Origin of the sequence: Candidatus Palauibacter sp. (assembly GCF_965213655.1) — a bacterium.
Taxonomy (GTDB): domain Bacteria; phylum Gemmatimonadota; class Gemmatimonadetes; order Palauibacterales; family Palauibacteraceae; genus Palauibacter.
On record NZ_CBDBZT010000003.1, the window covers coordinates 2,797,112 to 3,027,797 of the forward strand.

Genomic DNA, 230,686 nt, shown 5'->3' on the forward strand with positions numbered 1-230,686 from the left:
GCCGCGAACCCTCGGTGGCCGGCAGGTCGCCGAGGAAGCGCGGGTGATACGGGTCGCTGACGTCGACGAAGGACGTGCCGTCGGTCCGGCCCACGATCGCGATTTCGCGGCCCGTCTCCGGGTCGGTCCAGCCCCAGATGTCGTTGACGCGTGTGGCGCGGCTGCCGCCGAGATCCTTGATCGGCAGGAAGGCCGTGATGTTCACGTCCCGGCACTCGAACACGGTCGCGTGCCCGTCGGTGCACTCGATTTCCTCGCCCGCGATGGCCGGGAACCCCCGGTGTTCGTTGATGAGCGTCCCGCCCTCCTCCCACGTGCCGGCGGCCGAGCGCTCGTAGACGACGGCGGCGCCCGCCCCCGAATCCATGCCCGTCGCGCCGACGACGAGGTGGTCGCCGGAGAGGATGCCCGCGCCGGCGAATCCGGAGCGCTCGCCCAGGGGAGATCGCAGGAGTATGGACGCATCGCTCCACTGTCCCCCCGTATCGCGCCGGTAGGCGTAGAGCGTGCCGCCTCCCATCGAACTGCCCGGCGCCCCGATGAGCATGTCGTCGCCGTCGAAGCCGATGGAGGATCCGAACTGGGCGTTGGGCTCGGGCAGGAGCGGTCCGAGCCGCGCCTCCAGCGCCCAGCCGTCGTCACCGTGCGAGAAGGCGAACACGGCCCCGCCGCTCTCCCGGAGGCGGGGCGCTCCCACGAGGGCGAAGCCGCCCCGAACCGCGAGCGCGGCGCCGTAGCCACTGCGTTCCTGAAGCGCTGGGGCTTCCAGCGTGCCCGCAGCCATCCACGAGCCGCCGTCGTTCCGCTCGAACGCGTACACGGCGGGCGGCGCGTCGCCTGCATCCTGCGTACCGACAAGCAGCGTGCCGGCATCGAGGGCCAGAGCGGACCCGAAACCCTCGGCCGTCATGCCCTCCGCCGGCCGCAGCGGCTCGCCCGCGGTTGCGGTCCCGTCCGCGGCCAGGGCGTACGGGAACACCGCTGCCCGCCCGTTGTCCCCTCCGGGAGCGGATACGATCGCGACGCCTTCGCCAAGGGCGATGGCGCTTCCGAACGCCCTCGCACCCTCCGGCGCGTCGAGCCGGGCCACCTGTTCCCAGCCGCCCGCTCCGTCCGCGAGGAACAGATAGACCGCTCCGGCCCCGTCCGCTTCGAGCGGCGCCCCGGCCCACAGCCAGTTCCCCTGTACGGCGATCGCCCGCCCGAACCCGTCCGGGACGCGCACCTCGTCGGAGACCGTGACCCGCCCCGTCTCGGCCCAGCCCGAGGCCGTGCGGCCGTAAACCCACACGATTCCGGACATCGTCCCGTTGCCAGCTTCGCCAACCAGCACCTGGTCGCCGCTGACGGCCAGCGGGCCGCCGAACTGCTGCGCAGCAAGAGCCGCGGGACTCGCCAGCGCCAGACCTGCCGCGAAGAAAAGGATGCGCCGATTCATGAGATACCTCTCCCGAAGTTCCGTCCTGTCCCGGATGACAACGCCTCCAAGCTGCATCCCCACCAGCCTGCCACGCCAGCGCCGCGCCGGGACCGATGCTTTCCCTCCCCACATTCTCGCATGTACGTTGAAGATCTGCGCATATCCCGCTTTCGGCCGGAGGTCATCATGTATCGTGCCGCCCGCTTCGTTTCCGCGAGCCTGTTTCTTCTCCTCTTCGTCGGTCTGGCGCCCGTCTCGGCCCAGAACGGCGACGGGATGAAGACCCTCTCCCTCGACATGTACATGGACTGGGAACGGGTCTCGAACCCCCAGATCTCCCCGGACGGTCGCCACGTCGTCTACACGCGCGGCTGGATCGACCAGCTCAACGACCGCTGGGAGTCCACGCTGTACATCATGAACGCCGACGGCACCCGCAAGCGCGAGCTGATCGACGGGTCCGGGGCCATCTGGTCTCCGGACGGCACCCGCATCGCCTACACCGCATCCGGTGACCCGGAGGGCTCGCAGATCTTCGTGCGCTGGATGGACGCGGAGGGGGCGAGGACCCAGGTCACGCGGCTGGAGCACTCCCCCGGCAGCCTGCGCTGGTCGCCGGACGGCACCCACATCGCGTTCACGATGCTGGTGGAGGACGAGGAGAGCTGGCCGATCGACCTGCCGAGCCGTCCGGACGGCGCGAAGTGGACGGAAGGCCCGAAGATCGTCACCCGCATGGACTATCGTCAGGACCGCCGCGGGTACGTCGACCAGGGCCATTCCCACATCTTCGTCGTGCCCGCCGACGGCGGCACGCCGCGGCAGCTCACCGACGGCATGTGGAACCACGGCAATCCCCAGTGGAGTCCGGACGGGAGCGAGATCTACTTCTCCTCTCTGCGGGAGGAGGACTCCGAGTACAACTGGCGCGAGTCCGAGATCTACGCGGTGGACGTCGGCTCGGGCGCGATCCGGCAGATCACGACGCGCCACGGGCCGGACGGCGGCGCCTATCCCTCACCCGACGGCAGCCTCGTCGCCTACTCGGGGCAAGACTGGAACGACGACACGTACCGCAACTCCCACCTCTACGTGATGAACCCCGACGGTTCGGGCGTGCGGCAGATCTCCGGCGACTTCGACCGTGGTCTGCGCGGGAGCCCGCAGCTCATGTGGGCCCCGGACGGGAGCGGGGTCTACTTCAACGTGAACCGTGAAGGCACGCGGCACCTGCACTTCGCATCCGTGGACGGGGGCGTGACGCAGGTCACGACCGGCAACCACCTCCTGAGCCTGAGTTCGTTCACCGAAGACGGGGATGCGGTCGGCACGTTGACCACGCCCCACGGCCCCGGCGACGTGGTGTCGTTCGATCTCGACGACGGCGGCAACCTCATGCCGCTTACGGATGTGAACGCGGATGTGCTGGCGGGGGTCACGCTCGGCGAGGTCGAGGAGATCTGGTACAAGTCTGTGAACGATTGGGACATTCAGGGCTGGATCGTGAAGCCGCCCGACTTCGACCCGTCGAAGAAGTACCCACTCATCCTGTCGATTCACGGCGGGCCGCACGGCATGTACAACACCGGATTCAACTTCGGCTGGCAGGAGCACGCCGCGAACGGCTACGTGGTCGTCTACACCAACCCGCGCGGCAGCTCCGGCTACGGCACCGACTTCGGGAACGCGATCAAGAACGCCTATCCGTCGCAGGACTTCGACGACCTGATGGCGGGTGTCGACGAGGTTATCGGCCGCGGCTACGTGGACGAGGACAACATGTTCGTTTACGGCTGCTCCGGCGGCGGCGTGCTCACCTCATGGGTCGTGGGCCACACCGACCGCTTCCGCGCGGCCTCGGCCAACTGCCCGGTCACGAACTGGCTCTCCTTCGTGGGGACGACGGACGGGCCCGGCTGGTACCGGAACTTCGAGCATTTCCCGTGGGACGACCCCTCGGAGCACCTGCGCCGCTCGCCGCTCATGTATGTGGGCAACGTGACGACGCCGACGATGCTGATGACGGGGGAGATGGACCTGCGGACGCCGATGCCCCAGACGGAGGAGTACTACCAGGCGCTCAAGATGGAGCGTGTGCCGACGGCGATGATCCGCTTCCGCAACGAGTGGCACGGGACGAGCAGCACGCCGTCGAACTTCCTGCGCACGCAGCTCTTCCTGCGCACCTGGTTCGAGCGCTTCGGGACGCACGACGACGGCGACACGCGCGCCGTATCGGACGACGGAGGCTCCTGACCGACGGAGCATCTGGAGCACCCGGCCCCTGCGCCGGGTGCCGGGTTCCGGTGCAGCCTGCGCACGCCCCGCTCGAGCTTCGGTTCGGACGGGGCGTTTCGCGTATTGCAACAGTTCGGACTATCGGCCCGGTCCGAGGAGGACGGCGTTCATGAATAGAAGCTGCGTCGCCTCGCTGTACGCGCGGTAGTTCGGGTCCTCGGCGAAGGCCACGACCTGGCCGCGCCCCACAGGCTGGTGGATGAGGAAGGCCTTGTTCGCCAGTTGCGGACGCGACTCCTCCCACACGATGCCGCTCAGCACGAGGCTATCGAGGTCGGCGTAGCGGCCCACGTTCGTGCCCTCGTCGAGCGTGATGGGACGGAAGACGCGGGAACCCTCGACGAGGACGCCGATCTCCCCATCGGTGCCGGCGGTGAGCCAGTGCTCCGTGTCGAGCAGCGTGCGCAGGATCGCGCCGGGCACCCCCTCCGGAGACTCGTCTTCCGGAGAGATCGCATCGAGGTATTCGATCGGCTGCTCGGGCGTGCCGGGCTCCGGCGGGTCGTCGCCCTCGGCGCGGCCGCCCCGGCGCTCCGGCTCGGTCGCGAGGAGGCCGGCCCGCGAAGCCCAGCGCGAGGACTCGGCCATCGTGACCAGCGTGCCGCCATCGCGCATCCACGCCTGAAGGCGGTCCAGCATCCCGTCGCCCACGACGCCCCCGTAGTTGCCGCTGGGGAAGACGACCACATCGTAGTCCGCCAGCCGCGCGCGGCCGAGGCTGGAGGCGCGCACGGCCGTCGTGCGCTGCCCGTAGCGCCGCTCGAGGACGTAACGGGCCCAGCCCACGGAATAGCCCCGGCCGGGGGCGTCGTACACAAGGAGCACGCGCGGCTCGCGCAGGGCCCGGACGCGTCGGCTGCCGAGCGACATCCCCTCGCGCACGTACGCGTCGTCAATGGGGACGACCTCGGCGCGGTGCCGGGCCGCGATACCGGCCAGGCGACTACGCACGTCCCCGTCGTTCTCGGCCACCCGCACAATCGCCGTGCCGACGCCGTAGCGGCGGCCGTCCAGCGTGAACTCCGCACCCGCGGCACGTACGCGAACGCCCTCCCGCAGCGCTTCGGCCACCGTGGCGGCCCCGTTCGTGCCCCACGGGATCAGGTAGCCGACGAGCGCCTCGGGGAGGGGCGCCGCCGAGGCGTCGCCGGCACCGCCCCGACCGCCGCCGCCAGCACCGCCACCGCTTACCTCGGGGCGCGCCGCGGCCTCCTCGGCGGTCACCGCGGCTCCTCGGGCCCCCGTCGGGGACGTCTCGATCGCCTCCACGTCCCACAGCAGCGGCTGGCTCCACGCCGTCAGGTCGTAGATCTCGTCCGGCTGCCGGTTCGCCCGGCGTTCGATCTGTCGCCGCACGAAGTCCTCCTCCATCGGCACGTGCGCGTCGAGGAGGTTGCGGATGAATCGGTGCGCGGGCTGATCGAGCGGCACGATGAAGCTCGAACCGGCGGGCAGCGTCCGGTCTCCGACCGTCACCGGCCCGGAGGCGCGAAACACCTCCATCCCGTTCTCGACGAGCATGAGGGCGAGCCGCTCCGCCATCCCCGGATCGTGCGCGGAATGGAGCACGATCTCGGCCGGGCCCCGCTCTCCGAGCGCGGTCCCCTCGCGCAGGAAGGCGAGGTAGTCCCGCAGGATCTTGTCCCGGTTCCGGGCAGCCGTGAGAGCGGTCTCGATCGCCGCCGTGAAGTGGTGCAGCACGCCATCGCCGTACGTGAGCAGGTCGTCATTCGACTGCCGAAGCCTGAGTCCCCCGGCGCCCGCCTGTTCGTACGTCATGCCCAGCGCGCCGTGGCCCATGGGCCACATGTCCACGTAGCCGGGATAGAAGAGGTCGTACACGTCCCGGTTGAAGTACGCGAACCCGCGTGCGTCGAAGCGCGCCGCGATCGCCTCCCCGAACAGGTCCATGAGCGCGACCTGCCGCTCGCCGAACCAGGGGTTGGAGGGTGGTGCGGTGGGGGGGAAGAAATAGGTCGCGTCCCCTCCCATCTCGTGCAGGTCCGCCACGATGTGGGGCCGGAATTCGAGGAAGATGTCCACCTTCCCGCGCGTTTCGACCTGGCTCTGGATGAAGAGATCCCGGTTGAGGTCGAACAGGTAGTGGTTCCCGCGGCCGCCCGGCCACGGCGGGTCGTGCTCGGCGGAGACCCGGGCCTCGTCCGGCCAGCGCGCCCCCGCGACCGAGTTCTGGTACACGAAGCGGTTCCGTCCGTCTGGGTTCTCCATGGGATCGATGAGGACGAGCGACTCCGAGAGGATGAGATCGACGTCGGGATCCCCCATCGCCGCGAGCAGATGGTAGGCTTCGGCCATCGCGGCGCCGCTGGAACTGATCTCGTCGCCGTGGATCCCGTGCATGAGCGCGGTGACGACCGGGAGTTCGGCCAGCAACGCCTCGGCCTCCGCAGCCGAAAGGCCTCGCGGGTCGGCGAGGCGCTCGATCCCCGCCTTCACCTCGTCAAGCCGCGCCATGCGCTCCGGCGAGCCGATGACGAGCACGACGAGCGGCCGCCCCTCCCAGCTCTCGGCGTACCGTATGAGATGGGTCCGCTCCGGGGCCGCGTCGGCGAGCGCCTCCATGTAGCGGATCACGTCGTCCGGAGGGGTAACGGCCTCCGTGAAGCCGTGTCCCGCCACCTCTTCGAGCGTCGGGATATCCGGGTCGTAACGAGTACCTGGTGACAGTTCCTGCGCCACGGCGGGCGCCTGAATTAGCGCGGCGAGCGCGAGCGTGGATAGCACGGACACTTCTCCGGGGTTCGAGAAACAAAGCGGACGGCGACTCACTATTGCACCATCCGCGCGGCGTTGCACCATGCAGCGGGGGAGGGCCATCCTCAGACGCGGCCAACCCTGCCCACATGGCCCGCAACCCACGGACCCCCCCGGAGAGGATCCATGAGCGAACCCGCCGCGCGTTCCCGCTCCAGCTTCTGGAGGAGCTTCGGTCCCGGGCTCATCTGGGCCGCGACGTCCATCGGCGTCTCCCATCTCGTGCAATCCACGCGCGCGGGGGCGGAGGCGGGGTTTGCCTTCGTCGGCGTGATCATCTTCGCGCTCATCCTCAAGTATCCCTTCTTCGAGTACGGGGCGCGCTACGCGGCCGCTACGAGGCGGAGCCTGGTCGAGGGCTACCGCGACATCGGCACCTGGGCGCTGTGGCTCTTTCTCGCCATCACCCTCGTGACCGCGATCATCTCGCTCGCGGCGCTCGCGATGTTCATGGCCTTTCTCACGCGCTACGCCTTCGGCGCGGAGTGGCCGCTCGCGGCAACGGCGGCCGTGCTCATGGCCGCCTGCGTCGTGGTGCTCGTCGTGGGACGCTTCCGCGGTCTCGACATCACGATCAAGATCCTGCTCGCGATGCTGGTCCTCTCGACCATCGCGACCGCGGTGGTGGCGGCGCCCCGGGCCGACTTCTCGACGCTGGCCCTGTGGCCGGGCGATGTCGTCGGCACCGTCGTCCCCTTCGCCTTCCTCCTCGCCCTCATCGGGTGGATGCCGTCGCCCGTCGATGTTGCGGTTTGGAGCAGCCTGTGGACGCTGGCCAAGGACAAGACGACGGGCGCGCGGACATCGGTCGCTGATGCGAGACGCGACTTCCTGGTGGGCTTCGTCGGCACCGGGATCCTCGCCCTCATCTTCGTGTCCGTGGGAGCCACCGTCCTCTATCAGGCGGATGTCACGCTCAGCGACGCGGGGGCCGTGTTCTCCACGCAACTCGTCGACATGTACAGCACCACGCTGGGCTCGTGGTCCCGTCCCATCGTGCTCGTGGCGGCGATGGCGACGATCTTCTCGAGCCTGCTGGCGGTCACGGACGGCTTCCCGCGCGCGATCGAGCGCACGCTGGCGAACCTGTCGGGCTATGTCGCGGCCGAGGCGGTGACCCGCGTGGGGCCCGTCTACTGGTGGAGCATGATCACGCTCCCCTTCATCGCCTTCTTCATCATCCTCGGCTTTTCCGGCAGCCTGACCGCGATGGTGGACTTCGCGACGACGGTGGCGTTCCTCACCGCGCCCATCCTCGGCTACTTCAACCTCCGGGCGGTGACGTCGGAGGCGGTGCCGCTGGAGCACCAGCCCGGCCGCGGCATGGTGACGCTGACCTGGGTGGGACTCGTCCTGCTCGGCGGGACCGGCCTCGCCTATCTCTCGTCGCTCGTGCGGTGAGCGCCCACCCGGCCATGGACGGCGCGCAGGGGCCCCGCGGCGAGGTGGTGGGGCGTGTGGCGAGTCTCCACCGATATCCCGTGAAGTCGATGGGGGGAGAACGCCTCGATACGGCTCGGATCACGGCGCGCGGGATGGAGGGAGATCGTGCCGGCGCGCTGGTGGATCGCGAGACCGGACGCGTGGTGAGCGCAAAACGGCCGCGCCTGTGGGGAGCCGTGTACGGCCTCTCCGCGAGCTTCGAACGGGAGAATGGAGGCGGGTCGATCCACGTCCGATTCGAGGACGGGACGACGCTGTCCAGCGCCGGCCGCGAGGGGTTGGAGGCCCGGCTGAGCGCGCTCCTGGGCCGGGAGGTTGCGTTCGCGACGGAGGCGGCCGGGAGCGCGACGTGCGAGTACCACTGGCCGGACATGGACGGACTGGTCCAGGACGGGCGGACCTACCGCGACGAGATCACGGAGTGGGAACTGCCGCCCGGGACCTTCTTCGACAGTTCCGGCCTCCACGCGCTGACGACCGCGAGCCTCGACCATCTGCGGGGGCTCGTTCCGGGGAGCGATTTTCATGTGAGCCGCTTCCGGCCCAACCTCGTGATCGAACCCGTCGACGGGGCGCGCGGCTTTGTCGAGAACGAGTGGGTGGGCGGCAACCTGCGGATCGGCGGGGCGCGCCTGCGGGTGACGAAACCGTGCATGCGCTGCGTCATGGTCACGCTTCCGCTGGGAGATCTGCCGAAGGACCCGCGGGTGCTGCGCGCCGCCTTCGACCACAACGAGGGGAACGTCGGCGTGAAGTGTGAGGTGGACGGGCCGGGCATCGTTCGCGTCGGCGACGAGGTCCGCCTCTAACGCTGGCACGGTCCGCTGAACCGCCGCCGGGGGCGGGAATCTCGGAAGGGAGTCGCCGCTGGAGCATTTCGGCATCGTGAGCCTGATACCGACGGCGGTCGTGCTGGGGGTCGCCGTCTCGACGCGCCGGCCCGTGGAGTCCCTGATCGCCGGGGCGCTGGTCGGGTTCGTGATCCTCGCGCCCCGGGACCCGCTCACCGCGTTCACGGACGGCATGGTCGCGGTCATGCAGAACGAGACGGTGGGCTGGATCATCCTCGTCTGCGCGCTCTTCGGCAGCCTCATCACCCTGCTTGTGCGGGTGGGCGCGGCAGGCCGCTTCGGGGAGGCGGCGTCGGCGCGCATCCGGACGCGCAGCGGCTCGCTGGCCGTGACATGGCTCCTCGGGCTCGCCGTCTTCATCGACGACTACCTCAACGTGCTCGCGGTCAGCTCGTCCGTGAAGCGCTTCACGGACCGGTTTCGCGTGTCGAGGGAGATGCTCGCCTACGTCGTGGACTCGACCGCCGCGCCGGTCTGTATCCTCGTCCCGATTTCGACGTGGGCCGCCTACTTCTCCGGCCTGCTCGAGGACACCGGGTGGGCGGCACCGGGCCGCGGCCTCTCGCTCTACATCGATGCGATTCCGTTCATGCTCTACGCGTGGATCGCGGTGATCCTCGCGCTCCTCGTCGGGACCGGCCTCATCCCGGCGCTCGGGCCGATGCGGAGAGCGGAGCGGCGCGCCCGGGAGACGGGGCAGGTCGTCCCCCCGGGCACGGAAGAGGCAAAGCTCGAGGGCGAGACGGATGCGGCCGCGGCCGAACGCGCGCGCCCGTGGCACTTCGTCGTCCCGATCGCGACGCTCGTGGCCGCCACCTGGGTGCTCGATCTCGACATCCTCAAGGGGGTCGTCGTGGCGCTCGGCGTCACCCTCGCCATCGTCGTGGGCACGAAGCTGCTGCGGGTGCGCGCCGCGCTGGATACCGCCATGGCCGGAGTGCTCACCATGATCGTCCCCCTGGCGACCGTGTTCGGCGGCTTCCTCCTCAAGGAAGTGAACGACGGTCTCGGGCTCACCACCTACCTCATCGAAACCGTGGAACCGCTGATGACCGCCCGGCTGCTCCCGGCGGTGACCTTCCTCACCATGTCGCTGGTCGCGTTCGCCACCGCGTCGTTCTGGGGAATCTTCGCGGTGGCCGTCCCCATCGTGCTGCCGCTTGCGGACTCGGTGGGGGCGGAGATGCCGCTGGTGATCGGCGCCCTCATCTCCGCGAGCGCGTTCGGGAGCCACACCTGCTTCTACGGCGACTCCACCGTGCTGGCGGCGCGGGGCAGTGGCTGCGGCCTCGTCGAGCATGCCGTCACTCAACTCCCCTACGCGCTCCTGGCGGCCGGACTGGCCTCTGTGGGCTTCCTCATTCTCCCTTGATGCCGGGTGGCCGGTAGCCCAGTGTTGAGGAGGCCCATTCGGAGGTTCCGCGAATCCTGAATCAAACGTCGGCGGCACGATTACTTGCCTGGAGTTTCGTTGCGGTGTTCGGACTTGCCGCCGGCGCCGGGGCTCTTTCGGCGCAGCAGCCGGACTGCGGCGAGCGCGCGACCCTGCGGATCGCCGTCCTGAACGACTACGGCGGGGCACCGGTCCGGAACGGGGCGGTCGTCGTGCGGTGGACCGAAGCCGAGCGGGCGAGAAGGCCGCTGCGCGAGGAGGTCCGAGCCGGCGGACGTCTCGTGCTCTGCGCACCGCAGGACGCGGAGCAGGCCACGCTGTGGGCCGAGTGGGGAGACGTCTCGAGCGAGGAGGCCGTCGTCCTCATAGTCGCCGGGATGTCGCACGACATCACGCTCACGCTGCGCCCGGCGGAGATCAGGACCGGACGGCTGGTCGGCGAGGTACTCGATGCCGTGACGGATGATCCGGTGGTGGCCGCCGTGGTGTCCGTTCCCGACCGTTTGCGCGTGGCCGAGACCAACCGCCGGGGGCGTTTCGTCCTGAGCGGCGTTCCCGTCGGCATGCAGGAACTCAACGTGCGGCACCTCGGGTACGCTCCGCTCACCTATGTGGTCGAGGTCTCCTCCGGCCTCACCACGGAGGTGGAGATCGGCATGGTCCCCGATCCGGTGGAGATGGAACCGATCGTGGCGACGGTGATCAGATCGCGCCGGCTCGAGGTCAAGGGCTTCTACGAGCGCAGGCACTGGGGCGAACTCGTCGGTACCGGCACCTACTACACGGCGGAGGACATCGATCGGCGCCGGCCGGTGGAGATCTCGCACATGGTCGCCGACGAGTCGGGCATCCGGCTCCAGTGCAACATCCGGCGTACCGACTGCAGGCTGGTGAACACGAGGCTGTCGTCGGGGGTCACGGGCGCCTGTTCGCTGAACTTCTACGTCGACGGTTTGCCGACGCGGGGGATCCCACTCGACGACGTTGTGAGACCGAGCGAGATCGCGGGTCTGGAGATATACAAGGGACTGGCCTCGGGTCCGGCGGAGTTCCCGCCTTCCCGATGCGGTCTCATCGTGGTGTGGACGAAATGACGTCCAGGAGAAGGCACATTGGAGGTGACGAGATGAAGCGAAGCAGCGCGTGGTACCTCGCCGTTTTTCTGGTCCTGGGGTGTGGTGGAGGATCGGAGACCGGGGAGGCGGAGATGGCGGAGACCGCCGAACCCATGGCCGAAATGGCGGACCCGGGGCTGGCCTGCGTCGTCATGGGCGACGTCGAGGGTCGGCAGAGCCCGCTCCAGGAACTGAGCTTCTCGTACGATGGGGGTGAAGGACTCCTCTGCTACGGCGCCCCCTCGGCCCGCGAGCGCGTCGTCATGGGGGAGCTGGTTCCGTACGGTGAGGTCTGGCGTCTCGGAGCGAACGAGGCGACGGCGCTGCACCTCTCCGCCCCCGCCACCGTGGGGGGCGTCGCGCTCGGCGCCGGCAGCTACTCGCTGTACGCGACGCCCGGCGAGACCGAATGGGAGTTCCACGTCAATTCGGAATACGACCGCTGGGGCATCCCGATCGACGCCGTGGTCCAGAGCACCGAGGTGGGCAGCTTCGCGGCCACGCCCTCGGCGACCGCGGAGATGGTCGAGACGATGACCTTCGAGCAGGTGGACGGCGCCCTCCGCTTCTCATGGGAGAACACACAGGTCGACATCCCCCTCGGCATGTAGTGTCCTGGGCACCCCTGCCTCTGGCGTGCCGGTTCAGCGGTGGCGCCAGAGGCGGGTCTCCAGGTGCCGTTTGATCGCGGGCCATTCGTGGAGGAGGACGGAGTACATCACGTCGTCGCGCACGCTTCCGTCGCGGCGTAGCGAGTGGTTGCGCAGGACGCCGTCCTTTTTGGCGCCGAGCGCCTCGATGGCCCGCTGGGAGCGCAGGTTCATGCCGTCCGTGCGCAGTCCCACGACTCCACATCCCACCGTCTCGAACGCGTGCGTCATGAGCAGGAGCTTGCAGGCCGTGTTGACGTGCGTGCGCTGGTGGCTCGACCCGTACCACGTGTAGCCGATCTCGACACGGTCGACGTGCGGCAGGATGTCGTGGTAGCGCGTGGACCCGATGACGGCGCCCGTGTCGAGGAGCCGGACGACCCACGCCAGCATGTGGCCGGCGGCCTGTCCCTCGAGAGCCGTCTCGATGTAGTCGGTCACCTCGTCCGGCGCGGGGACGAAGGTGAAAAAGAGGTTCCACAATTCCCCGTCCGACGCGGCCTCCGCGAGCGCGTCGGCGTGCTCGACACCGAGCGGCTCGAGGCGAACGCCGTGCCCCTCGAGCGTTACGGGGTGAAGCTCGATCATCGAGGCGCGAGCATCCTGGTGCTGATCCCCTCGCGGTCCACCATCGTCCCCCACAAGTAGACAGCGTCGATCTGACGCGTGTTCGTGATGTCGTCGAGCGGGTTCGCGTCGAGGATGATGAAGTCGGCGCTCTTGCCCGCCGCGATCTCGCCGAGGTCGTCCCAGTTCATCAGCTCGGCGGAGGTCTTCGTCGCCGCCACGATGACGTCGCCCGGCGTCATGCCGGAGCGGACCATGTCCTCCATCTCCTGGTGCGGTGCCCAGGCCGCGTTCCCATCCGTGCCGAAGGAGATCTTGATGCCCGCCTCGGCGAAGCGGGCCAGGTTGCGCGCCTGGATGCCGAACGACTCCTGCGCGGCGGCGTTGTCGACGGACGCTGACTGCATCTCTTCGAGTTGCGCGGCGGGCACGGTGCCGGCCAGCTCAGGTCGAGCGCCACGCCCGGGCCCGGGAGGTTGGGCACGAGGACGACTTCCGGGCGCTCGGCCCAGAGTTTCATGAGTTCGTCATCCGCGTCGAGGTCGCGCACGCCGTGGGCGAAGACGTCTACGCCGGCCCGGAGCAGCCCCTTGGCGTCTTCCAGGTAGAAGACGTGGGCCGTGACCATGAGCCCGTGCTGGTGGGCCTCGTCGATGATCGGGCCATACAGTGCCGGGGAGAGCCTCTCGTACTGCCCGCCGCGGTCGTCGACCCAGATCTTGACGATGTCGACCTGTTGCTCGGCCAGTTCGCGCACCGCCGCCCGCGCCTCCTCCTCCGTCTCGATCCAGAAGGGGACGTCGGAGCGGCCGGGCTCCGGGGTCGTGATCCCGCGGCCCGCCGTCTTCGAGCGGGCGGCGTCAGCCACGGCTTCGCCGCGCATGTCGAGACCGACGGTGCCGCTCTCGGTGCCGAGGCTGACGACGGCCCCCGCCCCGTAGTAGGCCATGTGCTGAAGCTGGGAGATCCTCTCATCGCGCTCGGAGGCGAGGTGGATGTGCGCGTTCACGATCGCGGGCATGACCGTCTTGCCCGAAAGATCCACGCGCTCCGCGCCGTCCGGCACTTCCATCTCGCCGCTCGCTCCGACGCCGGCGAACTGCCCGTTCTCGACGACGAACACGCCGGACTCGATGACCGAACCGTCACCCGTGATCACGCGTGCCCCCTCGTAGGCGACCGCGTCGGTCGCGTCTCCGCCGCCATCCGTCGCGCAGCCGGCCAGAAGAGCGGCGGCGATCGCGAGGGTGGAGAAGCGTGCGGCCGGGATCGATGTGAGCGATTGGGCTCGAAGCATGTCTACCTCCTGTCAGGCTCCCGTGGGACGCATAAGTATAGAGGCGGCATGACTCCCCTGACACGGACGGACGATCCCCACATGAGCCATCACCGCGACGCGCGCTTTCTCGTCGTATCGCTTCTGACCCTCGCCGCGTGTGCCCCCGGCGGCCGTGACACCGCGGGCGACGATGACGGCGTCGTGAGAACCGCGCTGCACGATTTCCGGGTCGAAGAGGTCGCGGACGGCCTCGTGCGCCCGTTCGCCATGGCCTTCACGCCCGAGGGGGACCTCCTCGTGACCGAGCGGCCCGGCCGTCTCCGCATCATCCGCGATGGCGTCCTCCTGCCGGATTCCGTGGAGGGTCTGCCTCCGATCCGGGCGCTGGGCCGCGGCGCCCGCTCCATGGCCGGCTTCGAGCAGGCCGGGCTGCGCGACGCGATCCTGCACCCCGACTTCGAGACGAACCGGCTCCTCTATCTGAGCTACGTGAAGCCGGGGCCCGACTCGCTGGGCACGATCGCGATCGCCCGCGGCCGGTACGACAACGATCGGCTGACGGATGTCGAGGAACTGTTCCACGCGGACGCACCCGGGAACGGGACGGAGCGAAGCTCGATGTGGGGCGGGCGCCTCGTCTTCGACCACGACGGCTACCTGTTCATGACGCTGGGCGACCGGCAGTGGCCCTCGGCCGGTGACCTGGAGGCGCATCCTGCGCAGGACCTGACGAACCACAACGGGAGCACGATCCGGATCCACGATGATGGGCGGGTCCCCGAGGACAATCCGTTCGTGGACGAGGCAGGGATCCACCCCGAGATCTGGACGTGGGGCCACCGCAACGCCCAGGGGATGGCGGTCCATCCCGAGACCGGAGACCTGTGGCAGAACGAACACGGCCCGCAGGGCGGTGACGAACTCAACCTGATCGCGGGCGGCCGCAACTACGGCTGGCCCGTCGTCGGGTACGGCGTGAACTACCGAACGGGCTCGCGCATTCACTCGGGGACCCTCATGGAGGAAATGGAGCCGCCGGAGCACATCTGGGTCCCCTCCATCGGCGTCTCCGGGATGCTCTTCTACACGGGCGACGCCTTCCCTGGGTGGCGCGGCGACATGCTCGTCGGCGGTCTCAGCGGCCGGCAGCTCGCTCGGCTGCGCATGGAAGGCCGCGAGGTGACGCACGAGGAGACGCTCCTGCAGGGGATCGGCCGCATCCGCGACGTCCGCCAGGGCCCGGACGGCTTCATCTACCTCGCCATCGACGGGGAGACCCGGGACGTGGACGGCCCGCCGACCGCCATCGTGAGGCTCGTGCCCGCCGGCCGCCGGTAGCCGATGCGCGTCGGCACGTTTCACACGGCCGCTGTCCTCATGCTGCCACTACTGGCTTGCCGGGATGCTGGCCCAACCGAGCTTCCGCTCCCGATACCGATCGAGACCAGCCCATCGACGGACCGGGAGATCCTCGCTCTTCTCTACGAGAAGACGAACGGTCCGGGTTGGAAGAACAGCCGGCATTGGCTCAGCCACGTGCCACTCCACGCCTGGTATGGGGTCGATGTCGGCGCCGACGGTCGCGTCTCGAGACTCTGGCTCTACAACAACGGTCTGACGGGCCGGATCCCGCCTGAGATCGGTCGCCTTTCCGGGCTCACGGAGTTGCACCTCAGCCAAAATGCGCTGACGGGCCGGATTCCAGCGGAGATCGGAGGGCTCTCGGAACTTCGGAGCCTGCGTCTGGGGTGGAACGAGCTGGCTGGCTCGATCCCCACCGAACTCGGAGACCTTGCGGCCCTTGAACACCTCTGGCTGGAGGGCAACGATCTGACGGGCCGGATTCCAGCGGAGATCGGAGACCTTGCGGCCCTTGAACACCTCTGGCTGGAGGGCAACGACCTGACGGGCCGGATTCCAGCGGAGATCGGAGACCTTGCGGCCCTTGAACACCTCTGGCTGGAGGACAACGACCTGACCGGGCCGATCCCGCCCGAGATCGGCCGCCTCGCCGGGCTCAGAACCTTGCGCTTCGGCGGCAACGATCTGACCGGGCCGATCCCGCCGGAGATCGCCAGCCTCGCGGGCCTCCGGGGCCTGGAGTTGTGGTCCAACGATCTGACGGGCCCCATCCCGCCGAGTCTGGGCAACTTGACCAGCCTCAGGAGCCTCTCTCTTGCACAGAACGACCTCTCGGGCCCGGTCCCGGCGGGATCGGCCCCACCATTCGGTTGTCGTTGACGGAGAAATGCTCCAGGGCCTTCAGTTTGCCCAGTTCGGGCGGCAGTGAACCCGATACCTGATTGCGAGAGAGCGAGAAGAACACGAGCGAGGCCATGTCCCCGAGCTCCCTGGGCAGGGGACCGTCGATTCGGTTGTCCGGAAGGGCCAACTCTTCCAGTCTCTTGAGGTTGCCCAGCGACGCGGGCAGAGGACCCGTCAGCTGGTTCTCGAACAGGGCGAGCACCACCAGCGAATCGAGGTCGCCGATTTCTGGAGGAATCGGTCCGGAAAGGTTGTTCATCGACAAGTACAGGGTATCCACGCTCGCCAGGCCACCGATCTCCGCTGGAATCGGTCCCTCGAACTGGTTGTCGGCAAGGGACAGGTACCCGACCTGGGCAAGCCTGCCGATTTCCGGCGGGATGGGGCCTGTGAGGGCGTTTCCGTGCAGCCATAGGGTCTCGACGCGGGGCAGGTCTCCGATCTCCGGCGGCAGTGGGCCGCTCAGGTTGTTGTCTGAGAGGTATAACTCGGTAACGTGTCCTTCTTTGTCGGCCGTGACGCCGTACCATGTATTGATAGGCGCGTCGGTCAGCCAGTTCTCGTTCCCGTTCCAAACCGGACCGCCCGTAGCATTGTAAAGGGCGACGAGCGCTTTCCGATCAGGGGTCGCCGGAATGCACGGGAGCGGATCGACAGTCCTGTCCCCGATCGATTCGTACCAGGTCTCAAGCCTCGGCGGCAGACACACGTAAGTGGCGCCGACGTAGAAGTTGGTGAGGATGAGCTGGGCGAAGGTCTCCGGAACGGGGCCGGCGAGGTTGTTGCCTGAAATGGTCAGGTATCGAAGGCCTGCCATGTTGCCCATTTCCGGTGGCAGCGGACCCGAGAGTTCGTTGGCGTTGAGATTCAGATCGCGAAGCACCTGGAGTTCACCGATCTCCGGCGGGATTCGGCCGCTGAGTGAATTGCTGCCCAGATCGAGAATGAAGAGTTTGTCGAGCAGGCCCAGCGACCGAGGGATTCTTCCCGTCAGACCGTTGTCGCGCAGCGCCAGGTGAGCCACGCGTCCGTTGTGGTCGGTCTCGACTCCGCCCCACTCCGAGAGCGGCGCGTTGGTGAGCCAGTTCGTGTTGTCTCGCCAGCCGTCCCCGCCTGTGGTGCGATACAGGTGCTCCAGGACATCCCTGTCGCTGGAGATGATCAACACCTCCACTCCGGCCGCTGCGGTGAGCGAGCCCACCGTGGCCGTTATCGTGGTGGAACCCGGTCGAATCGCGGTCACCAGCCCTGTCGGGTCAACGGTAGCTACTGACGCGTTGCGGCTCGCCCACTCCGCCGTCGCTCCCGCCACCTCGTGGCCGTTGGCGTCCGCGACCGCCGCCATGACGGTCGCCGTGTCTCCCACGCCCGCCAGCGTCAGTGACTCCGGGAGCAACGTGAGCGTCACCGGCACCTGCTGGACTGTTACGGCCGCACTCGCGCTCACCGAATCTGCCACCGCCGTAATCGACGTCGTGCCATTCCCCGCCGCAGTGACCAAGCCGCCGGAATCCACCTGCGCCACCGTCGTATCACCGCTCACCCATAGAATCGAGGCGTCGCCCGCCTTCCCGGCTCGATCCACCGCCGTCGCCGTCAACGTCAACGTGTCGCCCAGCGCGGTGAACGACAGTTCCGATGGCTCCAGCAGGATCGAGACCGCCCGGAACTCGACGACGACTGCCGCACTTGCGTCCAGTCCGCCCGCTGTCGCGGTCACCTCGGTCGTGCCAGTAGACACCGCTGTCACGAGACCGGTCGAGTCGACCGTGGCCATCGTGGTGTCCCCGCTTACCCACGACACCTGCACGCTCTCGACGGCGTGCCCATTGGCGTCCGCTATCCGTGGCGCGATGGTCGCGGTGTCTCCCACGCCCTCCAACGTCAGTGAATCCGGTGCCAGTGAGATGGTTGCGGGGGCCTGCTGGACCGTCACAACCGCGCTTCCCGCGGCCACGCCGGCCCGGGCAGTAATCGTGGCGCTGCCGGCGGCGACCGCTGTCACCAGACCATTCGAGTCCGCGGTCACGGCGGCGGGCGCGCTCGAGGACCAGGTCACCGTCGCTGCGGCCATGGGATTGCCGTTCCGGTCCCGTACCTGAGCGGTGAACTGCGCGCTCTCGCCCAGCGCAACCAGGGTGACGGTCGCGGGCGAAACCGTGACAAAACCGGGAACCGGAGTAACGGGGTCCGGAGGAACGGGGTCCGGCGGAGCGGTGGGCTGGTCTCCGGAGCAGCTTCCGACGACCCACAACCCGAGAAAAGCCAGAAAACACCGGCCCCACTCAGGTCCCCGCCGGCCAACATCGCATGGTCGTGCGGACAGGGTGTTGGCAATGATGAGAGGTAGCTCCGCGGCACATTGAGAGAGTTGCTCGGCAATTCGTTAATTAAGAGAACTATCTCTTTGTGTCCACTGCACACATTTATTATTATCTGTCTATTATTGACATTTTTCATTGATTTACCATTAATACGCCTCAGGGCAGCGAGCTGAGGGGGATGCGAGAGCTCGAGGAACTGGGGTGAGACCTTCAGGCCCGCAGGATCGGCTCTCGATGTCGAGCGCCGGCGGCGCCTTAAGATCCCGTCAGCCTGCGGAACCTGAACAAGGCGAGCCACTGGTCGAAGGTGAGGTCGCGGGGTGGCCCGGAAGGATTGAACCTGAGATCTCGACCCAGCCGGTGGATCTGCGTTGACGTGAATTCGGGTCGCAGACACCGCTTGATCGAGCGGCCGTCGCGACCGAAGCAACTCCGGATGAAGCGCCGGTAGTCCGCGGCCTGGAATCGCTCCACGAGCGGCCTGGTTCGACGGGCGAGCCAGAGCGCGACCGCGTCCACTCTCGGAGGGGGATCGAAGTCGGACCGGCGAAAGCGCCGCGTGATCTCGATCTGCCACCACGGCTTGAGCAGCAGCGAGGGCAGAGTCTCCCGGGAACAGGGAGCGCCGGCAAACCGCTCGGCCGCTTCACGCTGGACCACGAGCCAGGCGTCCCGCGGCGGAGAATCGGCCTCGACAAGCCGCCGGACGATGGCGGCCGTCTGGTTGAACGGGATGTTCCCCAGGACCTTGTAGGGGACGTCGGGCAGCCGAAAGCGCAGGAAGTCGGACCTGACGATCGTGACGCGGTCGTCACTTCGGAAGCGCGTGCGAAGCGCCTCGGACAGCGCCCCGTCGAACTCCACCGCGACGACCTCACGGCATCGACGCGCCAGTGCTCGAGTGAGAATGCCGCGGCCCGGCCCGATCTCGACGACCAGATCGCTTCGTTTGATGGGAGCCTGAGCGATCAGGCTAGCCGCAAGCGACCTGCTCCGGAGGAAGTGCTGCGAGAGGTCCGCACGCCTGGGTGTCCGATGCCTGGACACGGCGAACCATCACGAACGTGGACATGAATTCTCCTGCGACGCACGATCCAGACTGAGAAAACCTCGCATGCGACGTTAGACAACAGGCGTCTCACCCGCAAACCGACGCCGGCGCGACGGATCCGTGCCGGAGCCCAAGGGTGCGCCTAATGTTGGCTTGACCGGTCAGGCACTTGGGCAAGCCGTTGTGAAACCCCTCCCAGAAGGCACCTTCGTTGATCCATGACGAGTTGCGCAGTAGGCAGCCCCTGGAGTGCTGTTCGAACCGTCGGGCATATTGTCACCCGAGAGGTGATACGTTACACTTCCCATACAATGATTCGTAGCTTTCGCCACCGAGGCCTCGAGCGTTTGTTCGAGAAGGGAGACCGGAGCCGGATTCCCCCGGACCTGATTGCCAAGGTCGAGCGGATCCTTGCTCGCCTGGACGTGGCGGCCAAGCCCGAGGACATGAACCTGCCAGGCCTTCGGCTCCACCCGCTGAAGGGCGACCGCGCAGGATATTGGGCGGTGAAGGTGTCCGCCAACTGGCGCGTGGTGTTTCGCTTCGACGGGCGCGATGTCAGGGATGTGGGTTTGACCGACTACCATTAGGAGACTCGCGACATGCCGATGAAGAACCCGCCGCATCCGGGCCTGTCCGTGCGCCATGATTGTCTGGAGCCCTTGGGGCTCACTGTGACGGAGGCGGCGCGGAGGCTTGGTGTCAGCCGAAAGCAGCTTTCCGAACTCGTCAACGGCCGTTCGGGCATCTCTCCCGAAATGGCGATCCGCCTGGACAAGGCGTTTGGAGGTGGGGCTGAGACCTGGTATCGCCTTCAGTCGGCCTACGACCTTGCGCAGGCCATGAAGAATGCCGGCCGGATCAACGTGGAGCGGATACCGACTCCCGTTTGAAGGTTGGCGCGCTGGAAGCGCCGGTTCGTGCCATCACGCGGGGGTCCACCAATGGGACGGCTTCAGGCGCTCGCCGCGTCCACTGGTGCGGTCCAGCCAGAGCGCGAGTCGCCTGAGCCGCGTGCCCGCCAGCCATCGCCACACGCGACTCCATCGGTCGCGATAGTCACGGTTGTAGGGACAGACGCGCACGCAGATCGAGCAGTCGGTGTTCTGGTTGGCCCAGAAGCGGAAGCATTTCTCGGCATCCGTGGTCCATTTCCGGATGCCCTGAATGTTCGACCGGTTGTGGACCAGGGTGGACGGTTCGCCGTCGGCGATGGCCCCCGCGGGGCAGCCGGCCGTGCACGCGCGGCAGATGTCGCACGTCTCCTTCACGCCGAATCCGACGGGCCTGTCGTGGGCGAGCGGCATGTCGGTGAAGACCTTGCCTAGCCGGACGCGGGGACCGTACTCGCGGGTGATGAGGAGACCGTGGCGCCCGTACTCGCCCAGCCCGGCCTTGATCGCGAGCGGGATGGCCAGCGCCGAGTCGTTCATGCTGGCCACGGCCTGGTAGCCGAGATTGGTGATGTACTGCGCGATCGCCAGCAGCACGATCGTATCCCGGGAGTAGGTGGCTCCCGTCGCGGTGCCGCTCAGCGCGGAGGGCGCCGTGCTCAACAGTTCCCGGTCCATCGACTGCGCGATCACGATCACGGTTCCGAGATCGGTGGAGATCTCCTGCGGTTTCTCGTGCTCGGTCTCGCGGCTGTAGGCATGCGCGTAGAGCCAGCGCTCGTCGTTGCCGGTGATCCCCACCAGATCGGCGCCCAGCGTCTTCGCGGCCTGCTTGATCTCGCGCGCCATCTCCTCGGGCGACTCCACCGGCAGCGTGCTGCCCGGGCCCTCGCGAACGGTGGTGTACGGATCCAGAAAGCCCTCGCGACGGTCGTCGCCGTCACGCAGTTCGGCGAAGATGTCCGTCACGTGCCATGACGCGTTGCGCAGCGCGTAGTCACGCTGGGTGAAGCCGTCGACGGAACGCCAGGTCAGCTTCGGCGTGCGGTACGTCTCGTAGAACATGTCCGAGCGGTGCGTGCGCACCTCCGGGTCCCAGAACGAGCGGCAGAAGATGTCGTCCTTCTGCGAGAAGCGCCGGAAGTCCTCCCGGATATCGAAGCCGGCTTCCCTGTCCATTCAGAGATCCCGGCAGCCGTATTCGATACCCGTCTTCACGGCCTCGACCAGCTCGTCGATGTCCGCCCGGGTCACGATGAGCGGCGGAGCGATGGTCACGGTGTTGTTCAGGCCGGGGATGCTCCGCGTGGTCCTGCCCACCAGCACGCCCTCCTCGGCGGCCCTCCCCACGACGGCCATCATGACGTCCTCGCTCACGGGCGCCTTCGTCGTCTTGTCCTCCACCAGCTCCACGCCGGCGAACAGACCCTTGCCCCGGACGTCGCCGACGTTGTCGTGGTCGAGCAGCTCCCGCAGGCGATCCTGCAGGTAGGCCCCCATCACGCGACTGTTCTCGATCAGATCCTCTTCCTCGATGATGCGCAGGTTCTCCAGAGCCGCCACAAACCCGACGGTGCAGCCGCCGTAGGTGCTGATGTCCCTGAAGTAGTGGAACTTTTCGTCCGGATCTCCCAGGAACCGGTCGAACACCTCGCTACGCACCGCGGCCGCCGAGATCGGAGCGTAGGAGCTGGCCATGCCCTTGGCCATCGTGACGATGTCCGGCACGAAGTCGTAGTGCTCGAACCCGAACATCGTCCCCGTGCGCCCGAATCCGCACACGACTTCGTCGATGATCAGCAGGACGTCATATCTGTCGCAGATCTCGCGGACGATTGGAAAATATTCCTCGACCGGAGGAATGACCCCCCCGCCCGCTGTGATCGGCTCGAGGATCACGCCCCCCACCGTTTCCGGCCCCTCCTCCTCGATGGCGTCCTCGAGGGCGCGCGCGCATTCGATGTCGCACTCCGGGTAGGTCTTGTCGAAGGGACAGCGATAGCACATCGCGTGCGGGAACCCCGAAAACCCGTCCGGGAACGGCCCGTAGGCCTCCTTGCGCTCCGCCTGGCCGCTGGCAGCCAGGCAGGCGATGGTGGTGCCGTGGTAGTCGCGGTCGCGGTACAGCACCTTCGACTTCCGGTTCCCGTTCAGGTGGGCGATCTGGCGCACCATCTTGAAGGCCTTCTCGTTGGCCTCGGAGCCGCTATTGGCGAAGTAGACGCGGTCCAGGCCGGGCATCCGCTCGGCCAGCGCGCTCGCATACCGGGCGGCCGGGACGGTGCCGACCACCCCCGCGTAATACGGCAGCCGCGTCAGTTGCTCGTAGACCACCCGCGCGATGCTCTCCCGCCCGTGGCCGACGTTTACGCACCAGACGCCGCCCGATGTCCCGTCCAGATACTCCTTGCCGTGGATGTCGCGGACGCGCGCGCCCCGACCCTCCACGAAGACCTGCGGATCCCGGGTCTCGAGAATCCTGTGCTGAAACAGGTGGTGCCAGAGATGCTTCCTGTCCTTCTCAAGGATGTCTTGGACATCGTAGTCCGGCGGCAACGCCTGGGTGTCGGACATCCGGGCTCTCTCTAGCTCAGGCTGAGGTGTGCGTATTTTTCCAGATGACGCGTGGGCATGGCCAGCGCGTCGCGGCGGAAGGGCTCCGCGAGCACGTTGGCGCCTCCCTCGACGACCGCGTTGATGACGCACGGCTGGCCACTCGCCACGGCGTCGCGCACCACGTCCTGGACATCGCGGTAGTCGTCGACCGTGTAGCCCCGTGCGCCCATCGACTCGGCCACCTTCGCGAAATCCGGATTGCTGCGCAGGTTGGTGCCCTACGAAGCGATTGTCGTAGAAGTCGATCTGGTTCTTCTTCTCGGCGCCCCATTCGTGGTTGTTGATGACGATGGCGATGACAGGGATGTCCTCGCGCACCGCCGTCATCACCTCGCTCATGCCGCTGATGCCCCACGCGCCATCCCCTTGAATGGCGAACACGGGAGCTTCCGGATTGCCGATCCTGGCGCCCAGCGCGGCGCCGTACGCGAAGCCGCAGTTCCCCCATGTGAGTGCGGCGAGGTGCTGCCGGGGGCCGTTGAAGCGGAGGTACCCGTTGCTGATCGAACAGGGGTTGCCGATGTCCGTGCTCACTACGGCATCCTCGGGTAGCGCGCGGGTCAGTTCCCGGAGGAAGCGCCGGGGGTGCATGAGGGCGCTGGTGGACGAAGACCAGTTCTCAAGTTCCTCGTCCCAGGCCTGCTTCTCCCGTGCGACGTCGGCGATGCGTACCTCGTTTCGTCCCGGATCCGGCAGCGCGTTTCTCAACTCGTCGAGCAGCTCGACGGCATACTCCTTCACGTCCGCAACCGAAAAGAGCGACGGGATCTTGCTCATGCCCCAATGCCTGGCGTCCCGGTCCACCTGAATGAGCGTGGCGTCTTCGGGCCAGTAGGTCATGTCGTACTGGGGCAGCAGTCCGAAGACCCCGAGCCGGGTCCCGAGAGCCAGCACCACGTCGGCCTTGGCGATGGTGCGCATGGCGGCCTTCGACCCGCAGTAACCGATCGGCCCGCACCCCAGTTCGTGGCTATAGGGGAAGGTGTCGTTGTGCAGGTAGGTATTGACCACCGGCGCGCTCAGATGCTCGGCCAGCGCCACGACGTCCTCCAGGGCTTCCCCCTGGCCGACCCCTCCTCCGGAGACGATGACCGGATAGCGGGCGCCGCTCAGGATCCGGACCGCCTCTTCGATGTCTCCCTTCGGAGGCCGGCCCGGGCCGAGGGCGGGCGTCGCGAAGATCTCCTCCTCGATGTCGCCGTAGAAGTAGTCCCTCGGGATGTTGAGGTGCGTGGGGCCGAGTTCGAGCTTGGCGCGGTAGAAGCAGCGCCGTGCCAGTTCGCCCATGCGCTCCGGACGGTTGACGCGCACCTGGAACACGGTCTGGGCCTCGAACATCGGCATCTGGTCGAGTTCCTGGAAACCTCCGGTGCCGATACCGAGCGACCCCGTTTCCGGGGTGATGGCGACCACGGGGGAGTGCGCCCAGAAGGCGGCCGCGATCGCGGAGACGAAGTTCGCGGCGCCGGGGCCGTTCTGGGCGATGCAGGCTTGGGGCCTTCCCGTAACCCTCGCCAGCCCGTCGGCGGCGTGCGCGGCCGCCTGTTCGTGCGCCACGGAAATGAAGCGAATGCCCGCATCCGGGAACAGGTCCAGGGCGTCCATGAACGCCGATCCCACCAGCCCGAACACTTCCGTCACGCCCTCCGCCACCAGCGTCTCGACCAGCGCTTCGGAGGGAGTCATCGTTCTCTTCGGCATGTCCAGCCTCCAACGGTGCGAGCGGCACGGTTCCGGAAGAAAACCGGGGTCGCCAGTGGCCCCGGCCCGGGCGCATGCAACCCGGAGAAGGTAGTATAGTCCCCATGGCAGGCGTGGTAGGGAGTCGTGAGAAGGTTGAGAAAAGCCGCGGCAGCTTTCGCGTTCACCCTTGGCTTCGCCATCACGGCCTGCGCCCCGGAGCCCAACCCCGGGGCCGACCCTGTCGACACCATCTTCTTCGGCGACAACATCGTCACCATGGATCCGCTGCAGCCCACCGTGGAGGCGGTCGCGGTTCGCGGCGAAACCATTGTGGCGGCGGGCGCGCGGGACGAAGTGATGGCGCTGGAAGGGCCCTCGACCCGGATGGTGGAGCTGGGAGAAAACGCCCTCCTGCCCGGCTTCATCGACGCCCACGGCCACTTCCTGGGTGCGGGCCGCGACCAGACCTCTCTCTTGCTGCACCCGCCGCCGGTGGGCGATGTCGAGAACATCGACGACATCGTGCGCAAGGTGCGGGCGTGGATCGACGAGCACGACATTCCGCCCGGCGAGCCGGTGACGGGGCGCGGCTACGACGACTCCCTGCTCGAGGAGGGCCGGCACCCGACGCGCGAGGATCTCGACCGCGCCTCGACCGAGCACCCCATCGTCCTCACCCATGTGTCCGGGCACCTGACCACGACCAATTCCGCCGCGCTCGCGGCCAGCGACATCACCGCGGACACGCCGGACCCGCCGGGCGGCCATGTGCGCCGCATCGAGGGCTCGATGGAGCCCAACGGCGTGCTGGAGGAAACCGCCAGCGGATTGCTGGCCATCGAGCGTTCACCCGCCCCGTCCCGGGACGAACTCGACGACCTGATCCGCCGCTCCATCGACGTGTACCTGAGCCACGGCACGACCACCATCCAGGACGGCGGGACCGGCCCGGCCCAAGCCGAACGCTTCCGGGCGGCCGCCGACCGGGAGCCCTTCAAGGCGGACATCGCAGCCTTCGTGCGCAACCGCGCCGCGCCCAACGCGGTTCCGGACGTGTCCTACGCGCGCGAGTACCGGAACGGCTTCCGGGTGGCCGGAGTGAAGCTCATGCTGGACGGCTCCCCCCAGGGGCGCACGGCCTGGGTCACGATCCCGTACGAAGAGCGTCCGCCGAACACCCCGCCGGACTACGTGGCGTACGGCGTCATGGACCCCGGCGAGTACAAGGCCCAGGCGGACCAGCTGATCAAGGCGGGCATCCCGATCATCGTCCACGCCAACGGCGACGCGGCCATGGACCTCATGATGGACGGGGTGGACGAGGCCGTCGCGGACATGGATCCCATGCCCGACCACCGCTCCGTCATCATCCACGCACAGCTCATGCGCGCCGACCAGTTGGACCGCGCCGCCGAGCTGAACGTCGTGCCCTCGTTTTTCGCGGCGCACGCCTTTTTCTGGGGCGACTGGCACCGGCGCAGCTTCGGGGAGGAGCGGGGCAACAACATCAGCCCGGTGGGCTGGGCGCTCGAACGGGGGGTGGACTTCACCGTCCACAACGACGCCCCCGTGGTCCCGCCGCACATCATGCGACTGGTCTCGATCACCGTGAACCGCAAGACCCGCAGCGGGCACATCCTCGGCCCGGATCAACGGCCGACGGTGATGCAGGCGCTGCACGCCGTAACGCTCGGCGGCGCCTACCAGTACTTCGAGGAAGACACCAAGGGCTCGATCACGATCGGCAAGCAGGCCGACCTCGTCATCCTGGGCGAGAACCCGCTCACCGCGAATCCGGAGAATCTGGAGTTCATCCCGATCCTGGAGACGTTCTCGCGGGGCAGGTCGGTATTCTCCAGGTAGGCGGGGTCGCGAGTCCCGCATTTGCACGCCGGGGCCCGTCCGCCTGACTTCCCACTCGCGCTGAAGGACGCCATCCATGGGTGTAGACGAGCTCGTCAACAGGATCATGCGGCCCGTCGCCGACGCAGTATCGGAGTTCATCTTCTTCTCCGTGTCGGTCGGTGGGGCCGAGATTCCGCTGATCGTGGCGTGGCTCATCGCCGGGGGCGTGTTCTTCACCCTGTACCTGGGCTTCATCAACGTACGGGGCTTCAAGCACGCGCTCGATCTGGTCAGAGGCCGCTACACGGATCCCTCGCAGCCGGGCGAGGTGACGCCCTTTCAGGCGCTCGCGACCGCCGTCTCGGGTACGGTCGGAATCGGGAACATCGCGGGGGTCGCCGTGGCGATCTCGCTGGGCGGGCCCGGAGCCACGCTCTGGCTGATCATCGCCGGACTTCTCGGCATGAGCACCAAGTTCGCCGAATGCACGCTGGCGGTGAAATATCGCCACACCAACCCGGACGGCTCCGTCAGCGGCGGCCCGATGTACTATCTGCAGCGCGGTCTGGAGCTGCGGAACCTGCCCCGGATCGGTCACGGCCTGGGGATGTTCTACGCCGCCGCCATGGTGCTGGGCTGTCTCGGCATCGGCAACATGTTTCAGTCCAACCAGGCGGCCGCCATCCTGATCGAGGTCACGGGCGCCGAAGGCAGCTTCTTCAGCGACAAGGCCTGGCTGCTGGGTGTCCTCATGGCCGTCGCCGTGGCATTGGTCATCGTCGGCGGCATCAAGAGTATCGCCCGGGTCACCTCCAGACTGGTGCCCTTCATGGCCGTGCTCTACGTGCTGTCGGCGCTGGCCGTCATCGGGATGAACGCCGACCGGCTTCCCGGCGCCATCGTCCAGATCTGGGAAGGCGCGTTCTCGCCGGACAGTATCGGGGGCGGCATGATCGGGGTGATGATCCTCGGGTTCCGGCGGGCCGTGTTCTCCAACGAGGCCGGCCTGGGTTCCGCCGCCATCGCGCACTCGGCGGTGCAGACCGACGAACCCTCCACCGAGGGCTTCGTCAGCTTGCTGGAGCCGTTCATCGACACGGTGGTCATCTGCACGATGACGGCGCTGGTGATCATTATGACGGTCTACGATCCGTCGCTGGCCGACGCCGGCATCACCGGCATCGAGATGACCAAGACCGCCTTCGAGAGCACGCTTTCGTGGTCGCCCGTGCCCCTCTCGGTGGCGGCGGTGCTCTTCGCCTTCTCCACGATGATTTCATGGAGCTATTACGGCCTGAAATCTCTCACGTATCTGACGGGCGAGAATCGAACCGTGGAAGCCGGCTTCAAGCTGTTCTTCTGCGCTTTCGTGGTACTGGGTGCCAGCGTCCAGCTGGGCGCGCTGATCGATCTCTCGGACGCCGTCATCTATGTGGTCGCGATCCCCAACCTTCTCGGCCTGTACCTGCTGGCGCCGGTCCTGAAGCGGGAGATGCACTCCTACCGGGAGCGCCTCGGACGCTACTGATCACTCGGGAGCGCTGGAGCACCAGCCGGGCGACCCTTCGGCCGCCCGGTTGGCGCCGCAGTCGGGGCTCAAGGCGTCAGTCCCGCACCACCCGTACCACGCGTCCCTGCCGGTCGTAGAAGACGGCCGGGCTGATCACCACCTCTTCGTTGATATGGATGGCGGGCCCATCCTCCGTCGCACCTGCCGCGGCGCTGGCGGCCGGCAGGATGTAGGCGTCGGCTTGCCACACGTCGACCGTGTAGCCGATGTCCGCCAAAGATTGAACCGTGATCGCGCTGATCGGGTGCGGGGAGTTCCGGGCCACCCGCGGACTCATCAACTCGGTACCGAACACCGCTTTCCGCCAATGGTAGTCCACAGTGCCATTCGACCAGTAGTTCTCGACCGGGACCCTGCCATCCGGGTAGTTGGCACCCCCCGCGGCAATGAAGGCCGCAGTCGCCCTGGAACCTGTGAAGTGCGTGTCGGCACCTTCGTTGTCCCAGGATGAGTTCCGCAGCAGACCCAGGTCCTCCCAGGAGAAGCCGAACCCCAGAATGTGCCCCAGGCCATGGAGGATCAATCCGTCCCGCTGCGAATCGGGCAACCCTTCTATGTCAAGAAAAATGGCCCCGATCGTGGGCAACTTCGAGGATTCGCGAAATCCGCAGATCCACACCCCGGCACCTTTGGTGGGTCCGGTGAAGTAGTCTTGTACGGAGACCATGACGAGCACGTCGTCCAGCACAGTATCCTGATAGTCGTGCTGAGCGCTCCCACAACTGATTGTGCCCGGTTCCCACTCGATGTCCTCCAAATCGGTGCGATGCACAATTCTGGCCCAGCGGTCCGCCTGGGCGAGGATCGTTTCCGTCAAGTCGCGCGCGCCCTGGTTCACCGTCACGACATCGATCTGGAAACGGTTGGCAGCACCGCCTCCGACCGTCATCGCCGGATACGGACCTGCGTCGGCGTCGGCCCCCGGGACGGCGGCGGTCGAGGACATTTCGGGTGTGACGGGCAGAGTGTCGCAGGACGTGCTGGCGACTGCGAGCAGCACGATGAAGGCGGGTAGAGAGAAGAAGGTAAAGGTGACTTTCCGATAGGTATCCATGATCGCTACCTCTTGTCAACAGAGTCAGATAGAGGTGTTATACACGGATCGGCGAGGGGTGTTTCTCCGGTCGTCAGGATCGCGACTGGACGAGCCCGAATCGGGACTGGATCCCGGTACTATCTGCTGTCGGGGGCTTGGGGAGCGGCGGGACTGGCCGGCTGTCACTTCGTTCCGGGAGCGCCTCGGACGCTACTGACCACCCGGCGAGCTATGCGGCGAACGGATAGGTGAACAGGATCAGGTGCGACAGGTTGACCAGGAAGTGCACCAGAATGCCGGCTTCCACGCGTCCCGTGACGTAGTAGGCGGCGCCGTAGCCGATGCCGGCGAGCGTGGACAGCAGGACGTACGTCGTCCCGCCCGCGATGTGCGCGACGCCGAACGCGACGGCGCACACGAGGAGCGCCGCGAGCCCCGGCGCCGGCACCCTCCCGCGCAGGAAGCTCTCCGCATTCCGCTGCAGAATTCCGCGGAAAATCGTCTCCTCGGAGACGCACGTCAGAAGCAGGTTGGCCGGTACCCACACACCGAGTATCGCCGGCCATTTCGGATCCCAGGCCGTGTACCCCGCCGCCGTCGCCGTCCCCACCGCCACGACCGTCGTGAGAATGGCTAACGTCGCGGTGGCGAGGATCGCGCGCCGCCAGGACGGGTTGCCCTGCGGCTGGACGCACACCGCGTACAGCAGGATGCCCGCGAACCCCTTGTCGTAGTTCCAGTACAGCGTGAAGTCGGCCGAGGAGGCCGACACCAACACGCCGTCCAGGACGAGAACGTTGTGGATCCCCGGTACCTGGTTGATGGCCAAAGCCGCAGTGAGGATCACTACGATGCCCCACGCCAGGGTTCGGATAACACTCGGGGACTCGGACCGCACGGCTGCCAGACAGAGCACGGCGAAGAGCACGAGCACGGCGAGCCCCGCCCACTCGACGATGCCGGCGCCCATTGCGGCCGCGAGGGAGAGGGCCGTGAAGGCCAACGCAAGGAAACGGCGACCTGTCAGCAGCGCGACTCCGAACGCCACCCACAGGAGCAGGTATGGGAGGGCGTACGTGAAGTCGATCGCCATGATCACGGTCAGCCCGACGGCGGCGTGTATCTCCCGTCGATGGCGGTCCAGCCGCCGTCGGCGAACAGAACCGTCCCGGTCACGTAGCTGGCGGCGTCGGAGGCGAGAAAGACCGTCGGGCCGGCCATCTCGGCGGCGCTGCCCCAGCGGTTGAGGATATTGCGCGCGGCGTAGGCGCCGTACCAGTCCGGGTCGTCCTTGATCGGCGCCGTGAGCGGCGTGTCGATGACGCCCGGCGCGACCGCGTTGACGCGCACCCCGCGGGGCCCGAGTTCGGCCGCGGCGGCACGCACCATCTGCACGATCCCGGCCTTGGTGGCAGCGTACATGCTCTGCCCCGGCTCGACCACGACCGACCGGATCGAACTGAAGAGGATGATGGACCCCGATCCCTGCGCGCTCATGATCCGTCCCGCGGACTGGATGACGTGCGCGCCGCCCTTGAGGTTGAGGCCCAGAACGCGGTCGATCTCCTCGTCGGTGTAGTCGAGGAGAGGCTTGCGCACGTTCACTCCCGGGGTGCAGGCCACGACGTCGAGCGACCCGCGCACCGCTGTGATGTCCTTGAACGCGCCGGTGACCGCCGCGCCGTCCAGGATGTCGAGGCGGCCGGAGTCGGCTTCGCCCCCCGCCGCGCGGATCGTTGTCGCGGTGCGGGCCGCGGCGTCCGCATCGATATCGAGGCAGGACACGTACGCTCCCGCCTCCGCACACCCGATCGCGACGGCTTCGCCGATGCCGGAGCCGCTTCCGACGACCGCGGCCGTGCGTCCTTCCAGACTGAACATCTCGGTCATCGTGATTCTCGGGCAGGGTTTCGTGTGGTGTAGGGCGCGACACAATGTAGGGACCGCACCCGCCGGGCAACTCGGCCCGCCTAATGCCCCAGTCCGGAGATCCGCATGCACCGCACTTACCCGCCGACCGGCACGCGCCGGGAGGACCGCATCCTCGCCGAAGTGGAGGCCGCACGCGACGAGATCGTGGCCTTCACGGCGGAGATGATCCGGATCCCGACGGTCAATCCTCCCGGGGAATGCTACCGCGACTGCGCCGAATTGATCGGGCGGCGGCTGGGGACGGCGGGACTCGCGGTCGAGTACGTAGCGGCCGAAGGGCGCCCCGAGCACACCGCCGCATACCCGCGGGTGAACGTGGTGGGGCGGGGGGCGGCCGGTGCGGGACGCCCGCGGCTCCACTTGAACGGCCACTTCGACGTGGTGCCCCCGGGTGACGGGTGGACGGTCGACCCGTTCGCGGGCGTGGTGCGCGAAGGGCGCATCTACGGGAGGGGGGCGTCGGACATGAAGTCCGGGATCGCCGCCGCGGTCTTCGCGCTCGAGGCGTTGCGGCGGGCCGGAGTCGACTTCGAGGGAGCCGTGGACATCAGCGCCACCGTCGACGAGGAGAGCGGCGGCTTCGCGGGGGTAGCGCACCTGTGCGAGGCCGGGATCATCTCCAGCGACGACACCCGGTACGCCATCATCCCCGAGCCGTTCGGTCCCGGCCGCGTGTGCCTGGGGCACCGGGGCGTCTACTGGTTCGACGTCATCGCGCACGGCCACACGGCCCACGGCAGCATGCGCCACCTCGGCCGCAGCGCCATAGATGACATGGGCGCCCTCCTGGAAACCTTCCGAACCCGGCTCGCCCCCGAACTCGCGACCCGTCGCTCCGCCCTGCCGGTCGTGCCGGAACCCTCCCGACGCCCTTCGCTGAACGTCAACGCGATCACCGGCGGCCAGCCCGGCGAAGCGACCCAGTCGCCCTGCGTAGCCGACCGCTGTGTGGCGACGTTCGACCGCCGCTTCATCCCGGAGGAGCCCTTCGACGAGGTCCGCGCCGAAATCGCGCGTCTGGTCGCGTCGGTGCAGGACGCCGACCCGGAACGCCGTTTCACGATCGAGGAACGCATGGTCGTGCACCCGACATCGGCGCCGCCCGGCTCGCCGCTCGTGGCCGCGCTGTCCCGTTCCGTGGAGAGGGTCATCGGCCGCCCCCCGGAACTCGTGGCGAGCCCCGGCACCTACGACCAAAAGCACTTCGCCCGCATAGCCGGCATCGAGCACTGCGTGGCCTACGGCCCCGGCCCCCTCGAGGAGGCTCACCAGCCGGACGAGTCCTGCGCGGTCGACGATCTCGTGGCGAGCACGCAGGTGCTGGCGCTGGTGGCGCTCGAACTGGTGTCGTGCTAGCCGGTCACGAACACCGAGATTACAAACGCGGGAATCAGCAGCAGCGAGTAGAGCACGTACACGCCGACCGACTTCGCTACCGTCAGTACCCAGCCGTTCTCGTAGTAGCGTCGGAGCGCGATCACGAAATAGGGGTACGGAATCAGCAGGCAACCCACGCGGAACCAACTCGCGGGCCCCGAGTCGGGGAGCAGGAGCGCGACCGCGTAGATGAGAAACGTGAAAGTCTGGACATGGATGGCAAAGACCAGGTGCTCCACGTAGAAGCGCTTCTTTCGAAAATGGAAGACGGCGAGGATCACACCAAGGAACGGAAGCAGGCAGAACATCGCGATCGGCATGTTCGCGATCAGACGCCTGGGGACGACCGTGGGATCGTGAGCGATGTCCGATCAGCCCCGACACTCCGACTCGCGCAACCCAGCTTAGCTCCTCGAAGTCCCCTGCCGAGGCTGCGAAGAAGAGGAGCTGCCTCCCGATACCGTCCTCCGGGCGACCGAGAATGTCGTCGGCCTTCCTCTGTTGCTCCGGCGGCAGTGCCACCCTGAAGGCCGCGATGCGCTCCTCCGTCGGGGGCTGGACTACCGTTTCCCGGTCCTCCTCGGTCACGCCCGGCACGACCCCCTCCCCGAACTCCCCCACGAGCGACAGCAGGAGGAAGAACACGAAGCTGGCGAAGATGTAGAGCCTGACCGGCGACACGAAGCTCACCCGGCGATTTCGCGAGAACTCCCTCGTGAGGCTTCCGGGTCTGAAGAAGAGAAGCTTCAGCGTTCGTAAGAGCCTGGAGTCCAACTCAAACATCTCGCGTAGAAACTCGACAACCACGGAGCCCAGCGAACGGGCGTACTCCCTGTCGCTCTGCCCGCACCCGGGACAGAAACTCTCCGGCCGCTCGCGCCCGCAGTTCGGGCATTCGCGCCCCCCGGCGGGCGCTATTCCCTCGTGGCTGGCCTCCGACATCGTTTTCCCTCCTACGCGTTCCGGGCGATCCAATCCGTGGGAGTGAAAGCCCCGGCCCGATCGATCAACTCGCCATCCCACGACACGACCTCGGCCCCCAGCCAATCGGCGAGAGCGGCGTAGAGAGCGTCCCCGGAGCGCAGAAAGCTCCGGGTGCCGACCTCGAGGGCCTGTTGGAGCATCGCCCGGTTCAATGAGTACACGGTGACCAGCGGGGAACCCAGCATCTGGTCAGCCAGGCTCCGGCCGCGCTCGGCATCGCGCAGCCTCCGGGCAAGCGCGCAGGCAATCTCCAACTTCGCCGGCTCCGGGAGAGAAATCGGAAGCTCTCGTTCCACTACCAGGGAGAGGAAGGCCCGGCTCGACTCGGACAATCCATCGGTTGCGTCTGCCGCCGAGACCCACACGCTGGCGTCAATGACCAGCGTCGTCACTCGGCTCCCAACCGGTCCCGGTCGGCGGCCAGCTCTTCCCTCGCCGAACGGCCCCCGGGCGCACGCTTGAGCGCATCGTCGGCCGCATCCAGCCAGGAGCGCAGCCATGCTTTGGGGGCCTCACGGGTCTCCGCGCCTTCGTCCTCGCTCAGCCAGCGCCGATAGAGTCCCGTGGTGACTTCGCGAATGGTCAGGCCCCGCAGGGCGGCCTCCGACTTGACCTGCCGGTACAGGTCATCCGGAATATCGATCGTCGCCTTCATGGTACCATGATACCTGTATTACCGTATGCCCGCCACTCGCTTCTTCTCCTCCTCCAGCACGTCCAGCGCCACGCCTTCCGTAATCCACGCCGGCGCCGGCTCGCCCTTCAGGTAGTGCCCGAACCACTCGAGGATGCGGCGGTGGTAGTCTTTCTGGTTCGCCTCCTCGCGGAAACCGTGGTCCTCCCCTTCGTAGACCAGCAGCACCATCTGCTTCCCGGCGCGGCGGGCGAAGTTGAAGAACTCGGTCCCCTGGTCCCAGTCCACCACGCCGTCCTCGTCGCCGAAGGCCATCAGCAGCGGCGTTTCCATGTTATGCACCTCGTGGATCGGCGAATTCCGGCGGTGCGCCTCCGGGTCCTCCCAGAACGGCACCTCCATGCGCGCCTGCCCGGTCTCCCAGTGGCTCAGCTCGGCGATCCCCGGGTTCCAGTGCAGCTGGCCCATGAAGCTCACGAAGTCGGTGAGCGGCGCGCCCGCCACGGAAGCCGCGAAGGTGTCGGTCCGCGTGGGCAGGAAGGTCGCCTGGTAGCCGCCCCACGAGTGCCCGATCAGGCCCACCGCGTCCGGGTCCGTCACCCCCATCTCGACGGCCTTCGCCACGGCCGCGCGCACGGACTCCAGCGCGCTCACTCCCGGATCCCGCGCCCGGTACACGATGTCGGGCAGTAGAACCGCATACCCGTGCTGGGTCCAGGCCGTGTAGTTGTAGTAGTCCCGCTCGCTGGGGACCTCGAAGAGGTGCATCTGCGGGGAGAGGATCTCGTAGGTGTACACGATCGTGGGGACCGCGCGGCCCTCCTCGTAGTCCGCGGGGAGGAGGAGGACGAACTGAAGGTCGCGGCCCGATTCGCTCACGAAGTCGACCAATTCCGCGCGGCCCCACGCCACCTCGTCGATGAAGGGGTTGATCCCGGTCACCCGGGCGGGGTCGGCGAGGTCGGACCCGGCCACGAAGTAGTCCGGCGGGTCGTCGAAGCGTTCGGCGCGGTACAAGAGCACGTCGGCGCTGTCGGCGCGTTCAAGGGCACCGACGTAGGCGTCCTCCAGGACCAGGGTCTCGGCCGAGTCCCCGTCGCGCGCGCCGGCCCAGCCGCTCGTGAAGCGCGCGTAGCCGCGCTGCTCCGTCTTCTCGTTGTAGAGGGACAGGTAGGGATGCGAGTCGGGGTCGAAACCGGGCTCATCCTCGGCGCCGGCGCCGGCCCCCTCATCAGCGACGCGGGTCATTCGGTGGGTGATGCCGGTCTCTGCCCCGCGCGTCAGCCGCTCGCCGCCCGAGCCATCGGGTGAGACGCGCCAGACATCGTGCTCGTCGTAGAGCAGAACCGCGTTGTCTCCCTCCAGCCACCCGCCGGGACCGAACCCGTGCGGGGGGGTCACGTCGGTGGGTGTGTCGTAGTCCGTGTCGGCGAATTCGGCGGCCAACTCCGACGTCAGATCATGCATCGCGCCCGTGGCGACGTGGAGGCCGTGGTAGGCGGAGCCGTCCCAGGAGAGCAGCCAGTTGCCGCCCGCGCTCGGCCATTCGTAACGCACACGGGTGAGGAGCCTGCGGCGCTCCCCGGTGTCCGTGGCGATGGCCCACACATCGTGGTACGGACGGCCGAACATCGCGCCCCACGGGTAGGGATCGTCGATGTCTTCCAGGGCGTACTCCCAGCCGTGCAGAAGTTGGGCGTTCCCCATGAGATCGGATCCGAGGACGACCACTCGGTCCTCGTCCAGATGCCAGACGGCCAGGAGGGATCGTCTGCCGTCGCGGCCCTCCGAGACCTGCTGCTCCGGGAAAAGGCGCACGTCCCCGGTGTGCCAGATCTGCAGGTCGGGGAGGTCGGGTTCGGAGTCGGCGGCCGGGGCGACCTCACTCTCCGGATCCTCACTCTCCGAGTCGTCGGACGGAGCCGCCCCCGGCTCGTCTTCCGCGCCATCGCCGAGATCTTCGTCCTCTTCCACTTCGATCGGCCGCAGCCCCAGAGAGATCGTGCGGCCATCGTCTGACCAGGCGGGGGCGCGGTGCTGGACCGCCTCGAGCGTGTCCGGGATGCCGTCCGTGCTCGCACCGAGGACCATCGTCTCGACGCGGCGGTCCAGATCGCGCCAGGCCACCACGTCGTAGGCGGTGCCATCGGCAGAAGCGGCATCGCGCGAGCGGAGAGCGGCCAGATCCGCGGCATCATCACGCCAGCTCAGGCTCCGGTAGGCGGAACCGGAAGCGTCGGCGGAACGCAGGGTGCCACCGGCGGCGTCGTACACCTGTACGCCGTTGCCCACATCGGTGCCGGTCGCGATGGCGAGCGCGAGCAGGGATCCGGCCGGACTCCAGGCCATCTCGCTCACGTTGCCGAAGCTGGTCTCCGTTCCCGTGGCGAGCGTGATTATGCGAACGTCGGCGCCCTTGCCCCGGGGTTCGTCCGGCGGGTAGCCACGAAGCGCCAGAAACCTGCCGGAGGCGTCGAAGCTCTGTTCGGAGACCGCGTCGAACTCGCGCGTCTCCCCGGTTTGCAGGTCCATGACAGAGGCCTTCTCACGGACCGGTTCGTCGCTCTCCTCGAGCTGCTCCCGTTCTTCCGGCGGCAGGCCGATGGTCCAGCTCAGCCAGCGGCCGTCAGGGGAGAACCGCGGCACCGATCCCCACGGGAAGACCCGGGCGGAGTCCTCTTCGACCTTGCGTACGCGGAGTTCCGACTCCTCGTCCACCCGGGTGACCCCATACGCGATCCAGTCACCGAAGGGCGAGAACTCCACGTTGCCGAGTCGCTCCCAGCGGCCATAGTCGTTCGGGGTGACGAGGGGGCGGTCCTGGGCGGAAGCCGAGGAGGGGAGAACGAGCGTGAGACCGCCAAGCGCGGCCAGTGCTGCGAGCGTCGGGAAGCGGGATGGGAGGATCCAACTCATCGGGGACTCCTTGAATCGCTGGAATTGACCGCGTGTCCCGCGTTCAGTTCACGAGACGTGTCTGCCTGAGGCTGCTGATCGACTCTATGGGCAAATCGTTCGCCGGGGCCAGTGTCGGCACATCAACGGCCTGGGGGGCCTATGGCTGTAGACGCAGAACGAAGAGACCCTCGTCCCAGCTCGTGGCGACGAGGATGCCGCTCTCGAACCAGGGAAAGATCGACCACGAGCCGTCCCAAGTGTTGTTGTCATGGCCGGCCACGGTATCGAAGAAGCCCCGCTCCACGGGCGTCGCCGGGTTCGAGATGTCGAGGATCCGAACTCCGAATGCGTAGTTGGAGTGATAGATGAAGTTGCCGCGTACGTAGAGGTTGTGGTCGATCGCTCCGGTGGGGCCCAGATGCTCCGTTACGAGGACGGGATCATCGAGATCGGCCAGATCCCACACGAGCAGGCGCGTCCGCGAGACCCGGCCGTTCAGCTCGTCCAGTTCATCGTTCTGGTAGAAGTACCGATGGTCCTCGCTGAGCCACCCTTGATGGACGTAGCCGTAGTCTGCGTAGCCGCCGGTGGAGAGCACCCTCGGGTTCGCCTTGTCAGACACGTCCGACACCACGATCGCGGTCTCGTTGGTGCCCACGCAGATCTCGCGGCCGGCGTACGCCCCGTCCGGCCCGCGATACACGACGCACTGGACATCGTGCGTGTATCCCCTCCCTTGGCGCCCGGTCCCCGGGACGGCGTGGCACCCCGCGAAGCTCGGGCTCGTCGGGTTCGAGAGATTGATCATGTGCAGCCCGCCCCCGCACGTGTCGCCGCCACGGCTGCTTCCGAGGGCGTAGGCGAAACCGGTCTCTTCGTTGATCGCGAGGTTGTGGACCGCGCTTACGCGGGTATACCGGGCGTCAGCAGAGAGTTCGGTGAAGGCCGCCAGCCCGCGCAGCCGCGTCAGGTCGAGAATCTGCATCCCGTGGCCGGCGATGTTATCGGCGACGACGTAGACATGGTCCGCGTACACCTTCATGTCGCGCCATATGCTCGAACCGGTATGGGATGGGAGGAATGCAATCGGCCGCGGCGCGTGAGGCGTGGAGAGGTCGACGATCGAGAGCCCGTCGTCGCGGCCGACCAGGGCGTACTCGACGCCCGTCTGCGGGTCGGTCCATCCCCAGACATCGTTCACGTGGGTCGCCGCCCTCCCCGGCCGCAGGGCGCTGGCGGTCATCCTCGCGACGAGGTCCACACCGTTGCACGGGAACCCGCCCGCCGACCCGCCCTGACAGGCGGTCGTGCGCACCAGGACGGGTGCGGTGGACAGGGTTGGAGGAACCGTGTCCCGTTCGACGGGGCCCGCAAGGCTCTCGCCGCACGCGGTGAGGATCAGAGTCGAAACGAAAGCGGCCGTCGTACGCCTGACGCGCGCGGTTCCGGGATCGGCAAGCATTCATCCACCTCATCTATTCCTTCTACGAGGGAGGAATCGCCTGCCGAACCACCCCTCGGGTCGTCCGGCGCTGTGCTGTTCTCGCTCCCTCGGAATTGTTGATGACTCGTTAGTGGCAGTACCCCGAACACCGCGGGGAGGGTCCTGAAGGAGAGGGCCGGGAGCCGGGCCGCGGGTGTCGGCCGCTATTGCTGCAGGCGCAGGACGAACAGGCCTTCGCTGAAACTGGTGGCGACGAAGATGCCGCTCTCGAACCAGGGGTAGGTCGACCAGGAGCCGAAGCCCTGAGGCTCGGGCACGGTATCCAGGAATCCGCGTTCCACGGGGTTAGTGCGATCCGTGATGTCGATGACCCGGACCCCGAAGTCGTAGTTGGAGTGGTAGATCAGGTCGCCGAGGACATACAGGTTGTGGTCGGTCTCGGTGCCGGGGCCCAGGTGTTGTTTCGCCAGGATCGGGTCATCGAGGTCGGTGAAGTCCCACACGAGCATGCGCGTGCGCGGTGTCAGCCCTGCAGGCTCGTCCCCCTCATCGTTTTGATAGAAGTAGCCCTGGTCCGAGCTGAGCCAGCCCTGATGCACGTAGCCGAAGTCCGCATAGCTGGCGGTCGACAGGGTGATCGGATTCGCCTTGTCGGTCACATCCGAGACGACGATCGCGGTTTCGTTCGAGCCGATGCAGATCTCCTTGCTGGCGTGTTCCGAATCGGGACCCCGGTACACGACGCACTGAACATCGTGGGTGTAGCCCGTGCCCCGGCGTCCGGTACCGTCTACGGCGTGGCAACCCGCGAAACTCGGGTTCTTCGGGTCCGAGAGCTCGATCATGTGCAGGCCGCCCGCACAGGTGTCGCCACCGGAGTTGCTGCCTGTGGCGTACGCGAAGCCGGTCTCCTCGTTGATCGCGAGGTTGTGGACCGCACTCACTCGCGTGTACCGCCCGTCCGCCTCGATCTCCGTGAACTCCGTCAGCCCGCGGAGTCGGGTGAGGTCGAGGATCTGCATGCCGTGGTCCGCAATCGCGTCGGCAACGACGTACACGTGATTTGCATACACCTTCATGTCCCGCCAGAGACTCGACCCGTGAGATGACGCGAGAAACGCGATCGGCCGCGGTTCGACCGGATCGGAGAGATCGACGATCGAGAGTCCGTCCCGGCCTCAGGGCGGCCACCGGCACGCGTGCCACGAGGTCCACTCCCGCGCACGGGAAGGTGCCCGCAAACCCACCGACGCAGGGTGTCGCCTCGGTAGCCAGAGGAGGAGGCGGCGGAGGCGGCGGCGGAGGCGGCGGCGAAGGCGGAGGAGGCGGAGGCTGGACGGGACCGGGCCCCACGGGATTCGGGTCCACCGTAGTCGGGGCGTCACCTCCACACGCGCCGAGGGTCATGGTCATCACGAGGGCGGACACTGCGGGCCCGAGGCGCGTGGAGGTTCGAAGGAAGGTCATCATGCGGCGGCCTGCGCGTCCAGCAGTGAAACAACCACGCCCACCCGGCGCTTCTTCGGGGTTGGCGGAGAATCCATAATCCTCTGTGATATAACTTCTTAGAAGATAGAGATGCCGGGCTCAGCGCACTACCCCGAGCCGCGTGAGGCGGGCTCGCGCTACTGCTGGAAGCGCAGGACGAAGAGGCCCTCGTCCCAGCTCGTCGCGACGAAGATGCCGCTCTCGAACCAGGGGTAGGTCGACCAGGAGCCGTCGAACGACTTGTCGTCACGATCCGGCACGGTGTCGAAGTAGCCCTGCTCCACGGGATTCGCCGGGTCCGAGATGTCGAGGATCCGCACCCCGAACGTGTAGTTGGAGTGGTAGATCAACCCCTCGTGGACATAGAGGTTGTGGTCGATCGCCTCGGTGGGGCCCAGGTGTTCCGCAGCCAGGACGGGGTCGTCGAGATCGGTGAGGTTCCACACCAGCATGCGCGTCCGCGGCACCCGGTTGTTGAGCTCGTCCACTTCATCGTTCTGGTAAAAGTACCGGTGGTCCTCACTGAACCACCCCTGATGGACGTATCCGTAATCGGCGTAGCTTGCCGTGGACAGCGTGGTCGGCTTCGTCTTGTCGGTCATGTCTGACACGGCGATCGCCGTCTCGTTTGAACCGACGCAGATCTCTCGGCCCGCGTGCTCCGCATCGGGTCCCCGATACACGACGCACTGGGTGTCGTGCGTGTAGCCGGTGCCCCGGAATCCGGTCCCCTCCACAGCGTAGCAACCGGCGAATGTCGGGTTCTTCGGATTCGAGAGGTCGATCATGTGCAGACCGCCCCCGCAGCTCTCACCGCCGGAGTTGCTCCCGACCGCGTAAGCGAAGCCGGTCTCTTCGTTGATCGCGATGTTGTGGACCGCGCTCACCTCCTGGTACCGCGCGTCCGCGTCCAGCTCCGTGAACTCCGTCAACCCGCGAAGGCGCGTGAGGTCGAGCACCTGCACCCCGTGCCCGGTGCTCTCCGACACGACGTATACGTGATCCGCGTACACCTTCATGTCGCGCCAATCGCTGTGCGAGGTCGGGGAGCCCATGAAGGCGATGGGGCGCGGTTCGGTGGGGGTCGAGAGATCGACGATCGCGAGTCCGTCGTGACGCCCCACGAGCGCGTATTCCGCTCCGGTCTGTGGGTCCGTCCAACCCCAGATGTCGTTCACGCCCCAGCGTTCGCTGGTCCCGTCGGGGGTTCGCCCCGGGGTCAGACCACGCAGAGTCACCCGCCCCACGAGATCGATGCGATCGCACGGGAAGCCATTGGCCTGACCTCCCTCGCAGGGGACGATCTGCGCCGCGACAGGAGGCGGAGGCTCGGGCTCGACAGGGTCCGGCTCGGTCGGGCCCGGAAAGCCTTCGCCGCATGCGACTGCGAGGACGGCGAGGAAGGGGAAGGCGCGGCGCGCGGACACCTGCATGCGGTGGCGGCTCATCGTTGCTACACCTTTCTGGACTTCAGTGTGTCAGCAGCAGTCGAGGACCCAGCAGCCGGCTCGGGTCCGCATCCGGCTTCGGAGTGAACTTGTTGATCCAACCGCCGCTGTAGGACGCAATATACAGGTTGCCGTCCTCGTCCATATCCAACTGGTGAGGCAGGGAGAGGCCGCCCGGCCATGTCCCCCGCCCGATGGCGCCCGCCGCGCCGTAGGCACCCCAGTAATCCTGGAGGACGCCACCCCGATCGTACTTCAATACACGATTCAGCGTCGCGTCCAGGACCCACACCGCGCCGTGCTCGTCCAGCCAGATGTTCACCGGGTCGAAGATGTTCGGCCACTCCTCTATGAACTCGCCGTCATGCGTGAACAGCTGGAGGCGCTCGTTCTGGCGGTCGGCCACGTAGACCCGGCCCTCATCCACGGCCAGGCCGTGCAGGAGATCGAACTCCCCCGGGCCGGTGCCGAGCCCTCCCCACTGCATGATGAACTCCCCGTCCTCGGAATACTTGATGATGCGCGAGTTCCAGTACCCGTCAGCGAGAAGGAAGCTCCCGTCCGGCAAGAACGCCAGTTTCGATGGCCAGCCGTAAGTGTAGGGGCCCCAGTCGGATCGCGCGCGGGCGGCTTCGCGGGTCTTCGGGTGATCGCGTTCGCCCCGGCGCATGACGATCTCGCTGCCGTCGTTCGTGAACTTGACGACCTGCATGTGCCCTTCCCCACCGCCGCTGTCGATCACCCACACGTGCCGGTCGGGGTCGTAGGGGCTGATATAGACCTGGTGCGGGAGGGTGAAGATCGAGTCCCACTGCGCCCACTGTTCGACGATCTCGCCGTTCCCGTTTGCGACGACGACGTAGTTCGTGCGCCGCAGCCGGCCCTCGCGGGGGGCCGAGCGGTCGGCGGGCCAGTCGCCGCGCGTGACGACGATGATGCGGTCCGTGTGGTCCACCGCCACGCCGGCCACCTGTCCCCAGCCCCACTCGTCGTCGTGGTCGGGCGCGGGCTTCCACCAGCCCGGCACGGGATTGTACGGCCCGGTGCGGTCGTCTCCCCCCTTCACGACAGCGCCGGTCGCTGGGTGCGCGGAGCGGCCCTCGCCGCCGCACGCCCAAGAGACTGCGACGACGGCCGCCACGGCCCCGATGGCGAGCAAGTGCCTTGGCAGGCACGTCCTCTTCTCTCCTCTGGAAGTCATTTCTGCCCGCCTCGCGTTCCGCCGACCCTCTGCATCAGCCGCTCGCCCACCGCCCTCACTCGCCCACCGAACGTCCTGGATCGTCCGCCCGTTCGTTCGGGTTCACCCGTCTCTCGAACCTCGCCCCCTATGGGCCCGCTAAGCCGGGCACGGGAATCCTCCGCACACTCCCAGCAGAGGAACGGACTGGACCTTGGAAAGCGCGCGACGTCCCCGCACCTGCGGCACAATCCTTCAGGACGCATCGATCCCTCAGCCACGTCTTGCCTCCGCCGCTGTCTAGTTACGCCGTCCGGGCCGCTCGTAACGCCCGGCAGCGGCATTACCAGTGCCGTTGCCGTTCCCCTCTCCGGCGTCCGTCGCGGCTGGCGCCCACGGGTCGTTGATGCCGGCGCCGGGGCAGGAGTCGCCGGTATCCAGGAAATGTGTGTGCAGACACTCGAGTGTCGCCCCGAGACTCGTCAGCAGTTCGACCGTCTCCGGGTAGGGAACCCGAGTGAAGAAGCCGGCCCGGCCGCCACGCGCCATGTCGGCGGTGGACTGCCCCAGGCGGGTGATCGCGGCGATGTCCCCGCCCTGCGACACGAGGTATTCGATGAGTTCGTTGTCGCCCCGCGAGGCGGCGTAGTGCATGGGCGTATAGAGCCACGAGTCCCGGTGGTTCACGTCCGCGCCCAGTTCCTCGATGAGGTACTTCATCGCGGGGATGAACTGGTTGGGCCGGTTGCGGACGCTGAACGCGCCCAGGCCCAGGTAACCTCCGCCCGCCGCGGCGTGGATGGGCCAGGCGTTCGGAGCGCCCTCCGGGATCCAGGGCAGCGCGGAGTCCTCCTGTTGCCGACCGTCCTGCTGCCGGCGTTCACGCATCCCGACTTCGGGCCAGCGCGTGGGGATGTGGGGATCCGCGCCGTGCGCGACGAGGAGCTTCATCGCCTCGAGGTCCTGGGCGAAGGCCGCCCTCCAGAAGGGCGTCGCCCCGGTAAGATCGATCCCCATCTTCGTGAGACCGTACTCCCAGTACCACAGGTGCGTGTTGAGGCGCGGGTTGGGATCGGCCCCGGCCTCGAGCAGCGCGCGGAGCACCTCCATGTGCCCGGCGTCCTGCAGGTCCTGGGCGCGCGGCTGCGGATAATTCGACTTCGGGGCCCATTGGGTCTGGAGGACCGCAAAGAGCGGCGTCGCCCCGTCCGTCGAGGCGGCGAGGTCGGGCTCGGCCCCTCGTTCGATGAGGGCGAGCGCAAGGTCGAACTGGCCGTTGAGCGCCGCCATGAGCAGCGGGCTCGTGGCGTCCGCGCTCACCTGATCGATGTACGCGCCGCCGTCGAGGAGGGCCGTGGCCGCTTCGATGTTGCCCTCGCGGGCCGCGTGCAGCAGCGGGGTCATCCCGCCGGTCCGGCCGACGAGCACCTCGCGGTACGGGGGCCGGATGAGATCGGGGCCGCCCGGGTAGTCGGGCCCCACGCGGCCGAGCGAGTGCGCGTCGACAGGGCCGACATCGAAGCCGGAGCGGAGGAACTCGCGCTGGGCGCGGATCGACGCCTGTACGTGGGCCGGGGTCGGCTCGCCCGGCCATTCGGCGTCGGGATCCACCTCGGGTCCGTACGGTCCGAGCGTTTCGGCCGGCGCGCCGATCATGTCCCGCATGCGGCGGTTGGCCTCCCGGTCCAGCGCCAGACTGGGCAGGACGTCGACCACGGTGGTCGTGATGCCGGGGTCGGCGCCGGCCTCGAGCAGCGCGGCCACGGCAGCCGGCCGGTTCGCGGCGGCGGCGAACATCAGCGGTGTCTGCCCCGCCGACCCCTCCCGGGCGTTCGGATCCGCGCCGTGGTCGAGCAGCGCGGCCACGGCCGACCGGCCGTCCACGGCGGCAGCGGCGAGGTGCAGCGCGGTCACGCCGCTGTTCGTCGTCGCGGCGTCCGGGTCGGCCCCGGCTCCGAGCAGGAGCGCGACGACGGGACCGTGCCCACCCCGAGCGGCCACGTGGAGCGGCGTATAGCGGCCGATCCGCGTCCCGGCGTCGACCGCCGCGCCCGCATCGATCAGCACCCCGGCCACACCGGGATGCCCGCGTTCGGCGGCAAAGTGCAGGGCAGTCATCCCATCGCCCCGCGCCGCATTCACCTCCGCGCCCTCCCCCACGAGCGCGCGCACGACTTCCACGTCCCCGCCGCGCGCCGCCTCGAGCAGCCGGGCGTGGGAGGAGGACGCCCCCTCCTGCGCGGCCAAACCCGCCGGGAGGAGGACCGCAACCGGGAGCGCGAGCGCAAGAACCCCCAGGGCGCACCTCACGCGCCGCCTCATCTCGCGCCGCTCCCGCCCGAGGCCGCCTCGCCCGTGAAGTCGAGCGGGAACAGCCCGTCGCTGTCGCCGAAGGTGGCCATCTCGGGGTGTCCGATCTTCCGCATCAGGCTCACGAACGCGTTCGCCATCGGCGTCCCGTCGGGGGCCCGCAGGTGGACCCCGCCATCGAGCGCCCCGTTCGCCCCGCCCATGATCAGCAGCGGCGCGCGCCGGTGGTTGTGGAGGTTTCCGTCCGCCATCGGCGAGCCCCACACGATCGCCGTCTTGTCGAGCAGCGAGGCGTCGCCCTCCACCGTGTCGCGCAGCTTCTCCAGGAAGTGCGCGACCTGGCCCAGCCGGTACGTATTGATCTTGTTGAAGTCCATGATGTCCTCGGGGACGTTCCCGTGGTGCGAGGCCCCGTGGACGGACTTCGTCGTCCCGCTCCCCGGGAAGGTCCGGTTGGACTGATCGAAGCCGGTCTTGAAGGTGATGACGCGCGTGAGGTCGGTCTGGAGCGCGAGCAGCTGCAGGTCGAACATGAGCTGCATGTGCTCCTCGAAGGAGTCGGGGACCCCGGAGGGCGCCTCCGGCATCTCTCGTTCCTCGCCGCTCATGTTGCGCGCCTCGACGAGCTGGATCCGCCGCTCGATCTCCCGGATGTGCTCCACGTACTGGTCCAGCGCGACGCGGTCCGCCGCGCCCAGCGTCCTCCTGAGCCGAACGACCTCGGTGGCAATCCAGTCGATCATGCTGCGGTCCGTGCGGCGTCGCGCCGCCCGGTCTTCGGCCGTGTCCCCGGCGCCGAACAGGCGCTCGAACACGACGCGCGGCTCCCGGATGGCCGGCAGCGGCTGGTTGGGCGAGGCCCACGCGAGTGACGTCGTGTACGCGCAGTGGTAGTTGTACGCGCAGCCCCCGCCGCGATCGATCCCCTCGATGCAGAGTTCGAGCGACGGGAGCACCGTCTCCCGCCCGAAGCGCTGCGCGTGCAGCTGGTCGAGCGAGGTGCCGAGGAAGATGTCGGACCCCTGCGTCTGCTTCGGGTGCGCCTGGGTGAGGAACACCGCCGTCGACCGGTCGTGGTCGCCGCCGATCTCCTCCGCCCGGAAGGCCTCCGCCGAGCGGCAGTCCGTGTTGCTCACGATCGTCATGTACTCGCGGAATGCCTCCAGCGGCTTGAGCTGACTGTCGGCCACCAGCTCGAAATCGCGCCCGGTCGTCGCCGGCGCGAACAGGTGACGGGCGTCGCCCCAGTCGCTCGAACCCGCCGCTCCCATCGACTCCTCGATGCACACGAGCCGCGTGAATTCCGCCGCCTTCATCGGGTCGGCCCACAGCCGCCCGGCGGGGACCATCGCGTCGAGCAGGGGCAGCGCCACGCTGGCGCCGGCCCCACGCAGGAAGGTGCGGCGCGAGAGGTGTGTGCCGGTGATGAAGTTCATGAGCCCACTCCACTTCTGGTTCGGTCTCTTTGCCCGGGTCCGTCTGCGCTCTCATCCTCATCCAACGGCTGGCGCCGGACGTGCCATCCGGAAGGGGTCGCTGTTCACGACGCCGAGGATGAACGAGGACATTCGGTAATCGTTGGCTTCCGCCTCGCGCGCGATGGCCCGGACACCGGGCTGGTCGAAGTACTCCGCGCGGCGTCCGATCGCGTATGCGAGCAGGTGCGCCGTGAAGTTCCGGACGAGCGGGATCGGCCGCTTCATGAGCAGGTCGACGAGTTCCGCGGGCGTGCTCACGTCGGTCCCGTCGTAGAAGGTCCCCCGCGTGTCGAGCGCGACGCCGTTCTCGCGGACCCGTACGCGACCCGTCACATCGTAATTGTCGAGCGCGAGCCCGATCGGGTCCATGAACCGGTGGCACGAACGGCACGTCGGGTTGGCCGCGTGCATCTCCAGCCGTTCGCGCGTCGTGAGCAGCCGCCCGCCCCGCGCGGATTCCGTGTCGTCGAAGGCCGGGATGTTGGGCGGCGGGGGCGGAGGCGGCGTGCCCATCAGCACCTCCATCACCCACTTCCCGCGCAGGACCGGCGACGTGCGCGCGGACATCGACGTGAGCAGCAGCACGCTCCCGTGGCCCAGCACCCCGCGCCGGCTGTCGTCCGGGTAGCTCACCCGCCGGAACTCCGGTCCCGACACCCCCGGAATCCCGTAGTGGCCGGCAAGGCGCTCGTTCAGGAAGGTGTAGTCCGCCGTGAACAGTTCGAGCAGGCTCCGGTCCTCGCGCACGAGATGATCGAAGAAGAGCTGCGTCTCCCGGACCAGATCCTCGCGGAGCTGGCCGGTGAAGTCCGGATAGAGGTAGGGCTCCGGCTGGTTGTCCTCCGCGTCCTGGAGTCTGAGCCACTGCGAGGCGAAGCGCGTCGAGAGCGCCTCCGCGCGCGGGTCCGCCAGCATCCGGTGCACCTGCGCCTCGAGGACCGCCGGATCCGAGAGCCCTCCCTCCGCGGCCAGCGTCAGCAGTTCGTCATCAGGGCTCGCGGCCCAAAGGAAAAACGAGAGGCGCGAGGCGAGGTCCACATCCGCGATCGGGTAGCTTTCGCCGGGCGCGACTGCGGGCGGCGCCTGCTCGAGACGGAAGATGAAGGACGGGTTCGCGAGGATCGCCTGCAGCGCGGTCCGGACTCCGATCTCGAATCCGTCCTCCGCCGCGGCGCCATCGTAGAAGGCCATCGGCCCCGCGAGATCGTCCTCCGTCACCGGCCGCCGGTACGCCTCGCGCGCGAGCCGGGTCACGATCGACTCCGCGCAGGCCCGCGCTTCGGGCGCCGACGCCCCGGACGCCCCCGTCCCGGACGCCTCGCTCCGCCCCGGATGGCAGTGGAAGACCTTCTGCCGGCTCGCTGTCTCGGAGACGCCCGTGCTGCGCCGCGGGCCCGTGATCATCAGGTCACTCAAGTGCGGCAGGGCCGTGATCCCGTAGTTCGCCCACGCCTGGGAGTCCTCGCCACCGACGAAGGACCAGCCGGGCGTCTTCAGGCGGTCCTCATAGGGCCCCTCGATCGTGCGCACGAAGGCCGCCGCGACCTGTCGCTGGCCGGCGCGCACGAAGATGGGTTCGGTACGGATCGGCACCGTCGAGCGGCCGCCGTGCTCGAGGCCGAGGAGTGCGACCCCTTCCCCGTCGATCGAGATGTCGACGTCCTGGAAGCCGGTCCCCTGCCCGAAGAGGGTCTCGACCGAGACCACGTACTCTCCGTCCACCGGGAAGTCGTGGGTCACGACCATGCCGCCGCGCGTCCCGTACGGGGTGCCTTCGATGTGATCCCATGCGTGCTGCGAGACGTCGATCGGGTTCGTGTACTTGGCGGTTTTCGACAGGGCGGCCGGGTTGCCGACGGCGATCCGGCTCACCTCCGTGGCGGCCCTCAGGTACGCCTCGAGGAGGGTAGTGGAGAGGCCCTGCGCGTCGGACATGTTGTCGAAGGCGCCGAGGTAGGTGTCCGCCGGGAGCCAGCGGCTGGCGTCGATCTCGAGATCCAGGAGATCCCGGATCACGCGCTCGTACTCGGCCCGGTTCAGCCGCTGGAAGCGCCGCGAGCCGGGGTTCCGATCCAACGCGGCGTCGCGGTCGACCACCATCTCAAGCGTCTCGACGAGGGCCAGCAGCGTGTCCGGCGACGGCCGGCGCTGGCCGGGCGGCGGCATCATCCCGGCCCGCAGCTTCCGTATCATCTTCTCCGCGGTCGGCGCCCTTTCGTGCGCCGCATCGACGTCGAACTCCTCCAGGATGAGGTTCCCGCGCAGCAGCCGGTCATTGTGGCAGCGGGCGCAGTAGCGCTGCACCACAGCGGTCAGATCCGCCGTGTCGGCGAGAGCAGCCACGTCGTACTCCGGGAGGGGTGCCGTGGGTGCCGGACCGGGCGCACGGTCCCCCGCGGGCTGCCCCATGAGGGCGAACCACAACCATAGAACCGCACTCGCACCGAATGTCTTCACACTCCCGCCCTTCACCACCGACGGATCACAGGGCCCCGCAACCGTTCAACTTAGGAAACGCGATCACCACGGGCCACGGCAGTATCGACACCGTAGCGGGTGGTGGAGCTCGCTAAGGGTGGCCTACCGCCTCCACTGTTCCGCCGCCGGGAGACCTCGGGAGATCAAAACCTCGAGGTTGGCCACGTCGGGGAGAAAGGACGCGATGGAGATCGGATCCGCTGCGGCTCCGGCGAGCGTTGCGAGGCCACTACCGGGACTCGTGAGGTCACGCAGGATCCCGCGCACCCGGCCCGTCCGCGGATCTCGAAGGAGAGCCGCCGGGGGACCACTCGCATGCCTCAGCGTCGCCGTTCCTCCGGGCCCGACCAGCACCACCGTCGCCAGCCTGTCCGCCCACGTCGGCGATGCGGGCAGGGCGAAGGCGAATCCCGACTCCCCGTCACCGTCCGCGATCTCCTGCATATCGAACCGGAGCAGGAACAACTCCTCTCCCTCGGCAGTTCTGCCCGTGAGCGTGTAGGGGCCCGCAGGTCCGAGAAGAGTCGGGGGAGCGTCGACGACGAAGGCCGGCTCCAGGAACGGCACACCCTCCCCGTCGATGCCACCCCATAGCAGGATGCTCGGCGCGTAGCCGGCCGTCGTCGCCGTTGCGGATCCCAGTCCCTCCCCGCGGAGGCGGTGGTCGAACGCCTTGGTGAAGCTGTATTCGCTGATCCACTTTGGGCCGCAATAGGACATCAGGTCGGACGTCTCCGGAGAAACGAGTGAGTTGTCAGTTGGGTTGTAGCCCCACGCGCCGATCGTTCCATCCCTGGTCGGGAAACCGGGGTCCGGCCTGCTCGCGCTACCGCAGGGAGCATGCTCGAGGCTCATGTTGTGGCCGAGTTCATGCGCGATCGTAATGGAGCGGACACGAGAGAAGCTGGCCCAACCGGCGATCCGCGCCGCACCCGCAGAGCCCAGATCTTCCACGAGATACTGGGGCAGCCCGCCCATGTAGTAGCCCGTTCCGCCCTCCAATACGCGAATGGCCTCGATCTCCGAGATCAACTCGACGCCGGTTCGCGCCGAGGTGTACACGATGTCGTGCAGAGCAACGTCGAAGCCGGCGACGGGCAACCACTGTCGTACGCGCCGGAACAGGGTGTCGGCTTCCGTCAGGTCCCGGACGCGGTTCAGGAACTCTGCGGACCTCCGTCCGGAGCGGACGACGGGCAGGTACGTCAGGTGCAGCGCGGGCACCGCTCTCACGTCGATGGCGTGCCGGCCCGCTGCCGGGATCCGCTTCGTGATGCCGGGCTCCGGGCCAAGTGTATCTTCCGGGTCGATTTCGACGACGAGTTCCAGACCGGGCTGAACGACTTCGGCCGGGATCGCGACGTTCGCCGATGCTTCAAGTCGACCTTCATCCAGCCGGGACGGAATCGTGCCCGGGGAGCGCGGGATGTCGACGGTGTGGACTTCGGCCCCCTCCAGGTAGAACCGCGCACGCACGGGCGGAAAACCGATGGCTTCCCCATCCGGAGCGATGAGGAACACGCGAAGCAGGGCCGGCACATTCGCCACCAGGGGAACCGGGAACTCGAAGGACTGCACCGCCTGGGTGAGATAAACGGACAGAGTATCGTTCCCGCAGCGACGCACGCGCGGGTTCTGCAGCCTGCCGAGCCACGCGAGAAAATCCGGGTCCGCGGGGGCGCACAGCGCGGTCCCGCCGGCGTTGAGCGTCGTGAGTCTCCAGAGGTCCTTGAAGCCTGCCGGGAGCAGGCCCGACAGCTGCGGGTTGCCGTTCACGGCCAGTTCCCTCAGTAAGATGAGGCGGGCCAGTTCCGCCGGAACTTGGCGACATGACTTCGCTCAAGGATCTCCTTCTGCCGAGGAACGACTTCTCCGGCACCATTCCACCCGAGCTCGGCAGCCTTGCCAACCTGGAGGTCCTCTGGCTCTTCCTGAACGACCTCACCGGCGAAATCCCCGCCCAACTCGGCAACCTGACGAGGTTGGAAGTCCTCTCTATCGGCGACAACCCGCTGTCCGGGCGCATACCGCCTGAGCTTGGTGGGCTTCCTGCCTTGCGGGACCTTGATCTCGGAAGGACCAACCTCAGCGGCCCCATCCCGCCCGAGCTCGGCCAACTCCCCTCGTTGACCTTTCTGGGCCTGTGTGCGAACAACCTGTCGGGACCGGTACCGGCCGAACTTGGCGACATCCGGACTCTGGAACGCCTGAGTCTATGCCACAATCCGGAGCTCAGCGGACTATTGCCCCGCAGCCTCATGAACCTCGAATTCCTCTCGGAGTTCCTGTTCTATGGGACGAAGACCTGCGCACAGATCGACGGCCAGTTCCAGGAATGGCTCGTCGAGGTTGGGGCGGAAGGCGACGAGTGTGATCCCGCCGAAGTCGAACGACGCGCGCTCGGAGAGTTTTTCACCAACACCGGTGGCGATGCGTGGGCCACGAGCACGGAGTGGAACAGCGACGCACCGCTCAACGACTGGCACGGCGTAACCACCACGGATGGGCGTGTGCACGAACTCGCACTTCCGGCCAATGGCCTGCGGGGGCCGCTGGCGCCGGAGATCGGGAACCTGACCGAGCTCAGGGTGTTGAACCTCGCTGACAACAGCCTGTCCGGCGGTTTCCCGATCGTGATCAGCTCCATGGCCGAGCTGGACACCCTAAGCGTGAGCGGCAACCGGGAGATGGAGGGACGGCTTCCCTTCCAGTTGACCGAGCTAGAGGGTCTTGAGGCCCTCACGTTCGCGAATACCGGCATGTGCGCGTCTCCGGCCGAGACCTTCCAGCGCTGGCTCGGCGGGCTGAGCGTGGTGGACGGGGCGACCTGTGGGAATCCGGAGAGTGTCACGCTGACGATGCCGGTCGTGTATCTCACGCAGGCCATCCAGCGCCCGGAGGGCGATGTACCGCTCATCGCGGGCCGCGACGCGCTGTTGCGTGTGTTCCTGACGGCCGACGAGTCGCAGGCCTTCTTCGAGCCCGAGGTGGTTGCAACGTTCTCTCGCGGCGGGCGGGAAGTTCACCGCGTGGTGATGCGGCGCGACGGCGACCTGCTGGCGACGTTCGCCGACGAAGGGCATCTACGCAATTCGTACAACGCCGTGATTCCGGGTACGCACATCGTGCCGGGCACCGAGTTGGTCGTACAAGCGGATCCCGCAGGAACAGTGCCGCTCGCCCCAGGCAGCCAGCCACGGTTCCCGGCCTCCGGTGCGCGGCCGCTGAATGTGATCTACGCGCCTCCGATGGAGCTGACGGTGGTTCCCGTCGTGGAAGCGGAGGAGCCGGACTTATCCATCTACGAGTGGACCGACAACATCGGCGACGACAGCCCGGAGGTCGGTCTGCTACGCTACGCGTTCCCCTTCTTCGAGTTCCGCGCGAGGACCCGGGAGACCTACGTCACATCGCTCGACCTCACCACCGAAAGCGGCCAGTGGCGCCTTCGCCTCGAGCTGGTGGCCGTACGCGCGGCGGAGAACGGGCGGGGCTACTGGTACGGCGCGGCGTCAAGCGTGAACGGGACGGTACGGGGCCTGGCGAGCTTCGGCGATTGGGTGAGCATCGGCAAGGCATGGGACACGGAACTGGCGCACGAAGTGGGCCACAGCCTGGACCTGCGCCACGCGCCGTGCGGCGGAGCCCTGTACAGCGATCCGGAGTTCCCCTACGCCAACGGGAGCATCGGCGTGTGGGGGTACGACTTCCGTGACGGCAACCTGGTGCCGCCGGATCGCCGCCGGGACATCATGGGCTACTGTTACGAGCAGGGCTGGCTCAGCGACTACTACTACGAGAAGGTGATCGATTACCGCGCACAGGCGGATGCTCAGACGGCACGTGCCGTGGCCGGGGCGGGACAGAGGTCCGAAATGGTCGTCCTGTGGGGCGGAGTCGTGGACGGCGAACTCAGGATCGAACCGCCTTTCCGCATGACCACCACGGCGCGCCTTCCCGAGGGCGCCGGGCCGTATCGCCTCGAGGGGACCCGAGACGACGGGCAGGTGGAGTTGTCCCTGGCGTTTACGCCGGGGGAGGACAAGTTCGGCAACAAGTACTTCTTCTTCACCGTCCCGATCGAGGCGGATTGGGCCGAATCCCTGGACAGGCTGACGCTCACGGGGCCGGAAGGGACGGTTACCGTGAATGCGGCGGACGAACGTTCACTTTCCATCGTCAGCGACCCGGCAACCGGGCGGATCAGGAGCATCCTCCGTGATTGGGAGGACGTTCTGCCCGCGACGTTGGGGCGGACGCACTCCTTCACCGTGACGACGGTTCAGGGGCTCGACCAGGCGGTCAGGCTCAAACCGTGAGGTGCCCCCGACTCAGCCATCCCCCGGCCTGGCCATTCGGTAGCCGACCCGTGGCTCGGTGAAGATATAGGTCGGGTTCCTCGCGTCGTCGCCCAGCTTGTCGCGCAGTTTCTTCACGAAAACGCGCACGATCCGAGGTTCCCCCGCGCGCCGGGAGCGCCAGACGCGGCGCAGCAGATAGTCGTACGACGATACCCGGCCCGCGTTGGCCGACAGGGCGCTCAGCAGATCGTACTCGGTGGCGGTCAGTTCGACCGGCTGGCCGGCCAGGGTGACCCGGCGCTCGTCGTAATGGATGGCGAGGTCGCCCACCCGGTAGGGCTCGGCAGGTCCGGCCCGCTTGCGCAGCGCCGCCTTGATTCGAGCCACGAGTTCGGTCGGCGAAAACGGTTTGACCAGGTAGTCGGCCGCGCCGGTCTCAAGGGCCCGCGCGATGGTCTCGTCGCGGCCGTACGCGGACATGAAAATGACCGGCCGGTCGGCGAGCGCCGGCAGGCCTTGCATCAGCTCGATCCCGTCCGTCCCGGGCAGGAGCAGGTCGAGCAGGACGAGGTCGGGCCGGTGCGTCTCGAGAAGCAGGGGCACCTCGTCCGGGTCGCCCGTCACGATCGCGCGGTGGCCCGCCTCCTCGAGGATGCCACGGGCGTACAGGAGCGCGTTGGGATCGTCGTCGACGACGAGCACCTGCAGCGCATCGCCGGCCCCGGCGCGCAGCTCCCGCGCAACGCGCGACGGCGCCGCCGCGACAACGGGCCGCGCCTCGTCCAGGGCCGGGATCGTGAACGTGAAACGCGCGCCCGGCCCCTGTCCGGCGCTCTCGGCCCAGATGCGGCCCCCGTGCGCCTCCACCATGCCCTTGCAGATGGCCAGGCCCAGGCCGCTTCCCACTCCCCGCCCGCGGTCCCTGCGCGCGCTGCGGGCGAACTTGCGGAACAGGTGCGGCAGACGCTCGGCCGGGATGCCGGGGCCCTCGTCGATCACGGAGACGGCCACATGAACGCCCTCCTGCTCCGCGGTCACCCGGACGGGGGAGGATCGGGGCGAGTGGCGGGCCGCGTTGGAGAGCAGGTTGCCCAGCACCTGGACGATGCGCTGCCGGTCCGCCAGCACATGGGGCAGGTCCGGCGGCAGGTCGATGAGGACGGGGTTCGTGCCCCCTCCGCTCACGTAGAGGTTCCGCGCCTGATCCACGACGGCCGCGAGATCCGCAGGCTCGAGCGCGACCGACAGCCTGCCCGCCTCGATGTGCGCCGCGTCCAGCAGATCGCCGATCAGCTGGCGCATGTGGTCGGCCTGCTCGTCGATGATGCGGAAGAACTGGACCATCTCGGCCGGACGCAGCGCTGTCGATGCCCCGAGCAACGTCCCCGCCGAACCCTTGATCGAGGTCAGCGGCGCCTGGAGCTCATGGCTCACCATGCCCAGGAACTCTGCCCTGAGCACCTCCACCTCCTCCAGCGGCGTCAGGTCCTGCAGCGTGACGACCACCGACTCGACCTCGCCCTGCTCCGAGTGGATGGGCGTGGCGTTGATGAGCGTGTTGAGCTTGCGGCCGTCCGGGACCTCGAGCACGATCTCCTCGACGCGGACCACGGCGGCGTCCGACAGGAGCTGTTTCAGCGGCGTGCGGTCCAGCGCCACCTCGCGGCCGTCCGCCCGGCGCACGCGCAGCACCTCCAGGAGATCCTCCGCCAATTGGCCGGGGAGACAGAGGTCCTTCAGGATGCGGCGCCCCTCGCGGTTCAGCGACGCCACCTGCCCGCTCCGGGCGTCGAACACCACCACGCCCACCGGTGCCGTGTCGATCAGCGCCTCCAGGTCGGCCCGCGCCCGCTGCTCGTCCCGGTGGGTGCGCGCATTGGCGATCGCCGCTCCGGCGTGCGAGGCGAACAGCACCAGGACCTCCTCGTCCCCCTTGGTGAACTCCCGGCCGCCTTCCTTGTCGACGAGGTAAAAACCGCCCACCCGCTTGCCCCGGTGGCGGATCGGCGTCCCCAGGAAGCTCCGGGCCAAGGTCCGGTCCTCGGGGAAGCCGAGCGAACCCAGGTGGGCCGCGAGGTCGCCGAGCCGGAGCGGCTCCGGCAGCTCGCGCAGATACGCCCACAGCTCCGGCCCGTAGGGGAGTTCCAGCAGCCTCCCGTGCTCTTCGGCACTGAGGCCGGCTGAGACGAAATCGCGCAGCCCGCCGGAGCCGTCCATCGTCGCGATGACGGCCCGGCCGGCACCGGTGAGCGCGCGCGTGCTTTCCGCCACGTCGCGAAGGACCGTGTCGACGTCCAGGCTCTCGCTGATCCGAAGACTCGCGTCGCTCAGGCGCGAGAGCCGGTCCCGCAGGGCCTGAACCTCTCTGCCCAGTTCCTCGAAGTCTTGCACTTCCTCGGACCTCCCGACTTGCGGTGTGTGAACATTTAATCAACGTCAGCAGGACATAATTTTACATCATACGATATCGCCCCATTCTGGCCATGAGGTTCCCCATGCCCCACACCCGAGCGGTCACTCACCAGGGCGAGGACGAAGTGGACCAGCCAGGCATCGGAAACCCGCACCCCATCGGCCTGTTGGGCCTCGGCATCTACCTGCCCGAGCGCGTCATGACGAACGACGAGTGGACGGAGTACGTCGACACGTCGGACGAATGGATCGTGACGCGGACAGGGATACACACGCGCCGAATTGCGGGGGATGAAGAGAGTACGGCCGACCTGGCGCTGGCCGCGGCCCGGGCGGCTCTGGCCGACGGCGCCTTCGAGCCTGCGGATATCGACGAGATCATCCTGGCGACCGACACGCCCGAGGTCTTCATCCCCGATACGGCGGCGTTCGTCCAGACTCGTCTCGGCGTCGGCCACATCCCGTGCTACGACCTGGCGGGCAGCGGTTGCGCGGGGTTCGTGCTGGCACTGGACATCGCCCGTTCCCGGGCCCTCGCGGACGGCCGCCGGGTGCTCGTGATCGGCGTGGAACTCCTCACGCGGCTCATGGACTGGGAAGACCGCAACACCTGTGTACTGTTCGGCGACGCAGCAGGCGCGGCGGTCGTCGGACCGGGCCCTGGCGCGGTCGAAATCGTGGCCGCCACGGCGGGAACGGACGGCAGCAAGAGCGACATTCTCGGTGTGGAGGCGGGCGGCACGCGCGTGCCCACCACCGTCGAGCGGGTGGAGCAAGGGCTCCACAAACATGTCGTCATGCAGGGACGGGAGGTGTTCCGCAGAGGCCGTCAGCCGCATGAGCGCGGCGTCCCACGAGGTGCTGGAGAAGGCCGGCGTCTCCATGGACGAGGTGGCGCTCGTCGTGCCGCATCAGGCCAACCTGCGGATCCTGGATGCGGTCCAGAAACGGCTGGACCTCTCCGATGAACGGGTCTTCGTCAACGTCCACGAGTACGGCAACACAGGCTCCGCGTCCGTGCCCCTGGCCCTGTGGGAGGCCCGCGATCAGGGGCGGATCAAACCCGGCGACCTGGTCCTGCTGACCGCCTTCGGCGCCGGGTTCCACTGGGCGGCGGCACTGCTGCGCTTCTAGGCCGCCCGCGGACAAGACCTGCTTCGGTTGCCTTTTAATGAGAACCCATTATCATCATGGCCGAGACACTCTCGGCCACTCCCCCGGTGCGATCCCACCGGCAGCGAGCGAGAGCAAGCCGGGGTTCCAGGACGGGGATAATGAAGCGACTCATCGCAGTTCCATTTCTTCTGAGCATGGGCCTGAGCGCCGCTGCCGTGCCTTCGGCCGCGCAGGTGCAACAGGACGAGGGCATCCTCGAGGGGATCGTCCGGTCGACGGAGGGCGGGATGCCTCTCGCGGGCGCGACGGTCACGGTCGTCGGCACGGGCCGCGGCGCCGTCACGCACGGAGACGGCGCGTTCCGAATCGCCGTGCCGGATGCCGAAAAGTACCAGCTCCGGGTCGATCGTCTCGGGTACGCAACGACGACCCTCGAGGTCGGCCACGGGGAGTCGGCCACGGTCGACCTTGAAGTCGCCGCCGTTCCTTCGCCGGAACTCGTCGTCACGGCGGTCCTGAGCCCAACGGCTGCGAACGAGGCGATCCGGCCTTCCGCCGTCTTCACGGGGGAGGAACTGCAGCGACGGATGGCGGGAACCGTCGCGAAGACGGTTGCAACGGTTCCGGGCGTCGCCGTGAACAGCATGGGGCCCGGCACCGCCCAGCCGGTCATCCGCGGCCTGACCGGAGACCGGATCCTGATGCTCGAGGACGGCCGGCGCGTGGGCGACGTCATCAACAGCGGCCTCGACCACGCCTCGGCGCTCTCCCCTTCCACGGCTCGGCGAATCGACGTGATTCGCGGGCCGAGCGCGATTCTCTACGGCAGCAGCGTCCTCGGAGGCGTGATCTACGTGGTGCGGGAGGAGATACCCCGCGCGGTGCCGTACCGCCCGACCGGCTTCGCCTCGATGCAGGCGCAGTCGGCGACGCGCGCCCTCGGGGGAAGCGGCGAGATGACCGTCGGAATCACCGAACACGTGCCCTTCCGCGTCGAGGTCTCGAAGCGAGAGTCAGGGGATCTGCGGACGCCCATCGGGAGGCTCGCGGGGACGCAGACCGACGTATGGAGCGCGTCGGCCGGCACCTCGTGGGTGGACGATTGGGGATACGCGGGCGGTTCATTTCGCGTCTTCAGGAACGACTACGGGATCCCCGGAGGCTTCCTCGGCGGCCACACGAACCCGGTGCGCACGGAGCAGGAGAGGGTCGCGGGCCGCTTCCGCAGCGTCATCCGGCCCGGGCAGGGCCTGGAGGCGATCGAAGTCGATGCGGGCTACACGTCGTACCAGCATCACGAGATGGAGTCCTCCGGCATCCTCGGTGCGCAGTACGAGCGCGAGATCCTGAGCGGGGAGGCTCGGGCACGGCACGGGCGATGGGGCCCGTTCACATCGGGCGCCATCGGAACGAGGGTCTCGTGGGAGGACTTCGGATTCGGGGGGGTCCTCTACACCCCGCCCGCCCGGCGCAGGACACAGGCCGCGTATCTCCTCGAGGAGATCCAGCTCGATCCGGTCTCGATCGAGGCCGGGCTCCGCTACGATCGGGTCGAGCTGGAACCGGACCAGGAGGATCAGTTCTCCGACATCGGACACATCCGCGCACGTTCCTTCGGCGCGCTTTCCGGGTCGCTCGGTGCGCTTCTGCGGCTGTCCGGCCCCCTCACGGTGGGTGGGAGCGTGGGCCGTGCCTTTCGCACCCCGGATGTACACGAACTCTACTCGGAGGGGCCACACCTCGCGTCCAATTCATTCGACGTCGGCAATCCCTCGCTGGAGACGGAAACCGGACTCGGGATCGACGTGTTCGGGCGGATCACGGGACAACGCCTGAGCGCCGAGGCGACGTGGTTCCGGAACGCCATTTCGGGCTACGTCTTCCCGCAGGCGACGGGGGAACTCAGCCGCATCCGGCTCCCCATCTACCAGTTCGTGGGCGAGGACGCCGTTCTGACCGGCTTCGAGAGCATGCTCGAGTGGTCGGAGCCGGCCGGATTCAAGGTGGAGGCCGTCGCGTCGTACGTGCGCGGCACGATGCGCGCCACGAACGAACCCCTCCCGTTCATGCCCCCGCTCCAGGGTCGCCTTGCGATCGGGTATTCGCCGGTGGACTGGTTCGTGGAGGCCGAGACGCGGATGGCGAAGAGCCAGGAGCGGACGGGAAGGTTCGAGCAATCGACCGACGGATACGCGATCTTCGGCCTCTCGGGCGGCGTGCGTTTCACCTTCGGCGGGCGGTTGCACGTCGTCACGCTCCACCTCGAGAACCTCGGCGACACCGAATACCGGCATCACCTGTCGAGGGTGAAGGAGATCATGCCCGAGGCCGGAAGAGCGCTCAGCGCCTCCTACCGCGTCGTATTCTGAGCTCCGCCCTTCATATCGTTCGCCCACCCTTCCAGTGGCGGGCGATTCGAGTTGACGACCGCGCAGGGAGTTTGCATCCTCCGGCCGAGTCGTACCAGGGAGGCACATGATGCTCAAGAACATCCTCGCCGCGATCGTCGGCTACGTTGCCATCGTCGCCGTGCTCTTCGCACTCTCATCGCTTCTGTGGCTGATGCTGGGCCCCTCGCGCGCCTTCCAGCCGGGTACGTGGGAGGTAGCCGGCGGCTGGATACTCGGCTCCATCGGGCTCGGGTTCGTGGGGGCGTACATCGGCGGATGGGTCTGTGCCCGGGTGGCGCACGATGCCAAGGGCGCCACGATTCTGATCGCCATGATGATCGTGCTCGGAGTGGTGTCGGCCCTGATGCCGGTGGAGATGGCGGCGGGACCCCGCCCCGATGACGTGTCGATGCTGGAGGCGACCATGAGCGCCAGCCAGCCGGCATGGCTCCCCTGGCTCAACCCGCTGATCGGGGTCCTGGGCGTCTGGCTCGGATCGCGGAAGTTGCGCGCGTAACAGCCCATTTCCGGGCTGCCGGAGACGCGCCCGGCGGGCCATCCCGCGATGGGGTTCAGCGAACCACGCTCGGCAGCCTCCGCACCACCACGCTGGCCACGTCGAATTCGTCCAGTTCGATGAACGCCGCCAGTCCGTCCGGACCGAACGCGTGCGGCAGCGCGGTCGCGTCGGTGGAGTAGGTGCCGACGTACTCCCCATCGGCAGTCACAACATCGATCGGTCCGCCGCTCTCCGGGTGTTCGCCGCGGCGTTGCACCCAGATCCGGCCCTCCCAAGTGGTGGAGAGACGGTGAAGGACGGGGACTTCGTGGTAGTACGGTCTCTCAATCGCAAACCTCACGCTGCCGCCGCTCGCACGCGGCGCACTCACACGGGCGGCCAGTCGTTCCTCGTAGTCCCGTTCAATGGCGGGCGTCACGGGCTCGGGCTCGAACGGCCTCCGGACTATGCGCGTTACTGCTCTTGAGCCCGATGGCGTGATCTTCAGAGCGTAGGCGGAAGAGTCGGAGTAGACTATGCCACCATCTGGAAGCACTCCCACCAGGAGCGGCGGCTCAAAGACTGCCGGGAAGGCAACTTGTTCAAGCGCGTCCGCGAGTGATCCGCCTCCTATTCTGATGTCTTCAGCCATGCCCTTGGCAGGCTCCCCGCGGGGAGGCAGCCAACCATCGGCCACGGTCTCGGTCTCGACGACTTCGCCCTCGAGCCCCACCCACGTGACCGGACGGGATGTCGGAGGCGCAGCCGGGGCACCGCCGCCGCCGCCGCGGAGGCCGATGCTGGCACCAAAACCACCGGCGAACACGGCTCCGCCGCGAGGATCGCTATGGAGGGCACGCGAGCTGGCAACGCCACCAGGTGAGTCGCTGGTGCGCACCATGCGGAGATACTGGCCAGATGCGTCAAAGAGTTGGTAGGCGCCGTGGCCGAGATCTCTCACGACCGTGGTTCCGTCCCTCAACACCGCGAATCCGGCCGGGTAGTCGAACTCGCCGGGACCTTGGCCCGAGCGGCCGAACTCCCGCAGGAAGCCTCCGGCGGAGTCAAACACCAGAACTCTCACCCCCCTGGATCCCAACTCGTCGAACACGAACAGGTTGCCCGCCGCGTCGAAAGCCACCTTGGCAACCTGGCCGAACATCTCCCAAGACTCGCCTTCGAGGACGCCGACGCTGTAGACCTCCTCGAAGTTGGCGTCGATACCCTGGTCACGGCCCGGGATTTCGACGGTCTCCTGAGCTAGGAGAGTGGAGGGGGCGCCCAATACGGCCATGAGGAGGCAGGAGGAAACCGAGGCGAATCGGAGAGTGTTCATTGGGAGCGTCTCCCGAGAGGTGGATCGAAGTCGGCGGAGCTGCCGTGACACGCACACAGGCCACGGACTAGACGTGCGACTCCAGCGCGAGGGTTGTCAGTCACCATGCGTCCGGGATCGATTGATTGTCCGCCCGACAAGTCCCCGATCAGGGAGGCCCGCCGGACCTTTCCCGAGGTGCGTGGCGGTCCAGGAACTCGTCGGTGTGCTCGGGAAGGAGCAGGTTGTCGGCGATCGCCGCGATCTCCTCGGCTTCGCGCCACGCTCGCTCCAACTGCGCCAGTTCGCCTTCGAGCGCGCGCCGTTCCTGCTCTTCATGCAGCGCCATCTCCAGCGCGAGGCGCGTGGGCTTGGGCATCTTGAGGAACCATCCGGGCCCGGTCAGCCTGACCTTCCCCCCGCGCCCGGGCGCAGGGAGTTCGCGCGCAATGGTAGCGGACCCGCGCTCGCTGGAATCGGCGATGAACCGATGCGGGTCGCCGTGGGATTCGATCGACAATCTCCGCTCAGCCGAAAAACGCCCGGAAGGCAACTGGGAGACCGGCAGAAAACGGATAACGAAGGAGTCTCGGTTTGTTTGATCGGGTTCTGCAAATCTCCCTTGAAGGATGTCGCAAAAGCGGCAAACTGCATGAACCATAACATGTTAACGTTGATCACGTTTATTTGACGGGCGCTTGACGATCGCGAAGTGTCCCGCGAGCGTCCACGCTATAAGTGTGGCTGCCCGCGGTCGTGACTCGCGGGCGAGGGTCCCCAGCGTGACCTGATCGGTGCAATCGAAGCGAGGAGAGATGGGGTCAACTCAGGACCGGGAGTACTTGGCAGGCCTTGTTGCGGAGCTGCGTAAGCTGTCCAGTGAGACGACGTGGCTTGAATTCAAGGTGAACAATTCTAATCCGCGACGAATCGGCGAATACATCTCCGCCTTGGCAAACGCCGCAGCCCTGGAGGGCAAGCCATCGGCATACATGATTTGGGGCATATCGGATGATGATCATGAAGTCGTCGGCACGACATTCAAGCCAAACGAGAAAAAGATCCGCAATGAAGAGCTGGAGAATTGGCTGGTTCAGAGACTCACACCGCGGATCAACTTCCGATTCTCTGAAGTGCTCGTCGATGGACGGTCGGTCGTTGTACTGGAGGTTGATCGCGCGTTCCAGCAGCCCGTTCAGTTCCGTGGGGAAGAGTACATCCGGATCGGCTCCTACAAGAGAAGTCTGAAGGATTTTCCGGAGAAGGAACGGCTGCTTTGGAACACGTTCGACGACACGCCGTTTGAGGATCGCATCGCGTTGGAGCGAGTGCCGGACGAGGAGGTGCTCGGCCTTCTCGATTATCCGTCGTACTTCGATTTGCTAAGACTGCCTTTGCCGGAAAACCGAACGGGAATCCTCCGCGCACTGGAAGCGGACAACCTTATCCGCCCGTGCGATGCCGGTGGCTGGAACGTGACGAACTTGGGAGCGGTGTTGTTTGCGAAACAGCTGACAAGGCTGCCCAGGCTTCGCCGAAAGGCTGTACGGATCATCCAATACGCTGGCGATGGGCGAACGGAAACGGTAAGAGAAGAGGTCGGCGAACGGGGATACGCGTCGAACTTCGAGGAGGTGATCCGAATCATCAACGGAATGCTGCCATCGAATGAAGTGATCGAGGCAGCGTTGAGAACATCGAGGCGACGTTTCCCGGAACTGGCCGTACGAGAACTCGTGGCGAACGCGCTGCTCCACCAGGATTTCTTTGTGACGGGGGCTGCGCCGCTGGTGGAGATCTTTGAAAACCGTATCGAGATTACGAACCCCGGCGCACCGCTTGTCGAGCCGGACCGCTTCGTCGACTCACCTCCGCGGTCGCGAAATGAATCGCTCGCGTCGCTCATGCGGCGGATCGGGATCTGCGAGGAGAGGGGTAGCGGGTGGGATAAGGTCGTATCTGAAAGCGAGCGGCACGAGCTTCCTGCGCCGCTCGCCGAGGCGATAGATAACAACACGCGGGTGGTGCTCTTCGCGGCCCGGCCGCTGTCGAAGTTGGACAAGAAGGCTCGAGTGCGGGCGATCTACCTTCACGCCTGCCTTCGATACGTAGAACAGGAGTACGTGACGAACCGTTCGGTGCGCCAACGATTCAAGATTGCAAAACGAAATAGCGCGAAGGCGTCGCGATTCATCAAGGAGGCGATGGAGGAGGGGTTGATCGTGCTGGATGATCCAAACGCGGCGCTGAAGTTGAGACGATACGTTCCATGGTGGGCGAAGAACGGCGGTTCTGGAGTTGCCCCGCTTTGACGGACACCTATCCATTGGGGTCAAGCAAGGAGGTGTCCTATGGCGGGCCGGCAGGGGCGGTATCCGTCCGAGTACAGGGAGCGGCTGGTGGAACTGGCGAGGAGCGGGCGTAGCGCCGCGTCACTCGCCCGGGAGTTCGATCCGTCGGAGCAGACGATCCGGAACTGGGTCCGGCGGGCGGACGTGGACGAGGGGTTCCGTAGCGACGGGCTGACGACGGAGGCGCGCAACGAACTGCGGCGCCTGGAGCGTGAGAACAAGCGGCTCAGGATGGAGCGGGACATCCTAAAAAAAGCCGCGGCCTGACCACCGCTGCGCGGCGGTGCCCCGCGCAGGAGAGCGGATCGATCCCCGGCGGGGGTACGCGTTCATGAAGGCGCACCGGGCCGAGTTTCCGCTTCGGGCCATGTGCCGGGTGCTGGGTCTCTCCCCCAGCGGCTACTACGACTGGCTCAAGCGTCCTGCCTCGGACCGCGCGCGGCGGGACGCGCAACTCGAGGCGCGGATCGGGGCGATCTGGACCGGGAGCGGCGAGACGTACGGCCGTCCGCGGATCCACGCGACGCTCAGGGCCGAGGGCGAGCGGGTGGGCCAGAAGCGCGTGGGGCGGCTGATGAGGGGCTTGGGGATCGAGGGCGCGACCAGGCGGCGCTTCAAGACGGCGACGACGAAGAGGGACACCGAGGCCCGGCCCGCGCCGGACCTGGTGAGGCGGGACTTCTCGGCCTCCGGGCCCGACGAGCTGTGGGTGGCCGACATAAACATCCGGCTGCGGATCTGATGTGACCACTTGAGCTTACGGGATTTCTCGGTCGAGTTCCCGTTGTTTGATTCCCGCCAAACGAGATTCAGCTGCGCGCCTCATGGCGAGCTTCCAAGGCCTTCCGAAGCTGTCCCTCGTCGGGCCTCTGGTAGCACTGAAGCACGGTCTGGGCCGTCTTCCAGCCGCCGAGCTGGCAGAGCACCTTGAGCGGTTGATCCATGAGGTCGGACGCGAATTTCCGCCTTAGCGAGTGCCAGCCGCGACCGCGCTTGGGCTCCAGTCCTGCAAGTTTCTGGGCCTTGTCCCACCAGACGCGCACCCGAGACCGGTCGAGGCACCGCGAGGAGTCCTTCGGCGCGGGCAACACGGGAGAGTCCCAGCCCCTGGGGTTCTGCATCCGTGCCTCCTCCAGGACGGCGAGCACCTCGGCCGTGACCGGCGTCCGGTGCTCGTACCCGGTCTTCTCGTTCTCGGCGCGCCAGCGGATGATCTTGGCCTCTAGGTCGATGTCCGACCAGCGGAGCTGGCGGATGGCACCGATACGGTGCCCCGTCTCGTGGGCGATCACCAGCGCCACGCGAAACCGCCAGTCCATCGCCTCGGATGCCCGGAGCAACGCCTGGTATTCCGCGTCGGTGAGAAGCACCCGAGTCGGGTTCTTCTCGGTGGGAGTCTTGAGCCCCCGAAGGGGATTGGAATCGAGGAGCAGCCTCCCCTCCACGTCCCTGGACTTCGCGGCCCAGTTGAGGATCGCGATCAGCAGTTTCAAGTCCTGTTGGATCGTTCGGTTGCCCACAGGCCTACCACTGCGCCCGGCTCTCCCCGACCGCCGCGCCCGGATGAACCGGTCCCAGTCCCTCTTGGAGAGCGTATCGGGCCTCCGGTGCCTTCCGAAGAACTTGAGGAACATCCGCATCGTGCCCCGATCGTACTTCTGTGACGCCTCCGCCTTGGTGGGCGTCACCTCTTCACCGTAGATGTCAAAAAGCGTCTCCAGAGTGAGCGGCTCGGGCTCCTTGTGGCCGTTCGGCTCCGGCTTTGTGAACCCGGCGGCCAGCTCGTCCGCCTGCTGCTTCGCCCGCGACCAGTCGCGGTGCTTGAGGGATCGGGTGAGCCTGCGCCCGTTCTCCCGCCACTCGATCTGAAGGATCCCCGTCTTCGGATCCGGGAACACCCGAACCCGGTTCCGGCCCCATTCACCGGCGCTGTAGGAACGCCGACCACGTTTCGTGCGTACCATCATTCGATTCCTTTCGAGATGATGGACTGCACGATCTGCGCGTTTGAAAGGTGGCTACGGCGGGACTCCTCCGCCAGTCGCGGCTCGGCCCGAGCTTTCCGGGGCAGGTGCCTGCGCGCGATTCTGGGTGCGTTGGGCCTCCCGGCGTTGGGGATCTTGCCGTCGCGCACGAGGCGTCCGAGGTGGGTGGCGGTGTATCCGCTCTCGCGGGCCGCCTCGGTCAGCGAGTAGGTGGTGTCGTCGCGTTCCTGGATCGTGATTTCGAGTTCGTCGGCGCAGCGATCGAGCGCGGTGGCGAGCGCCTGGCCGCCGTACCGGCGGAGTGTCTTAGCCTGCCGGCGCCAGGCGGCGGGCAGCTTTCTGATCGAGGGTTGGCTGGTCCTGGTCATGAGCAGACCTGCATGTCAGAGGTGGGGTGGGGTCGGTGGTTTCGGACTGGCCGCGCGGCGGGCGCGGTGTCGGTAGGCCCCGAAACGGCATGGAGAAGGGGTTCGGGGCTGTCGTCTTTGGGACCGAATGGGGCGGTTACGGCCCCTTCGTAGGTTTCCCTTGCGTACGCGCGCGCCTACGGGCACAACCCAACCAAAGGGTCTATTCGGCGTCATCGGTCCCATTTCAGGCCTCTCGGCATCCACGCCAGGCTCTCGCGCCGTGGCGCTTGGCGCGTTTGCACCCCCGTCTTCGCAGTTCCGCGGCAATTGCACGTACGGAGGGCACGGTGCCGAGGCCGTTGTTGTCGAAGTAGCCGGCGAGCATCTCCCCTATTTTCTTTGCCGGAACCGCTGCGTAGGCGTGGTCGAAGGCGAACAGCGTGTTGAGCGCTTCGCCCAGGGGATCCATGCTGTCGAAGAGGTCCGCGGTCGCGGTCGCGATGCTCCGGGGGAGCGTCGGCGCGATCCAGGGCTTGCCCGCTTGGTGCCGCTGCCAGCCCGCGTTCGCTTCGCCGATCATACGGGCCAGGATGCGCGGCGCCTCTTTCCAGAGCGTCTCGGGCAGTCGTTCGTCGGGTCGTCTGGCGGAAGTACAGGGAATGACGACGAGTCGTCGTTTGAGTCCGGAGTCCCATCCCGGCAGCCGGGGTTCGGCGTTGCCGTAGAGCATGAGCTTGGCGGTGGGGCGGAAGGAGTAGCCGTCGGCGCGCATCCGGTTGGCGCGGATGGTGTCGGCGCCGGTGAGCACCTTAAAGAGTCCGGCCTTGAGGCGGCCCGAGCTGGGGATTTCGGCGGCGGAGGCGAACCGTGATCCGTCGAGCGCGGTCATCCATTCCGGGTGGCGGTCGGAGCTTCCGCGTGCGGAGACGAGTCCGTCGGGCGGGATGCGGGCGGCGTAGTCGCCCATGATGCGCGTGAGCAGTTCGACGAGTGTGGACTTGCCGGCGGCGCCGCGTCCGTAGAGGAAGACGGCCCGGTGGACGACGGTCTGGCCGGTGAGCAGATAGCCGAACCAGCGCCAGAGCCACTGGACGACGTCCGCGTCGTCTCCGCACATCTCGTGCAGGAACGCATCGAACCGTTCGGTGTCGCCGCCCGCCGGCGCGCACCCCAGGGAGCGCGTGACGCCGTCTTCCCTCCGGGCTGGCCGGTCCTCGATCCGCGCGAGGTCCACCACCGCCCGGCCGGGCAGACCGCACAGCATGGGATCGGCGTCCGGCTGTAGCTCGGGTGCATGGGCGTAGAGGACATCGAGAGCGGCGCGCGCGACCTTGGTCCGGGCGCGCTTGCCGCCGATGTTCCAGACCCGCGCGACCGCCTTGCCCGGGCTGCCCCGGCCCGACCCGCATACCCAGACGGAGCCCGTCCAGTAGAGGCGGGAGCGCCCGGGTCCCAACGCGAGGTCGGCCAGCACGCCCCGGCGCACGCATTCGCGGACCAGGCGAACCTCGCCGCCCAGCTCCTTGGGCGCTGCGCCCATGACGGCGGCGTCGACGATCCTGCAAAGCTCCGCCGCCTTTTCGGCCTTGGCGGCCTTGGCTCTCGCTTCCGCGAGGATCCGGCCGCGGTGGGGATCCCTCCGGCCGATGGGTCCGTTGGCGATCTCCTGGGTCAGCGCCAGATCCTTCCGCGCGCGCCTGGCCCGTGCCTCGTACCAGTCGGAGGGCGGGGTGCCGGGCCGGTATCCGAGCGCTTCGCTCATGGCCTTGAAGTGCTGCGGATCGCCGGGATGCTTGCGGCAGTGGAAGTATCCCGAGGGCGAGACCCGGAACCGGTCGTCGCCACCGCAGGCCGGACAGGGTCCGCGCCATTCCTTGCCGCGCTTGTCGAGGCCTTTGCCGATTGAGTGCAGGTAGTCCCGGGCCACCTGGGCCTGCGTCCGTCCCGAGCGGTTCATGGTTGGCCAACTGCACTTGGTTGGCGCGTTTTCGGATCCTCGTCGCAGCGCCAGCATCGCCGCTGGTTCGAGGTGCGGACGAGATCGGCGATGCGGCCGCACGGGCAGCGTCCCATGCCGCCGCACACCGGGCAGGCGGGCGCCCGTGGCCGAACCCTTGCGCCACAACGAGTACAACGGGAGCGGGCGCTCATTCCCACTCTCCCTGCGTGTCCTTGCGAAGCGCCTCGATGAGGTCCGCATCCCCCTCGCCGCGCCGAACGGACCGTTCGGCGAGATCGACGCGGCTCCCGAGATCGGCGAGTCCGGTGGTGCGAGCGACGACGTAGATCGTGGCCGCGACGACGGAGAGCGCGAGCACGGCGTGCAGCGCGAGTGCGATGCCGTGCTCGGCGAGGATCGTCGGCCAGTGGGGTGCGAGGTATTCGAGTCGGGATCCGCCGATCAGGAACACCGATCCGGCGAGTGCGGCGGTGAGTCCCGCGCTGATCTTCCAAGGCTGCATCGTGCGTTTCTCCCTTGGGTCAGATTTCGACTTTGAGTCAGATTTCGACGGAGGCGGGGTCGCGGTCGGCCGGCCCCCGGAGCCAGGAGCCGTTGTCGCTTCCTCCGATCCCGAGTCTCTTGAGCAGGCCCGCCGCGGCCGGGCCGTTGGCGTGCATGGCGAACCCGGCGGCGGCCTTGGCGCGGACGGCCGGTTCGCGGTAGTTGCCGGAGACGGCCTCGACGTTGACGCGCCCCGTCCGCCCGTCGGCGTCCTCGTACTCGATCTGAGCGTCCGGGTAGAGCACCTTGCCCCGGTCATCGATGGGAAGCCCGAGTTCGTTGGCGACCCGTCGGCGTTCGTCATCGGCGGCCTGCCTGCCGTGCCTGAGCCGGGCGGCCTCGCTGGCCCGTGCAACGGCGCTCTTGAGTTCGGCGTCAATGCGGACGCGCCGGACGGTGGCACCCCCCTCGAGGAGCCGCCGCTTCTCCTTCATGGCGGCGCGGTAGATGGCGGTGTCGTGCCCGGCCTCGGCGGGCTTCATGCGTTCCGTCTGGATCCGTTGTGCGGGATCCATTCCGCGCCGGGCCGCCTTTTTCCGGGCCTTGGCGACACCCTCGCGGGTGAGCGAGAGGACCTTGAACGGCTTGCCCTTTGGTCCGGTGGCGCGGTGCTCCTTGACCCATCCCTTGCGGATCCAGTCGTTGACGGCGCGGCGGGTGGTGTGCGGATGGCCGCCGAAGCGGGCCTCGGCGAGGTCGCGGTAGGAGACCGCGCCGAAGACGCCGATGTCGGTGAGCGCAGCGTCGCAGCGTTCGGGGAAGGAGGTGGACCCGCGCGCCCGGTCCGCGGCGTATTCTCGGCGGTGGCCTTTCCGCATGCGTTCGCGATTGCGGCTGGGTGGCGCGGCGGGGCGCGGGTCCGGTTCGGCCGTGCGGACGAACGTCCTTCCTGGAGTTCTGCCCACCGGTCAGCGGCTCGGCCCGAAGCCGCGCTCGGGGACCGGGAGCTTCGGCACGTGTACTTGGATCCGCTGCGGTCCCCGCGCGGGCGTGCGAACCGCCGCGACGGCGACGGGGTCGCGCGCGGCGATGCGCTCGCGGTGCCGGACGAGCACGAAGTCGGAGATCTTCTGCGCGTCGGCGGCGGCACGCCGGATCTCGCGCGGGTCCTCTTCGAGCGCCTGGACCCAACCCTCGACGTAGGCCGCGCCCCGGCTCGGATCATGTCCGACGCCCACGCGCTCGCCCGTCATCATCGCGCTGATCTCGGCCCTCAGCTCCTCCCTCGCGTACTGGGCCGATCCGAATCCGCCGTCGATCCCCTCGATGAGGGTCTCGCGGTTCATCCGGTCCTTGTGGCCGGTGCTGTGGCCCAGCTCGTGGAGCGCGGTCTGGTAGTAGTGGTTGGCCGACGGGAACTGCCCGCGCTTGGGCAGCACGATCTCGTCGCGCTTCATGTGGTAGTAGGCGCGGTCTCCCTGGACGTGGCGGACCGGAACGCCCGCATCCTGCATGACCCGCTCGGCCTCCTGGTGGGTCTTCCAGAGCGGTTCGGGCGTAGGGTTCGCGCGCTCGGGCAGCCCGTTGGCCTGCTCGGCGTTGAACACGGTGTATTGCCGGACGTAGGGCGTCTTGAGCTTCTCGTAGCGGTAGAGGCGCTTGCCCTCGGCGTTCCTCCTGGGCCGCCCGCGCTCGTCGGTCACGGCGATGCGCTTCTTGTCCTGGAAGGAGAGGATGCGGGTGCCCCGCTCGCCCTTCCTCACCTGCCCGCCCTGCTTCTGGATCTGGCGGTAGGTGCCCCAGCGCACATCGCCGTAGCCTTCGCTCTGCTGCATGGCGGCGAGGTGAAGGCTGTTGCCGCCCCGGTAGGAGCGGTCGGTGTCCACGTTCCTTGGCATGACGAGCTCGCCCGGCTGCCACGGCTTCTGCCAGGGCGCGGTGCCTCGCCTGATCTGCTTGATGATCGTGTCGGCGAACTTGCGGTGGTACTCGTCGTGCTTCATCGCTCGTCCACCTCCCCGGCGTCCCCGTGCGGATCGTCCCATGCGGCCGCGATCTCGTCCTCGGTCCCGACCTCCTCGGGGAACAGGCCGTACTCGTCGGCCAGTTGAGCCTCTACTTCGAGCGTCTCGCCGCCGTCGCGCGCGAGTTCGCGGTCGAAGTCCTCGAACGTGTCGACGGGGATGATTTCGATGAGGATGGTGCTGCCGTTCCAGGTCATGCGTTCACCTCCTTGCGGTGTGGGTGGGTATGGGTTCCGGTCTCCGGTTGCGTTTCGGGCCGCGCCCCGGACGGGGCAGTGATCCAGCGGCCCATGGCCGCGTCGTAGCCGCAGACCTGGAGCGCGTCCTCGACGAACCGCCGGCCCTCTCGGCGGGCCACGTGCAGCACGAGCGCGATCCCGTCGACGACGCCTCTACAGGTGACCTCCCAAGGCAGCGCGTCCCCGGCCTGCATGGCGCAGCTCGCGAGCCGAGACAGCGCGGAGCGCGCGTTGTTGGCGTGGATGGTGGTGAGCGACCCGCCGTGTCCGGTGTTGAGCGCCTGCAGCAGGTCGGCGGCCTCGCCGCCCCGGACCTCGCCGACGACGATGTGGTCGGGCCGGTGGCGGAGCGCGTGGCGCACCAGGTCGCGGATCTCGACCGCTTCGGACCCGATGGCCCCGGCCTCGAACCGGAGGCAGTTGGCCCGGTCGATTCTGAGTTCGAGCGTGTCCTCGATGGCGACGATCCGCTCGTCCTCGGGCAGCAGCTCGATCAGCGCGTTCAGGAGCGTGGTCTTGCCCGATCCCGTGCCGCCGGAGACGAGGATGTTCCGGCGGGACGCAAGGGTGCTCCGGGCGGCTTCGAGGATGTCCTCGGGCAGCGAGCCCAGGCGCACCAGGTCCTCGGCCGTGAACGCGCGGCCCCCGAACCGGCGTATGGTGATCGCGACCTCGGGACTCGCCGGCGGGGTACAGATGGCGACCCGCGATCCGTCTTCGAGCCGGGCGTCCAGGACGGGCCGCGCGGCGGGATCGAGCCCGAGCGGCCGGGCGATGTGGATCGCGGCGCGGTGGAGCCAGGCGGTGGTGAGTTCGGGCGCCTTGTGGGGTTCCAGGCGCCCAGCCCGCTCGACCCAGACGTTCCCGGGACCGTTGATCATGATCTCGGAGACCTTCGGGTCTTCGAGTAGACGCTCCAAGCCGGGAAGGAACGGGGTGAGATGGCCGACGCCGCTGGCGCGCTTCATCTTCATATCCGGCCCTCCTTGCGCTGTTGCCAGTAGCCCGTCTCCTTGGGCAGGTAATGGGGCTTCAGGTAGACGCGCCTTGCGGGGAGCGACTTGACGCCGTCGTAGGGCAGGCAGATCGCCTGGTAGTTCGCGAGCAGCGCGAACTCGCGGGGCGTGAACACCGGCTCCCTCTGCCGGCGGAACGACTTGCTCGCGCCGATGGTGCCGCGTCCGCCCCCGGCGCGCCCGGACAGGAGCGAGAACTCGGGCCTGCCGGTCGTCTCGGTGAAGGTGTAGGAGGGCTGGGTCTTCATTACGGAGCCGCACATCTCGGACGCGATCTTCGCCGACGCCTCGTCGGACAGCGAAAGGAAGATCCGGGTGCGGAGCGTCTGGACGAGCGTGCGCCACGCCTCTCCCGAGGGGAGCACGGAGCGGAGCGACGAGAGCGACTGCGTGGCGACGATGGGGATGCACCGGCACTGGCGCGTGAGCGCGAACGCCCTCTCGTCGCCGGAGGGATCGTCCTGGCCGACGGTGGCGAACGCCTGGTACTCGTCGCAGATGAACACGGCGGGCCGCATGTAGCGGTCCGGGCGGCGCGCCGCCTCTGCGGGCCTTCGGAGCAGCGCCTGCATCCACGCACTCTTGAGCAGCACGCCGATGGCGCGCGCGAGCGCCGGGTTCGCGCCCGCGGGCATGTTGAGTGCGAGCACCTTGCCGCCCTCGATCAACTCGGAGAGCGGGGGCAGCCTCCGGCGGAGCCCCTGCATTGGCGGACCCTTCACGTCCTCGTCGTCTTCGCCGGCCTCACCGCCGCCCTTAGGTTCCGTCTCCGGCGGCGGCGGGCAGAACACACCCGCCACGTCCGGCTGGTCGAAGAGCGAAAGGAACACGCTGATGCCCTCGACGATCGAGGTGCGGAGCTTCGCGTCCAGCTTCGACCAGTCCTTCTCGTACCACCGCTCGATGGCGTCGACCCGCTCCCTGAACTCGCCGCCTCCGCCGGCTCCGGCCGGCTCCACCTCGTAGGTGACTTCGAGCTTCGCGAGCTTGGCCCGAAGCTCGGTGTCCAGCCGGGAACGCACGCGGTCGTCGCCGTCCTCCTCCCATTCCCACTTCTTGAGCGCGTCGGCGTGGGCGATCATGTCTTCATCTGTGAGAACGGCGTCCACCGGGGATACCTGGTCCGCGATCTCTTGGGCCTCGCCGATCTTGTGGGCCAGGAGCTCCGCGTCCACCGTGCAGCGGTAGATGTCCTGGAGCGTGACCCAGCCGCCCGGGAAGAGCCGGTGCAGCTCGATGATCCAGCGCACGAGGTTCGTGTACGCCTGTTGCCAGAACGGCTCGCGCGACTTGCCGAAGAGCTGGTTGATGAGCGACGCGACGCCGTAGGCCAGCGAGTAGGAGTCGAGCAGCGGATCGTCGAGCGGGTTCCACTGGACCGACCCGCCGAGCCCGATTTCGAGGTAGTCGTCGCCGCGCCCGGCGTCTTCGAGGATGCCTCGGACCTGATGACAGAAGTCGCCCTTCACTTCGAGCACGAGCGCGCCCGCGCGGCGGCCGGGATCGTCGGCCCGCCAGGTGAGGATCTGGTGGGCGAAAGGGTACATGCAGCCGCTGGTCTTGCCGGTGCCGACGGCGCCCACGATGAGCGTGCCGGTGTAGAGTCCCTTCTCGGGGACGACGAGCCAGGACGGTTGCTCGCTCTCGCGCGGCACGGTCGGATGGTGCAGCTCGCCGATCACGAGCGAGGGCGCCTCGTCCTCGGGCGATACGGGCCACTCGGGCAGCCTGCCCCGGCGCCTGAACCTGAACAGCGGCTGGAGCCAGACCCGCCAGGCCGACAGCGCGAACGAGCCCGCGAGCACGACGACGACGACGGGCCATGCGTAATGCCAGACGCGGATGGCGGCGTGCAGGCCCGGGTCGTGCGACGCGATGAGGTCGAGGTACGGGTTCGCGCCTGGGGCCGGGAACGGCGCCCTGAGCGCGTGGCCGCCGACCGCCCCGACCGCGCTCCCGATGATGGCGAGGGTGCCCGGCCTCATCGGTCCAACACCCTTCCGGGACGGAACGCTGGCTGGGAGCGACCCCGGAGCGGAGGGGAGGATGGGGATGCACATCGCCATCCTGCCCGATGCCGATCGAGGCATGCCGAGATGGGGGGTCGCTCCCAGCCACGGCCTCGATGGCCGGATCGGCGTCGCCGCTCCGGCGGCCGTGGCACAACCGCAAGCGCGCCAGCGACATACGGAATCGGATGCGTGTCCATCGCAGACGCGATTTCGTGTCCGGCGACCCCCCGAGCGCCATGTACACTCGCGGATCGGCATCGGCACGGGCGTCCAGCGCTCAAAACGGATCCCCCGGGAGCCGCGCCGACCGCCACACGGCGAAGTCGTCGATCATCGCTTCGGAGGGCGCGGCCGGGAGCGCCGACCGGAGTTCGGCGAGCCGCACCAGGCAGCCCCGGAGGCTGCCGTACCGCCCGATCACAAGCTTGTCCCTGCCGCGTATCCCCTGTTCGATCCGCTCGATCTCGCGGCGGATCTCGCGTCCGGTTGCGGACCCCTTCGCGCGGCCGGGGGACCGGGCCGGATCGGTCCAGTTGCCGAGGACCTTCTCCGCCCGGTCGAACTCGCTGTCGGTGCGGACAACGGCGACCGCCTCGACCTTTCGGCCCCGCTCCTGGAGCCCCTCCCAGAGTTCCCGGTGGACTCGGCCCCAGGAATGGAGCGCGGTCGCCGTGTCGTGGCCCGGATCCGCGTAGACGAACACCGCGCGCCCGGCATCCAGCGCGACGGGCAGCTTGAGGGGGAAGTAGCGGCGGATATCGCCCGCTGCGCCTCGGTACGCGCGCCCGGGCAGGACCCGGCGATCCAGCCCAAGCGCTTCGAACGCGGCGACCTTCTCGGGCTCGGTCGGGAGCCACGCCTGGCCGGCGTGGCCGATCACGTAGTCCAGCGAGAGCAGACGGCGCATCAGGACCACCGGTGACGCGATCCGGCGGTGGCGTATGTTTTCCGCTCCGAGCGCTCGGTAGACGGCGCGCGCGGCGATCCGGCAGACCCTCCGGCCTTCAAGCGCGTCCTCGGCTCCCAGTCTCCGGTCCAGGATGTCCTGGACGAAGCGGCGCGCGGTGTGGCGGTGGATCTCGAGCCAGTCGCGGATCTGGTCGCGGGTGAACACGCCGCTGTGGAGGCAGACCAGCGCGATCCACTCGGCCTCGCGGCCCGTCCAGCCGAACGCTTCGAGCGCTCTTTCGCGGCCCTTGAGATGCGCGATCATCGGTCGCCCCCGGTCACGAGCGCCCGGTCGGCGCGCATGTAGGTGACGAGGAGCCCCATCGGGTTGTGGACGACGAGCTCGGGGGGTATCGAGTCGAGAAACTCGAACCGAAGCGTGAGAGTCCAGCGCTCCCGCCTCAGCTCCTGTTCGCCTCTGAGATGCACGAGGTCGAAGTCCGCCGTCGCGCCGTGCGGCGGCTCGGGCGCGGGATGGATGCGCAGCACGACCTGCTCGACTTCGAGTTCGGTGTCGGCTGTTCCCGCCGCGACGCTCGCGACCTCCGCACCGTCCCTCTGGAACGCCGCGTTCGCGAGATCGGTGCTCAGGAACCGGAGGCTCCTCGTCCAGCTTTCCTGCGCCGTCGCCCGCCGGCGCGAGTGGAAGTCGTGGACGAACCGGTTCAGGAAGTACTTGGTCGTGGGATCGAGCGGATCGGCCTGCGCGGTCGCGGCCTCGTAGGCCAACGCCTCGGCGCGGCCCACCTCGTCGACCCGGATCACAATCGGCTTGGGCGGTTCCGCGCCCGCGACCCTGAGCAGAACCACCACGCCCAAGACCATGCTCGCGGAGAGCAGAATCAAGATCCTCCGCAGCTTGCGATTCGCCTCGACCACCTCGCCCCAGATCTCGGCGTACTCGCGGCCCGCATCACGGTCTCGTTTCATCATCGGCTTCTCCTTCGGGCTCAGACGGGTGGCTTGGCGGGGGCGGCGGCCTTGCTGGCGCCCTGCATGACGAGCGCGACGAACCCGGACCCTGCTGAGCCGGAACCGGAGACGAGCATCGAGGCGAGTTCGCCGACCTTGAGTCCGGCCATGAGGCCGCAGACGACGAGCGGCATAAGGACGACGGCCCAGAGCCAGAGCTCGAACGGGTCCGCGGTGCCGGTGCCCATGAGCGCATCGGCGTAGGTCGTGATGTAGCCGAGACCGACGCCCATGAAGACGCGCAGCACCGCACCGGCCACGACGCCGTAGAGCGTGTAGACCATCAGCGTGCGGAACCATCCCCAGAACAGGAACGAGAGCGGCTCAAAGAGCAGGAATGCGATGAACACGGGACCGAGCAGGATCGCGATGGCGATCGCGACCTGCGCCCAGATCACCTGCGCGTAGGTGACGCAGAACAGCGCCAGCAGGCAGAACACGAGCGACGCGCCCATCACGAGCGTGACCAGCGAGGAGAAGATCACGGTGGTGCCGGCGGTCACGATCGAGAGCAGGTTGCCCGTGGACCACGCCGCGCTCAGGTGCGCCGAGTACGCCTGCACGAGCGCCGTCATCTCGGTGTAGCCCGCCGAGACCACGTCGGACAGAAAGAGGTTCTGGAGCCAGATCCCGCCTCCGGCGATCATGGCCGGGAACGTGAACCCGACGCCGGGGATCGGGACGGTGTAGTAGTGGAGCAGCGTGCGGGGGATCGCGATCCCGATCACGAGCTTGACGAGATCCCAGGGCTGGAACGTTCCGCTGAACGCGATCCTCAGACCCGTCCAGGCGACCATCACGGCGGCGAGCCCGCCCCAGAGCTGGAGTCCCAGCGTGTGCACGTCGGGCGCGGCTCCGCCGACGACGGTGTCGAGCACGATGTCCAGGAAGCTCTTGAAGTCCTGGAGCTGATCGGCGGGGATCTGCGCTGGCACGTTCGGGTCGATGGACTGCGGAGGCAGTTGCATGGCCGTCGCGCCCCTACCGGTAGAACGAGGGAATGCGGAACAGAAGCCCGTCGCGGAGTGTGGTCCGGTTCAGCGAAGCCGCGTTTCGCATCGTCTCGGCGAGCGCGTTCGCGCGAGCGTGGTCGTCATGCCAACGTCCAAGCCACTCGAGGCGGGCGAGTTCGGCCTGCCTCGCCCGGCTCGCCTCGGCGGCGGCCTGGTGGGCGAGCACCTGTCCGGCGGCCGCGTTGATGCGCCCCTGGCTCAGCGCGGCGGCGACCCGGGCCTGCTGGAGGGCCGTGTTGGAGAGGTTCCGGTTCGCGGTCAGGTCACCGAACGAGCCCTGCGCGCTCTCGATGGTCTCCGCGAGCGCCGCCGCCGCGTCGAGTGCGGCGTAGTCGAGGACCCGCTGCCGGTCGGCGGCCTCGCGGGCGCGGCGGTAGTCTTCGAGCGCCCGCGTCGCGGCCCGGGGCGGAAGGTCCCGGAAGAGACCGAGTACGTCGGCCTCCGTCACCCGGTCGGCCGTGCCGTGGGCGGTGCGCCAGAGGTTGGTGAACGAGCGGCCGTTGCCGAAGCGCCGGACGGCGTCCACCGTCCCGCGGGCCTGTCCCCTGAAGTCGGAGCGCCAACCGAGTCCGTCGCGCACGAGACCCACGGGGTCGGCGGCGAGGTCGGAGAACGGCTGCAGGAGCGCGTCGATCTCGCCGCGCGCGGCGCGCTCCATGTGGTCGAGCTGGTCCTCGAGCTCCGTGAGCTGGCGGGCCATCGACCGGATCTGGCTGACCTGGTGCGAGATCTGCGTGATCTGGTTCGCGATGATCGTGGCCCGCTGGAACCAGCTCCCGAAGTCGAACTGCGCGCTCGCGGGAGTGGGGCGTGCGAAAAGCAGCAGGGGGACGAGAAGAACGGTGGCAAGGATGCGGTGGCGCATGGGGGAGTCCTTTCGTGTCATCGGTGTGTGGTGTGGATCGGGACCAGGACATCCGCGGTGAACCAGACGCGGAGCCGGTGGCCCGCGCGGATCGTGATCTCGGGCATGCGGTTCAGGTACCGGTCGAGCACCGAGGTGGCGCTGCCTCCGAGTCCCTGGCCGACGCCAGCCCGGAGTCCGTAGGGCGAGGTTCCGGCAAGCGTCAGCCCGCTCAGGGCGCCGACCGCTCCGGCGGCCGCGAACGTCGAGAGGTAGCGCCGGTTGACTTGGTCCCTCAGCGCGCTCTCGCCCGTCTGGTTCAGACCGGCGAACTCGAGGTCGATCCAGCTTCCGTCGGGCAGCAGCAGCCGGTGGAACGCCACGGCGAGGCGGCTCTGGTCGCGGTTCTGGACGGCGCTCGCGGTGCCGACGACGCGCGCGCCGCGCGGGACCAGGACGCGCTGGCGGTCGGTCGAATACAGCGGCACCGACACCATGGCGAGCACCGGGCCGGGGAACTCGCCGGAGAGTTGGGTGAGCAGCACCGCTTCGAGGAATGAGCCCTCGTGGATCCTCTCCCAGCCCGGCGGATCCTCGGGCCGGACAAAACGCCCGGGCTCGGATGGGCCGGACGCGGGTAGACTTATCTGCGCCGCTGAACTGCCTCCCCCGGGCGCGAACTCTCCGGTTGCCAGCCCGGCGGCCATCTCGGCTTCAAGCGCGGCCAGGGACTGCCCGAGAGACGCGAGCGCCCCGTCGAGGGCCGCATCGGGAGACTCGGGTGCGGGCGGTGGCACCGCAGCCGAATTTGAGCTCCGGTTCGGATCCCGGTGGGACTGCGCGACCGGGAGCGAGCGGAGCGAGCGCGTCCTGCGCTCGACCTCTTCGAGCCGGAGCGCCTCGCGTAGCTCGAACTCGGCCTGGCCGAGGGCGGCATGGCCGCCAGCGTTGCCGGCATCCGCCCCCGCGTCTTGTCCGGCTCTCTCCCGCCCGGCGTCATCGGACGGTTGCCGCTCCTGGTCCGCATCGGCAGCCGCCTGCTGGGTCTGGCGATCCGTCTCAGCGCTGAGGCGCCCGTCGAGCGAGCGGCCCGTGCGGTCGTCCACGGGCCGCGCCTCCGTGGGCGCGGCTCCCTCGGTCGTCTCGTCGGGACGCGACAGCGTCGAGGAGAACAGCAACCCCGCCACGAGCACGGTGATCAGCGCGATCCCGATCTTCGTGACGAGGCCGCCGGGCAGCGCGCCCTTCGGCTCCTTCACCCACTGCTTCCAGCCGCTCACCTGGAGCCCGCCTCTGGCTCCAACCGCCAACGCAGCCGCTTGTCACCGATCTGGAGCCATCCGTCGCCCATGACGCGACGGGCGATGTAGAGCCCATCCTTGGTCAGATCGAACGCGACCAGACTCGGCTCGCCATCCTGGAGTTCGTAGAGCGCCGGGGACTCGTGCGCTCGCGAGCTGATATAGGTGAAGAGCCCGTCGTGCCACATCGCCTCGACCCGGAACGGTCGTTCGGACGCCCTGCGGTCCAGCCGGTACTCGAACCGCAGCCGTCCGGGGTAGGAGGCGCGGAACGCCTCGACCTCCGCGGCCGCCTGCTCACGTGCCTCGGCGATCCCGGCCTCGGCTTCCTCGCGCGCCCGGCCCGCGGACTCGGCCGCTTGGGCCGCCATCTGCCGGTACGCTTCCACCTCGCTCCGGGCCACGAACGCGGGTCCGACGGCACCGCCGCCGGACATGGCCGCCGCCTCCGCGCCCGCCTCGACGCGCACCACGAGATGCGGCGGCTTCTCGCCGTGCTCGGAGACAAGGAACGAGTAGATGCGCCCCGATTCGCAGACGAGCGCGACGTTCGTGGCCGCGTCCTCGGCCAAGGGCTTCAGGTACGCCACGTTCGCCGCGCCGGTCAGGTGCCAGTATTCCGAGTCGCCGGCCACGAAGTCGAGGATCCGCTCTTCGGCCGGAAGCACGATTACCGTCGTGTGACGCACGCGCGCGCGCAGCCGGGGGATCCGCTCATCGCCCTCCTCCGGCACCGGCACGCGCAGGTAGGCGGCGTCGGCGCTCGCTTGCTGCGCGCAGGCGTCGCCGGGCAGCGCCAGCAGAAGCAGCGTGAGCAGGACAACGCCGATCCCGAGCAGGATCGCTTCGGTTGGTGTTTTCATGGTGTCGCGTCCTTTGCGTTTGTGGGGGTGGCGCGGGATGGGTTCGGCCGGGCGAGCGCTTCGAGCGCCTGGACCAGTCCGTGCCTCGCCACGGCTTCGACGCGCTTCTCGGCGTCCAAGGGCGAGGAGGTGTAGAGCCAGTAGCTCTCCGGATCGACTTCGAGCCGGAGCACCGCCGCCTCGTCCGGGCGGTGGAGGTAGAGTTCCCGCTTAGGGCTAAGCTCCCGGACTTGGGCCACCTCCGACTCGTTCAGCCGGAAGAGCGCTCCGGCCTCGGCGGGCAGCTCGGGGTTGGCGAGGAACAGCTTGGTGGGGATCGATTCGAGGAGCGCCGAAGCGCCGGGCGTTCCCGTCACGTCCACGGCGGACTGGGTGGCGAGCACGAGCGCGGCGTTCTTCTTGCGCCACGTCTTCGCCGCCTCGGCCAGGTAGTTCAGCACGGCGGGGTCCTGCATGTACCGCCACGCTTCGTCCACGACCATCAGCTTGAGACGGGCGGTCTCGGCCGGGTTCTCGATCTCCAGGCGCATGCGTTCCAGCAGGTACGACAGCGCCGCCTCGCAGAGGTCCGCGTGCTCCGCCGCGCCCGCCAGGTCGATCACCTGCCAGTCCCGGAACTCGATGTCCGCCCCGTCCGACGGCGCGTTGTCGAAGAACGCGCCCCAGGCACCGCCCTCGGTCCAGCGGTTCAGCGCGGGCCACATTGCAACCGGGAGCGAACCTGCCAGCACGCTCAGCGTCCGGCGCTCAGGCCCCAGCGCGTACAGGTCCTCGATCCGCGCGCGGATCTCGCTCGTGTCCGCTCCGTCGGCCTCGTAGCCTCCGAGCCTCAGGAGCCGGAGCACCCAGCCGGTGAGGAACTGGAACGTCCTCGTGCCAGCGGGCAGCGCGAACGGTTGTAGCCGGAGCGTCGGCTCCGTCTCGCCCGGCGCGAGCTCCAGGTACCGGCCTCCGAGAAACCGGGTCAGCCAGCGGTAGGAGCCGCCCAGGTCCAGAATCAGGATGCGGGGGCCGTACTTGAGCGCCTCGACCAGCAGGAAGTTCAGGGTGAAGCTCTTGCCCGAACCCGTCGCGCCCAGGATCAGCGTGTGGCCCACGTCGCCTGCGAAGAGGTCGTAGTGGTAGCCCGTGCGCCACGGAGTCTCGAAGACCGCCAGCGATTCACGGCCGAGGTGGCGGCTGTTCCTCTCTCCCCTCGGCGGCCCGAACACCGGCGCGAGGCACGCGGCGAGCCCGGCCGATACGAACACCCTCCGCACCTGCCGGCGTCTCGGCTGGGCCGGGAGCCGGGCGAACCACGCGGGAAGCTGGCCGTAGCCCTCCCGGATCACCTTCGCGTCGTGCGCGGCGAACAGTCGGCGCACGTCGCCGTCCAGCCGCTCGATCCCTTCGAGTTCGCCATGGAGCGCGACGGTGAGCGACGCCTCGCCGTAGGCCACCCCGTCGGCTTCCAGTTCGACCAGCGCGCTCCCAAGCCGGTCCGACTCGGCGGCCGCCGCCGAATCGACCATCGCCGCCGCCGTGCCCTGCGCGTCCTGCGCGTGCGCCATCATCGAGTAGCGCCGCGCGAAGTAGTGGCGCTGCGCGCTCCGGATCCGCCTCCGCGCCGATTCCACCGTCCACGGTCGCCATTCGAGCGAGACCGTCGTCACCGCATCCAGGCAGTAGAGGTCTTGGAGCAGGTTCGCGTGCGCCTGGCCCGGCGGTGACAGAAGCGAATACAGAATCACCGGCTCGCCGTCGAGCTTCAGGTGCGAGCGCTCGGCCTCAAGCTCCGACAGCGCGAGCCGCCAGTTCATGCCGCTCCCCGTCGCGCCGTCCCAGAAGGTGCCGGGCTTGTTCGTCAACTCGGAGAGGAGGCGGGACGCCTCGTGCGCTCCGAGCAGCTCGATGGTCGTGTGTTCGGCCACGAGCGAGCGGCCCGCGTCGATCATCGCCCGGAACCGATCCGCGGCCGCCTCGATCTCCGAGGCGAGGTAGGTCGTTCCCGTCTTGCCGCCGCGCTTCCGCCGTCGCTTGAGCCGTGACAGCGTCCCGGACCCGGACCTCCCGCCGACCTGGCGCAGTCCCGGGTTGTGCGACCACACCACAAAGGAATCGAGCCGCTGGACGCGCCCGGCGAGGAACGCGCTTCGCTTGCGCCCCGACAAGGACGCGATGTCCGAACCGTTGTCCTGCTGACTCTCCGTGCGGCTGGGACGCCGGAGCATGTGGAACTGGAGCCGCGTGCCGGGACCGAGGCCCGAGAGCAACCTCTGCCAGAGACCCAGCACGCGATCGATCTGCTCCGGCGTGCGACCGTCCACCACGGCGGGCCGGATCCGGCCCGCCGCCACCAGCTCGCCCGCACGGGTCAGGCAGCTTTGGCCGTCTTCGAGCCAACCCCAGTAGGGCAGCTCCTCGGCCAGCGAACCTGCCGCTTCGTGGGCCCGGAGTTCGTCGGCGACTCTCACCGGGAACCCCCGCGGACCAAGACGTGCCACGGCTCGTCCGCCCACTTGCCCGGATCGTACCGGGCCGGGTAGCGCGCCGCGGCCCGGAGCACCGCCAGCATCGCCGGGTCCCTGCGGCCCGCCAGCCAGCCCGCGCCGTAGCAGACCGCGAACACCAGGCCGCCCGCCACGAGCGAGGCCGTCGCGTTCCACACCGCGACCGCGAGGGTCGCGCCCAGCAGGAACAGCCGACGCTCGACGCCCAGCACCGTCAGCGGACGGTTGAGCGCCGCGTAGCCCGGCCAGCGTGTGAGGCCCCGCATTAGAACAGCCAAGCGAGGAAGTTCACCGCGCCCACGGCCATCCCGATCCCGAAGATGATCCCGGCCAGCGTGCGCTTGCTCCCGCCCTCGCCGAACGCGAACATCAGCCCGCCCACCACGATCGCGATCAGCGACAGCCCACGCGCGATCGGTCCGGTGAACTGCGTCTCGAGCTCGGCCACCGCGTCCACCCACGGGCTCGTTCCCTGCGCGTGGAGCGCGCCGGGCGCCAGCGCCAGTAGCGCGGTCCACGCGGCCGCCCGCGTCGTTCTCATCAGCTTCGTCATTCCGTTCTCTCCCTGTTGGGGTTCGGTCGGGCGCCGCCTTGCGCGCCGCCCCGGGTCTCGTCAATTCGATTGTGGACCCACGCGTCGAACTCCGACCTGATCCAGCCGACCACGCGCGGACCCAGGTGGATCGGCGGGGGAAAGCGACCCGCCTCCACCCAGCCGTAGATCGTCGGCCGCGCCACGCCCAGCCGGGCTGCGATCTCGGATGCCCGGATGAAGCGGATCGGCTCGTCCGTTCTCTTCCCGCCCGGCCTATCGGCCATCGCTCCACCCCCTCTCGTTCGTCCCGCGGCCGCTTTCGACCAGCGGCGCCGCTGGCGGCGCGGTGGAGCGCGTGCGCCGTCCGAGTCCGCGTCGTAGCCGTCGATGAACGCCAGAACCCGGTCCGCCATCCGCAGCGACGGCGAGCGCCCGGCGGCGATCTGGCGCATCAGATTCGGGTCGCCCACGGCCCTCATGCCGAACGTCGTCGGCGGCATGCCCGTGCGGTCGAGAAACGCGGCGATGCGCGCGTTGAAATGCCGCTCCAACGTCTCCATGGCCGTACTGCTCTTGCGTCTTCATGGCGAAAACGGTGGAAACACGTCCGCAAGCGACGCAATGCCTAGGAGATCACCTACATGTCGATAACGTCGAGGACGTCCAATACCGTCGGGTTGACACTGGACTCCGCCGCCAGTGGGGCGGTGAAGCACCCCCGCGCGCGCTTGCGAACAGTCTCCCGAACGATCTGAAGTTGGACTGGGCGGCAGGCGCGGAAACGGCGGACTCGGCGTCGCCGGCCAGCGAGTGGCGGGCCGCGTATCCGGACGTGGAGGGCCGATGCCGGACCGTTCGGCCGGTGGTTCCCTCTCCAGCTTGCGAAACCGGCCGGAAGCGGGACTATTTTCAGTCCCATGGGACGCAAGAAAAAAAGACCCGCCGCGCGGCTCGATCCGGTGCGCCGCCGGCTGCTCCGGCTGCTGGCGGCGAAGGGCTCGAACCTGCGCACCGCCTCGGTCGCCATGGGCCGCAACGACGCCTACCTGCAGCAGTTCATCTACCGGGGCACGCCGAAGGTCCTCGCCGAGGACGACCGTGAGATCCTGGCGGAGCATCTGGGCTGCCGGCCCGAGCTACTCAAGCACGGTCGGAGTTTCCGGCTCTCGACGAACGCCACACGGCCGTCGCCGCCCGGCGACGCCTACGCCGCGCCGATCGGCTACAGCGCAGTGCCGGAGGCGGATTTCAGAGAGGAGCCGGACGTGGAGGAAGCCTGGAACGGCGAGCTTCGGGTTACCGGAGATGCGTGGATGTTCGCCGATGCGTTCATCCGCCACCGGGTTCGGGCCGATCCCGGCGACCTGTGGATGGTCGAAGTGGACGGGGACTCGATGGAACCGCTGCTCTCAAGCGGTGACCACATCATGATCGACCTGAGCCGGACGGTGCCCGCGCCGCCCGGGATCTTCGTGATCTGGGACGGCATCGCGCTCGTCGCAAAGCGGATCGAGCACGTGGCGCACTCCGAGCCGCCGAAGGTGGTGCTCAAGTCGCTCAACCCCGAGTACGACAGCCACGAGTGTTCTGCCGAAGAGGTCCGCGTCGTCGGGCGGGCCGTCTGGGCGTCCAAAAGGCTGTAGGACGGGGCCGCTGGTGACGCTATCCCATGCTCCAGCGGCGGTTGCGCCCTTACGCCGGTTTCGCGAAACGAGTATGGTTGAGGTGGACCTGATCCTGGAGCGCATTGGAGGAGTCGTCGCCGTCCGCTGGGACGGTGCGCGGCGCAGGAGTGCATTGAGCCAGCCCCGCCTGACCGTTGACCTGCTCTGCCGCGAGGCCCGTGCTTTCGGCGAGAGAGAATCAGAGCACAGCGAGCCGTCGCTCTTCGGAGTGACGGACGGCAAGGCTGTTGGGACCTACCTTGAGCACAAGTTCCAAGCGAATCTCCACGATGGCTACGACTACCAGGAGGGAAGCTCGGCGAAGGGAATCGATTTCCCGGAACTCGGTGTCGACCTGAAGGTCACGAGTCATCGGCAACCACAGTCATCCTGCCCATACAAGGCCGCACGCCAGAAACTGTACGGCTTAGGCTACTCACTGCTCGTATTCGTCTACGACAAGACGGATGACGAAAACACTCGCACCGCCCGGCTCGACATCCTCCACACCGTCTTCGTCACGGCCGAGCGTACGGCAGATTTCCAGACCACCACGGGCGTCCGCCGAATCGTCGAGAACAGCGGGAACGTGGACGACCTTCTTGCGTTTTTTGCGGAGCGGCGGCTACCGGTGGACGAGATTGAGGCGAACCGGCTCGCCGAAGAGGTTCTCGTGCACCCCCCCGATGTCGGCTACCTCACCATCTCCAACGCCCTGCAATGGAGGCTTCAGTATCGCCGGGCAATCGACAAGGCTGGCGCGGTCGACGGAATTGTCAGAGTAAGGTGATCCCGTGCCTTCAGAGACAAAGACGAGAGTCAAGGTGGAGTTCGGCGACTTTCAGACTCCGACGGCCTTGGCCGAACGCGTCTGCGGCCTTCTGGCGGACCGTGGCCTACGTCCTGCGGGCGTCCTCGAGCCGACATGCGGCACCGGCACTTTCCTGCACGCTGCAAGCAATGCGTTCCCCTCCTCCAAACGGATACTCGGTTTTGAAATCAATCCCCGGTACGTAGCCGAGGCGCAGCACCTCCTCCGCACGTCTTTCCCGACCGCAGATGCTCAGGTGCGCCGGGCCGATTTTTTCCGGATGGATTGGGACGAGGTGCTTGCTGGACTGCCCAGACCGTTGTTGATCCTGGGGAATCCACCTTGGGTCACGAGTGCCGAGCTTGGCAGTCTGGGGAGTTCCAATCTGCCCGAGAAGACGAACTTCAACAGGCACCGTGGGATCGACGCTCTGACGGGCAAGAGCAACTTCGACATATCCGAGTGGATGCTCATGCGAGCCCTCGAGTGGATCGACGGGCAGAAGGCCAGCCTAGCACTTCTCTGCAAGGTGTCGGTCGCCCGGAAGGTCCTGCGCCACGCGTGGAAGCACGGACAGCGCCTGCGGAATGCGGAAATGCGCCGCATCGACGCACTCCGGCATTTTGGCGCATCCGTAGACGCCTGTCTTTTCGTCGTTTCCGGTTCGCCGCATCGTGGAGAAGTCGAATGCGCGGTCTACGACACGCTCGAAGCGACTTACCCCTCGTCGCGGTTTGGGCTCCGACGTGGGGACCTCGTTGCGGACCTGAAGTCATACGACAAGTGGGAACACTTGGCCGGGCCGCAGCGGTATCGGTGGCGTTCCGGCGTCAAGCACGATTGTGCGAAGGTCATGGAACTGCACCCAAGCGGTCCGGGCCTCTACATGAATGGCCTACAGGAGGAGGTGGCGCTCGAGCCCCGATTCCTCTTTCCCATGCTGAAGAGTTCGGAACTCGCGAACGGTAACGTATCGGTGCCCAGCCGATGGATGCTGGTCACTCAATCGGCGATCGGCGAAGACACTGCCCGCATCCAATCTGCAGCGCCCCGAACATGGAGGTACCTCTGCGCGCACGCCGGTCGATTGGACCGCCGCCGCAGCACGATCTATCGGAATCGGCCGCGCTTTTCGGTGTTCGGCGTGGGGAGCTACACGTTCGCCCCTTGGCGCGTTGCGGTCTCCGGATTTTACAAGAAGCTCGATTTCCGCGTGGTCGGCTCGTTCGAGGACAAGCCGATCGTTCTGGATGACACATGTTACTTCGTACCTTGCGGATCGAAGGCTGAGGCTGTCGTGGTGCGTGATCTGCTGCACTCGGAACCAGCCCAGGGACTGCTGAGCGCCTTCGTGTTTTGGGATTCGAAGCGACCGGTTACGGTAGGATTGTTGCGCCGCCTAGATCTCTTGGCGGTGGCCCGAGAGGTAGGAGCCGACGCCGAGTTGTCATCGTTCCTCGATGGCCCTTGTCCAGCGGGGGACCAACTGCGTTTCTGGTAGGCTTCGATCATCCCGGGAATCGGCTGTTGGACAACGCTGGCCTGCGGAGCCCTCTGCGGGGCTTCAATGAGGCTTGGGCCGATCGGCCCAGGAGATGGCTAGTCTAGCCCGGATTTCTCACGGGGTGGCGGATTTCGGGTGTGGAATGAAGAGATTAAGGCCGTGGTTGTGCGGGTCAACCGCGTGGCAAGGCGGGAAGGGTCCCGGTTTCGACGTCTGAGAGGCGAGAGACGGGGAGAACTGCTGGCTGAAGGAGTCTTCATTGCTCGCGGGGCGCACTGGTCCCGGCGGGCTTGCCGAGAGGATTCGCGACCTTGAGCCGCCGGATGGAGACGGTCACGCGGGCGCCCGAATCCGCGCGCCCGCTCCCTGCTTCGGGCTCGAACCGAACCGTCGCGCCCCAAACAGGCTGCCCGTCTTCGTCCAATACCAGCACCGAGACGGGTTCGAGCAGTGCCTGCCCCACCACAGCCCATTGATCATCGCCGGAGCGCGCCTCCAGCACCTTCGCCGCCTCGTCGGGATCCCGCGCCGCTGCGGTGACCTGCACGCGAGCGGAGCCCCTAGCAGCTAGTAGAGATCGCCAGCTTCTGGGTCCAACGACGCTCGATTCCGGGCCACGACACGCGCCATGCCGTTGCCGCGCACCGCCACATGGCCATCCACATCCACCAGGAAGACCTCAGGATCCCGGCTGCTCCACCGCACCGCGCCTCCCCGACCGTGAACGCGAACCCGCTGCCCGATGTGCGTCAGCGTCACCGAGTCCGGCACGATCTCGAGCGGTGCATCCGGGGCCCCGTCGTGGTATCCGAACAGCAGGATCCGAGCGCCACGAGGAACAGAGCGGCGACCGGCGGCGGCGTCCACCCTGACGACCTCGCAAGGTCTCGACCCATCGCGGCTGGAGGCGTGTGTGCAGCCGATCTCCGTTCGCGTCGGTTGCGGGAAGTCTCATCACGGTATCTCGGTATCTCGGTTGTCCAGATTAGAGGCGGGTGACATCGCGTTCCGAGATCGGTCGCCACGTTCGGAACCCGAAAGATGCCCGCTCCAATGCTCTCCGAGCAAACGGCACGGTGCCGGAAACCTATACCACCGCGGCCGAGGCGATCGACCGGCTCCTAGCTGCCCAGATGGTTGTCCGCAACAGCCGGCGCCTCAAGGCGGCCATGCGGGCCAGCCGACTGCCGTACCTGAGGACCCTGACGGACTTCGCAGGTGTCAACTGGCTGTCGCAATCCGTCCAAACTTGGATCCCAGCTCTCGCTTGATCGCGATGTTCACATGGTATCTGGGCATAATGGCCGAGGTAAGCGCCTCCTCAGACAGTGCCTTATTGATGTCACCGATGCTCCACTCCTGGGCGTTTCGCAAAGCCTGTACCCCAAGTACGGTCTCGACAAGATTCTGCTCGAACCACGCCCTCACGGCGTCCTCAACCAGCGATCGCGGAGCCTTGCGATCACTGAGTTCGGTGGCCCACCGATCGACCATGTCCTCGAAAACCCGAAAATCGGCGTTGACTAGGAGACGGTTCTGGTCGATCAGGTACCGGGCGGCCCGATCTTCGAGGTCGCCCGACTCACGTGTCCCATCGCTTACACTAATCCAACGGACTTCTGGGAATGGATCTGGCTTAATCTTCTCAGCCCGGGTACCGTTCTTCTTGAGAAAAATGGAATAGACACCTCCTGCCGTCCCCCCCCGACTCCCAGCGCGGGCGGGGGTTGAACGCTGTCTTCTTGCTCCTCGCCGAGGTATTCCACCACGTACTGTTTGCATCTCATCGACCTCGGATGTCCCCTTAGGTGTCGGGCGGTAGCGGCTGATACGATACAGATCGAGGATACTTCGCAAGCGCTCCCGAATTGTTTTGCTATGGTCGGTGGATTTGGAGCGAGCTGCCACCTCGTCGATCAGGTTGCGGATCTCCTCCGGCATCTTCTCGCGGAACTCGATGGCCCATTGGGCCCAAGGCAATGGTGCACTGTCCATGAGCAGGCTGGTTCGGGCTGTGTTTGTCGAAAGGCGACGAAGCTTGCCCGTTTCTGGCTCGACGTAGATTACGACTCGCCGGTGGCCGAGGATGATGCCAAACTGCTGAAGTTGAGACATGCCAGCGCGGCCGGTCGACATTTCGTAGAGTTCGCCGTTGTACAGTGCAGCCACATGACCGGAAGACTCAATGAATCCGGAGTTCTGGCTAAGGGCCTTATCGTCGCTGAGAATCCACCACCTGACCATCGCCCCAGTGACCGGCAGTTCCCCGTGCGCTTCAGAATGGTCCTGCAGGTACTTCTGTTGTCCGACCACTCGTCGCAAGACATTACGATCACGGTCCTCGCGTGGATTGAGCCACCCTTCCCTAGCCCTGATCGTGACTCCTGCCGGCAACGAGTAGTACCTGCCGTTCAAGTATTTTGAAACCCATCGTGATGGCGAAGAAGCCCCTTCTGGCGCCGAGACAGTGTCTGACTCCTCAGTAGATCCCAACAACAGAACCATCGTACCGTGTTCGCGGATCACCGCCGGCCTGACGTCGTCCTCGACCGCTGCATAGTGTCCGTAACTGCCGTCAGGTCGTTGAAGTTGCCGAAGTCCGTATTCCTGTGTCGTCGGGATTCCGCCACAGGTGGACCATCGAAGCCTTTCCATCCTTCCAGGACAGATAGATGAGCCCAGCGTGATTCCGAGTCGCGGCCGCAACTTTCGCTCCGACGCCATAGTTTCCGGCGAGCGATTGCTGTGAGAACGAGGACGATAGCTGATTGATGTACTTGACCATCTCCGGTCCCGTCATCCCGTCGCCGTTATCGATCACACAGAGTTTGAGGACACCCTGCAGATCGTAGTAGTTCCAGTCGACGTCCCAAACGACCTCACCAGACGCTTCGGATGTGCGAGCGATGGCCTCGATCGAGTTCTGTGTCAGCTCGCGAAGGAATTGTAGAGGATGGCAGTCCTCGCCAAGCCGGTCCAGCAGGAAGCCCGTGTTGGCAACGGACAGAGGTAGGGTTCGATCACGATGGGTAGTAGGGGTGTCCATGCAGGGCCTCCGTCAATGAGCTGCGAGCAGCTAGTAGAAAGTGAGTGGAGCACTCGTCCTTCGGGCTGGGAGGCCAAACGCCTACGAGACCGATGAACCGTGTTAAACTCGCAACCCATTCTAGCGTCAAGGGAATCCAGACCGCAACCCCTAGTCAAGAGGCCGCGTCGACCACCTGCGTTCAGAATCGTTGTCTTCGATCGGGCCTTCTGAAGGCTCCCGAGCTGACGACTCTGGAGTTCGAACGGGATTTCTGGCTCATTCGACGAAGCCGCCTCAATGGTCCGATTCAGAAGCATCGGCGATTGTTCTTTGGAACTCCGCTAGGGGGAAACGCCCGGTTCGCCTTTGCGTCCCGAAGACGACCACAGAGGGATGGCTCCTCCTTCGGTCGGGCGTGTGCCGGCACCGGTATCATGGACTACCGAGGCCTCGGCCATCAAGCCGCCCCGCAGCTGAACTCTTCGCGGGTGCGAGTCACATCAGATACCCGTGCCGCTGGAGAAACCACCGCGCGGTTGTAGCGTACGATTGGCCGGGGCACTCGGACTCGCGGATTGTAGACGAGCGGCAAGCCGATGCCGATCCGGTCGCGGCAGCCTGGCTGGTATCGACCCTTAGATTAGGTCGGGCAGGCTTGAACCTGCGGGGTGATGTCTGCACCATCTTGGTCGAGGGTGTCCCAGTTCGCGCAGATTTCACCGCCGCGCGCCGGCACTGTTTTGATCGGCGAAGTGCTTGCGCCACCCCGACGCTTGCGCCAGCGAGCGGGACAACCGGTGAATCGCTAGCGTTAGGTCCGTCTTCGCCGTCAGGCAGATGCCCTCGCGCCTCAGCTCCCGGCTGCACCTTCGAGCACATCCCGCCGATCAGGTCCTCACGAGCCATCATGGATCACAATGATCTCGTGCCTAGGTATGCTCGCGTCCGGGGCGCTCGCGAAAGATGATGTGGTCGAGCGACGTTACCGCGAAGGCCGTCACGGGCGTCTTTTCCCCTCGACCTCACTAGGAAGCTCGACTCGATTGATCCCGAACCCACGGGACTGGAAGAACCGCCGCAGTTCCTTCAGATAGCGCGGGAACAGCTTGGCGTCCACGACCCTCGACAGTTCCATCCCTGCGAGCGTCATGTGAGGACCACGGAACTTGACGGGCGCGGCAGTGGCCACCTTCTCTGTCGCGCGCTGCAGCACGAAATACTGGCCTTGGTGTCGAAATGGAAATGCCGGATGGTGTAGCGACGGCGGCACAACGCACGGCCCATAGTCCCTCCACGCGTCGAAATCGTGCACAACGAGGCCATGCTCGCTGAGGATCGTGAGCTCGTTGTACGAAAGGCCGTGCGCAGCGAGCGCGTTGTCTCCGGCTCGTCCTCCCAAAGCCAGCACTCGGCCATCGATTGTCTCATCCTCCGTAGGGGTCATATAACATGCGAGGGCGCAGAATCTTGCAAAGATGGTAGCAACGTGCTGATCCACGGTTCTCAGCACGCTGATGGTCCGCCGTGAGACACTTCCCGGTTCTCTGACCTCGCCAGCGAGTGTCTTACCCCAGAGCACTTGCAGCTCGACTTCCGAGACGTACGCGGCCCCGTCGAGAAGTAATCGCACAACATCGGGATGGGGATCTGGTGTGTCGGACCTTATGCGCTCGTCACCTACGCCGTCCAGGGCCGCTGCGACCACCTCATCTTGGCATCGCTGTTTCATTTGCTCTTCAAAAAACCACCGCATTCCGAGATCCTCTAGCTCGCCCTTGGTGCGGATGTGGCTGGCTTCAGCGTCAGCCGTTGCCTCGATGATCTTGGCCTTGGCGTCTCGCTTCGCTAGTACTGGTCGCAATACGGAATGTGAGATGTCGACGATCTTGTGTCCAAGGTTCACAAGTTCGGTTGGCAGTTTAGTCGGGTCCAACGTGTCCATTCGTGTTCTCCAGCAGCAAGCTGTGAGTTCTGGACCCCGCCCCACGAGGCCAAGCTGCAGAAGATACCACAACGAACGGGTTCTCGGTGCCGGCGGCATCGTCGGATTGGAAGTGGGCAACCGGGCCGTGAACCATGATTTCCGTCTCCGTTCTCAATGGATCTGCGGAGAGAGGTCGGCCACGAGCCGCTCGATGGTCTCATAGCCGTACTCCGGCCAGCTCATTCCCCCCGCTGGAGTTCGGCGATGTGCCGTCGGATCAACCAATACGCCGCCGGTCATCACGTGGCGTTGGCCGAACGGGCCGCTGACCTCCGGGCGGCTCTGACGATCTCGGAATCTCGCCGGTGGAGGGCACGGGCTCCTTCATGCCGTTGAACCGCGTCCAGGCGAAGGTCAGCGTCAACGCCTCCCGCCCAAGCCCCGCCATTCGACCCGATTTTCCCGTTTTTCGGACGTGACAGGCCCGTCACAGCTTCACGGGCAAGAACGGCAGATCGTGCAGTCCCAGTTAGACTTAGACGATTTCTTGCCGTGAATTATGTTCCCTTCGGCGCGCTTATCAGGCGTGCGCTCTAACGAGGCTGTTCAAGTTTCCTGGGCGCCGGGGATTCCGTTCTCTACTACGTAGCTCGCGCGCGTGGCGATGGGGGCGTCGGGGCGGGTGACGTAGGGCATGACTCGGAAGTCGGCCCGGAGCTGCCGGGGAGACAGACTGCAGCGGACGTAGCCGCGTTGGGCGTTGAAGAACTTGATGTGGGGGTTGTGGCTCATGGCGTTTTCGCCTTGGGGGCCCGTGTCGACGCCGTCTCCGCTCGAGCTGATGGACGTTCCGGCGAATTCGGTGCCGACCACCGGAGAAGCTGGGCGGTCGAAGTCTAGTTTGAGGTCGTTGACCCAGTTGGTGTGGAGGTCGCCGGTGAGGACGATGGGGTTGGAGGGGCGGCGGTCGTGGAGGAAGGTCATGAGGCGGGTGCGGTCGGCGGGGTAGCCGTCCCACTTGTCCATGGGGAGGGTGAGGGTCTCTTCGCCTTCCAACAGGCGGGCCATGAAGACCTGGTTGGCGAGGATGTTGTAGCGCGCGGGGGATTGGTCGAGGCCGTCGAGGAGCCAGTCGGCCTGGGGGCGACCGAGGATGGTGGCGTCTTCGGCGTGTTGTTCGGGGCAGGGGGGTTGGCGGCGGCCTCCGCAGGGCTGGAGGGTGCGGTATTGGCGGGTGTCGAGGACGTGTAGCCGCATCAGGGAGCCGAAGTCGAGGCGGCGGTAGAGCTGGGCGTCGGGGCCGGTGGGGAGGGAGGTTCGGCGGAGGGGGAAGTGTTCGTACAGGGCCTGGAAGGCGGCGGTGCGGCGGGCGAGGAAGGACTCGCGGGTCATCTGTTCGGTGTTGTGGGTGCCGGCCCAGTCGTTGTCGACCTCGTGGTCGTCGGGGGTGAATACCCAGGGGGCGGCGGCGTGGGCGGCCTGGAGGTCGGGGTCGCGCTTGTAGAGGGCGTAGCGGGCGCGGTAGGCCTCGAGGGTGCGGGGTTCCTCGGTGTCGTGGCGGCGGACGAGGTCGGGGCGGATGCCGGGGCCGCTCTCGTAGATGTAGTCGCCGAGGTGCACGACGAGGGACGGTGACTCGGCGGCCATGTGGCGGAAGCCGGTGTACCAGCCGCGCTCGTAGTGCTGGCACGAGACGAAGACGAAATCGAAGCGGTCGGGCAGGGTGCCGGGGGCGGGGGCGGTGCGCGTGCGGCCGACGGGGCTCGTCGCTCCGGCGGCGTGGAAGCGGTACCAGTAGTCGCGCGCGGGTTCGAGACCGCCGACCTCGGCGTGCACGGAATGGCCGAGTTCCGCCAGCGCGGCGGCCTCGCCGCGGCGGACCACGGTGCGGAAGCTGTCGTCGGAGGCGACCTCCCAGCGCACGGGGGTCGCGGCGGCGGGGTCGCCGGGCAGGTCGAGGAGACGCGTCCACAGGACGACGCCGTCCGCGGTCGGCTCGCCCGAGGCCACGCCGAGTTCGAACGGGAAGCGCTGCGCCGGAGCCCGGCGGCCGGTGCGCGGGCCGAGGTTGAGGCCGCCCACGGAGGCGCCGGGGCCGAACTGCGCGAAGGGAAGCGGCGCCAGCGCGCAGAGGGCCGCGGAGCGGGTCCAGGCGGCAAGAAAATCGCGGCGCGTGCTCATGGCGAAATCCACCCCGAGAGGGGCCATCTTCGATTGCCGCCGCAAGCCTGCCGGCCTAGCTTCACTCGCATGAAAATCCGTCCCTTCGGCGCCGCCATGGCGCTTCTCCCGGCCACGCTCCTGGTCCTCTCCGCATGCAACAGGCCGACGGCTTTCGGAGAGGCGAACAGCCTCATCATCCTCGCTCCCGACGCTCTCTCGCAGCAAGTGGAGGAGGAGACCCGGCAGGTCCTGGAGCCCACGATCTTCACGAGCCGCAACGAGAAACAGTACGAGGTCACCTTCGTCGACCCCGGCCACGAGAACGTCGGCGAACTGAAACTGTTCCGTAACCTGATCGTGTTCGGGACGGACGACGACCCGCTGCTGACCGAGGTGGCGGATCAGGCGGGACAGGACCTCGACGCGCTGGAGCCGGGCCGCGTCTTCCAGGCGTCGGACATCTGGGCGCTCGGCCAGACCGTGACGGGTGTCCTCCTCCGGTCGGGCCGGGAGGCCGAATCGTGGGTCGCGGCGCTTCCATCCGTCCTGAACGCGGTGGACACGAACTACCGCGAGTTCGTGATGCGGCGCATGTACGCGACGCCGCCCGACACCGCCCTCGCCACGGATCTCGGGCGGCGGTTCGGGTTCTCCCTCCTCGTCCCCGAGCTCTACGACCGCGTCGCACGGGATCTCGGCGGAGGGGACAGCCTGGTCATCCTGCGCAACGACAACCCCGACCCGAGCGAACTCATCCGTTCGGTCCTCGTCACGTGGCGCCCGGCCGTCGACTCGCTGACGAAGGATCGGGCGCTGGAGTGGCGGGCCGAGATCGATGCGGTGCACTACAACGTCCCGCAGCGCATCGACGACTCGAATTCGAGCGTGGTCAGCTTCCTGTGGGAGGACCGCCCGGCTCTGGAAGTGACCGGCGTGTGGCAGGATGAGTCCGGCGGATTCCCCGCCGCCGGCCCGTTTATCGTCTGGCTGGTGAACTGTCCGGCGCGCACGTACTTCGTCGATGCGTGGCTCTATTCGCCGAACCGGGCCAAGTACGAGTACATGCTGCAACTGCAGGAGATACTCGGGTCGTTCCGCTGCGTCGAGTCCGGTGCCTAGTGTCGTTCGTTCATCTTCACACACATAGCGAGTACTCCCTCCTCGACGGCGCGAACCGGATAGACGACCTCGTCGACCGTGCGGTCGAACTCGGCATGCCCGCCCTCGCCCTCACGGACCACGGCAACCTTCACGGCGCGTGGGAGTTCCAGGAGAAGGCCCGCGCCAGGGGGATCAAGCCGATCATCGGCTGCGAGGCCTACGTCGCGTACGGCGACCGCCGCTCCCGCAAGCTCGAAGAAGGCGCCCCGGCCCACTACGCCCACCTCGTGCTGCTCGCCGAGAGCCGAAAGGGGTACTCGAACCTCATCAAGCTCTCGTCGATCGGGTACACGGAGGGGTTCTACCGCCGGCCCCGCGTGGATCACGAGATGCTGGAGCAATACGCGGACGGGATCGTCTGCCTCTCCGCCTGCCTCGCCGGCGAGGTCGCGCGCTACCTGCAGTACGAGAGATACGAGGAGGCGAAGCGGGCCGCGGAATGGCACGCGCGGGTGTTCAGCGACCGCTACTGGCTCGAACTCCAGAACCACGGGATCCCGCAGCAGGATCTGGTGAACCGGGGCATCATCGAGATCTCCGAGGAACTCGGGCTCCCGCTCGTCGTCACCAACGACGCGCACTACATGCGCCGCGAGGACGCCGACGCGCACGACACGCTCCTCTGCATCGGGACGGGCAAGGACAAGGACGATCCCGACCGGCTGCGCTTCCACGGGGAGGAGAGCTACTTCAAGACCGCCGACGAGATGGCGGAGCTCTTCCCGGACCTGCCCGGCCTGCTCGCCGAAACGGTGCGCATCGCCGAGCGCTGCGACGTCAAGGTCGAGAAGCAGTACCAGCTGCCCGGGTTCCCCCTCCCCGACCGCTTCTCCGAGCCCATGGAGATGCTGCGTCACCAGGCGACGGAAGGGGCGAAGTCCAAATACGGCGACCCCCTGCCGGACGCGGTGCGCGACCGTCTCGACTACGAACTCGGGGTCATCGAGAACACGGGGTATGCGGGCTACCTGCTCATCGTGTGGGACTTCATCGTGGCGGCGCGCGAGCGGGAGATCCCGGTCGGGCCCGGCCGCGGGTCGGCCGCGGGATCGATCATCTGCTACGCGCTCGGCATCACCGACGTGGATCCGCTCGAGTTCGACCTCCTCTTCGAGCGCTTCCTGAATCCGGAACGCGTCTCCATGCCGGACATCGACATCGACTTCTGCTACGAGCGCCGCGGCGAGGTCATCGACTACGTGCGGGAGAAGTACGGCCAGGCTTCGGTCGGGCAGATCATCACGTTCGGGACGATGAAGGCGCGCGCGGTGATCCGGGACGTGGGCCGGGTGCTCGGCTTCTCGCCTTCGGAGACGGACCGGCTCGCGAAGCTCGTGCCGTCGACGCCGGGCTTCTCGCTCACGGTGGCCGAGGCGAGGAAGAAGGTGGGGGAACTCGCCGAGAGCGACCGCGAGGACGCCCAGGTCAGGAAGCTCCTCGACTACGCGGAACGCATCGAGGGGCTCGCGCGCCACAGTTCGGTGCACGCGGCGGGCGTCGTGATCGCGCCGGGACCGCTGGACGACTACGTGCCGATCTGCTCGGACACCAAGAGCGGCGCGGACACGGTGATCACGCAGTTCGACATGAACGCGCTCGAGAAGGCGGGCATGCTCAAGATGGACTTCCTGGGCCTGCGCACGCTGACCGTGATCGCCGACGCGGCGCGGAACGTGGACGAGCGGCACGGGATCCGCGTGGACTGGGAGGAGATCGGCCTCGAGGACGCCGCCGTGTACGAGATGCTGGCGGGCGGCCGCACGAGCGGGGTTTTCCAGTTCGAGTCCAGCCTTGCGACGGATAAGCTGCGCGCGATGCGCTGCGACCGCTTCGACGACCTCGTGGCCGTGAACGCGCTCATCCGCCCCGGCCCGCTCGATTCCGGGATGACGGACGTCTACATCGAGCGCAAACGCGGCAAGAAGCCGGTCGAATATCCTCATCCCGACCTGAAGGAGATCCTGGAGCCGACGTACGGGGTCATCACCTATCAGGAGCAGGTGATGCGGGCCGCCAACCTGCTCGCCGGCTTCTCGCTCGCCGAAGCCGACGTGCTCAGGAAGGCGGTGGGAAAGAAGGACGCCGAACTCACGGACCGGGTGCTCGGCGAATTCGTCAAGCGCGCGGTCGAGCGCGGGGTCGCGAAGCCGAAGGCGGGCGAGATCGCCGAACTCATCCGCACCTTCGGCCGCTACGGCTTCAACAAGGCGCACAGCGTCGCGTACGCGCTCCTCTCCTACCGGACCGCGTGGCTGAAGGCGCACTATCCGGCCGAGTTCATGGCCGGCCTCCTGTCCTCGGAGATCGGCAGCACGGACGCGGTCGTATCGTACATCGGCGCCGCGCGGAAGCTCGGGATCCGGGTGCTTCCGCCGTCGGTGAAGGAGTCGGGCTATCGCTTCACGGTGGTGGTCGATCCGGATAATCCCGGGAAGTCGGCGATCCGCTTCGGGCTCGGCGCGATCAAGGGCGTGGGACATTCCGCGATCAAGTCGATTCGGGCCGCCCGCGCTGAGGCGCCGTTCGAGAGTTTCCTCGATTTCCTTGAACGGATCGACCTGCGGCTCAACAACTCGCGCGTGATCGGAGCTTTGATCGGAGCCGGGGCACTCGACGACCTCGGCGACCGCGCCGCGCTGGCGGCCGGCCTCGAGGTCATGATGAACGAGGCGCAGTTGAGGCGGCAGGAGGCCGAGAGCGGCCAGACCAGCCTGTTCGGGGGCGATGCCGCGGAGGCGAGGCCGGAGGTCGAACTCCCGATCGTCTCGGCGTGGAGCGAGCGCGACCGGCTCCGCAGGGAGAAGGAAGGCCTCGGGTTCTATATCTCGGGACACCCCCTCGAGCGCTACCAGGATCTCGTCGACCTGTACGCGCTGGAGGCGAAGACGACGAGCCTGCGCGAGCGCCGCGACCGCACGGTCGAGGTCCCCTGCGTCATCACCGAGACGTCGGTGCGCACCGCGCGCAAGGACGGCCGCGAGTGGGCACGGCTCACGATCGAGGACTTTCACGGCACGGCGACCACGCTCGTGTTCGGCGAAGTCTGGCAGCAGAACCGTGGTTTGCTCACCGACGACCGGCCGGTCCTGATCACGGGCACCGTATCGGGCAACTCGCGGGATGACGACGATCCGCCCATTTTCCTCGACTCCGTGCGGCCCCTGGCGGAAGTGCGGGATGAGGGACGGGTGGGGATCCTGATTGAAATCCGCGAGGACGAACCCCTGGAGCCCGGTGCGTTCATCCGGGCCCGGGAGTTGCTGGAAGCTTCGCCGGGACTCGGGCCGCTGTACGTGGAAGCCGGGCACGGGGCGCAGGAGGACGAGGCGGGGCCATCGCGTTTCGCGTCGCGAACGCTGCGCGTGGCGCCGACCCCGACGCTGGTCGAGGAACTGCGCACGCTGCTGGGTGGAAGCGGCGTAAAACTGGTCCGGAGTCGCTGACGGGTCGTCGCCCGTCCGGCCGCCCGCTGGCCGGATCACCGTCGGCGGGGCCAGTTTGTGCAGGCAGCAGGCCGGCCTGCCAGGGATGGATGCCGGCTCCTGGACCGAGAGACGATCGCGTATGTCGATAGAACAGGAAGGCCTGGCCGAGCTCCGCTCCCATGTGGAGGAGCTTCGGAACAAGGCCAGAAAAAGCGGGATCGACGTGAGCGCCGAGCTGGGGCCGCTGGAAGCCCAGCTCGCCGCCGCGCACGACGACGCCATGGCCCGGCTGTCGCGTTTCGATCGGGTGAAGCTCGCCCGCAACCAGGACCGTCCCTTCTCGCTCGACTACATCCAGGGGATCGGCACGGATTTCTTCGAGTTGAAGGGCGATCGCGTCTTCCGCGACGACCCGGCCATCGTCGGCGGCTGGCTCAGTCTGGGCGATTACTCGGTCATGGCCATCGGGCACCAGAAGGGCCGGGAGATGAAGGAGAACCTGCTCCGCAACTTCGGCTCTCCCCACCCGGAGGGATATCGCAAGGCGAAGCGCCTGATGCGGCTGGCCGAGAAGTTCGGCCGTCCCGTCGTGACCTTCATCGACACGCAGGGAGCGTATCCCGGCATCGGCGCGGAGGAGCGGGGCCAGGCGGAAGCGATCGCCCGCAACCTCGCCGTGATGGCGGGCCTGAAGGTCCCCATCGTGAGTTGCGTCATCGGCGAGGGAGGCTCGGGCGGGGCCCTGGGGATCGGCGTGGGGGACCGCGTCCTCATGATGGAAAACGCGATCTACTCGGTGATCTCGCCCGAGGGGTGCGCCGCGATCCTGTGGCGGAGCCGCGATCACTCCGAAAAAGCCGCGGAAGCACTCAAGCTGACGGCCCGCGATCTTCAGGATCTGGGCGTCGTGGATCAGGTCATCCCGGAGCCGCAGGGAGGCGCGCATACCGACCCGGAGGCCGCCGTCGAGGCCATGGGCGCCGCCATCCGGCGTCATCTGCGCGAGCTTGCGAAGCTGAACCCGCGCGAGTTGGTCGAGACGCGGCGGGACAAGTTCTACGCCATCGGCGCCTGGGAGGAGAGGTGAGCGAGCGCCGCCGGCCGCGCCCGGTCCGGCCTGGCCCCCCCCGTCCCGCGCGCCCCGCCGGCGAGTCCGGAAACGGGGCCCCGCGCAGGGAGCCATCCCTGCCGAGTGCCGCCACGACCCCGGGTACCGCGGCCACGCCGGGTCCCGTGGCGACGCCGGGTCCGGCGGCGGGAGCCCTGCGCCAGATCCTCGAAGTCCAGTTCAAGGGGCTGCGTTCCGATTTCTTCGCCTACAGCGGCGCTCCCGGGCTGGCGGAGCGGGAGTATGTCGTCGTGGAGGCCGACCGCGGACAGGACATCGGGTGGGTGAAGCGTGCGGCCGGGGCCGGGGATCTCGCCTGCGAAGGGGGCTGCGACAGTGTGGGCGCCCGCACCGTCCCGCCGCCGTCCCGGCGCGTGATCCGCCGCGCCGCGCCGGCCGATGTCCTGCGGCTGCAGCAGCTTCGCGACCAGGAACTCGAGGTGCGCCGGCGCACGCGCGAACTCGTGACGAAGCACCGGCTGCGCATGAAGGTGAGCGAGGCGGAGTGGCAGTGGGACCGCAACAAGCTCACGGTGTACTTCACCGCCGAGAAGAGGGTCGACTTCCGCGCCCTCGTGCGCGACATGGCCCGCTCGTTCCGGACCCGGATCGACCTGCGGCAGATCGGGGTCCGCGATGAGGCGCGCCGTCTCGGCGGGCTGGGTCGCTGCCGCCGTGAACTCTGCTGTCGCTCGTGGCTCACGTCCATCGAACCGGTCACGCTTCAACTCGCCAAGGATCAGGGCCTTTCTCTCAATCCGAGCCAGATTTCGGGCGCCTGCGGCCGGCTCATGAACTGCCTCCGCTACGAGCACGCCGTGTACGCGCAGGCGAAGAAGCGCTTCCCGCCCGTCGGCAGGACGATCCGAACCGCCAACGGCCGCGAGAATGTGAAATCGTGGGATCTGTTCGAGGAGACCGTGTCGCTTCAGGCGGGGGACGGCGAGATCCGCACCATCCCGCTCGCGCAACTCCGGGAGGAGAGGCGCGCGGCGCGGCGCGCCGAACTGGACCGCAGGTAGTGCCCCGGTTCTATCTCACGACGGCGATCGACTACTCGAACGGCGACCCGCACCTGGGACACGCGATCGAGAAGATCGGCGCCGACGCGATCGCCCGGTACCGCCGCGCCCGCGGGGACGAGGTCCATTTTCTCATCGGAATGGACGAGCACGGGCAGAAGGTCCAGCAGGAGGCGGAGAAGCAGGGAGCGGCCCCGCGGGAATGGGTCGACCGCATCGCCGAGGCCTTCCTGGACGTCTGGCAGCGCCTGGGTCTGTCGAACGACGATTTCATCCGGACATCGGAACCGCGCCACCACCGCGGCCTGACCGCCCTCATGGAGCGGATCGCCGCGAACGGAGACTTCCGCCGCTCGAAGTACGAGGGCCACTACTGCGCCGGCTGCGAAGCCTTCAAGAAGGACGACGAACTGGCGGACGGGCGCTGCCCGCTCCACCCGGGTCGCGAGATCGAGTGGACCGAGGAGGAGAACTGGTTCTTCCGGCTCTCCGACTACCGCGACACGCTCCTCTCGCGCCTGCGGGACGATCCGGCCTCGGTCCGGCCCCGGACGCGGCGCAACGAGATCACCCGGCTGCTGGAGTCCGGACTCGACGACATATCGGCCTCCCGCTCGCGGATTCGCTGGGGCGTCCCCTTCCCGGGGGATGAGGAGCACACGGTCTACGTGTGGTTCGATGCCCTGTCGAACTACATCACCGCCATCGGTTATCCGGACGGCGACGCGTTCGGGAAACTCTGGCCCGCGGACCTCCACATCATCGGCAAGGACATCACCCGCTTCCACTGCGTGTACTGGCCGGCGATGCTGCTGGCGGCGGGCGTGGAGCCAGCGAAGAGCGTGTGGGGTCACGGCTTCATCAAGATCGGCGGGGCCAAGCTCTCGAAGTCGGCGGGCACGGAACTCGGGCTCGTCGAACTCATCGAACGTCACGGGCCGGACGCGCTGCGGTACTTCCTGCTGCGGGAGGTGCCCTGGGATGGCGACCGCGACTACCCATCGACGGAGGCCTTCATCGAGCAGTTCGACCGTCGGTACACGTCGGATCTGGCCAACGACCTCGGCAACCTCCTCAACCGCGTGGTCTCCATGGTTTCCCGGTACCGCGGAGGGGACGTGCCGCCACCAGTGGGAGGAGCACTCGCGGAGAAGACGGCGCTGGCCCTCTCGGCGTACCACACGGCCATGGACGGCTACCTGCTGCACCGGGGGCTGGCGGCGGCGTTCGAGATCGTGCGCTCCGCGAACGGGTTCGTGGACGAGACGAAACCGTGGGCGCTGGCAAAGGCGGAACGCGACGGGGCCGCGGACTCGGGCACCCTCGATGTCGTGCTGTCGCAGCTCATCGCGGCGCTCGGTACGGTGGCCGCGATGCTCGCCCCCTTCACTCCCGCGAAGGCCGCCGAACTCTGGCGGACGCTGGGGGGCGACGGATCCCCACCCGACTTCGGGCATCTCGAAGCGTCTGTGGCCGGGCTCAAGACCGTGCGTCCGGGCGGCGTCCTCTTCCCCCGTCCTTGATCGCCCGGCACCGCCAATAGGCGGACGCTTCCCCCGCGGCGGGAACGCGGCCCCCCGCGGCGGGTAAGCGTCGACGCGGGTATGCGTTGACGTTGACACTGGTTGCCGACCCCGGATAGCTTCATCGCCCCATTTGCGGCTGCGGACGATGGATCGACCGTCCCGTGGCGACCCGCTGGGAAGCTTCACCGGTTCTTCAAGCGCCTGCGGGGAGCGCCACCGAGCCCGAATGGCCAAGTGGTAGCCAACCCATGGATCCTACGGCTGGACCATTGAAAAAAGCTTCGTACTGGACAATTCAGATACTGCCTGGGAGTGGAGGGCGGGCGCGCAGCTATCGCATTGAGAAACGCCGTGCGAAAGCTGCCGGCGTCGCGGCGGCCGTACTCGTGATGATGGCGTCCGCTTTCGTCGCCAGCGTGTTGGGGCGGCAGGATGCGGCGGAGCAGCTTGCGCGCTATCGAGCCGAGAATCGGCAGTTGATCAGCAGCCTGCAGGCCATGGAGAGCCGCAGCGGACAGTTCAGCCAGGCTCTCGACGATCTCTCCGTGCAGGAGCAGAGATTCCGCCTCGTCGCCGGTCTTCCGCTGCTCGATCCCGATGTCTACTCGGTCGGTGTCGGCGGGCCCGGCGGCGTCGACCCGACGAGCGACGAGTTCTTCGAGGTCGCCCCGGACCTGGCACGCGAGGCCGGAGACGTCACGGTCGATATGGAGCAGTTGCTGCGGCGCGCGGATCTGCTTCGGAGCAGTCTCGCCGAAGCGGCCGATTCCGTCGGGGCCCAGCGCGAGCGGTATCAACGCATCCCCTCAATCTGGCCGGTCGTCTCAGACGACTCCTGGCTCTCGTCGGGCTTCAGCCACAACCGGCTGCATCCCCTGCTCGGCCTCCGCCGCCCACACACGGGCGTCGATATTTCGGCTGATTTCGGGACGCCGGTCATCGCGACCGGGGCGGGGCGGGTCGCCTTCGCCGGCTCGAAGAGCGGGTACGGTCGTCTGGTCGAGATCGATCACGGCGATGGCTATCAGAGCCGCTACGCCCACCTGGGCCGAATTGCGGTTCGCGTGGGAGCCCCGGTCCAGCGTGGTGACGTCCTCGGGGAGGTCGGTATCTCCGGGACGGCTACGGGACCGAACCTCCATTACGAGGTCTGGGTCCATGACCGCGCGGTGAACCCGGTGGACTACTTCCTGGACGACAGCTACCGCCGCTAGCGGAAGCCTCTTAGATTCCGTCGACCTATCCGGACACCCCAACTGGAGTTCGATTGATGTCGAAGTTGCGTGTGGCGATTCCGCTTCTTGCGATCCTCCCGTTGCTGGCCGCCTGTGGCAGCAGGATCACCGTGCAGGTTACCGAAGACGCTGCCGGAGCCGAGCCCGTCAATGACCTCGAAGTGCAGTTCATCCCCTTCGACCGCGACTCCCTGTTCGCGGTGATCATCGCGGGGGCCGCGACGCCGGAGCCCGAGATACCGGCGGATCTCGAACAGGCCTCCGTGGATGAACGGGAATTGCGGGACGCGTGGAGTGCGGCGGAGTCGAGTTGGAACAACGTCCGCGATTCCATGCGGTCGATTACCACGGAACTGGACAACCTCGACGACCGCAGCAGGGAGTACCGGGAGCGGTTCGACCTGTTCAACGATCTCGAGGACCGTGAGCGGGCCCTGGACCGCCAGCGACAGGCGGCGTTCGACGAGTTCAACGAGATGCAGCTGGCCACACAGCAGCGCGTCGACTCGATCTGCATCGTCATCGACTCCTGGGAGGAGGCGGCCTTCGCGGGGTACGGTGAGGTGGAGGACGATCTCCTCACCGCGTTGGGGCAAGAGGTGATGGCCGATACCACGGACGCCGCTGGCGTGGCGTGGGCGCCGGCAGCCGGCGGGCCCTGGTGGGTGCACGCCCGCGTGAACACCGCGGCCGGCGAACTCTACTGGAACGTGATGATCGAAGCGGCTTTGCCGGATACGCTCCGGCTGCGGCCGGGCAACGCCGACCTGCGGCAGGGTGTGCGTCAGCGCTGCTAAGCAGCCTGTGGCAAAGACAAGCGCGGCGCCCGCGCCTCACGCGGGGCCGCGACCCCCGCAGTCGGGTTAGCCGGGGAGTGCATGGCCGATAAGCCTCCGCCGCTCAGGCTCGAGATCGATGCGGACAAGATCGCATGGCTGATCTTCGACGCTCCCGATGCCCGCGTTAACCTCCTCGACACCCAGGTGATGCGGCACCTGGATCACTATCTCACCGAACTCGAGTCGCGCATCGCGACCGGACATCCCGTGGCGCTCGTGCTCTGGAGCGGTAAGCCGGACACATACATCGCGGGAGCTGACGTCCGCGAGATCGCAGAGATCGAAGACGAAGAGGACGGCCGCACGAAGAGCGCCATGGGACAGCGCATCTTCCAGCGGCTCGGGCGGCTCGGGATACCGAAAATCGCGGCGATTCACGGGACTTGTCTGGGTGGGGGGACCGAACTCGCGCTGGCCTGCGACTGGCGCCTGGCGACGGACACCCGGGCCACCGCGATCGGATTGCCCGAGATCAAGCTCGGGTTGATTCCCGGATTCGGGGGATCGGTGCGGCTTCCGCGCCTCATCGGCATTCAGCGGGCGCTCTCGATGATCCTCACGGAAAGGAGCCTCTCCGCCGCGACGGCGTATCGGTACGGACTCGTCGACCAGATCCTGGATGAAGCGGGCTTTCGAAACTCCGCCGCTGAAGTGGCGCTGGACGCCGTGCTGGGCCGCCTCGAGCACGTGCCGCCGCACATGCCGCCGAAGGATCGCCTCCTGGAAGGAACCCGACTGGGTCGGCGTCTTCTGTTCCGCGGCGCCCGCCGGCGTGTGCGCAACGCGTCGGGGACGCGCTACCCGGCCGCCTTGAAGGCGATCGAGGTTATCGAGGACACGATCGACCTTCCCATCGACGAAGCGCTCGCCATCGAAGCGGAGGCGCTGGGGTACGTGGCCACGACCGATGTGTGCCGGAACCTCGTGCGGCTGTTCCGCGGGGGACAGGCCGCGAACAAGGCGTTTGCCCCCGATCTCGTGGCACAGCAGCCCGAGGCGGAGAAGATCGCCGTGCTCGGGGCTGGCATCATGGGTGGCGGGATCGCCGAGCTTGCCGCCGCGAATGACATCTCTGTCGTCCTCAAGGACATCGATCAGGAAGCGCTCGACCTAGGGCTGCGCCACGCGAGCGAACTGCTCCGGAAAGCGGGCGAGCGCGGGATCATTGAACCGGAAGAGGTGGGGCTGAAGTTCGCGCTCGTCCACGGTACGCTCACCTACGAGCGATTCGGCGATGTCGACGTCGTCATCGAAGCCGTCGTCGAGCGGCTCCACGTCAAGCAGCAGGTCCTTCGGGATGTGGAGCCGGAACTTCCCGCGCACGCCGTCTTCGCGACCAACACCTCCTCGTTGTCGGTGACGGAACTGGGCAAGGTTGCCGCCCGCCCGGACCGGGTCGTCGGCCTGCACTTCTTCAATCCGGTGCACCGAATGCCGCTCGTGGAGATCATTCGGGGCGAGTCTACCTCGGATGCAGCGCTGGCTACGGTGTTCAGGCTTGCGCGGCGACTCGGAAAGACACCCGTGCTGGTTGCGGACCGGCCCGGATTCATCGTCAACCGGCTCCTCGCGCCGTACCTGAACGAAGTCGGGTTCCTCCTCGACGATGGCACGGATGTGGCCCGCATCGACCGGACGCTGAAGGAGTTCGGGATGCCGATGGGGCCGTGTCGACTGCTCGATGAAGTCGGCTTCGATGTCGCGGCGCACGTCGCGAGGGAGATGGCCCGTTCGTACGGAGAGCGCATGCAGCCGTCAGCGGCGCTGCGAACACTCGCCGATCTGGGCCGACTCGGGAAGAAAAACGGTCGCGGCTTCTACACCTACTCGAATGGCGACGAACGCGTGGACCGGGAGGTGGACCGCGCCTTCGGCTCGGCGGGGCGGGGCGTGGCGCCCGAGGACATCATCGATCGCTGTCTGCTGATTTCCGTGAACGAGGCCATGTACGCGCTGGAGGAAGGCGTGGTGGCGGGGCCGGCAGATGTCGATCTCGCGATGGTGATGGGCACCGGATTCCCGCCGTTCCGCGGCGGGCCGCTCGCGTGGGCGGAGTCCCGTGGAGCGCGGTCCGTGAGAGACCGTCTTCTCGAACTGCGGGAGCGGCACGGAGACCGCTTCACGCCGGCGCCGGGCCTGGTAAGGCTCGCCGACACGGACGGTTCGTTCACGGCCGACGCCCTGTGGCAAAGCCCGGGGTCTCCCCCGGAAGTGTAGGTGGGTTTCGATCTCCTGGGGGTGCGGCGGCGCGCGCTGCGGGCTGCGCGCCGGATACTGGAGGATGCACCTCGCATAGACGTCGAGGTCCATCGGGGAAGCCAGGTGCAGCGCTTCCGCCAGGAGTTGCTCGCGGACGGACCGAGATGGAAGATCACGCTCCAGATCCTCGATGGGTCCTTCGAGCCCGTAAGAATCGACGAGACCACGACCCTTCGGCCCGGTTCCCTCCTCATGTGGTTTCTTCGACCGGGGCAGCCGTTCGAGATCGGGGCGTTCTATCACGCCCGAGGTACCTTCCAGGGCTACTACATCAACCTCATCCGTCCTCCGCAACTGGGGTCCCCGCTCTGGATCATCGAGGATCTCTACCTCGACGTGTGGCTGCCGGAGAGCGGCGGCGGCGTAGTGCTGGATGAGGAAGAACTGAGCGCCGCGGTGGCCCGAGCAGAGTTGTCGGCCGCGGAGGCCGAAGAGATACGTGCGCTCGGCGCGAGACTGCTGGCCCGTGCGAAACGCCCCGGACGCCCCCGGTGGCTGCCCCGAAGCGTAGGTAGATCGCCCGCGGAATCGGTGCCCGCGCTCCGGCTGCGCCGGGACGCCCCGGGGACCTTCCATGCGGCGCGGATCTCCGGCCGCATCATCGCGTTCGGGCTCTACCTGTTGGGGGTCGTCTCCGCGACGTCCGCCGGTTTCGCCGCGTTCACGGACGCGTTCCTGATCGCGGGTCCGGCGCAGCAGGCCTGGAGGCTGACCGTGCTGGCCGAGGCGCTCCTCCTGGCCCCGCTCGCGTTCGCCGGATGGTTGCCCGCGACGCGTTGGCCACAACCTCCCCTGACCGATGAGCGCTCCCTCTTCATCGCGACCCTGGCGTCGGGCCTTGCGGTCCTGGCGCTCAGCGAGCGCACGGAGTGGACGGGAGTCCTTCTCCCGGTCTACGCGACGCTGGGTCTCTTTTCGCTTGTCTTCGCCGTCTGCCGGTGGCGGTTCGACCGGAAGGTACCGACGCTGGCGCTTGCGGGTGTGGCGATGACGCTCGTCGCGCTAGCCTTCCTGATCGCCGCGTGACGCCGCACGGCGGTCCGACACACGCGCCCGGCCAATGCCGTACGAGGTACGCATGAACGACCTCTCGAAACGAAGACTCCGGTTCCTGGCCGCGTTCGCGGCCCTGTTCGCCGCCGTGTGGTTTCTCTGGGACACGCCCTTCGTGTATCCGGTGAAACTCTTCGTCGTACTCCTGCACGAGATCAGCCACGGGCTCGCTACGTTGGCCACGGGCGGCCGGATCCTCGCCATCGAGGTGACGCCGCTCGAAGGCGGATTGTGCCGCTGTCCCGGCGGGAACGCGTTCCTGAGCCTGTCCGCCGGGTACCTGGGAAGTCTGCTGTGGGGCGGGCTGATGATCTGGGGCGCGGAACGCTTTCCGACGCTCAGTTCGTGGTTTTCCGCCGTTCTGGCCCTGACCGTCGGGAGCATGACGCTGCTGTTCGCGCAGCAGTCGTTCGCGGTTGCGTTCGGGCTCGCCTTCGCCGCGGCTCTGCTGGCGGTGGCCTGGAGGGCGTCAGCCGCAGTGAACCGCGTCGTCCTCACCACGCTCGGCCTCACGAGTTGCCTGTACGCGGTGCTGGACATCAAGAGCGACATTCTCGACCGTCCGGAACTGCGGTCGGATGCCCGGATGCTCGCCGAACTCACCGGGGTGCCCACGGTCGTGTGGGGTGCGCTGTGGATCGGCGTCGCGCTGCTGTTCTGCTTCGTCCTCTTCCGCTGGGCCTGGCGAAGGGCCTAGCTCAGCCCGGGTCCCTCCCGAGCCATTCGAGCGGCTCGTAGGCCCCAATGGGCCAGGGGAAGACCACAGGGCTCTCGTAGCCGTCCTCGGACACGCTGGCCACGCCGAAGAGGTAGTTGTCGATGACGATGTTCTCGAGCGTGTGCTCCGTCACGTCGCCCGCGAAGACGCTCCACTGCCACTGCGGCGCATCGGTGAGCCTCCAGTAGACGCGATATCCGGCGAGGTTCGGGGCGCGCGCGGCGGGAACCGGGTCCCACCTGAGCGTCGTGGACGGCCGGACGGCGCCCTCGACCGCGACGTTCCGCGGGGGCGCCGGAGCCCAGGCCATGGCGGCCAGCGAGATCGCGTTGACCGCCGTCAGCTTCGCGGCGAAATCGAACTCGACCTCATCGATTACGTCGCCGTACTCGACGCCATCTTCAACGCGGAGGTTCTGATGCTGGCGCCGGTAGTCCTCGTTGGCCTCCATGATGCGGACGGCGGGAAAGCCGGCGTCGTTGAACGGCCGGTGGTGTCCCCCGCGCCCGAAGCGGTCGAGCCGGTACACCATCATCATGTCGAGATTCGGGACGTAGCCGTCGGCCAGTCGGTCGATGAGGCGCGCCAGGTTGCGCGAGGGGGAGTCCACCTCACCCCCCGTGACCCGCCGCCGCGCGGCCACCGCTTCGGTTTCGTCCGCCCGCGTGCCCTCGGCGAAGACGCGCGCGATCGTATTGTCCGAGACGCCGTTCTGGCCGTCGATGTTGCCGATCATGTCGTTGTTCAGGACCGCCTCGAGGCGCCAGCCCTCGTCGAGCGCGACTTGGGCCATGTGCCGTCCGCCGAACAGCCCCTGCTCCTCGCCCGAGAGGCCCGCGTAGATGATGGACCCGTTGAACTCGTGCTGCGTGAGAACGCGAGCGGCCTCGATGACGCCCGCCATCCCGGAGGCGTTGTCGTTCGCGCCCGGCGCGTCTGAGGTGCCGTCCAGCGCGTTCGACGCCCGCGAGTCGATGTCCCCCGACATCACGACGTAGCGGCCCGGATCCGTCGTCCCCCGCTGAATCGCGAGCACGTTGACCACGGCCGTCGTGTCGGGGATGCGTGCCGTGCCTCCGACGAAGGATGTCTGGTACGAGACCTCGAGGCAGCCGCCACACGCCGCGGAGATCTCATCGAATTGGGCCTTGATCCAGCGCCGGGCGGCCCCGATGCCCCGGGTGTCGGACAGCGTATCGGACCGGGTGTGGCGCGTGCCGAAGCCCGCGAGCCGCCGGATGTCCGCTTCGACGCGCGCGGCCGAAACGGAAGCCACGATGTCATGCAAGGCCGTGAGTTCCGCCTTGGGCTCCCGGGGCTCCTGGCCGCGCAACGGAGGGGCCGAGACGGACGTCGTCAGGGCAGTGGCGAGGAGGACGATCACCAGAGACTTCACGCTGGACGCTTCGGGCCTTCGGAACACGGTTCACTCCGCGGATGAAGTCGTATCGCTGTCGGGCCGATATCTTATCGAGATGCTGGCCACCGGACAGCGGGCCGGTTAGCGTCGCCTGTCTCTCCGCACCGTCCCGCGGAACACACCACCACCTTGAACGGTCTACCTGTGAACGGAACCGAACGTACAGGACAGCGTGTCTCGAATCTCTTCGGCATGACCCTGCGCCAGGCGCCGGGGGAAACCGAGATCGAGTCCCACAGCCTCCTCTTGAAGGCCGGCTACGTCCGCCAGTTGGCGGCGGGCATCTTCTCCTACCTGCCCCTCGCGTGGCGGTCGCTGAAAAAGATCGAGCAGATCCTGCGCGAGGAGATGGATCGGATCGACGGGCAGGAACTCTCGATGCCCGTCGTGCATCCGGCGGAGCTGTGGCAGGCGACGGGCCGCTGGTACGACATCGACGCGACCATGGCGCGCTTCGTCGACCGGCGCGAGCGCGACCTGCTCCTCGCGATGACGCACGAGGAGGTGGTGGCCTTCCACGCGGCCTCCGAGATCCAGTCCTACCGCCAGCTCCCGGCCATGGTCTATCACATGCAGACCAAGTTCCGGGACGAACTCCGCTCGCGCGGCGGGCTCATCCGCGTGCGGGAGTTCACCATGAAGGACTCCTACTCGCTCGATCGGGACCCGGAGGGGCTCGCGGCGCAGTACGAACGGCACTACGAGGCGTATGAGCGCATCGGGCGCCGCTGCGCCTTGCCGCTCACGGCCGTGCAGAGCGATACGGGGATGATGGGCGGCGAGATCGCCCACGAGTTCATGTACGTGACGCCGATCGGCGAGGACAGCCTCGCGCTCTGCGACGCCTGCGGCTACGCGGCGAACCGGGAGGTCGCCGAGTTCACGCTCGAGCTTCGGGAAGACGAGATGGCGCCGCTGGAGCGGGTCCACACGCCCGGAACGGCCACGATCGAGGACGTGACGGGTCTGCTCGGCATCTCCGCGCTGGAGACCGGGAAGATGGTCTTCTACATGGGCAGCTTCGCGGGGGAAGCCGGCGCTCGCGACGAAAAGCTGATCGCGGCGATCGTGCGCGGCGACCTCGAGGCGAATCCGATCCAGGTCCAGAACCTCGCGGGAGCGCTCGAACTTCGGCCGGCGCACGAAGAGGAGATCGCCGCGACCGGAATGGTGCCGGGGTTCGCCTCACCGGTGGGCGTGGATCCCGGGGCCGCGATCTTCGTCGTCGACGGATGGATCGCGGAATCCGCGAACCTGGTTCTCGGAGCGAACGAGGCGGACTACCATCTCCGCAACGTCTGCTGCGGGCGCGACTACGAGCCCACGATCGTCGGCCCGGTGGCCATGGCCTTCGAGGGGGCGCCATGCGGGCGCTGCGGCGAGGGGCTGCGTATGGCCCGCGGCGTCGAGGTGGGGAACATCTTCCAGCTCGGCACCCGCTATTCCGAGGGGCTCGGGGCCACGTTCTCGGACGAGAACGGGGTGGAGCGCCCGATCTGGATGGGCTCGTACGGGATCGGAACCGGACGCCTGCTGGCCTGCGTGGCCGAGGAGCACCGGGACGACTACGGCCTCAAGCTGCCGATTTCCGTCGCGCCCTATCACGTCTCGCTCGTGGTGCTGGCGCGGGAGGAGGCAACGTGGGCGACGGCGGACCGGGTGTTCGAGGAGCTGTGCGCGGCCGGCATCGAAGTGATCTACGATGACCGGCCCGACCTGCGCGCGGGCGTGAAATTCAACGACGCCGACCTGCGCGGCCTCCCGCTGCGTCTGGTCATCGGCGAGCGCTCGCTGCAGGCGGGGGGCGCCGAACTCAGCCACCGGGGCGTCCGGGAGAGCCGGATCATCCCGCTGGATGATCTCGTGGCCGAACTCCGTCAGGAAATCGATTCCCTCATGTCACAGCTCGCGCTCGACGACTGAGGCCCGGGTCGCGCCCGGTCGCTCGGTCGGCGCCGCCCAGGCCGGCGGCTTAGCCGCCGAGCCGCACCCGCAGGCCCCCGACGAGGGTGCGGGGCGCCGCCACGCGAATGAAGCCGTTCGCGTCGTGTGACATCTCGGCGACCGTGTCGAAGATGTTCTGCACGCTCGCGAACGCGCTCAGCCGGCTCGTCAGCTGGCGGCGAAGCCGGATATCCAGCAGGAATGAGGCCGCGATCTCGCCCGTGTTGAGGTCGTTGTCGAACCGGGCGCCCAGATAGCGGCCGGTAGCGACCACCTCGAGCGTGGACGGGTCGGTGTGCCCGACCCGCAGCATCGCGCGGTGCGTCGGGCTCCCCTGCACCTCGTTGCCGATCAGATCCGGCCGGCCTGGCGCCTCGGTGACCTCCGTCGGGTTGTACTGGTGGTTCAGCGCCAGCAACCAGGCCCCCGCCGGCCGTACCTCAACCTCGGTTTCGAGTCCGACGCTGCGCAGCGTCCCCACGTTGTCTCGGCGACGGCACACGCCACCGGCCGCGACGAAGCCGCAGGGCTGGATGACGCCGGAGGTCTCGGCCTCCTGGATCGTGACGTCGGTGATCGCGTCGTTCACACGCGCCCAGAACCCGGTGAGCCGGATCAGCATGGACGGATCGGGCTGCAGATCGAGGCCAAGCTCGGCGCCGAGGACCCGCTCGGGATCGAGCGCCTCGTTGGACTCGTTGACGACGTTCCCCGCCGCCCTGAACGGCTTGTACAGCTCGTTGAGGGTGGGGACGCGAAGCCCGCTGTAGAAGCTGCCCCGAATCGCGACGGCGTCCGACGCCTCGTGCATGAACCCGAGGTTGTGGCTCAGCTGCGTGCCGCTGCGGTTCTCGAAGGCATCGTCGGTGAGGACGTTCCGGTCGGCGATCTCGAAGATGTGCCGGACACCGGAAGAGTTCCGCCACAGGTCGAGTCGGAGCCCGCCGTACAACTGCCACCGGTCACCGGCCTGGATCCGGTCCTGGACGAAGAATCCGTACAGCGTCTGGTCGCCGCCGGTCTCCCGCTGCCTCGTAAATGCACCGTCGTTGAAGAGGTAGTTCTCGGTCGCGTCGCCGGTCGCGCTCAGGAGATCGGTGCCCAGCGTCACGTCGTGCGCGCCGAGTCCGGGCTTCTGCCACACGACGTTCGCCCCGACCCCGGAAGACGGGACATCCTGGCTGATCGACGGCTGCTCGCTGCCGCGCGCGCCGTCCACGCTGGAGAAGGAGTTCACGTACGACTGCGACTGCATGTACGCATTGAAGGTGAGTGCGGACCCATCGTTCCCGGTCAACGTGGCCCCGACCTGCCCGAATCCCGCTTCGGTGGTGTTGTTGCGGAGGGGCGTCGCGTTGTCCTTGTCCTGGTCGAAGTAGTTCCCCTGGGCGTGGATACGAAGACGGTCCCCGGCCTGGAACTCGACCTTGGCGCGCAGGGCGCCGTGGCTCGATGCGGACGGAATGTCCACCGGGCCGCGCAGGCCGGGTTCCGTGACGATGTAGCCATCGCTGTCGAAGAACTCGCCGGCGACGTAGCCGCCGACACGGTCGTCGCCGAAGGACGCCATCGCATCACCGCGGAAGGTGGACTGGCTCCCTCCCTGCAGCCCGGCGGAGAACCCGCCCGCCCCACCCGAGCGCGTGATCACATGGACGACGCCCGCCAGGCTCTGGCTGCCCCAGCTGACCGTGGCTCCGCCGCGGACGATCTCGATGCGCTCGATCACCTCGACCGGGACCTGGCTCCAGCGCACCCAGCCGAAGTAGGGGTCGTTCAGCGGCACGCCATCGACGAGCACGAGCGTGCGGCTGGCCGCCGTGCCCCCCAATCCGCGCAGCGTGACAGCCTGCCAGGAGGGATGCGCGACCCCGGCCTGGAACGGGAAGCGGAAGTTGAGGCCGGGGACTTCCTGCAGCACGTCCTGCAGCGTCTGGGCGGCCGAGAGGCGCAGCTCCTCCCGCGTGACTGTCGTCACGTTGACGGGCACCTCTCCCACCGAGGTCGGCGAGCGCAGCGCCGAGACGATCAGTTCGCCCAGCGAGATCACGCTGTCTGCGGGTACCGGATCCTGCGCCTGTACGGCTGTGGTCGGCCACAGCCCCCACAGCGCGAACGCCAGAATGCCGTGACGAATCGGCCCGCGCGATCGAAGTGCCGCTTCACGTAGCGTCATTGAGACTCTCCTCGAGGAGTTCTCTCACGATGGCCGGGTCCGCGCGTCCGTGCGTGGCGCGCATGACCTGACCGACAAAAAAACCGGCGAGGCCGGTGTGCCCGGCGGCGTAGCGCGCCACCTCGGTCGGGTGGGCCGCCACGACACCGTGCACGACCTCGCGAATCTGCTCTGCATCCCCGATCCGGCCCAGCCCCTCGCGCTCGACCATCTCCCGAGGGCTGCCCCCGGCTTCCACGAGTCGCGCCAACAGCGACTTCGCGACCGCCCGCGAGATCGAGCGCTCGAGAACGAGATCCACAAGCTCGGCCAGCGCCTCCGGCTCGAGAGCGCCCGCGTCGCCTTCGCTGCCCCCGGCCCCGCGGACCTCGTGCACGAGCCAGGTCGCGACGGCGGCCGAATCCACCCCCCCGCGGATCGCCCGTTCATAATAATGCGCGGATTCAGCCGAACCACTGAGCAGATCGGCGAGTTCTTCCGGCAGACCCAGCGCAACCCGAAAGCGGTCGAAGGCCCCCTGGAGCGCCGGGTCGGCGCGCCTCGCCGTATCGCGGGCTTCCCGCGCCGAGTCGACCCCGGGGATTTCGGGCCTCGTCGACCTGTCTTCCGCCCCGGTCCGCGCCTCGCCGGAGTCGGCGTCCCGGGCACCGTCCGACTTCGCGCGCCGGCTCCAGGCGTCACGGAGGGTCACCGTTCGGTTGAAGACGAGCGGGCCGCCGGCCACGGCCTCGCCGCCCGCGTCGCCGGTCGTGGCCGCGGCTCTCGTGGCCCGGTCCGGGACGAAATAGCCCAGGCGCTCGAACTGATAGGCCGTCTCGGGCGGGTCGTCGGCCAGACTCGGCTCGCCGCGCGCGTCGGTCAGGACCTTCAGCGAGTCCGGGTTGAGGCTCTCCCGGAGGCCGTCGGCGCCTCCAGCCGGGTTCGAGACGCGGAACAGACGGTCGTAGAGGCGCACCTCCATCGACACCGACTCCGTCGCGGACACCCAGTGGATGGTCCCCGCCGGCCGACGCCCGTCGGGCGCCGATCCGCTTCGCGTCTCCGGATCGTACGTGCAACGCAGGCGTACGATCTGTCCGGCGTCGTCCTTCTCCACGGCGCGGCACGTGATGAAGTAGCCGTGTCGCAGGCGCACCTCGCGTCCGGGGGCTAGCCTGCGAAAGCCCGGGGCCGGGTCCTCCGCGAAGTCCTCCCGATCGATGTACAGGATTCGGGTGAACGGGATCTTCCGCGTCTCCGGCCACCCTTCAGGCGGCGTATCGGCGCCGCGCGGGAAGTATGGGGCTTCGATCCGGTCCACCTCGCCGTCCGGACAGTTCTCGATGATGACCTCGAGGGGACGCAGCACCGCCAGCACGCGCGGCGCTCGCTTGTTCAGCGCCTCGCGCACGGCCCATTCGAGCGTCGCGATCTCCACCCGGTTGTCGGCCTTGCCGATCCCGACCTGCCTGCAGAAAGTACGAACCGCGTCCGGAGGGATGCCGCGGCGCCGAAAACCGGCCAGCGTGGGCATGCGCGGGTCATCCCAACCCGACACGTGATCATCCTCCACGAGCAGGAGGAGCTTCCGCTTGCTGACGATCGTGTAGTCGAGATTGCGGCGCGCGAACTCGTACTGGCGGGGCCGCGGGTCCCAGGAACCGAGCGCCTCTCCGCCGCCTCCCTCCGCCCCCGGTACCTGGTCGATGCGGGCCGCGGCGGGGCGCGTGTGCTCGATGAACCAGTCGTAGAGCGCGCGGTTGTCCTTGAACTCGAGCGTGCAGAATGAATGCGTGATCCCCTCGATCGCGTCAGACTGGCCGTGAGCCCAGTCGTAGAAGGGGTAGATGGGCCACTCGTCGCCCGTCCGGTAGTGGTGCGCGTGCCGGATTCGATACATCAGCGGGTCGCGCAGCTTCATATTCGACGACGCGAGGTCGATCCGGGCGCGGAGGACGTGTTCTCCATCGTCGAACTCGCCGGCGCGCATGCGCCGGAAGAGATCCAGGCTCTCCTCCGTCGAGCGATTGCGGTACGGACTGGGCCGGCTGGGTTCGCGCACCGAACCCCGGTGCGCACGGATCTCCTCCTCGGACAGGCTGTCGACGTAGGCGAAACCATCCTCGATCATTCGCAGCGCCATCCGGTAGAGCGCCTCGAAGTAGTCCGACGCGTAGCGGATCTCGCCTTCCCACTCGAACCCCAGCCAGCGGATATCCCGCGCGATCGCCTCGACGTAGGACGGGTCCTCCGTCGTCGGGTTCGTGTCGTCCATGCGCAGCGTCGTCCGGCCGCCGTACTCCCGCGCCACCTCGAAGTCGAGGCAGATGGCGGAGGCGTGGCCCACATGAAGGAAGCCGTTGGGTTCGGGCGGGAAGCGCGTGAGCACGCGCCCTCCGTGCCGCCCGCTCAGGACATCCTCGGCGACGATCTGACGGATGAAATCCAGACGCTCTCGTTCCGGCATCCGGGGAAACTACGCGCTGACGGGCGATTCCGAATGGGCGCTCAGAGAGGTGCCGGGTGCCTGAACAAAAAAAAGGGCCGGGTCCCGGTTCGGACCCGGCCCGGCCGGCGTCGCGGCGTGCAATCCAGCCCCGCTCAGGACCTCGGGTCGGCAGTAAAAGCCACAGTCGCGGGGGCCGTAACAGCGGTGATCTCCGGACACGTTCCGGTTGCCGGGGTTTCCGCCGGCCCGGCCGCCTGCGCGCCCCGCACGGACCCGCTGTGCGTGCCCAGGACCAGCCCCACCGCCATCACCAGCCAAGCCAGAGAGCCTGTGGTCGCCCACTTCGACAATCTGTCCATGATTCATCCCTCCTCGAAATCGGCGGTCGCGATCTGTACCCCCATGGTACGACAGAAAGGAGAGAAAGTTTCCGCCTGCTGGTACTTCGACTCCGGGATCGGTGGAATGGTTGCAGACGGCCTGGAGCCCCCGACGGTGATCCCGGTACGTCAGGCTGGTCTCGTGAGGCGGGCGAGCCAGGCCCCGTTCCCGCCCTCGAACGCCACCTCCAATCGCCAATCGGCACCTGCGGCGCGGCGCGCGAGCGTTTCGAGATCGACGTACAACTCGCGGAAGGGTCGGCCGATCCGGCCCGCATGCGAGAGTTCGAGCCAGGCCTCGCCGGGGTAGTTGCCGGGCGGTGGCCAGGACGCCGGCGCCGGGGGTCCGCGAATCACGGCCTCCGCGCCGTCGACGAGGATCTGTCCGTCCGGAGCCAGGAGCCGGGGGGCGTGCGCGAGGAAACGGTCGAGACCCCGCAGCGTTCCCACCGGTCCCAGGCCGTTCATGAGCATGAGGACCGTATCGAATCCCGGGCGCCACCAGTGGCGGAAATCGGCGTGTACGACCGACGCGGCGCCGCGCTGCCGCAGCAGGCGCACAATCTCGGCCGAACCCTCCACTGCGACGACGGACCGTCCCATAGCCTCCAGAGCGAGCGTGTGCGGCCCCGCGCCGGCTCCGAGATCGAGCACCCGGCCGCGGCAAAGGTCGATGGCGTGCCGCTCGAAGTCCATCCATTGATCCGGGGTCCGAAAGAAGAATCCGACCGGCAGCGTTTCGTCTTCCCCGAGGCTGCTGCGAAGCCGCAGTCCGGGATCGGATTCGCCTGCCGCGTACGCGGCCAGTGCGCTCGCAAAGGGGGCGAGTGGCGGCACTCGCCCCTGATAGAGCCCGGGCTCCCGCGCGGGAGGGGATGTCACGGCTCGGACAGAAGAGCCTGCGCCGCGGTGCGTTCATCCAGGTCCCGGACCCATACCGACTTGACGCGCCCCGCATGGCCGGCGCGAATCTCGATGTCGGAGCGGGGGAGGCGGAGTCGCCGCGCGAGGAACTTGAGCAGGGCGCGGTTCGCGGCGCCGTCCACGGGCGCGGCGGCGACGCGAATGCGAAGGGTCTCTCCATGGGCGCCCGCAACTTCGGTGCGACTTGCGCGCGGCTGGGTACGGATTCGCACGATGCCGCCCCCGGGAGCCGCGCGATACCAGCTCAGCGCCACCTCACGGCCTCGAACACGGTCCGGCACGCGTTGCAGTAGTACTGAGCCGTCGACGCCTGTCCCCCGAAGGCGGCGAACGGTTCGGAATCGTTCGAACCACAAAAGGGGCAGGGGATCGACGCCGGCATGGCGGACGACTCGACGGGGTCGTCGAGCGTCGACCTCCCCGCCGGGGCCTCGGGTTTCGCGTCGTCGACCACGGTTCAGTCCAGAAGGAGGGTGCGGTTGCGGTCGCCCCGAACCCGTGCGAGGGAGTCTTCATCGGGTCCGCCCCCGGCCGCGCGCCGCCGCCGAGCGTGGTAGCCTTCCCAGGCCGGTTCGCCGCAGCTTACCCACCCGGCGTCGGCTGCGCGGGCGAGCCCCACCTCCGAAGCGAGCGACCCCACACGTTCGAGCCAGCGCGCCCGCGCCCCGGCGGCCCCCCCGCTCACGATTCCGTGCCTGGCGAGCGTCGAAATGATCGGGTCGTCCTCGGCTCCAAACCAGCACAGGCATGCGTTCCAGGCAGCTCCGAAGGCTTCAGCCAGCGCCCTCCGGCCGCCCTCGGCGCTCAACAGACGCGAGGTCCACCCCTGCCCGTGATCGAAGTGGAAGCGTTCTTCTTCCAGCAGCTTGCGTACCTTGTAGTGGATCGGCTCGTAGCGGCTCTCGATCAGCATCTCGAACTGGACCGAGAGTGCGGTGTCCCACAGGAAGTTGAGGGCAAGAAAATCCTCCCACGAAGCGACGTCCCGGTCCAGCAGTTCCGAACTGTGGTACGCGTCGGACCCGCGCTCGTGCTCGAGGGCGGAGGGGTCGTGTCCGAAGTCGCGCAGCATCGCGTAGAGGATGCGGGCGTGCCCCCACTCATCCTGCGCCATCGCGGAGCAGGCGATACCGGCCTCCACGGAGGGGGCCCCGAGAATCCAGTCCGAGTAGCGGATGCCGAGCAGTCGCTTGTTGTCGGCGAGGGCGAGGATGAGGCTGCCGAGGTGTCCCGAGACATCAGTCGGAAGGTCCGCCGCCGAGCGGAAGCCGCTCTCCGCCATCACGAATCCGCCGCGGTGCGTCCCGCCCGCCCGCCGAGCGTGAACGGGGCCTGCCGCCGATTCACCGCGGCGAACGAATCTCGCGGGGCGACCGTCATCTCGAACCACTTCGCTTCGTCGTACGTCTGCCACGCGTAGACGCGCGCCAGTTGCTCGTTGGGTGCGGACACCGCGCCCACGTGCTCGAAGTGGTCCGCTCTCTTCTTGCGCGCAAACACCTCGTACACGCGTCCGGTATGGCTCACGTTGTGGCTCACGTGACGACTCCGACGGAGCGCAGGAGGGCCCGTCCGCGCTCGGAGATGGCGGCCGTCGTCCACGGAGGATCCCACCCGGTCACGATCTCGACCTCCCGGATCCCGTCCATCTCCAGCAGGCGCTGCCGCACGTCCCATTCGATGAAATCCATGCAGGGGCAGGCCGTGGCCGTGAACGTGAGGTGAACGGTGACGGACCCGGCCTTCTCGTTCCCCTCGATCCCGCGTACGAGCCCCAGGTCGACGATCGAGATCGGAAACTCGGGGTCCGCGACCTCGTAGAGCGCCCTGCGCGCCTGTTCGGCGAGATCCGTGGCCGGTTCGGGGAACGCGGGAGGGGGCGGCAGTTCGCGCCCGCCCTTCGTCTCCCGCAGGACGGCGCCGAAATTCATGCCGGCCTCGTACCTCGGGAGGTATCGCGGGCGCGCCACGGCGCGAGCCGGGCCGCCGGTCTTCATGCCGCAAGCAGGCGCTCGACCGCGAATCGACTTCTCCGCAGCGAATCGACGTACTGCTCGTTCATCGGACCGCGGGCCTTCCAGCGCTCGAACACCTGCTTCCAGGTGATCGTCTCGTCGAAGAGCCAGCGCTGCGCCTCGGGGTCGTACTGGCAGGGAAGCTCGTAGGTCAGCTCCACTTCGTCCGTATCGGGGTCGTACTGCGCCGGAAGGTCGTAACCCAACTCCTCGCACAGCGGCACCACGGCCTTGAGCCAGGTCTGCCGGAGTTGGTCGTTTGTCATGCCCTTGAGGCGAAAGTCGAGTTGGGCGTTGTGGTGCTTCCGGTCGTCCGGCATGCCGAACCACTCCACGCCCATCGGAAACATCCAGTCCAGCGTCCTCTGAACGGTTTCCTTCGCGGCGCCCCCGGTCTCGGCAAAACGGCGGATCCAGACCTCCCCGTGTCGCAGATGGAAGTTCTCCTCCATGCTCACTTTGACGAGCCCCCGCTTGAGCGGCCCGTAGCTCGTGTTGCGGTGTACGTCGCCCAGCAGGGTGATCCCGGCCCGGTCGTAAAGCGCGTTCGCCGACACCAGGTCGCCCCAGTTCACGAGTGGCTGGTCGAAGCCGTATGGGTGCTTGAAGTGGGCGGGTTCCCGCTCGTACAGCAGCCAGTGGCGGTCCACGCCGAGATCCTCGAGCAGGCGGTAGGCGATGTTCGCGTGCCCGAGTTCGTCCTGAATGATCGCCGTGGCCGAGACCATCGTGTTGGTGGAGGGAGCGTCGCGGGCGGCCATGAAGTAGGCCGGCGCGCTGATCAGTTCCGTGTCGCCCTGCACGGTGAGTTGCGTGATGAGCGCCCGCTTGTAGGTCTCCGTCATGTCCTCTTCGGACTCGACGATGAACCCTTCCTGTACCTTCCGCTGCAGTTCCTCGTCCGTGAAACGTCCCATGGCGCGGCACCTCTCCCGCCCGGACCGGGTCAGCCACCCGGGGGCATACCGTGAATCTACATTGAACTCGCGTCCGGAGAACTCGCGTCCGGCGGACGCGGGCTCGCGCTCGGTGTGCGCCGGACCAGCCACCCCCCGGCCCGGAAGCGAATCGCACCCCCCGCGAGCGCGAGTGTCAGCCGGTCGCCCGCGACCTGGAACGCTCTGACGGAACGCAGTGCTTCGAGGAAGCGCTGCTCGAAGTCGGCCGCCCGTTCTCCACAGATCTTCCGCGTGGCCGCCAGACCGAAGAATCGCAGGGCCTCCGCTTCATACGTCCGGAAACTCCCGAAGATCCGGTTGCAGCCCGCGAATCCCGCCAACTGCCCGGTGACAGTTCCGGCGTCACGAAGCTCCGCCAGGAATCTGAGCGTCACCGGTCCATCGGGTGCGCGCAGGTCCGCGCTCCAGTCCCCGCTGTCGAACGATTCGAGTTCCCATTCGCGCGTGTGCAGCGCGGGCATCGCCTCCGTCGTTCCGTTCCCGACTTCGACGTCGCCGGCCGGCGGGTCTTCCCCGTCGACGACATCGACGAGGACAATGGGAGTAAGCCCCCGGTCCGTGAGCGCGAGGTGCCGGGTCAGGTCCACCGACGGGGTCACCGTGACCGGGTCGCGCTGCCTGCGAACGGTGACATCCACCCGGACCAGACCTTCGGAAATATCCAGCCGGTGCACTTCGATCCGATCTCCGATCAGCCGCGCCGAAACGTCCGCAATTTCGTCGCCGTCTCTCAGAAGGGCGTGCACGGTGAGGAAGCGTTCCCGTCCCTGGTCCGCCACGAGGACTGCGGCCGCATCGGCATCCGAATCGAAGTCGAGGTCGCCCTCGGCCGTGAGGAGGAGTTCGTACCGCACGTTCCCGTTGCCGGTCGCCGTCCCCCCCGCGAGCGTGATCTGGGCACCGTCGACGGTCAGAAAGGTCTCTCCCTCCAGCACCTCCCGTATCGTTGCCTCGGGGCCGCGGTCGCAACCCGCCGCCGCGCCCGCGACAACCATCAGCCCCGCGAGCGCGAGACGCCGAGTCATGGGATCCGCCCGCAATCCGCCGCTCTTCACTCGGCCTCCATGAAGGGATACCGGTAGTCGGTGGGTGGATCGAAGGTCTCCTTGATCGTGCGGGGAGAGACCCAGCGCACGAGGTTCAGGACGGATCCGGCCTTGTCGTTCGTACCGCTCGCGCGACCGCCGCCGAAGGGCTGCTGGCCGACCACCGCGCCGGATGGCTTGTCGTTGATGTAGTAGTTCCCCGCCGAATTCCGGAGCGCCGTGCCCGCGCTTCGAACGGCCGCCGGATCGCGCGCGAACACCGCGCCCGTGAGCGCGTACGGCGACGTGCCGTCGACGACGGAAAGCGTGGCTTCCCACTCCGAGGCGCGGTACGAGTGCAGGGTGACCACGGGCCCGAAGATCTCCTCGCACATCAGTTTGTGCCCGGGATCGTCCACTTCGACCAGGGTGGGTTCGATGAAGTAGCCCCGGCTGTCATCGCAGCCCCCGCCGGCGAGGATGCGCGCATCGTCCGACGCACGCGCATAGTCGATGTACGACTTGATGTTGTCGAACGCCGGCCGATCGATCACGGCGGCGAGGAAGTTCCGGAAGTCCGCCGGATCGCCCATGCGGAGTTCCTCGGTCATCGCGACGGTCCGGTCCCGTACCTCCTCCCACATGTTGTCGGGCACGTACACGCGGGATGTCGCCGAGCACTTCTGTCCCTGGTACTCGAAGCCGCCTTGCACGATCGCGACCGCGAGCGCCTGCGGGTCCGCGCTCTCGTGTGCGAGGATGAAATCCTTCCCGCCCGTCTCGCCGACGAGTCTCGGATAGGCACGATAGTTCTCCACGTTCTGCGCGACGGACTTCCAGAGATGCTGGAAGGTGCCGGTCGAACCGGTGAAGTGGATGCCCCCGAGTTCCGGGCTCGAAAGCAGGATGTCGCTGATCTCCGACGCCACGCCCGGGATGAAGTTGATCACGCCCGGAGGGAGACCTGCCGCCTCGAGGAGTCTCATCACGTAGTAGGAACCGAGCACGCCGGTGGTCGAAGGCTTCCAGATCGCGACGTTCCCCATCAGTGCCGGAGATGTGGTCAGGTTCGCGCCGATTGCCGTGAAGTTGAACGGGCTGATGGCGTAGACAAACCCCTCGAGAGGGCGGTGGTCCATACGGTTCCGCACGCCCGGCCCGGAGATGGGCTGCTCCGCGTGCACGCGTCCCGCGAAGAAGGAGTTGAAGCGCCAGAAATCCACGATCTCGCACGCGGAGTCGATCTCGGCCTGGATCGAGGTCTTGCTCTGTCCGAGCATCGTTGCCGCGTTGAGCTTCATCCTCCAGGGGCCGGCGAGCAGCTCCGCGGCGCGGAGGAGAATCTCGGCGCGGTCCTCCCAGGCCCAGTTCGACCACTCCGCCCAAGCCGCGCGCGAGGCATCGATGGCGGCCTGTGCCTCGGCGGCCCCGGCGATGTGACAGCGAGCCAGCGTGTGGCTGTGGTTGTGCGGCATCGTCACGTCGAACGTCTTCGATGTTCGCACCTCGCGCCCGCCGATGATCAGCGGGATTTCGACGACCTCGCCCTGCTGGCGGAACAGCTCTTCCTTGAGGGCGGCCCGTTCGGGACTGCCCGGCGCATAGTCGTAGACAGGTTCGTTGACGGGAGGCGGAATCCTGCTGTTTCCGTGGCCCCCGCCGCCCGGCCGCTCGTCGCCCGCTGCGTGCGAGCCGTCAGGGCCCTGCTGAACCTCGTCGACAAGTGGTTTCATGAAGGGATCCCCCTGGGTAAATACGTTCTCGAAGGGAGGCCCAATCTGGCGTTCCGTGAGTGAGATTGAAAGGTGCCCGGCGCACCGCTTCCGCCCCGTCGGGGGCTGTCGATCTTCCCATGTGCAGACATCCGGCGTTTGCCTTTGTATCGTGCATTGGATTCATGCGGGATTCGCCCGGTTGCCGACGAGGAAGAGCACGGAGAACATGGCGTTTGTCAGGTACAGGCTCCCGGCCCGACCGCGGCCGTGGCAGGCGGGCCCATGGGGGCTCCGAGGACTTCTCGGGGCTGTACTGGTCGCGTCATGTGTCCTGTGCCCGGATCCGGCCCTCGCCCAGGAAGGTGCCGGTCGGTTGCAGGCTCTCGAAGCTCGCCTCGACCAGGCGCGCGAGAACGTCATTCACCTCCTCGCGCCGTCTGCATTCGAGGAGGCTGAGGACCGGATGGAAGACGCGACCCGCCGCCTCGCGGATGGCCGGCGGGATGCCCGGTTCGAGGAGTTGCTGGGCGAAACCGAGCGCTGGCTCGAGGCGGCGGAGCGGATCGGGAGCGCGGGCCGGCCGCACGTCCTGGCGGCGCTCGCCGCCCGGGAGGAAGCCCGCACTTCCGAGGCCGAAACGCGCGCGGCCGAAGGGTGGGCGAGAGCCGAGGCTGAACTCGAAGGGGCCGGCCGCCGGTTGGAGCGCGAGGATCTCGAGGACGCTACCGCGCGAGGGGATCGTGCGACGCTGCTCTATCGGCGGGCGACCCGCTCCGCGCGGCGCGACCAGTTTCTGGGAGCCGCGATTCAGGCGCGGGCCGCCGCAATGAACGCCGGCGCGAGCGAGCTGGCCCCGAGTGCGTTCGCGGCGGGAGAGGCGCAGCTGGCGAGCGGGGAAGCGGACATCGCGGACAATGCTGCGACCGACGGGCCGGCGCGGGCCGGAGAAGCGGCGCTCGCCGCTTTCTCCCGCGCGCACCACATCGCCGCCCTGTTCGACAGCGTGCGTCGGCGCGAGGTGTCGGTAGAGCGATTGATCGACGAGCACGAGGCGGACCTGGCTCGCCTCGCCGAGGCCGCGGACGTGGAGGCCCTCCATAGCAACCCCGGCGAAACGACCGCCCGCATTGCGGGTGAGATCTCCCGCCTCCGGGCGGACAATGAGCGGCTGGGCATCGAGTTGGCGGGCGAACGAGCGCGGGCTTCCGAATTCGACACCCGCGTGGCCACGCTGGAGGCCCGCCTGTCCGAGTTCGAACGGCGCTTCACCGGAGCCCGAGACGAACTACTCGCGGTGCGCGAGCGGGAGGCGCGGCTGCGCGAAGTTCAGGGCCTGTTCACCCCTGCGGAGGGTGAAGTGCTGCTCAGCGGAGACCGGCTCGTCCTCCGTCTCTTCGGCCTCACCTTCGAGCCCTCCCGGGCCGAGATCGACGAGGCGCTGTATCCGCTGCTCACCAAGGTTCAGCGCGTCATCACGACCTTTCCGGGGGCTACCCTGCGGATCGAGGGACACACCGACTCGCAGGGAGGGACGCGCGGGAATCAGTCGTTGAGTCAGCGGCGGGCCATCGCAGTGCGCGAGCACCTGCTCGCTCGCGTGCCCATTCCGTCCTCGCGGGTCGAGGCAACCGGCCTTGGCGAGGAACGCCCGATCGCGAGTAACGAGACGGAGGACGGACGCGCGCGGAACCGCCGGATCGAGATCGTCCTCACTCTGCCGGGGAGCTGACGGCGAGCCGCGGCGCCTCAGTCTCGGAGGCGCTCGGCCTGGACGGCGGCCATCACGCCCCACACGGCTGCCCCGACCGCGAGGCCCGTCCCGATCCAGCGTCCCACCTCCGCCCAGTGCCCGGGCCGTCCCGTGCGCCAGGGTCGAGAGATCTCGCTCCGCCAGTAATCCACTTCGCCGGAGACGATCTCGCGGGCGATGTCCGCCGCCGGGCCGGCCAGTTGCCGGGGGTCCACGGCCTCAGTCCCCGGGCGGCTTGGAGCCGACGAAATCCTCGCCCCCGTCGACCCGGATCGTGTTTCCCGTCATCCACCCCGTTCCCGGCGCGGCGAGCGCGACCATGCAGCGCGCCACCTCCTCCGGGGTACCCAGCCGCCCGTGGGGGTTCTGGGCCGCCGCTTCGGTGATCATGTGCTCCGCGCCGGGGATCTTGCGGAGCGCGGGCGTGTCCGTAACGCCGGCGCGGATCGAATTGACGGTAATGCCCTTCCCCGCGAGTTCGAGCGCCAGCTGGCGGCAGTGCGATTCGAGCGCGGCCTTGGCCGCGGAGACGGCCCCGTAGGAGGGGATCACGCGGTCGCCGCCGGAGGAGGTCATGGCGAAGATCCGGCCGTCTTCGCCCATCAGGTCGCGCTCGAGCAGTCCCTGGGTCCAGTAGACCAGCGTATGCGCCATGACATCCAGCGTCATGTTCATTTGCTCGGGGCTCATCCCGGGACCGTCGTCCGGCACGAAGGGGCGCAGCGTTCCGAAAGCCAGAGAGTGCATCAGCACGCGGACGGAACCCCGGTCGGCGCTTTCGGCAATTCCGTCCAGTACCCTGTCGCGCTTCTTGGCGGAAGCCGCGTTCACGTTGAAGAACATCGCACGCCGCCCGCGAGATTCGATCGCGTCCCGGATCTCCGCGACGTGCACGAGTCCGGCCCGCCTGTCCAGGTGTACGCCGTAGATGTCATAGCCGTCTTCGGCAAACGCCAGCGCGGCGGCTTCGCCGAAACCGCTGGAAGCCCCGAGAATCAACGCGCCAGGCGCAGAATCCGTCACGCTCGTCCCCCCGTTTGCGTCCGTCCTTCCGTCCGTCGAAGCGCCATTTTCCGGCCTCTCTCCCCCTCATGGCGGTTGGAGCGCACAGCATAGCCGTCCGCTCGCCGGGTCGCACGGTCGAGCACTTCCCGACCCCCAACGGCGGAGCATCCGGCAAGCCGGCCGCGCATCCGCGGCAATCCATATTTTTTGAAAAAAATAATACCGGTGCCGCATCTCCGGATCTTCCGCGACAGCCGGTTCATCTCCGCGTGTAACGGGCATGAACGCCGCTCGTGGAGGCCACGGTTGCGCAGCGGATGCGCGATACAATCCACACACGATCGGGAGTTTTGGACGATCATTGAACAGTCACGTAACTCATTAGTATATTGCTGGTTACGATCCAGTAACATGACCACCCATTCCTTGGGGGAGTGGATCTTCGGCTTGCAGGCGCCGGAGCGTCGCTCCTATCCTCAGAGCGCGATGGGAGCTGCACGACCCCCGATTGCCGCGGACCCCCGGGGTCTGTCCCGATAAGAAGAGCGAAACCCCCAAATTTTTTTGCGAGTGTATCCCTGATTATGATGGCATCGTCCGACTGCAGCCTCGTCAACGTCGTCGTGGATCTCCCGAAGGAACTTGCCGCGGATGTGGAAGCCGTGCGGCGGCGGGATCCGGAGTTCCTCGAACGAGCCATACAATACGTTCTGGCCCGCCGGATCATCTTCGAAGAACTCAAGGCGCCCGCCTCGGGACAGCGCTGAGACAGGCCGCCGGCGAGCCTGCGGGGGCGCGGGTTCGGTGGCGAAACGCGGCGCCGGCCGCGGCCAAAGGCGTTGACGCCCGCCCCGCCCGGGGCTAAATCGCGCAGGGAGTGGTGAGTGGGGAGGTGAGGGGTTTGGCCAGCGATTGCGAGCCGAGTATAGCCGTGTCATCCGATACGGAGCGTCCAGCGCCCGGTCGGGATACCGAGAGGCGATCGGAATCCGACGAGGGGGTGTTGCGGGCGAAATACGCCGACTACTGCTCGGCGCAACTCACCGAAGTATTCCTCTCCCTGTCCGAAGAACGCATCTACGAGATCGTGGAGGAGGAAGCCCGGGCGCAGGAGTTCGGTCAGGAGCGTCTGGCGTTTCAGACCATGGTACGGCTCGCGACCAAACGGCTGCGGGATAGCGTGCCGTTGCCCGATTTCGAGACATGGTGCCGCGACTACGAAGCTGCCCCTGAAGAGTACGAGGAATACCTGATGGGCCTGTGGCGGCAGCGTTCGGACGAGGAGGCCCGGGAAACCGATTGAATCGGCGTTGAATCGGAGGGGCGATGCCTGGAGATCAGCACGACGCGGCCGACAGCACCGAAGAAGGACGCCCCCAACTGCGCATGTGGGACGAGGCGGGTCAGGAAACGGCCATCGGCAGCCTCGACGACGGGGAGCACCGCTGGACCATCCTGGTCATCGCCGAACCGGTCGCCGGCGACCTCGTGCGAGGGTGGCTCTCCTTTCGACTCGACGACCAAAGGTACGACACGGCTCCGATAATCCTGGAAGAGACCGTGGCGCGCGTCATCGAGCGGGCCGTCGATTTCCCCGAGCCCATGCTGCGACAGCTCTTCGCTGCGGCCCGGCGTTGACATCGGCCGGCGGGTCCACGCGCTGACCAAGCTGTGACCGGTTGACCTCGGGCGCCGGAGAATTCCCCGTGGAGTCGGAGATTCGCGGGTGATCTGGCTCCTGGTGGCCGTCGAGGCGGCGGCGCTGTGGGGAATGGCCTGGAGTGGATCCGGTACCCCGTGGCCTGCGATTTCGCTGTGGGCCGTGGCGTTCGCGGCCTACCTCTGCGCGGCGGCCGCCGCTGCCTCGCCGCACCGTCCTGGACCGAGCCGCCGGCACGTCTGGACGGCCGGGATCGCGCTCAGGGCCGGGGTCTTCCCTGCGGCGCCAACTCTTTCCGAGGACATCTACCGGTACATCTGGGACGGATGGGTTCAGTCCAATGGCGTGAACCCCTACGCGCATCCTCCCTCGGCGTCGGCGCTCGAAGAGCTGCGCACCGCGTGGTGGCCACTCATCAATCACGCGGATGTGCCCACCATCTATCCGCCGGGGGCCCAGGTCGTGTTCGCGCTTCTGGCCTCGGCCGGCCCCGCCTGGTGGATCTTCAAGCTGGGGTGGCTCGCGGCCGACCTGCTGGTCGCCCGACTCATCGACCGGCTCTCCTCCGGCCGGAGCGTGCTCCCGCTTCTCCTCTATCTCTGGTCTCCGCTCGTCGTCGTCGAAGTGGCCTGGAGCGGGCATATGGATCCGCTCGGCGTCGCGCCCATGCTGGGCGCCGTGGCACTGGCGGGTAGCGCCGCGGTCCCGGCGTGGCGGTCCGGCGCTCTTCTGGGGCTCGCCGGCGCGATGAAGTTCGCCCCCTTGGCCGCGCTACCGGCTCTCTTCCGCCTGCGCGGGGGCCGGGCGCTCGGCGCCGCGGTCCTCGTACCCGTCCTCCTGTACGTGCCCTACATGGGCGCGGGATCGGGCCTCTTCGACGGTCTGCGGACCTACGCGGACGTCTGGGCGTTCAACGGCGGCCTCTACCGGGTGCTCGAGCGGCTGCCGGGTCATCCGGATCTCGCGAAATGGATCGGTGCGTCGACCGTCGGGATCATCGCATTGCGTGCCGCGCTCCACCGCTGGCCACTCGAGCGGGCCCTCCTGTGGACGATCGGATCCGCCATCCTCCTCTCCCCCACACTCCACCCATGGTATCTGCTCTGGGTGCTCCCCTTCGCCTGTCTCTCGGTGAGTCGGGGATGGCTCCTGTTCAGCGGAACCGTGTTCCTCGCCTACGCCGCGAGGGATACATACCTGGCCACCGGGGTGTGGCCGGAACCCGCCTGGCTGGTCTGGCTGATCCACGGGCCGCCCCTGGCCATGCTAGCTCTGGATGGCTGGCGCGGGCGGCGTTCTCAGCGACTCGCGCGTGGTGAGCGCGTACCCCGCCGCAAAGAGGGCGGTGAAGGGCAGGACGGCGGGTGATCCGGCGAGCGCCGTGTTCACGACGGCGCCGGCGAGCGCTGCGGCGAGCGCAAGTCGCAGAAGCGCCGGCCCGCCCGAGAGCCGGGCGCGATACGCCACGATGGGCCGGAAACCACGTTTTGGCGTGCGGGCGAACGGGGTTCGCGTCCCGCGGCAGGCCCGCGCCACCGCGAACGTGAGGGGCACGCCGAGCCCCAGACCGAGCAGCATCGCTTCGAGGACGCGGCGACCGAGTCGCCGGCGCCCGCGGATCCACCCGGCGGACCCGTAGAAGAGCACGAACGGGACCGTGGCGAGAAGGACCGCGGCCACATGAACGGCGGTCGGGAGACCGAAGCCCGTCGCCGACAGCCATCCGGCCCCGGCAAGGGCCGCCGCCATCGTGAGCGTCAGCGGATGGACGATGTGTCCCGCGAGGTGAGCCGTTGCCTCGAACTTGATCGCCGCCGGCACCGGAGCGCGCCAGATCCGCGGCAGGAGCTTCCGTGCGCTCTGGATTCCACCCTGCGTCCAGCGGCTCTGCTGAATCTCCACCGCGCGCAGGCTCTCCGGTAGCTCCGCGGGCACCCGGACGTCGTCCTTGTACACGAACCGCCAGCCCGCGAGTTGGGCGCGGTAACTGAGGTCGACATCCTCGGTCAGCGTGTCGCTCTGCCAGCCCCCCGCCGCCTGCACGCACGCCTTCCGCCACATGCCGCCGGAGCCGTTGAAGTTGAAGAAGAGGCCGGCCCGGTATCGCGCTTCGTGCTCGATCGCGAAGTGCGCGTCGAGGAAGAGCGCCTGCGCTCGCGTCAGCCAGCTCGCGTCGGGCGCCAGGTGATCCCAGGCCGCCTGCACCGCTCCCACGCCGGGGTCCGCGAAGGGAGGGAGCAATGCCCGAATCAACTCCGGGGGCGGGACGAAATCCGCGTCCAGCACGAGGAGGAAGTCCCCGCGGGCAAGGGATACGCCGTGGGCGAGCGCGCCGGCCTTGTACCCTTCGCGGGATCCCCGGCGCACGTGCAGGATGTCGATCCCGCGGGCCCGCCACTCTCGCACCCGCCGCGCCGCGATCTCCACCGTCTCGTCGTCCGAGTCGTCGAGCAGCTGGACTTCCAGTCGGTCCGTCGGGTAGCGCAGGCGGCAGGCCGCATCGATGAGCCGTTCGACGACGTTCGCCTCGTTGAAGACGGGCAGTTGCACCGTGACGACCGGGAGCGCGTCCTCCCAGGCGGGCGATTCCGTCCTGGCCGGCCGACGCATGCGCAGCCAGAGCAGGCGTAGCCGATGCGCCCCGAAGGGGGCGAGCAGGGCGAGAAGCGCCAGGTACGCCAGTTGTCCGATCTCGCTCATCGCCGGTCCGCAGCCGATGTTGATGGAACAGGAGGCTTGAAGATCAGTCTACCCTCCAATCGCAGCCAGTTTCCGCGCCGTGGCTCCGGGTAGCGCGTCAGGGGACGCGCCGGGCCCCGATCTCATCCGCACGGAAGTCGAGGCGGTCGAGCGCCACGACCCCGTCGCTCATCACGAGCAGCACATCCTGATACTGGCCGATGTCGTCGAGCGGGTTGCGGTCGAGGACGAGAAGATCCGCCTCGAACCCGGCCGACACCCGGCCGGTTCGGTCGGCGATGCCCAGCAGTTCGGCGGCCACGGTGGTCGCGGCCCGGATCGCATCGAGTTCGCTCATTCCGATTCCCACGAGTTCGATCAGTTCGTGGCTCAGGCGGAGTACGCTCTCGGACCCGTAGCCCGTGTCCGTAGCGGCGACGACCGGCACCCCGAGCGCGTGGGCGGCGGCCGCCGTTTCCCGCACGCGGGGGAGCATGTGCCGACCGCGCACCTGAAGCACCGGGTCGTCGTAGTCGCCGCCCGGAAGCGTGAGATCCGAGACGACGGCGATCGTCGGCACCAGATAGGTGCCCCGCTCCCGCATGAGGCGGAGCGTTTCATCGCCGAGGTACGTCCCGTGCTCGATGCTCCGTACGCCCGCCGCGACCGCAGCCCGGCCGCCCCGGTCTCCGTGCGCGTGCGCGGCCACCGGGACGCCGCCCCCCGCCGCCTCCGCTACGAGCGCCGAGAGCTCCGCCTCCGTGAAGAAAGGTTTGCGGGGGTCTGTCTCCGGCAGGCCCGCCCGTTCGGTCGCGTTGACCTTGATGAAGTCCACGCCGCGATCGAGCATCGCGCGCACCACCCGCCCCAGCGCCTCGGGGCCGCGCACATCGCGCCCGAGGAGGTCGCTGAGACCCGGCTCGTCGAGGAAGAGTCCCTCCGCCGGCCGCGGCCGCACATGGTAGCCCGCGGCGAGGATCTCCGGACCCGCGAAGGTTCCGCGCCGGAATAGTTCCCGCAGTCCCACATCGGCGAAGAAACCCGCTCCCATGCTGCGCGCCGTCGTGACTCCCGAGAGCAGCGCCCGGCGGGCCGCCTCGAGCGTCCCGATGTGGACATGGGCGTCGATGAGGCCGGGAACGAGGAACCGGCCCCCGAGGTCGATCGCCCGCGCCGCGGCGGGTGCTTCGCCGCCCTCTTCCACGGATATGATGACCCCGTCACGCACGACGACGGTCGCGTTCTCGAGGATGTCGGAGGTTCCCGGATCGATGACCGAGGCGCCGGTGAAGGCGATCGCCCCGCTCTGGCCCGCCAGCAGCATCGGAGAGGCCAGGCACACAAGCAGGACGGCCACACAGCGGACGGACAGGCAGTGCCGTGACGCGGTCGCCCGCGAAGCGATGACAGACATTCGGAACCTCCGGGATCTTTGGCCGTGAGGTCACCAACATGCCTTCGCCCGCGGGTCGGGGACAGGCGCGCGCAGGGATCGATTCGGCTACGTTGGCTCGGAGAGGCGAGCCCGGTGCCGACACGTACGGATCCGGGCCCGGGAACCTGAACCCCCGCGAAGCGGCGCCCCGAGAATGCAGCGTCCGACGCCATCGTTGCCGCGCGAGGCCGCCGAAGGCCGGCAGCCGCTTCCGTTCCCCCTGCGTGTCGCCGCCATCGACGTGGGGTCGAACGCGTTCCGCTTCATCGCGGCTGAGTTCAGCGACCCGAACCACTACGTGGAACTCGCCTCGGAAAGGGTCCCGGTCCGCCTCGGTCACTCGGCGTTCCTCACCGGCGAACTCTCGGCTTCCGCCATCGACCGGACGGTCGAGGGGTTCCGGCGCTTCCGGGAAGAAATCGATCGGCTGGGCATCGAACATGTCCGGGCCGTCGCCACGAGCGCGGTTCGAGAGAGCCGCAACGGCTCCGATCTGGTCCGCCGCGTAGAGGAGGAAGCGGGAATCCGGCTCGACCTCATCTCGGGAACGGATGAGGCGCGGCTCGTGTGGATGTCCGTGAAGCAGCGGATCGAGTTCGGCGACGCCAAGTGGATGCTCGTGGATCTCGGCGGCGGGAGCGTCGAGGTCTCCCTGGCCGACGAGTCAGGGATCATGTGGAGCGAGTCGCACCGGATGGGATCGGTACGGCTGCTCGAGGAACTCACGGGGGCGGACGATGCCCCCGCCCACTTCGCGAATCTGCTCGCGGAGTACGCCGCCACGCTCCGCATTCCGCACGCCAGCAAGCACTGGACGCCGGTCCAGCTGATTGCCACCGGCGGGAATATCGAGGAGCTGGCCCGCCTGGCGGGGCAGGGGGCCGCCGACGGGGTTCGCCGCATCACGCGGGCGGAACTCGCGATGGCGATCGAGGAGTTCTCCCACCTTTCCTACAGCCAGCGCATGGGGCGGCTGGGCCTGCGGGAAGATCGGGCCGATGTGATCCTCCCCGCCGCGATCGTATACGACCGCGTCGCCGAACTGGCGGGAGCAGAGCGGATTCTCGTCCCGGGAGTCGGTGTGAAGGAGGGTGTGCTCTTCGACCTCGTCGATGAGCTGACCAGCGGTGATGGTTTCGAGCGACTGGAGCGGATCGTCCGCGAAGGAGCGCTCACGCTCGGGCGCAGATACCTCTTCGACGAGGATCACGGGCGACACGTAGGGGCGTTGGCCCTCTCCCTCTTCGATCAACTGACGGAGATCCACGGCCTCGAGCCGCGCGACCGGCGGATCCTGCTGGCGGGAGCGATCCTGCATGACATCGGGCAGCACATCTCCTACGCGAAACACCACAAGCACTCGCTCTACCTGATCCATCACAGCGAGATCCCGGGGATCGCACCGAACGAACTTCCTCTCGTGGCCCTGGTGGCGCGCTACCACCGGCGCGCCGAGCCGCGCCGCGGTCACTACCTTTTTCGCGACCTGAGTCCTCCCGACCGCAGTCGAGTGGAGAGGCTCGCCGCCCTACTTCGAATCGCGGACTCCCTCGACCGCGAGCATCTGCAACGCGTGCACAGCGTCGAGGCGCGAGTACACGAACACCGGCTCGAACTGCGTCTCGAACGGAGGGGACGCCTGCTTCTCGAGCAGTGGGCACTGCGCAAGAAGGGGAAGCTCTTCGCTCGCCTCTTCGGCCTCGAGCCGCACGTCACTTTCGACCTGGTCTCCGGCTGACGCCTCCAAATCGAGTCCGGATTGAGCGAGAAAGGGGGTGCGGGGCTTATAATACGGGCCCTGTGTTCACGAATGGCCGCGAAGAAGAGGGCCGGGAGAGTCGCATGTCATCCGAGTCGAACGAGACTTCGCTTCGGCCGTGGGTCCACCACGGGAGCCGTCGTGCCGGCGGGCTGTCTCCATCGGCGCCGTCCCGCTCCGCCGCCGTGACACCCTCTCCGGCGCGCGAGGCCCCGCCGGCCTCCGAGGTCGCTCCGGCTCCGTCGACCGACGCAGAGCCCACCCCCCGTCCGCGCGAACCGGAGTTCGGCCACCGCGTAGGGGGCGTCCCGCTTCTCCCGCGCGCCGCGGCTCCGAATCCCGTCCCCGAGGGCGCGAAGCCGAGTGACCCGTCGCTCTACTTCAACGCGGAACTCAGTTGGCTGGACTTCAATTGGCGCGTGCTCTACCAGGCCATGGACGAGCGGACGCCGCTGCTCGAGCGACTCCGTTTCCTCGCCATCACCGAGAACAACCTCGATGAGTTCGTGATGAAGCAGGTCGGCGGCCTCAAGCGCGTGCTCGGGGCGGGCGTGGTGAAGCCGTCGCTGGACGGGCGGGGGCCCGCCGAGCAGCTGGATCTCGTGCGAGAGGGCGTCCGCACGATGCGGACCCGACTGGCGGAGGTCTGGGAGGACGACCTGCGGCCGCGCATCGCGGGGGAGCTCGACATCGCCGTGCACGATTTCGAGGACCTGAACGAAGAGGAACGGGAGCACGTGCGCCGCGTGTTCACGGATCGCATCTATCCGGTTCTCACGCCGCTGGCCGTCGATCCGGGCCACCCGTTCCCATTCCTGTCCAACATGAGCCTCTCGCTTGCCCTGATGCTCGAGCATCCGGAACGCCGGACCCGCCACTTCGCCCGAGTGAAGATCCCGCCGGCGCTGCGCTGGGTCGAGCTCCCGCAGGACGGGCACGTGGTCCCCGTCGAGCAGGTCGTGCGGCACTTCGCGGGAGAACTCTTCCGGGGGATGAAGATCGAGAGCGCTGCGCTCTTCCGCGTCACCCGCAACGCGGACGTGGACCGGGACGAAGAGGTGGCGGACGACCTCCTGCAGATGATCTCGGAAGAGCTTCGCGAGCGGCGTTTCGCGCGCGTCGTTCGTCTGGAGGTCGAGCCGGGCATGCCGGACGAGGTGCGGCAGTTCCTCCTTCGCCAACTGAAGCTGGATGACGAAGACCTGTACGAGATCCCCGGCCTGCTCGAGATGTCGGGTTTCTGGCAGCTCGCCGCCGAGGGCCCGTGGGAGCACCGTCACGAACCCTGGGAGCCGATGATCCCGCCGCGCCTGATCCGCGAGGGCGAGACGGAGGACCGACCCGACATCTTCACGGTGATTCGGGCGGGCGATCTCATGGTGCACCACCCGTACGAGTCCTTCACCGCGACGGTGCAGCAGTTCATCGAGGAGGCCGCCGCGGATCCGGCGGTCGTGGCCATCAAGCAGACGCTCTACCGGACGGCGGAGCACTCGAGGATCATCGCGGCGCTGGTGCGGGCGGCCGAGGCGGGCAAGGCGGTCGCCGTGCTCGTGGAGGTCACGGCCCGCTTCGACGAAGCCGACAACATGGAATGGGCGTCCGTGCTGGAGGAGGCGGGCGTCAACGTCACCTACGGTCTCGTCGGGCTCAAGACACACGCCAAGGTCGCGCTCGTCGTCCGCGAGGAAGGGGACGAGATCCGCACCTACTGCCACATCGGCACCGGCAACTACAACTCGGAGACCGCGCAGATCTACGCGGACCTCGGAATCCTCACGGCGCGTCCGGAAATCGGCCGCGACGCGGTAAACCTGTTCCACTACCTGACCGGGTACGCCCCCGACCAGGAATACGAGGAACTGATCGTCGCTCCCCGCGATCTGCGCAGCGCTCTCGTCTCCAGGATCGAGCGCGAGATCTCACACGTCGAGGCCGGCCGGAAGGGGCGCATGATCATGAAGATGAACGGGCTCGACGATCCGAAGGTGATTCGCGCCCTGTACGCCGCGTCCGCCGCCGGCGTGAGGATCGACCTGATCATCCGCGGCCAGTGCCGGCTCCGCCCCGGGATCGCCGGCTTCAGCGAGAACATCCGGGTGCGCAGCATCGTCGGACGATTCCTTGAGCACGACCGCATCTTCTGGTGGGAGAACGACGGGAGTCCCGAGGTCTGGATCGGGAGCGCCGACTGGCGCCGCCGGAACCTCGACGACCGGGTCGAAGTGCTGCTGCCCGTCCGCGACAAACGGATCAGGAAACGCCTTCGCAAGACGCTGCGTTTCGCGCTCCGGGACAACCAGAGGGCCTGGGAATTGCTGCCGACCGGGGAGTACGTGCTGTGCGAGCCCGCGCCCGGCGAGCGCGCCATCGACTATCAGGCCCGGCTGTTGAAGGCGGTGCGGAAACGCCGGCGCAAGGTCGACGACCACTGGAGCGCCTCACGCTGACGCGGACCTCTGCCGCCGGCCGCTAGGCCGGATCCGCCGTGCCCTCCTGGTGCCGGATCGTGATGCCCTGGACCATGTAGACGACATCCTCGCCGATGTTCGTCGCGAGGTCGCCGATCCGCTCGAGATTGCGCCCGATGAGAATGACCTGCAGGCACGCCGACAGGTTGTAGTCCGGCATATGCGTGATCATCACGCGGGACAGTGAATCCTGGAGCTGGTCCAGTCGGTCGTCGCGGGCGATCACGGAGCGGGCGTCGTCCGCGTTGCGTTGTACGAACGCGTCGAGCGCATCGCGCAGCATCGCGCGCGCCATGCGGCTCATCTCGTCCAGTTCGGGCGGGATGGGAACTTTCTTTTCGGCCCTCGCCAACCGCTCGGCCGCCTCGGCGATGTTCACCGCGTGGTCGCCGATCCGCTCGAGGTCGTTGTTGATCTTGAGGACCGTCACCAGGACGCGCAGGTCGCTCGCCACCGGATGATGGAGCGCGAGGATCTCCACCGTGGACTCCTCGACCTCGACCTCGACCCGGTCGATGGCGTCGTCCGCTTCCCGGATCGCGTCCGCGTCCACGACGGGTTGGCCCACGAGCGCCACCGCCCGCTGCACCAGTTGTTCGATGTCGTGCGCCATCCGGTGCAGCATCCGCGTGACGTCGGCCACCCGATCGTCGAATTGCCTGAAGGACATCGGTGGCGGCCCTTCTAGCCCCGCCGGCCCGTGATGTAGGCTTCGGTCCGCTCGTCCTCGGGATTGGTGAACAAGCGCTGCGTCTCCTTGTACTCGACCAGTTCGCCCATGTAGAGGAAGGCCGTGTCGTCGCTGATGCGCGCGGCCTGCTGCATGTTATGCGTCACGATCACGATCGTGTAGTCTCCGCGCAGATCTCCGATGAGGTCCTCCACGCGGCCGGTCGCGATCGGGTCGAGCGCGCTCGCCGGCTCGTCCATGAGGAGAACTTCCGGTTCCACGGCCAGTGCCCTCGCGATGCAGAGTCGCTGCTGCTGTCCGGCCGAGAGCCCGAGGGCGTCCGCGTCGAGCCGGTGGCTTACTTCGTCCCAGAGCGCGGCCGCGCGGAGCGACGCCTCCACCCGATCGCCGATGTCGTCCTGGAACCCGTTGATCCGCAGGCCGAACGCGATGTTCTCGAAGATCGACTTCGGAAACAGGTTCGGCTTCTGGAAGACCATCCCGATGGCGCGCCGGACATCGGCCGCCTCGATGCCGGGTGCGTAGAGATCCTGCCCGCGGAACAGGACCCGGCCGGTGACGCGGGCCGTCGGCACGAGGTCGTTCATGCGGTTGAAGCAACGCAGGAGCGTGCTCTTGCCGCAACCGGAGGGTCCAATGAAGGCGACCACCCGCTCTTTCGGTATCGTGAGCGAGATGTCCTCGATCACCCGCGTCTCGCCGTAGCGAACGCCAAGCCCGACGGTCTCGAGGACCGCATCCGATGCCACGGTCACCTCTCGTATCGGTTACGAACCAGAATCGCGGCTGCGTTCATCATGAGCAGCACGCCCAACAGTACCACAATGGCTCCTGCCGCCAGCGCATGGAACTCCCCGCGTGGATCCGTGGTCCAGTTGAAGATCTGGATCGGCAGGGCCGTGAAGGGATCCATGGGCGAGACCGGATCGAAGGCGATGAACGTCAGGCCCCCGATGATGAGCAGCGGGGCGGTTTCTCCCCCCGCTCGCGAGAGACCGAGGATGGTGCCGGAAAGGATGCCCGGCATGGCCGCCGGGAGTACGTGATGCCGGATGGTCTGCCAGCGCGTGGCGCCGAGCGCGTAGGCGGCTTCCCGCAGCGAGTCCGGGACGGCGCGGATCGCCTCGCGGGCCGCGATGTTGACGATGGGGAGCACGAGCAGCGACAGCGTCGCCGCGCCAGCGAGCAGGCTCCGCTCCAACGCCAGGAAGCGGACGAACACGGCGAGCCCGAGGATGCCGTATACGATGGAGGGCACACTGGCGAGGTTCGCGATGTTCGTCTTCAGGAGGCTCGTGAAGTGGTTCCTGGGGGCGTATTCCTCCAGGTACAGCGCGGCGCCGACTCCGAGCGGAAAGGACATCGCCGCCACCAGCGCGAGCATCCACGCGCTCCCGAGGATGGCGGAGCGAATCCCGGCACGCTCCGGGAAACGTGACGGATGGCTGGCCAGGAACTCGAACGACAGCACCGGCAGCGCGTCGGCCAGGATACTCGCGAGGAGGACGACCAGGGACGCGATCCCGAAGGCCACCGCAAGGCGGCACAGCCACTTGAACCGGACCCCGGCGCGGCGGCGGGCCTCGAGGCGCGGGTCGAAACGGCCTCCGCGGAGCGCGCCGGGACTCACTGGAAGCTCCCCCGGAAGCGCGCAGTCATGCGCTGGCTCAGCAGGTTGAGGGCCAGCGTGATGAGGAAGAGAAGGAGGCCGACGGCGAACAGGGTCCGGTATTCGACGGACCCCGGCGGGGCGTCTCCCAGGCTCACCTGCACGATGTAGGCCGTCATCGTCTGAACGCTCTGGAGCAGATCCAGCGTCATGCCCGGGGTCGCGCCCGCGGCCAGCGTCACGACGATCGTCTCGGCGATGGCACGGGAGATCGCGAGGACGAAGCTGGCGGCGATTCCGGGCAGACCCGCCGGCACCACAATCCGCGTCGCCACCTCGTACGGGGTGGCCCCGACGCCGTACGCGGCCTCGCGCAGAGCGTCGGGGACCGCGCTCAGCGCGTCCTCGGAGAGAGACGACACCATCGGAAGGATCATGATGCCCAGGACGATGGCGGCGCTCGCGGCATTGAAGACGCCCGCCGACGGGAAGAACGACCTTAGGATCGGGGTAACGAGGATCACGGCGAAGTAGCCGTAGACGACCGTCGGAATCCCCGCGAGGATCTCGAGCGCCGGCTTGACGGTCCGCTTCGTCCGGATCGATGCGAACTCGCTCAGGTAGATGGCCGTGGCCAGTCCCACCGGGAGCGCAATCAGCGCCGCGCCGGCCGCGACGAGGAGGGTGCCGTTGACCAGCGGGAGGATGCCGAACGACCGCGGCACGAGGTCCGGGGACCAGCGCGTCCCCGCGAGGAACTCGACCGGGGACACTTCGGCGAAGAAGCCCAGAGACTGGGTGAGCAGCACCACGACGATCCCGACCGTCGTCAGGATGGAGAGCGCTCCGCAGCCGAAGAGGAGCGCCCCGATCAGGCGCTCGCCGAAGGTGCTAGCCGATCCGGGCTCGGATTTCTGCATACGCTTCCGGCTCGAGCGGTATGTACCCCGTCTCCGGGATCAGGGTCGCCGCCCGCTCGAGGAAGAAGCGCACGAATGCCCCGACCTCCGGTCGATCGAGCGCATCGCGCCGAATGTAGATGTACATCGGTCGAGCGAGCGGCGTGTACGTACCGTTCAGGATCGTTTCGCGGGACGGTGCGACGCAACCGGCGCCCCCGTCGACCTCAATGGCGCGCAGTTGCCCCCGGTTGTCCTCGAAGTACGCGTAACCGAAGTAGCCGAGCGCGCCCGGATCGCCGCTCACGCCCCCGACGAGCACGTTGTCGTCGGCGCTCGCGGTGTAGTCGCTCCGGCTGGCGCCCTCCTCGCCGACCACGGCCGCCGTGAAGTAGTCGAAGGTGCCCGAATCGGTGTCGGGTCCGTACAGCTTCAGTCCCTCATCCGGCCAGCCCGGGCGGAGCTGGCTCCAGCGCTCGACCTCGGACCCGGGCGCCCATAGCCGCCGGAGTTCGGCCACGCTGACGCAGGCGACCCAGTCGTTGGAGGGGTGCACGACCAGCGTGAGGCCATCCCGGGCGATCTGCACTTCGACGGGCTCGATGCCCTCCGCCCTGCAGGACGCGGCCTCGACTTCGTTGATCTGTCGCGAAGCGTTGGTGATGTCCGTCTCGCCGTTACAGAACCTCTGAAACCCTCCGCCCGTGCCGGAGACGCCCACCGACACGCGAACCGCGCGTCCGCCGGCGATCTGGAATTCCTCGGCCATCGCCTGGCTGATGGGGAAGACGGTGCTCGAGCCATCCACCTCGATCAGGCCCGACAGGCCTCCGTCCGGGTCGGCGCCGCAACCCGCGAGAGCAAGGGCCGCCAGCGTCGCCCATCCCGCAGCGGAGCGACCCAAGCGGCCGGGGCGAAGCACCCGGTCAGGCGGGGACATCGAGGCCCTCCCTGCTCGAGAGCCGGGCGGCATCCGGAAGCGTAAACCATACGGTCGTGCCGTGGCCCAGAACGCTCTCGATGCCGATCCTGCCCCCGTGCGCCTCGACGAAGTGCTTCACGATCGAGAGTCCGAGGCCGGTTCCCCCCCGGGCGCGCGAACGCGCCGGATCCACTCGGTAGAAGCGTTCGAACACGCGTTCGACGTGCACGGACGCGATCCCCGGGCCGCGGTCGGAGACCTCCACTCGCTGGAACCGTCCGTCCGATTCAATCCGGACGCTGATGTCCGGGTCCTCATCGCTGTAGCGCGCGGCGTTGTCGAGGAGGTTCCGGATCACCTGGCGGATCGCGTCGGGGTCCGCCCAGGCGGGCCGCTCCGTTCCCGACACGTGCAGGTTGAGGTCGGCGGCCCGAACCTTCGGGGACAGCGTCTCCCACGCCTCCCTCGCGATGGCGCCTACCGAGACCGCCTCCGGCTCGGGGCTCCAGCTGCCGGACTCGAGCAAAGAGAGGTCCAGAAGGTCATCGACCAGATACCGCATGCGGGTCGCATTGGACAAGATGCGCCGCGCAAAATCGCGCGCATGGTCCGCGTCGAGTCCTCCGTCCGCCAGCGCCTCGGCGAACCCCACTACGCTGGTGAGCGGAGTCTTGAGTTCGTGCGACACATTGGCCACGAAATCCCGGCGGACGCCCTCGAGTCGCCGCATGACCGTAAGGTCGTGGAGCACGATGATCGCGCCCGACCGGTGGGGGCGGGCCGACATCAGCACCGTGTTCTCGCCGAGTTCGACTTCAGCCGTCGTGGATTCGCCCCGCCGCGCCGCATTCACGGCTTCGGCGATCCCGGGAGAGCGGAAGAGCGTGCCGACGCGAGCGCCGGGCGCCACCTCACGTCCGGCCCAGCGCTCGAAGGCGGGGTTGCAGAGGCTTACGAACCCCTCCCGATCGATGAACGCGAGTCCGTCCTCCAACCCGTCGAAGAGCACGCTCAGGTCGCTGGACTCCCGTTCGGAGACCTCCACACGGTGGCGCACCTGCCCGGCCATGCGGTCGATCGCTCGACCCAGGGAGGCGACGGAACCGGAACCGGTCGGGCCGATCGAGGGATCGAGGTCACCTGAGGCGATGCGATCGACGGCTTCCCGCGCCTCTCCGAGTGCCAACTCGATTCTCCGGGCCACCAACCGGGAAGCCGGCCACAGCAGGAGCAGGATGCCTCCGAGCACGGCGGCTTCGGCCGCCACGCCCGTCGCGTCGAGCCGGAGGGTAAACCGGGCGGCGAAGTACGCCACCACGAGCACCGCGGCCGCGGCCAGAAAGAAGCGGGTTGCCAGTCTCACCGAACGGGCTCCGCCGCGCGAACTACTTGTCGAGCGCGCGGAATCGGTAGCCGATCCCCCGCACGGTCTCGATCAGGGGAGCGGCGTCCCCGAGCTTGGTCCGCAGCCGGGCGACGTGCATGTCGACCGTGCGCGTTTCGATCGCGGCATTCGTGTCCCACACGGCCTGAAGCAGCTGGCGGCGGGTCTGTACGCGTCCACGCCTCTCGAGCAGCACTTCGAGCAGACGGTACTCGAGACGCGTCAGATCGACCTCGACCCCGTCCGAGAAGGCCCGGTGCGCCTCCCGGTCGACCTCGATCGGGCCCACCGAGATGCTCCTCGTCGTCGACACCGGTTCCGCCTTCGACCGGCGGAGGAGCGCCTCGACGCGCAGCGTCAGTTCGCGCGCGCTGAAGGGCTTCGTGATGTAGTCGTCCGCGCCAACCTCAAAGCCCTTGACACGTTCCTCCTCTTCCCGCCTCGCGGTGAGCAGGATGACCGGCATCGAACTCGTGCGCCCGGCGCGCCGCAGTCGCTGCAGCACCTCGTATCCGTCCATGCCCGGCAGCATGAGGTCGAGGATCATGAGGTCCGGCCGGTTGGCCTCCGCCGTGGTCAGTGCGCCCGGTCCGTTTACTGCCGTGGTGACCCGGTATCCTTCCCGGCTCAGGTGATATACGAGCACGCTGAGGATATCGGGTTCGTCATCCACAACCAGGATCTGTGCGTCCGGCATCGTCACCATCCGCGTCATATGGGCTCAACCAATGGAGGTGTCCGCCGCACGGACCCAATCCCCGCAGGATTCTGGACCACGTGTGCAGGCCGTATTGTAACACATTCGTAACCATCTCGTGAACGACCGCCAGACCGCGCCGCGTCCCCCGGCCTCGCGAGGCTTCCGGTCCGTCCAACCCGGTAACCCGGCGCGCTTCGCGCCGTGACGAACCTGTGACGTTTCCTTGCCTGGAGGCGTTACTGAACCCGCCTATCCTCCGCCCCGGTAGCAGGCCCCTGTAGTGAACGCCCGGAGGATCCAGAGTCATGAAACTCAAGCAGAGACAGCACAAACCCCGGCTTCAGGCCGGTCTTGCCGTCCTTTCCGCTTGCCTCCTGCTCGGCCTGGCCGGTGCAGTTGCGGCGCAGGAGGCGGAACTCGGCAGGATATCGGGTCGAATCGTGGATGAAGAGACGGCGAGGCCGCTGAGCCTGGCGCAGATCTCCGTCCCCTCCCTGAACACCGGCACGCTGAGTGACGTCGACGGCCGCTGGACGCTGCAAGCCGTACCGGCCGGCACATACGACGTGGTCGCCCGCCTCATCGGTTACTCGAGCAAGACGGTCACGGGCGTGCTGGTCGTCTCGGGAGAGAACGCGACGATAGACATCTCGCTGCCGTCCCAGGCGATCGAGTTGAACGACCTGACCGTGACGGTCGCGGACCAGCGCGGCACGGCCTCCGCCGTCCTCCAGAACCGGCAGACCGCGCCCGCGGTAACCGACGCGATCGGCCGCGAGCAGATCGCGGACTCGCCGGACTCGGACGCGGCCGCGGCGCTGGCCCGGGTCCCCGGCGTCTCCATCGTCGACAAGAAGTTCGTGTTCGTGCGAGGCCTCGGAGAACGCTACGGGAACACGACGCTCGACGGCGCGGTCATGCCGTCCCCGATCGCGGACCGCAAGGCGGTTCCGCTCGACCTCGTCCCGGCCAGTTTCATCGAGAACGTCTCCACCTCGAAGAGCTATCTCCCCCGGCAGCCCGCCGACTATGCGGGCGGACTCGTCCAGATCGAGACGCGCAGGGTTCCGGGAGAGAGCTTCTTCAATATCGGGTTCGGGGGCGGGATGGAGACCGCGACGACCGGAAAATCCGGCCTCGGCTACGCGGGCTCCGGCCTCGACTTCCTCGGCATCGACGACGGGATGCGCGCCCTTCCCGACCTCCTGCCGGCCGACGCCCCCGTCAACCGGCGCAACTTCAACTCCGCCGAACTGGAGGCGATCGGCGAGGCGTTCGCGCCCGGCTGGGCCGGCACCCCGCGCGACCTCCCCTTCGGGCGCAGCGGCGAACTCGCTTTCGCGACCGAGATCCCGCTCGGCGCGAGGGACCTCGGCCTTCTCGCCGCGGCTCACTGGGATGACTCGTGGAACCGCCGCGAGGGCTATGTGGAGCGGGTGTTCGCTTCCTCCGGCCTCGCGGATCCCGAAGTCGACTACGGAGGCGACCAGTCGGCGCGAGCCGTCACCCTCGGCGGCCTTCTGAACATGGACTACACGCTGGCGGCGAGTCACCGGATCTCGTTCAACGGGCTCCTCAACCGGGTGACCGAAGACCAGTCCCGCATCCTCGAGGGTTTCAACCTCGACTCGAACACGAACCAGCGGAACACGCGAATCCAGTACGTCGAGAACTCCCTCGTCCAGGGGCGCCTGAGCGGGAAGCACTACTTCAACGCCTTCGGAGGCACGACGGCGGAGTGGAAGGCCGCGTATTCGCGCGCGGGCCGCTACGAGCCCAACACGCGCGAGGTCCTGTACCGCGAGTCCAACGGCGTCTTCCTGTGGGACAACTTCATCCAGAGCGGCAGCATCTTCCACCAGGATCTGACCGAAGATGCGATCAACCTCAACGTCGACATTCAGTTCCCGATCCGCGTGAACGGGCGGGCGGGGACGATCGAGGTCGGCGCCTCGACCCTCACGCGTGACCGCGACGTGCTCAGCCGGCGCTTCCGGTTCATCCCCAACCGGTCGATCGCGAACGAAGTCAGGGCGTCGTCGCCCAACCGGATCTTCTCGCCGGAGAACATCGGCCCGGGTCCGCGACAGTTCGAGATCCAGGAGGCGACTTTCCGTCCCGACAACTACGTGGCCGACCAGACCACGACCGGGGCCTACCTCATGGCCGACTTCGAGCTGCTGCCGCGCCTCCGCTTCGCCGGCGGGGCCCGGATCGAGCGCAGCCGGCAGGTCGTCGAGCCGCGGGACGTCTTCACGCTGGGCGTCGAGCCTCTCACGGGCGCGGAACTCGACAACACGGACTTCGTTCCCGGCGCCACGCTCACCTGGGCGGCGAGCGACCGGGTCAACCTCCGGGCCGCCGCTTCACGCACGCTGGCGCGGCCCGAGTTCCGCGAGCTGGCGCCGTTCTCGTTCGCCGACTTCGCGGGCGGGTATCTCGTCGTCGGGAACCCGGTGCTCCAGCCCTCGCGGATCACGAACTTCGATCTGCGCTGGGAGTGGTTCCCCGGCCCCGGCGCGGTCATCGCGGTGAGCGGCTTCTACAAGAATTTCAGGGATCCGATCGAGGAAGTCGTGTTCCCGAGCAGCGAGTTCATCAAGAGCTGGCTCAACGCCGGGACCGCGAACAACATCGGGACCGAATTCGAGCTGCGCTCCGACCTCCGCTTTCTCTCGGAGTCGTTCGAGAATTTCGCGCTCAACCTCAACCTCACGCTGGTCGATTCCGAGGTGGAGACAGGGAGCGTGGCCCAGATCTTCGTCCCCGGCTCGGGACCGCTCGAGATCGATGTCGTAGGGCAGAAGCGCCGCCTCCAGGGCCAGTCGCCCTACGTCGTCAACGCGGGCGCGAACTGGGCCAGCCCGTCCAGCCGGACTTCGGTCTCCCTCCTCTTCAACCGCTTCGGGCGCCGCATCAGCCAGGTCGGCACCCAGTTCCTCGAGAGCGTATTCGAGGAGGGCCGGAACCAGTTCGACCTCGTCGTCGAACAGGGGATCGGGTCGAAGATCTCGGCCAAGCTCAGCGCCACGAACCTCTTCGCCGCCGACTACCGCTTCACGCAGGCCGGCGATCTCCTTCGCGGCTGGCAGCCCGGCAGGGCCTTCTCGCTCGGCATGACCTGGCAGCCGGTCGGCCGCTGACAAACGATCCGGGCCGCCGCTCCGTCACGGGCGGCGGCTCTTCTGGCCTGCGACTCACGCTCCGGTCGCGGTGACTCCAGACAGGCGACGGAGCGTTGAGGAGAAACACACGATGAATCTGGCACGACGAAACCGGCGGGTCGGACTGTTTCTGACCGGGCTGCTCCTGAGTGGCTTCTATGTGGCGTGCGGGGGCGAGGAAGATCCCGTCTCGCCTCCGCCTCCTCCGCCTCCACCGCCGCCCCCCGTGGCGCCGCCGCCTCCTGATCCGCCGCCGCCTCCACCGCCGCCGACCACGGCGACGCTGTCGGGGACGATCGAGCAGTCGATCGAACTGGATCCGAGCCTCACCTACTTCATCCAGGGGACGACGATCATCGAGGACGGCGCGACGGTCACGATCCCGGCCGGGACGGTGCTGAAGGGCGACGTCGACTTCACTGGTTCGGCGCTCATCGTCCGTCAGGGCGGCCGGCTCGTCGCCGAGGGCACGGCGGAAGAGCCGATCGTGTTCACGAGTTCGAACGATGAGGGCTCGCGCCGCCGCGGCGACTGGGGCGGGGTCGTCTTCAACGGCCGTTCGAACTGCAACTTCCCGGCGGATGAGTGCGTCGGCGAGGGCAACTCGGGTCCGTACGGCGGCAACATGCCCGACGACGACAGCGGCGTGCTGCGCTACGTCCGCGTTGAGTACGGCGGCTATGAAGTCAGCTTCGGGAACGAACTGAACGGCCTCACGCTCAACGGGGTCGGCTCGGGCACGCAGCTCGAGTACGTCCAGTCGCACTTCGGCTCGGACGACGGGATCGAGTTCTTCGGCGGCACCGTGGACCTCAATTACGCCTACGTCACCGGCGCCTCGGACGACTCGTTCGACTACTCGACGGGCTGGCAGGGCCGCGGGCAGTTCTGGGCGGCGCAGCAGGATCCCGATGACGCGGACAACGGCTTCGAGATCGATGGAAACGAGGAGAACTTCGACGCCATGCCGCTGACCGATCCGACGATCTACAACGTCACGCTGGTCGGGAAGGAGGCCGGGACGGGCTCCGACGGCGAGAGCACGCGAGGGATCATCTTCCGTCGCGGCACCGACGGAACGGTCTACAACGCCGTCATCCTCGGCTTCGAGAAGGGTTTCGACATCGACCAGAGTGAAACGGTAGGCCGCGTCGAGATCCGGAACAGCTACATCCACGGCCAGCAGGACAGGATGTTCGAGGGCGATGACGACGGGATCGACGAGGAAGCCCTGTGGATGACGGAGGACTGGGCCAACTCGATGGACGATCCGATGCTTACGGACCCGTTCAACCTCATGATGCCCGACTTCCGGCCGGCCGACGGCTCCCCGCTCACCGAAGGCTTCGCCGAGCCGCCTGCGGGCAGCGACTTCTTCGAGGCGGTGGACTACATCGGCGCCTTCGCGCCGGACGTGCCGCAGTGGATCGAAGGCTGGACCACGTCGGACCAGGGCTAGCAGAACACACGTATGCGTCGCACCAGCCTCATCCTCGTATCGGGTCTGCTACCGATCTTTTCCGGATCCTGCGGGGATGCTCCGTCCGTTGGAGGGCAGAGACTGCCCGGATCCGCCGGCTCCCTCGCGGAGCTGGCGACCACGGTCCTCGTCGGGCTGGCTGCGGCGGATACCCTTCGCCTCGAAGGCGTCCGTCTCACCGAGATCGAACACAACGAGATGGTTTGGCCGGAACTCCCGGCCTCCGCGCCGGAAGTGAACTACCCCGTGGACCTCGCGTGGAAGAATATCCGGACGCGGAACCGCGCGGCGCTCTCCGACCTCTTCGGCGTGTACGAGGACCGGAAGCTGCAGTTCATCGACGCGGAGTGCCGTGGATCCACGGAGGCGTTCGAGAGCTTCGTCGTGCACACCGACTGCTGGGTGACCCTCAAACGCGACGGGGACCTGATCCCGCCCCAGCGGATCTTCAAGGATGTCCTCGACTGGGACGGCGAACTCAAGATCTTCCGCTACTACGAGCCGTAGTTCAGTAGTCCACCGGTCTCAGATACCACTCTCCGATCGCCGTCGGAGAGATCATCGCGACCGTTGGCAGGTGCCGCTTCCAATGCGTGCGCTCGAGCCGCCCCGCCACAATCTCCACCTTGTCTCGCTCGAACCCCGCTTCGATCAGTTCCTCTCGCACGCGCCCCGAAACCAGGTGATGGAGGATGAGATCGGCTTCCGGGTAGGTGACGCCGAGGTCGCCCTCGTCCGTCTGTCCGTGGATCAGGTCCGCCGTCGCAGGCTTGTCGATGATCTCGCGGGGCACCCCCACGGCCCGTGCGAGCGCCCACACCTGGCTCTTGAACAGGTCTCCGAGCGGGTTCACCGGGGGAGAGTCGTCGGCGTGCCACGTATAGTAGCCGAGCAGCCGCTCCGACTTGTTGCCGGTGCCCACGGGGAGAGCCGACAGCTTGAAGGCCTGATCGAAGAGGACGATCATGCGCTGGCGCGCCGCCACGTTGCCCCTGCGGTGCCCGCCGGCGCCGGGTTCGAAGTCCTCGAGATAGCCATCGACGGCCCGCGTGATCTCGATCGTGCGCGTCGGGATGCCGAACGCGTCCGCCACGAGAAGGGCGTCCTCGCGGCTGCGCGGACTTGACGTCCGGTAGGGAAGGAGGAGGGCGAGCACGGCTTCCGGGCCGAGAGCTTCCGCGCACAGCGCAGCGGTGAGAGCGGAATCCACCCCGCCCGACAGCCCGACCACCACCCGGCGAAAGCCGCGCCGACGCTCGATCTCCTCGCGGAGGAACTGAGCGAGCCAGCTTCGCACGAGGTCCACATCGATGTCGAGCGGGCTCGGATCGGCGGGGTGCGGTGAACGGCTCTGGGCGACCCCGGCCGGCGGCCATACACCGTTCATTCGATGTTCATTCGATCTCGGCGGCGGGTCGGCCGACGCCCGAGCCCGGGCTGTTTACGAGCAGACGCGTCCAGGAACGCTCCAGGTCGGAGAAGAGCGGTTCATCCGCGCGGGCGCGGGCAGCCTCGCCGAGATCCAGCCGCACGGGGAGCAGCGCTTCCTCCCACAGCGGCCCCGCGACGATGCGGTGGCCGCGCGAATCGTACGCCGCGGAGCCACCGGCGAATCCCTTGCCGCCCTCGAAGCCGACCAGTTGCGACACGAGGACGTAGACTCCGTGCTCGGCGGCGACCGCGCTCGCGAGCGCGTCCCAGCGAACGAGGTTCTCGGGCGCCCCCGCCCTCGGGGCCGCTCCGCGTGCGGGCGAGGCGCTGAGGATGAGGATGATCGAGGCGCCGTCGAGCGCCGCGAGCGTGCCCGAGATCGAGTGGAAACCGTCTTCGCAGATCAGGAGGGCGGTGCGCCCGAGCGGCCCATCGAAGGCCCGAATTCCGGCTCCGGCCTCGACGAAACGCTCCTCCTGGAAGACGCCGTAGGTGGCGAGGAACACCTTCCTGTGAACGTGACGAATCCCCCCCGCGGGCCCCAGCGTCGCGTACAGTCCGGAGTTGTAGATCCCCCCCGCATCCCGTTCATAGAACCCGATCGCGATGTCGAGACCGTCCGCGCTCACACGCGAGTTGAGCGCCTCGAACAACTGCGGGGCCGAGATCGCCTGTTCGCGCACGCCCCCTTCGAGGAAATACCCGGTGAGCGCCGTCTCGGGGAACACGACCAGGCGCGGCCGGGGCTTCTGAGCGACGGCTCGTTCGATCGTCGCGGCGCACGCGTCCAGCGTTTGGTCGAGGTCACCCTTGGTGGGCCGGAACTGGGCGATCGCGATATCGAGCGGCATGCGTTCGGAGCCGTCGTTCGAGTGAAGTGCCGAGAGGCCGGCGGCCACGAGAGACCGCCCGCGGGGAGAACGTCCCCGAACCTCGCGGCGGTGTCAACGTCCCCGAAGCTCTCGGCGTCACGTGTTGCACCCCACACCTTCTCACCGTATCCGTCCGCCCATGCTCGAGACTCCGAGTCCGATCGCGGCGGCTTACGCGCTGCTGCTTCTGGTCGGCATGCCCGTCCTCGCCGCCCTCGACGCTCGCCGCGGGGCGGATCTCGCCGCGGCGGCCCAACACCGCGTGCTCCTGTATGTGTCGGTGGGGGCCTCTCTCCTCGTCCTCGGACTCCTGACGCTCGGCGTCGCGGCGTGGCAGGATGTGCCGGCGGCCGCGCTCGGCTGGACGGTCGACACTCCGGCCGCGGCGCTGCTATGGGGCCTGGCGGTCGCCGTCGCGGGCCTGGTGCTTGCCTGGCTCATCACGGCGGCCGCCCGGCTGGCCGGGCTCCGGGAGACCGCCGCGGTGATGCTGCTCATGCCGCGAGACGCCGCGGAGAAGCGAGCCTTCCTCGTGCTTTCCGGGATCGCGGCGGTGTGCGAGGAGTATGCTTATCGGGGGTTCGCGTTGTGGGCCCTCGCGGCGTGGACCGGGAACGTCTGGCTGGCCGCGCTGATCGTCTCGGTCTCTTTCGGTCTCGGACACGGGTACCAGAAGCTGGCCGGCGTGATCCGCGCGATAGCGCTGGGCGTTGTGCTCGCGGCAACCGTCATCTGGACGGGGAGTCTGTTCCCCGCCATCGTCGGGCACTTCTGGATCAACGCGGCCATCGGTCTTGGAGGCTGGCGCTACCTTCACGCGGGTTTCGATCCCGCCGATACCGCAGACCCCGAATGACACACACCAGTAGACAGGAGTAGACAGGCGGATGATGAGGAGAACTGAATGATCGCGAGAGTGTGCGCCCGAACGGCCATCGCGCTGGTCCTCGCCCTGCCGGCGGCGACGGCGGCCCAGGAGTCACTCCCGGTCGAAATCGGGGGGCTGCTGCGCGCGGGCGCTCGCACACATTCCGATTCCGGCATCGGGGCCAAGGGATTTCAACTCTTCGAGTCGCGTCTCAAGGTGAGCGGGTCGGTCGGCCTGGTCTTCGACTACAAGTTCGTGACGCGCTACGATGCGGCCCGCGACGCGTTCCGGATTCACGACGCCGTGGTCACGCTGCCCCTGATGCCGGAGTTTCAGATCAAGTTCGGCATGTTCAAGCCCAACTTCAGCCACGAAGCGGTCATATCGCTGGCCGACATCACCTTCGTGAATCGATCGCAGGCCGTGACCGCCATCAAGATGGACCGGCAGATCGGTGTCGAGGGGGGTGGAGAGGCGCTCGAGGGCCGGCTGACCTACGGGGCCGGCATGTACAACGGGAACGGGCGGGAGGTCACGAACGACGGTGACAACTACATGTTCACCGGTCGCGTCCAGTTCAACTCGATCGGCACGGTCGCCTTCTACGACGACTTCGTCGTGCAGGTCGGCGCTTCGTACGCCTACTCGACGGATACCTCGGCCTCACTCGGCGAGGGCATCGTCACGGGGGATCGATCGGCGGCACCCCACATCACATCGGACTTCGCGGGCGAACGCCTGCTCTGGGGCACGGACCTGGAACTCTCTTACCGCGGGTTCAAGCTGTCGGGCGAGTATCTCCGCGCCGACTTCGATATCGACGCGCCTCCCGGCGGGCGCGGATCCGCGGAGACAGAGGCGTACGGCGGGTATCTGCAGTTCGGGTATAGGGCCTGGGGATTCGTCGAGGGCGTCATGCGTTACGATGGGTTCCAGCCTGCGCTGGGCGCCGACCGGGAGTTCATGGTGTTCGGCGTGAACCTGTTTCCGGACAACCACGCGCGGTTCGGCGTGCAATACGCCAGCGCGCTCAGGGATTCTCCCAACGCCCCGACGCTGTCCGACGGGCAGTTCATGTTCCTCGCCCAGGTGAACTTCTGACCCAAGGCCGGCCGGCGTGTACGCGGGAATGACGGTCGGTGTGGTCGTACCGGCGAGGGACGAGGAGCGCAATATCGGCCCGGTAGTTTCCGACCTGCTCGCGCTACGCGATGACCGGGGCCTGCGCGTGGTCGACGACTTCGTCGTCTGCGACAACGGATCGACGGACGCGACCGCGACCCGCGCGCAGGAGGCGGGGGCGCGGACCGTCCGGCAGGACACGCCGGGCTACGGACTCGCCTGTCTCACGGCCCTCGCGCAGCTTCGCCCCGTCGAAATCGTGTTGTTCACGGACGGTGACCGGTCGTTCGAGGCCGTGCAGGGACTCGGGCTGCTCGAAGCCGTCGCCGCCGGGGCCGACCTGGCCATCGGGTCGCGCGCGCTGGGCCGGAGGGAGCCGGGCGCCCTGTCGGCTCCGCAGATCGCGGGCAACCGGGTGGCCGGTTTCCTCATACGTCTGCTGTGGGGGGCGGCGGTGACCGACCTCGGGCCCTACCGCGCCATAAGGGCCGAAGCTTTGCGCCGCCTCGACATGCGGGACCGTACGTACGGCTGGACCGTGGAGATGCAGGTCAAGGCCATCCAGCAGGATCTGCGGATCGTCGAGGTGCCGGTGGACACCTTGCGCCGCCGATTCGGCCGGTCGAAGGTGGGCGGAACGGTCCGGGGCGTCGTCGGCGCCAGCGCGGGCATTCTCTCAATGATCGCTCGGCTCCGCTGGCGGCAGATGCGCGGGGCGCGCGGATCAGGGGCATAGTGCCACGGCATAAGACAGCGGCGTGCTCCGGACGAAGGGGGCCGTCCCGAACACGCCGCGGTGCGTCATACCCCCTAGGGGAATCGAACCCCTGTCTCCTGGCTGAGAACCAGGTATCCTTGGCCACTAGACGAAGGGGGCGGAGTTGGGAAGCGATATTCTAGTCGGGCTGGAAGGCGTGTCAAGATGAGAACAAGTCGAGACGGTACGCGGAACGGGTGCCGGGCGCCGTGAGTTGGGAACACCTGCACATCGTCTCCCACTCGTTCCCGATCGTCCTCGCCGCGTGCGGGAGCGTCGTCGGCCTGTACGGGTGGGCGCGGGACCGCGAGCCGCTCGAGTTGTGGGGACTCGTGGCCCTCGTGATCGCCGGCGCCTTCGTGGCGCCCGCCTACCTGACCGGCCTCGCCGCCGCCGATGTCGTCGCGGACCGCACCTTCGTGCGACCGGGCATCGTCCAGACTCACCGCTTCTGGGCCACGTGGGCGGCCGTCCCGGCCTTCACGGCCGGCGCGCTGGCCGCTTTCGCGCTGCACGAACGGGACGACCGGCGCCTCCGGCACTTCGTACTCCTGGTGGGCCTGTTCGCGACGCTAATGATCGGCTTCGCCGCATGGCAGGGCTCGAAGATCGTGCACGGACCGAATGAGACCGCGGGCGCGGGGGTACCCTCCGCGACGGTTCACACCACTGCGGGCGGCTGAGACTTCAAGGAGCGGGCGATGAGCAAACGGACGGAAATCCTCCTGGTCGCGCTGGCCGTCGTGGTCCTGGCGGGGCTTTCCGGCTGGGCCATCTGGTGGGCGGCGGAAGGGGAGGCACCTCTCTGGTTGCCCGTCGGTGTCGCCGTGGGGTCCGTCGTGACACTGGGGATCGGTGCGCTGGCATGGGCGGGCTGGGGACGGTGGCTGCTCAAGGAAGCGAATGCGGCGGGACCGACCTGGAGGTGGTGGCGCCTCTGGTTCGTGCCTTGGGCGTTCTGGGGCGTGACGTTCATCGCCAGGAGCCTGATCGAGTTCATGGACCGCCCCGATCACCCGGACGGTCCGGCGATGCTTGTGTCGCTGCCCGTGATGCTGGTGGGCGCGGGGGTCGCAATCGTGGCTTTCTTCCTGATACTGGGCTTCGCCTTCAAGGAGATCGGGCATCTCCGCCGCCAGCGAAAGAGGGGGCGGGAACGCGGCTAGAAGGCCGCTAGTGGGTGGCGGACTCCAGGAGGGCGACGAGGCCGAAGAAGATGAACGCCGCGGCGAGCATCGCGGCCGTTTGAAGCACGCGTTCCAGAAAGGACATTCTGGCAAGGTGCCCGAGCAATAGGGCCACGACGACCGTGCTGATGAGCAGGATCCCGAGAATCATCATCATCTTCGCAAGCCATCCTTGTGCGGCGGTTTCGGCGGCGGAGACCGGGCCGCCCGCATGTGCAGGCGACGCGCCACAAGGTCGGCCCAAACCCGCGTTTCGGCAACGCTCCCGCCGGTGAGTTCCCGCCCGCGCGTTCCCGTGGGAACGTCAGACCCGGAGGCCGACTTCCGGCGCCTGTAGCGGCGCAAGGGCGGGGAACGCCACGGGGAAGGCGCGCAGCACGGCCTCGCCGGCCTCTTCCAGCGTAAGGGAGGCGCCCTCGGACGCGAGGCTCGTCATGCGGACGCCGTGGATGCCGCACGCGACGATCCCGCTGAAATGCACGAGGGGTTCCGGCGTCACATTCAGCGCAAAGCCGTGCCAGGTGATCCAGCGGCTCGCGTGCACGCCGATCGAAGCGACCTTTCGGATCGCACCGGCCCCGATGAGGGCGTCCGCCCGCCCGGCGGCGACCGTGCCGAACCCGTCGTCCTCGACGGCCTCGAGACTTCCGGCGGGTGGAGAACCCGTCCACGCTCCCGTGTACGACTCGACCCGGAACGCCGGGAGACCGCACTCCGCGAGGACGCGCAGCGCCACCTCCTCAATGCGGCGCAGATACCAGTGGAGGTCCCGCCGGTGCGCGTGGAGGTCCAGGATCGGGTAGCCCACCAGTTGGCCGGGGCCGTGATACGTGACGTCCCCGCCCCGCTCGATCTCGACCACGTCCATCCCCTCGTCCGCGAGCCAGGCCGCGTCGGGCAGGGTGTGCTCCTCCCTCGAACCGCGCCCGACGGTGATCACCGGCAGGTGTTCGACGAGAAGCAGGAGGTCGTGGTCCGGCGGAGAATTCCGGCGCCAGCGGGCGATGGAGCGTTGAAGCTCGAGAACCTCCCGATACTCGCGGCGGCCGAGGTCGACCACCCGGAGTTGCCGCTCGCCGCTCATTTGGAGTTCCGTCCGTCCCCCGCCGGCCCTGCCCGCCTACATGTGGATCGCGCGCCCCAGGGCGGCGAACGCGGCTTCCATCACGGCCTCGGCCATGCTCGGATGTGCGTGCGCGTGACGCACGATCTCGTCCAGCGTGGCTTCCAGTTCGCGCGCCATGCCGACCTCGGCCACGAGTTCGCTCACGTTGTGTCCGATCATGTGGACGCCGAGCACTTCGCCGTACTTGGCGTCCGCCACGACCTTCACGAAGCCGTCCGCGGATTCGGCGGTCAGCGCGCGTCCGTGCGCTCCGAGCGGGTACTTGCCGGTGACGACCTCGTGGCCCGCCTCTTCGGCCTGCGCCGCGGACATGCCGATCGAGGCGACCTCGGGGTGGCAGTACCCCACGGACGCGATGTTCCCGTACGTCATCGGGTGTTTGGCCACGCCCGCGATATGCTCGGCGGCGACGATGCCCTCGTGCGATCCGACGTGGGCCAGCATGGGCTGCCCGGCGACATCGCCGATCGCGTAGACGCCCGGCTGGTTCGTCCGGCACCAGCCATCGATCCTGATGAAGCCATCCTCCATCGCGACCCCGTTCTTCTCGAGGTCGAGATTCTCGGTCACCGGCCGACGTCCCACGGCCATGAGCACGAGATCGGTCTCTTCCGCCGTCTCGCTGCCGTCCGGGTTCACGACCGTGAGGACCATCGGGCTCGCTTCACGGTCCAACTGCTTGACGCGGGTGTTCGTGAGGCTGCGAATCCCCCGCTTCCGGAACGAGCGTTCGAGCGCCTTCCCGATCTCCGGGTCCTCGAGGGGCACGAGCGTGTCGAGCGCCTCGATCAGCGTGACTTCGACACCGAACGCGTTGAAGACGTCGGCGAACTCGACGCCCACGAATCCGGCCCCGACGATCGCCATCTTCGCGGGGAGTTCCTGGAGCCCGAGCGCTTCGCGGCTTCCGATCACCTTCTCGCCGTCGAGTTCGAAGCCGGGGAAGGTCTTCATCACGGAACCCGTCGCGAAGACGACGTTCCGGGTGGCGAGTTCGAGGGTCTCGCCGTCCGACTCGACCGCGACGCGGCCCGTCCCGGCCAGCCGGCCGCGACCCTGTACGATGTCGACCTTGTTCTTCCCGAGCAGGTACTTCACGCCGGCGGTGAGCTTGCGCGTGATCATGCGGCTCCGCTTCACGGCCGCGGGGAAATCGTACTCCACTTCGACGGGCTTTACGCCCATGCGGGCGCCGTGGTGCTGGAGGTTGTGCGCGAGCGCCGCGCTCTCGAGCAGCGCCTTGGCCGGAATGCAGCCCCAGTTCAGGCAGGTGCCGCCGAGGCCGCCCTCGTAAGACCCGCTCTCGACGCAGGCGGTGCGGAGTCCGAGTTGCGCGGCCCGGATCGCACATACGTAGCCGGCCGGTCCGGCCCCGACCACGACGACGTCGTAAGTCTCCGACATCTATCCCTTCACTCTCTCGTTTCTCTGGTTCTGTGGAAGTCCCGCCAGCCTGCTTAGAGGATCATCTCGAGCGGGTTCTCGAGCATGGCCTTGAAGGTGGCGAGGAAAGACGCCCCCGTGGCCCCGTCGATGACGCGGTGATCGCACGACATGGTCACGCGCATCCGCTTGCGGACGACGACCTGGCCGTCCACCGCGACGGGCTTCTCGACCGTCTGGCCGATGGCGAGGATGCCGGCTTCCGGCGGGTTGATGATCGCCGTGAACTGATCGATCTCGAACATGCCGAGGTTGCTGACCGAGAAGGTTCCGCCCTGGTATTCCTCCGGCGTGAGCTTCCGCGCCCGCGCCCGGGCGATGAGGTCGCGCGCCTCGACCGAGATCTGCCGCAGCCCCTTGCGGCCCGCGTCGCGCAGCACCGGCGTGATGAGGCCCTCGTCGAGCGCCACCGCGATCCCGAGGTGGACCGCGCCGTGGTAGCGGATCGCGTTCTCCTCCCACGAGGCGTTGACCCCTGCGTGCCGATTGAGGGCCTCCGCGGTCGCCTTCAGAAGCAGGTCCGTCACCCCGATCTTGCCGTCCGCGAAGCGGGCGTTGAGGTCCGCGCGCAATTCGAGCGCCCGGCCCATGTCGACCTCGGTCGTGAGGAAGAAGTGGGGCACGGGCCCGATCGACTGGCCGAGCCGGCGAGCGATCGCCTTCCGCATCTGGCTCGCCTCTTCGACCCGGTCTTCGAGGCCGGGAGACGGCACGACGGGCGTGGGGGCCGGTGCGGGGGCCGGCGCAGGCGTCGGGGCGGGGGACGGCGCAACGGCCGGGCCGCCGGCCAGCGCGGCCTCGATGTCGGCCTTGACGATCCGACCGCCCGGCCCGGAGCCGGAGAGGCTCGCGAGGGCGATCCCGCTCTCCGCGGCCATGCGCCGGGCCACGGGCGAGGCCTTGATGCGGCCCCCGGCCGCCGGCGCGGGCCGGGTCGGGGCCGCTACAGACTCCCCGGTTGCCGCGGGGGGGTCGGACGCTGTGGGCGTTGCGGAGGCGGCGGGCTCGGAAACGGGCTCGGCTGCGGGCTCTTCGGCGGGGCCTTCCGCCGGCTCGTCTCCCCCGGCCGCCTCCGCCTGGGCGAGCAGGTCGTCGATCGACTCGTCCTGCTCGGCGATCACCCCGATGAGCGCCCCAACCGGCACCGTGGCGCCCGCCTGCACGACGATCTTGCGCAGCACTCCGCCCCCGAGCGCCTCGACGTCCATGTTCGCCTTGTCCGTCTCGATCTCCGCGACGACATCTCCCTGCGCCACGGCATCGCCCTCGGCGACCTTCCACTCGATGAGTTTGCCCTCCTCCATGGTAGGGCTCAGCTGCGCCATCACGACCTTCGTCGCCATCGGGACCGCCTCGCCGCTAGTCCGCGTAGCACACGTGGCGCACGGCTGCCGCCACATGGTCCGCGTTCGGGGTCACGAGCTTCTCCAGGTTCTTCGCGTAGGGCATGGGCACGTCCAGCCCGTTCACGCGGGCTATCGGCGCGTCCAGCGAGTCGAAGGCCTCGCGCTGAATGTCGTCCACGACCTGGGCCCCGACGTTGCACATCGGCCACCCCTCTTCCGCGACCACGGCCCGGTTCGTCTTCCTCACCGACGCCACGACCGCGTCCACGTCCAGGGGACGCACCGTGCGCAGGTCCAGCACCTCGACGTCGATATCCTCCTTCTCCAGAGCGCGGGCCGCCGCGAGCGCCTGGTGCACCATCTTCGAGTGGCACACGACGGTCACGTCCGACCCCTCGCGCTTCACTTCGGCCTTGCCGATGGGGGTCAGATACTCCTCTTCCGGCACCTCATCCCGGACGAGGTTGTACATGATCTCGCTCTCGATGAAGACGACGGGATCGTTGTCGCGGATCGCGCTCTTGAGGAGTCCCTTGGCGTCCTTCGCCGTGGCGGGCGCGATCACCTTCAGCCCCGGCACGTAGCTGTACCACGGTTCGGGCGACTGCGAGTGCTGCGCGGCCAACTGGAGCGCCGCGCCGCCGGGTCCTCGGAAGACGATGGGGACGTGGTACTGTCCGCCCGACATCTGAAACAGCTTCGCCGCCCCGTTCACGACTTCGTCCATCGCGAGAAAGGCGAAGTTCCACGTCATGAACTCGACGATGGGCCGCAGACCCGCCATCGCCGCGCCCACGCCGAGCCCCGCGAACCCCAGCTCGGCGATCGGGGCGTCGCGCACGCGCCACTCCCCGAACTGATCGAGCAGTCCTTTCGTGACCTTGTAGGCCCCGTCGTACTCCCCCACCTCTTCGCCGATGATGAAGATCGAGTCGTCACGCTCCATCTCTTCGCGGAGGGCGTCGTTCAACGCTTCGCGGTACGTGAGGACGGCCATCAGCGCAGCTCCTTCCGCCACGCGTCGCGCCGCCGCATGTCGTCCGGGTATCCGTCCGAGTACACGTAGCGATACAGCGCTTCCGGGTCGGGGAAGGGGCTCCGGTCCGCGAACGCCGCGGACTCCTCGGCGATTTCCTTCGCCTCGCGGTCGATCTCCTTGTACTCCTCTTCCGTCAGCCGCCCCGCGTCCATGAGCTGCCGGGTGAAGGCGAGGATGGGGTCATCCGAGCGCCATTTCTCGACTTCCTCACGCGTCCGGTACGTCCCGTGCATCGGATCCGCCATCGAGTGGCCCATGTAGCGGAAACAGCGCGCCTCGATGAAGCTCGGCGTCTTCTCCTCGCGCGCCCGCCCGATCGCCTCATCCATCGCGCGGCGCACGGCCAGCACATCCATACCGTCCACATCCAGCGAGGTGAGGCCGTCGTATCCCCGGCCGCGGTCCTTGAGTTCCTTCACGGCCGCCACGCGCCGGTAGTCGGTCCCCATCCCGTACCGGTTGTTCTCGAGGACGAAGATGACGGGCAGCTTCCAGCGCGCCGCCATGTTCATCGATTCGTGAAACGCGCCGATGTTGACCACCGAATCTCCGAAGAAACAGACGCAGACCTGGTCCCCACCCCGGTAGCGGATCGCGTAGCCGGCCCCGATCGCGATCGGGAGGTGGCTCCCGACGATCCCGTGTCCGCCCATGAAGTTGAGCGACTTGTCGAACATGTGCATCGAGCCGCCGAAGCCCTTCGAGCAACCGTCCACCCGTCCGTAGAGTTCGGCCATGACGGCGTTCGGCGAGATCCCGCGCGCGATCGCCTGGGAGTGGTCGCGGTACGCGGTGATGACGTAGTCGTCGTCGCGCAGCGGCGAGATTGCGCCCACGGAGACGGCTTCCTGTCCGATATAGAGGTGGCAGAAGCCGCCGATCTTGCCGACCTGATAGACTTCCGCCGCCTTCTCCTCGAAGCGGCGCTCGACGATCATCTCGCGCAGGAGCGCGATGCAGTCCTCAGTCGAGAGCCCGAGGAATACGTCGGGGTCGCCGCTCGATCCCGCCTCGGGGGCTCCCTCCGCCGGGGCGTCGGAGACCGTGGCCGCGGACCGGCCGGAGTTCGAACCGCTCATACCGCCGCCAACGCCGCGACCCGCCGCCGCAGTTCGACGACCTGCTCGCGGGCGTGATAGCTGGACCGAACCAGCGGTCCGCTCTCGACATGGAGGAACCCTCTGGATTCCCCGATCTCCTTCCAGCGCATGAACTCCTCCGGAGAGACGTAGCGGTCGATCGGAAGGTGGTCCGGCGATGGCCTCAGGTACTGCCCCAGCGTCAGAATCTGTACGCCGGCTTCCAGCGCGTCCCCCATGAACTCGTCGACATCCGCGGCGGTCTCCCCCAACCCGAGCATGATCCCCGTCTTGATGAGGACCTGGTCGTCCAGCTGCCGCCCCGTCGTCAGGACGTTCAGCGAACGGTCGTAGCGCCCGCCCGGCCGGGCAACCCGGTGCAGCCGGCTCACGGTTTCCATGTTGTGGTTGAAGATCTCCGGCCGCGCCTCGATCACCGTGCGGATCGCCTCGGGGTTCCCGCGGAAGTCCGGCGTGAGCACCTCGATCGAACACTCGGGGCGGCGGAGGCGGATCTCGCGGATCATCTCGGCGAAGATCCAGGCGCCGCCGTCGGGCAGGTCGTCCCGGTCGACCGACGTGATGACGCAGTGGTTCAGTTGCAGCCGTTCGATCGCCTCCGCGACCCGCCGCGGCTCGTCCTCGTCGAGCGCCTCGGGGCGCCCGTGCGCGATCGCGCAGTAGGGACAGTTGCGCGTGCACACGTCCCCCATGATGAGGAACGTCGCCGTCCCCGCCTCCCAGCACTCCCCGATATTCGGGCAGCGCGCCTCTTCGCAGACGGAGCTGAGTTCCAGCCCCCGCATCAGTTCCTTGAGGCGCAGATAGTTGGGGCCTCCGGGCGCCCGCACCTTGAGCCATCGCGGCTTCCGCGAAGGCCAGGCATCGGCCGTCCTGCTCCCTCCCTGTATGACTTCAAGTGGCTTCAAGGCTGCCGCCTTCTCGCGCTGTGGTCTGCCTTTTTTCCCCGGTCCCGCGCACCCGCCGGATCCGTCGGAATGCCGTCCGCCGGAAGCCCTCCAAGATACCGGCTCGCGCGCCACGGACCAACCCGCTGCCGCCGCCCCCGTGGGCGACATTGCGGAATTGCTCAGCCCTCAGGCCTCGGGTATCTTCCCGCGCATGACTTACATCATCACCGAACCATGCATGAGCGAGAAGGATGCGTCCTGCGTCGATGTGTGTCCCGTCGACTGCATATACGAGGGCGAGGACCAGTACTACATCCATCCCGAGGAGTGCATCGACTGCGGCGCCTGCGTGCCCGAGTGCCCCGTGGAGGCCATCTATCCGGACGACGAGGTGCCGGAGCAGTACGATGCCTTCACCGCGAAGAACTACACCTACTTCGACGTTCCCCCGCCCGACTAATGAGGGCGGCGGTCCTCGTCCTGTTGCTGTCGCCGCACCCGTTGTCATCGCAGGCGCTGTTGCCGGACACGCACGCCTCGCAGGACCATGCACACGGAACTTCGGCGCATGCAGTTGTCTCGGCCCCGCCGCGCCTGCCCGCCGCGAGTCCGCTCATCGACGTGCGGGTGCATGCGGCCGACCGCGAGTTCGAGATCGTCCTGGGTCCCATCTCCCTGCCGGCCGGCGATCCGCACTTCCGGCCCCAGGTGCAGCTGGCGGAAGTGCCGGTCACAGGCTGGCTGCACGGCTTCTCGTGGCAGATGAGGGACCGGGCAGGCACCCCGCTCCCCGAGCGCCTCCTCCATCACGTCAACGTCATCGACCCCGACAACCGCGAACTCTTCTCCGCCGTCCCGCGCCGTGTGCTCGCCGCGGGCCGCGAGACGAAGAGCGAGTTTCTGCCGGGCGTGCTGGGCTATCCGCTGGCGCCGGGCACCCGCGTCCTCGTGAGCGCGATGTTCGCCCCGCTCCCCGACGCGTCACACGACGAAGCCTTCCTGCACATCCGGCTGCCGTACACCCCGGCCGGGGATCCGGGCCTCGTCCGACCGGCGGACGTCTATCCCTTCTATCTCGACGTGATGGGCCCCGTCGGCGAGAAGGAGTTCCCGCTCCCGCCCGGGACCCACGGAATGAGTTGGGAGGGGAGTCCCGCGGTGGATGGGCGGATCCTCGGCATCGGAGGGCACTTGCACGACTACGGGGACTGGATTCGGCTCGAGGACGTGACGGCGGGCAAGGTGATCTGGGAAACGGGGCCCGAGGTGGACGGCGAAGGCCGCACCGTCGGAGTGCCCACGAGCCGGCTGTGGTGGCGCGGAGGGGTGCGGGTCCGGAGGGACCATGTCTACCGCATCTCGGTCCAATACTCGAACCCGCTGGGACACCCGGCGCCGGACGGTGGGATGGGCGCGATCGGCGGCATCATCATCGCGGCGGATGAGGACTGGCCGGAGTTCAGCCGCGAACACCCGGACTACATCCAGGACCTTCGCAACACCCTCGAGAAACCGAACGAAGCCGCCCACGCGCACGGCCACGCATCCGGCTCCGGCTAGCCTTCGGACTCGTCGCCGCCCGCCCCCGATGCCCGAGCTGCCCGATATCACTGTCTATCTCGAAGCGCTGGAGGCGCGCGTCCTCGGCCGTACGCTGGAGCGCGTGCGCCTCGGAAGTCCGTTCCTGCTTCGGAGCGTCGACCCACCTCTTGCCGATGCACACGGACGCGAGGTCGTGGCTCTGCGTCGGCTTGGGAAGCGTATCGCGATCGGGCTGACCTGCCGCGACGAGCAGGAATACGAAGGGGAGCTGTGGCTCGTCCTCCATCTCATGATCGCGGGCCGTCTCCGGTGGCGTGACGCCGGCGTGAAGATCCCGCGACGGCTCGGTCTCGCCGCCTTCGACTTCGCGCACGGCAGCGTGCTCCTCACGGAGGCCGGCACGAAGAAACGGGCATCGCTCCACGTCGTGCGGGGGGGCGAGGGACTCGCGCGCCACGATCCGGGGGGGATCGATCCGCTGACGGCGGACCCGGCCGCCTTCCGCGAGACGCTCACGGCCCGCAACCACACGCTCAAGCGCGCGCTCACGGACCCGCGCCTCTTCTCGGGCATCGGCAACGCGTATTCCGACGAGATCCTGCACGCGGCGAAGCTGTCGCCGATCAAGTGGACGAGCCGGCTCGATGACGAGGAGATCGGCCGGCTCCACGAGGCCACGCGCGGCACGCTGGAGCGGTGGACGTGCCGGCTGCGCGATCAACTTGCGGGGAAGTTCCCGGAGAAGGTGACCGCGTTCCACGACGAGATGGCGGTACACGGACAATACGGGCGTCCGTGCCCGGACTGTGCCGCCCCGGTGCAGCGGATCCGATATGCGGACAACGAAACGAACTACTGCGCCGCCTGCCAGACCGGCGGGAAAGTGCTGGCGGACCGGGCCCTCTCCCGGCTGTTGGGAAAGGACTGGCCCCGAAGTCTGGAGGCGCTTGAGGAGTTACGGTCGGGTGGATCGCGGTCGGCTGCCGGGGGCGGCCCGTGATCCGCTACCACTACCACACCTCGCGGAAGGACATCCCCCGCCTCGGGAGCTCGAAGGGGGACCCGCTGTGCCACGTCTACAGCGATCTCTCCCGGGAGGAACTCGAAGACTGGGGCCGGCGGCGCGGGCTCGAGCCCGCGTGGATCCACGACTCGACGCTGCCCCACTTCGACGCTTTCGGCCCCCGGCTGGAGTGGTGCGGCCCCGGCGTGACGCGCTCTGAACTCAGGGAACACATCCGCGCCTGGCGCGCCCGGCGGTAAAGCGTAGAGCGTCGGGTAGCCGAAGCCCGACGCCGGCTCCCGCCGATTACCAGATGGCGAGTTCCACGATCGCTTCGGCGATGTCGTCGACCTGGGGCAGGGAGGCTTTCTCCAGCGTGGGCGCGTAGCCGATGAAGGTGTCCGTCGAGCTGATCCGGCGGATCGGCGCGTCGAGCCACTCGAACAACTCGTCGGCCAGGCGAGCCGAGATCTCCGCCCCGTAGCCCCACGACTTCGCGTCCTCGTACGCCACGAGCACGCGGTTCGTCTTCATCACGGAGCGGCGGATCGTGTCCATGTCGATCGGGTTCAGCGACCGCAGGTCGATCAGGTCCGCGCGCACCGGCTCCCCGGCGCGGTCGAGCTTCGCCAGCGCCTTGCGCGTGCGCTCGACCATGGCGCCGTACGTGACGATCGTGAGATCGTCGCCCTCCGTGACGAGCGCGGCCTTGCCGAACGGGATCATGTACTCGGGACCCGGATAGATCCCCTTGTTGTACGTCTGCCGGTACAGGTGCTTGTGCTCGAGGAAGAGCACCGGGTCGTCGCAACGGATCGCCGTCCGCAGGAGCCCGTTCGCATCGACCGCGTTCGAGGGGCAGATCACGTGCATGCCGGGCGTGTGCGTGAAGAGCGAGGCGCCCGTCTGCGAGTGATACATGGCGCCGCCCGAGATGTACCCCCCGTACGTGGTTCGGATGACGAGCGGACACTTCCAGCTTCCCGAGGAGCGCCAGCGGAAGGTCGCGACCTCGTTCCGGAACTGGTGGTAGGCCGGCCAGATGTAGTCGAAGAACTGGACCTCGGCGACCGGCTTCAAGCCGCGTACGGCGAGACCCACGGCGCGCCCGACGATGTTCGCCTCCGCGAGCGGGGCGTTGTACACCCGCAGCGACCCGAACTCGCGTTGCAGGCCGTACGTGACCTTGAACACGCCGCCCTTGCCCTTGACCTCGTCGAGGATCTCCTCGCGGCTCGCGTCGGCCACATCCTGTCCGAATACCACGATCCGCGGCTCACGCCGCATCTCGTCGCGCATGCAGGCGTTGAGCAGGTCGACCATCGTCTTCGGATTCCCCTCCGGATCGGGCCGGGCCTCGGTCTCGAAGGCGCTCGACGTGGGATCGACCTCGTCCGAGTACACGTGCGTGTAGACGGTGTCGGGGCTCGGCTGCGGGCGGGCCATGGCCCGGTCGGCCGCGTCGGCCACTTCGGCCTTGATCTCCGCCTTGAGCGATTCGAGTTCGTCGGCGTCGATCACCTGTTCCCGCATGAGGTAGTCGGCGAAGGTGACCAGCGGGTCGCGCACGGATTCGAGTTCCCGTTCGCTCTCGGACTTGTAGAGACGCTCGTCGTCCGACATCGAGTGGCTATAGGGCCGGGTGACATGTGCGTGGACGAGCGCCGGACCCTGACCGGACCTCACATAGCGCGCCGCGCGCCGCATGACGACGTAACTCTCGAGCGGGTCCGTGCCGTCGACCTCTTCGACGTAGAGGCTCGGGAAGTTCTTCACGAGACTGGAAATGCTTCCCCCGGCGGTGTTGACCTCCACCGGCACGGAGATCGCGTACCCGTTGTCCTCCACGAGGAAGAGGATGGGAAGCTGCAGGTTGGAGGCACTGTTCATCGCCTCCCAGAACTCTCCTTCCGAGGTCGTGCCGTCTCCCGTGCACACGAGCACGATCTCGTCCGATTCCACATGCGGGGTGACCGCGTCGAGTCGGTCCAGGCCCATGGTCCGGGCGCGAACGATGCCCTCCGCGCACCCCACCGCCTGGTTGAACTGCGTGCCGGTCGGGCTGGACGGCGTGACGAGGTGCAGAGCCGGAGAACCGAAGTGCGCCGGCATCTGCCGTCCGCCCGTCGACGGATCCTCCTCCGCCCCGACATCGCCAAGAAACATCTCGTACGGAGACATGCCGAGTTCGAGGCAGAGCGCGCGGTCCCGGTAGTAGGTGAAGAACCAGTCGTACCCGGGCCTGAGCGCGCGTCCCGCGGCGACGAGCAGGGCTTCGTGCCCGGCGCCGGAGATCTGGAAGAAGATGCGGTTCTGACGCTTCATCGCGATTTCGCGGTCGTCGATCATCCGCGACGTGTACATCACGCGATACATCGCGAGGAGGTCTTCGGTCTGGAGATCCCGCCATTCGGGGCGGGTCAGGGCGCTGAGCGCCCGCTGCAGGTCGTCGGTCTGGTCGATAGGGGTTGCCATGTATGTCCAGGTTGTCAGGAAGAGTTGACGTCAGGTCTCCGGGCTAAAGGAGACTCGCCACGACTCCGCCTTCGCCCTCCGCAACCGCCCCGCCCCAACTGCGACGAAGACCCGGCGAGGAATCTAATCGACGTGACGGCGTCTAGAAACCGACCGTCCGAAAGCGGCGCAGCCGCGGGAGGATCGAGGTGGCGTGGTCGGCGATCGGATCACCGTCCCCGCTTTCCGGCATCAGTTGGCTGAGCGCGTGGAGCATAGCCACGGCGTAGTCGGAGAACGCCCGGTAGGGCGGCGCGTGGTGAAATCCCCACGCGCCCAGAGGAAGCAGAAGCAGCCAGCGCAGGTCCCCCGCCAGCTGGATCAGGTCCCCTTCGTCGAGCGCCAGCTTCGGTTCGCCCATCGCCAGCCGCGTCAGCGCGGCCATGAACAGGGCCGAAGCCTCCGGAGAGAGCAGCTCGAGGTCGGGATAACGCGCCAGAACCCGGGCAGCGAACGAGGCGCCCTCGCCGGCCGGCGACCCCGCCTTCGTCTCGAGACCCTCGGGCGCGGCGAGTCGCTGGGCGACGGTCGTCGGCTCTCCCTCGCCGAGAATCAGCCACTCGAGCCGGAGGGGAGGGAAGGCGCGCTTGAGCGCCGCCAGGAACTCGGCTCGGGGGCCCGCCCTGCGTGACCCGCCGGCCTCCCGCTCGTAGTTCGAAAGCGTGCCGAGGCTCACCCGCGCGTGCTCCGGCAACTCCGCGTTGACGCGGCTGCGGAAATCGCGCAGTGACAGGCCCTGAAGTTCCTTGCGGAAGAATCGCATACGTGCTTAAACGCTGTCCATATCACTGAACATAGCAATTCACGGCTCACCGTTGCAACCGAGCGCAGCCGCTGCGTGTTTGACTCAGCGGGCTCACCGGAGGTGTTCGCCGATCCAGGTGCGGCCGTTTACATTTTCAGGTTTGGCATGCGCAGGTCCATCCTCCGAGGTGTTCGTCATATGAGCTTCCGAAGAAACCGTAGTCTCCCCGGCCGTCGCCCAGGCCTCGGGATCGCCTGTTTCATCGTCCTGTCCCTGCCGGCGCCGGGATTGCTCGCGCAGGACGGCCCCGGCCAGAACGAGCCGGAAGAGGCGCCGCCACCGCCGCTGGAGGGCCTTGCGGTCCGTACCGCGCAGGCTCCCGTCATCGATGGAGTCCTGGACGATGCGGCGTGGGACGTGGCGTCGGTGATGACGGATTTCATCCAGCGCGAGCCCTTCGACGGGCAGCCGGCCTCGGAGCGCACCGAAGTCCGCATGGTGTTCGACGACGAGGCCATCTACATCGGCGTCTGGGCTTTCGACGAGGACCCGGCGGGAATCATCCCCGGGGACCGGATCCGCGACATGGAGGTTGCCGAGGCCGACCACATCCTGCTCGCGTTCGACACCTACCACGACTACCAGAACGCGTTCGTGTTCGGGACGACGCCGTCGGGCATCGAGTACGACGGACAGGTCGCCAACGAAGGCCGTGGCGGCGGCTTCTTTCTGGGGGGCGGTTTCAACACGCAGCGGCGCATGCAGTCCGGCGCGGGCGGTGGCTTCAACAAGAACTGGGATGGATCGTGGAACGTCGCGACGAGTCGGGACGATGGAGGGTGGTACGCCGAGTTCCGGATTCCCTTCAACACGCTGCGCTACGGGACCGACCAGACTTGGGGCTTCAACGTCTCCCGTCAGATCCGGCGCCGGAACGAGGAATCCTTCTGGTCCGCGGTCCCGCGCGAGTTCACCCTCTACCGGCTCAACTACGCAGGCCACCTGACGGGGCTCGAACTCCCCTTCCGACGCCTCGGCTCGTTCACCCCCTACATGCTGGGCTCGACGGCGCGCGACTACGCGGGCGGGCAGACGGCCTTCGACCAGAACTACGAGTTCGGCGGCGAGGCCAAGCTCCAGCTCACGCGGGGAGTCACGCTCGACGCGACCTACAATACCGACTTCGCGCAGGTGGAGGTGGACGACCAGCAGGTAAACCTGACGCGCTTCAGCCTGCTCTTCCCCGAGAAGCGCCCCTTCTTCCTCGAGAACGCGGGCTTCTTCGCGGTCGGGGGTGGCGGGGCGGATCTCTTCTTCAGCCGCCGCATCGGCATCGCCAACGGCCGGCAGGTCCCGATCACCGGCGGCGCCCGCGTCTCCGGGCGAGCGGCCGGGTTCAACGTCGGGATGCTGCACATCGGGACCGACGGGGTCGAGGGCGTCCAGGATGGGAACGCGTACTCGGTCGCCCGCGTGGCGCGGGAACTGCCCAACCGGTCGCGGATCGGCGCCGCGTTCATCAACCGGGATGGGAGCGCTTTCAACGACTACAACCGGACCTACGCCGTGGATGGACAGCTCGGGTTGGGTGAGGCGTGGACGCTGACCGCCTGGGGGGCGAGGACGGTGACCCCCGGCCTGACGCAGGCGGACCAGGCCTTCGACACAACCTTCGGTCTCACAACCCGCAAGTGGCGGGGGAACGTCCAGTACCAGCACTTCGGCGAGAACTTCAACCCCGAAGTGGGCTTCCTGCGGCGGACCGGCCACCAGTACTACCAGCTCTTCCTGATGCACAACATCCATCCGGCCGAGACCTTCCGCGAGATCCGTCCGCACGTCTCGTACTACACCTTCCGGAGCGACAAGACCGGCGTCGAGCAGGGGTTCGAGGAGTCGGCGCGGCTCCACATCGACACGCACTGGGAGTTCAACGACGGGATGGAGGCCCACACCGGCGTCAACTGGGTGCGGGAGGGGCTGTACGAGCCGTTCACGATCTTCGGGACGGACGTCACGGTACCCACCGGGACGTACGACGGCTGGGAGAGTCAGCTCCGCTTCTGGACGGACGAGTCGGCGAAGGTCTCCTTCAACAGCGGCGCGAACATCGGCTCCTTCCTGTCGGGGTCGCGCCGCAGCCTGAACGGGACGTTGACCATGCGGTCGGGTTCCTCGTTCAGCACGTCGCTCCGGCTCGACTACAACAACGTCACGCTGGAGCACGGGGACTTCGTCACGACGCTGGCCGGCGTGAACTTCGGGTACTTCTTCTCGCCGAGCGTCTACCTGCAGTCGCTCGTCCAGTACTCGACGCAGCTCGACACCTTCTCGGCCAACGTGCGGTTCGGGTGGCTCAACACGGCGGGGACCGGACTGTTCATCGTCTACAACGACATCCAGGGGATCCAGGATCTGCACGGGCCGCAGGGCCGCTCGCTGATCGTCAAGTTCAGCCGGCAGTTCAACGTCCTCGGGGGCTGAGCGCCGCAGCCGCGAGCGGGAATCGGCGCAACCGGCACGAGCATGACTCAGCCGCGGCTCCTCTTCGTCTGCGTGGAGAACTCCTGCCGGAGCCAGATGGCGGAAGCGTTCGCCCGCATGCTGGCGGGTGACGGCGTGGAAGCGGCGAGCGGGGGTTCGCAGCCCTCGGGGGTCGTGAACCCGCGGGCGATCGAGTCCATGGCGGAGTTGGGCTACGATCTCGGCGCCCACCGGTCGGAAGGGCTGGACGCGATACCGCCCGGGGGCTTCGATGCGGTCGTCACCATGGGGTGCGGCGACGCGTGCCCGCACGTGCCCGCCCGGCGGCGGGAGGACTGGCAGGTGCGGGACCCGAAGGACCTTCCGGCGGAGGAGTTCCGGGCGGTCCGGGATGACATTCGCCGGCGGGTGGCCGCGTTGCTGGGGGATCTCGGCGTGGCGCCCGGGCCGGAGGCCACGGGCCCCGGAGAGCCTGCCGGGACATGAGCGGGCCGGACAGGTCGCTCGTGATCGTGGCTGGCGGCCGTTCACGCCGCCTCGGCCGCAACAAGCCGCTGGTCGAGATCGGCGGTCGCACCGTGCTGTCGCGGATCCTGGAAGCCACGGCGCATATCGCGGATGTCGTGCTCGCAGTGCGCGAGGTGCCGCCCTTCCAGGGCACCCTCGCCGCGGAAGGCTGGGAACCCGGCGCGGATCGTGCGGGCCGCCCGCCCGGATCCGTCGCCCTCCGGAACCCGAAGGGCCGCGCCCTCATCGTCGTGCCCGACCCGGTGCCCGACCTCGGTCCCCTCGCCGGCCTCACCTCAGGACTGGACGCGGCGGGCGGCGCGATCTGCGTCGTGCTGGCGGGTGACCTGCCCTTCGTCACACCGGATCTCGTCGACCGCCTGAGCCGCGAACTCGCAAGCGACGCGGAGTTGGACGCCGTCGTGCCGCGCGCCCGCGGCCGGGCACAACCGCTGTGCGCCGCCTATCGGCGCGAGGTCGGCCGGCTGGCCGCGCGGCTTGTGGCGCGTGCCGCCGAGTCCAGGGACTCGTCCCCCTCGATGATGAGTTTTCTCGAGCGGTTGAAGGTGCGACACGTCACGGCCGAACAGCTGACCGGCATCGGCGACCTGGAGACGATGGTGCGCGGCGTGGACAGCCGGGCCGACCTGGACTGGGCGGTGGGCCGCGCCGCCCGGCCCGACAGCTAGAGACTGGCCGCCACTTCTCCGAGGGCGGCGATCGCGTCGTCCAGTCGCCGGTCGCCGAGGTAGGGGGCCGGACCCAGTCGCAGCAGGTCGTCGCGGTAGTCCGTGGCCACCCCACGCGCGGCGAGGACGTTGTGGAAGTCCCCTGCCCGCGGCGTCCGCAGAGCGAGGAAGCCGCCGACGGCCTCGGGCGGCGTCTCCCGGTCGCGGTCGATCAGGGCTGGGTCCGCGTCGAGGGCGTCGAAAGCCTCGGCCAGGCGGCCCACCTGATGTCGGCTCACCTCGCGCAGCAACTCCGGCGTCAGTCCCCGCTCGCGGAAGAAGTCGAACACCTCGGCCGCCCGGTAGTGGCTCGTCGGATCGTAGGTGCTGCCGGCAAACCGTTCCCCTCCCGGGCCGTAGCGCACCCGCCCGGCGTCTTCCCCTTCGTGCAGCGCCGAGAACTCCGCGAACCAGCCCGTGATCGCGGGACGCAGCCGACAGTCCGGCGGCACGCGCAGGAAGCAGTTGCCCTCCCCGAGCTGGCAGTACTTGTAGCCGCCCCCCGTCACGAACGCGCCTTCCAGGCCCAGGCTCGAGAGGTCGAAGGGGATCGCGTTCAGCGCGTGATAGGCGTCCACGAGCAGCTCGGCCCCGACCCGCCGGCAGCGCACCTGGACGCGGTCGAGTCCCCCGACGATGCGAGCGTCGCGGTAGAGGACGGCGGAGACCAGCACGGCCGCCGTCCCATCGTCCGTCGCGACACCGAGCCGCTCGGAGAGCGAGTCGATCGGGTCCACGGGCACGCGAACGACAGTCAGCCCTTCCTCTTCCAGCCGGTCGAGCTGCCGCCGGATGGAGTGAAACTCGCCCGCGGTCGTCACGAGGCGGGGCCGCTCGCCAAGGGGCAGGGCGGAGAGGAAGCGGACCACGAGTTCGTGCGTGTTCGCGCCGAGGGCGTAGTCTCCGTCGTCGGGGCGACCAGACCCTCCGAGGAGCCGCGCGTACCCCTCCCGCACGCGCTCGCCACGAGCGAAGGCCTCCTCCCACTTCCCGTCCACCAGACGGGCTGCGTCCTCCCAGGCCTGGAGCTGCCCGGCGAATCCGCAGTCGGGCCACGCCTGGTGTGAATGTCCCGTGAGGAGCAGCCGCTCCGCGACCCGGAAACGGGAGTAGTACGGAGCGAGCGCGTTTGGCTCCCGGTACAGGTCCTCCGGCGCGATACTCGGCACAGGGCTCGTCACAGGTCCGTGCGGATGGCCCAAAGATCGGGGAACACGGGGCGGTTGAGCGACTTCCTGAGATAGTCGGCGCCCCCCGTCTGGCCGGTGCCGGGGCGCGTCCCGATCGTGCGCTCGACCATCTTCACATGCCGGTAGCGCCACTCCTGGAGCCCCTCGTCGAGATCCACGAATCGCTCGCACAACTGGACGAGTTGCGGGTCCTCCCGGTACAGCCGGACCAGGGCGGCCTGCACCCCCTCGGACGGCTCAGTCGGCGCCGTGACATCCCGCTCGAGGTCCTCCCGCGGGATCGCGTACCCGCGTGCGTCGAGGAAGCGGACGAAGGCGGTCCACAGCGATGGTTCCGCGTAGCGGGCTTCGAGTCGGCGCCGGGCGTCGCTCCCGTCCGGGTACCGATCGAACACGCTCGTCCGCTTGTGGCCGAGAATGAACTCGAGTTCGCGGAACTGGTACGACTGCAGCCCGCTCGCCTCCTCCAGCCGTTCCCGGAAGGCGAGGAACTCCAGAGGACGCATCGTCTCCAGGATGTCCAGCTGGGCCACCTGGACTTTGAGGATCGAGAGGATGCGCTCCATCGTGTGCAGGAGCCGCGGCATGTCGTCGGCCCCCATCCGGTCGCGCGCGAATTCCAGTTCGTGCAGGAGTTGCTTGAACCACAACTCGTACACCTGGTGGATGATGATGAACAGCATCTCATCGTGTTCGCGGTCTCCCTCCCGGCCCGACTGCTCCTGCTGGAGCGACAGCAGCGTGTCGAGGTGCAGGTAGCCGGAATACGTCACGAATTTGTCGTGCGCCATGTGTCTCCCTTCAGCGGCTCGTATTCAGGCCGACCGCGGTCTCAGTAGCCCCACTCGAACCTCGGCGTGTAGCCGTCCAGCGACGAATACTGCGGCGGCCAGGGCAGCGGCGCCCCGGAGGCGTAGGCCGCGTGCCGGGTCCAGTATGGATCCCACAGGTGCGCGCGGGCGAGACAGCAGAGGTCCGCCCTTCCGGCCGCGAGGATCGTGTTCACGTCCATGAAGGAGGAGATGTTGCCGACCGCCATCGTCGCGATCCCGACTTCGTGCCGGATGCGGTCCGAGAAGGGTGTCTGGTACTGGCGGCCGTACACCGGCTTCTGCCAGGGGACCGTCTGTCCCGCCGAGACATCGATGATGTCCACGCCCGCCTCCTTCAGGCGGCGCGCGATCTCGACGGCTCCGTCGGCCGTCATTCCGCCTTCCGCCCAGTCCACCGCGGAGATCCGGACCGAAATCGGACTCTCCGGCGGCCATGCGGATCGCACCGCCCTCAGGACTTCGAGCGGGAAACGCAGCCGTCCGTCGATACCTCCCCCGTACTCGTCCTGGCGCAGGTTCGTGAGAGGGGAGATGAAGCTGGCCAGCAGGTAGCCGTGCGCGAAGTGGATCTCCAGCAGGTCGAATCCCGCTTCCTTCGACATCTCCGCGGCGCGGCGGAACTCGGCCGTCACCTGATCCATGTCCTCCCGGGTCATCTCGCGGGGGACCGGGCTGTGCTCGAACCAGGGCACGGGAGATGCGGCCATGATCGGCCACCCGCCCTCTTCCAGCGGCTCGTTGTCTCCCTCCCACGACAGGTGCGTGGAGGCCTTTCGCCCCGCGTGACCGAGTTGCATCCCGATCGCGGCATCGGAGTGGAGGTGCACGAAATCGACGATCCGTTTCCACGCGCCCACATGCTCGGGGGCGTACATCCCGGTGCAGCCGAGAGAGATGCGGCCTTCGCGGCTCACGTCCGTCATCTCCGACATCACGAGTCCGGCCCCGCCGATGGCGCGGCTGCCCAGGTTCACCAGGTGCCAGTCGTCCGGCGTCCCGTCCTCCGCGGAGTACTGGCACATGGCCGAGACGACGACCCGGTTCTTCAGTTCGAGCTCCCGGAGCCGTAACGGTGCGAGGAGCGGGGGCGGCGCCGGGCCGGGCCCGACGCTCCCGGCGGAAGATCTTCCGGCCCCCGCCGCGCTGTTATCCGCCGCCCGCTCCGCGAACCAGCGGTCGACGCGCGCGGTGAACTCCGGGTCGCGCAGGGCGAGGTTGGAGTGGGTGATGCGGAGACTGCGCGTGATGAGGTTGAAGGCGAACTGCAGGGGTTCCGTCTCGATGAAACGCTCGGTGCCCTCGAACCACTCGAGACTCGCCTGGGCCGCCCTCTGCACGCTCTCGACCTCGGGCCGGCGGGCCGCTTCGTAGGCCTCCAGAGCGGGCCGAGCGTCGAGGTCATGGGCGAGGAGCGACTCGTGGAGCGAGATCGCGTCGATCATGGCGAGTCGGGTGCCCGACCCGATGGAGAAGTGCGCCGAATGCGCGGCGTCGCCGATGAGAACGATGTTGCCGTGGCGCCAGGAACGGTTCCGAACCGTCGGGAAGCCCCGCCAGATGGAGCGGTTCGCGATGAGTCGATGCGAGTCCAGTTCCTCACGGAAGGTCTCCTCGAGGAAACGGACGGTCTCTTCTTCCGACGCCGAGTCCATGCCGGCGGCGCGCCAGGTGGCCTCCGTCGCCTCGACGATGAAGGTGGAGATCGCTTCTGCGTCCTCCGATTCGGGCCGGTACTGGTAGGCGTGGACGCGCCACAAGCCGTGTTCGGTTTCCGTGAAATGGAAGGTGAAGGCGGGGAAGGGCTTCGTTGTGCCCAGCCACACGAAGCGATTCGGCCGGAGGTCGATGCGGGGGCCGAACGCGTCGGCGTAGCGGTCGCGCATGCTGCTGTTCACGCCGTCCGCGGCGAGTACGAGGTCGGCGCCCGCCCAGGCTTCGTCCGACTCGACCTCCACGCCGTACCTCAACTCCACGCCGAGGTCGCGTGCCCGCGACTCGAGGATGTCGAGGAGTGCGGTGCGGGCGAGGCCGCTGAACCCGTGCCCGGTCGACGAGAGACGGTGGCCCCGATAGTGGATGTCGATGTCGTCCCAGTGGTGGAACGAGCGCGTGATGGCCTCGTAGCTCTCGCGATCCGCCGCCGCCAGTTCCTCCAGTGTGGCGTCGGAGAACACGACGCCGAAGCCGTACGTGTCGCCGGGGCGGTTGCGCTCCAGGACGAGGATGTCGTGCGCGGGGTTCGATCCCTTCATCAGAATCGCGAAGTACAGGCCCGCGGGCCCGCCTCCGACGCACACGATCTTCAGGGCTCGCCCTCGGCGCGCGCGGCGTCGAGCAGGTACCGCGCGATGATGAGACGCTGGATCTCGGTGGCGCCCTCGTAGATCCGCAGAGCTCTCACGGAGCGGTACAGCCGGTCCACCGGATTGTCCGCCAGGACGCCGCGCCCGCCGAGGATCTGCACGGCGTCGTCCACGACGCCCTGCGCGATTTCGGTCGCGAACGACTTGGCCATCGCGGCTTCGAGATCGGTACGGTCCGCGCCGCCGTCGCGCTCCCAGGCCGCCCGGTACACGAGGAGCCGGGCGGCGGTCAGGTCGGTGGCCATCCGCCCCACCTTCTCCTGCGTGATCTGGAAGTCGGCCAGCGCGCGCCCGAACTGCCGGCGCGTGAGCGCATGGTGCAGCGCCTCGTGCAGGGCGCGCCCCGCCATCCCGCACGCCGCGGCGCCGACCGTGGGGCGGAGGCGGTCGAGCGTGGCGAGCCCCAGCTTGTAGCCTTCGCCCTCGCCTCCGACCCGCGCCGATGCGGGGAGGCGACAGTCCTCGAGGGCGATCTCGCCCAGCGGATGCGGGTCGGCCATGAGCAGCGGCCGCACGAAGCGGAACCCCTTCGTATCGGCCGGGAGGAGGAAGGCGGAGATGCCCGCGACGCCCTCCTCCGGGTCGGTGACGGCGAAGAGGAGGTAGAAGTCCGCGATCCCGGCATTCGAGATGAAGGTCTTCACGCCGTTGAGGACGTACTGGTCCCCGTCGCGGACCGCCGTCGTGCGCATGGCGGCCACGTCGGAGCCGGCCTCCGGCTCGCTCATCGCGAAAGCGGCCACGGCTCGCCCCCGGACGGCGCGGTCGAGCCACAGGCGCCGCTGCCGTTCGTCGCCCGCGAGCGCGATCGGGGTCGAGCCCAGCGCCTGCAGGGCGAACATGGCGTCCGCGAGCGGCGAATAGAAGGCCAGCGTCTCGCGCGTCACGGAGCAGGCCCTGAAGTCCTGCCGGGCGACCGCCTTCAGCCAGCCGCCCCGCCCGAGAGAAGTGCAGATCTCGCGCGCGTAGCGCCGCGCGAGATCATCATCGTCCCGATGCGCGTGTTCAGCGAACTCGGCCGCCGCGTAGCGTCCGAGTTCCTCCCCGAGTTCGAGATGCCGCGGTTCGAGAAAGGCACGGACGGGATGGAGGTCGATCACGAGAACACCGCCGCCCGCTTCTCGACGAAGGCCTCGTAGCCCTCGCGGAAGTTCGGGTCCTCCATGCAGGCCGCCTGGACGCGGGCCTCCTCCGCGAGCGCGTCGCGCAGCGTCATGTGCGCCTCCCTCTCCAGTGCACGTTTCGTGACGGACAGCGCGGCCGAAGGGCCAGCCGCCAGCCTCGCCGCCAGTTCGGTCCCCGCCGCGAGCGCCTCGCCGTCGGGCACCACCCGGTTGTACAGCCCGAGACGGAGCGCCTCGCGCGCGTCGAGAAAATCGCCCGTCATCAGGAGCTCCGTCGCCCGCCCGAGGCCGATGATGCGCGGCAGTAGCCAGGCGATCCCCATGTCCGCGCCGGAAAGCCCGACCCGCGTGAACAGGTAGGCGATCTTCGCCGATTCGGCCGCGATCCGCACGTCGCAGGCGGTCGCGATCACGGCCCCCGCGCCCGCGACGGTGCCGTTCAGAGCGCCGACGACGGGTCTGCCGCACTCCCGCATGGCGGCGATCAGGTCACAGGTCATCCGCGTGAATTCGAGCAGTTCGGCCGAGCCCATGGCCAGCAGCGGCCCGATGATGTCGCGCACATCTCCGCCCGTGCAGAAGGCGCCGCCGGCGCCGGTAATCACGACGGCGCGGACTCCCGGCTCGCGGTCGAGCGCGCGGAACGTGTTCCGCAGTTCGTCGTAGATCTCGAAGGTCAGCGCGTTGCGCCGTTCGGGACGGTTGAGCGTGACCGTCGCGACGGCGGTCGCGGCATCGACCTCGTACAGGAATGACGTCGGGTTCAGAGGCACTGCGCACTTCCTTCCACGGGGTGGCAGGGGGTCACGGGAGGACGGCGGTCGCCTCGATCTCGACGAGTGCGCCGGAATCGACGAGGCCGCTGACCTCGACCAGCGCCATGGCGGGATAGTGCCGGCCCATTCGAGCCCGCCACGCGGCGCCAAGCTCCCGTCGGGCATCCCGGTAGGCCGCGAGATCCGTCACGTAAATCGTCATCCGTCCGATGTGCGAGGGTTCGCCGTCCGCCGCCCGGACGACCGCCAGCACCCGGTCGAGGGCCAGCGCGAACTGCGCGGCGAAGTCCGGGGTTTCGATATGTCCTTCCGGTCCGGTCGCGGTCTGCCCGGCGACGAACAACACGCGCCCACCGGCAGGAGCGAGCAGACCATGGTTCCAGCCCCGCGGCTCGCCCAGCGCGGTGGGGTTCAACACCTCGAAGGCGCCCGTGCGGTCGTCCATGCGCTAGACGGCCGAGGTGGCGCCGCCGTCGAGCACGACGGTCTGGCCGTTGATGCTGCGCGCCTCCTCCTGGCACAGGAAGGCGATGGTCGCCGCGACCTCCTCGGGGGCGATGAGCCGCCCCTGCGGTGTGGTGGCGAGAATCGCGTCGAGAGCGTCCGTCTCCGCCAGGTCCGTCCGCTTTACGATGTTCTCGATCGTCGCGTCCGTCATCGGCGTGTCGACGTAGCCGGGACAGACCGCGTTCACCGTCAAGCCCGCTCCGGCCACCTCGGCAGCGGCCGAGCGCGTGAGCCCGAGGAGCGCGTGCTTCGACGCGGCGTAGCCCCCCATGTAGCGTCCTCCCCGGAGCGCGGCGATCGAGGCAACGTTCACGATCCGGCCCCAGCCGCGTTCCACCATGCCGGCCAGCACGCCCTGCATCGCGAGAAGCGCGCCGGTCGCGTTGATGCGCCACAGCCGTTCCCATTCCTCCAGCGCGAGCTTCATGACCGGGGCGGAGCTGGCCACGCCGGCATTGTTGACGAGGATGTCCACGGATCCGAGCTGTTCGGCGGCCTCGTTGCACAGGGCCTCCACGCTCGCCGGATCCGACACATCGCACGTCACGGCCCCCGCCCGGCCCCCGCGGTCGCGCAGCTCCGATGCGATGGCCTCGATCTCGGACGTACTCCGCGCCGCGAGCACGAGACGGACACCTCTGTCCGCCAGCATCCGGGCCGTTGCGGCCCCGATGCCGCGCCCGCCGCCCGTGACGAGAGCGCCACGTCCGGCAAGGCTCATGTCCGGGCTCCGGAGATGTTTCGCGTCACGACTCCTTGTCCTCTCTCAGGTCCTCTCTCAGTGCCTCACTCACCGCTTCCGCGAGGATGCTGCCGAGCGTTTCAATGGTAGCACGTCCCTCTTCCGCCGTCGCCTGCGACGGACGGCCGAAGTAGGCCCGGTTCCCGCCCGCTTCCGTGAAGTTGCGAACCCCGTCACGGATCGCGGAGGAAAGGGAGATGGGGTTGTCTTCCAGTGCGCGCATGGCCCCCTCGCGCACCCGCCCGGGGTCGCGGGCGAGGAGGATGGAGCCCTCGTACTGCCCGGCATGACAGGCGCCGCTGCGGAACTCCTCGGTGAGTCGGCTTCCCCACGGCTGGCGCGTCACATCCGGGAACACGACGCGCACGGACTCGCTCTCGCCGATCGCCGCCGCGGCCGCATGAAGCGCCTCGAGGTTGGCGGGGTCGAAGTGGGCGTTCGCGATCGCCAGCGTGGCGATCCCGGCCCGGTGCAGGCCGGCGGCAATGTCGATGAGGAGAGCTGTGAGCGTCGCGGCCCCGACATCGATTGTACCGGGGAAGCTCGCGGCGAAGGCGGCGGGCGTGTACCGGAGGCCGTCGAGGAGCACGACCTCCAGACCGTTAGCCGAGAGTCGGCGTGCCCCGGACTCCGCCATCGCTTCCGCGATCGTGACGTCCGTGTCGAGCGGCAGGTGGGGGCCATGCGCCTCGGTAGCTCCCACGGGCAGGATGGCGACCGTTCGCTCGAGGTCGAGCGCGCCGACCTCCTCCCAGGTGAGGTCCGAAAGCCTGTGCAGAGTCATGGAGTCTCGCTACGCCGTGCCGGAGGAAGGCGCAAGAGTTGGCAGCCCGGGTCGGTTGTAGAGGCGCCGGATCGCGCATACCGTGCTGAAAGCGAGCCTGACCCCTGATGCACCGGACGACCCCCGGCCGCCGGAGCCCGATGCGAGACGCCGTTCCACAGCCGATCTTCGATCCGCCCGAGCGCTTCAACATCGCCGAATACTTCCTCGGCGACCGCATCCGGGAAGGGCGGGGCGACCGCCGCGCCCTCCTCACGGACGTCGGCGAGATCTCCTACGCCGAGGTCGACGCGCTGGCGAACCGCTACGGCCACCTCCTGCGTCGCGCCGGCGTGCGGCCGGAGGAGCGGGTCCTCCTGGCGCTCCCGGACGGACCGGACTTCGTCGGCGCCCTCTTCGGCGCGCTGCGGATCGGCGCCGTGGGCGTCATGCTGAACCCGTATCTCCGGCGGGACGAGATCTCGTATTTCTACCGCTACACGCGCGGCGCCGTGCTGCTCGTGGATGCCGCCCGCGCCCCCTTCTTCCGCGAGGGGGCGTCCGCCGCGGCAGAAACCGATGCGGACCCCGGAGGCGGCCCCTGCTGGGGCGAGGAGATCTCCGCGCCGCGCGAGACCTTCGTGGTGGACGAACCGGCGTTCGCGGAACGGCTGCGCGCCCAGCCCACGACGCTGGAACCCTTCCCGACCCACCGGGACGACCCCGCGCTGTGGCTGTTCAGCGGCGGGACGACGGGGCGCCCGAAGGGCGTCGTGCAGACGCACGCCTCGTTCGCGAATACGACGGAGTGTTACGGCAAGCGGGTGCTGGGTCTGACGGAAGGCGACATCACACTCTCGGTCCCCAAGCTCTTCTTCGGATACGCCACTGGATCCAACCTCTTCTTCCCCTTCTCGGCCGGCGCGACGGCGACCCTCTTCGCGGAACGATGCACGCCAGAGGTTCTGTTCGAGAAAATCGAGAGCTTCCGTCCCACGGTACTTGTCAACGTCCCCACCATGATCCGTTACATGGTCGCCCACCCGGACGCCGCCGGGCGCGATCTCTCATGCCTTCGTCTCGCGACCTCGGCGGGCGAGGCGCTGCCGCCCGCACTTCACCGGCGCTGGCGGGACACCTGGGGCGTGCCGCTCCTGGACGGCCTGGGGACAGCGGAGATGTGGCACATCTTTCTGAGCAACCGTCCGGACGAGGTCCATCCGGGAACGCTGGGGCGCGTGGTCCCGGGCTTCGAGGTGCGGGTCTGCGACGACGAGGGCCGGGAACTCCCGGATGGCGAGGTGGGTTGGCTCCAGGTCCGCGGAGGCTCGCGGGCGCTCGGGTACTGGCAGCGGGCCGAAGCCTCGGCGGACGCCTTCCGGGGCGAATGGTACGTGTCGGGCGACATGATCGTCCGCGACGAACACGGGGTGTTCCGCTACTGCGGGCGTGGCGACGACATGCTCAAGGTAAAGGGAAAATGGCTCTCTCCCGGCGAGGTGGAGGACTGCCTGCTTCAACACGCGGCGGTAGCGGATGCGGCCGTGGTAGGTGTGCCGACCCGCGAGGGTCTCGTGGAGCCCGTCGCCTGGGTCGTCCCGGCGAAATCGGCGGCGCGGGGAACCGGCGAGCTTGCGGCGAGACTCAGCGAGTTCGTCGCCTCACGACTGGCCTCGTACAAGACGCCGGCCGCCGTCCACGTGGTGACGGACCTGCCCAGGACGCACCTGGGGAAAGTCGACCGCGCCGCGCTGCGAGCCCGGGCGGAGGAACGCTAGCTGTCGTCGAGGAACGCCATGACGAGCCCGCTTCGGATCTTCGGCACGAACCAGGTCGATTTCGGGGGCATCATCCGCCGCTGCCGGCACACCGCGATGAACTGACGCATCGTCACGGCGGGTAGCGTCACGGCGAGCTCCGCACGACCCGCGTCGACCTGTGTCGCGAGCCACGCCGCGTCCCTGTTGGCGCCCACGAAGGTGAGTCGGTCGTCCGCCGCGTCGGCGATACCGAGATCCGCCAGGAGTGTGCGCTGCACGATGTCGTGGTCGATGGAGCCGGCGGCGTCCGTCTCGTCGTACACCCCGCTCCGCGGCGTCGCGCGCCGCCAGCCGCGCCCCGCGGAATAGACGCCGATCACATGAGTGGCGTCGGGCTGGAGGGGCTCGTCCCCGGCGGAGGACACCTCGAACGACCGCTCCAGCGCCGCGTCCACGTCGGTCGCCTCACGTTCGCCGGGGAGCCGAACCAGCCGGTTGTAGGGCGAAATCCCCATCCGGTCCGCCGGAAAGAACACCGTGAGGAAAGACTCGTGCCCCAGCATGGCGGCGGCCGCGCTCCGGTGGTTGCCGTCGGCCACGTAGGCCTCGGGCTCCGCGGCCAGCAGTCGCTGGAGGCGCGCGATGGCGCCCGGCTCCGCGATGAGCCAGATGCGATGGGTCGTTCCTCCCGATCCCTCGACCGCGAAGTCCGGTGAGGTTCGGTCCGCGTGGCGTTCGAGCGTCGCCGCGAACCCTCCCGACTCGTCGGGCACCGCGTTGTTCACGGTCCCGATGATGGCGCCGGTCGCCTCGATGAGTCGCGCGCGCCCCTTGGCCTTGGGCGGGCGCACGCCTTCGTTCCGGATGATCGGCCCGTCGGGCGTGTCATCCGTTCGAATCTCGGCCGTGGGGGCCAGCCCTCCGAGGCCGATCTGCCGCACACCGGGACGCTGCGGGTCCGCAATCTCGTAGAGGTACAGGATTCGCTTCGCTTCGCGCGTGAGCGGCGAAGCGATCATCCGCTGGAAGTTGCGGTGCGCGAGTTCCAGCGACGCCTCCGAGTCTCCCGGCAGGATCGCGGCCGGACTGTCGACCGCGCAGTGCGCCATGGTCACGCCGAGAACAGAGTCCGGCGCGCTCCGAATGGCCTCCCAGATCTCGACGTCTCCCTGGAACTCGTCGTAGTTCAGCGCCGAAACGCGGCGGGCGGCCGCGGAATCCACGGGTACAAGAGCGCGTTGGATGGGGCGTATCGTAAGCATCGATGTGAGGGACTCGGGGTTGGAGTTAGGGTCGCTGAGGCGACAACCCTGCCGAGCCGACATGAGCGGCGCAACGTCCCGAACCGCGACTCGCGTGCGCGTGCAGGCTTGCCGCAGCCCCCTCCCGACGGTCTCATAAGGGGCGAAAGAGTCGGCGCGCTGAGGTCGGAAGGTATGCCGCGGACGACCCTGTGCACATCCCGCGGACCAGCGGCCGCAACGAAGGTTGGGGGGTATCATGGGACTCTTCAAGGCACGAGTCAGGACGCGAGACATTGCGCGGACGATTTCGGTGGCTGCCCTGCTGGCCGCCGTCTCGGGGTGTGAATTCGACAACAACCCTTACGGGCCCGCATACCGAACCGTCCATCACACCATCGTCGGCGCCTATCGACCCCTCGAGCTCCTCAGGCGCGAGCTGCCGCATCTTCCCGACGATTTCCAGCCCCTGCCGGCCGGCTCGGACATCCGTCTCGTGTTCGGGTCGATCCAGAACCTGAGCTCACGGGTGAGGCTGACCGGACTCGGTCCGGGTGGCACGACCCTCAACACCCGGTTTTACGGCTCGTGGGAGTACGATGTCGACAGGCGACGGATCACGATGAAGATCGACCCCACCGCGAGGAGCGAGGGGTTCGAGACGGTGCTCCAGGTAACGCTTCTCGATCGTTGGGTACGGATACGGGGCGTTGCGGACATCGGCGGCCAGCTCGTGCCTCTGGATCTGGGCAAGTCGCTCTTCGAGGATTCCGGCGGTGGCGGTGGCATCGGGCCGTCGAACCGGGTCCCCACGCGGCATACGGGCTAGCGTACGGCGGCCCGCGGTGGCGAAGAAGGCGAAAGCGCGGCCCCGGTCCGCGCGCGGCATCGAACTGACGGCGTTCAAGGTATCCGACACGCCCCTCGAGCTTGCGGCAGGCAACAAGCGCCGCGAGTGGATGGACGAAACGCCGGATCGCTTCGCATACCGATGCCTCCCGCTGCTCATCGCGAACCAGGCCGGATGGGACCTGCTCTGTCCCACGCGCTTCTGGGTTCGCTGGGACGGTGGCGTCGAGCTTGAGTCCGTCCGGTTCCGCTGGGAGGACGAGCCGCACCCCACCATCGCGAGCCATTTCGGGAGCGGGGTTCTCACCTTCACGCCGGGCTATCTCTTCCGCACCACGAAGGGCCACAACCTCTGGGTGAGGGGCTGCCCCAACCTTCCGAAGGACGGGATCGCTCCGCTCGACGGCATCGTCGAGACCGACTGGGCTCCGTTCTCGTTCACGATGAACTGGAAGATCACGCGGCCGAAGCAGTGGATCCGCTTCGACGAGGGAGAGCCCGTCTGCCGGATCGTACCCATCCCCCGACACTATCTGGAGGAGGTGCGCCCCCGCGCGCGCGAGCTGTGGGACGACAAACTCATCGCCAACCAGTACACGGCCTGGAACGAGTCGCGAGCCCGGTTCATCGACGACCTCCATGCGCATGATGAAGAGGCGGTTAAGGAGGGTTGGCAGCGGACCTATGTCCGCGGCCAGAACATGCGCGGCGTGCGGATGCAGGACCACCAGACGAAGCTGCAGCTCCGTGATTTCCTGCTGGTGAGGAAATAGACACGTCCCACGACCGCATGGACAACCGCAAATTCCCCATGTATGCTGGGCTCCGGAAAACGCGAACCGGTTCAGGTTCGCCGGCATTGTGGTCGGCATGTGCGGCTAGCCCGTACTCTCGGCGACACCGATACAAAGCAGGAGCACGGGCATGCGCAGAAGCGGCACAGTCAAGTGGTTCAACGATCAGAAGGGCTTCGGATTCATCGCGCTCGACGATGGGTCCGCGGAGGTCTTCGTTCACCACACGGCGATCCAGTCCGACGGTTTCCGGAGTCTGGCGGAAGGCGAAAAAGTCGAACTCGATGTCGTGGACGGGCCGAAGGGCCCCAAAGCCGAGAACGTGGTCAAACAGGCCTACTGATCCGCGGGCAGATGGGGCGTAGAGGGCCGCAGGAGAGCGGGGGGTCGTCCTGAAGCGGGACGGCCCCCGTTTTCTTGCGGGGTGCCGGCGGTTCCCTCCGCGTAATCGGTCAACACGGACTACCGGTCGGGGCCGCCCCACCTAGCGGTCGCGTGCCTGTTGAGTCAACTTGGACATGTAGCCGTCAGCCAGCCTCCAGAGCCGGGAGGGAATCATGGAGATCGATCGCAGAAGATTCCTCGCTTCGGTAGGTGCCGGCGCCCTCGCCGTCATGACGCCCGAGGACAAGGCGGAAGCCCTGGAGCACTACATGTGCGACCTCCTCGATGGCGAGGATCCGGGCCACGTCCACGACCACCATCACCACGACGGCCCCGTTCCACGGACCGAAGACCTCGACCCGCGACTCCTCGACGAGAACGACTTGCTGGCCGAGGCGGCAGAGGCCGAAGCCGAGTTCGCGGACGAACACGGCGACCACGATCACGAAGTTGAGCAGGAAGTCAGCGCCCCCCGCGGCACCGGCAACCTCTTCAAGCCCAGCGACACGGTCCTCGAGGCCCTTCCCGCGAATCCCACACTGGAGGACTTCTTCCGCCGGAGGTTCTGGCCGGCCCGGCATGTCCTGCAAAGCGCGACTCACGCGTTAAATGACGGGCAGCCCGAGGAAAACGTCCTCGCCGGCCTGCTCCACGACACCGTGCAGAACCTGATCAAGGTGGATCATGGCTGGTGGGGCGCGCAGCTTTATGAACCGTACGTACCCGAGTATGTGAGTTGGGGCATCCGGTACCACGGCGCTCTGCGCTTTTATCCCGACGAGGAGTACGGATACGAATACCCGGAGCTGTACAACCGGATCTTCGGCGAGGACTACGTCCCGCCGGACTACATCAAGCAGGCGGCGGAGTACGCGAAGGGCGACCCGCTGTACGTTTCGGCGCGCATGATCTGCGTGAACGACACATACGCCTTCCAGGACGGGATGGAAGTCTCGCTCGACCCGTTCGTCGACATCATCGGGCGCCACTTCAAACAGCCAAAGGAGGGTCTCGGGTACGACAACAGTCCGGTCGCACACATGTGGAGGTCCATCGAGATGCCCTGGGCTCCGCTCTAGGGGTCTCCGGACGTCCTGCGAGCCACCGGCTCGGGCCCGCAGGGGATAGGAAGTGTCGAGCCGACTTGTTTGATACGACTAACTTCGGGAGTCGATACGACCAACCTCAGGAGATGAGTATGCTGAAACGAGCATTCCTGGCTCTTGCCTTTCTGGCGATGCCGGCGGCGGCCTATGCCCAGGGGACGATCGAGGGCAGGGTGACCAGCGGACAGTCCGGCGCCGGCCTCAGCGGCGCGAGGGTTGCGATCCCCGCGCTCGAAATATCGGTGGGCTCGGGAGCTGGCGGCGCCTATTCGATTCCGGATGTCCCGGCTGGCGACCATATGGTCGAAGTCCGGCTCATCGGCTACGCAATCATGACGCAGACGGTCACCGTCGTTAGCGGCCAGGCCGCAACGGCGGACTTTCCACTGGAGCTCTCGGCGATCAACCTGGGCGAGTTGGTGGTCGTCGGAAGCCGCGCGCAGCCGCGAACGGTGACCGAATCCATGGTCCCGGTGGACGTGATCCCGGTGTCCGAGATCACGAGCCAGGCGGAAACGAACATCGACTTCCTGCTCCGCACCGTGGTCCCGTCCTACAACGTCCGCGTCGAGCCGATCAGCGACGCGGCAACCATCACCCGCCCGGCCAACCTGCGGGGGCTCGCGTCCGATCACACCATGGTGCTGATCAACGGGAAGCGGCGGCACCGCGGGTCGATCATCACCTGGCTCGGCGCCGGTCTCTCGGATGGGGCGCAGGGCGTCGATATCGGTGCCATTCCCGGCATCGCGCTGCGGCAGGTGGAGGTTCTGCGCGACGGCGCGTCGGCCCAGTACGGCTCGGACGCCATCGCCGGCGTGATGAACTTCATCCTCAAGGACGACCGCGACGGCGGCATGATCGAGATGAAGAGCGGCAGCTACTACGAGGGTGACGGAGACATGCTCACCGTCTCCGGCAACGTCGGGGTCCCGCTGGGGGCCAACGGCTTCGCCAACCTGAGTGTCGAATACGGCAATCAGGATCCGACCGACCGAGCCATCCAGCGCGGCGACGCGCTTGGACTCCTTGCCGCCGGCAACAGCGCCGTGCGCACGCCCACGGCCCAGATCTGGGGATCGCCGGAAGTCAACGACGACCTCAAGGTATGGCTCAACACCGGGTACACGTTCAACGACGACGAGCAGTTCTACGCGTTCGGAAACCTCGCCAGCAAGGAGGTGGACGGCGGGTTCTTCTTTCGTAACCCGAACACGCGCGGCGGGGTGTTCAGCGGTGACGGGGGCGAGACGCTACTCATCGGCGACGTGCTGCAGGCGAACGGCCTCGGATCGGCGGACTGCCCCATCGTCCGCATCACGAACAACGTGCCCGACCCCGTGGCGCTGGCGCAGGTGTTCGCGGACCCGAACTGCTTCTCCTTCCAGGAGATGTTCCCCGGCGGCTTCACGCCCCAGTTCGGCGGCAACGTCACCGACTGGGCGGTCGTGAGCGGCGTCAAGGGCAGCAACGGCAGCGGCTTTTCGTGGGATGCGAGCGCCAGCTTCGGCAGCCACACCTCCGATTTCTTCATCTACAACACGGTGAACGCGGCGCTGGGGCCGGACACGCCCACCCACTTCGACCCGGGCCTCTACACGCAGGAGGAGTTCAACCTCAACCTCGACGTCGCCTACGAGGCGAGCGACGGGGTGCACCTGGCGGGCGGGCTGGAGCGACGCGACGAGCGCTTCATCATCGGACAGGGGCAGGACGAGTCGTGGAAGATCGGCCCCTACGCCCAGCAGGGCTTCAGTTCGTCCTCCAACGGCTTCCCCGGCTTCAGCCCGATCGCGTCGGGAGACTGGGACCGCCAGAACGTGGCGATCTACGGTGATCTTCACCTGGGCGGCAGCGAAGACCCGTGGACGATCGGGGCCGCGTTGCGCTGGGAGGACTTCTCCGACTTCGGTAACCAGTTGACCGGGAAGGTCTCGGGCCGACTCGAGGTCAGCGAACGGCTCGCGGTACGGGCCGGTGGAAGCACGGGCTTCCGCGCGCCGACGCCGGGGCAGCAGAACGCGTTCAACGTGTCGACGGTGTTCGACGCGACGATCGGCGACCTCGTGAACCGGGGCACGATCCCCTCCACGTCCGGCGTTGCGGCGCTTCGAGGCGGGGAGCAGCTGTCGCCCGAGAAGGCGTTCAGCCTGACTGCGGGGACGGTGTTCGATGCGGATGCGTTCAAGCTTACGATGGACTATTACCGGATCGCGATCTCGGACCGCTTCGCGCAGACGAGGACGTTCTCGCTCACGGACGAAGAGGTCGCGGGGTTGCTGGCCGATGGCATCACCAGCGCCGCCAACCTCGCCGAGTTCCGTTTCTTCACGAACGACTTCAGCACGAGGACGCAGGGGCTCGACATCGTGGCGAACTACACGCCACCGTCGCTGGGCGGCAACACGAGCTTCAGCGCGCTCTTCAACTACAACGCCACGACGGTCACCGACCACAATCCGGAAGTCATCGACCAGGACCGGCTGGATCAGCTCGAAAAGTCCATCCCCTCGTGGCGGGGTTCGCTCAACATCATGCACACGCTGGGCGGCGTGCGCAGCCTCCTGCGCGGCACCTGGTACGACTCGTGGCTGGATGTCGGAGGCGTGGTGATCGGCGGTGTCGAGGGCACGGCCTTCCCCGGCCGGTTCCTCGTCGACCTGGAGTTGTCGACGGACATCACGGAGGACGCGGCCATCACTATCGGCGCGAACAACCTGTTCGACACGTATCCGTCGACGCAGGATCCGGACACGGCCGACGACGTGGGTCTGCTCTATCCGGAGAGCTCGCCGTTCGGCTTCAACGGCGGCTACTACTACGTTCGCGTGAACTACCGCTGGTCGTGGCTGGGCGGGTGAGTTCGGTAGCGTAGCCACCAGCAGCAGGCAGGACCCGAGGGCGCCGGTAGTCGAGGCGGACCTCGGAGGGTAGGATCGACCCCGGCGGGAGGCGCAGTCGCCCCCCGCCGGGGTTCCCCGTTGTATGAGAGATTCGCTCGGGGAAGGCACAACGCGCGACACCGCAGTGCGCGACACCACAAAGCCGCCCTGCGGCCCGGAAGGAAACCGTGAACAATCTTGGAAAGTTTTACATCGACGGGTCGTGGGTCGACCCGTCAAACGCCGGCACGCTCGACGTCGTAAACCCGGCCACCGAAGAGGTCATCGGCACCATCGCGATGGGGGGACAGACCGACGTGGACGCGGCGGTGGCGGCCGCGGGGGCGGCCTTCGAATCGTTCTCGCGGACGAGCCGGGAAGAGCGAGTCGCTCTGCTCGAGCGGATCTGCGAGGGCTACGCGGCCCGTTCGGCGGAGCTGGCTGCGACCGTGAGCGCCGAGATGGGCGCGCCGATGAGCCTCGCCGCCCAGGCGCAGGTGCCGTCCGGCATAGCCCACTTCAGGACGATGTTGAAGATCCTCGCCGACTTCGAGTTCGAGACCGATCTGGGGTCGTCCCTCCTCGTCCGCGAACCCGTGGGCGTATGCGCCTTCATCACGCCGTGGAACTGGCCGCTGAACCAGATCGCCTGCAAGGTGGCGCCGGCGCTGGCGGCGGGGTGCACGATGGTGCTCAAGCCATCGGAGGTCGCGCCGCTCAACGCGCTGATCTTCGCCGAAATCATGCATGAAGCCGGCGTGCCTGCGGGGGCTTTCAGCCTCGTGAACGGCGCCGGTCCGGTGGTGGGCGCGGCGCTTTCGTCGCACCCCGATGTGGACATGGTCTCCTTCACCGGTTCGACGCGGGCCGGAGTGGAGGTCGCGCGCAACGCGGCGCCGACCGTGAAGCGCGTGGCGCAGGAGCTGGGCGGAAAGTCGGCCAACATCATCCTGGACGACGCCGACTTCGGGCGGGCCGTATCGCGGGGCATGTTCGCCGTGTGCAACAACACCGGCCAGTCGTGCAACGCGCCCACGCGCATGCTCGTCCCGCATTCACGCATGGATGAAGCCGCGGAGATCGCGGCCGCGGCGGCGAGCAAGGTCGTGGTCGGCGATCCGGCGGCCGAGGGCACCGGGATCGGCCCGGCGGTGTCGGACGTTCAGTTCGACAAGATCCAGCGTCTCATCGAGACGGGAATCGAGGAGGGCGCGCGCCTCGCCACGGGTGGGCCGGGGCGGCCGGAGGGGATGGAGCGGGGCTACTACGTACGGCCCACGGTCTTCTCCCACGTGGACAACGAAATGGTCGTGGCGCGTGAGGAGATCTTCGGTCCCGTCATCGTCCTCATCGGATACGAGGACGATGACGATGCGGTACGGATCGCGAACGACACGCCGTACGGCCTCGCCGGCTACGTGTCGGCGGGGGATCCGGAACGCGGCCGGGCGGTGGCGCGCCGCATCCGGTCGGGCCAGGTGAACCTGAACGGGGCTCGTCCGGACTTCAGGGTCCCGTTCGGCGGGTACAAGCAGTCCGGGAACGGCCGCGAGTGGGGGCGCCACGGACTCGAGGAGTTCCTCGAAGTGAAGGCGATCCTCGGCTACCACGAGGGGGTGAAGTGAGCACGGTACTGTCTTCGGCCTCGGCGCCGACGGTGGACGACCGCGGGAGCGCCGACGCGACGGACTCGGTCGAGCGGATTCCCCATTTCGTGGGCGGCGAGCCGCGATCCGGAGCTTCCGGCCGGACGTCGCCGGTGTTCAACCCCGCCACGGGCCGTCAGACGGGGGCGCTTCCGCTGGCGAGCGTCGAGGAAGTTGACGACGCGGTCGCGGCGGCGGTTGCGGCGTTTACCGAGTGGCGGGACGTCAGCGTCGCCCGGCGAACGAAGCTCATGTTCGCCTACCGCAACCTGGTCGCCGAGCACGCCGAGGAGATCGCGAAGCGGCTCACGGCGGAGCACGGCAAGGTGTTCGCCGACGCGATGGGCGAGGTCGCGCGCGGGCTGGAGAACATCGAGTACGCCTGTGGACTCGCCGAGCACCTGAAGGGCACCTACAACGAGCAGGCCTCGACGGGCGTGGATGTGTACTCCGTGCGGCGGCCGCTCGGCGTCGTGGCGGGGATCACGCCGTTCAACTTCCCGGCCATGGTGCCGCTCTGGATGTTCCCGAATGCGATCGCGTGCGGGAACACGTTCATCCTGAAGCCGTCACCTCGCGACCCCAGCGCCGCGAACCTGATCGCGGAACTCTTCCACGACGCCGGTTTCCCACCTGGCGTGCTCAACGTCGTGCACGGCGACCACGTGGCCGTGAACCGGCTGCTCGAGCACCCCGCCGTGCAGGCCGTGAGCTTCGTGGGGTCGACACCGGTCGCCCGGCACGTGTACGAGACGGCCACCGCGCACGGCAAGCGGGTGCAGGCGCTCGGTGGCGCGAAGAACCACATGGTCGTCCTGCCCGATGCGGACATCGACTTGGCCGCTGACTCCGCCGTGTCCGCGGCATACGGCTCGGCCGGGGAGCGCTGCATGGCGATCTCCGTCGCGGTCGCTGTCGGCGACAGCGCCGATCCGCTCGTCGAGGCCATCCGCGCCCGCATGGAGAAACTGCGCATCGGCCCCGGGGACGAACCCGCCTCGGAGATGGGTCCGCTCATTACCGCGGAGCACCGCGACCGCGTCGCGGATTACGTGCGTCAGGGCGCCGAGGCCGGCGCGCGCGTCGTCGTCGATGGTCGCGATGCGCGCTTCGAGGGCGACGGGTTTTTCCTCGGCGTCACGCTGCTCGACCACGTCACGCCCGACATGACGGTCTATCGGGACGAGATCTTTGGTCCCGTCCTCTGCGTCGTGCGGGCAGACTCGTATCACGAGGCCGTGGCCCTGCTGCGCGACAACGCGTGGGGGAACGGCGCGGCCATCTTCACCCGCGACGGGGGGGCCGCGCGGCAGTTCCAGGAGGATGCGGACGCCGGCATGGTGGGCCTCAACGTCCCGATTCCGGTCCCCGTGGGATACCACTCCTTCGGCGGCTGGAAGGAGTCCGCGTTCGGGGCGCACGGCATCTACGGCCCCGAGGGTGTGCACTTCTACACGAAGCCGAAGGTGATGACGACGCGGTGGCCGGATCCGGCCGGGAGTCGTGTCGATCTGGGGTTCCCCACCAACCGCTGAACCTGGTCGCGTTTGCGGGTCGGTTCAGCGGATATGCGGAAATTGCGGAACATCCGTAAGACCCATAAGCTTCGTCATGTCCAATTCGCAGAATTTCCCGCCGCGGGTGTGCAGGGTGAGTGCGACCGAGGCCGCGAAGAACTTCGGATCGATCCTGACCGAGGTCCGTGAGCGGGCCGCCGAGTACGTCGTGGAGCACCGCGGAAAAGCCGTCGCCCGGATCAGCCCTGAAGAGGACCGCACGCTCACCCTGAAGGAGTTCTTCGACCTCGTCGCGCATCGCTCCTGGCCTCCCCTGGATGAGGAGTGCCTGAGCGCCATCGAGGAGAGCATCGCAATCTGGAACCGTGAGGAAGTGCCTCGGAGTCCGTGGGAACGCTGATCGATACCAGCGTCCTGATCGCCGTCGAGCGGGGCGAACTGGAGGTTGATCGTATCCTCAGCGGCGTGCGGGAGACGGGTGCTCCACTGGCGATGGCTTCCATCACGGCTTCGGAATTCCTCCAGGGTGTGCACGCGGCTCGTGGCGCCCGGCGCGTGGTGGCCGAGCGGTCCTTCAACATGTGGCTCGACGTCCTGCCGGTACTGCCATTTGATCTCGAAGCCGCTCGCGCCCACGCGACACTGGCCCGACAACTCGGTCGGCGCGGAGCCCCGATCGGCTCCCACGACCTGATCATCGCGGCCACGGCGGTCAGCCGCGATTACAGGGTCGCGACGAGAGACCGGCGGAGCTTCGCCCGAATCGAAGGGCTGGGCGTCGAGTACTGGTAGCTCACCCTCCGACGCGGTCGTCTGCAGCGACGCTCCGGCTCAGTCGCCTCCACCGTCCGCATCGCTGCTCGCGCCGGGGATCTCGAGGTTCCCGCTGTCGTCCACCGCGCGACTCATGATCGATGCGCCGTCCTCCATCGCGGCCGGGTCGTACGCGTAGGTCCAGGTCGAGCGGCCTCGGGCAGGGCGCCACGTCGCGCCCCCATCGAGCGATACTTCCACGGCCGCGACCACGCCGCCGCCGGAATCGGACGCCGTCCCCGTGATCGTGACCATGCCGCTCTCCGCATCGGGCGCCGAGGGCGGATCGAAGGAGGAGGTCGGCGCCACCTCGTCCGTTGAAGCCGTCGCGGCGACGAGGTCCGGCTGCCTGGTGGCGGGTTGCACGCCCATGTCGGCGAAGAGGTTCATCGTCGCCTGCTGCAGGACGAGGTCGGGACCGTGCGGGTCGACGCCGACGCGTGTGTCCGCCCCGTTCTGCCGCTCGGGGGGCACGCCGGTTTCCGTGTCGTGGTGCGCGTCGAGACCCCACGACCACTGCAGCGTTCCCGACCCGAACACGAGCGCTCCGCTCTCATGCCGGTACAGCACGGCGTGATGTGTGGCCGTGCCCGTCTCGCAGCCGCGCCCCGGATGGACGCAGTAGAGCGTGTTGTCGATCGGCGTCGCGGCGACCTGGAAGAGGCCCGGCGGCCGGAAGCCGTTGTCGATGTCCGAGTCCCACTCGTGGCCGAGAATCCCCTTAATCGACACGTACTGTTCTCCGGGCCGCAGCCGCGCCACCTCCGTGTTGCGCCAGAACCGCAGGTCCGCGAACTCGGCGTCCACGATGATGGGGTCGTTTCGCCATGCGTTCACCGTGAACAGCGTCCCCGTGAGCGCGTTTTCCGGCCAGGGGCCCTCGGCGTTGATCGAACGGTGATCCCGGAATTCCCCGGTCCATTCCACCGGATCGAGCCGGCGATGGTCCTGTGAGTCCTTGTACGTGACGAGCGTCCGGTAGGGCTCTCCGGAGCCATCGATGCTCGCCTCCCAGCGCACTTTCCAGTAGACCTCGTTCGAACTGAAGAAGGCGAGGTTCAGGCCCGCGGCCCTCGCCGCCTCGACGTTCCGCCGCTGCTGCCCGCTCCAGTACTCGTCGTGACCGACCGAGAGGAGGACCTTGTGCTCGAGCAGTTCCTCACCCCGCCGGTCCGTGTCGATCCCCGAGGAATAGCTGACGTGGTAGCCGTTCTTTTCCAGCCAGCGGACCATCGGGTATTCGGAGTTGAAGACCATGTTCACGGCCCGGTAATGCCGCGTCTCGAAGGGTCGGTTGTAGCTCACCTTCGGTGCTCGGGGCTCCCCGCCATGGAGGCGAAGGCGCTCCGGGTTCAACCGTCCGTACACGCTGTGCCCGCCATAGCGGTTGTACGCCTGCCAGGTGACGTCCGACGTCTGGAAGAGCATGTCGGACTCGCCGTCGTCATCTCGCACGACGAAGTAGATGTGGCTGGCGCGCGGCTCGCGAAGGCCGTTTCGCATCACGGCCCGGAATCCTGGCGCCTCCCACAGCGAATCCTCCCCCGTGGGCGGAAGTGGAGTCGCCTCGAACTGGTCGTTCTTCACCCAGCCCTCTATCGGGTCCTCCCGCACGAGTCGCGCGAAGTAGATGCCCGAGGTCGCGTCCTCCGGCGCCTGCCAGGACGCCGACACTGCCCAGTTGCCGCAATCCACGAGCGGTGCAGGCCATGTGTCCATCCCGCCGCCCTCGGCCAGCACCGGGATCGGGCCCCGCAGGCACTCCGGCTGGATCTGGGGAAGCGTCGCGGAAGGCTCGAAGGAGTCGACCCGGCGTGCGCCCATGCCGCCGTAATAGCCCATGCGGTAGATGTCGATCCGGTAGTCGTCCGAGTCCGTGTCGATCTTGAACTCGATCGTCTCGCCCTGGTTGATCGCGATGTCGGTGCCGAAGCCCTGGATGCTGGGGTCGCCGTAGCTGTTGATGTCCCACTCCGTGGGCGGATGCCCCTCGAGACAGTTCTCTGCCACGATCTCGTTGGCGGGGTTCTCGCACGGGTCCTCCGCCATCGAGACCTGCAGTTCGCAGCCGGATACCGCGATCGCCGCGAGCAGGAAAACAGAGGAGGCAGGGAGCGGACGAAGGCGCGCTTGGGACGCGATCATGGCGACATCTCCGGGCCAGAGCAGGCGTCGGCCGACCCCCGGCCGTCGCGTCCCCGCAACATGCCCCCGCCGTCGGAAGTCTACAACGGCGGGGAAGGCTCGGGTCGGCTCCGGCCGGTCCGGCTCTCCTCGGCTCAGGCGCCCTCGCCCGGGGTCTCCAGATTGCCGCTGTCGTCCACGGCGCGGCTCAAGATCGATACATCGCCGCCGGCCATGTCCGGGTCCCACTCGTAGCTCCAGATCGCCCGGCCGCGGGCCGGGCGCCACGTCGCCCCTCCGTCCAGCGACACCTCGACTGCCGCGACGACTCCGCCTCCCGCGTCCGACGCCGTGCCGCTGATCGTCATCATGCCGCTCTCCGGATCGGGTCCGGAGGGCGCCTCGAACGAAGACGTCGGCGGCACGTCATCCGTCGAAGCGGTGGCGGCCACCAGGTCGGGCTGAACGTGGCGGGCTGCACGCCCATGTCCGCGAACACGTTGAGCGTCGCCTGCTGGAGGACGAGGTCGGGGCCGTTCGGGTCCACGCCGACCCGCGTGTCCTGGCCGTTCTGGCGTTCGGGCGGGACGCCGGTCTCGGTGTCGTGGTGGGCGTCGAGGCCCCACGGCCACTGCAGCGTCCCCGTGTCGAAGACGAGCGCGCCGCTCCCATGCCGGTACTGGACCGCGTTGTGCGTCGCCGACCCCGTCTCGCACCCCCGCCCGGGATGGACGCAGTACTGCAGGTTGTCGATCGTCGTCGCGGAGAGCCGGAAGAGCCCCGGCGGGCGGAAGCCGTTGTCGATGTCCGAGTCCCACTCGTGGCCGAGGATCCCCTTGATCGACACGTAGCGCTCGCCGGGCCGCAGGCGCGCCACCTCCGTGTTACGCCAGAACCTCAGAGCGGCGAACTCCGCGTCGACGATGAGAGGGTCGTTCCGCCATGCGTTCACCGTGAACAGCGTTCCCGTGAGCGCGTTCTCCGGCCACGGACCCTCCGGGTTGATCGAACGGTGATCGCGGAACAACCCCGTCCACTCGACCGGATCGAGCTTCCGGTGGTCCTGCGTCTCCTTGTACGTAACGAAGGTCCGGTACGGCTGCTCCGAGCCATCGATGCTCGGCTCCCAGCGCACCTTCCAGAAGACATCGTTCGAACCGAAGAAGCCCAGGTGCACGCCGGCTGCCAGCGCCGCCTCCACGTTGCGCCGCTGTTGGCCTGTCCAGTACTCGTCGTGCCCGACCGAGAGGAAGACCTTGTGCTCGAGCAGCTCCTCGCCTCGCCGGTCCGTGTCGACCCCGGAGCTGTAGCTCACGTCGAAGCCGTTGCGCTCGAGCCAGCGGACCATGGGATACTCGGAGTTGAACACCATGTTCACGGCCCGGTAGTGACGCGTCTCGAAGGGCCGGTTGTAGCTCACTTTCGGCGCCCGCGGCGGTCCTCCGTGGAGTCGAAGCCGCTCGGGATTCAGGCGGCCGTACACGCTGTGGCCTCCGTAGCGATTGTAGGCCTGCCAGTTGAGGTCGGAGGTCTGGAAGAGCAGGTCGGACTCGCCGTCGTCGTCCCGCACGACGAAGTAGATGTGGCTCGCGCGCGCTTCGCGCAGCGGGTTCCGCATCACGGCGTGGAAGCCCGGTGCCTCCCAGAGGGAATCCTCGCCGGTGGGCGGGAGCGGCGTGGGCTCGAACGCATCGTTCTTCACCCAGCCCTCGATCGGATCCTCGCGCACGAGCCGGGCGAAGTAGATGCCCGAGGTCGCGTCGGCCGGTGCCTGCCAGGAGGCGGACACCGCCCAGTTGCCGCAGTCGACGAGCGGCGCGGGCCACTCCTCGATTCCGCCCCCTTCGGCGAGCACGGGGATCGGGCCCCGCAGGCACTCCGGCTGGATCTGGGGCAGCGTGGCGGCTGGCTCGAACGAGTCCACCCGACGCGCGCCCATGCCGCCGTAGTAGCCCATTCGGTAGATGTCGATGCGGTAGTCATCCGAGTCCGTGTCGATCTTGAACTCGATCGTCTCCCCCCGGTTGATCCCGATGTCCGTACCGAACCCCTGGATGCTCGGGTCCCCGTAGCCGTTGATGTCCCACTCCGTGGCCGGGTGCCCTTCGAGACAGTTCTCGGCCACGATCGCGTTGGCGGGATCCGCGCACGCCTCCTCCATCGTCATCTGCGGAGGCGCGCAGGCGCTCACGAGGAGTGCGGTCGAGGTGGTGAAGGCGAGGAAGGACGGACGGAAGCGCGGGCGTGACTGGCTCATGGCGACATCTCCGGGCCCGGGTCAGCGAGCGGACGGCCGACCCCCCGGCCGCCCCGTCCCCGAAACATGACTCAGCGTTCGGAGGTCTACAACGCCTGTCGGTGCTCGTCCCTTCGTCCCGTCGAGGTCAGGTGAGGCGCAGCGACTCCGAGTAGACGCGGCCGAAGCGGTCCGTCGTCTCGACGCGTACCTCCGCCACCCCCGGGTCGACGCGCGCGTAGAACATGTGGTTCGTGATGCGGGGCTCGACCCAGGGGCGGTGAGCGGGCAGCTGGTCGCCCGAGTGGAGTTCGACGCTCCACGGATCGCGGCCCGGCCGGCGCGCCATGAGGCCGCGGGGATCGCCATCGGCGAACCAGCGTACGGTCCACTCGGGGTCCCAGTCCCACACGTTCGCCACGATCTCGTCCGGCGCGGCCGGGTCGGCCCCCGGCGCGTAGAGCCGCATCTGGTGCGTCGCGTCGAACCCGGTGGACTTGTAGCGCCACGAGATCTCCTCGCCCGCCGCCTCGTACACGCAGTAGCCATTCGGGGCGCCGTCATGGCAGATGGGCCCGCTCCACCACGCCCCGCAGATCGCGCCTGCCACGTGCTCGTGCGTCCCGCTCTCGAACACGTGCTCCACTTCGTGCGTGTGGCCGGTGAGGATGTGGGCCTGGAAGGGTTCCAGCAGGCGGTACAGCGCCTCCCGGTTCATGATCGCCACGGGCGGGTCCGGCGAGGTGCGTCCCTGCCTCGTGTGGTAGCTGCCCAACACGGGGATGTGCGTCGCCACGACGACGGGGGCCCCTGGTTCGACGCGGCTCAGGTCCGCCTGCAGCCAGGTCAGGGCGTAGGCGTCGAGGTAGCCGATGTAGCCGCTTCCGTGCCAGAACACGTCGTCGAGGACCACGTAGTGCACGGCCCCGCGGTCGAACGAGTAGTAGCGTGGCCCGAAGTGCCGTGAGAAAGTGTCCGTCGACGCCTCGTCCGTGCGGCTCTCCATGTCGAGGTCGTGGTTCCCGATCACCTGGAAGAACGGGACCCCGATCCGCCGGACCCCGCGCTCGTACTCGGGATAGAGTTCGAGGTGGTCGAACATGATGTCGCCGTCCGCGATCCCCACGAGCGGCGCCTCCCCGAGTTCCCGCGCGGTTTCCTGGAGGTCCGGCACCGACCGTTCGTGGAACCAGCCCATCTCCTCTTCGGTCTCGGTCTGGATGTCGCCGAGGAGGAGGAGTGCGTGGCGATCGTCCGGCATGCCGAGCGGGGCGAGGTCGAACGCGACCGACATCTCGCTCCGCGCCGGGTCGATGCGCTCGTAGAAGCGCGCGGTGCCGGATGGGTTGGTCGGGATCCCGTATCCGGCCGGGATCCGTACCCAGACGAAGCCTCGATCGGCCGAGGTCACGAGTTCGAAGCGGCCATCGGCGTCGGAATCCACGACCTGGAGTCCATCGGAGATGGCGACGCGCCCCAGCCCGCGGCCTTCCGCCCGGACGATCCCCTGCACCCGGACCGGGGGGGCGGCGGTCCGCCCGATCCCGGCGAGGTTCGGGAGGGGATCGTACGGGGCAGCGACGATGCGGTCGGCGAGCGCCGCCCACCCGGCTGCGGCGAGGCTCCCTGTCCTCAGAAACGTGCGTCGGTTCAGCATTGGCAGGCTCTCGTTCTCGGTTCGTTTTCGGTAAGCCCCGATCGGATCATCCCGGATCAGCGCGTCCTCGCCTGCTTCGGCGGCGGGCGCCGAAGCCCGGCCAGACTGCCACGGCAGAGTATTGGGCGGGGGTCACGCACGATTGAACGGGCGGTCACGCCGGCGCAACAGGCCGCGTCGCCCGCCGCGGGCCGGTCAAGTCGCCACGAACGCGTTACCCGTGGGGCGGACACGCCGTGCCCAACCGTTACGCGCACGCCGCCGGCCGGCTACATGGGCCGCCTAACCATGGGGCGGGTCGAAACGGCCGCTTCCGTCGGCCGGGATACGTGACGGCAAGGGAAAAGGGGCGATCGCCGACCGTGGAAGAGTTCATCCTGCAACTGCCGGTGATCCGCGACATCGCGGCGTGGGTCCATTCCGGGACGGCCCTCGAACAGACGATCAAGACGTCGCTCTCGCACGGGATATGGGCGCTGCTCGCCATGACCGCGGCGTGGCGACTGAGGCGACGGATAGAATTTCCGGTGCTGACCCCCGTACTTATTCTCGTCCTGCTTTACTACGCGGAGCGGGAATTGCGGGACTACGCGGAACAGGGGATCGCCAAGGCGTTCGATTGCGCGATGGACTTCGCCGTGCCGGCCGTGATCTCCGTCGTCGTGTATCGCCGCTTTCTGAGGCACCGACACCGCATGCTCGGTCCATCGACGTAGCGCGTTTGTGACCCGGGCGGCGGTGACGCTGGCGCGATCGCGCCATGGACGATGGTGGAGCGCGCTCTCCGTTGCTGTCAGCCTCGCCGTCCTCGCGGTGCTGGCGGGCGGCGTGTCCGATGCGAGCACTCTGATCGACCGGATCCCCATCGGGATCCATCTCGCCGCACTCGGGTGCGTGCTCCTGTCCCTGCTCGTGCGCGCCCTCAGGTTGACTCACATCGGGCGTTCCTGCGGGCAAAGGGTCCGGCCCTCTTGCGGCGCGCGGGCCCACCTGTGGGCGGAGGCGCTGGCTGCGGTCACGCCGGCGCGCACCGGCGGCGACCCCGCGCGGGTCTGGGTCCTGCATCGGGATGGGGTACCGCCGGTCTCGGGCGCGGCGCTGGTAGCGGGGGAGGTCGTGGGCGATCTCATGGTCGTCATCGCGCTGGCGCTCACGCTCGCGGTCATCTCTCCGGCCGTGCGCATCGTCAGCCTGCTGGCGGCCGCCTTCGCCAGCGTAATCGTCCTCACGCTCCTGGTTGCGAGCGCGATCCGCCGCCGGACCGCGCGCGACCGGGTACCTCGGCCGCTCGCCCGCCTCGGCGTCTCGCGCCGCCGGTGGCGAGGGCTGCGGCTCCAGGGGCTCAAGTTCCGCCGCACCCTCCGCCTCGTACGGCGGGCGCCGGTCCCGGCCCAGCTGCTGACGCTGGCCCTGAGCAGCCTCAACGTCGGCGCCCGCCTCGCCATCCTCCCGGTGCTCGCCCTCCCGCTCGCGGCAGATTATTCGCTGCTGCGGCTCGTCGCCTGGCCGCTCCTCTTCCTGTATCCTGGCGCCGCGCTCCCGTTTCCCGGCGGCGGCGGCGTGATCGAGATGGGGTTCGCCGCCAGCCTCGCGGCGGACTTCGGAGCCGACGAGTTGGCGGTCGTCCTCGTGTGGTGGCGCTTCTACACGCACCATCTTCTGGCGGCAACCGGCGCGCTGGCGATCGGCGTGAGCGCCCTGAAGAGGCGCGCGCGGGCCCGGGCAGCGTGGCGACCGGATATCTCCCTGACCTCCCCGACCGGACGTTCCGGCGCGCGACGCATCGCGCGCGTGTAACGAAGACTGTGACAAACGTCACGGGGACCCGTCGGCAGCCCTTACGCACCTGCCGTTCTCCGTTCAACCCGTCGCAACAAGAGGTCCGTAGCGTGGGGTGTACCGGAGGCGGGGAGGCGACCGATGCGAATCGCGTATTTCTCTGAAGTCTATTGGCCCAAGATCAGCGGCGTGTCGCACACGCTCGTGCGGACCGTCGACGGACTCCAGGCCCGCGGTCACTCGGCGCGGGTCTATACCCCCCGGTTGGCCGAGGTCGGGGCCGACCGGCCCGAGGTGCATCGCTCCCCGGGGCGGCCCATTGCGCTCGACCGTTCGATCCCGTGGGGATTCCCCCGCAAGCACGAAGTGCTCCGGGATCTAAGACGCTTCGACCCCGACATCGTCCACCTGGCGACCGAGTTTCCGATGGGTCGGGTGGGGGCGTGGGCGGCCAGGAAACTCGGCATCCCGCGCATCGCATCGGCGCACACCGACTACGAGAAGTACTCCTCGCTGTATGGGCTCGGGATGGTGATGAAGCCCGGGTGGGTGTACCTGCGGCGGTTCTACGCGAACGCCGGCCGGGTACTCTGCCCTTCACGGCCGTACGAGGCCCACCTCAACGCACGCGGTGTCGCGCACACCAGCATCTGGTCCCGCGGCGTGGATACGCGCCGCTTCCATCCGGGATACAGGTCCGATGAGTGGCGGGCGCGCTTCGGGATCGGCCCCGATGACCTCCTTGTCGCCTACGTCGGACGTCTCGCGCCGGAGAAGAACCTGCACCTCCTCATGGCCGCGTGGGAATCGCTGAGCGGGATGGCGCGTGGCGCGGACGGACGCAACGTCGCCCTCAGCTTCGTCGGGGACGGGCTCATGGAGGAGGAGATCGGGCGGCGGGCGCTCTGGAACGCCCACCTCACGGGGCCGCTCGAGGGGACGGAACTCGCCACCGCCTACGCTTCGGCGGACGTCTTTCTCTTCCCGTCCTCCACGGAAACGTTCGGAAACTGCCTCCTCGAGGCAATGGCCTCCGGCGTCCCGGCGGCTGCGGTGCGGGGCGGCGGCGTCCTCGACTATGCGGAGGATAAGGTGAACTGCCTGCTCGCCCGCCCGGACGACGTCCGCGACTACGCGCGACGGATCCGACGCCTCCTCGAAGACGACGAACTACGAGGCCGGATCCGGGAAGGTGGGCTCGCCACGGCCCACGAGCGCAGCTGGGACGCGGTGTTCGCGAGACTCCTGGCAGACTACCGGGAGGTTGCAAGAATCCCGGCCTTCGACCACGCCGCCTAGCGTGACGCGCCGGTCGGTGAGGAGTCGATGAAGATCCTCGACGTCGCCGAGTTCTACGCGGAGGCGGGTGGCGGAGTGAAGACGTACATCGAGCAGAAGCTCGCCACCCTGCCCGTGCTCGGGCACGAGGTCGTCATCGTCGCGCCGGGTGCGAGGGACGCCGAGTCGCCCCGGCCCGGGGGGCGCGTGATCTGGGTCAGGTCACCCCGCCTCCCGTTCGACCGCCGCTACCGCATGTTCGCCTCGGCCGAAGCGGTCCGTTCGATACTCGAGCGGGAGCGCCCCGACGTATTGGAATGCTCCTCGCCCTGGAGCGCCGCCTCCGTTTGCTCGGAATGGACCGACGCGGCCGCCCGCAGCCTCGTCCTCCACCAGGATCCGATCGCGGTGTATCCTGGGACATTGCTGTCGTCGCACATCGGTGAGGACCGCATGCACCGGATCTTCGGCTGGCACTGGCGACGCACCCGGAAGCTCACGCGGCGCTTCGACGCGACGGTCGTCGCGAGCCACTGGTACGCCCGTCGGTTGCGACGATTCGGGGCGGGGAACACGCGGGTCATCCCCCTCGGCATCCACCGCGACCGCTTCGCGCGCGCCCGCCGCGATCCGGCCCTGCGCCGCGAACTGCTCGAACGCTGCGGGCTCGGTGAAGGCGCCGCGCTCCTCGTCGCCGTGGGGCGGCATCACCCCGAAAAGCGGATCGGCACCCTCATCGAGGCGATGGAGCGGGTTAACGAGGGCCGCTCCGCAGGGCTGGTGCTGTTCGGGGACGGACCGCTCCGCCGGTGGATCGAGCGCCGCGCGGCGAAGGCGGGCGGGGTCCACGTCGCGGGTCAGATTCGGGACCACGACTGGCTCACTCGTGCCCTGGCGAGCGCGGATGTATTCCTGCACGGCTCCTCCGCCGAGACGTTCGGACTCGCGGTCGCGGAGGCGATGTCGGCCGGACTCCCCGTCGTCACCCCCGACGACGGCGCGGCGGCCGACCTGGTCCACCCGCGCTTCAGCGCCACCTACCCCGCGGGCGACTCGGCCGCCTGCGCGGACGCGATCGCCGGGCTGCTCGAACGCCTGCCCGAGATCCATCCCGATCTCGTGCGTCGCTTCGCGGCCGGACGCATCCAGACGGCCGAGAGCCACTTCCGCGCGCTGATGCTGTGCTACGAGGGGATCCTGAACGCGAAGGCTCGGCCCGTCACCGCGTAGGACACGCGTCCAGTCCCCCCAGCATCGCGAGCGCGGGTCACGCACGATTGAACGGGGGGATCACGCCGGCGCAACAGGCGGGCTCGCCCCGCCCGCGGGCCGGTCAAGTCGCCATGAGTGCGGCCTGGCGCCTGAGGCGACGTATCGACTCCCGGCGCTCACCCGCGTACTTCTCTTCGTCCTCCTTTACTACGCGGAGCGGGAGCTGTGGGACTATGCGGAACAGGGGTTCACCAAGCCGTTCGACTGCGCGATGGACTTCGCGGTGCCGGACGTGATCTCCGTCGTCATGTATCAGCCTGCTCAGGCACAGACACTGTTCGCTCGGCCCATCGACGTAGCGAGTTTGTGACGCGGTCGGCGGTTTCGGGGGCGCGATCGCGCCGCGGACGGTGGTGGAGCGCGCTGTCCGTCGGCCTGCTGGCCGCCGCGCCCCTCTCCGGTCAGGCGTCCGCCAACACCGCGGCTGCCGCGGAGACCCTGGCCGTCGGCGAGATCATGGAGTTCGGCGTCCAGTTCGGCCCGATCCAGCTGGGGAGCAACCAACTGACCGTCGCGGACCGAGAAACGGTCGCCGGGGAGGACGTTTACCGCATCGAGGTGGAGTTCGGGGCTCCCATTCCGTTCTTCCGGATCCACGACCGGCAGACAAGCTGGGTGATGCTGGCTCCGCTCCGCTCCCTGCGCTTCGAACGGTTCATCCAGGAGGGGCGAAGGCGCACCAGTTGGCGGGTCCACCTCGATGGGCCCGAGCGGCGGCTGCGCGTCGAACACCTCGATGGCCAGGTTGCGGATCCGGCGCATCCCGACGCGACGGACCCACCGCTTGAGGTCATGCTCCCTGATGCGCCGATCGACGATCTCGCGATCCTGTACGAAATGCGGCGCCGGATCGCGTCGGGAGAGACCTCCTTCCGCGTCCGCCGCTACTACCTCTCGGAGATCAGCCCGGCCTGGTTCGAACTCGAACGCCGGGATCGGACGCGCGTCCCCGCGGGGCGGTTCGACGTCTACGTCCTGCGGGCGGTAGTCCCGGGGATGTCGATGTTCACGCCGGAGTCGGACGCCCGGATCCATGTGGCGGTCGACCCACCCCACCCCATCGTGATGGTCACGACCGAGACCCGGCAGGGACGCCTCACGCTCTACCTCAGAGACTTCCGTCCCGGCACCGCCGCCACCGGAGGGTCGAGGGGATCCTGAACGCGAAGGTCCAGCCCGTCACCGTGTAAGCGCGCCCCGTACCTCCCGCGCGGTGATCGCAAACCGCACCGCCGGAGCCTCCTCCAGCGTGCGGGCGACATCGTCCGGCGCCAGCCCCAGCGCCTCCAGCCTGTCGTGGTCGAGGAACATCTGGTTCTCGGAGCCTTCGTAGAAGGCGACCACACCCGGCCCGCCGGGGTCCACGCGCTCGTTCAGCCACGCCGTCACGTCGTCGTACGTGACCCACAGGTCGTCGCTCGCCGGGGCGTCCGGCATCCCGTGGTCCGCCGTCACGATGAGGGCCAGTCCTCCGGGCCCCGCCTTCGCTTCGAGCGCCGCCACGATTCGGGCCAGCCATCCGTCCAGTTCCGCCAGCGTCGCCTCCATCTCCGGCGAGAACGGGCCGTACTTGTGGGACACGTAGTCCGTGCTCTTCAGGTTGGCGAGAAAGAGGTCGGTAATCTCATCCTCGCCGAAGGCGCTCCCTTCGATGAAGGCGACCGCGGCCTCGCCCTCGAGGGCCGTGAAGAAAGCCGACCGCCGAGCCTCGCTGGGGCTACCGAGTTCGTGTCCCATCCACATGCGGCCCGTGGCGTCGAGGCGAGGGCCGAAATGGAGTTCCCCGGCGGCGGAGGGGAGGTGGTAGCAATCCTCGTTCGTACGCCACGCACCGCTCCCGGAGTCGTAGTAGGCCAGCCACCGTGGATGGCCGCCCAGGATGCACGCCCCATGGCCCGCGAGCGCCACGGCCGGGTAGTCCGTCCCCGCCTGCACCACGATCTCGGCGCGGCCCCGAGTGGCGATGCCCCAGCGGTCCGCGAACGTGAGCGCCATGAGGTTGTAGGGCGCGACTCCCTCGTAGGCCTGCCTCGATTCGCCGATCCGGCGGTCGTAGAGGGTGTTGCCGACGATCCCGTGTAGCGCGGGGTCCATCGCCGTCGAGATCGTCGAGTGCGCGGTCGAGGTGTTGGTAGGCAGGTAGTCGACCCGAGCCTCGGTGAACCGGGCGCTCTCCGCCGCGAGCCGGCTCAGGTTTGGGAGAAGCTCGGCCCATCGTTCCAGGTAGTCGTCGCGCATGGCGTCCAGCACGAGCACGGCGACCACCCCCGGGCGCCCGGGCCGCTCCGCATCCGCAAACACTTCCCGCAGCGGACGACCCGTCGCATCGGCCCCGGAGGAAAGTCCCAGAAGATCAACGACGGTCGCCCCTATGTCCTGGTGTGACGCTGCACCGCCGTAGACGCCGGGCCGGAAGAAGCTCTCGCCGTGGAGGAGGAGCAGGAGGTCGCTGTCGAACGGCCACGGCCCGCCGTGCATGTAGCGGTTGCTCTCGCTCGGATACGTGATGATCGCCTGCGGGTCGGGGATCACGGCGATGTCTCCCACCCGACCCGGGAACCAGCCGCGGGCGAGCGCCTCGACGACCTCCTCGCGGCCGATCCCGGGCCGGCCCCCGGCCCCGCCGCTCGCCTCGCCGGACGACGGGGGAGGCGACCCTCCGCAGCCAGCGAGGAGCGCGGCCCCGGCCAGCGCGGCGGCCCCCACGCGGCCCCGCCTCAAAGCACGACCCGCCACAGCCGTCTACCGCCTCCCGTCAACCGGCTCTCGTCAGCTGAAGTCGCGGCCCAGGATGACGGCGACGATGATCGCCCCCACCGCAATCGGCGCCACCCAGCGGATGAAGAAGCGCCACGTCCCGTAGTGGAACCAACGCGGCTCCGTGCCGTCCATCAGTTCGCGCTCCGTCGCTTTCCGGGTCATGAACCAGCCCGCCGCGAGCGTGATCGCGAATCCGCCGGTCGGCAGCATCCAGTTGGAGACGAAGTGATCGACCGTCGAGAACCAGCCAACCTTGTCCGCGAAGATCTCCAGCGTGGCGAGGAACGGGGTCCCCGTGAAGGAGAGCGCCGCGAAGATCGTGAACACGAAGATCGCCCCGCCGCAGAGGACCGTCGCCTTGGGCCGGCTGAGCCGGTGCTCGTCGATCACATAGCTCGACACGACCTCGAGGAGCGAGATCGTCGAGGTCAGCGCCGCCAGCGCCACGAGCACGTAGAAGAGCGGCCCCAGCACGACGCCGAACGGCACCGCGGTGTAGAACAGTTCCGGCAGCGAGATGAAGAGCATCCCCACCGGCGAACCGCTCACCTGATCGCTCATCCCCGCCACCGAGAAGATGACGGAGAACATGATCACCGTCGCCACGAGCGCGATCAGCGTGTCGAGCGCCACGATCGCCCCCGACGCCTTCACGATCGAGTGCTTGCGCGAGATGTAGGAGCCGTAGGTGATCATCGCCCCCATCCCGAGGGAGAGGGTGAAGAAGGAGTGCCCGAGCGCCTCGAGGACGCCGCTCATCTCCAGCTCCCCGAAGTTGGCGCGGAAGATGAAGCTCAGCGCCTCTCCGGAACCGCTCATCCCCAGCGCGCTCACCAGCAGGAGAAGCAGGATGCCGAACAGGATGGGGAGGAAGATGCGGGCGATCCGCTCGATCCCCCTGCTCACGCCGAAGTAGACGACCGCTATCGTGGCGACGCTGAAGCTGAGCGAGAGTGCGAGCTGGAGGCCGGCGTTCCCCACCTGCTCGTTGAACAGGTCGCCCGCCGCCATTCCGGCCGGATAGCCGCCGAACGTCCAGCCGATGGACTGGGCGAAGTAGTACAGCGACCAGCCCGCGATGACCGTGTAGTAGCTGAGGAGGATGAAACCGGCGAGCACGCCCCACCCGCCGACGATGCCCCACCAGGGCCCGGCCGCTTCCTTGAGCGCCCCGACCGCGCTCTTCTGGCTCCTGCGCCCGATGAGCAGTTCCGCCATCATGATCGGCAGGCCGACGGCGAGGATGCAGATCAGGTAGACGAGGACGAAGGCGCCTCCCTCGTTCTCCCAGGTGATGAACGGGAACTTCCACAGGTTGCCGAGGCCGATCGCGCTGCCGGTCGCAGCGAGCACGAGGCCGACGTTCGAACTCCAGCTATCGCGGGGTTGGCTCATGGGACATGTCCAGTCGGGCGTTATCCGGGCGGGGGGTCTCTGCCCCCGCATGAGTTCGACGATCCATAGTACCCCGTCGTCACGAGGGGCCACCAGACGCATGCCATGCCAACGCTGAACGAGGTCATTCGGAGCACGCCGAAGGCGGAGTTGCACATCCACGTCGAGGGTTCGCTCGAACCCGGGATGATGTTCGATCTGGCCCGCCGGAACGGCGTGTCGCTGCCCTACCGGACCGTCGACGAGGTCCGCCGGGCCTACTCCTTCAACAACCTCCAGGAGTTCCTCGACCTCTACTACGAGGGGATGAACGTGCTCCGGACCGAGGAGGACTACTTCGCGCTCGCCGACGCCTATCTGCGGCGCGCGGCGGCAGACAACGTCGTCCACGTCGAGATGTTCTTCGACCCGCAGGCCCACACCGGGCGCGGCGTGCCGCTGCGGACGCTGATGGACGGTTTGGATCGGGCAATCGCCCGCTCGCGGGAACGGGGCGTGAGCGTGTCCCTCATCCTCTGTTTCCTGCGGCACCTCAGCGAACGGGAGGCGTTCGAGACGCTCGAAGCGGCGGAGCCGTACCGGGACCGGCTCCTGGGCGTGGGGCTGGATTCAAGCGAGGTCGGCCATCCGCCCTCGAAGTTTTCTCGCGTGTTCGAGGCGGCTCGGGACCTGGGACTCCGGCTCGTCGCCCACGCCGGCGAGGAGGGCCCGCCGGAATACGTCTGGGAGGCACTCGACACCCTCGGCGTCGAACGGATCGACCATGGGAATCGCGCCCTCGAGGACGAGGCGCTGGTCGCCCGGCTACGAGACGACCGCATCCCGCTGACGGTGTGCCCACTTTCGAACCTCGAACTCCGCGTCGTCGAGGATCTCAAAGCGCATCCGATCAAGCGCATGCTCGATCTGGGACTCGTCGCCACCGTGAACTCCGACGACCCCGCCTACTTCGGCGGCTACATCAACGAGAACTTCCGCCAGGTCGCCGAGGCGGTCGACCTCTCGACGGAGGACATCGAGACACTCGCCCGCAACTCTCTGGCAGCGTCCTTCGCAACTTGACGAAACCGGCGCGCCTCACGACCGTCGGGCGTGCGTCCCTTCAGCGGAGACCGAACATTCGCCCCACAGCTGACCCATGTCGCTTACCGTAGTTCGAGCGCCGACCGCGACCGCGCTGTGGGAGGCGTGCGTCGAGCGGTTTCTGGCCAAGGCGGCCGCACCGGCTGAGCCGGGCGCGGGGGCGCCGGTCTGGATCTGGCTCAACCACCGGAACCTGCAGGATCTGCTCTACGACGCGGCGCACGCACGCGGACATCCGGGATGGCTCGACCCGCCCGTCACGCTGTTCGGACAGCTGACCGACCGGTTCGGGATTCGCGACCGGCAGGTCGGACTGCTCACGCGCCGTCGCCTTGTCAGCCGGTATGCCGCGCGCTTCGGACGCGACCTCCTGGGGCGCGAGCCCGCCCGGGGGGATGCCGTGATCCGCGGGCACATGCTGGACCGACTGCTCGGCGATCTGCTCCCCGAGGGGGTGTCGTCCGCTGAGTTGGAGGGGGCGTTGGCGGAGCTCGGCGGGGACGACTTCGCCCGACGCCGCAACGCCTGGGCCGTGGCCGTCTACCGGGCGTACCTGGACTCGTTGCGGAAACGCGGCCTGTTGGACCCGCGGGCGGTCAACGCCCACATCGCCCGGCGGATCAGGGAGGGTGGGCTGCCGAGGGCGATCGGCGGCGCCCCGGAGTTGCACGTGTACAGCATCGCGAGCCCCCGCACGCGTCGCCGGATCCTCGCGGCGCTGGCCCGGCAGGAGGAGGTGGATGTGCACCTCTATCTCCCGCTCGAATCCGAATCCGACCGCTTCTTCGACGCCCTGGCCGATCGTACCGAGATCATCGATGCTCCCGAAGGCGGCACCCCCGGTGGCGGGGACCCGGAAGGCGGCGGCCACGTCGGTGTCGCGGGGCCGGTGCACGTGCAACCGGTGCCGGACGCGGCGCGGGAGATGGCGTGGGTGGCGCGCCGGGTGAAGGAGATCCTGGCCGCGGGGCGGGCGGAGCCCCACGAGGTCGCCATCGTCGCGAGGTCCGGCCGCGACAACACCCAGCGCGCGTACCGCGCGCTGCGCCGGGCCGGCGTCCCCGCCACGGCCCGCGTCCGGACGCCGCTGGACGAGGTCCCGGCGCTCAGAGCCCTCCTCCTCGTGCTGCGCGGCGTCGGGCGGAACTGGGACTACCGGTCTCTTCGGGCGCTCCTCGCGCACCCGTACTTCGACACCCGCGTCGATTTGCGAAGCGTCGACGCGATCGCGGCCCTCCGCCGCGTCGTCGGGCTCGATGGCTGGGGCGAGGCGCTCGAGCGTTTGCGTCCGCTCGTCGAGAACAAGGCGCGCGAGGTCCGCGGCCGGGGGCTCTTCCTCGACCGCGTCGAGAAGGACATCGAGGCTTTCCGCGCGCTGCGCGAGGTGCTCGAACCGCTCGGCGAAGCCCGCTCCGAGGCCGACTGGATCGACCTGACGCTCGCACTTCTGAAGGAGGACCGCGGTCTGTTCCGGTTGAGACGCCGCGTGTGCGATCCGGTCGAAGAACGCTGGGAGGTGGTGCGCTCCGACCAGCGCGGGATCCTCCTCCTGGAGAGATTGCTGCAGGAGTGGCGGGAGCTGGACCACCCGGACGAAGCGATTCTGCCAGCGGCGTGGCACGCGCTGCTCCGGAAGCTGTTGCAGGCGAACGAACTCGTCCTGTCCACCCCGGGGCAGAAGGGCGTCCAGGTTCTGGAAGCGCACGACGCCGCGCTCGTCCCCTTCTCCCACACCTTCGTCGTACATGCGAACGACCGCGAGTTCCCGCGCGCCGGCGCCGCCACCGGCGTGTTCACGGACACGGAGCGCCGTCGCCTCGCGGCCCTCGGATTGCCGCTGGCCCACCGGGACGAGACGCTGCGTCGTGAGCGGGGGCTGTGGCGCGCGGTCACGCACCAGGCGGGCCCGGTGTGGGTCAGTTACCGCACGACGGATGCGGGCGGCACGCCGCTTCTTCCGTCGCTCATGGTTCCGCGGCACGAGGACGCCGCCGAGCTGCCCCGGATCCGTCGTCCCTCGGATGACCTCGACCCCGTGACTTCGGCCGAGGCGGATCGGCGGGCCGCATTCGCGATCCACAGGGCTCTCGGAGCTCCGGATTCGGCGGAGCGGCCCCGCGTCGCGCCCGCCCGCCCGGAACGCATCGCGCGCGCGATCGTGGCGGCGGCAGCCGAGGTCCACCGCGGTCCGGGCCTTGAGCGCTATCCCGGCTTCCTCATCCCCGTATCCTCAACGGGCCCCGAGAGGGTCATGCACCCCGCCCTGCGTCCGAATCCATGGAACGGCCACCTGCGCGATCCGGATGTGCTCCGGGAACTGGAGCGCCGCTTCCACGACGACTATCGATGGTCCGCGGGCCAGCTCGAGGCCTACGCCCGATCGCCCTTCACCTTTCTCGTCGAACGCGTGCTCTGGCTCGAGGGCGTCGAGGAGGCGGAGGAGGAGACGACGCCCCTCACCTTCGGGAGCGTGGCGCACGAGATCCTGGAACGCTTCTACGCCGAATTCATGGAGAGGCTTCCGGTCTCTCTCGAGGGGTCGGTCGAGGCGCGACTCGCGGAGATCTCCGACGAGGTCTGCGCCGAGCGTGCGGAAAAGGGAGAGTGGCTCGGCGTCGCCAGCCTTTGGGAGCAGACCCGGGAGGGGATCGTCACGGCCGTCCGCGACTACATCGCGTGGGAACTGGGGCACATGGCGGAGAAGGGCGAGCGTCCGATCGAAACCGAGGTCGGGTTCGGTTTCGACGACGAGCGCACGATGCTTGCGGGCACCGATGTCCGCGGACGGGCCACCCGCCTGCGCCTCTGCGGCCGCATCGACCGCGTGGATCGGGACGGCGGCGGGACGGGGCTCTACCACGTCCTCGACTACAAGAGCGGCAGGCCCCCTCCGGCACCGAGATTCGATGACGCGACGGCGCTGCAGGGAGTGCTCTACGCGCAGGTGATGGCCGACCGGGACTACGCGATGGGCACCTGCCGGTACCGGTCCATCAAGAGTCCCGGGAAACCGCTCAATGGGGGGCGGGTCACCTTCGGGGAGGAGAGGTACAAGCGAGCGCTCGCCATGGCGCTCTCCATCCCCGGGCGCGTGCGGGCCGGGTGCTTCGAGGCCGTCGTGTCGCGGAAGGGTGCCTGGTGGTCGTGGGATCCGCCGCGCGAGGTCCGCCGCAGCGACGCCCAGCTCGCCGAGGGCCACCGCTTCGACGACTTCGGGGAGGGCGCCGGTGGCTGAGATTCGCTGGACGCCCGAGCAGGTGCGCGCGATCCGGTCGGAGGACGATACGCTGCTCGTGGCGAACGCGGGCACGGGCAAGACGACGACGGTCGTGGGCAAGATCATGTGGCGGCTGGGCCTCCCCTTCGGAGTGAACGGCGAGACGGGCGAGCCGCTCGAGCCGCCGGCCGTCTCCTGCCGGTTGGACGAGATCGCCGCCATCACCTTCACGGAGAAGGCGGCCTACGACCTCAAGCGGCAGCTCCGCAAACGCATCGAGGCATCCGCGCGCGCGGACGAACTGCGTTGGGAGATCGACCGCGCCTCGGTCGGCACGATCCATTCCTTCTGCAGTGAGTTGCTGCGCGAACACGCCCTGCGGCTCGGGATCGATCCCACGTTCGAGATCCTCGATGAGGACGAGGCGTGGGCCGAGCAGGATGAACTCATCAAGGCGCTCCTGCTCGAGCGGCTGGGAGAGGAAGACCCCGCCGCGCAGCGGATACTGCGGCGCTGGAAACTCACCGGCTGGCAGCACTCCAAGGGGGCGATCGACCACGTCCGCGACGTGCTGCGCGACCTCCGATGGCGAGAACGACGGCACGCGAAGTGGCTCCGCGGCGACCCGCCGCCGGAGCCCGGAGAAACGCTCGACCTGTTCCCCCACGAAGGCCCCGGCCTCGACCTGCCCGTACTGAGGGCCCTGTGCAGCGAGAGTGACGCCAAGGACGAGGAAGCGCACACGATCTGCGCGGACCTCGTCGACCTGGCGCTCGATGCCCGCGCGCGCTGGGATGCGTGGCTCGAGGAGGAGAATGGGCGCGACTTCGACAGCCTCGTCCTGGGCGCGGCCGATCTCCTGCTCGGCCCCTCCGGCGACGCCGCGCTCGCCGCGATCCGCGACCGCTACCGGATGCTCATCATCGACGAGTTCCAGGACACCGACTTCACGCAGCGCGACATCGCCTTCGCCATCGGACGCGGCGTCGACCGCCCGCAGCTCTTCCTCGTGGGCGACCCGAAGCAGAGCATCTATCGCTTCCGTGGCGCGGACATCTCGGTGTGGAATGCGGTCGCCGCCGAGTTCGGCGAGGAGGGCGAGATCCTCGATCTTCCGAGGAACTTCCGCAGCGCTCCCCCGATCGTCGACTTCGTGAACGTCGTCGGGCGCGTCTCCATGGATGAGACGGGCGCCGCGCTCGCGGAGGAGGGTCTTGCAAGCCGGATCGACTACGCGGACCTCGTGGCCGGCGTGCCCGACCATCCACAGACCGGCGTCGAGTGGGTCCGCGCGTGTGGGGACACCGTCGCCGAACGCCGCGGAGCCGAGGCCGTCCGCATCGCCACCCGGATCCTCGCCTCGGTGGGCCGCGACGAGGTCCGCGACCCGGACAGCGGCGAGCTGCGGCCGCTCGCGTTCCGCGACATCGCGCTCCTCTACCGCGCCCGCAGCGGGCTAGAGCAGGTCGAAACCGCGCTCAAGCGCTACGGCATCCCCTACTTCGTCTCCGGGATGGCCCACCTCGGCGAACGCCAGGAGATCCTCGACGTGCTCAACGCGCTGCGCTTGCTTCAGAACGAGCGCGATGACGTCCGGGCCTTGGGCTACCTGCGCTCGCCCTTCGTGGGTCTCCGGGACGAGACAATCGCCCGCATGCACATGCTCCAGCGTTACGGGCCGCTCCTCCGCCGCGCGCAGCGGTGGCTGGCCGACGGCGCGTGGCCGGAAGCTCCCGACCATCCGGAACTGACGGAAATCGAGCGGGGCGCGCTGGCACAGGGACTCTCGGTGCTCGACGACCTGCGGCAACTCGCGCCGAGGCTCGCGCTCGACGAGGTCATCGAGGAGCTGCTCGAGCGTACCGGATACCGTCTCCACGTCCTCCTCATGGAGGGAGCGGAGGAGATCCTCGCGAACCTGCAGAGTCTCATCCACTTCGCCGCATCCCATCGCGCGAACGACCTCTCCACGTTCTTCGAGGTGTGGGATCGATCGACGAATCGCGACATCGGACTCCCGCAAGCCCCGCTCTACTCGAAGGAAGATGATGTCGTCACGCTCTCGACGATCCATCAGGCCAAGGGCCTGGAGTGGCCGCTCGTCTTCCTGACCGGCGTCGAGCGGAAGCTCTGGACCCCCCGTACGAACGAGTACTGGTCCGACCCTGAACTCGGCCCACTGTTCTGCCTGAAGGCCTCCGACCGTGGGGCTCGAGGCCACCGTATCCTGCGCCGCGAGGAACTCGAGTCGACGGCGGAGGAAGCCCGCCTCCTGTACGTGGCCGCGACGCGGGCCCGCGACCGGCTCATCATCGTGGGACCGAAGGAGGGCAAGGGCTACGACCGCTGGCTCGCCGAAGGAGAGGCGGCGGAGCAGGGCGACACGGCCGTGCGCCCGGCGCCGCAGACCAGCCGACCTCCGACGCTGGAGTGGCTGGACAGGTACGAGGTTGCAGAGCCGCCGGCCCTCATCCACGCCCTCCCCGATCCGCCACTGCGCTGGACCCGGTCGGCGACCGAACTGATGATGCTGGACGAGGATGCCGAGGAATGGGCCCGCCGGTACGAGCACGGAGTCCTCGCCCCGTGGCACTTCGCGCCTGAGGCCTCCGGGGAGGACGCCGGTCTCCCCGCCACCGTCCGGGGCGAGATCATCCACGGCGTGCTCGAAAGGCTGGAGGCGGAGGCGGAGATCGCCCGCGTCCTGGAGGAGACGATCGGCTCGCTGGATGAGCCCGAACTCGAAGCCATGCTGCGTCCCGGGAGCGAATACCGCGGACAACTGGAGGCGGAGATCCGCCAGGTGGCGGAGAGCGAAGAGTGGGCCTGGTACACGGAGGGCGAACTCGGCCGCGACTACTGGAAGGAACTCACCTTCACGCACCTCGTGGGCGCGCGAGACTGGAGGTTCGGCGCCTTCGACCTGTACCGGCGCCTCACCGGCTCCGGACCCGACACCGGCGCTGCGCCTGCCCGACTGGCCGGGGCCCTTGGTCTGGAAGCGGGGCTGGACGCCCTCGTCATCGACTTCAAGACGCACGACATCGCGACCGCGGAAACGCAGCATGTGGCTCGCGGCTACCGGATCCAGGCCGACGTATACCGAGCGGCCGCCTCGAGCATGGCCGGCAGGGTTGCCGTGGGTCTGCACTTCACACACCCCAACGCCCTCGTCCCGATGCGGGAGCAGCAGTCCCGCTGATCTCGGCCGTAGCGCGATCGGGTGGTGCTTCGCAGGATCAGGTATCCGCCCCCCCTCGAGGAGTCGACCCGATGACCGAGAGACTGGAACGCTGGTTCAGGCTGTCGGAGCGCGGCTCCGACGTGCGGACGGAGGTGACGGCGGGGATCACGACCTTCCTGACGATGGTCTACATCGCCTTCGTCAATCCGTCGATCCTCGCCGAGGCCGGGATGCCGTTGGGCCCCGTGTTCGTCGCGACCTGTCTCGCGGCGGCCTTCGCCACCCTCGTGATGGGGCTGTACGCCAACTACCCGATCGCGCTGGCGCCGGGGATGGGGCTGAACGCCTTCTTCACCTACGGCGTCGTGCTCGGAATGGGGTACGCCTGGGAGGCCGCACTCGGGGCCGTGTTCCTGTCGGGGACGTTGTTCGTCACGCTGAGCGTGCTCCCGGTGCGGCGCTGGATCGTCGATGCGATCCCCCGCGGCCAGAAAATGGCGATCTCGGCCGGCATCGGGATCTTCCTGGGGGTCATCGCCCTGCGAGAGGCCGGCATCATCGCGGGGAGTCCGGCCACACTCGTCACGGTGGGCGAGTTGACGGCGGCGCCGGCGCTGCTCGCCCTGCTCGGCTTCTGCGCGATCGCGGCGCTCTCAGCGAGGCGGGTTCCGGGCGCGGCGATCGTCGGGATCCTCGGTGTGACGGCGGTCGGCCTGATCCTGGGCGTCTCGGAGTGGCACGGCTTCGCGTCGCTGCCCCCGGACCCGACCCCCACGCTGCTGGCGCTCGACATCGGTGCCGCGCTCCAACTGGGCATGATCGCGGTCATCCTGACGTTCCTCATCGTCGACCTCTTCGACACGGCCGGCACGCTGATCGGCGTTGCGCACCAGGCCGACCTGCTCGATGAAGACGGACGGCTGCCGCGCATCCAGCGGGCCCTCATGGCCGACTCGACCGGGACCGTGGCGGGGACGCTGCTGGGGACCTCGTCGGTCACCAGCTACATTGAGAGCGCCGCGGGCGTGGGCGCGGGCGGGCGGACCGGGCTGACCGCCGTCGTCGTGTCCGGCCTTTTCCTTGCCTGTCTATTCCTCGCGCCGCTGGCCGAGTCCGTCCCGCCCTTCGCGACGGCCGCCGCGATTCTGTACGTCGCCTGCCTCATGGCCCGCGCGCTGAAGGATGTGGAATGGGACGACATTACGGAGTCCGCCCCGGCGGTTGTGACGGCCATCGGGGTGCCGCTCACCTATTCGATCGCCGACGGCATCGGGCTCGGCTTCATCACATACGTCGCGATCAAGGTGCTGGCCGGCCGGTGGCGCGAGTGCCCGCCCATGTTGCTCGTGGTGGCGCTGGTGTTCGCCGCCAAGTTCATCTGGCTGTAACCTGCCGGCGCGTGAATACATTGGCCCTGATCCTCCTCAACAGAGAGACCGAATGAATCTGACCAGGCGGTCGTATGCCGGGTTGTCCACCGTCCTGCTCCTCCTCGCGGCGCCGGGGACTGCGGCCGGCCAAACGGAATTTCAACTCCAGCTCGGCAAGCTCGTGAATCCGTTCACGGACACGGGGCACGGGACGACCGTCGTCACCTTCCAGAACGCCGCGCAGTGGTCGTGGGGCGACCATTTCATGTTCTTCGACTACACCGCCGACGGGGGGAACGACGGCTTCAACGAGAAGGACCTCTACGGCGAGTGGTATCCGTCGCTGAGCCTGGGGAAGATCAGCGGGAGCCGCGTGGGCCTCGGACCGATCCGCGACTTCGCCCTGCTCGGCGGCGTGAACTACGGCGCGCAGGCGAAGGTGCTCAAGTATACCCCCGGGTTCCGGGCGTCGTGGGACATCCCGGGGTTCATCTTCCTCAACACGGACTTTGCCCGTCTCGTCGACGCATCGAGCGGGCTTGACCATGGGGGCGCGCCGTCGACGGACAACGGCTGGATGTTCGACGTGAACTGGCTTGCCACGTGGGAGATGCTCGGGCAGACGTTCACCTTCACCGGCCACGCGGAGTACATCAGCGCCGTGACGAACGAATTCGGCGACGAGGTCCGCGCCTGGATCCTCGCCCAGCCGCAGCTCACGCTCGACCTGGGCCGGGCGCTGGGAGGCAACGGTGGCCGCCTAATGACCGGCATCGAATACCAGTACTGGCGCAACAAACTGGGAACCGACGTGTCGGAGAGCGTGGTCCAGTTTCTCGTCGTGTGGCGTCTTTGAGAACGGCAGTTGTCCGGAGGCCTTCCGGGGTCGGCGGAGCCCGTGCCGAACCAGCGGCGGTGCGGTTGTTCTTAGGAGAGGAGGGCTCCCGATAAGGCCATGAAGACTGAATGGCTGGACGCGATTTTCTATTGCTTGTGCCTCCACCACCCGAGGCCGGTCCACTACACCGACATCGCGGAGTGGATTGACCGGAAGCGGCTCAGACCGCCGATTGCGCATCCCGAGGCAACGGTGAACCATCGCCTCCGTGACTCGATGAGAGATGATCCCTACTCACCGTTTCGCGATTTCGGGGACGGGGTGTACGGGCTTTCCGACGTAGGGAACGAGCTTTGCGCGGAGGACCGCGAGATTATCCTCAAGAGGATCCGCGGGATCAACCGCTACCACGACCGGCTCGCGGCAGCCCGCAAGCGGAGCAGGGATGCCGGGTCGGAATATGAGGGGCAATGACCCGCACGGGAGTCAAGGGCGCGGAGCGGAACCGGCACCGCACGGCCAGCGAGATGCTGGCGTCGGCGCGCGCGACGCATGGCCCGGGCTTCTCTATGGGGGAATCGCCCCGCCCCATCCCCTCTACCCCAGGGATCCAGGCGACGCACGAGAGAAGGTCCTCTCGGACGTGTAGCCTGCTACTCGCAGGCTGCCTGCTGGCGGGCCTGACGGGTGTCGGCCACGTCGCCGGTGGGCCCGCTCCCCTCTCGGCGCAGACGCCCGAGCAACGTTACTCCGACTGGGTTCGCCCGGGCTTCCGGCCGCAGGAGTACGAGTTTCGCCGCAATCGGATCCTCGACGGCCTGCGCGCCACCGGGGGTGGTCTCCTGCTCATACCCTCCTCGGATGGCCTGACGCACGGCGGGACGTTCCGGCAACTCGAGGACTTCTGGTATCTGACGGGTCTGGAGGTCCCTCAGTCGATGCTCGTGCTGGACGCGCGTCGCGACATGTCGATCCTCTTCATGCCCCAGCGCGATGCGCGCTTCGAGAACCCCGGCCGGCCGAACGACTTTCCTGGTCGCCCACTCCTCGACGACTACCAGATCCGCGGCATCGGCGGCGCGGAAGACTACCGCGACGTCGCCGAACTCGACGGTTTCCTGCGCGCACACGCGGGGGCCGGCGAGACATTCCGCGTCAACGCCGGTGCCCCGGGCGAGGTGCCCGATCCGGTCGTTCCCCTGATCGGGAGTCTCGACGCCACGGCTTCGCTCATCCGGCGCCTGAGGGACGACTATCCGGACGCGGAACTGGTCAACGCGTTCGAGACCTTCGCGCGCCTGCGCATGGTGAAGTCACCCGCCGAGATCATGCGCATGCGGCGCGCGGCCGTCGCGACCATCTCCGGCATCCGGGCGGCGGCGGCACTCGTGCGCCCCGGAGTCGACGAGCGCACGCTCCAGGGCGAGTTCGAGCGCGCCTGCCGGGAAGCGGGGGCGCAGGCGATCCCGTTCACGCCGATCATCAAATCGGGACCCAACAGCCTGTGGCCGTGGCGCGTCCTCGCGGCGCACTACGACCGTCGCAACCGCCGGCTGGAGGACGGCGATCTGGTGATCTTCGACGTGGGGTGCGAACTCAACGGGTACGTGAGCGACGTGGGACGGACCTTCCCCGTAAGCGGGGCGTTCACCGAGGTGCAGCGGGAGAGGCTCCTTGTGAGCACGCGCGCAGCGGAGGCGATCATCGCGGCCGTGCGTCCCGGCGTCACGCTGCGCGAACTCACGGCCGTGGCGTACGACGCGATCCCGGATGAGGAGGAGCCCTACATGCAGACGCCCTCCTTCTTCGGACACCATATCGGGATGTCGTCGGGAGATCCCGCTCTTCTCGACGAGCCCCTCGCGCCCGGGATGGTGTTCACGGTCGAGCCGTGGTACTACAACCACGACCTCGGCGTCTCGGTGTTCGTGGAAGAGGTGGTCGTGGTCACGGAGGACGGTGCCGAGATCATCACCGGGGGCATTCCCCGCGACCCGGACACCCTGGAGGCGTTAGTGCCTTAGGACGCGTGTTCTCGGTTGCGCGAGCGACTCTCGTGGACCCATGGTGGATCAACGGAGCTGAATCTCACGATCAACGCGATCGAAGATGCGAGGGTGCATTGAACGCTGAGAAATACCCGCCCGGGAAGGCATCACGACCATGAAGGAACGAAGGCCGACGCTAGCCTTGGTTATCGGCATGCTCTGGACGGGCTGCGCAGGCGAAACTTGGCCAGATCCGCCTCCGGTGGACCCCGATGTCCTGTTGACCGAGCATGAGGAGTGGCGGGAGGGGCGACGTTCAAACCTCGCGAACCCCAACGCGGGCGTGCTCAGCTGGGACGGGCTGTTCGAACTCTCCGAGGGCGCGAACACGTTCGGCTCGGATCCCGCTTCGGCCATCGTCCTCCCCGAGGAAGACGCGCCGCCCCTGGCCGGAACCCTGCACCTCAATGATGGTGCCGTACGTCTCGTCCCGGAGGCCGGAAGCGGTCTGAGTCTGAGGGATCCGGTGTCCGGCGCGGTCGGTGAAGCCATCACGGAGCCGATGCCACTCCCCGATGACCGGAGCGAAGGGACGATCCGGCTGGCGCTGGGGTCGCTCGGGATGCGCGTGCACGCGGAACCGGGAACCGAGAGGCTATGGTTGCGCGTCTGGGACACGGACGCCCCGCGCCTCGAAGGCTTCACACTTCCCGAATATTTCCCCATCATGAACGACTGGCGGGTGACGGCACGCTTCGAACCCTATCCGGAGCCCCGCACCGTCACGCTCGGGGATGTGAGGGGCGGCACGCTCGAGAACACGGCGCCCGGCGACCTCGTCTTCCGCGTCGGGGGGGGCGAACACCGCCTCATGGCCTTCGCCGGAGCGACGAGCCGCTCCTACTTCATCAGTTTGTGGGATTCGACCGCCGTCACCGACACCTACCAGGCGGGCCGCTACATGCGCGCGCCGTTCCCGGATGACGACGGCTGGACAACGATCGATTTCAACCGGGCCTACAACGCGCCGTGCGCCTTCACCCCGCACTCCGTGTGCAGCCTCCCGCCGCGGGAGAACTATCTGCGTTTCCCCGTGACCGCGGGCGAAAAGCGGCCGTAGCGCGGGAATCTTTCGACACGACCAACGTCCCCCCAGAGAGCCCTCAAAGAGGCCCGACAACCCCGTAGCCAAGTAGCGCTGCAGATCCGCGGCGGTCGAACGAACGAATCAAATCTGGCGCTGCTCGGCACCGCCCTCCGCATTCCCTACAGCATACGGGCCGCGGTAATCCAGCAAACGCAGGAGAAACCGGTCCATCACATCGAGCATGAACGCGTAGTTCCCGTAGTTCGATCGTCGGCGTGACGCCGCTGACTGAGCATCCTCGGTGAAGCGGCCACGGTGCACGAGCGCGTTCCGACAGTGTATGAACCGCTGAAGTTCTTGATGGCTGACTCGTACTTCCAAATCTTTCGCGAGCCGGCGCAACAAACTCCCAAAGGAACGCCTGTTCAAGCACAGTGTTTTCTGCGACATCTCGTTCGCATGCCGCTTACTCACTCCTGACCCCCGAAGCTCCTTGATGAGGACGTCACGCACTCCTGCCTCCGCTTGGCTGAACTGGTCGCGGTCGATGACGAATTGGTCCTCAGGGAATCTGACGCTCATCACGTTCGACTTAAACGTCTCAAGGGCGATTGCGAGCTTCGCAGCGCGCATCTCAAGGAAATCAGTCTCAACCCGAGCATCGAGAACCGCATCGATCGTGCCCTTATTGAGTCGGTATTCCTCTCGACGTGCTACGTAGCGAGGGTACGTCTGCTCGAGGAAGTCGCAGAGTTTGGGGACGAGCCACGGATGGATCGGGGCAAGCGGTGTAAAGGGCTTCGTAATCCGAGCCCCATGAGTCCGCTGTAACACCTGCCCGCTGCCATCCAACTTCTCTTCCGTGATCCATTGGACCTTCGTTCCACGCGCCACCGAGAGCAGGAAGCAAAGATCATCCGCGACCTGCCGGACCGTCTCGTCGTCGAGTTTCAAGGGAAGCCGTGACTTCAACATTCCTCAACACCCGAGCCCGGCGAATCGCGCGGCCATAGTCTGAGGCTGCCGTGATACTGACCTCCGCTGGACAACCAGGTAATTGGGGCGTGATCTCAAACCTCGGAGGACTTCCGCGGTCAAACGCGAAATTAGTGATCCCGTATCGGTAAACCTCCGTGCGCAGGCTCGGCTCAGCCCTCGAGCAAGTGAGCTGGCTCGCGGAGAGAACGCTCCAGGCACCCTCTCCCCTTGGATCATCAAGCAGTTCGATATCGTGCAGTGCTCCGCCCGATTCGATCTTCCAGCCGTCGACCGATCGGCCTCGGAAAACGGCAGGGCGCGCGAAGAGTATATCCATGTCAGGAGGGTTGAAGTCACACGCAAGAAAGACGCGACCCTCTGATGTCTGTGTCCCCGCGAATCGGCACGGAAAATCATTCCCTTTGATCGTTGACACCGTGCCGTCACCTTCGTATCGGAATGGGCTCTGACCGTACTCCAAGACCAGGTCCGAGATGAAGCTCACGTCGACTCTCCTGCGGGCATACTCCCACCTTGTTATGAGAACGGTTACAACGCTCGTCACCAGCCGAGAATGCGCTGACCCCCTGTGCGGAGTCAGTGGCCGAGTTTCCGCAGCCATACCGTGCCCGAGTGGGGTGGAGCGAGCGGCGTGCAGGGTACCCAGAATCGGCTGCCAGAGACTCACGCTGCGCAATCTAACGTCCGATGCAAAGGCCCCGCGGGGGCGGCGTCGGCGTAGTCCTCAGGCCGAGGGCAACGCCTGTTCCATCTCCTGGGCGGACATGAGGGAGAGGGCGCAGAAGGTGAGAGTGCCGTTCGCGCAGCCGCCGGAGACGAGTGTCGGCGCCCCCACCACGAAGAGGTTCTCGTGGTCGTGGGTGCGGCCCCAGCGGTCCACCACGCTCGTGGCCGGATCGTCGCCCATCCGGCAGCCGCCGCCTGGATGCTCCCACAACTCGGACGGCTGCCCGATGCTCCGCATCGTGCCTCCGGCCGCCCGCGCCAGTTCCTCGAAGCGTCCCGAGATCGTGTCGACCGTATGGCCCTGGAGGTCGACGCTCTCCTGCGCCGGGCGGTAGTCGATCCGGGGCATCGGGTCGCCCAGTTCGTTCGTCTTTCTGGGGTCGAGCGTGAGGCGGCTGTCGCGGTCCGGGAGGAGGTCGTAGTAGGCCCGGATGCGGGCCGTGGACTCGGATTCGGTGCGGCCTCTCCAGTCGGCCATGATCTCGTCGCCCCACAGGAGTTGTCCGTCCTCGCTCCTGAGCGTCGGGGCGCGGCCCACGTTCGACTCCCACAGACGCAGGTCGTGGCGCACGTAGCGGTCCAGGGGTCCTGGGCTGGCGAAGCGGCGGGAGAGAAGGCTGTTGTAGACGAACATCCCCGGATAGAGCCGCATCGGCAGGTTGATGAAGCCGCTGAGATACCAGTGCCCCGTCATGTACCGCCCCACGTTTCCGGTGCGGTTGGCGAGGCCGTCCGGGAAACGGCTGTTCGCCGAGAGCAGGAGCAGGTGCGAACTCCAGGCGTGGCCGGAGGCGATCACGAAGGTGCCCGCGCGGAACTCGACGGGCTCATCGGGCGCGTCCCGGTCCACGGCTTCGGCGACCGCGATCCGGTCCGAGCCCGGCTCAAGGGTCAGGCGCCGGACGAGCGTGCGGGTGACAAGATCGATGCGCCCGTCCGCCAGCAGCCGGTCGAAGGCGAAGTCCGGCGTGTACTTGGCCCCCGTCGGACAGACGGAGCAGGTGTCGCACCGCCGGCAGACGTTCCGCCCCTGGTAGGGCACCGTGTTGCGCGCCCACGGCTGCGTCCAGAAGGGGATGTCCGTCTTCTCGGTCCATTCCCGCATCCGCGCGAGGCTGTAGGACAACGGCATCGGGGGCATGGGATACGGCTTCGAGCGCGGATCGTATTCGGCGGGACCCTGTTCGCCCGCCACGCCCATGCGCTCCTCGGCCTCCTGGAAGTACGGCTCGATGTCGTTGAAGGAGATGGGCCAGTCGGAGGCGACCCCGTAAAGCGACCGCAGACGGAAGTCCTCCGGGGAAAAGCGCGGGACCGCGCCGCCCCAGTGCATCGCCGAGCCGCCCACGACCATCGAACTATACATCGCGCCCGAGCCGGTCTGACCGCGGATGTGGTCGTTGGGCCACGGGTTCTCGCCATAGGCCAGCATCCGCGCCCGCGTGTCGGTCCGTTCCTCGAGCGACGCCGTCCGCTCACCCGCCTCGACGACAGTGATGGAGGCCCCGGTTCGCTCGGCGAGCCGCTCCGCCACCATGGCAGCCGTGATCCCGCCACCGATGATACAGACGTCGCTCTCGACCACGCGCCTCGCCGCCCGCCCGATCGCGGGGCTGCGTGGGCGGCTCATGGTGCGGCTCCCAGCGGCGCGGGCTCGTCCTCGGCCCCCTCGATGGAGCGGCAAAGCTCCTTCCGAATGGCCCGCCCGTAGCAGAGGTCCGTCGCGATCGGAGAGCCGAAGAAGTGGGCCATCAGGGCCAGCGCCACGTGGTCCGCGTTCTGTGGCGCCCCAAGCCCGGATCCAGCTTCCCCCAGCGGCCGCGCGAGGAGTTCGCGGCGCCCCGGCACGTCGAGTTCGGAGAGGGACAGCCCGTGACGGCTCCCACACTCCTTCTCGAGTCCCTCAAGCTGCGCAGCCCACCCGGGTCTCGGATCCGGGCCCGAATAACGGATCTCGGGGACCAGGTAGGGGTGACTCAGTTCGGCGACGGGCTCCAGCGCCTCCGACCACCGCTCGAAAGCCCGCACGGCCCGTTCGCGCCCGTCGCTCCCAAGTTCGTCAGGGAGAACCGCTTCCCCGATGGCCCGGAGCGTCTCGACAGGAAGGGTGACCGGGGTAGCGCCGGCCGTAGCCGCGTCCCCGTCGGTCTGCGCCGCCGACTCACGGGCCTCTCCGGGGGCACACCCTGTCAACGAAACGGCGGCTACCGTCGCGGCAGACTGCTTGAGGAACGTCCTTCGAGATTCCGCCATGGCCCACCGGCCTTCCGAGGTTGGGCTGCCCGAGTCTTGAACGGAGCGTAGGTAATGAACCCGAGCAGTCGCAACTCCCGCCGCCTCCTTTTCTTGCGCGCTGTCCCGGCTTCGAGTCGGTTGCCGCCGTACTCGGGATGACGATTCCAGCAAGAGGACGCCGCGGATGATCAGAGGCCCGGATCGAGATCGAGACTCGTGGCGAGGACAGGAGCCCCATTGAGAAGCACGCAACGCGTTACGTCCTTCAAGATGACCTTCTGGCGGGAACTTGAGCGGATTCCCAGGAATCACCGCATCCAGGTCATCGACAAGCTGAAGACGCTGGCCCGGGATCCCGAACCGGATGCGAAGGTGCGAAAGCGGCTGAAGGGATCGGAGAGGGGACTGCATCGCCTTCGCAGCGGCGACTACCGGATCTTCTACACCTACGACGACACATCCGTCAGCCTCTATTCCGTCCGCCGGCGATCCAAAGACACGTACAGAGTGATGCCCGAAGCCGAAAACCTGGACCATGGTCGTTTCGACCGGGATCTTCTCGACGGTTCCGGTAACGGAAGCGTCCGCAAGTGGGAGTTGCCCGACTTCCGCGAGCAGGTGACGAAGCTGCCCGAACCTGTGACCAGGCCGTTGCTGGGCGCGCTGGGAGTCCCGCCGCGCCATCACGAACGGCTGCTGCGGCTCGAGTCGGCGGAGGCGCTCCTGGCGTGTCCGGGGGTGTCGGCCGACCATCTGCTCGCGATCCACGAACACATGTTCGAGAGACCGATCCCGCTCGTCGCCACCGAGCCGACGTACGTCGCGGCGGGCGGGATGGACGACCTGCTCCGGTACACGGAGGGGGAGTTCGTGCCTTTCCTGCTCAAGCTCAATCCCGAGCAGGAGCGGCACGTCGCGTGGGCCCCGGACGCGACCGGTCCCACCCTGCTCAAGGGCGGACCCGGGACGGGGAAGACGACGGTCGCCCTGTATCGCGCCAGGGAGATGATCCGGATCCTGCGAGAGATGGGCGTGGCCGAACCGCGGATCCTGTTCGCGACCTTCACCAACGCCCTCGGGACCTTCGCCCGCCAACTCCTCGAGTCCCTGCTGGGGGAAGATGCGGATCTGGTCGACGTTCGAACCGTGGACAGTCTGGCATGGCAGGTGTTGGATGAGTCCGGAACACAGTTGCGCCGCCCCGAGCCGGAGGAGAAACGGAAGATCCGGCGTCGTGTGGAACGCGAGCTGGGATCGACCTCCCTGTCGGCCGACGCCACGGCCCTGCTCCGGCGACTGGGGTCGTCCTTCCTCTTCACGGAGGTCGAAGTTGCGATCCAGGGGCGCGGGATCCGGAGCCTGGCTGAATACCTCGCCTCATCCCGCCCTGCCCGCCGTGTCCCCCTGGATGCAGCGTCGCGACGGGTCGTGTGGGCGGCGCACGAGGCGTACGAACGAGGGCTCGCCGAGGCCGGGTGCAGGACCTGGCAACAGGCGCGGGCGACGGCGGCAGACCTGGTCGCCTCGGGGAAGAGCCCGGTCCCGCCGTACGACGCGGTGATCGTCGATGAAATCCAGGACCTCGGGGCCTCGGCGATCCGGCTGCTCATCGACCTGTGCGCCGAGGGGAACCGTCTCTTCGCCACCGCCGACGAGAACCAGTCGATCCACACGGCGAGCTTCTCGTGGACCGACGTGCTCGGGCATCCGGAGATCGGGGGCCGCGTGGAGACGCTGACCGCCACCCATCGCTCGACGGAACAGATCATAGAGGGCGCGCGCGACTATCTTGCGGCCGGACTGGCCGGGCAGCTAGCGCCGGACGCGCAGCGCTATGTCCACTCGGGGCCGCTCCCCATCGTCCGCGCCCTGTCCGATACGGAAGAGGAGGCCGACCTCCTGGCGCGGTATCTGCCGGGCGCCACGCGAAACCTCCACTTCACGGTCGGTTCGAGCGCCGTGCTCGTTCCGCACACGCGAGACGGAGAGCGGATCACGGTCGCCCTCCAGTCCCGCGGTGTCCCGGCCGTGTTCCAGAACTCCCGCAACTTCGAGTTCGACGACAACGCGGTGCAGGTCCTCCCCCTGCACGCGGCGAAGGGGCTGGAGTTTCCGGTCGTGGCCGTGGCCGGATTCATCGGCTCCACCTACCCGGATCTCCCGCCGGGAGTGGACGACGATGCCCACATCGACCTCCTCGTCCGGGAACGCCGCACGATCTTCGTCGCCGCCACCCGCGCTATGCGCTCGCTGCTCGTGATCACGCCGAAGGGGGACGATTCGATGCTGTTCGATGGCTTCGACCCGACACTGTGGAACACGGGGTGAAACTGGCGAGGTGAGGGAGGACACCCCATCCTTCAGCCCCGGGACTCCAACGTGTCCCGCTCGTAGCGAGGGGCCGTAGCTCAGTTGGGAGAGCGCCTGCTTTGCAAGCAGGAGGTCGTCGGTTCGAATCCGATCGGCTCCATAGACTTATGGGATTCGGGAGTCCGGTTCCCGCTGTTTGTTCCCGCCAAATGAAGCTAGGAATCGGCCCTTCGGCGGTCCTCCAGCGCCTCCCTGAGCCGGTTCTCGTCGGCCCGCTGATAACACTGAAGCACAGTACGGGCGGTCTTCCAGCCCCCGAGTTCGCAGAGCACCTTGAGTGGCTGGTTCATGAGGTCCGAAGCGAACTTACGCCTCAGGGAATGCCAGCCTCGGCCACGCCGGGGCTCCAGCCTCGCGAGCCCCTCAGCCTTCTTCCACCAGCCGCGCGCGAGCGAACGCGAGATGCAGGTGGAGGGGTTGGCGGGTGCCGGCAGCAGCGGAACGTCCCCGATCCCGGGATTATGCGTCCTCGCCTCCTGCAAGACTGCGAGCACCTCCGCCGTTACCGGTGTCCGGTGCCCGTAGCCGGTCTTCTCGTGCTCGCCCCGCCACCGGATGACCGCGGCTTCAGTGTCGATGTCCGACCAGCGAAGCTGGCGGATGGCACCGATGCGGTGTCCCGTTTCGTGCGCGATCACGAGCGCAACGCGGAAGCGCCAGTCCATCGCCGTCGACGCTTGGAGCAGCGCCTCGTACTCCGCCTCCATGAGTACCACGCGGGTCGGGTTCTTCTCCTTCGGAACCTTGAGGCCTCTCAACGGATTCGAGTCGAGAAAGAGCCTTCCGTCCTCATCTCTGGACCTCGCAGCCCAGTTCAGCACTGCGAGCAGGAACCGCAGGTCGTATTCGATCGTTCGATCAGACACGGGCCTGCGACTCGGACCGATCTTGCCCGCCCGCCGCGCTTGGATGAACCTATCCCAGTCTCTCCGGGAGAGCGTGGCGGGCTTCCGCCCCTTACCGAAGAATCCGACGAACATCTTTGTCGCGACCCTGTCGTACCGTTGGGAGCGCTCGCTCTTGGCGGGCGTCACTTCCTCACCGTAGATGTCAAAGAGCCTGTCCAGGGTGAGCGGCTCGGGCCCGGCGTCTTTCTCGCCGTTGGGCTCCGGCCCCTCGAAGCCTGCGGCGGCCTCGTCGGCCTGCCGCTTGGCGCGCGACCAGTCGCGGTGCTTGAGCGACCGGGTGAGCCTGCGCCCGTTCTCCCGCCACTCGACCTGGAGGATGCCGGTCTTCGGGTCGGGGAACACCCTCACCCGGTTCCGGCCCCATTCTCCGGCGCTGTAGGAGCGCCGGCTTCGTTTCGTGCGTGCCATCATTCCATTCCTTTCTGGATGATGGACTGCACGATCTGCACGTTTGAACGCTCGCGCGCGCGAGGTTCTGCCGCAAGTGGCGCTTCGGCGGGAGCCTTTCTGGGCAGGTGCCTTCGGGCGATCCTGGGCGCGTTGGGCCGCCCGGCGTTGGGGATCTTGCCGTTGCGCACCAGACGTCCGAGATGGTCCCGCGAGTAACCGCTCTCACGCGCCGCCTCGACGAGCGACAGGGTCGTCTCGTCGCGCTCGACGAGGGTGGCTTCGAGATCGTCGGCGCATCGTTCGATCGCGGTGGCGGGGGTCTCGCCGCCGTAGCGGCGGAGCGACTTGGCCTTCTTGCGCCAGTCGGCGGGCAGGGCCTCGACGGTCGGCGGGTCCTTCATGCGGCGCTTCATTCCCAGTCTCCTTCGGCGTCCCTGCGGAGCGCGTCGGCGAGGTCGTGGTCTCCTTCTCCCCGCCGGACGGACCGTTCGGCGAGATCGACGCGGCGGCCCAGGTCTGCGAGCCCGGAGGCGCGGCCGATGGCGTAGATGGCCGCCGCGACGGTCAAGAGTGCGGACGCCGCGTGCAGGCCGACCGGGCCGCCGTGGCGTGCGAGGATGAGCGGCCAGTGGGGGCTCAGGTATTCGAGGCGGGCTCCGCCGAGGAGCAGGACGGAACCGGCAAGCGCGGCGGTGAGTCCGGCGCTGATCTTCCAGGGTTGCATGGGCGAGTTCTCCGTTGCAGTCAGAGTTCGACTGAGGCGGGATCGCGGTCGGCGGGACCCTTGAGCCAGGAGCCGCCGTCGCGCCCGCCCAGCCCCAGCTTTTGGAGCATCCCCGCGGCGGCCGGTCCGCTGGCGTGCATGGCGAACCCGGCGGCGGCTTTCGCCTTGACGGTCTCCTGGCTGTAGTTGTCGGACGCGACCTCGATGTTGACGCGGCCGGTCCGCCCCTCGGCGTCCTCGTACTCGATCTGCGCGTCGGGGTAGAGCACCTGGTCCCGGCCATCGAGGGGCAGGTCGAGTTCTTGGGCCGTTCGGTGCCGCTCGGCGTCGGCGGCCCGCTTACCGTGCCTCTTCCGCTCCGACTCGCTCGCCCGGGCGACGGCGGCCTTGAGTTCGGCGTCGAGCCGGACGCGGCGCACCCTGGCGTCGCGCCTGCGGAGCCGCTCCCGTTCCCTGGCGCAGGCGCGGTAGACGGCGGTGTCGTGGCTGGCCTGCGCGTCCCGGATGCGTGGAATTTCGATCCGCTGCCCCCGGTCCATCCCCCGCTCGGCCGCGTGTTCCCGGGCCTTGGTGATGCCCAGGGGAGTGAGGGTCAGGATTTTGAACGGGTTGCCGTTCGGGCCGGTGGCGGTGGTCTCGGCGACGAGTCCGTCGTCGATCCAGCCGTTGACGGCCCGCCGCGTGGTGTAGGGGTGGCCGTCGAAGCGGACCTCGGCGAGGTCGCGGTAGGAGACGGCCCCGTGGACGCCGATGTCGGTGAGCCCGCGCGCGCAGCGTTCGCGGAAGGAGATGGTGGATCCGCGCTCCCGGTCCGCGGCGTATTCTCGGCGGTGGCCTTTCCGCATGCCTTGGCGATTGCGGCTGGGTGGCGCGGCGGGGCGCGGGTCCGGTTCGACCGTGCGGTCGAACATTCCTCTCCCTCTCATCGGTCCTTCAGCGGCTCGGCCCGGCGCTGCGTCCGGGCGCTGGGACCTGTGGCACGGGGACGACGATCCTCTGCGGTCCCTGCGCGGGCGTTCGCACCGCCGCCACGGCGACGGGGTCACGCGCGGCCACGCGCTCGCGGTGCCGCTCCAGCACGAAGTCGGAGATCTTCTGCGCGTCCGCGGCGGCGCGCCGGATCTCGCGCGGGTCCTCCTCAAGCGCCTGGATCCAGCCCTCGACGTAGGCCGCGCCCCGGCTCGGGTCGTGGCCGACGCCGACGCGCTCGCCGGTCATCATGGCGCTGATCTCGGCCCGGAGCTCCTCTCTCGCGTACTGGGCCGATCCGAACCCGCCGTCGATCCCCTGGATGAGGGTCTCGCGGTTCATCCGGTCCTCGTGGCCGGTGCTGTGGCCCAGCTCGTGGAGCGCGGTCTGGTAGTAGTGGTTGGCGGAGGGGAACTGCCCGCGCTTGGGCAGCACGATCTCGTCGCGCTTCATGTGGTAGTAGGCGCGGTCGCCCGCGACGTGGCGGACGGGCACTCCAGCGTCGTCCATGACCCGCTCGGCCTCCTGGTGGGTCTTCCAGAGCGGTTCGGGCGTCGGGTTGGCGCGCTCGGGCAGCCCGTTGGCCTGTTCGGCGTTGAACACGGTGTACTGCCGGACGTAGGGCGTCTTGAGCTTCTCGTAGCGGTAGAGCTTCTTGCCCTCGGCGTTCCTCCTGGGCCGCCCGCGCTCGTCGGTCACGGCGATGCGCTTCTTGTCCTGAAAGGAGAGGATGCGCGTGCCGCGCTCGCCCTTCCTGACCTGTCCGCCCCGGTTCTGGATCTGGCGGTAGGTGCCCCAGCGCACGTCGCCGTAGCCGTTCTCCTGCTGCATGGCGGCAAGGTGGAGGCTGTTGCCGCCCCGGTAGGAGCGGTCGGTGTCCACGTTCCTGGGCATGACGCGCTCGCCCGGCTGCCACGGCTTCTGCCAGGGCGCGGTGCCTCGCCGGATCTGCTCGATGATCGCGTCGGCGAACTTGCGGTGATATTCGTCGTGCTTCATTCGTCCACCTCCTCGCCGCCGGCGCCGTGCGGGTCGTCCCAGGCGGCCGCGATCTCCTCCTCGGTCCCGACCTCCTCGGGGAAGAGGCCGTACTCCTCGGCCAGTTCGGCCTCGACTTCGAGCGTCTCGCCGCCGTCGTGGGCGAGTTCGCGGTCGAAGTCCTCGAACGTCTCGATGGGGATGGTTCCTCCGTTCCAGCTCATGCCTTCACCTCCTTCGGTGTGTGGGTCTGTTCTTCTTCGCGGGCCGCTTCGGTCCCGCCCCAGACGGGCTTCGTGATCCAGCGGCCGGCGGCCGCGTCGTAGTCGCAGACCTCGAGCGCGTCTTCGACGAACCGCCGGCCCTCTCGGCGGGTCACGTGCAGGACGAGCGAGATCCCGTCGACGACGCCCCGGCAGGTGACCTCCCAGGGCAGCGCGTCTCCGGCCTGCATGGCGCAGCTCGCGAGCCGCGAGAGCGCGGATCGCGCGTTGTTGGCGTGGATGGTCGTGAGCGATCCGCCGTGTCCGGTGTTGAGCGCCTGCAGCAGGTCGGCGGCCTCGCCGCCTCTGACCTCGCCGACGACGATGTGGTCGGGCCGGTGGCGGAGCGCGTGGCGCACCAGGTCCCGGATCTCGACGGGCGTATCCGACAGCGTGGCCCCTGCCTCGAACCGGAGGCAGTTCGCCCGGTCGATCCTGAGTTCGAGCGTGTCCTCGATGGCGACGATCCGCTCGTCTTCCGGCAGCAGTTCGATCAGCGCGTTCAGGAGCGTGGTCTTGCCCGAGCCCGTGCCGCCGGAGACCAGGATGTTCCGGCGGGCCGCAAGCGTGCTCCGAGCGGCTTCGAGGATGTCCTCGGGCAGCGAGCCCAGGCGCACCAGGTCGTCCGCCGAGAACGCGCGGCCGCCGAAGCGGCGTATGGTGATGGCGACCTCCGGACTCGCGGGCGGGGTGCAGATGGCGACCCGCGAGCCGTCCTCCAGCCGGGCGTCCAGGATCGGCCGCGCGGCGGGATCGAGCCCGAGCGGCCGGGCGATGTGGATGGCCGCGCGGTGGAGCCAGGCGGACGTGAGGTCCGGTGCTGGGTGGGGTTCCAGTTTCCCAGCCCGCTCGACCCAGACGTTCGCGGGTCCGTTGATCATGATCTCGGAGACCTCCGGGTCCCGGAGCAGCTTCTCGAGGCCCGGAAGGAACGGAGTGAGGTGACCGCCGCCGCTGGCGCGCTTCATATCCGGCCCTCCTCGCGCTGCCGCCAGTAGCCCATCTCCCTCGGCAGGTAGTGGGGCTTGAGGTAGACGCGCCGAGCCGGGAGCGACTTGACCCCGTCGTAGGGGAGACAGATCGCCTGGTAGTTGGCGAGCAGCCCGAACTGGCGCGGGTCGAACACCGGCTCTCTCTGTTGCCGGAACGACTTGGTCGCACCGATCTGGCCGTCGCCGCCTCCGGCGCGGCCGGACAGGAGCGAGAACTCGGGCTTGTTCGTGGTCTCGGTGAACGTGTAGGAGGCCTGCGTCTTCTTGACGGAGCCGCACATGTCGGACGCGATCTTGGCCGACGCGTCGTCGGACAGCGACAGGAAGATTCGCGTGCGGAGCGTCTGGACGAGCGTGCGCCACGCCTCTCCCGAGGGGAGCACGGAGCGGAGCGAGGAGATCGACTGCGTGGCGACGATCGGGATGCAGCGGCACTGCCGCGTGAGCGCGAACGCCTTCTCGTCGCCGGAAGGGTCGTCCTGTCCGACCGTGGCAAACGCCTGATATTCATCGCAGATGAACACGGCGGGCCGCATGTAGCGGTCGGGCCGTCGGGCGGCCTCCGCCGGCCTTCGGAGCAGCGCCTGCATCCACGCGTTCTTGAGAAACACGCCGATGGCGCGTGCGAGCGCCGGGTTCGCGCCGGCGGGCATGTTGAGCGCGAGCACCTTGCCGCCCTCGATCAACTCGGCGAGCGGCGGCAGCCTCCGGCGGAGCCCCGGCATGGCCGGGACGTCCGTGACCTCCTCCTCCTCCTCGGTGCGCGAAGCCGGATCGTCATCCGGCGGGGGCGGACAGAACACGCCGGCGACCTCGGGCTGATCGAACAGCGAGAGAAAGACGCTGATGCCCTCGACGATCGAGGTGCGGAGCTTGGCGTCGAGCGCCATCCAGTCCTTCCGATACCACCGCTCGACGGCGTCCACCTGCTCGGCGTACTCGCGTCCCGCGCCGCTCCCCACCGGCTCGGTGGCGTGCTCGACCTTCAGTTCCTCGAGCTTTGCGCCGCGTTCCGCGTCGAGGCGGCACGCCACGGTTTCGGCGCCCGGCGCCATGTCCCAGCCCCAACCCTCGAGCGCCTTCTTGTGGGCGTGGAGGTCCTTGGCGGCGATGACGGCCCGCATGGGGCACCGCCCAAGAGCCTCCGCCTTCGCCTCCCCGATCTTGCTGGCGAACAGCTTCGCGTCCACCGTGCAGCGGTACACGTCCCGGAGCGTGACCCAGCCCCCCGGCAGGAGCCGGTGCAGCTCGACGATCCAGCGGACGAGGTTGGTGTACGCCTGTTGCCAGAAGGGTTCGCGCGACTTGCCGAAGAGCTGGTTGATGAGCGACGCCACGCCGTAGGCCATCGAGTAGGAGTCGAGCAGCGGATCGTCGAGCGGGTTCCACTGGATCGACCCGCCGAGCCCGATTTCGAGGTAGTCGTCCTCACGGCCCGCCTCGCTGAGGATGCGCCGGACCTGGTGGCAGAAATCCCCTTTGACTTCGAGAACGAGCGCGCCCGCCCGGCGGTCGGCATCGCCGGCCTGCCAGCGGAGCAGTTGCCGGGCGAACGGGTACATGCAGGCGGTCGTCTTGCCCGTGCCGACGGCCCCGACGACGAGCAAGCCCGTGTAGAGTCCCTTCTCGGGTACGACGAGCCAGGAGGGCCGGTCGCTCTCGGCGGGCACGGTCGGGTGGTGCAACTCGCCGA

General features: G+C 68.0%; 191 protein-coding genes, 2 tRNA genes and 4 pseudogenes (2 of these 197 cut by a window edge). 82 read left to right on the top strand and 115 right to left on the bottom strand.

Annotation, left to right across the window (positions count from 1 at the left end; translation table 11 throughout):
- Positions 1-1,438 carry the 5' portion of a choice-of-anchor B family protein gene (locus ACOOGH_RS14550; protein ID WP_420449601.1) on the bottom strand. Its footprint begins 911 nt before the window's first position, so 1,438 of the gene's 2,349 nt are visible here — the first part of the coding sequence; it begins with the start codon at positions 1,436-1,438; its stop codon lies off the left edge, out of view.
- A gap of 168 nt (positions 1,439-1,606) precedes the next feature.
- Here ACOOGH_RS14550 and ACOOGH_RS14555 point away from each other — a divergent pair, with 168 nt between their 5' ends.
- Complete coding sequence (locus ACOOGH_RS14555) at positions 1,607-3,676, top strand: S9 family peptidase (protein WP_420449602.1); 2,070 nt, start codon at positions 1,607-1,609, stop codon at positions 3,674-3,676.
- Between the two features lie 120 nt (positions 3,677-3,796).
- Here ACOOGH_RS14555 and ACOOGH_RS14560 read toward each other — a convergent pair whose 3' ends face one another.
- The gene (locus ACOOGH_RS14560; RefSeq protein WP_420449603.1) at positions 3,797-6,463 is read right to left on the bottom strand and encodes a M14 family zinc carboxypeptidase; all 2,667 of its coding nucleotides are present in this window, start codon (positions 6,461-6,463) and stop codon (positions 3,797-3,799) included.
- Positions 6,464-6,619: 156 nt separating this feature from the next.
- On the opposite strand from ACOOGH_RS14560, the gene ACOOGH_RS14565 reads away from it, so the two are divergent.
- From ACOOGH_RS14565 to ACOOGH_RS14585, 5 genes are all read left to right on the top strand, one after another.
- A complete protein-coding gene (locus tag ACOOGH_RS14565) occupies positions 6,620-7,894 on the top strand; it encodes an NRAMP family divalent metal transporter (RefSeq protein WP_420449604.1) in 1,275 nt (424 codons plus the stop codon).
- Positions 7,891-8,745 (top strand): MOSC domain-containing protein, encoded by an 855-nt coding sequence (locus ACOOGH_RS14570; protein WP_420449605.1) that lies wholly within the window; start codon positions 7,891-7,893, stop codon positions 8,743-8,745. Before ACOOGH_RS14565 ends, ACOOGH_RS14570 begins: the two co-directional genes overlap by 4 nt.
- 76 nt (positions 8,746-8,821) lie before the next feature.
- Positions 8,822-10,159: a Na+/H+ antiporter NhaC family protein gene (locus ACOOGH_RS14575; RefSeq protein WP_420449606.1), complete on the top strand. Its 1,338-nt coding sequence runs from the start codon at positions 8,822-8,824 to the stop codon at positions 10,157-10,159.
- Between the two features lie 104 nt (positions 10,160-10,263).
- On the top strand, positions 10,264-11,274 hold the full coding sequence (locus ACOOGH_RS14580; protein ID WP_420449607.1) for a carboxypeptidase regulatory-like domain-containing protein: 1,011 nt from the start codon (positions 10,264-10,266) through the stop codon (positions 11,272-11,274).
- Between the two features lie 32 nt (positions 11,275-11,306).
- Complete coding sequence (locus ACOOGH_RS14585) at positions 11,307-11,906, top strand: DUF2911 domain-containing protein (protein WP_420449608.1); 600 nt, start codon at positions 11,307-11,309, stop codon at positions 11,904-11,906.
- A gap of 33 nt (positions 11,907-11,939) precedes the next feature.
- Here the strand turns inward: ACOOGH_RS14585 and ACOOGH_RS14590 are convergent, their stop codons facing one another.
- From ACOOGH_RS14590 to ACOOGH_RS14600, 3 genes are read right to left on the bottom strand one after another with little or no spacing between them, the layout of a single operon-like run.
- Complete coding sequence (locus ACOOGH_RS14590) at positions 11,940-12,533, bottom strand: GNAT family N-acetyltransferase (protein ID WP_420449609.1); 594 nt, start codon at positions 12,531-12,533, stop codon at positions 11,940-11,942.
- Complete coding sequence (locus tag ACOOGH_RS14595) at positions 12,530-12,856, bottom strand: amidohydrolase family protein (protein ID WP_420450141.1); 327 nt, start codon at positions 12,854-12,856, stop codon at positions 12,530-12,532. The genes ACOOGH_RS14590 and ACOOGH_RS14595 overlap by 4 nt, the downstream gene beginning before the upstream one ends.
- Entirely contained in the window at positions 12,751-13,809 is a 1,059-nt protein-coding gene (locus ACOOGH_RS14600) for an amidohydrolase family protein (protein WP_420449610.1), read from the bottom strand. Before ACOOGH_RS14600 ends, ACOOGH_RS14595 begins: the two co-directional genes overlap by 106 nt.
- A gap of 48 nt (positions 13,810-13,857) precedes the next feature.
- On the opposite strand from ACOOGH_RS14600, the gene ACOOGH_RS14605 reads away from it, so the two are divergent.
- Both ACOOGH_RS14605 and ACOOGH_RS14610 read left to right on the top strand, forming a co-directional pair.
- Positions 13,858-15,129 carry a PQQ-dependent sugar dehydrogenase gene (locus ACOOGH_RS14605; RefSeq protein WP_420449611.1) on the top strand — a complete coding sequence of 424 codons (1,272 nt, stop codon included), beginning with the start codon at positions 13,858-13,860 and terminating at the stop codon, positions 15,127-15,129.
- A gap of 3 nt (positions 15,130-15,132) precedes the next feature.
- Positions 15,133-16,032 carry a hypothetical protein gene (locus ACOOGH_RS14610; RefSeq protein ID WP_420449612.1) on the top strand — a complete coding sequence of 300 codons (900 nt, stop codon included), beginning with the start codon at positions 15,133-15,135 and terminating at the stop codon, positions 16,030-16,032.
- Here ACOOGH_RS14610 and ACOOGH_RS14615 read toward each other — a convergent pair.
- Together ACOOGH_RS14615 and erm are read right to left on the bottom strand one after the other, a co-directional pair.
- Positions 15,953-18,310: an Ig-like domain-containing protein gene (locus tag ACOOGH_RS14615; protein ID WP_420449613.1), complete on the bottom strand. Its 2,358-nt coding sequence runs from the start codon at positions 18,308-18,310 to the stop codon at positions 15,953-15,955. The two genes, ACOOGH_RS14610 and ACOOGH_RS14615, sit on opposite strands and share 80 nt — an antisense overlap.
- Positions 18,311-18,635: 325 nt before the next feature.
- Positions 18,636-19,427, bottom strand: coding sequence for a 23S ribosomal RNA methyltransferase Erm (gene erm / locus ACOOGH_RS14620; protein ID WP_420449614.1), 792 nt, complete (start codon positions 19,425-19,427; stop codon positions 18,636-18,638).
- 315 nt (positions 19,428-19,742) lie between these two features.
- Here erm and ACOOGH_RS14625 point away from each other — a divergent pair, with 315 nt between their 5' ends.
- The gene (locus tag ACOOGH_RS14625; RefSeq protein WP_420449615.1) at positions 19,743-20,021 is read left to right on the top strand and encodes a type II toxin-antitoxin system RelE/ParE family toxin; all 279 of its coding nucleotides are present in this window, start codon (positions 19,743-19,745) and stop codon (positions 20,019-20,021) included.
- A 12-nt stretch (positions 20,022-20,033) separates the two neighbouring features.
- Positions 20,034-20,324, top strand: coding sequence for a HigA family addiction module antitoxin (locus ACOOGH_RS14630; protein WP_420449616.1), 291 nt, complete (start codon positions 20,034-20,036; stop codon positions 20,322-20,324).
- Between the two features lie 33 nt (positions 20,325-20,357).
- On the opposite strand, the gene ACOOGH_RS14635 is transcribed toward ACOOGH_RS14630, so the two are convergent.
- The 3 genes and pseudogenes from ACOOGH_RS14635 to xsc all read right to left on the bottom strand — a co-directional run bounded on the left by ACOOGH_RS14635 (position 20,358) and on the right by xsc (position 24,641).
- The gene (locus ACOOGH_RS14635; RefSeq protein ID WP_420449617.1) at positions 20,358-21,503 is read right to left on the bottom strand and encodes a 4Fe-4S double cluster binding domain-containing protein; all 1,146 of its coding nucleotides are present in this window, start codon (positions 21,501-21,503) and stop codon (positions 20,358-20,360) included.
- On the bottom strand, positions 21,504-22,898 hold the full coding sequence (locus ACOOGH_RS14640) for an aspartate aminotransferase family protein (protein ID WP_420449618.1): 1,395 nt from the start codon (positions 22,896-22,898) through the stop codon (positions 21,504-21,506).
- An 11-nt stretch (positions 22,899-22,909) separates the two neighbouring features.
- A pseudogene (gene xsc, locus ACOOGH_RS14645) lies at positions 22,910-24,641 on the bottom strand (sulfoacetaldehyde acetyltransferase).
- Between the two features lie 135 nt (positions 24,642-24,776).
- Here xsc and ACOOGH_RS14650 point away from each other — a divergent pair.
- Complete coding sequence (locus ACOOGH_RS14650; RefSeq protein WP_420449619.1) at positions 24,777-26,486, top strand: amidohydrolase; 1,710 nt, start codon at positions 24,777-24,779, stop codon at positions 26,484-26,486.
- Between the two features lie 76 nt (positions 26,487-26,562).
- Positions 26,563-27,996, top strand: coding sequence for an alanine/glycine:cation symporter family protein (locus tag ACOOGH_RS14655; protein ID WP_420449620.1), 1,434 nt, complete (start codon positions 26,563-26,565; stop codon positions 27,994-27,996).
- 76 nt (positions 27,997-28,072) lie between these two features.
- On the opposite strand, the gene ACOOGH_RS14660 is transcribed toward ACOOGH_RS14655, so the two are convergent.
- From ACOOGH_RS14660 to ACOOGH_RS14670, 3 genes are all read right to left on the bottom strand, one after another.
- Positions 28,073-29,092, bottom strand: coding sequence for a hypothetical protein (locus tag ACOOGH_RS14660; RefSeq protein WP_420449621.1), 1,020 nt, complete (start codon positions 29,090-29,092; stop codon positions 28,073-28,075).
- Between the two features lie 211 nt (positions 29,093-29,303).
- The gene (locus tag ACOOGH_RS14665) at positions 29,304-30,167 is read right to left on the bottom strand and encodes a CPBP family intramembrane glutamic endopeptidase (protein WP_420449622.1); all 864 of its coding nucleotides are present in this window, start codon (positions 30,165-30,167) and stop codon (positions 29,304-29,306) included.
- A gap of 8 nt (positions 30,168-30,175) precedes the next feature.
- Complete coding sequence (locus ACOOGH_RS14670; protein ID WP_420450142.1) at positions 30,176-30,970, bottom strand: SDR family NAD(P)-dependent oxidoreductase; 795 nt, start codon at positions 30,968-30,970, stop codon at positions 30,176-30,178.
- 99 nt (positions 30,971-31,069) lie between these two features.
- Between ACOOGH_RS14670 and ACOOGH_RS14675 the strand changes: the two genes are divergently transcribed.
- Positions 31,070-32,362: an acetylornithine deacetylase/succinyl-diaminopimelate desuccinylase family protein gene (locus tag ACOOGH_RS14675; protein WP_420449623.1), complete on the top strand. Its 1,293-nt coding sequence runs from the start codon at positions 31,070-31,072 to the stop codon at positions 32,360-32,362.
- Here the strand turns inward: ACOOGH_RS14675 and ACOOGH_RS14680 are convergent.
- The 13 genes and pseudogenes from ACOOGH_RS14680 to ACOOGH_RS14740 form a co-directional block, all read right to left on the bottom strand.
- Positions 32,359-32,703, bottom strand: a complete 345-nt coding sequence (locus ACOOGH_RS14680) for a hypothetical protein (RefSeq protein WP_420449624.1) — start codon at positions 32,701-32,703, stop codon at positions 32,359-32,361. The two genes, ACOOGH_RS14675 and ACOOGH_RS14680, sit on opposite strands and share 4 nt — an antisense overlap.
- A 328-nt stretch (positions 32,704-33,031) precedes the next feature.
- Positions 33,032-33,325 (bottom strand): annotated as a pseudogene (locus tag ACOOGH_RS14685) (DUF3667 domain-containing protein); the annotation flags it as partial.
- A gap of 11 nt (positions 33,326-33,336) precedes the next feature.
- Positions 33,337-33,759, bottom strand: a complete 423-nt coding sequence (locus ACOOGH_RS14690) for a type II toxin-antitoxin system VapC family toxin (RefSeq protein WP_420449625.1) — start codon at positions 33,757-33,759, stop codon at positions 33,337-33,339.
- Positions 33,756-34,022 carry a hypothetical protein gene (locus tag ACOOGH_RS14695; protein ID WP_420449626.1) on the bottom strand — a complete coding sequence of 89 codons (267 nt, stop codon included), beginning with the start codon at positions 34,020-34,022 and terminating at the stop codon, positions 33,756-33,758. Before ACOOGH_RS14695 ends, ACOOGH_RS14690 begins: the two co-directional genes overlap by 4 nt.
- Positions 34,023-34,040: 18 nt before the next feature.
- Positions 34,041-36,917 carry a prolyl oligopeptidase family serine peptidase gene (locus ACOOGH_RS14700; protein WP_420449627.1) on the bottom strand — a complete coding sequence of 959 codons (2,877 nt, stop codon included), beginning with the start codon at positions 36,915-36,917 and terminating at the stop codon, positions 34,041-34,043.
- 139 nt (positions 36,918-37,056) lie between these two features.
- A complete protein-coding gene (locus ACOOGH_RS14705) occupies positions 37,057-38,361 on the bottom strand; it encodes a choice-of-anchor B family protein (protein WP_420449628.1) in 1,305 nt (434 codons plus the stop codon).
- A gap of 185 nt (positions 38,362-38,546) precedes the next feature.
- Positions 38,547-39,506: pseudogene (locus ACOOGH_RS14710) on the bottom strand (choice-of-anchor B family protein); the annotation flags it as partial.
- A 462-nt stretch (positions 39,507-39,968) separates the two neighbouring features.
- Entirely contained in the window at positions 39,969-41,279 is a 1,311-nt protein-coding gene (locus ACOOGH_RS14715; protein WP_420449629.1) for a choice-of-anchor B family protein, read from the bottom strand.
- A gap of 22 nt (positions 41,280-41,301) precedes the next feature.
- Positions 41,302-42,480 (bottom strand): 6-bladed beta-propeller, encoded by a 1,179-nt coding sequence (locus ACOOGH_RS14720; RefSeq protein ID WP_420449630.1) that lies wholly within the window; start codon positions 42,478-42,480, stop codon positions 41,302-41,304.
- A 279-nt stretch (positions 42,481-42,759) separates the two neighbouring features.
- Positions 42,760-44,769 carry an ankyrin repeat domain-containing protein gene (locus ACOOGH_RS14725; RefSeq protein WP_420449631.1) on the bottom strand — a complete coding sequence of 670 codons (2,010 nt, stop codon included), beginning with the start codon at positions 44,767-44,769 and terminating at the stop codon, positions 42,760-42,762.
- Positions 44,770-44,777: 8 nt separating this feature from the next.
- A complete protein-coding gene (locus ACOOGH_RS14730; protein WP_420449632.1) occupies positions 44,778-46,205 on the bottom strand; it encodes a DUF1552 domain-containing protein in 1,428 nt (475 codons plus the stop codon).
- A 57-nt stretch (positions 46,206-46,262) separates the two neighbouring features.
- Positions 46,263-48,590 (bottom strand): DUF1592 domain-containing protein, encoded by a 2,328-nt coding sequence (locus ACOOGH_RS14735; RefSeq protein WP_420449633.1) that lies wholly within the window; start codon positions 48,588-48,590, stop codon positions 46,263-46,265.
- Between the two features lie 237 nt (positions 48,591-48,827).
- A complete protein-coding gene (locus tag ACOOGH_RS14740) occupies positions 48,828-50,501 on the bottom strand; it encodes a hypothetical protein (RefSeq protein WP_420449634.1) in 1,674 nt (557 codons plus the stop codon).
- A 53-nt stretch (positions 50,502-50,554) separates the two neighbouring features.
- On the opposite strand from ACOOGH_RS14740, the gene ACOOGH_RS14745 reads away from it, so the two are divergent.
- Positions 50,555-53,044 (top strand): M66 family metalloprotease, encoded by a 2,490-nt coding sequence (locus ACOOGH_RS14745; protein WP_420449635.1) that lies wholly within the window; start codon positions 50,555-50,557, stop codon positions 53,042-53,044.
- Between the two features lie 12 nt (positions 53,045-53,056).
- Here the strand turns inward: ACOOGH_RS14745 and ACOOGH_RS14750 are convergent, their stop codons facing one another.
- Positions 53,057-55,417 (bottom strand): ATP-binding protein, encoded by a 2,361-nt coding sequence (locus tag ACOOGH_RS14750; RefSeq protein WP_420449636.1) that lies wholly within the window; start codon positions 55,415-55,417, stop codon positions 53,057-53,059.
- 104 nt (positions 55,418-55,521) lie between these two features.
- On the opposite strand from ACOOGH_RS14750, the gene ACOOGH_RS14755 reads away from it, so the two are divergent.
- The 4 genes from ACOOGH_RS14755 (at position 55,522) to ACOOGH_RS14770 (ending at position 59,461) form a co-directional block, all read left to right on the top strand.
- On the top strand, positions 55,522-56,406 hold the full coding sequence (locus ACOOGH_RS14755; RefSeq protein WP_420449637.1) for a 3-oxoacyl-ACP synthase III family protein: 885 nt from the start codon (positions 55,522-55,524) through the stop codon (positions 56,404-56,406).
- Positions 56,342-56,572 (top strand): 3-oxoacyl-[acyl-carrier-protein] synthase III C-terminal domain-containing protein, encoded by a 231-nt coding sequence (locus ACOOGH_RS14760; protein ID WP_420449638.1) that lies wholly within the window; start codon positions 56,342-56,344, stop codon positions 56,570-56,572. The genes ACOOGH_RS14755 and ACOOGH_RS14760 overlap by 65 nt, the downstream gene beginning before the upstream one ends.
- A 140-nt stretch (positions 56,573-56,712) precedes the next feature.
- A complete protein-coding gene (locus ACOOGH_RS14765) occupies positions 56,713-58,923 on the top strand; it encodes a TonB-dependent receptor (RefSeq protein ID WP_420449639.1) in 2,211 nt (736 codons plus the stop codon).
- A gap of 106 nt (positions 58,924-59,029) precedes the next feature.
- Complete coding sequence (locus ACOOGH_RS14770) at positions 59,030-59,461, top strand: hypothetical protein (protein WP_420449640.1); 432 nt, start codon at positions 59,030-59,032, stop codon at positions 59,459-59,461.
- A 55-nt stretch (positions 59,462-59,516) separates the two neighbouring features.
- Here ACOOGH_RS14770 and ACOOGH_RS14775 read toward each other — a convergent pair whose 3' ends face one another.
- Both ACOOGH_RS14775 and ACOOGH_RS14780 read right to left on the bottom strand, forming a co-directional pair.
- Complete coding sequence (locus ACOOGH_RS14775; RefSeq protein ID WP_420449641.1) at positions 59,517-60,779, bottom strand: 6-bladed beta-propeller; 1,263 nt, start codon at positions 60,777-60,779, stop codon at positions 59,517-59,519.
- A 148-nt stretch (positions 60,780-60,927) separates the two neighbouring features.
- Positions 60,928-61,278 (bottom strand): hypothetical protein, encoded by a 351-nt coding sequence (locus ACOOGH_RS14780; protein WP_420449642.1) that lies wholly within the window; start codon positions 61,276-61,278, stop codon positions 60,928-60,930.
- Positions 61,279-61,573: 295 nt separating this feature from the next.
- On the opposite strand from ACOOGH_RS14780, the gene ACOOGH_RS14785 reads away from it, so the two are divergent.
- The 3 genes from ACOOGH_RS14785 to ACOOGH_RS14795 all read left to right on the top strand — a co-directional run bounded on the left by ACOOGH_RS14785 (position 61,574) and on the right by ACOOGH_RS14795 (position 63,851).
- On the top strand, positions 61,574-63,070 hold the full coding sequence (locus ACOOGH_RS14785; RefSeq protein ID WP_420449643.1) for an ATP-binding protein: 1,497 nt from the start codon (positions 61,574-61,576) through the stop codon (positions 63,068-63,070).
- A gap of 39 nt (positions 63,071-63,109) precedes the next feature.
- On the top strand, positions 63,110-63,376 hold the full coding sequence (locus ACOOGH_RS14790) for a transposase (protein WP_420449644.1): 267 nt from the start codon (positions 63,110-63,112) through the stop codon (positions 63,374-63,376).
- Between the two features lie 64 nt (positions 63,377-63,440).
- Positions 63,441-63,851 (top strand): IS3 family transposase, encoded by a 411-nt coding sequence (locus ACOOGH_RS14795; RefSeq protein ID WP_420449645.1) that lies wholly within the window; start codon positions 63,441-63,443, stop codon positions 63,849-63,851.
- 67 nt (positions 63,852-63,918) lie between these two features.
- Here the strand turns inward: ACOOGH_RS14795 and ACOOGH_RS14800 are convergent, their stop codons facing one another.
- From ACOOGH_RS14800 to ACOOGH_RS14890, 19 genes are all read right to left on the bottom strand, one after another.
- Positions 63,919-65,076 carry a tyrosine-type recombinase/integrase gene (locus ACOOGH_RS14800; protein ID WP_420449646.1) on the bottom strand — a complete coding sequence of 386 codons (1,158 nt, stop codon included), beginning with the start codon at positions 65,074-65,076 and terminating at the stop codon, positions 63,919-63,921.
- Complete coding sequence (locus ACOOGH_RS14805; protein ID WP_420449647.1) at positions 65,073-65,462, bottom strand: hypothetical protein; 390 nt, start codon at positions 65,460-65,462, stop codon at positions 65,073-65,075. Before ACOOGH_RS14805 ends, ACOOGH_RS14800 begins: the two co-directional genes overlap by 4 nt.
- Positions 65,463-65,688: 226 nt before the next feature.
- Complete coding sequence (locus tag ACOOGH_RS14810; RefSeq protein ID WP_420449648.1) at positions 65,689-67,401, bottom strand: DNA primase family protein; 1,713 nt, start codon at positions 67,399-67,401, stop codon at positions 65,689-65,691.
- Positions 67,402-67,591: 190 nt separating this feature from the next.
- Complete coding sequence (locus tag ACOOGH_RS14815) at positions 67,592-67,906, bottom strand: hypothetical protein (protein ID WP_420449649.1); 315 nt, start codon at positions 67,904-67,906, stop codon at positions 67,592-67,594.
- 37 nt (positions 67,907-67,943) lie between these two features.
- Complete coding sequence (locus ACOOGH_RS14820; RefSeq protein ID WP_420449650.1) at positions 67,944-68,852, bottom strand: hypothetical protein; 909 nt, start codon at positions 68,850-68,852, stop codon at positions 67,944-67,946.
- A 3-nt stretch (positions 68,853-68,855) separates the two neighbouring features.
- On the bottom strand, positions 68,856-69,890 hold the full coding sequence (locus ACOOGH_RS14825; protein ID WP_420449651.1) for an ArdC family protein: 1,035 nt from the start codon (positions 69,888-69,890) through the stop codon (positions 68,856-68,858).
- Positions 69,887-70,108, bottom strand: coding sequence for a hypothetical protein (locus ACOOGH_RS14830; protein ID WP_420449652.1), 222 nt, complete (start codon positions 70,106-70,108; stop codon positions 69,887-69,889). The genes ACOOGH_RS14825 and ACOOGH_RS14830 overlap by 4 nt, the downstream gene beginning before the upstream one ends.
- The gene (locus tag ACOOGH_RS14835) at positions 70,105-71,124 is read right to left on the bottom strand and encodes a CpaF family protein (RefSeq protein ID WP_420449653.1); all 1,020 of its coding nucleotides are present in this window, start codon (positions 71,122-71,124) and stop codon (positions 70,105-70,107) included. The genes ACOOGH_RS14830 and ACOOGH_RS14835 overlap by 4 nt, the downstream gene beginning before the upstream one ends.
- The gene (locus ACOOGH_RS14840; protein ID WP_420449654.1) at positions 71,121-73,151 is read right to left on the bottom strand and encodes a type IV secretory system conjugative DNA transfer family protein; all 2,031 of its coding nucleotides are present in this window, start codon (positions 73,149-73,151) and stop codon (positions 71,121-71,123) included. Before ACOOGH_RS14840 ends, ACOOGH_RS14835 begins: the two co-directional genes overlap by 4 nt.
- 304 nt (positions 73,152-73,455) lie before the next feature.
- Positions 73,456-74,391, bottom strand: a complete 936-nt coding sequence (locus ACOOGH_RS14845; protein ID WP_420449655.1) for a hypothetical protein — start codon at positions 74,389-74,391, stop codon at positions 73,456-73,458.
- Positions 74,388-75,059, bottom strand: a complete 672-nt coding sequence (locus ACOOGH_RS14850) for a VirB8/TrbF family protein (protein ID WP_420449656.1) — start codon at positions 75,057-75,059, stop codon at positions 74,388-74,390. The genes ACOOGH_RS14845 and ACOOGH_RS14850 overlap by 4 nt, the downstream gene beginning before the upstream one ends.
- 17 nt (positions 75,060-75,076) lie before the next feature.
- Positions 75,077-76,066, bottom strand: a complete 990-nt coding sequence (locus ACOOGH_RS14855; RefSeq protein WP_420449657.1) for a type IV secretion system protein — start codon at positions 76,064-76,066, stop codon at positions 75,077-75,079.
- Between the two features lie 13 nt (positions 76,067-76,079).
- A complete protein-coding gene (locus tag ACOOGH_RS14860; protein ID WP_420449658.1) occupies positions 76,080-76,976 on the bottom strand; it encodes a hypothetical protein in 897 nt (298 codons plus the stop codon).
- Between the two features lie 17 nt (positions 76,977-76,993).
- A complete protein-coding gene (locus ACOOGH_RS14865; RefSeq protein ID WP_420449659.1) occupies positions 76,994-78,235 on the bottom strand; it encodes a TrbI/VirB10 family protein in 1,242 nt (413 codons plus the stop codon).
- Complete coding sequence (locus ACOOGH_RS14870; RefSeq protein ID WP_420449660.1) at positions 78,232-79,119, bottom strand: TrbG/VirB9 family P-type conjugative transfer protein; 888 nt, start codon at positions 79,117-79,119, stop codon at positions 78,232-78,234. The genes ACOOGH_RS14865 and ACOOGH_RS14870 overlap by 4 nt, the downstream gene beginning before the upstream one ends.
- The gene (locus ACOOGH_RS14875; protein ID WP_420449661.1) at positions 79,116-81,572 is read right to left on the bottom strand and encodes a VirB4 family type IV secretion system protein; all 2,457 of its coding nucleotides are present in this window, start codon (positions 81,570-81,572) and stop codon (positions 79,116-79,118) included. The genes ACOOGH_RS14870 and ACOOGH_RS14875 overlap by 4 nt, the downstream gene beginning before the upstream one ends.
- On the bottom strand, positions 81,569-81,874 hold the full coding sequence (locus tag ACOOGH_RS14880; protein WP_420449662.1) for a VirB3 family type IV secretion system protein: 306 nt from the start codon (positions 81,872-81,874) through the stop codon (positions 81,569-81,571). The genes ACOOGH_RS14875 and ACOOGH_RS14880 overlap by 4 nt, the downstream gene beginning before the upstream one ends.
- A complete protein-coding gene (locus tag ACOOGH_RS14885) occupies positions 81,874-82,161 on the bottom strand; it encodes a TrbC/VirB2 family protein (protein WP_420449663.1) in 288 nt (95 codons plus the stop codon). Before ACOOGH_RS14885 ends, ACOOGH_RS14880 begins: the two co-directional genes overlap by 1 nt.
- Complete coding sequence (locus tag ACOOGH_RS14890; protein ID WP_420449664.1) at positions 82,158-82,703, bottom strand: helix-turn-helix transcriptional regulator; 546 nt, start codon at positions 82,701-82,703, stop codon at positions 82,158-82,160. The genes ACOOGH_RS14885 and ACOOGH_RS14890 overlap by 4 nt, the downstream gene beginning before the upstream one ends.
- Positions 82,704-83,060: 357 nt before the next feature.
- Between ACOOGH_RS14890 and ACOOGH_RS14895 the strand changes: the two genes are divergently transcribed.
- The 3 genes from ACOOGH_RS14895 (at position 83,061) to ACOOGH_RS14905 (ending at position 86,119) form a co-directional block, all read left to right on the top strand.
- On the top strand, positions 83,061-83,786 hold the full coding sequence (locus ACOOGH_RS14895) for a S24 family peptidase (protein ID WP_420449665.1): 726 nt from the start codon (positions 83,061-83,063) through the stop codon (positions 83,784-83,786).
- A 154-nt stretch (positions 83,787-83,940) separates the two neighbouring features.
- Positions 83,941-84,597, top strand: coding sequence for a restriction endonuclease (locus ACOOGH_RS14900; RefSeq protein WP_420450143.1), 657 nt, complete (start codon positions 83,941-83,943; stop codon positions 84,595-84,597).
- Positions 84,598-84,631: 34 nt separating this feature from the next.
- On the top strand, positions 84,632-86,119 hold the full coding sequence (locus ACOOGH_RS14905) for an SAM-dependent DNA methyltransferase (RefSeq protein WP_420449666.1): 1,488 nt from the start codon (positions 84,632-84,634) through the stop codon (positions 86,117-86,119).
- Between the two features lie 259 nt (positions 86,120-86,378).
- Here the strand turns inward: ACOOGH_RS14905 and ACOOGH_RS14910 are convergent, their stop codons facing one another.
- From ACOOGH_RS14910 to ACOOGH_RS14935, 6 genes are all read right to left on the bottom strand, one after another.
- Positions 86,379-86,669, bottom strand: coding sequence for a hypothetical protein (locus ACOOGH_RS14910; RefSeq protein WP_420449667.1), 291 nt, complete (start codon positions 86,667-86,669; stop codon positions 86,379-86,381).
- A gap of 20 nt (positions 86,670-86,689) precedes the next feature.
- The gene (locus ACOOGH_RS14915) at positions 86,690-86,989 is read right to left on the bottom strand and encodes a hypothetical protein (RefSeq protein WP_420449668.1); all 300 of its coding nucleotides are present in this window, start codon (positions 86,987-86,989) and stop codon (positions 86,690-86,692) included.
- Between the two features lie 354 nt (positions 86,990-87,343).
- Complete coding sequence (locus ACOOGH_RS14920; protein WP_420449669.1) at positions 87,344-88,648, bottom strand: hypothetical protein; 1,305 nt, start codon at positions 88,646-88,648, stop codon at positions 87,344-87,346.
- Between the two features lie 49 nt (positions 88,649-88,697).
- Positions 88,698-89,168 carry an ATP-binding protein gene (locus tag ACOOGH_RS14925; protein ID WP_420449670.1) on the bottom strand — a complete coding sequence of 157 codons (471 nt, stop codon included), beginning with the start codon at positions 89,166-89,168 and terminating at the stop codon, positions 88,698-88,700.
- A gap of 979 nt (positions 89,169-90,147) precedes the next feature.
- Positions 90,148-91,092: a DUF2806 domain-containing protein gene (locus ACOOGH_RS14930; RefSeq protein WP_420449671.1), complete on the bottom strand. Its 945-nt coding sequence runs from the start codon at positions 91,090-91,092 to the stop codon at positions 90,148-90,150.
- 588 nt (positions 91,093-91,680) lie between these two features.
- Positions 91,681-93,255 carry an alkaline phosphatase D family protein gene (locus ACOOGH_RS14935; RefSeq protein WP_420449672.1) on the bottom strand — a complete coding sequence of 525 codons (1,575 nt, stop codon included), beginning with the start codon at positions 93,253-93,255 and terminating at the stop codon, positions 91,681-91,683.
- Positions 93,256-93,324: 69 nt separating this feature from the next.
- Between ACOOGH_RS14935 and ACOOGH_RS14940 the strand changes: the two genes are divergently transcribed.
- From ACOOGH_RS14940 to ACOOGH_RS14985, 10 genes are all read left to right on the top strand, one after another.
- Positions 93,325-94,356, top strand: a complete 1,032-nt coding sequence (locus tag ACOOGH_RS14940) for a DUF4837 family protein (RefSeq protein ID WP_420449673.1) — start codon at positions 93,325-93,327, stop codon at positions 94,354-94,356.
- On the top strand, positions 94,356-97,841 hold the full coding sequence (dnaE, locus tag ACOOGH_RS14945) for a DNA polymerase III subunit alpha (RefSeq protein ID WP_420449674.1): 3,486 nt from the start codon (positions 94,356-94,358) through the stop codon (positions 97,839-97,841). The genes ACOOGH_RS14940 and dnaE overlap by 1 nt, the downstream gene beginning before the upstream one ends.
- 121 nt (positions 97,842-97,962) lie before the next feature.
- On the top strand, positions 97,963-98,910 hold the full coding sequence (locus ACOOGH_RS14950) for an acetyl-CoA carboxylase carboxyltransferase subunit alpha (protein ID WP_420449675.1): 948 nt from the start codon (positions 97,963-97,965) through the stop codon (positions 98,908-98,910).
- A 146-nt stretch (positions 98,911-99,056) separates the two neighbouring features.
- Entirely contained in the window at positions 99,057-99,953 is an 897-nt protein-coding gene (locus ACOOGH_RS14955) for a PSP1 domain-containing protein (protein ID WP_420449676.1), read from the top strand.
- The gene (gene metG, locus ACOOGH_RS14960) at positions 99,953-101,476 is read left to right on the top strand and encodes a methionine--tRNA ligase (protein WP_420449677.1); all 1,524 of its coding nucleotides are present in this window, start codon (positions 99,953-99,955) and stop codon (positions 101,474-101,476) included. Before ACOOGH_RS14955 ends, metG begins: the two co-directional genes overlap by 1 nt.
- 392 nt (positions 101,477-101,868) lie before the next feature.
- Positions 101,869-102,693 (top strand): M23 family metallopeptidase, encoded by an 825-nt coding sequence (locus ACOOGH_RS14965; RefSeq protein ID WP_420449678.1) that lies wholly within the window; start codon positions 101,869-101,871, stop codon positions 102,691-102,693.
- 56 nt (positions 102,694-102,749) lie between these two features.
- Entirely contained in the window at positions 102,750-103,511 is a 762-nt protein-coding gene (locus ACOOGH_RS14970; RefSeq protein ID WP_420449679.1) for a hypothetical protein, read from the top strand.
- An 81-nt stretch (positions 103,512-103,592) separates the two neighbouring features.
- Positions 103,593-105,770 (top strand): 3-hydroxyacyl-CoA dehydrogenase NAD-binding domain-containing protein, encoded by a 2,178-nt coding sequence (locus tag ACOOGH_RS14975; protein ID WP_420449680.1) that lies wholly within the window; start codon positions 103,593-103,595, stop codon positions 105,768-105,770.
- On the top strand, positions 105,771-106,838 hold the full coding sequence (locus ACOOGH_RS14980; RefSeq protein WP_420449681.1) for a DUF402 domain-containing protein: 1,068 nt from the start codon (positions 105,771-105,773) through the stop codon (positions 106,836-106,838).
- A gap of 52 nt (positions 106,839-106,890) precedes the next feature.
- Positions 106,891-107,562 (top strand): M50 family metallopeptidase, encoded by a 672-nt coding sequence (locus ACOOGH_RS14985; RefSeq protein ID WP_420449682.1) that lies wholly within the window; start codon positions 106,891-106,893, stop codon positions 107,560-107,562.
- 1 nt (position 107,563) lies between these two features.
- Here ACOOGH_RS14985 and ACOOGH_RS14990 read toward each other — a convergent pair whose 3' ends face one another.
- Entirely contained in the window at positions 107,564-108,916 is a 1,353-nt protein-coding gene (locus tag ACOOGH_RS14990; protein WP_420450144.1) for a M28 family metallopeptidase, read from the bottom strand.
- A 231-nt stretch (positions 108,917-109,147) separates the two neighbouring features.
- Here ACOOGH_RS14990 and ACOOGH_RS14995 point away from each other — a divergent pair, with 231 nt between their 5' ends.
- A complete protein-coding gene (locus ACOOGH_RS14995; protein WP_420449683.1) occupies positions 109,148-110,926 on the top strand; it encodes a proline--tRNA ligase in 1,779 nt (592 codons plus the stop codon).
- Positions 110,927-110,975: 49 nt separating this feature from the next.
- Here the strand turns inward: ACOOGH_RS14995 and ACOOGH_RS15000 are convergent, their stop codons facing one another.
- The 11 genes from ACOOGH_RS15000 to pruA all read right to left on the bottom strand — a co-directional run bounded on the left by ACOOGH_RS15000 (position 110,976) and on the right by pruA (position 122,587).
- Positions 110,976-113,123 carry a TonB-dependent receptor gene (locus ACOOGH_RS15000; RefSeq protein ID WP_420449684.1) on the bottom strand — a complete coding sequence of 716 codons (2,148 nt, stop codon included), beginning with the start codon at positions 113,121-113,123 and terminating at the stop codon, positions 110,976-110,978.
- Positions 113,110-115,569 carry a glutamine--tRNA ligase/YqeY domain fusion protein gene (locus ACOOGH_RS15005; RefSeq protein WP_420449685.1) on the bottom strand — a complete coding sequence of 820 codons (2,460 nt, stop codon included), beginning with the start codon at positions 115,567-115,569 and terminating at the stop codon, positions 113,110-113,112. Before ACOOGH_RS15005 ends, ACOOGH_RS15000 begins: the two co-directional genes overlap by 14 nt.
- Before the next feature lie 491 nt (positions 115,570-116,060).
- A complete protein-coding gene (locus ACOOGH_RS15010; RefSeq protein ID WP_420449686.1) occupies positions 116,061-116,813 on the bottom strand; it encodes a class I SAM-dependent methyltransferase in 753 nt (250 codons plus the stop codon).
- Entirely contained in the window at positions 116,810-117,136 is a 327-nt protein-coding gene (locus ACOOGH_RS15015) for a DUF167 domain-containing protein (protein WP_420449687.1), read from the bottom strand. The genes ACOOGH_RS15010 and ACOOGH_RS15015 overlap by 4 nt, the downstream gene beginning before the upstream one ends.
- Entirely contained in the window at positions 117,100-117,237 is a 138-nt protein-coding gene (locus ACOOGH_RS15020) for a hypothetical protein (RefSeq protein ID WP_420450145.1), read from the bottom strand. Before ACOOGH_RS15020 ends, ACOOGH_RS15015 begins: the two co-directional genes overlap by 37 nt.
- Positions 117,238-117,312: 75 nt before the next feature.
- On the bottom strand, positions 117,313-118,137 hold the full coding sequence (locus ACOOGH_RS15025) for a Phenylacetic acid catabolic protein (protein WP_420449688.1): 825 nt from the start codon (positions 118,135-118,137) through the stop codon (positions 117,313-117,315).
- Positions 118,137-118,394, bottom strand: coding sequence for a hypothetical protein (locus tag ACOOGH_RS15030; RefSeq protein WP_420449689.1), 258 nt, complete (start codon positions 118,392-118,394; stop codon positions 118,137-118,139). Before ACOOGH_RS15030 ends, ACOOGH_RS15025 begins: the two co-directional genes overlap by 1 nt.
- Positions 118,391-118,786: a metal-sulfur cluster assembly factor gene (locus ACOOGH_RS15035; protein WP_420449690.1), complete on the bottom strand. Its 396-nt coding sequence runs from the start codon at positions 118,784-118,786 to the stop codon at positions 118,391-118,393. Before ACOOGH_RS15035 ends, ACOOGH_RS15030 begins: the two co-directional genes overlap by 4 nt.
- Positions 118,787-118,848: 62 nt before the next feature.
- The gene (locus ACOOGH_RS15040; protein WP_420449691.1) at positions 118,849-119,787 is read right to left on the bottom strand and encodes a Phenylacetic acid catabolic protein; all 939 of its coding nucleotides are present in this window, start codon (positions 119,785-119,787) and stop codon (positions 118,849-118,851) included.
- A 56-nt stretch (positions 119,788-119,843) separates the two neighbouring features.
- Entirely contained in the window at positions 119,844-120,884 is a 1,041-nt protein-coding gene (locus ACOOGH_RS15045; protein WP_420449692.1) for an META domain-containing protein, read from the bottom strand.
- Positions 120,881-122,587 (bottom strand): L-glutamate gamma-semialdehyde dehydrogenase, encoded by a 1,707-nt coding sequence (gene pruA, locus ACOOGH_RS15050; RefSeq protein ID WP_420449693.1) that lies wholly within the window; start codon positions 122,585-122,587, stop codon positions 120,881-120,883. The genes ACOOGH_RS15045 and pruA overlap by 4 nt, the downstream gene beginning before the upstream one ends.
- Before the next feature lie 445 nt (positions 122,588-123,032).
- On the opposite strand from pruA, the gene ACOOGH_RS15055 reads away from it, so the two are divergent.
- Positions 123,033-124,298 (top strand): OmpA family protein, encoded by a 1,266-nt coding sequence (locus ACOOGH_RS15055; protein WP_420449694.1) that lies wholly within the window; start codon positions 123,033-123,035, stop codon positions 124,296-124,298.
- A 17-nt stretch (positions 124,299-124,315) separates the two neighbouring features.
- Here the strand turns inward: ACOOGH_RS15055 and ACOOGH_RS15060 are convergent, their stop codons facing one another.
- The gene (locus ACOOGH_RS15060) at positions 124,316-124,534 is read right to left on the bottom strand and encodes a hypothetical protein (protein WP_420449695.1); all 219 of its coding nucleotides are present in this window, start codon (positions 124,532-124,534) and stop codon (positions 124,316-124,318) included.
- Between the two features lie 4 nt (positions 124,535-124,538).
- The gene (locus tag ACOOGH_RS15065) at positions 124,539-125,342 is read right to left on the bottom strand and encodes an enoyl-ACP reductase FabI (RefSeq protein WP_420449696.1); all 804 of its coding nucleotides are present in this window, start codon (positions 125,340-125,342) and stop codon (positions 124,539-124,541) included.
- Between the two features lie 566 nt (positions 125,343-125,908).
- Here ACOOGH_RS15065 and ACOOGH_RS15070 point away from each other — a divergent pair.
- The 4 genes from ACOOGH_RS15070 to ACOOGH_RS15085 all read left to right on the top strand — a co-directional run bounded on the left by ACOOGH_RS15070 (position 125,909) and on the right by ACOOGH_RS15085 (position 128,352).
- Positions 125,909-126,091, top strand: coding sequence for a hypothetical protein (locus ACOOGH_RS15070; RefSeq protein WP_420449697.1), 183 nt, complete (start codon positions 125,909-125,911; stop codon positions 126,089-126,091).
- A gap of 236 nt (positions 126,092-126,327) precedes the next feature.
- Positions 126,328-126,627: a hypothetical protein gene (locus tag ACOOGH_RS15075; RefSeq protein ID WP_420449698.1), complete on the top strand. Its 300-nt coding sequence runs from the start codon at positions 126,328-126,330 to the stop codon at positions 126,625-126,627.
- A 23-nt stretch (positions 126,628-126,650) separates the two neighbouring features.
- Complete coding sequence (locus ACOOGH_RS15080) at positions 126,651-126,962, top strand: hypothetical protein (RefSeq protein ID WP_420449699.1); 312 nt, start codon at positions 126,651-126,653, stop codon at positions 126,960-126,962.
- An 88-nt stretch (positions 126,963-127,050) separates the two neighbouring features.
- Positions 127,051-128,352 carry a hypothetical protein gene (locus tag ACOOGH_RS15085; protein ID WP_420449700.1) on the top strand — a complete coding sequence of 434 codons (1,302 nt, stop codon included), beginning with the start codon at positions 127,051-127,053 and terminating at the stop codon, positions 128,350-128,352.
- Here ACOOGH_RS15085 and ACOOGH_RS15090 read toward each other — a convergent pair.
- Positions 128,251-129,684, bottom strand: a complete 1,434-nt coding sequence (locus ACOOGH_RS15090; RefSeq protein WP_420449701.1) for a glycosyltransferase — start codon at positions 129,682-129,684, stop codon at positions 128,251-128,253. The genes ACOOGH_RS15085 and ACOOGH_RS15090 overlap by 102 nt on opposite strands.
- A gap of 97 nt (positions 129,685-129,781) precedes the next feature.
- Positions 129,782-131,077, bottom strand: a complete 1,296-nt coding sequence (locus tag ACOOGH_RS15095) for an amidohydrolase family protein (RefSeq protein ID WP_420449702.1) — start codon at positions 131,075-131,077, stop codon at positions 129,782-129,784.
- 175 nt (positions 131,078-131,252) lie between these two features.
- Here ACOOGH_RS15095 and ACOOGH_RS15100 point away from each other — a divergent pair, with 175 nt between their 5' ends.
- Positions 131,253-132,836: an HD domain-containing protein gene (locus ACOOGH_RS15100; protein ID WP_420449703.1), complete on the top strand. Its 1,584-nt coding sequence runs from the start codon at positions 131,253-131,255 to the stop codon at positions 132,834-132,836.
- A 104-nt stretch (positions 132,837-132,940) separates the two neighbouring features.
- The gene (ppk1, locus tag ACOOGH_RS15105) at positions 132,941-135,307 is read left to right on the top strand and encodes a polyphosphate kinase 1 (RefSeq protein ID WP_420449704.1); all 2,367 of its coding nucleotides are present in this window, start codon (positions 132,941-132,943) and stop codon (positions 135,305-135,307) included.
- Positions 135,308-135,329: 22 nt separating this feature from the next.
- Here ppk1 and phoU read toward each other — a convergent pair whose 3' ends face one another.
- From phoU to ACOOGH_RS15140, 7 genes are read right to left on the bottom strand one after another with little or no spacing between them, the layout of a single operon-like run.
- Positions 135,330-135,998: a phosphate signaling complex protein PhoU gene (gene phoU / locus ACOOGH_RS15110; protein WP_420449705.1), complete on the bottom strand. Its 669-nt coding sequence runs from the start codon at positions 135,996-135,998 to the stop codon at positions 135,330-135,332.
- A 14-nt stretch (positions 135,999-136,012) separates the two neighbouring features.
- On the bottom strand, positions 136,013-136,768 hold the full coding sequence (gene pstB / locus ACOOGH_RS15115) for a phosphate ABC transporter ATP-binding protein PstB (RefSeq protein WP_420449706.1): 756 nt from the start codon (positions 136,766-136,768) through the stop codon (positions 136,013-136,015).
- Positions 136,769-136,770: 2 nt separating this feature from the next.
- Positions 136,771-137,649, bottom strand: coding sequence for a phosphate ABC transporter permease PstA (pstA, locus tag ACOOGH_RS15120; protein ID WP_420449707.1), 879 nt, complete (start codon positions 137,647-137,649; stop codon positions 136,771-136,773).
- Positions 137,646-138,548, bottom strand: a complete 903-nt coding sequence (gene pstC, locus ACOOGH_RS15125; RefSeq protein ID WP_420449708.1) for a phosphate ABC transporter permease subunit PstC — start codon at positions 138,546-138,548, stop codon at positions 137,646-137,648. Before pstC ends, pstA begins: the two co-directional genes overlap by 4 nt.
- Positions 138,520-139,467, bottom strand: a complete 948-nt coding sequence (locus ACOOGH_RS15130; RefSeq protein WP_420449709.1) for a PstS family phosphate ABC transporter substrate-binding protein — start codon at positions 139,465-139,467, stop codon at positions 138,520-138,522. Before ACOOGH_RS15130 ends, pstC begins: the two co-directional genes overlap by 29 nt.
- A complete protein-coding gene (locus ACOOGH_RS15135; protein WP_420449710.1) occupies positions 139,454-140,812 on the bottom strand; it encodes an ATP-binding protein in 1,359 nt (452 codons plus the stop codon). Before ACOOGH_RS15135 ends, ACOOGH_RS15130 begins: the two co-directional genes overlap by 14 nt.
- 22 nt (positions 140,813-140,834) lie before the next feature.
- Positions 140,835-141,530, bottom strand: coding sequence for a response regulator (locus tag ACOOGH_RS15140; RefSeq protein ID WP_420449711.1), 696 nt, complete (start codon positions 141,528-141,530; stop codon positions 140,835-140,837).
- Positions 141,531-141,838: 308 nt separating this feature from the next.
- Between ACOOGH_RS15140 and ACOOGH_RS15145 the strand changes: the two genes are divergently transcribed.
- The 3 genes from ACOOGH_RS15145 to ACOOGH_RS15155 all read left to right on the top strand — a co-directional run bounded on the left by ACOOGH_RS15145 (position 141,839) and on the right by ACOOGH_RS15155 (position 146,684).
- Positions 141,839-144,676: a TonB-dependent receptor domain-containing protein gene (locus tag ACOOGH_RS15145; protein ID WP_420449712.1), complete on the top strand. Its 2,838-nt coding sequence runs from the start codon at positions 141,839-141,841 to the stop codon at positions 144,674-144,676.
- Positions 144,677-144,788: 112 nt separating this feature from the next.
- The gene (locus ACOOGH_RS15150; RefSeq protein WP_420449713.1) at positions 144,789-146,156 is read left to right on the top strand and encodes a hypothetical protein; all 1,368 of its coding nucleotides are present in this window, start codon (positions 144,789-144,791) and stop codon (positions 146,154-146,156) included.
- A gap of 12 nt (positions 146,157-146,168) precedes the next feature.
- Positions 146,169-146,684 (top strand): hypothetical protein, encoded by a 516-nt coding sequence (locus tag ACOOGH_RS15155; protein ID WP_420449714.1) that lies wholly within the window; start codon positions 146,169-146,171, stop codon positions 146,682-146,684.
- Position 146,685: 1 nt separating this feature from the next.
- Here ACOOGH_RS15155 and ACOOGH_RS15160 read toward each other — a convergent pair whose 3' ends face one another.
- Together ACOOGH_RS15160 and ACOOGH_RS15165 are read right to left on the bottom strand one after the other, a co-directional pair.
- Entirely contained in the window at positions 146,686-147,564 is an 879-nt protein-coding gene (locus tag ACOOGH_RS15160) for an NAD+ synthase (protein WP_420449715.1), read from the bottom strand.
- A gap of 7 nt (positions 147,565-147,571) precedes the next feature.
- The gene (locus ACOOGH_RS15165; RefSeq protein ID WP_420449716.1) at positions 147,572-148,507 is read right to left on the bottom strand and encodes a nitrilase-related carbon-nitrogen hydrolase; all 936 of its coding nucleotides are present in this window, start codon (positions 148,505-148,507) and stop codon (positions 147,572-147,574) included.
- A 112-nt stretch (positions 148,508-148,619) separates the two neighbouring features.
- Between ACOOGH_RS15165 and ACOOGH_RS15170 the strand changes: the two genes are divergently transcribed.
- Genes ACOOGH_RS15170 through ACOOGH_RS15180 form a run of 3 tightly spaced genes read left to right on the top strand, consistent with a single transcriptional unit; the run spans position 148,620 to position 151,206 of the window.
- On the top strand, positions 148,620-149,336 hold the full coding sequence (locus tag ACOOGH_RS15170) for a CPBP family intramembrane glutamic endopeptidase (protein WP_420449717.1): 717 nt from the start codon (positions 148,620-148,622) through the stop codon (positions 149,334-149,336).
- A gap of 48 nt (positions 149,337-149,384) precedes the next feature.
- Positions 149,385-150,449, top strand: a complete 1,065-nt coding sequence (locus tag ACOOGH_RS15175; protein ID WP_420449718.1) for a porin — start codon at positions 149,385-149,387, stop codon at positions 150,447-150,449.
- 28 nt (positions 150,450-150,477) lie between these two features.
- Positions 150,478-151,206 (top strand): glycosyltransferase family 2 protein, encoded by a 729-nt coding sequence (locus ACOOGH_RS15180; protein WP_420449719.1) that lies wholly within the window; start codon positions 150,478-150,480, stop codon positions 151,204-151,206.
- A gap of 68 nt (positions 151,207-151,274) precedes the next feature.
- Here the strand turns inward: ACOOGH_RS15180 and ACOOGH_RS15185 are convergent.
- Positions 151,275-151,347: transfer RNA gene (locus tag ACOOGH_RS15185), tRNA-Glu, on the bottom strand.
- A gap of 89 nt (positions 151,348-151,436) precedes the next feature.
- On the opposite strand from ACOOGH_RS15185, the gene ACOOGH_RS15190 reads away from it, so the two are divergent.
- Both ACOOGH_RS15190 and ACOOGH_RS15195 read left to right on the top strand, forming a co-directional pair.
- Positions 151,437-151,910, top strand: a complete 474-nt coding sequence (locus tag ACOOGH_RS15190) for a hypothetical protein (RefSeq protein WP_420449720.1) — start codon at positions 151,437-151,439, stop codon at positions 151,908-151,910.
- An 18-nt stretch (positions 151,911-151,928) separates the two neighbouring features.
- Complete coding sequence (locus ACOOGH_RS15195) at positions 151,929-152,393, top strand: hypothetical protein (protein ID WP_420449721.1); 465 nt, start codon at positions 151,929-151,931, stop codon at positions 152,391-152,393.
- Between the two features lie 7 nt (positions 152,394-152,400).
- Here ACOOGH_RS15195 and ACOOGH_RS15200 read toward each other — a convergent pair whose 3' ends face one another.
- The 7 genes from ACOOGH_RS15200 to lipA all read right to left on the bottom strand — a co-directional run bounded on the left by ACOOGH_RS15200 (position 152,401) and on the right by lipA (position 159,376).
- Entirely contained in the window at positions 152,401-152,571 is a 171-nt protein-coding gene (locus tag ACOOGH_RS15200; RefSeq protein ID WP_420442220.1) for a hypothetical protein, read from the bottom strand.
- Between the two features lie 147 nt (positions 152,572-152,718).
- Positions 152,719-153,498, bottom strand: a complete 780-nt coding sequence (lipB, locus tag ACOOGH_RS15205) for a lipoyl(octanoyl) transferase LipB (protein ID WP_420449722.1) — start codon at positions 153,496-153,498, stop codon at positions 152,719-152,721.
- A 36-nt stretch (positions 153,499-153,534) separates the two neighbouring features.
- A complete protein-coding gene (gene lpdA, locus ACOOGH_RS15210) occupies positions 153,535-154,944 on the bottom strand; it encodes a dihydrolipoyl dehydrogenase (RefSeq protein WP_420449723.1) in 1,410 nt (469 codons plus the stop codon).
- Between the two features lie 53 nt (positions 154,945-154,997).
- Positions 154,998-156,326 (bottom strand): dihydrolipoamide acetyltransferase family protein, encoded by a 1,329-nt coding sequence (locus ACOOGH_RS15215; protein WP_420449724.1) that lies wholly within the window; start codon positions 156,324-156,326, stop codon positions 154,998-155,000.
- A 16-nt stretch (positions 156,327-156,342) separates the two neighbouring features.
- Positions 156,343-157,326, bottom strand: a complete 984-nt coding sequence (locus tag ACOOGH_RS15220) for a pyruvate dehydrogenase complex E1 component subunit beta (protein ID WP_420449725.1) — start codon at positions 157,324-157,326, stop codon at positions 156,343-156,345.
- Positions 157,326-158,447 (bottom strand): pyruvate dehydrogenase (acetyl-transferring) E1 component subunit alpha, encoded by a 1,122-nt coding sequence (pdhA, locus tag ACOOGH_RS15225; RefSeq protein WP_420449726.1) that lies wholly within the window; start codon positions 158,445-158,447, stop codon positions 157,326-157,328. Before pdhA ends, ACOOGH_RS15220 begins: the two co-directional genes overlap by 1 nt.
- On the bottom strand, positions 158,444-159,376 hold the full coding sequence (lipA, locus tag ACOOGH_RS15230; protein ID WP_420449727.1) for a lipoyl synthase: 933 nt from the start codon (positions 159,374-159,376) through the stop codon (positions 158,444-158,446). Before lipA ends, pdhA begins: the two co-directional genes overlap by 4 nt.
- Before the next feature lie 193 nt (positions 159,377-159,569).
- Here lipA and ACOOGH_RS15235 point away from each other — a divergent pair, with 193 nt between their 5' ends.
- Genes ACOOGH_RS15235 through ACOOGH_RS15250 form a run of 4 tightly spaced genes read left to right on the top strand, consistent with a single transcriptional unit; the run spans position 159,570 to position 162,163 of the window.
- Complete coding sequence (locus ACOOGH_RS15235) at positions 159,570-159,818, top strand: ferredoxin family protein (RefSeq protein WP_310757742.1); 249 nt, start codon at positions 159,570-159,572, stop codon at positions 159,816-159,818.
- The gene (locus ACOOGH_RS15240; protein ID WP_420449728.1) at positions 159,818-160,918 is read left to right on the top strand and encodes a hypothetical protein; all 1,101 of its coding nucleotides are present in this window, start codon (positions 159,818-159,820) and stop codon (positions 160,916-160,918) included. The genes ACOOGH_RS15235 and ACOOGH_RS15240 overlap by 1 nt, the downstream gene beginning before the upstream one ends.
- 28 nt (positions 160,919-160,946) lie before the next feature.
- A complete protein-coding gene (locus ACOOGH_RS15245) occupies positions 160,947-161,900 on the top strand; it encodes an Fpg/Nei family DNA glycosylase (RefSeq protein ID WP_420449729.1) in 954 nt (317 codons plus the stop codon).
- Entirely contained in the window at positions 161,897-162,163 is a 267-nt protein-coding gene (locus ACOOGH_RS15250) for a hypothetical protein (protein ID WP_420449730.1), read from the top strand. Before ACOOGH_RS15245 ends, ACOOGH_RS15250 begins: the two co-directional genes overlap by 4 nt.
- Before the next feature lie 46 nt (positions 162,164-162,209).
- On the opposite strand, the gene ACOOGH_RS15255 is transcribed toward ACOOGH_RS15250, so the two are convergent.
- Both ACOOGH_RS15255 and ACOOGH_RS15260 read right to left on the bottom strand, forming a co-directional pair.
- Positions 162,210-164,378, bottom strand: a complete 2,169-nt coding sequence (locus ACOOGH_RS15255) for an alpha-ketoacid dehydrogenase subunit alpha/beta (RefSeq protein WP_420449731.1) — start codon at positions 164,376-164,378, stop codon at positions 162,210-162,212.
- A 142-nt stretch (positions 164,379-164,520) separates the two neighbouring features.
- A complete protein-coding gene (locus ACOOGH_RS15260) occupies positions 164,521-165,180 on the bottom strand; it encodes a hypothetical protein (RefSeq protein WP_420449732.1) in 660 nt (219 codons plus the stop codon).
- A 180-nt stretch (positions 165,181-165,360) separates the two neighbouring features.
- Between ACOOGH_RS15260 and ACOOGH_RS15265 the strand changes: the two genes are divergently transcribed.
- The 3 genes from ACOOGH_RS15265 to mobA are packed head-to-tail and all read left to right on the top strand — an operon-like array spanning position 165,361 to position 168,842.
- The gene (locus ACOOGH_RS15265; protein WP_420449733.1) at positions 165,361-167,646 is read left to right on the top strand and encodes a DUF5916 domain-containing protein; all 2,286 of its coding nucleotides are present in this window, start codon (positions 165,361-165,363) and stop codon (positions 167,644-167,646) included.
- A gap of 42 nt (positions 167,647-167,688) precedes the next feature.
- Positions 167,689-168,132, top strand: coding sequence for an arsenate reductase ArsC (locus ACOOGH_RS15270; RefSeq protein ID WP_420449734.1), 444 nt, complete (start codon positions 167,689-167,691; stop codon positions 168,130-168,132).
- Positions 168,129-168,842 carry a molybdenum cofactor guanylyltransferase gene (gene mobA / locus ACOOGH_RS15275; protein ID WP_420449735.1) on the top strand — a complete coding sequence of 238 codons (714 nt, stop codon included), beginning with the start codon at positions 168,129-168,131 and terminating at the stop codon, positions 168,840-168,842. The genes ACOOGH_RS15270 and mobA overlap by 4 nt, the downstream gene beginning before the upstream one ends.
- Here mobA and ACOOGH_RS15280 read toward each other — a convergent pair.
- Genes ACOOGH_RS15280 through ACOOGH_RS15315 form a run of 8 tightly spaced genes read right to left on the bottom strand, consistent with a single transcriptional unit; the run spans position 168,839 to position 177,200 of the window.
- On the bottom strand, positions 168,839-170,050 hold the full coding sequence (locus ACOOGH_RS15280; RefSeq protein WP_420449736.1) for a kynureninase: 1,212 nt from the start codon (positions 170,048-170,050) through the stop codon (positions 168,839-168,841). The two genes, mobA and ACOOGH_RS15280, sit on opposite strands and share 4 nt — an antisense overlap.
- 8 nt (positions 170,051-170,058) lie before the next feature.
- On the bottom strand, positions 170,059-170,862 hold the full coding sequence (locus tag ACOOGH_RS15285; protein ID WP_420449737.1) for a tryptophan 2,3-dioxygenase: 804 nt from the start codon (positions 170,860-170,862) through the stop codon (positions 170,059-170,061).
- A gap of 41 nt (positions 170,863-170,903) precedes the next feature.
- Positions 170,904-173,201 (bottom strand): bifunctional salicylyl-CoA 5-hydroxylase/oxidoreductase, encoded by a 2,298-nt coding sequence (locus ACOOGH_RS15290; RefSeq protein WP_420449738.1) that lies wholly within the window; start codon positions 173,199-173,201, stop codon positions 170,904-170,906.
- Positions 173,202-173,206: 5 nt separating this feature from the next.
- A complete protein-coding gene (locus tag ACOOGH_RS15295) occupies positions 173,207-174,367 on the bottom strand; it encodes an acyl-CoA dehydrogenase family protein (RefSeq protein ID WP_420449739.1) in 1,161 nt (386 codons plus the stop codon).
- Positions 174,364-175,164, bottom strand: coding sequence for an enoyl-CoA hydratase family protein (locus tag ACOOGH_RS15300; RefSeq protein ID WP_420449740.1), 801 nt, complete (start codon positions 175,162-175,164; stop codon positions 174,364-174,366). The genes ACOOGH_RS15295 and ACOOGH_RS15300 overlap by 4 nt, the downstream gene beginning before the upstream one ends.
- Before the next feature lie 31 nt (positions 175,165-175,195).
- Positions 175,196-175,612 (bottom strand): RidA family protein, encoded by a 417-nt coding sequence (locus ACOOGH_RS15305; RefSeq protein ID WP_420449741.1) that lies wholly within the window; start codon positions 175,610-175,612, stop codon positions 175,196-175,198.
- 3 nt (positions 175,613-175,615) lie between these two features.
- Complete coding sequence (locus ACOOGH_RS15310) at positions 175,616-176,395, bottom strand: SDR family NAD(P)-dependent oxidoreductase (protein ID WP_420449742.1); 780 nt, start codon at positions 176,393-176,395, stop codon at positions 175,616-175,618.
- Positions 176,396-176,420: 25 nt separating this feature from the next.
- Positions 176,421-177,200 carry a creatininase family protein gene (locus ACOOGH_RS15315; protein ID WP_420449743.1) on the bottom strand — a complete coding sequence of 260 codons (780 nt, stop codon included), beginning with the start codon at positions 177,198-177,200 and terminating at the stop codon, positions 176,421-176,423.
- 140 nt (positions 177,201-177,340) lie between these two features.
- Between ACOOGH_RS15315 and ACOOGH_RS15320 the strand changes: the two genes are divergently transcribed.
- Positions 177,341-178,957 carry a benzoate-CoA ligase family protein gene (locus ACOOGH_RS15320; protein WP_420449744.1) on the top strand — a complete coding sequence of 539 codons (1,617 nt, stop codon included), beginning with the start codon at positions 177,341-177,343 and terminating at the stop codon, positions 178,955-178,957.
- Here ACOOGH_RS15320 and ACOOGH_RS15325 read toward each other — a convergent pair.
- Positions 178,954-180,201: a DUF1015 family protein gene (locus ACOOGH_RS15325; RefSeq protein ID WP_420449745.1), complete on the bottom strand. Its 1,248-nt coding sequence runs from the start codon at positions 180,199-180,201 to the stop codon at positions 178,954-178,956. The genes ACOOGH_RS15320 and ACOOGH_RS15325 overlap by 4 nt on opposite strands.
- A 238-nt stretch (positions 180,202-180,439) precedes the next feature.
- On the opposite strand from ACOOGH_RS15325, the gene ACOOGH_RS15330 reads away from it, so the two are divergent.
- From ACOOGH_RS15330 to ACOOGH_RS15370, 9 genes are all read left to right on the top strand, one after another.
- Positions 180,440-181,009 carry a hypothetical protein gene (locus ACOOGH_RS15330; RefSeq protein ID WP_420449746.1) on the top strand — a complete coding sequence of 190 codons (570 nt, stop codon included), beginning with the start codon at positions 180,440-180,442 and terminating at the stop codon, positions 181,007-181,009.
- Between the two features lie 16 nt (positions 181,010-181,025).
- Positions 181,026-181,802: a DUF6065 family protein gene (locus ACOOGH_RS15335; RefSeq protein ID WP_420449747.1), complete on the top strand. Its 777-nt coding sequence runs from the start codon at positions 181,026-181,028 to the stop codon at positions 181,800-181,802.
- A gap of 151 nt (positions 181,803-181,953) precedes the next feature.
- Complete coding sequence (locus ACOOGH_RS15340) at positions 181,954-182,166, top strand: cold shock domain-containing protein (protein WP_420449748.1); 213 nt, start codon at positions 181,954-181,956, stop codon at positions 182,164-182,166.
- 214 nt (positions 182,167-182,380) lie between these two features.
- A complete protein-coding gene (locus ACOOGH_RS15345; RefSeq protein ID WP_420449749.1) occupies positions 182,381-183,286 on the top strand; it encodes a hypothetical protein in 906 nt (301 codons plus the stop codon).
- A 119-nt stretch (positions 183,287-183,405) separates the two neighbouring features.
- Entirely contained in the window at positions 183,406-186,174 is a 2,769-nt protein-coding gene (locus tag ACOOGH_RS15350) for a TonB-dependent receptor (RefSeq protein ID WP_420449750.1), read from the top strand.
- Positions 186,175-186,383: 209 nt separating this feature from the next.
- On the top strand, positions 186,384-187,820 hold the full coding sequence (locus tag ACOOGH_RS15355) for an aldehyde dehydrogenase family protein (protein WP_420449751.1): 1,437 nt from the start codon (positions 186,384-186,386) through the stop codon (positions 187,818-187,820).
- A 32-nt stretch (positions 187,821-187,852) separates the two neighbouring features.
- The gene (locus tag ACOOGH_RS15360) at positions 187,853-189,376 is read left to right on the top strand and encodes a CoA-acylating methylmalonate-semialdehyde dehydrogenase (protein WP_420450146.1); all 1,524 of its coding nucleotides are present in this window, start codon (positions 187,853-187,855) and stop codon (positions 189,374-189,376) included.
- A gap of 115 nt (positions 189,377-189,491) precedes the next feature.
- Complete coding sequence (locus tag ACOOGH_RS15365; protein WP_420449752.1) at positions 189,492-189,758, top strand: hypothetical protein; 267 nt, start codon at positions 189,492-189,494, stop codon at positions 189,756-189,758.
- On the top strand, positions 189,746-190,150 hold the full coding sequence (locus ACOOGH_RS15370) for a PIN domain-containing protein (protein ID WP_420449753.1): 405 nt from the start codon (positions 189,746-189,748) through the stop codon (positions 190,148-190,150). Before ACOOGH_RS15365 ends, ACOOGH_RS15370 begins: the two co-directional genes overlap by 13 nt.
- Before the next feature lie 39 nt (positions 190,151-190,189).
- Here ACOOGH_RS15370 and ACOOGH_RS15375 read toward each other — a convergent pair.
- The 4 genes and pseudogenes from ACOOGH_RS15375 to ACOOGH_RS15390 all read right to left on the bottom strand — a co-directional run.
- Positions 190,190-192,124, bottom strand: a pseudogene (locus tag ACOOGH_RS15375) (N,N-dimethylformamidase beta subunit family domain-containing protein); the annotation flags it as partial.
- Positions 192,125-192,450: 326 nt separating this feature from the next.
- Positions 192,451-192,666, bottom strand: coding sequence for an Ig-like domain-containing protein (locus ACOOGH_RS15380; RefSeq protein ID WP_420449754.1), 216 nt, complete (start codon positions 192,664-192,666; stop codon positions 192,451-192,453).
- Positions 192,663-194,552, bottom strand: a complete 1,890-nt coding sequence (locus ACOOGH_RS15385) for a N,N-dimethylformamidase beta subunit family domain-containing protein (RefSeq protein ID WP_420449755.1) — start codon at positions 194,550-194,552, stop codon at positions 192,663-192,665. Before ACOOGH_RS15385 ends, ACOOGH_RS15380 begins: the two co-directional genes overlap by 4 nt.
- Positions 194,553-194,679: 127 nt before the next feature.
- Positions 194,680-196,188, bottom strand: a complete 1,509-nt coding sequence (locus ACOOGH_RS15390; RefSeq protein ID WP_420449756.1) for a calcineurin-like phosphoesterase C-terminal domain-containing protein — start codon at positions 196,186-196,188, stop codon at positions 194,680-194,682.
- A 362-nt stretch (positions 196,189-196,550) separates the two neighbouring features.
- Between ACOOGH_RS15390 and ACOOGH_RS15395 the strand changes: the two genes are divergently transcribed.
- From ACOOGH_RS15395 to ACOOGH_RS15415, 5 genes are all read left to right on the top strand, one after another.
- Positions 196,551-196,904, top strand: coding sequence for a hypothetical protein (locus tag ACOOGH_RS15395; protein ID WP_420449757.1), 354 nt, complete (start codon positions 196,551-196,553; stop codon positions 196,902-196,904).
- A 7-nt stretch (positions 196,905-196,911) separates the two neighbouring features.
- Complete coding sequence (locus ACOOGH_RS15400; protein WP_420449758.1) at positions 196,912-197,985, top strand: lysylphosphatidylglycerol synthase transmembrane domain-containing protein; 1,074 nt, start codon at positions 196,912-196,914, stop codon at positions 197,983-197,985.
- A gap of 123 nt (positions 197,986-198,108) precedes the next feature.
- Complete coding sequence (locus ACOOGH_RS15405) at positions 198,109-199,266, top strand: glycosyltransferase family 4 protein (protein WP_420449759.1); 1,158 nt, start codon at positions 198,109-198,111, stop codon at positions 199,264-199,266.
- A 27-nt stretch (positions 199,267-199,293) separates the two neighbouring features.
- Positions 199,294-200,475 carry a glycosyltransferase gene (locus tag ACOOGH_RS15410; protein ID WP_420449760.1) on the top strand — a complete coding sequence of 394 codons (1,182 nt, stop codon included), beginning with the start codon at positions 199,294-199,296 and terminating at the stop codon, positions 200,473-200,475.
- 348 nt (positions 200,476-200,823) lie between these two features.
- On the top strand, positions 200,824-201,678 hold the full coding sequence (locus tag ACOOGH_RS15415; RefSeq protein ID WP_420449761.1) for a DUF3108 domain-containing protein: 855 nt from the start codon (positions 200,824-200,826) through the stop codon (positions 201,676-201,678).
- 18 nt (positions 201,679-201,696) lie between these two features.
- Here ACOOGH_RS15415 and ACOOGH_RS15420 read toward each other — a convergent pair whose 3' ends face one another.
- Both ACOOGH_RS15420 and ACOOGH_RS15425 read right to left on the bottom strand, forming a co-directional pair.
- Positions 201,697-203,253, bottom strand: a complete 1,557-nt coding sequence (locus ACOOGH_RS15420; protein ID WP_420449762.1) for an alkaline phosphatase family protein — start codon at positions 203,251-203,253, stop codon at positions 201,697-201,699.
- Positions 203,254-203,286: 33 nt separating this feature from the next.
- Complete coding sequence (locus tag ACOOGH_RS15425) at positions 203,287-204,672, bottom strand: sodium-dependent transporter (protein ID WP_420449763.1); 1,386 nt, start codon at positions 204,670-204,672, stop codon at positions 203,287-203,289.
- Between the two features lie 105 nt (positions 204,673-204,777).
- Here ACOOGH_RS15425 and ACOOGH_RS15430 point away from each other — a divergent pair, with 105 nt between their 5' ends.
- From ACOOGH_RS15430 to ACOOGH_RS15465, 8 genes are all read left to right on the top strand, one after another.
- Positions 204,778-205,734, top strand: coding sequence for an adenosine deaminase (locus tag ACOOGH_RS15430; RefSeq protein WP_420449764.1), 957 nt, complete (start codon positions 204,778-204,780; stop codon positions 205,732-205,734).
- A 76-nt stretch (positions 205,735-205,810) separates the two neighbouring features.
- Positions 205,811-208,990, top strand: coding sequence for a PD-(D/E)XK nuclease family protein (locus tag ACOOGH_RS15435; protein WP_420449765.1), 3,180 nt, complete (start codon positions 205,811-205,813; stop codon positions 208,988-208,990).
- Entirely contained in the window at positions 208,983-212,174 is a 3,192-nt protein-coding gene (locus ACOOGH_RS15440; protein WP_420449766.1) for a UvrD-helicase domain-containing protein, read from the top strand. Before ACOOGH_RS15435 ends, ACOOGH_RS15440 begins: the two co-directional genes overlap by 8 nt.
- 71 nt (positions 212,175-212,245) lie before the next feature.
- Positions 212,246-213,544, top strand: coding sequence for an NCS2 family permease (locus ACOOGH_RS15445; protein ID WP_420449767.1), 1,299 nt, complete (start codon positions 212,246-212,248; stop codon positions 213,542-213,544).
- Positions 213,545-213,596: 52 nt separating this feature from the next.
- Positions 213,597-214,382, top strand: a complete 786-nt coding sequence (locus ACOOGH_RS15450) for a nucleoside-binding protein (protein ID WP_420449768.1) — start codon at positions 213,597-213,599, stop codon at positions 214,380-214,382.
- A 99-nt stretch (positions 214,383-214,481) separates the two neighbouring features.
- Positions 214,482-214,838 (top strand): hypothetical protein, encoded by a 357-nt coding sequence (locus ACOOGH_RS15455; protein WP_420449769.1) that lies wholly within the window; start codon positions 214,482-214,484, stop codon positions 214,836-214,838.
- On the top strand, positions 214,835-216,388 hold the full coding sequence (locus ACOOGH_RS15460; RefSeq protein WP_420449770.1) for an aminopeptidase P N-terminal domain-containing protein: 1,554 nt from the start codon (positions 214,835-214,837) through the stop codon (positions 216,386-216,388). The genes ACOOGH_RS15455 and ACOOGH_RS15460 overlap by 4 nt, the downstream gene beginning before the upstream one ends.
- Positions 216,389-216,632: 244 nt before the next feature.
- On the top strand, positions 216,633-217,472 hold the full coding sequence (locus tag ACOOGH_RS15465; protein WP_420449771.1) for a DUF1684 domain-containing protein: 840 nt from the start codon (positions 216,633-216,635) through the stop codon (positions 217,470-217,472).
- Positions 217,473-217,580: 108 nt separating this feature from the next.
- On the opposite strand, the gene ACOOGH_RS15470 is transcribed toward ACOOGH_RS15465, so the two are convergent.
- From ACOOGH_RS15470 to ACOOGH_RS15480, 3 genes are all read right to left on the bottom strand, one after another.
- On the bottom strand, positions 217,581-218,393 hold the full coding sequence (locus ACOOGH_RS15470) for a hypothetical protein (RefSeq protein WP_420449772.1): 813 nt from the start codon (positions 218,391-218,393) through the stop codon (positions 217,581-217,583).
- Between the two features lie 769 nt (positions 218,394-219,162).
- Positions 219,163-220,794, bottom strand: coding sequence for an FAD-dependent oxidoreductase (locus ACOOGH_RS15475; protein ID WP_420449773.1), 1,632 nt, complete (start codon positions 220,792-220,794; stop codon positions 219,163-219,165).
- Positions 220,791-221,417 carry a twin-arginine translocation signal domain-containing protein gene (locus tag ACOOGH_RS15480; protein WP_420449774.1) on the bottom strand — a complete coding sequence of 209 codons (627 nt, stop codon included), beginning with the start codon at positions 221,415-221,417 and terminating at the stop codon, positions 220,791-220,793. The genes ACOOGH_RS15475 and ACOOGH_RS15480 overlap by 4 nt, the downstream gene beginning before the upstream one ends.
- A gap of 219 nt (positions 221,418-221,636) precedes the next feature.
- Here ACOOGH_RS15480 and ACOOGH_RS15485 point away from each other — a divergent pair, with 219 nt between their 5' ends.
- Together ACOOGH_RS15485 and ACOOGH_RS15490 are read left to right on the top strand one after the other, a co-directional pair.
- Positions 221,637-223,727, top strand: a complete 2,091-nt coding sequence (locus ACOOGH_RS15485; protein WP_420449775.1) for a UvrD-helicase domain-containing protein — start codon at positions 221,637-221,639, stop codon at positions 223,725-223,727.
- 69 nt (positions 223,728-223,796) lie between these two features.
- A tRNA-Ala gene (locus ACOOGH_RS15490) sits at positions 223,797-223,869 on the top strand.
- A 55-nt stretch (positions 223,870-223,924) separates the two neighbouring features.
- Here ACOOGH_RS15490 and ACOOGH_RS15495 read toward each other — a convergent pair.
- The 8 genes in view from ACOOGH_RS15495 to ACOOGH_RS15530 are tightly spaced (at most 20 nt apart) and all read right to left on the bottom strand, a layout consistent with a single transcriptional unit that may run on beyond the window.
- Positions 223,925-225,088, bottom strand: a complete 1,164-nt coding sequence (locus ACOOGH_RS15495) for a tyrosine-type recombinase/integrase (protein WP_420449776.1) — start codon at positions 225,086-225,088, stop codon at positions 223,925-223,927.
- Positions 225,085-225,480, bottom strand: coding sequence for a hypothetical protein (locus ACOOGH_RS15500; RefSeq protein ID WP_420449777.1), 396 nt, complete (start codon positions 225,478-225,480; stop codon positions 225,085-225,087). The genes ACOOGH_RS15495 and ACOOGH_RS15500 overlap by 4 nt, the downstream gene beginning before the upstream one ends.
- A complete protein-coding gene (locus ACOOGH_RS15505) occupies positions 225,477-225,791 on the bottom strand; it encodes a hypothetical protein (protein WP_420449778.1) in 315 nt (104 codons plus the stop codon). The genes ACOOGH_RS15500 and ACOOGH_RS15505 overlap by 4 nt, the downstream gene beginning before the upstream one ends.
- 20 nt (positions 225,792-225,811) lie before the next feature.
- The gene (locus ACOOGH_RS15510) at positions 225,812-226,717 is read right to left on the bottom strand and encodes a hypothetical protein (RefSeq protein WP_420449779.1); all 906 of its coding nucleotides are present in this window, start codon (positions 226,715-226,717) and stop codon (positions 225,812-225,814) included.
- Between the two features lie 7 nt (positions 226,718-226,724).
- A complete protein-coding gene (locus ACOOGH_RS15515; protein WP_420449780.1) occupies positions 226,725-227,759 on the bottom strand; it encodes an ArdC family protein in 1,035 nt (344 codons plus the stop codon).
- Positions 227,756-227,962, bottom strand: a complete 207-nt coding sequence (locus ACOOGH_RS15520; protein WP_420449781.1) for a hypothetical protein — start codon at positions 227,960-227,962, stop codon at positions 227,756-227,758. Before ACOOGH_RS15520 ends, ACOOGH_RS15515 begins: the two co-directional genes overlap by 4 nt.
- On the bottom strand, positions 227,959-228,969 hold the full coding sequence (locus ACOOGH_RS15525) for a CpaF family protein (RefSeq protein WP_420449782.1): 1,011 nt from the start codon (positions 228,967-228,969) through the stop codon (positions 227,959-227,961). The genes ACOOGH_RS15520 and ACOOGH_RS15525 overlap by 4 nt, the downstream gene beginning before the upstream one ends.
- On the bottom strand, positions 228,966-230,686 hold the 3' portion of the coding sequence (locus ACOOGH_RS15530) for a type IV secretory system conjugative DNA transfer family protein (RefSeq protein WP_420449783.1). It continues 307 nt past the right edge of the window; 1,721 of the gene's 2,028 nt are visible here — the last part of the coding sequence; the start codon falls outside the window, past its right edge — the gene reads right to left on this strand; its stop codon occupies positions 228,966-228,968. Before ACOOGH_RS15530 ends, ACOOGH_RS15525 begins: the two co-directional genes overlap by 4 nt.

Coding starts and splice junctions, on each gene's coding strand:
- ACOOGH_RS14625 (WP_420449615.1), top strand. CDS start 19,743: ATGATTCGTAGCTTTCGCCACCGAGGCCTCGAGCGTTTGTTCGAGAAG.
- ACOOGH_RS14585 (WP_420449608.1), top strand. CDS start 11,307: ATGAAGCGAAGCAGCGCGTGGTACCTCGCCGTTTTTCTGGTCCTGGGG.
- ACOOGH_RS14565 (WP_420449604.1), top strand. CDS start 6,620: ATGAGCGAACCCGCCGCGCGTTCCCGCTCCAGCTTCTGGAGGAGCTTC.
- ACOOGH_RS15090 (WP_420449701.1), bottom strand. CDS start 129,684: ATGAGCGAGATCGGACAACTGGCGTACCTGGCGCTTCTCGCCCTGCTC.
- ACOOGH_RS15305 (WP_420449741.1), bottom strand. CDS start 175,612: ATGGACGACCGCACGGGCGCCTTCGAGGTGTTGAACCCCACCGCGCTG.
- ACOOGH_RS14940 (WP_420449673.1), top strand. CDS start 93,325: ATGAAAATCCGTCCCTTCGGCGCCGCCATGGCGCTTCTCCCGGCCACG.
- ACOOGH_RS15195 (WP_420449721.1), top strand. CDS start 151,929: ATGAGCAAACGGACGGAAATCCTCCTGGTCGCGCTGGCCGTCGTGGTC.
- ACOOGH_RS15095 (WP_420449702.1), bottom strand. CDS start 131,077: ATGTCTGTCATCGCTTCGCGGGCGACCGCGTCACGGCACTGCCTGTCC.
- ACOOGH_RS15520 (WP_420449781.1), bottom strand. CDS start 227,962: ATGAGCTGGAACGGAGGAACCATCCCCATCGAGACGTTCGAGGACTTC.
- ACOOGH_RS15455 (WP_420449769.1), top strand. CDS start 214,482: ATGAAGACTGAATGGCTGGACGCGATTTTCTATTGCTTGTGCCTCCAC.
- ACOOGH_RS14705 (WP_420449628.1), bottom strand. CDS start 38,361: ATGCTTGCCGATCCCGGAACCGCGCGCGTCAGGCGTACGACGGCCGCT.
- ACOOGH_RS14635 (WP_420449617.1), bottom strand. CDS start 21,503: ATGGACAGGGAAGCCGGCTTCGATATCCGGGAGGACTTCCGGCGCTTC.
- lpdA (WP_420449723.1), bottom strand. CDS start 154,944: ATGTCGGAGACTTACGACGTCGTCGTGGTCGGGGCCGGACCGGCCGGC.
- ACOOGH_RS14815 (WP_420449649.1), bottom strand. CDS start 67,906: ATGCAGCCTTGGAAGATCAGCGCGGGACTCACCGCCGCACTCGCCGGA.
- pstC (WP_420449708.1), bottom strand. CDS start 138,548: ATGCAGAAATCCGAGCCCGGATCGGCTAGCACCTTCGGCGAGCGCCTG.
- ACOOGH_RS15005 (WP_420449685.1), bottom strand. CDS start 115,569: ATGCCGGAACGAGAGCGTCTGGATTTCATCCGTCAGATCGTCGCCGAG.
- ACOOGH_RS15170 (WP_420449717.1), top strand. CDS start 148,620: ATGCTCGAGACTCCGAGTCCGATCGCGGCGGCTTACGCGCTGCTGCTT.
- ACOOGH_RS14665 (WP_420449622.1), bottom strand. CDS start 30,167: ATGGCGATCGACTTCACGTACGCCCTCCCATACCTGCTCCTGTGGGTG.
- ACOOGH_RS15040 (WP_420449691.1), bottom strand. CDS start 119,787: ATGGGACGTTTCACGGACGAGGAACTGCAGCGGAAGGTACAGGAAGGG.
- ACOOGH_RS14695 (WP_420449626.1), bottom strand. CDS start 34,022: ATGAAGGCGACGATCGATATTCCGGATGACCTGTACCGGCAGGTCAAG.
- ACOOGH_RS15000 (WP_420449684.1), bottom strand. CDS start 113,123: ATGACGCTACGTGAAGCGGCACTTCGATCGCGCGGGCCGATTCGTCAC.
- ACOOGH_RS15070 (WP_420449697.1), top strand. CDS start 125,909: ATGATGGCATCGTCCGACTGCAGCCTCGTCAACGTCGTCGTGGATCTC.
- ACOOGH_RS14640 (WP_420449618.1), bottom strand. CDS start 22,898: ATGTCCGACACCCAGGCGTTGCCGCCGGACTACGATGTCCAAGACATC.
- ACOOGH_RS15450 (WP_420449768.1), top strand. CDS start 213,597: ATGAATCTGACCAGGCGGTCGTATGCCGGGTTGTCCACCGTCCTGCTC.
- ACOOGH_RS15425 (WP_420449763.1), bottom strand. CDS start 204,672: ATGAGCCAACCCCGCGATAGCTGGAGTTCGAACGTCGGCCTCGTGCTC.
- ACOOGH_RS15325 (WP_420449745.1), bottom strand. CDS start 180,201: ATGCTTACGATACGCCCCATCCAACGCGCTCTTGTACCCGTGGATTCC.
- ACOOGH_RS14785 (WP_420449643.1), top strand. CDS start 61,574: ATGGGGTCAACTCAGGACCGGGAGTACTTGGCAGGCCTTGTTGCGGAG.
- ACOOGH_RS15180 (WP_420449719.1), top strand. CDS start 150,478: ATGACGGTCGGTGTGGTCGTACCGGCGAGGGACGAGGAGCGCAATATC.
- ACOOGH_RS15245 (WP_420449729.1), top strand. CDS start 160,947: ATGCCCGAGCTGCCCGATATCACTGTCTATCTCGAAGCGCTGGAGGCG.
- ACOOGH_RS15380 (WP_420449754.1), bottom strand. CDS start 192,666: ATGATGACGATCAGCGGCACGGCGTCGGACGCGGGAGGCGGAGTCGTC.
- ACOOGH_RS15260 (WP_420449732.1), bottom strand. CDS start 165,180: ATGCGATTCTTCCGCAAGGAACTTCAGGGCCTGTCACTGCGCGATTTC.
- ACOOGH_RS15025 (WP_420449688.1), bottom strand. CDS start 118,137: ATGGCGGAGAGCGGCTTCCGCTCGGCGGCGGACCTTCCGACTGATGTC.
- ACOOGH_RS15505 (WP_420449778.1), bottom strand. CDS start 225,791: ATGCAACCCTGGAAGATCAGCGCCGGACTCACCGCCGCGCTTGCCGGT.
- ACOOGH_RS14965 (WP_420449678.1), top strand. CDS start 101,869: ATGATGGCGTCCGCTTTCGTCGCCAGCGTGTTGGGGCGGCAGGATGCG.
- ACOOGH_RS15405 (WP_420449759.1), top strand. CDS start 198,109: ATGCGAATCGCGTATTTCTCTGAAGTCTATTGGCCCAAGATCAGCGGC.
- ACOOGH_RS14935 (WP_420449672.1), bottom strand. CDS start 93,255: ATGAGCACGCGCCGCGATTTTCTTGCCGCCTGGACCCGCTCCGCGGCC.
- ACOOGH_RS15155 (WP_420449714.1), top strand. CDS start 146,169: ATGCGTCGCACCAGCCTCATCCTCGTATCGGGTCTGCTACCGATCTTT.
- ACOOGH_RS15315 (WP_420449743.1), bottom strand. CDS start 177,200: ATGACTCTGCACAGGCTTTCGGACCTCACCTGGGAGGAGGTCGGCGCG.
- ACOOGH_RS14870 (WP_420449660.1), bottom strand. CDS start 79,119: ATGAAAACACCAACCGAAGCGATCCTGCTCGGGATCGGCGTTGTCCTG.
- ACOOGH_RS14700 (WP_420449627.1), bottom strand. CDS start 36,917: ATGAGTTGGATCCTCCCATCCCGCTTCCCGACGCTCGCAGCACTGGCC.
- ACOOGH_RS14805 (WP_420449647.1), bottom strand. CDS start 65,462: ATGACCAGGACCAGCCAACCCTCGATCAGAAAGCTGCCCGCCGCCTGG.
- ACOOGH_RS15150 (WP_420449713.1), top strand. CDS start 144,789: ATGAATCTGGCACGACGAAACCGGCGGGTCGGACTGTTTCTGACCGGG.
- phoU (WP_420449705.1), bottom strand. CDS start 135,998: ATGTCCTTCAGGCAATTCGACGATCGGGTGGCCGACGTCACGCGGATG.
- ACOOGH_RS14985 (WP_420449682.1), top strand. CDS start 106,891: ATGAACGACCTCTCGAAACGAAGACTCCGGTTCCTGGCCGCGTTCGCG.
- ACOOGH_RS14880 (WP_420449662.1), bottom strand. CDS start 81,874: ATGCGGGGCCTCACACGCTGGCCGGGCTACGCGGCGCTCAACCGTCCG.
- ACOOGH_RS15510 (WP_420449779.1), bottom strand. CDS start 226,717: ATGAGAGGGAGAGGAATGTTCGACCGCACGGTCGAACCGGACCCGCGC.
- ACOOGH_RS14890 (WP_420449664.1), bottom strand. CDS start 82,703: ATGGAGACGTTGGAGCGGCATTTCAACGCGCGCATCGCCGCGTTTCTC.
- ACOOGH_RS15385 (WP_420449755.1), bottom strand. CDS start 194,552: ATGAGCCAGTCACGCCCGCGCTTCCGTCCGTCCTTCCTCGCCTTCACC.
- ACOOGH_RS14610 (WP_420449612.1), top strand. CDS start 15,133: ATGCGCGTCGGCACGTTTCACACGGCCGCTGTCCTCATGCTGCCACTA.
- ACOOGH_RS14755 (WP_420449637.1), top strand. CDS start 55,522: ATGCCCCACACCCGAGCGGTCACTCACCAGGGCGAGGACGAAGTGGAC.
- ACOOGH_RS15285 (WP_420449737.1), bottom strand. CDS start 170,862: ATGGCGCACGACAAATTCGTGACGTATTCCGGCTACCTGCACCTCGAC.
- ACOOGH_RS15475 (WP_420449773.1), bottom strand. CDS start 220,794: ATGAGCCGCCCACGCAGCCCCGCGATCGGGCGGGCGGCGAGGCGCGTG.
- ACOOGH_RS14745 (WP_420449635.1), top strand. CDS start 50,555: ATGACTTCGCTCAAGGATCTCCTTCTGCCGAGGAACGACTTCTCCGGC.
- ACOOGH_RS14775 (WP_420449641.1), bottom strand. CDS start 60,779: ATGAACACTCTCCGATTCGCCTCGGTTTCCTCCTGCCTCCTCATGGCC.
- ACOOGH_RS14600 (WP_420449610.1), bottom strand. CDS start 13,809: ATGCTTCGAGCCCAATCGCTCACATCGATCCCGGCCGCACGCTTCTCC.
- ppk1 (WP_420449704.1), top strand. CDS start 132,941: ATGTCATCCGAGTCGAACGAGACTTCGCTTCGGCCGTGGGTCCACCAC.
- ACOOGH_RS14675 (WP_420449623.1), top strand. CDS start 31,070: ATGCACCGCACTTACCCGCCGACCGGCACGCGCCGGGAGGACCGCATC.
- ACOOGH_RS15345 (WP_420449749.1), top strand. CDS start 182,381: ATGGAGATCGATCGCAGAAGATTCCTCGCTTCGGTAGGTGCCGGCGCC.
- ACOOGH_RS14765 (WP_420449639.1), top strand. CDS start 56,713: ATGAAGCGACTCATCGCAGTTCCATTTCTTCTGAGCATGGGCCTGAGC.
- ACOOGH_RS14930 (WP_420449671.1), bottom strand. CDS start 91,092: ATGGACACGTTGGACCCGACTAAACTGCCAACCGAACTTGTGAACCTT.
- ACOOGH_RS14730 (WP_420449632.1), bottom strand. CDS start 46,205: ATGAACTTCATCACCGGCACACACCTCTCGCGCCGCACCTTCCTGCGT.
- ACOOGH_RS15175 (WP_420449718.1), top strand. CDS start 149,385: ATGATCGCGAGAGTGTGCGCCCGAACGGCCATCGCGCTGGTCCTCGCC.
- ACOOGH_RS14555 (WP_420449602.1), top strand. CDS start 1,607: ATGTATCGTGCCGCCCGCTTCGTTTCCGCGAGCCTGTTTCTTCTCCTC.
- pdhA (WP_420449726.1), bottom strand. CDS start 158,447: ATGAGCGGTTCGAACTCCGGCCGGTCCGCGGCCACGGTCTCCGACGCC.
- ACOOGH_RS14810 (WP_420449648.1), bottom strand. CDS start 67,401: ATGAACCGCTCGGGACGGACGCAGGCCCAGGTGGCCCGGGACTACCTG.
- ACOOGH_RS15430 (WP_420449764.1), top strand. CDS start 204,778: ATGCCAACGCTGAACGAGGTCATTCGGAGCACGCCGAAGGCGGAGTTG.
- pruA (WP_420449693.1), bottom strand. CDS start 122,587: ATGAAACCACTTGTCGACGAGGTTCAGCAGGGCCCTGACGGCTCGCAC.
- ACOOGH_RS14840 (WP_420449654.1), bottom strand. CDS start 73,151: ATGAGGCCGGGCACCCTCGCCATCATCGGGAGCGCGGTCGGGGCGGTC.
- ACOOGH_RS14790 (WP_420449644.1), top strand. CDS start 63,110: ATGGCGGGCCGGCAGGGGCGGTATCCGTCCGAGTACAGGGAGCGGCTG.
- ACOOGH_RS14850 (WP_420449656.1), bottom strand. CDS start 75,059: ATGATGAAACGAGACCGTGATGCGGGCCGCGAGTACGCCGAGATCTGG.
- ACOOGH_RS15435 (WP_420449765.1), top strand. CDS start 205,811: ATGTCGCTTACCGTAGTTCGAGCGCCGACCGCGACCGCGCTGTGGGAG.
- ACOOGH_RS14855 (WP_420449657.1), bottom strand. CDS start 76,066: ATGCAACTGCCTCCGCAGTCCATCGACCCGAACGTGCCAGCGCAGATC.
- ACOOGH_RS14835 (WP_420449653.1), bottom strand. CDS start 71,124: ATGAAGATGAAGCGCGCCAGCGGCGTCGGCCATCTCACCCCGTTCCTT.
- ACOOGH_RS14830 (WP_420449652.1), bottom strand. CDS start 70,108: ATGACCTGGAACGGCAGCACCATCCTCATCGAAATCATCCCCGTCGAC.
- ACOOGH_RS15410 (WP_420449760.1), top strand. CDS start 199,294: ATGAAGATCCTCGACGTCGCCGAGTTCTACGCGGAGGCGGGTGGCGGA.
- ACOOGH_RS14950 (WP_420449675.1), top strand. CDS start 97,963: ATGTCGATAGAACAGGAAGGCCTGGCCGAGCTCCGCTCCCATGTGGAG.
- ACOOGH_RS15035 (WP_420449690.1), bottom strand. CDS start 118,786: ATGAATTTCGGCGCCGTCCTGCGGGAGACGAAGGGCGGGCGCGAACTG.
- ACOOGH_RS14660 (WP_420449621.1), bottom strand. CDS start 29,092: ATGGATACCTATCGGAAAGTCACCTTTACCTTCTTCTCTCTACCCGCC.
- ACOOGH_RS14795 (WP_420449645.1), top strand. CDS start 63,441: ATGAAGGCGCACCGGGCCGAGTTTCCGCTTCGGGCCATGTGCCGGGTG.
- ACOOGH_RS15140 (WP_420449711.1), bottom strand. CDS start 141,530: ATGCCGGACGCACAGATCCTGGTTGTGGATGACGAACCCGATATCCTC.
- ACOOGH_RS15055 (WP_420449694.1), top strand. CDS start 123,033: ATGGAAGACGCGACCCGCCGCCTCGCGGATGGCCGGCGGGATGCCCGG.
- ACOOGH_RS14605 (WP_420449611.1), top strand. CDS start 13,858: ATGACTCCCCTGACACGGACGGACGATCCCCACATGAGCCATCACCGC.
- ACOOGH_RS14975 (WP_420449680.1), top strand. CDS start 103,593: ATGGCCGATAAGCCTCCGCCGCTCAGGCTCGAGATCGATGCGGACAAG.
- ACOOGH_RS15495 (WP_420449776.1), bottom strand. CDS start 225,088: ATGATGGCACGCACGAAACGAAGCCGGCGCTCCTACAGCGCCGGAGAA.
- ACOOGH_RS15330 (WP_420449746.1), top strand. CDS start 180,440: ATGGGACTCTTCAAGGCACGAGTCAGGACGCGAGACATTGCGCGGACG.
- ACOOGH_RS14655 (WP_420449620.1), top strand. CDS start 26,563: ATGGGTGTAGACGAGCTCGTCAACAGGATCATGCGGCCCGTCGCCGAC.
- ACOOGH_RS15080 (WP_420449699.1), top strand. CDS start 126,651: ATGCCTGGAGATCAGCACGACGCGGCCGACAGCACCGAAGAAGGACGC.
- ACOOGH_RS15020 (WP_420450145.1), bottom strand. CDS start 117,237: ATGCCGGCGTCGATCCCCTGCCCCTTTTGTGGTTCGAACGATTCCGAA.
- ACOOGH_RS15500 (WP_420449777.1), bottom strand. CDS start 225,480: ATGAAGCGCCGCATGAAGGACCCGCCGACCGTCGAGGCCCTGCCCGCC.
- ACOOGH_RS15525 (WP_420449782.1), bottom strand. CDS start 228,969: ATGAAGCGCGCCAGCGGCGGCGGTCACCTCACTCCGTTCCTTCCGGGC.
- ACOOGH_RS15445 (WP_420449767.1), top strand. CDS start 212,246: ATGACCGAGAGACTGGAACGCTGGTTCAGGCTGTCGGAGCGCGGCTCC.
- ACOOGH_RS15480 (WP_420449774.1), bottom strand. CDS start 221,417: ATGGCGGAATCTCGAAGGACGTTCCTCAAGCAGTCTGCCGCGACGGTA.
- mobA (WP_420449735.1), top strand. CDS start 168,129: ATGAGCGGGCCGGACAGGTCGCTCGTGATCGTGGCTGGCGGCCGTTCA.
- ACOOGH_RS15460 (WP_420449770.1), top strand. CDS start 214,835: ATGACCCGCACGGGAGTCAAGGGCGCGGAGCGGAACCGGCACCGCACG.
- ACOOGH_RS14800 (WP_420449646.1), bottom strand. CDS start 65,076: ATGATGGTACGCACGAAACGTGGTCGGCGTTCCTACAGCGCCGGTGAA.
- ACOOGH_RS15310 (WP_420449742.1), bottom strand. CDS start 176,395: ATGAGCCTTGCCGGACGTGGCGCTCTCGTCACGGGCGGCGGGCGCGGC.
- ACOOGH_RS14925 (WP_420449670.1), bottom strand. CDS start 89,168: ATGGACACCCCTACTACCCATCGTGATCGAACCCTACCTCTGTCCGTT.
- ACOOGH_RS15220 (WP_420449725.1), bottom strand. CDS start 157,326: ATGGCCGTCCTCACGTACCGCGAAGCGTTGAACGACGCCCTCCGCGAA.
- ACOOGH_RS15160 (WP_420449715.1), bottom strand. CDS start 147,564: ATGAACGGTGTATGGCCGCCGGCCGGGGTCGCCCAGAGCCGTTCACCG.
- ACOOGH_RS15320 (WP_420449744.1), top strand. CDS start 177,341: ATGCGAGACGCCGTTCCACAGCCGATCTTCGATCCGCCCGAGCGCTTC.
- ACOOGH_RS15390 (WP_420449756.1), bottom strand. CDS start 196,188: ATGCTGAACCGACGCACGTTTCTGAGGACAGGGAGCCTCGCCGCAGCC.
- ACOOGH_RS15145 (WP_420449712.1), top strand. CDS start 141,839: ATGAAACTCAAGCAGAGACAGCACAAACCCCGGCTTCAGGCCGGTCTT.
- ACOOGH_RS15340 (WP_420449748.1), top strand. CDS start 181,954: ATGCGCAGAAGCGGCACAGTCAAGTGGTTCAACGATCAGAAGGGCTTC.
- ACOOGH_RS14770 (WP_420449640.1), top strand. CDS start 59,030: ATGATGCTCAAGAACATCCTCGCCGCGATCGTCGGCTACGTTGCCATC.
- ACOOGH_RS15215 (WP_420449724.1), bottom strand. CDS start 156,326: ATGGCGACGAAGGTCGTGATGGCGCAGCTGAGCCCTACCATGGAGGAG.
- ACOOGH_RS14720 (WP_420449630.1), bottom strand. CDS start 42,480: ATGACTTCCAGAGGAGAGAAGAGGACGTGCCTGCCAAGGCACTTGCTC.
- ACOOGH_RS14895 (WP_420449665.1), top strand. CDS start 83,061: ATGGGACGCAAGAAAAAAAGACCCGCCGCGCGGCTCGATCCGGTGCGC.
- ACOOGH_RS14630 (WP_420449616.1), top strand. CDS start 20,034: ATGCCGATGAAGAACCCGCCGCATCCGGGCCTGTCCGTGCGCCATGAT.
- ACOOGH_RS14885 (WP_420449663.1), bottom strand. CDS start 82,161: ATGACGAAGCTGATGAGAACGACGCGGGCGGCCGCGTGGACCGCGCTA.
- ACOOGH_RS15270 (WP_420449734.1), top strand. CDS start 167,689: ATGACTCAGCCGCGGCTCCTCTTCGTCTGCGTGGAGAACTCCTGCCGG.
- ACOOGH_RS14845 (WP_420449655.1), bottom strand. CDS start 74,391: ATGATCGCGCATCTCAAGGGCCGCGAAAGAGCGCTCGAAGCGTTCGGC.
- ACOOGH_RS15240 (WP_420449728.1), top strand. CDS start 159,818: ATGAGGGCGGCGGTCCTCGTCCTGTTGCTGTCGCCGCACCCGTTGTCA.
- ACOOGH_RS15200 (WP_420442220.1), bottom strand. CDS start 152,571: ATGATGATGATTCTCGGGATCCTGCTCATCAGCACGGTCGTCGTGGCC.
- ACOOGH_RS15100 (WP_420449703.1), top strand. CDS start 131,253: ATGCAGCGTCCGACGCCATCGTTGCCGCGCGAGGCCGCCGAAGGCCGG.
- ACOOGH_RS14590 (WP_420449609.1), bottom strand. CDS start 12,533: ATGATCGAGCTTCACCCCGTAACGCTCGAGGGGCACGGCGTTCGCCTC.
- ACOOGH_RS14680 (WP_420449624.1), bottom strand. CDS start 32,703: ATGCCGATCGCGATGTTCTGCCTGCTTCCGTTCCTTGGTGTGATCCTC.
- ACOOGH_RS15515 (WP_420449780.1), bottom strand. CDS start 227,759: ATGAAGCACGACGAATATCACCGCAAGTTCGCCGACGCGATCATCGAG.
- ACOOGH_RS14970 (WP_420449679.1), top strand. CDS start 102,750: ATGTCGAAGTTGCGTGTGGCGATTCCGCTTCTTGCGATCCTCCCGTTG.
- ACOOGH_RS15235 (WP_310757742.1), top strand. CDS start 159,570: ATGACTTACATCATCACCGAACCATGCATGAGCGAGAAGGATGCGTCC.
- ACOOGH_RS15255 (WP_420449731.1), bottom strand. CDS start 164,378: ATGGCAACCCCTATCGACCAGACCGACGACCTGCAGCGGGCGCTCAGC.
- ACOOGH_RS14715 (WP_420449629.1), bottom strand. CDS start 41,279: ATGAGCCGCCACCGCATGCAGGTGTCCGCGCGCCGCGCCTTCCCCTTC.
- lipB (WP_420449722.1), bottom strand. CDS start 153,498: ATGAGCGGCGAGCGGCAACTCCGGGTGGTCGACCTCGGCCGCCGCGAG.
- ACOOGH_RS15350 (WP_420449750.1), top strand. CDS start 183,406: ATGCTGAAACGAGCATTCCTGGCTCTTGCCTTTCTGGCGATGCCGGCG.
- ACOOGH_RS14860 (WP_420449658.1), bottom strand. CDS start 76,976: ATGCGCCACCGCATCCTTGCCACCGTTCTTCTCGTCCCCCTGCTGCTT.
- ACOOGH_RS15130 (WP_420449709.1), bottom strand. CDS start 139,467: ATGTCCCCGCCTGACCGGGTGCTTCGCCCCGGCCGCTTGGGTCGCTCC.
- ACOOGH_RS14825 (WP_420449651.1), bottom strand. CDS start 69,890: ATGAAGCACGACGAGTACCACCGCAAGTTCGCCGACACGATCATCAAG.
- ACOOGH_RS15265 (WP_420449733.1), top strand. CDS start 165,361: ATGAGCTTCCGAAGAAACCGTAGTCTCCCCGGCCGTCGCCCAGGCCTC.